Source organism: Nocardia sp. NPDC001965 (assembly GCF_053594175.1).
The window spans coordinates 282,448-510,747 of record NZ_JBSFDZ010000001.1; the positions used below are offsets into that span (position 1 = coordinate 282,448).

The window sequence follows — 228,300 nt, forward strand, 5'->3', positions numbered from 1 at the left end:
CGACCCTGCCACGCCGACGAGGTCACCTCCGCCACCCACCGGATGACCTGGGTCGACAGTGCCGGAATCCCCAATACCGGGTTCTATCGGGCGGATGGGCTCGGACCACTCGTACCGATCGCCACCCGGGAGGCGGTACTCGCGCTCTGGCGATCCATCGACGAGGACCGTGGTCTGGCTGCGCGGATATCCCGGCTCGACCCCACGGCGCACGCGGTGCTGGCCGACACCACAACCGATCACGAACCCGTCGACATCTTCCGGGTCGGGGTGGAATCCGCGGGCCGGGCGCTGGCTCAACACGCATTGATCGCCCGGCAGACTCCGTACCGGACAGCCGGTGAATTCGCTGTCGGACTACACGACTCCGGAATTTTCACCGCAGTCGCCACCCGGTGGTTCTGGGAGCTGCAGGCTTCCACCTACCGGCGCGGAATGATCCCGGTGAGCCTGCGTTCCGAACCGGACGGAACAGTCCGGTACGCGGCGCAGTCGATCGCCACCCTGCGGGCGATGAAAGACGCGACCATCGCCGACGCGCACGAGGTGATGGCGCGGGCGACCGGCGTCGAAGGGCTGACCGTTTCCGAGGCGATCGCCCGGTACCACGACGATCTGGACCTCATCTCCCGCCAGTACGCGCTACTGCCCGCGGGCGAGCATCCGATCTGCCTCGCCGCGGTCACCCGTCGTGAGGGTTCGGCGAACACCACTGTGCTGTCCGGTGTGGTGGATCGATTGGTCGAGCTGTTCGCCGATATCGCCGGACACTGCGAGCCGGTTGCCGTGGCGCCCCGGGACGAGGCGGACATCGGACCGGCGGACTGGGCGGATCGGATCTTCTATGTGCCCGATATGACCTGCAAACACTGTGTACGCACGATCGGCGGAGTGTTGGAGTCGATGGATATCCGGGTCGAGGACATCGACCTCGACAGCAAGCGGGTCGTGGCCGAATTCCGCAGTCCACGCAACCGCGCCCGCGCCTTCGAGGCGCTGCGCGACGGTGGATACAACCCGGTGGGTGAACGACCGGAACCGGTACGCCCGGGCAGTCCCGGATGACCGTACGGCCACCGCTGCGCGCTAGCGGATCCGCGCCCGCCGAGGACACCGATCCGCCGGGGCTCCCGGCACGCTGGGATCCGCTCGTCGCGTCCTTCCTCGCCGAGCGGGCGGTATTCGACGAGGTACTGCACAGGTTCGGTACGCCGGTGAACTTGCTCTTCCCGCAAGTGTTCGCCGCCAATATCGACCGGCTCACCGCGGTTCTCGATGCGGCCGGGACCGGTTACCGGATCTGCTACGCGCACAAAGTGAACCGCTCCCGAGCTCTGGTCCGCACGGCCGCGGGGCGCGGGATCGGCGTGGATGTGGCCTCGTCCGGCGAATTGGAATCCGCGCTGGCCGCCGGATTCGCCCCCGCACGGATCGAGGTGACCGGGCCGAAGGGTGCGGCGTTCCTCCGCGAGCTGGCGGTGTCCGGGGTGACGGTGAACGTCGACAACGAATGGGAGTTGCAGACTCTCGCCGACCTCGCCGACCCCGCTCGCCCCGTCCCGGTTCTTCTCCGGGTCAGCGGATTCGCCGGGTCGCAGGTGAGCCGCTTCGGAATTCCGGTACCCCGGATGGAGTACGCGCTGGCGATCCTGGCCCGGTACCGGGATCGGCTCGTGTTCCAGGGCACCGCATTCCATCTCGACACCGGCGATATCGGCGAACGAGTCCGCGCCGCCGACACCTGTTTCGCTCTGCTGGAACAGGCCTACGCCGCCGGCCTCGCGCCGGCGGTACTGAATATCGGTGGCGGGCTTCGCCAGGTCTTCACCGCCGACGGTGACCGGTTCGACGACTACGTGAGCCGTTTACGTGCCTCGCTGGGCGGCGCGGGTGCGGCGATGAGCTGGGGAAACAATACCTTCGGATATAGCGTCGACGGCACGGCCGTGCGCGGGACTCCGATCTTCCACAAGTACGCCAACACCGTTCCCGCCGACGAGATGCTGGCCGATCTCCTGAACGCCCCACTCGCGCGCCACGGTGGGCGCAGTATCGCCCGGGTGGCCGCCGACAACCTGCTCGATATCTGGCTCGAACCCGGGAAAGCGCTGGCCGATCATGCCGGAATCACCGTGGCCAGCGTGGAATTCGTGAAATCGACCTCCGACGGCAGTGTGCTCGTCCATCTCGATATCAGCCGCGACGCGGTGACCCCGGCCGATCAAGAGGTGATGGCCGACCCACTGCTGCTGCCGGGTGAACGGCCCGCACCTGCCGAGAACCCGGTCGGTGTCTTCCTGGCCGGCCGGCTGTGCCTCGAAAGAGATCTCGTCACCACCCATATGGTCTGGCTGCCGTGGCTGCCCCGGCCGGGCGATCTGATCGTGTTCCCGAACACTGCGGGCTACCACATGGACCTGTCGGCGGCCGCCGCGGCCATGCACCCACCGGTCCCGAAGGTGGCGGTGGTCCGCCACGGCGGGCACTTCCGGGCGGTACCCGACGCGGACCACCGACCGACCGTTCCCACCACCGACCCAGAATCTCCCGAGGTTTCGTGACGATCTACCAGCACATCACCGACCTGATCGGTGACACTCCCCTGCTCCACCTGGACCCGGCCGTCCATCGACTCGACGGTGTGGAGCTCTACGCGAAACTCGAATCGCAGAACCCGTTCGGTTCGGTCAAGGACCGGGTCGCCTGGGCGATGCTGCGCGACGAGCTCGCGACCCTGCAAGAACAGCAACGGACGCTGATCGAGGCGTCCAGTGGCAACACCGCGAAAGCTCTGCGCGTACTGGGCGCGATCCACGGTATCGAACTGCGGGCGATGACCAACCGGATCAAGGTCGGCGAGGTACGCGATATGCTCCGGCTGCTCGGCACCGAGATCGTCGAGCTTCCCGGGCTCTCCGAATGCCCGGACCCCACCACCCCGAACGATGTGTATTCGGCGATCGACGCGGCCATGGCCGCCGAACCGGGAAAGTTCCGGCATCTGTCCCAGTACACCAGCGAGAAGAACATCGCCGCCCATCACGACGGCACCGGTCGCGAGATCCACGAGGACCTCGCGGCCGCGGGAGTCGAGCGGATCGACTATCTGTTCGGTGGGCTGGGCACCACCGGTTCGAGTCGCGGGGCCGGCAGCTATCTGCGCAAATTCCATCCGGAGCTGCGCACCGTGGCTGTGGTGTCCGAACGCGAGGATTTCATCCCCGGTATCCGGTCGGAGCGGGAGATGTGGGAAGTGGGCCTGTTCCAGCCCGACTTCTACGACGAGATCATGACGATCGGATCCGGACCGGCGATCTCGGCCACGCTCGAACTCGCCACCGGTTACGGCATTCTGGCCGGGCCCACCAGTGGCGCCGCCTACGCCGCGGCCCGCGATGTGCTCGCCCGGCCCGATCGGATGGGTGCGCCCGCGGTCGGCGTGATCATCGTCTGCGACCGGCTCGAACCGTATCTCTCCTATATCGAGCAGCGCCGGCCGGAGCTGTTCGGCCGCGAGACCGGGCCCCGGCCGCCGGACGCCGCCGAGATCGCCGACGCTCCCTCGTTGCCCCCCGGCGAGCTGGCCGACCTGGCCCGGAAGACACATACGGTGATCGTCGATACACGCGGTGCCATGGCGTATCGGGTGGCCCATATCCCGGGTGCGATCAATATTCCCGACGATCGGCTCACCGATCTCTTCACCCACGGCACACCGTTCTCCCGGGATCGGCCGGTGGTGTTCACCTGTCCCACCGGCGATATCTCCCGCCGGTTCGCCGCGACCGCGCGGCGGACCGGGCATACCGCCTTCAGTCTGGACGGCGGTATCGCGGGTTGGCGGGCGGCCGGGCTGGAACTCGAACGCGGGAATTGACCGACCGGTGTTCGCGCCGATCGGGCCGGGCTCGACGAGCCGTATCGGCGAGGGACCGGACACGTACGCCGGTCAGGGCCGGGCGCTCCCCGCGGCGGTTGTCGCCGTCCCGGATGCGGCCGCGGAACGCGGACGGTCCGACGGCGGATCCGTATCCCCCGTACGAGTCCGTATCAGCACCCCCACCGTGATCAGCAGCCCACCGAGTATCCAGCCCGCGAACACATCCGTGGGCCAGTGCACCCCGAGGTAGATCCGCGAAAGACCCACCAGCACGACGAAAGCGGTAGCGAGGACAGCGACGATCGCCGCGGCCACCCGGTGCGCGGTCCGCAGACAGAACAGAGCCGCCAAGACGCCCACGATCGCGGCCGAACCGACACTGTGGCCGGACGGGAACGAGGGACTGTTCACTTCGACCAGCCGGTCCGCCACCGGGGGCCGATAACGGCCGATCAACTGCTTCGATACCGGCACCACGATCGCCGACGCCGCCCCTACTCCGGCGACGAGCAGCAGGTCCGCCTGCGCACCGCGGATCAGCAGAAACGCGCATGCCAGCAGCGCCAGTGTCCACATGGCGACCGATCCGCCGAGATGGGTGACGGCCGTGGCCGCCGTGGTGAGGGGTTCGTTGCGCCAGGTGAGCACCCAATCGTGCACCGGCCGGTCGATACCGGTCGTGGCATCGCCCGCGACGACGTATCCGGTCGTCGCGGCGAACACCGCGAACAGCACCACCGCGAGCCCCAGCACATATTCCACCCTAGCCGCACGAGGTGCGCGGCTGTTGCGCACCGCGAAACCGGCCGAGCGCGATCCGGGCGCGGTTATCGTGGCGGGGTGGAAATCCTCTTTCTCGGCGCACCCATCGCGATGTTCCTGCTGGGCGCGGTCGCCGCGGTGCGCTGGGTCCACACCCGCTTCCCGCGGAGAGGCCGCGCGAACGGGCCCGACACCGCCACTCGGCTGGCGGCCGCGGGCGTCGAGGAACTCACCGCTTTCTGGTACGGCAGCAAACGCGACCAGCTCGATCACCGCGCCGCGCAGACCATGCTCCGTGACGAAGAGGCCGACGGGGCCCCGCACCGGGAGCGGATGGACCTCGCCGCCGGTAAGGCGGTCCTCGTCGCCCGCCGTTCCGGCTCAGCGACCCGCAACTGACCTGCGCCCCCGCGGCATATGTGCCGTGACCACCCGGTACGTCCGGCGACGCCCGCCCACTACTGTGGACGGGTGCAATCAGATGAGCGATCGGACGACAGTGGGCCCCGGATCTGGGGCGGCACCACGCTTTCCGAGCGAAAGCAGGCACGACGCAGCGCGTTGCTCGAGGCCGCGCTCGATCTGATCGGTGAATCCGGCGCCGCCGGGGTCACGATGCGGGCGGTATGCCGGCGAGCCAATCTCACCGACCGGTATTTCTACGAAAGTTTCGCCAGCCGCGACGAACTCCTCGACGTCCTGTACCGGCAGATCGCCGACGATTTCCTCGATCCGATGACCGCGTTCGCCGTCGCCGACGACGCGTCACGCGACCGGGCGCTCTCGGAAGCGCTGGTGGACAAGGTGCTCGAGGATCCCCGCAAATCACGGCTGTTCCTGGTGGAGCCGTATTCCAGCACCGGTCTCGGCCAGACCACGATCGCGGTGATGCCCGCCTTCACCCGGCTCATCCAGGATCATCTGTTCGCACAGATCGACGATCCGGTCCGGCGGCGCCTCGCGGCCGTCACCATGGCGAGTGGGAACGCGGGCATGTTCTCGGCCTGGCTCAACGGTTCGCTGCGGGCCACCCGCGCGGAGATCGTCGAACATCTCGTCGCCATGTTGGGGGCGTACCGCGGTCTCTATCGCTAGCCGCGGCCGGATACAACAGCCGGGCAGAGAGATCGGGGAGAAATTGCACGACGAAGTCGTCGGGTCGACCGGTAAGCTGATCTCGCCGATCCGAGGCCCCGGGACGCTGGGTGAGGTCCTCGTGGCCGTCCGTGGGGGAACCGAGGGGTATATCGCGCGAGCCGCCGAAGCGATCCCGGCCGGGAGCACCGTGCTGGTCGTCGCGGTCGACTCCGGTCGTATCGCCGATGTGGTGCCCTGGATACCCCTCACGCCGGACCCGGCTCCGTAGCAACACGACGCGAGGAGTTATCCGTGCTGGGTTATCACGTGCCCGATCCCGATGAGGCGATGCTGGTCAGCGGCGCCAAGAGTCGCGACGCCACACCGTTCCGGGTGATCATCGGACGCGGCACGTGGGTGATGCCGTTCTTCCGCAAGGTCCGCTATCTGTCGCTGGCCATGTTCGAGGCCGAGATCACCGAACGCTGCGTCACCAAACAGGCCATCGTCCTGCAGGTACGAGCGGTCATCGCGTTCAAGGTCGCCAACGACACCGCCTCCATCGTGAACGCGGCCCAGCGGTTCCTGTCCGAGCAGGAACAGGAGATGTCGGTGCTGACCGGGCGGATCTTCTCCGGTCATCTGCGGTCCATCGTCGGTTCGATGACGGTGGAGGAGATCATCCGGGAACGGCAGCGGCTCGCCGACGAGGTCCTGGTCGCGTCGAAGGTGGAGATGAGCAATATCGGCCTGTGGGTCGACTCGTTCCAGATCCAGTCCATCGACGATGGCGATCTGGGGTACATCTCCGCCCTCGCCGCCCCGCACAACGCGGCCGTACACCGGGACGCGCAGATCGCGAAATCCCAGGCCGCCCAGCGTTCGGCCGAGGCCGAGCAGGAATCCTTGCGCAAACAGGCCGAGTACTCGCGCGAGACATCGATCCTCAAAGCCGGTTATCAGCGCGATATCGACAAGGCGCAGGCCGAAGCGGCCGCGGCCGGACCCCTCGCCGCGGCCCTCGCCCAGCAGGAGGTGCTCGGTGCGCAGGCCGCGCAGGCTCGCAAAGAGGCCGAACTCCGGGAGCAGCAGTTGCAGGCCGAGGTCGTCAAACCGGCACAGGCCGAAGCCGCGCGGGTGAAGATCCTCGCCGAGGCCGAGGCAAATCGCACCCGGATCCAGGCCGAGGCGGCCGCCTCCAACAACCGCATCGCGCTCGACCAGATGCTCATCGAACAGTTGCCGCTGATCGTGGAGCAGGCCGCCCGCGGTCTCTCCAACGCCAATCTGACCGTCCTGAACGGGCCGGACGGGGTGGGCGAACTGCTCAACGGCATGGTCGGGCAGGGGCTGACGGTATTCAACTCGCTGCAAAAGGCGCTTTCGGCCACCGACGAGGAAAAACCGGATATAGAGTGACCAGCAGAACTGCGGCGAGGAGCGGTGTGGTGGCCAGCGGGAAATTGGTGTCGTTCGACGGATCGCGGGGATTCGGTTTCATCCGCCCCGAGGACGGTGGACCCGACGTGTTCGTCCACGTCAACGATATCGGCCTGGGTGAGGACGAGCTCCGCCAGGGCCGCGTCTTCGAATTCGACGTCACCGAGGGTGATCGCGGTCCGAAGGCGATCAACCTCCGGTCCCCACGCAGCCAGCATGTCCGGCCCAAACCGGTGGCCGACGGCACCCGGCTGACGGCCGACGAACACACCCGGCTGGTCACCGAACTTCTCCTGGATGCCTCCCCGGCACTGACCGCCGGGGAGATCGTCGCCATCCGGGAACGGCTCACCGATTTCGCGGTCGAACGGGGCTGGATCGACGGCTGACGGCCGGATCCGGCGATCTGTCGGTTCGAACTCCTATCATCGGGGGCGATGATTCGGCGCCGGCCACGGCGTCGATACGGGTGAGCCGACCCGAGGAGGATCGTGTGGATCTACCGGTGCAACCGCCCGTCCGGCCCATGCTGGCCAAATCTGCGCCCGAGATCCCCTCGGGTCCGGGGCTGAGTTACGAACCGAAATGGGACGGGTTCCGGTGCGTGGTCTTCCGCGACGGCGACGAAGTGGAACTCGGGTCGCGCAACGATCGGCCGCTCACCCGATATTTCCCGGAGGTCGCCGAACTGCTGCGTGCCGCCCTGCCGGACCGGTGCGTCGTGGACGGTGAGATCGTCCTGGTCACCGAGCACGGCCTCGATTTCGATGTCCTGCAGCAGCGCCTGCACCCTGCTGCGTCGCGAGTGGCCAAACTCGCGGCGGAGACGCCGGCCAGTTTCGTGGCCTTCGACCTGCTCGCGCTCGGTGACCGGGATCTGACGGGCGCGCCGTTCGGTGAACGTCGGCGGCTGCTGGAGACAATTCTCGACACCGAACCCGGCCGGGTGCATCTGACCCCGCTGACCGGTGATCCGGCGGTGGCCCAGGACTGGTTCACCCGGTTCGAGGGTGCCGGTTTCGACGGGGTGATGGTGAAGGCCGACGATCAGCCGTATCAGCAGAACAAGCGGGTGATGCTCAAGGTGAAGCACGAGCGGACCGCCGACTGCGTGGTGGCGGGCTTCCGATGGCACAAGGACGGACAGGGGGTCGGTTCCCTGCTGCTGGGTCTCTACGACGACGAGGGCCGACTGCATCATGTGGGCGTGGCGAGCAGTTTCACCGCTGCCCGGCGCACCGAACTGGTCGGTGAACTCGCTCCCTACCGGGAGAACGCGCTGGCGAATCATCCGTGGCGGGAGTGGGCCGATGCCGCGGCCCAGGCCGCGTCGGGCGGTTCCATGCCCGGCGGGGTGAGCCGGTGGAGCGGCGGTAAGGACCTCTCCTGGGAGCCGCTGCGGGCAGAGCTGGTGGCCGAGGTGCGCTACGAGCATGTGCAGTCCGGCCGGTTCCGGCACGGCGGAAGGCTGGTCCGGTTCCGTCCCGATCGCACGCCCGAGTCGTGCACCTACGCCCAGCTGGACGAGGCCGCACCCGCCGAACTGCACGAGATCTTCGGAACCCCGGTGGCGAAATGAGCGAGTCCGTGGAGATCGAGGCGGCCGGGCGGGTGCTCACCATCAGTAATCCGTCGAAGGTGTACTTCTCCCGGCGCGGTGAGACCAAACTCGATCTGGTGCGCTACTACGAGAGCGTCGCCGAGCCGTTCATGCGGGTCAACGGCGGGCGCCCGCTGCTGCTGGAGCGCTATCCCGACGGCGCGTCGGGCAAATCCTGGTTCCAGAAGCGGGTGCCGAAATCCGCGCCGGACTGGTTGCACACCGTGGAGGTCACCACACCCAACGGGACGACCAGCGATGCACTGGTCGCACACGATCTGGCCCATGTGCTGTGGGCGGTGAACCAGGGGTGTCTCGGATTCCACGTCTGGCCCAATACGGTGCCCGATCTGCGGATCGCCGATCAGCTACGGATCGATCTCGACCCGTCCCCGGGTATCGGTTTCGACGAATTGCGCACAGCCGCGGTGCGGGCCCGGGAACTGTGTGCCGAACTCGGCATCGAGACGTGGGTGAAAACCTCCGGATCCCGCGGTCTGCACCTCTATATCACGCTCGAATCCCGCTGGGACGGCTACGAGGTCCGTGCTGCCGCGGTGGCGCTCGCTCGCGAACTGGAACGCCGGTATCCGGACGACATCACCGCGCACTGGTGGAAAGAGGAGCGCGGCAGCCGGGTCTTCGTCGACTACAACCAGAACGCGCCACACAAAACCGTTTTCGGCGCCTGGTGCGTGCGCCCGAAGGTCGGCGCCCAGGTGTCCACCCCGGTGACCTGGGCCGAGCTGGGTTCCGTGGTGCCGGAAGAACTGACGATCGCGACGGTGCCGGCCCGACTCGCGGAATACGGCGACCCGTGGGCGGCCCGCGCACCGCAGAGCATCGAACCGCTGCTGCGCATGTCGGAACACGATCTCGCGTCGGGTCTGATGGATGCGCCGTGGCCGCCGCAGTACCCGAAGATGCCGAACGAACCGCCGCGAGTACAGCCCAGCCGGGCCCGCAAGACCACCGCGGACGACTGAGCCGCGGCGCGGTGACCGGCACACCACCGGGATCCGGCGGACGGGCTCACGATGTCCACAGGGCCCAGACGCCGCCCTCACAGACCAGGGCATATCCGGCGGCGGTACGGGCGGTGGCGGTGCCGGCGCAGGTCGCGCCTTCGCCCCGGACGGTCTCGGCCACCCGGAAGGGACCCGACCACTGATACCCGGTGACCGACGCGGTATCGGTCAGGCACAGGAGCGTGCCGCCGTCGGCGGCGGCACCGAGCAGCGCGGGTTCCGGGCAGGGAGTATCGGCTTCGGCGACCGGTGGGGCCGCGACCGCTCCGCTGCGGGGTACCGAGGTCTGGGTGACGACCGGGCTCCGCGTCGGGCTCGCGGACTCGGTGATCTCGGAGGTCTCGGGTGCTGCCGAGCCCGCGGGTCCGGCTTCCGGCCCATTGCCGGTCGCTTCGCCCATCGCATCGCCGAACCGGCCGAACACTGCGCCGGAATTGTCTCGTGGCAGCAGCACCAGCACCACCAGTAGTGCCACCTCGAGCAGGCCGAGCAGTAGCGCGGTGCAGGCCATGAACCGGCCGCGCGGATGCCCGAACGCGATCAGCCCGAACACGATGGCCACCGGGAAGATCAGAATCAACGCCGCCACCAGCGCCACGATCGCGTACGGATTGACGACCGGGCGTTCTTCGTAGCGACGAGGTTCGTCGGGCCAGTCGTCGTACTCGTCGCGCCCCGGGCCGGGACGCGGCGGCTCCTCGTCCGGATCCGGCGGAGCCACCGGCCAGCGCTCACCCGCCCAGCGCTGTGAATATGCCATGACCGATCCCTTCGAGCCGCCGTCGGCGCATCCGCGAGCAGTGGACTGCGCCCGGCACCCGAAAGAATAAGCCGCCGCCCGCCCGCGTTTCCGGTAAATCCCCCTGGCCGCGAGTACGGCTGGTCACACTCCGAATCGCCCGGGCCGCCAGTTGTGCTGTTCCACAGCGCACCCGCGGATCGAGCGGGTCAACTCGGGCGGCGCACCCGGGGTAGTGATTCGGTGACCAGCGTGCTCAGCATGTCGACCAGCAGCGCGTGCACCTGATCCCGGGTCATGGTGCCGCGGGTCAGCCACTCCCGGCCGGCGACCTTCACCAGACCGCCGTAGGCGCGGACCATCGCCCGGCGGGGTTCTTCGGATGCCTCGCCGTCGGCCAGCCCGATCATCACCAGCAGCCGTTGCGCGGCCGCGTCGTCGGCCGCGTCCAGGATCTGCTGTACCTCCGGATCGTCCCCCACACCCTCGTGACTGGTCACTTTCACCCAGGTGCTGCCGTGTTCGGAGATCGTGTCGAGCAACCAGTGCACACTGGCTTCGACTCGTTCCCGGGTACTGCCGGTGGGTACCGCGAGTTCGTCGGCGCGCGGCAGGGTCACCATCCGGCGGACCACCGCGAGGTAGAGGTCGCGCTTATTGCCGAAATAGTGGTTGATCAGGCCGCGCGCCACTCCGGCACGTTGCGCCAGTTCGGCGGTGGACACCGCCGCGTATGGGCGTTCTCCGAACATTTCGATGGCCTGGGCCAGTATCTGGGCTCGGCGTTCGTCGGGTTCGAGCCGGCGGCGCCGTGGCTGGTCGTCCGCCCCGTTTCCTCCGCCTCCGGATGTTCCGGAGGCGGAGGAAACGTCGGTCACGGCGACAGGTGCGGGTTCCAGGTCAGAGCCCACGGGCGATGAGGTCCTTCATCACCTCGTTGCTGCCGGCGAGAATGCGCAGTACCCGGGCGCCGGTGTACAGCTGGGAGATCGGGTACTCGGTCATGTAGCCGTAGCCGCCGAAGAGTTGCAGGCAGCGGTCGACGACGACACCGAGCTGATCGGTGGACCAGTACTTGGACATGGCGGCCGATTGGATATCGAGTTCGCCGCGCAGGTGGCGGGTGATGCAGTCGTCCAGGAACACCCGGTTGGTCCGGGCGATGGTCGCGCATTCGGCCAGTTCGAATTTGGTGTTCTGCATGGCGAACAGCGGTTTGCCGAACGCTTCGCGGCCCTTGGTGTACTCGACGGTCAGCTCGACCGCGCGTTCCATCATCGCCACGGCCATGATGGCGGTGACCAGCCGCTCCTGCGCCAGCAGTTGCATCATCTGGTAGAAGCCCTGGCCTTCTACGCCGCCCAGCAGGTTCGTAGCGGGTACCCGCAGTCCGTCGAAGAACAGTTCGGCGGTGTCCTGGCCCTTTCCGCCGATCTTGGACAGGATCCGGCCGCGGGTGAAGCCGGGGGTGTTGTCGTCCACCTCGGCGAAGATCAGCGAGACACCGGCCGCCCCCTTCTCCGGATCGGTCTTCGCGGCGATGATGATGCCGTCGCAGAGCCATCCGTTGGAGATGAATATCTTCGAGCCGGTGATCACGTACTCGTCGCCCTCGCGGACCGCGCGGGTTTTGATCGCTTGCAGGTCCGATCCGGTGCCGGGTTCGGTCATCCCGATGGAGAGCACCATCTCGCCGCTGCTCGCCTTGGGCAGGATCCGCTTCTTGAGCTCGTCGGAACCGAATTCGGCCAGGTAGGGCGCGATGATCGAACTGTGTACCGGGATACCGAGGGCACCGTCGCCGGCGCGGACCTGCTCTTCGATGATCGCCGCTTCGTGAGCGAAGGTGCCACCGCCACCGCCGAATTCCTCGGCTACCGCGGGACAGAGCAGCCCGAGCTCACCGGCCCGCCGGTAGAGCGCCTTGTCCGGATGGCCCTGTTCGATGAACTTCTCCTCGTGCGGCACCACTTCTTTTTCGAAGTAGGTGCGCGCGAGTTCCCGTACCGCCTCGACCTCGTCGTCGCTCCATGCGGGGCGTGCCATATCCGCGTCCTCTGCTCGTGATCACCCGGCCCGGCGCCGACGCGCCGGTTCATCCGGCACCGACTTTCCCGCACTATTGGCGCTATGTCAACGAAGCGGAGTCCCACCGCTGGGGGCCCACGGCAGCCCGGCTTCGGCCACACCCCCCGGTTTTGCCACAATGGTGACCACGCTTTCCCAGCTCACGAAGGAAATCTCCCGCACCGATGGCCGAGCCCAGTATCGACCCGCACGATCTAGCCACCTGTTTGCGAGTTCTCGACCAGGCAGCACAGCTGGACCCCGGCCATCCGGATTCGACCACCGTGCAGCGCGCGGTCGGCCGGATGTTCAAAGAACTCAAACGGCAGCGCCGCATCGCGGCCCGGCAGCTCAAACTCGACGCCGACCGGGCCGTCGTGGCGGCTACGGCAACCGGTTCACCGAACCGGATCGACGACGAGACCGCGGGTATCCCGATCAGTTCGAGCACCGCCGGCGGATCCGCCGGTACCCTGCTGCGGCCGCGCGGCTGCTATGTCTGCAAAGAGAAGTACACCCGCGTCGACGCGTTCTACCACCAGCTGTGCCCGGACTGCGCCGCCATGAGTCACGCCCGGCGCGACGCGCGTACCGATCTCACCGGCCGCCGCGCACTGCTCACCGGCGGGCGCGCGAAGATCGGGATGTACATCGCGCTCCGGTTGCTGCGCGACGGCGCGCATACGACCGTCACCACCCGATTCCCCAACGACGCGATCCGCCGGTTCGCCGCCCGACCCGACAGCGCCGACTGGTTGCACCGGCTCCGCATCGTCGGAATCGACCTGCGCGATCCCGCCCAGGTGGTAGCGCTGGCCGATGATGTCGCGGCGCAGGGCCCGCTGGACATCCTCATCAACAATGCCGCGCAGACCGTACGCCGCTCCCCCGGCGCCTACAGTGCTCTCGCCGCCGCCGAGGACGGCCCGCTCCCGGCCGGGCAACTGCCCGAGAAGGTCACCTTCGGCCAGACGACCCGTGCTCATCCCACCGCGCTCACCGCCTCCCTCACCCCGAGCCTGACCGGCGAAGATGTGGCCGAACTGGCGCTGGTCGCGGGTTCGGCCACCCCCGAGCGGATCGCGCGCGGGGTCGCCATCGACGCCGGCGGGCTCGTCCCCGACCTCGCGCACACCAACAGCTGGGTGCACACCGTGGGCGAGGTCGACCCGACCGAACTGCTGGAAGTGCAACTGTGCAATTCGGTCGCGCCGTTCATCCTGGTCTCCCGGCTGCGTCCCGCACTGGCCGCCGCGGCGGCGCGCCGGAAATACGTGGTGAACGTATCGGCGATGGAGGGACAGTTCTCGCGCGGCTACAAGGGGCCGGGCCATCCGCACACCAATATGGCCAAGGCCGCCCTCAATATGCTCACCCGCACGAGTGCGAACGAGATGTTCGACGCCGACAGCATCCTCATGACGGCCGTGGACACCGGCTGGATCACCGACGAACGCCCGCACTACACGAAGATCCGGCTCGCCGACGAGGGCTTCCATGCGCCGTTGGACCTGGTCGACGGCGCGGCACGGGTCTACGACCCGATTGTGCGCGGGGAAGCCGGCGAAGATCTGTACGGCTGCTTCCTGAAAGACTATCGGCCGTCCCCGTGGTGAATTCGGTGCCGTAATTCCCCGGAGGACATACCCTGGAAGGGTGTGGTACCGGCTGGTCGCGGATCTGATCGCCCTCCTGCATCTGCTGTTCATCGGCTACGTGGTGGCGGGCGGCTTCCTGGCGTGGCGTTTCCCGCGCACCGTCTGGACGCACGGCGCCGCCGTGGCCTGGGGATTCGGAACGATCCTGATCGGCTACGACTGCCCGCTCACCTATGCGGAGAACTGGGCCAGGCACCGCGCCGGGGTGGCGGGTCTGCCGCCCGAGGGCTTCATCGACCACTACCTGACCGGCGTGATCTATCCGGCGAACATGCTCACCGAGGTGCAGATACTGGTGGCCGCCTGTGTACTCGTGTCGTGGGTGGGCCTCTGGTGGCGCGCCCGGCACCCACAGGGCCCGACCGCTCGAATCGCCGGCTGACCGGCGGCCTGCTCGGTGACGGTGTGATGAAAATCGCTGTGCCATCCGGTAACCGGGACAGCACCGGAGGAGTGGGCCAGTACGCTCGATGCCGTGGAGGTGGGCGCACGGCTGGTCCGTGATTACGAGGGCGGCGCAGGCGTCGCCGAATCGGCCCCCGTGGATTGGCCCGATCCCGGGCAGTACCTGGCCGCCACCCTGCCGGTGTGGGGGCTGGCCGCCGGATCTGTACAGGCCTTCGTCGCGGCGGCCGACCGCTATCGAGAGGCCCACGGCACCGCGACGATCCGGCACCGGCTCCATCCCGGGCGGATCGCCGCGTCGTTTTCCAGCGATCGGTTGTTGCGGATAGACGGTGCACCGGTCGGGGGCTTCGCGGAGTTGTCCGGCTTCTTCCCCACTTTCGACGGGTGGGTACGCACTCACGCCAACTATCCACACCACCGCGCGCGGCTGCTCGCCGCACTCGAACTGCCCGCCCACGCACCGCGCGAAAGCGCCGAAGCGCAGATCGCCGTGCTCCGCGCCGCCGACCTGGAAGAGTTGGCGGCCGCCCGGGGCGCGATCGCGGTGCGGGTCCGGGACGAAACGCAATGGCGCGCGGAACCCCAGTCCCGGGCTGCCGGGGCGGGACCGCTGGTGGCAATCGTGGCACGCGGCGACCGGCGCAGCTTCACGGTGCCGGTATCGGGGACCCCGTACCAGCCGCTACAGGGGATACGGGTGCTGGATCTGACCCGCGTGATCGCCGGCCCCGTGGCCACCCGCGCCCTCGCACTGCTCGGCGCGGACGTGCTCAGGGTGGACCCGCCCCAGTTGCCGGAGATTCCGTGGCAGTACACCGATACGTGCCAGGGCAAATACTCGACCCTGCTGGATCTGCGGGTGGCGGATCCGGCATGGGAGGCCCTGCTGGACACCGCGGATGTAATGGTCACCGGCTACCGGCCGGGCGCGCTGGAGCGGCTCGGGCTCACCGGGCGGCCCGGGTCGGTCCACGCCCGGGTGAGCGCCTGGGGATTCACCGGACCGTGGGCGGGCCGGCGCGGTTTCGACAGTATCGTGCAGGCCGCGACCGGTATCGCCGTAATCGAGGGGGCGTCCTCGGTACCCGGCGCGCTTCCCGCCCAGGCACTCGATCACGCCTCCGGCTATCTCCTGGCCGCGGGCATCGTCGATGCGCTCACCGCCCGCGCCGCCGACGGTCGCGGCCGGGACGTGCGGGTGTCACTGGCCCGGACGGCGACCTGGTTGCTCTCCGAACGCGGGCGCACAGCCGACCACCCGGCGCCGGCCGTGCCCGGCCCGCAGACCACGGTGACCCACGGCCGGACGGTCAGCGCGGCACCGGTGCTGGCCGAGTTCCCCGACTATCCGTTTCCGGCTCCCGGCTACGGTGCCGCCCGGCCGCGATGGCCGGAGAACCCCGCCATCGGGCACCGATGACGGCCCTGCCCGCCCGGTCGAGCGAGTGCGCTCAGAGGCCGGTCGCGAGCCGGACCACGACCTTGTCCTGGGTGACCTCCTGCACCGTCAGGTTCAGGCCCTGGACCGATCCGGTTTCACCCACGGGCACGGTGACCGGCTGACCCGCCACCGACAGTGTGACGGTATTGCCCTCCACCGCGGTCAGTTCGGTATCCACACCGAGAACGCTGATCTTCGCCTGCACACCACGGTCGAAGGTCACGGTGCAGCCGCTGACCTCGCATTCGCTGCGCGCCCCCGGCCCCGTCGCCGTGCATGCGGCCACTCCGAGTGATGCGGCGGAAACGAGCAGGAATGCGGCGATCAGCCGTCGAACAGACATGCGGACAGTGTAGGGAGTACTCGGTATCCCGCCGGCGAAACCGGGCGAATCGCCCTCACCACGGTAGGCGGTGGGCCCGGATCTCGGCCAGGGACAGTCCGCGGCGGCGGCGGGCGAGTGCGCGTAGTGCGCTCGCATTGACATATCCGATGTCACGGGCGACCGCGCCCACTGTGCGGTCACCGGATCGCAGCAGCTGAACGGCACGATCGAGCCGGATATCGTCGGCGAAATCCTTCGGCGACATACCGAGCGCAGCACGGGTGGCCCGCTGCAGACTGCGTTCGGTGACGCCGAGCTCCCGGGCGGCGGTGGCGATCAAGAACTGCTCCGAGAGGTGGTCGCGGACCCAGCGCTCGTACCCGACGATCAGCGAATTCCCGCGGGCGACCACCTCGGGTATCGCATACGGCGCCTGACTGGCCCGGGATCCGACCGCCAGATAACGCATGGCCCGCTCGGCCAGCTCCGGGCTGGTCCGATAGATCAGCGAGAGAGCCATATCCATATGCGACAGTGACGCGCCGGCCGTTGTGATGCCGTCGCCGTGGCAGACGATGCAGCTCTCGTCCAGCTGCACCTGCGGGTAGCGGCCGCGGAAACACGCGCCCAGCCACCAACTGGTCGTCGCCGGAGATCCGTCGAGCACGCCGGACTCGGCCAGGAAGAACGTCGCCGTACAGGCGGCGGCCAAATGCACGCCCTGCGCCCGGGCATCGCGGATGTGGTCGAGTACCCGCGCATGTTCTGGGTCGGTGACCAGTTCCACCAGCGGTTCGGGTTCGAGAATATCCACCGCGGCCACCGCGAGAGCGTCCAGTTGTACCGGGATCTCCCCCAGCGGCGTGGTCGGCACCAGGTTGCCGCTGCCCGACCGCACCGAGGTCCCCACGGAGACCGCGCGCACATTCCACGGCGCGGGCGGGTTCTCCAGCTCTTTGCGTAACGCGTTGGCCGTGCCGAACGCCCCGAGCAGTGCTCCCAGACCGAAATCGGCCACACCGTCCACCACGAGAATCCCGACATCCACGCCCGGAGGATAGTGTTCGGCGGCCTCGATCGGAAACCGAACGGTCGCTACGGTCGAGACAACCCGGTGCGGCGGCGTGTCGCAAACAGAGCGTAACCTGTCGCATCCGCCCCTCTCGCCCGCCTGCCGGAGCCCGTAGGGTCGGGTACACAGAACGGTGCCGGTCGCCTTCACGCGGTCGGCACCGTTTTGCGTGCTACCCCCGGAGCACTTCGGCGACGGCCCACAGCCGATCCCATCGTCGCGAATTCGTCCACGGACGAATCATTCCGGCTTCGCCACCGGATACGCCGGGACTGCGCAGCCGGCCCACAGAGCAGGCGCATCGCGGTGCGCCTGCCGGACTTCTGCCCGCGCAGCGGTACCTCACGTCCCGGCCGCGGGTGTGGGAATGCATGGCTGCGGCGCTGCGGGGTGCGCCGCAGCCTTCCATTCACATACACCGCCGGCTCGCCGGCGATTCGTCCCGTCCCCGGAACGGAAGAACTCGGCGGCGCGGAACTGTCCGCGCCGCCGAGTTCCGGTGAGTTGCCGGGCCCGCGTCTAACGACCGCCCAGCCCGAACCCGGAATCGTCCATCTCGATCTCGGGATCGAGAATCCCGCACACCTTCCAGCCGCCGTCCTCCTCGACCAGGTCGTAGGTCATCGTGGTGGTGGAGGAGGTACCCATCACCTCCATGGACATTTCCATGGTGAAGGTGCCCTTATCGCTCCCCGCGGGGACGTCGACACTTTTCAGAGTGCTCGTCGATTCCGGGAGATCGACATCGGGTACATCGGTGGGCTTCGTCGGGTTCTGCTGTTCGTACTGCGAGATCTCGCCCAGATCGGCGGCGCAGACCAGATCTTCCGGTTCGCCGGTCTGGTCCACCCAGGCCTGCGCGACGTCGCGCGGATCGTCGTAGCCGCCACCCACGATCGAGCCACCGCTATCGCCGAAAACGAAGAACGCCCCCACACCGGCAGCGATCAGGACCACCGCCACACCGCCGACGATCAGTGCGATCTTGCCGCCGTTACCCCCGGACCGCGGCGGTGGCGCACCGTATCCGCCGGGCGCCCCGTACGGCGGCTGACCGGGCGGGTAGGGCTGACCGTACTGCCCCGGGTACGGCTGCTGTCCCGGGTACGGCTGCTGCCCCGGATACGGCTGCTGCCCCGGATACGGCTGTCCCGGCTGCTGCTGGTACGGATTGGGCTGTTGCGGGTGACCCATACGGAAGTCCTGTAATCCTTGCTCTCCTGCGCGTCACCCGGGCGGCGGCGCGTCCGAAATCTGATTCCCCCACAACGACGTGGCGTTGACAACTGCTCCGGAATCTCCGACCGCTACGGAAATCCGCACGGCGCCCGGAGATTCCGGTCAGTACCCGACGTATCCGGTCTTGGCGTCGTTGTCGGACAGGTTCACGATCCCGGGCACGTTGTCCAGTGAACCGTAGCGGTCGATGGCGTAGGCGGTACCCGCGCAGATGTTGTCGACCGGGTTCCAGATATCGCCGTGGCCGGGCAGGGCATGCGCGTTGAAAGTCGGATCGATGGTCTGCATCAGCCCTTTCGACGGCGTACCCGCGTCCGCGTTGCTGTCCCAGAGGTTGATGGCGTTCGGGTCGCCGCTGGATTCCTTCTCGATCATCGTCGCGATGATCGCAGCATCGGAATCCTTGATGTCGTAGCCGTTCTCGCGCAATACCTCGATGGCCTGATCAATCCACTGCCCCAGCTCACCTTCGGGCATCTTGGTCGGCCGGCCGGAGGTACCGGTGACCGCACCGCCGGCATCGGAGTCGTCATCGGAACCGGAGTCGCTACCACCACTGCCATTCGGCGACTGGCCGCCCATCAACGGGCTCGCGGGCGAACTCGCGGGCGAACCACCGGTGGCGCCCGATCGATCCTGTGGCACCTGCAGGGATTTGTTCTGCAGTTCGTTGTGCGTGGACTGAACCTTGCCGACGGTGGCGCCGATCGTCTCATCGATTGCGACCACTGCGTCGAACTGCTGACGGGTGGTGGGGTTGTCCGGCACACCGTTGGCGATATCGACGACCGCGCTACGCAGCTCCTCGAAGGATCCACTCACCCCGTTGGCGTCGTCGGCGGCCAGGGCGGCGAGGTCGGCGATCTGGTTGTCGAGCGTATTCCAGTCGTCTTTGTAGGTCGCGACCTGCTGATCTCTGAGCTGGTATGTTTCCGCGAGCTCGCCGTCACCGGGTCGCTCACCGGCCAGGCGCGCGAGCTGCTCGGCGGTGAGGGTCGTTGCGGTGCGGTCGCCCATACCGTTCTCGAGCGCCTTGAGAACTTTCTCGGCATAGTCGATGTAGGGGTTGAGGAGCGGAGCATTCCGCGGACGCCGGAGTGTCCAGCTCTTTGCGGCAACCATCGCCCTCCGTCCCGCGCCCAGTACACCACCACTTGCTTAACAGAGTTCCATCCGCGGCCCCGCTGCACCCTCCCGCTGGTGAGAAGCTTCCCCGCGCTCCCTCGGCGGCACCGATGAGAAACCCCGGCGGCCCCCGTCTACCCGTGCGAGACCGGCAACCGCACGACCCACGGCCGGCAAACCCGATATATCGACAGCCCCGCGCTGCCGGGAAGGACACACCATGGGAACCATCGCCGTCCACGAATTCGTCTCCCTCGACGGAGTGTACGAAGACCCGTCGTGGACCTTCCCGTTCGGATTCGACCCGCAGATGGGTGCGACACTGTCCGCCATCACCGGTGCGGCGAAGGCGATCCTGCTGGGCCGCAATACATTCGAGATGTTCGCACCCGCATGGTCCACTCGTACCGTCGAGGACGATCCAGGGGCCCCGTTCTTCAACGACACCGTCAAGTACGTGGTGGGCGCGAACGAGCCGCGGGCCGAATGGTCCAACAGCGTCCCGATCGGTGCCTACGACGCGGAGGTTCTGCGCGACCTGCGGGACCGGATCGACGGCACGGTCTACATCAGCGGCAGTGGCACCCTGGTCCGGGCACTGCTCGCCGACGGCCTCGTCGACGATCTGCACCTGTTCGTCTATCCCGTCACGCTGGGCGAAGGAGCGAAACTCTTCGCCGAAGGGACCGGCACCACCACGCTCACCCTGAAATCCCACGACGTGTACGCCAACGGTGTGGTGCATCTGGATTACGGCCCCGCCGTGTCGTGAGACTCTCCCGGCGCCGGTCGTGCTGCCGATTATCGGACAACCCTCGTCGTATCCGCCGCGGCCTCGCAGCCACCGACTAGGTTCGGGAACGGTACCGACCCGTCAGGAGGAGCCGCATGCCCGACTCGATCGCATCCGACCCGGACGACCTCGTCACCCCGCTGTCCGTCGAACAACGAGCCCGGCTGGGCAGCGGACGTGATTTCTGGTCCACCGAGCCGATGGGTGATATCCCGTCGATTGCTCTCTCCGACGGGCCGCACGGCCTGCGTTACCAGGATCCGGAAAAAGGTGGCGACGCACTGGGTATCGGGCCGAGTATCCCGGCGACCTGCTTTCCGCCCGCGGTCGGCCTGGGGCAGAGCTGGGATCCCGAACTCGCGTTCCGGGTGGGGGCGGCGATCGGGCGGGAGGCGCGGGCGGCGGGTGTGCACATCGTGCTGGGGCCGGGGATCAACATCAAGCGGGATCCGCGCTGTGGGCGGAATTTCGAGTACTACTCCGAAGATCCCCGGCTCACGGCCGCACTGGCGACCGGCTGGGTGCGCGGACTCCAAGGAGAGGGCGTCGGTGCGTCGCTGAAACATTTCGCGGCGAACAACACCGAACACGAACGGATGACATCGAGTTCCGATGTCGATCCGCGGCCGCTGCGCGAGATCTACCTGCACGCGTTCGGTCATGTTGTCCGGGAAGCCGCGCCCTGGACCGTGATGTGTTCGTACAACAAGATCAACGGTGTGTACGCCGCTCAGAACCGCTGGCTGCTCACCGAGGTCCTGCGCGCGGAGTGGGGTTTCGACGGGGTGGTGGTGAGTGATTGGGGCGCCGTCGACGACCGGGTCGCCGCCGTGGCCGCGGGCCTGGATCTGGCGATGCCCGGCGCCGACGAGGTAGGTGACCGCCGGGTCGCCGCCGCTGTCGGCGACGGCTCACTCGATCCCGCTGTTCTCGAAGCGTCCGCACGGCGGATTGCCGCACTGGCCGTACGCGCCACCGGCGGCGCCGATCCGGAGACCACCTGGGACGCCGACGAGCATCACGCCCTGGCGCGCGCGGCGGCAGCACGGTGCGCGGTACTGCTGAAGAACGACAACGAGATCCTGCCGTTGACGGCCGGCGGGCATATCGCGGTTATCGGCGAGTTCGCGACCGAACCCCGGTATCAGGGTGGCGGTTCGTCCCATGTCGCCGCGACCCGGGTCGATATCGCTCTCGACGAGATCCGCGCACACGCCGGAGCCGCGACGGTGGCCTACGCGCGCGGTTTCGATACCGGGTCCGATTCCGCCGCGGCGACCTTGCGGGACGACGCCGTCGAAGCAGCCGAGCGAGCCGATCTCGCGGTCCTGTTCCTGGGATCGGCGGCAGCCCAGGAATCGGAGGGTTTCGATCGCGACACCATCGAGCTGCCAGCCGATCAGGTGGAGCTCCTGCACGCTGTGCGCGCGGTCCAGTCACGGGTGGTGGTCGTCCTCGCCCACGGCGGCGTGCTGCGGCTGGCGCCGATCGTCGAGGCCGCCGATGCGATCCTGGACACCGCACTACTGGGCCAGGCGGCCGGTGGCGCGATCGCCGATCTGCTGTTCGGTGTCACGGCGCCGTCGGGCCGGTTGACCGAAACGGTGCCGATCCGCCTCGCCGATGTCCCCGCCTACGACAATTTCCCGGGTGAACAGGGACATGTCCGCTACGGCGAGGGCATCTTCGTCGGATACCGCTGGTACGACCGGCGCGAGCTCGAGGTGAGCTTCCCGTTCGGACACGGACTCACCTATACGACCTTCGACTACACCGACCCCCGCGCAGTCGCCGATTCCGAGGGCGTATCGGTCACCGTGCGCGTCACCAATACCGGCGCGCGCAACGGTCGTGAAGTCGTCCAGGTCTATACCGGCCTGGAATCGTCGTCCGTGGTGCGCCCGCCCCGGGAACTCGCCGGATTCACCTCGGTCGAGCTGGAACCCGGTGCCACACAGGATGTCACCGTCCGCATTCCCCGGCACGAATTCGCCCGCTGGAACGAACCCGCGGGACGCTGGGTGGTGGAGGGCGGTGCGTACACCGTGCAGATCGGGGGGTCGAGTCGCGATCTGCCGGTCCGCACGACGGTGCGGGTCGACGGCGACACGGTACAGGCGCCGCTCACCCGGGAGTCGTCGTTCGCCGAGGTCATGGCGAATCCGGTGGCCGGGGCGGAACTCGGCGCCAAACTGCAGCCGCTGATCGGGGCGCAGGACAGCTCGGCCGGGGCCGATCTGGGCGTCGATATGGCGCGGATGATCGGCTCGATCCCGATCGGCCGGATCGCGCTGAATCTCGGCGGTCTGATGACCGCCGAGGAACTCGACGATCTGCTGCGCCGGGCGAACAACTGAGGTCGGTACCCGGTCCTGGGTGCACGGGCACCTGGGACTGCCGGAAATCGGGCGAATTAGATAATTCGATTACTCAAATTTGCAATCATCGTACCCATGTACAGAAATGCCATTTCCGCGATGAGCCGGCGGCTGATCGGATCCGCCGGGCCCCGGTCCGGCCTCCGGTCGATCGTGACCGCCGCCGTGATCGCCGTCGCGTCCACGGGCATCGCGACCGGCCCCGCGTCGGCCGCACCGGCGGATCCGGCTCCGCTGCCTTCGGCCGGATGCTCCACACCGCAGCCCCGAACCGGTACCGAACCGGTCCTGTTCAGCTCCCACGGTCTGTCGGGCGCCTACGGGCGCGATATTCCCGAGGGGTTGGCCGGACCGTCACCTGTCGTCCTGGACCTACACGGCTATCTCGAACCCGCGTTCATCCAGTACGCCGGTACCGGGCTCGGCGCCTATGGACGCACCCACGGATTCGTCACCGTTACGCCCCAGTTGCTGCGATCGGGTATGCCCCGGTGGGACTTCGGGCAGAATTCCGCCGATATCGAGTACCTGAGCGACCTGCTCACCGAGGTGGAATCGACACTGTGCGTGGACAGCCGGCGTATCTATGCCACCGGACTGTCCATGGGCGGCTTCACCACGTCGTCGCTGGGTTGCCAACTGGCCGACCGAATCGCCGCGATCGCACCGGTCGCCGGACTGTCCGATTTCCCGTGGTGCAACCCCGCCCGCCCGATCCCGGTGATAGCCCTGCACGGCACCGCGGACCCCATCGTCGCTTACGACGGCGGGACCGGACCGAACGCAGGGCTGCTGCCGTCACCGGACGGAACCGGCTCGGCCGCCCCGGGGCACCGGGCACCCGATGTGGAAGGACCGGGCCCGCAGTCGATTCCGGACAACGCCGCGGCCTGGGCGCGGCGCAACGGATGCGGGACCGAACCCGTCGAACAACAGGTCACTTTCGATGTGATCCGGTCCGTGTACCCGTGCCCGGCGGGCGCCGAGGTCCAACTGTGGTCGGTCCTCGGCGGCGGTCATATCTGGTTCGGTACTCCCGCGGAGATCTTCCCGGCCGCTCTGGTCGGTGCCGACACCGATTCGATCAGCGCCACCGCGCTCATCTGGGATTTCTTCCGAGCACATCCCCTGCGGAACTGAACCGGGTCACCGCTCGGTCGCGGGCGGCTATAACGCGTAGGCGCAGTTCGGCACGCAGAATCGCGGGTAGTCGCTCGGTTGCGGTTCCGAGGCAACCGGGGCGTGTGCCTCGGTTGTGGGCCGTTCGGCGGGATCCCGCTACCGGGTGCCCGCCGGGCGCCAAGGACCCGGCGCATGCCTATTTCCTCGGCAACCCGAGCACCAGGGTCGCGATGGTGTTGAGCTGGATCTCCAAGGTTCCACCACCGATGATCCAGGTCGGAATATCGAGTTCGTGATGTACCGGCTCGGAAACAGCTTCACCGAGCGCGCCCGCCGGCCCGATCAGATTCAGGGCTTCGGCCGCGGCGTCGGTGTGCAGCATGGACGCGGCCGCCTTGGCGATACTGGTGGCCGGGCCCACCGGTTGGCCGTCCAGCCGGCGGATCGTCTCGCGGAGATTCATCGCGGAGATGGCCGCGCCTCGGGCACTGATACGGCCGAGCGACCGGACCGCGTCGTCGCGGCTGCCGGCGTATTCCGCGCGCTCGATGATCTGCGCGAGCCGCCTGTTGTGTCCGGGATCCCGGACACCGCCGATGAACAACCGTTCCTGTGCGAGCGTTTCCAGTGTGAGCGTCCAGCCCTGACCTGGCTCCCCCAGAACCATCGAGTCGGGAACGAAGGCGTTGTCGAAGAAGACCTCGTTGAACTCGGCGTCGCCGCCGGCCTGAGTGATCGGCCGGACCGTCACACCAGTGCCGTGCATATCGACCAGGAACATGGTGAGTCCCTGATGCCGTCCGGCATCAGGGTCGGTGCGCCCCAGCAGCAACCCCCAGTCGGAGCGGTGCGCGAGCGTGGTCCAGATCTTCTGCCCGTTCAGCTCCCAGCCACCGTCTACCCGGGTGGCCCGCAGGCTCAGCGACGCGACATCCGAACCGGCTTCCGGTTCGCTGAACAGCTGGCACCAGATCTCCTCGCCGCGCAGCGCCGGCGCCGCCAGCCTGGCGAGTTGTTCGGGTGTCCCGCGGTGCAGCACGATCGGCACCACCCACTGCCCGATGCCCATAGAGGGCTGGGCGATTCCGTGGCGGTCGTATTCGTCCTGCAAGATCAACTGTTCGAGTGGGCCCGCCTCGATACCGTAGGGCTTGCGCATCGGCGGCGACACCAGCCCGCTGTCGGCCAGCAGCGTCCGGCGTGGACCGGGGTTCACCGCATCGGTATCGCCGATCTTCGAGGGCCCATCGTTGTCCAGTTCGGCGGCCCGGTCGAGAATTTCCGAAACCCACGCCCGGAAGGACGGATCCTCCTCCGGTAGCGGTACGGCGAAGTTGCGCGGCCCGTGCCGGGCGACTTCGCCCAGCCGCAGTTCCCACGATTCCACCGGCCCGGCGAGCGCGGCCAGTGAGATGGCCCGCCGCCAGTAGAGGTGCAGATCGTGCTCCCAGGTGAACCCGATGGCACCGTGCAGGCCCAGGCATTCCACCGCCGCGTGCACGGCCCGGCCGAGCGACGTCAGTGCCGCACCCGCGACCGCGTGGGTGCGCTGCGCCGCGTCGTCGTCCAGACCGCGGACCGCGTCCCATGCCGCCGCGGCGGCCAGTTCAGCGGTGATCAGCAGTTGCGCGGTACGGTGCTGCACCGCTTGGAATGCCCCGATCGGACGCCCGAACTGGGTGCGCGATTTGACATACGCGGTGGCGGTTTCGGAGCACCAGCCGATGACGCCGGCCGCTTCGACCGCCGAGAACGCCACGGCCACCGCGGCCGACCGATCGGTATCGAGGGCCACCGGCACTCCACCAGATACCGACGTGAACCGGACCACGCCGATATCCCGGCCGAGGTCGGCACCGTCCTTCACCTCGACCTCGATACCCGCGGCCGCGCGATCGACGACGAACCATCGGATGTCCGCGCCGGCGGCCGCGGCCACCACGAACAGTTCGGCCGAGGCCGCGCCGAGTACGAGACCGGTCTCGCCGGACAGCAGCGGGTCGTCACTGCCGGCCCCGCCCACCGTGATCCCGTGTTCCGGCGGGATCACAGCACCGGTCGTTCCGCCGGCGAACCTCCGCAGCAGGGCGTCGATGGGCTCGCTACCCGGCGCACCCGCGAGAACCGTACTGGCCACCACAGTGGGCAGGAGCGGCCCCGGAAGCAGTGCCCGCCCCGATTCGGCGAGTACCACCGCCAGATCGTCGAGTGTTCCGCCTTGACCTCCCACGGCCTCGGGCAGGTGCACACCCGCGAGGCCGAGCGCCACGAGTTCGGTCCAGAATTCCGGCGGCACACCTGCTTTGAGGTGTTCGGTGTTCTCGCGGGTGTATTCCCGGCCGGCCCGGCGGCCGGCGAATCCGGTCACGGTCTCGGCCAGTGCCACCTGGTCGGCGGTCAGCGCAACAGGCACGGTTCTCATTCCGATCGAAGGGTTCGGTCCGGTTCCCGATGCGATACGGGAACCATCGATTAGAACACGTTACAGCCGAAGCGGTGCGGTTCGACGGACCTTCCGGTCACGATCACCGATGGTCTCCCCCGCGTCAGATGGCCGCCCCCACATCGTGGGCGACCAGTTCGTCCAGGGCGCGCTCGGCCACCGCCGCGATGGTCATCGAGGGGTTACAGGCGGCAGCGTTGCCCGGGAGCAGGGCACCGTCGAGCACATACAGACCGGGCTGGTCGTGCACCCGGCCCTCCAGATCGCATACCGCACCCATGCAGGCGCCGCCCAGCGGATGCCAGGTCGACGGGAACACCCGGTTGGTATCACCGACGACCGCCGCCGGACCGGCCACCTTGTGCACGGTTTTCTCGATCCGGCCGTACTGGATCGCGGCATCACCGTCCGCCGGCCAGGACAGCCGGGCGCTGTCGGCCGCCGAATCGTAGACGAACCGGCCGCGCGCCTCGCTGACTCCGTAGCCCACCAGCATGGTGGTGTGGGCATCCATACCCAACGGCGGAATCGACGCCTGGACAACGGTATGCGCGGTCGAGGGATCGTCCCAGTTGAGGCTGCCGTAGACCACCGGCCCGCCCTGTTCGGCGCCGAAATCCTCGGCCAGGTTCGTCCAGGTGTAGATCCGGTCCGCGTTGGTTCCCCAGCCCGCACCCAGCCCGTCGGGCATATCGGGGATCAGCCCCTTGCCGGCGGCACGCATGAGCAGTTCGGTGGTGTTGAGGCTGCCCGCCGCCATGATGAGCGCTTTGGTGGTGAGGATCTTCTTCTCCAGCACCTGTGCGGATTCGTCGGTCCGGTCGACATGGACGAGCCAGCGCCCGTCCGGGCCACGTTCCACATCGGTCACGTTGTGCATCACCCGCACATCGACGAGGCCGGTGGCCTCGGCCGCGGCGACATAGGTGACATCGACCGAATGCTTACCGCCGTTGTTCACCCCGAAAGCACCGGCGCCGTTGGAGTAGGAGGCCTTCATCTCACCGCGGGTCTCGGCGAGTGCGTAGTTCCAGTCGATGGGCATCGGGATCTTGGAGACCGGCAGCCCGGCGGCGGCGGCGTTGCGCGCGAAGATACGGGCGGCCTTGTAGCGCGGATGCGCGATCAATTCGTCGGGGGCCACCGCCAGCTGCAACATCGCGGCCACACGGGGGTAGTGCACGCGGTCCAGCAGGCGCCAATCGAGTTCCTGCGGGAAATGGGTGTTGAAGACCGCCTCGGCGGGTTGCAGCGACATCCCCTGGTACAGCAGGGATCCGCCGCCCAGGCCCGCCGCGCAGAGGGCGGTCATGTTCTCACCCACCACCGCGTCCAGCAGGCCGGTATAGGGCTCGAGGGCCACCGGTTCGCCGAAGATCTGCGGGGCGGAGCCGTGCCACAGTAGTCGTTTGTCCGGGTTCGTCGGATTGCCGAAGGTATCGGCGTTCGGGCCGGTGGCCCAGCGCTTTCCGCGTTCGAGCAGCAGCACCGGCACGCCCGCCTGCGCCAGGCGCAGCGCGGCGATTCCACCACCGAATCCGGAGCCGATCACGATCACACGATGCTCCTCGCGCACAACAGGCGTGCGGCGCCGCGGCGCGCGGCTGCCGGGGGCCGCGGTGGCGACGGCGGTACCGGCGAGGGTGATCCCCGTCGCCGCTGCCGCAGTACCGCTCAGAAATGTGCGCCGTGAGAATGCGGACAAGGAGGACCTCCGAAACAGCTGTGCACACGACTCCGTCGTGGCCGCCGCCCCGCCGCGCACCGTCGGCGGAACGCAGCGGCCGGGACAGCCGACAAGCGGAGTGCCCGAGGAGCTTTCCGCGGACTGGCCCGACGTTAGATACACGTCACAGTGAGTGTCAAGAACCTATCGGACGTTTGCCCAATTGCTTCGCCGTAACCCGCCCGCGCCTTATCACACCAGCTCAGAGGCTTTTCCGCGAGCCCGACGATTGCGACATGGACACCTGTCCAGCGCAGGTGGAGGCCGTATTCTGCACAGAAGGAGACCGCATTAGCGCGGACGGAATCGTCATTTCGCGCACACGGAAACGATGTTCAGGCCCCCTGCTCGAGTTCTGCCTTCATCCGCTCCAGAGTCCGCCGGATATTGCCCTCCTGGAACTCGGCGAAGCCCCGCTTGCCGGTCGCGATCCGGTCGAACCACAGGGCCGGCGTATCCGGCCACCCGGCGCGATCGTCGAACCACGTCTCGGTGATGCGGGTGCCCCCCGGCACTACGTCGAAGCGGTATTCCCACGTGGCAACAGCTATGGGCAGCAACGGTTTCCACACACCCCAGCGACGGACCTCGAAAACGAAGCGCTGCGGCCGTTCGGCCACCACCACCGTGCATCCGGTATGCCAGCGCATCCGACCGCGCCGATTGGCACCCACGAACTCCATACCGGGATAGACGGGCCGACCCGGTTCCGGAACCACGGCACCGGTGTTCTCCGGACTCCACCTGCCCATCTGCGTCAGATCGGTGACCGCGTCGTAGGCGGCCTCCGGATCGATGTCCACCACAATGCTGTCGGACACCTGAGTGGTCCGGGAAATTCTCACCACGGTCGTTGCTCCTTGTCGGGCCGCTTCGTCGTCGATCCTAGGCATGACGTCCACGCGGCCGAGCCGGCGTCACGAACCCCCGCGGACCTCGCGCCGGACCCCGGGATCGATCCCGTCAGGAACCGGTGCCCACCCGACCGTCACCGGTGATCGATCCGGATACCGGGCGGCCCGGGCCCGGCCCGAAGCCGTACTTCATCAGCGGCACGATCGCCGTCCGGACGAACGCGCGCGCGGCGTCGTCGTCGCCGAAATCCACCCCGGCGATCGGGGTCAGCAACAGCGAATGCGCCATCCGGGCGATCATCTCCGCCACCGGCCGCGTTTCGTAACGGTCCAGCACGCCCTGCTCCTGCCCGGTTTCCAGGACCGCCGTGATGTACTCGATCCCCTGCGACACCATCTCCGCACCGCGCACCGTATAGAAACCGAGCGCCTCTTCCGGTGCCACCGCGAGCAACTGGGTGACCAGCGGATGGGTCCGGGTCAGCCGCAGGATATAGAGCACCGTCTCTTCGATCTGCGCATCGATACCCGAGGTGGTGGTGGCGATCGTGGTCGCCTCGCCGAGGATCCGGCCGATCTCGCGCAGCAGGGCCGCTTCGATCAGATCGTCTTTGCCGGAGAACCGGCGGTAGATCGTCACCCGGGTCACGCCGGCGCGGCGGGCGATATCGTCGAGGCTGCTTCGCCGGATGCCGACCTGCAGAATCCGGCCGAGGGTCGCATCGAGGATCCGTTCGTCGACTTCGTCGTAGCTGCGGACCATACGGCGGAATTATAGAGACGGTGCCGCCGGGACTCCGGCGCCACCGTCCCGGTCCAGCAGCGCGGCCACCGCCCGTTCGGCACTCTGTGCGGCGCTCTCCATCGTGGCCGACCAGTCGGTGCGGGTCCAATCACCGGCGAGCACCAGATTCGGCACCGAGGTCCGCTGGTCGGGGCGCAATCCATCGGTGCCCAGTACCTGCGAGAACGTAGCGTTCGGCATTTTCACGACCTGCGCGTGCACCAATTGCGCCGCTGCGGCTTCCGGATAGTAGCGACGGATCAGCGCCAGCTGCTCGGCGACGATCTGGTCGTTGCTCTTGTGGATCTGCTCGTAGGCGCCGCTGGTGGTGAGGCAGTAGAGCCAGGCACCGTCAGCAGCCCGGCCGTGCATCCGCTGCCGGTCGAACACCTCGTCGATCACCCCGGTCCCCCCGATCAGCGCCTCCATGGCGGCCTGGGTGCGCAGCGGCCGATCCAGGTACAGATTGGTGCTGACGATCGGCGTCACGCCCAGTTTGTCGGCGGCCGCGTAGATCTCGGCATGTTCGGGCAACTGGTCGAGCAGTCCGTGGATCCGTGAATTCGGTACCGCGCACACCACCGCGTCGGCCGGGATCTCGGTGCCGTCGGCGGTCTGGACACCGGTGACCAGACCGTCGGTGATCACTATCCGGCGAGCTACCGTCCGGAAACGGACGTCGACCCCGTATTTCTCGAACAGCCGCTCGGCGCCCGTGATGTAGAGCGTGTCCAGATCCACGGTCGGATAGCCGATGGTGACACCCACCCGGTCCTGCGCACCGATCCGGATACCGGTCGCCAGCACATCGGCGAAGACCTTGGCCGACTCCCGCTGGACCGGTTCCGCGGCGATCCCCAGGGCCAGCCAATCCCACAGCGCCTCGCGTGCTTTCGCGGGCATACCCACCCGTTCGAACCACTGCTCGGTGGTGATATGGGCCAGGTCCGCGGGCTGGAACAGGGCTTGGCGGCCGAGCCGCAGGGTGGCGCGCAGGGCTCGGAGGCGGTCGAGTATCCCGGCGTCGGGATGCGCGCCGAGCAAGGTCTTCACCGCCCGGAATCCTCTGGTGTGCAACAAGACCGCGCGTCCACCGGGCCAGCGCAGTGTGCCGCCGCCCGGGAATTCGACGCGGTCGCGGGTGCCGACGCTCTCGAGATACCGGAACAGGCTGCGATAGCCACTGGCCACCACATGCTGGCCGTTGTCCGGAGTGTCCCCCACTTCCGGAACCTCCATCGCCTGTGTCCGGCCGCCGAGGCGGGCGCGCCGCTCGAGCAGCGTCACCTGCTTTCCCGACTCGGCCAGCCATACCGCGGACGCCAGGCCGGCGAGACCGCCGCCGATCACGACATAACGACGGGAATCGTTCATCTGCTTCTCCCGGACCTCGTGAAACCCATGATTGACACAATGTAACGCAGTTAATACATTTGTTTCATGGGTTCCGAGAACACGGGTGCTGCGATTCCCACCCGTCATCCCGCCGCTCCGGTCAGGGTCCCCGGGCTGCGGCCTTTCGCCCTGCTGATGGGTATCGGCGCGCCCGACACCGCACAGTGGGAAGCCATGGGCGCATCGTTGCTGGTCGGGGACGAGCCGATGGATTCGCTGGTCGACTGGATGATCGCGACCGGGATGAGTACCACCCGGCCGCTGTTCGAACAGGCCCTGCACGCCGGGATCGACTCCGTACGCGACGCCCCCGCGCCACTACGCGAGTTCTTCACCACCGTCGAAACACCGCCGCAGTGGCTGGACGAACAGATCCTGCGCCGCGGCGAACAGGTACTGCGCCGGGGCGGATTCGACGGGCTGTACCTGGCGCGCGATGTCTCCTTCCTCGGCGGCTATCTCGCCTCGGGATTCAACAAGACCCTGCTGCGCACGGGCGCCCTCGAGAAAGGGCCCGCGCAGCGGTTCGCCGAAACCATGCAGTGGGCGTTGGATGTACAGAACGGGATGGAGAAGTTCGGTCCCGGCTACCGGTCCACCCTGCACGTGCGATTCGTTCATTCGCTGGTGCGCCGGCACGTGGGTGCCATGCCGGACTGGGACGGCGACGCGTGGGGACTGCCGATCAATCAGACGGATATGGCCGCGACACTGGTCGGCGCGCTCATCGCGCCGTTCATCGGCGGGATGGCCATGGGCATTCTCCCCTCGACCGCGGACCGCGAGGCTGCCGCTCATCTGGCGCGCTATGTGGGCCGGCTGATGGGTGTCGCCGACGAATGGCTGCCCACCGGATTCCGCGACAGTGTGCGGATCCTCTACCACTGCATGACTGCCATCACCAATCCGGACGAGACCACTCGTCAGCTCGCTCTGCCGATGGCGAACGACCCGCTCACCTGGAACTACCCCAACCTGCCCTGGCTGCGCGGCAGAATTGCCCGCGCACAGCATCTTTCGATCGCGACCATGTACCTGGGCCCGGGAGCCATGCGCAAACTCGGCCTCTGGCCGTATATGCCGCCGTGGTACCCGATGCTCCGGATGCCGGTCAACCTGGTCCGCAGCCTCACCACCCGGATCAGCCCGGCCGCCCGGGAACGTGCCGAGCGGCGCGGTCTGCACGAACAGGAGGCGTTCAAGCGGATGCTGGTCGGCTCCGGTCCCGCCACGGTCGGCCTGTCCGCGCAGAATCTACAGGCCACCGCCTGATCACCGGATCGACCGGCCGGGTGACACACACCCGCCGACGCATCGATCGCCACCGTCCCGTACGGGAAGTATCCGCCGCTGGGGATAACGGCACCCCGGGTCTGACTGCATCCGCCCTCACACGGCAGACTCGTCGGTGCACGAGGAGGTGTACGCATGGCCGACCAGCCGATTCGCCTGGCCAACTTCTCCGGCTATCTCGGAGACCGGTTCACCGCGGTGGACGAAGTCCTCGCCGGCGATCCGGTGGACGTCTTGGTGGGTGACTACCTCGCGGAGATCACCCTGGCCGCGCTTTCCGCACGTTTTCTCGCCGACCCCGACCGCGGATACGTCGAGTATTTCGTCGATCAACTGCGACCCCATCTGGCCGGCCTCGCCGAGCGGCGCATCAAGGTCGTCACCAATGCCGGCGGATTCAATCCGGCGGGGCTCGCCGCGGCACTGCGGACCGAGATCGCCGCCGCCGGGGTCGCGCTGCGGGTCGCGCATATCGAGGGCGACAATATCGTCGGCCGACTCGGTGGAATCCAAGAGCGGGGGCACCCGCTGACGAACCTCGACACCGGAGAACCGCTGTCGTCCTGGCCGGTACAGCCCATCGCGGCCAACGCCTATCTCGGTGGCTGGGGTATCGCGCGGGCCCTGCACGAGGGCGCCGATATCGTCGTGTGCGGGCGGGTCACCGACGCTTCGCTGACCGTCGGGCCCGCGGCCTGGTGGCACGGCTGGGCTACCACCGACTGGGACCGGCTCGCCGGTGCCGTGCTCGCGGGGCACATCATCGAATGCGGGCCACAGGCGGTGGGCGGCAACTTCTCCGGATTCACCGCCATCGAGAACATGCTGGTCCCGGGGTTTCCCATCGCGGAGATCGCGGCGGACGGCAGCAGCGTGATCACCGAGCACAGCGGCGACGACGGAATCGTCACCGTGGACACGGTCACCGCGCAACTCGTGTACGAGATCCAGGGGCCGCGGTATCTGAACCCCGATGTGACCGTCCACCTCGACACCGTCCGGCTCACCGCAGTTGGGCCGGATCGGGTCCGGGTCGCCGGAGCCACCGGTTCGCCCCCGTCGCCGACGACCAAGGTCGCGATCTTCGGGCAGATCGGCTGGCAACAGGTCAACACCGTCTACGTCACCGCACCGGATATCGAACGCAAGGTCGAACTGCTCCGTCGCCAGCTCGAGCGCGTCACGCCCGGCGGGGTGCGTATCCGGCTGACCACCATCGGTACCGCCGCCACCGAGCCGGCGACCCAGTGGGAGGCCACCGTCGCGGTGCGGATCCTGGCGACCGCCCAGGATCGCGACGCGCTCATCCGGCTCGGGCTCGCCCGGGTGCTGGGCAGTCTGTATCTACAGAGTTACCCCGGATATTTCACCGATGTGGCCGGGACCCAGCAGTCGAAACCGGGCCCGCGGATCGAATACTGGCCCGGGCTGCTCGAATCGAGCACGCTCGCCCACCGGGTGGTATTCGACGATCGGGTTCTCGATATCGCGGCGGCCGAGCACACTTCGGTGCCGGTGGAGGTCGCACACCCCGAGCCCGCCCCGGCTCCCACCACCGGCCCGGTCCGGCGGATCCCGCTCGGCGCCCTCGCCTACGCGCGCAGCGGCGACAAGGGCGGCAACTGCAATGTCGGGGTCTGGGCGCCGGAGGCAGGGGCATGGCCGTGGCTGCGCGGGTTCCTGTCCACCGGCGAAGTGCGGCGGCTGATTCCGGAGACCGCGGCTCTCGATATCGTGCGGCACGAGTTCCCGGAACTGCGGGCGGTGCATTTCGTATTCCGCGGTTTGCTCGGTACCGGCGGCTCGGCCAACGACCGGGTCGACCAGGTGGGCAAGGCCGTGGGCGAATACCTACGGGCGAAACTCGTTCCGGTTCCCGTCGCGCTGCTCGACTCGCTGGGATACACCGATGACACTCACTGAACGCCTCACCGCGGCGCTGACCGCCCCCGCTACCGACGCCGCATTCGACCCGCACACCGAATTATCCGAACTGCTGGCCGGTATCGGAATGAGCAGCGGCGACACCGGCGGGGCCATCCTCTTCCGCGGCGCCGACCCGGTGGTGCCCAGCACCCTTCGCCTGGGTGGGGCCGCGGCGATCGCGCTGGCGGCCAAGTCCGCCGCGATCGCGGCGCTGTGGCGGCGGCGCGGCGGCCCCGGCCAGGACATCACGGTCGATCTGCGCACGGCCCCGCATCGGCTGTGCCCCTTCTACGATCGCCGGTGGGAGTTGCTGAACGGCTACCCGCCCGGTACGCCCGCCAATGCGAACAACGCACTCGGTTTCCGGTTCTATCGCACCGCCGACGAACGCTGGGTGATGCCGCTCAATCCGTACCCCAAGATCAAGGTCGCCGCGCAGCGACTGCTCGGCGTCCCCGAAGACAGCCGCGCGGTCGCGGCCGCCGTCGCCCGGTGGGAAGCCCGCGAACTCGAAGATGCCGGGGCCGCCGCGGGCGTCGTGCTCCCGATGCTGCGCACCACCGCCGAACTGCTGCGCGAACCGCACTACCGCGATTTCCTCGCCGAGATGCCACTGGTCGAGATCACCCGGATCGGCGACAGCGAGGCGGAACCGTTGCCCGCCGGTGCCGAACAGCCGTTGTCGGGGGTGCGGGCGCTCGGCGCCGGTCATGTGATCGCGGGCGCGGGGGCCGGTCGTGCGCTGGCCCTGCACGGAGCGGACGTCCTGAATCTGTGGCGGCCCAGCGAACTCGAGCACGACGCCACCTATGTTTCCGCGAATGTCGGAGTCCGGTCCGCGACGCTGGACCCCTTCGGCTCCGACGGCGGGCGGCGGTTTCGCGAACTCCTCACCGGGGCGGATATCTTCTACGCCAACCGACGGCCCGGATACCTCGCGAAGATAGGAGCGACCGCCGAGGAGGCGGCCGCCATTCGCCCCGGCATCATCCATGCCGGGGTTTCGCTCAACGGCGAGCACGGCCCATGGGCGGACCGGCTCGGTTTCGATCAGACCGCGGGCAGTCTCACCGGGATGATGCAGCTGGAGGGCGACGAATCCGGCCCGCGATTGCCTCCGGTCATGGTGGTCAACGATTACATCGTGTCCTGGCTGTTGACGGCCGGAACAGTCGAAGCGCTGGCCCGGCGGGCGGAGCACGGCGGCAGCTATCGCGTCCATGTCTCACTCACCCGCGCCGCACTGTGGATTCTGTCGCTGGGCGTGTTCGACCGCGAGTACGCCCACGCGACCGCGGGCCGGAGCGAGGAACACCGCTATCTCGACCCCGAGACCTTCACCACCGATACGCCGCTGGGGCGCTATCAGGGGGTCACCGAGCAGGTATGGATGTCGCAGACACCCGGCCGGTACCGCACCGTACTGGTGCCGCGTGGGTCGGGTCGGGCCGAATGGCGGTCCGTGTGATGCGGGAACGGTCGTGTCGCCGGCTGCTCGCCGGTACGACGAGCCGGCCGAGTACCGCCCCGCGTCGTGGCACCGACGTATCTGGGCGATTGACCAGCATTATCACCGATACTTCTACGAAAATGGTGGTTCGAGTGCGCCCGGCCGCTATAACGTAGGCCGGTATACGTTCGGCGTGCGACGACCGGGCACCACACCGAGAAAGACAGGGACCATGGAGATTCAGGGAACACGGGCGATCGTCGTCGGCGGCGCCTCCGGTATGGGCCGGGCCAGCGCCGAGCTCCTGGCGGCACGCGGTGCGAAGGTCGTGATCATCGACCGGACAGCGGGTGAGGGGCACAAGGTCGCGGCCGACCTCGGCGGTTCCTTCTTCGAGGCCGACGTAACCGATCATGCGGGGGTCGAAACCGTTCTCGCCGAGGCCGTGGCCGAACTGGGCGGCCTCGATATCGCCGTCAACACCGCCGGCGGCGGGATCGCCGAACGCACCCTGTCCAAGACCGGCCCGCACGATCTGGAGTCGTTCACCCAGATCATCAACCTGAACCTGATCGCCACCTTCAACCTCAACCGGTTGCAGGCCTGGCATATGAGCCAGGGAGAACCGAATACCGACGGCGAACGCGGGGTCATTGTGAACACCGCCTCCATCGCGGCCTTCGAAGGCCAGATCGGCCAGGTCGCCTACACCGCCGCGAAAGCCGGTATCGCCGGAATGGCCCTGACCATGGCTCGCGACCTCGGATCCGTCGGGGTGCGGGTACTCGCGATCGCGCCCTCGCTGTTCGATACCGGAATCCTCGCCGGCGTCCCCGAGGAAATGGTCACCCCACTGGTCGCGGGCAATGCCTTCCCCAAACGAATGGGCCGCCCGGAGGAATACGCGAAACTCGCCGCCGCCATCGTCGAGAACGGCATGCTCAACGGCCAGTGCCTGCGGCTGGACGCGGGAATGCGATTCGCGCCCAAGTGAATCGGGACGATTGCGCGGCGGTGCGCGGCCTGCGCCGGGCACCGCTGCGGAACCCTCCGGGAGGCCGACGCCAGAAGCCCTCGGGGCTGCGCTCCATAATGAGGAGCGACGTCGCCCGATGCCACGGCACCGGTCCGCGGCGCGCAACACGGAGGTGGCCATGACCCTGGAAAGCGTTCGCCCCGCGGAGTCGGTGGCCGACCGGCTCACCCTCGAACGTATCGGCGAACACCACTTCCGCGGCCGCACCCACAACGGACCGTCCCGCCGCAGTTACGGCGGGGAGGTCGCCGGTCAGGCCGTGCTGGCGGCCGGGCTCACCGCACCCGTCGACCGGCCGATCCATTCCGCCCAGACCTACTTCCTGCTGCCCGGCGATACCACCGTGCCCACCGATTTCGTAGTGGAGCCGGTGCGCGACGGCGGTTCGTTCTCGACGCGCCGCGTCGAAGCGATCCAGAACGACCGGGTGATCTTCACGATGCTCGCCTCCTTCCACTGCACGGAGGACGGTTTCGCCCATCAGGTCGCCGAACTCGACACCCCGGGCCCCGACGAGGTGCCCGATCTCACCGAGGTCTTCGCGGACCATCCGGAGGCACTGGGGTGGACCAGGACCTTCCTCGACGCACTCGGCATCGATGCCCGGTTCCCCGATCCACCCGCCCGCGCGTACGCGATGCGCGGCTCCGCCGCCGCACCGCGCCAGCGGGTCTGGTTGCGCACCCGGCAGCCGCTGCCCGACGCGGGCCTGGAACAGGCCGCCTGCCTGATGTATCTGAGCGACCTGCTGCTGCTGTCCGCCACCACCGGCCCGCACGGGGAAGCCCTGCGGGACCGGGAACTACAGGTCGCGACCGTCAACCATTCGATCTGGTTCCACGCCCCGATCCGGGTCGACGACTGGTTCCTGCACGACCAGTACGGACGCTGGGCCGGTGGCGGCCGCGGGCTCGCCCACGGCGAGATACTGGACCGCACGGGCCGGCTCTGCGCGACCACCATGCAGGAGGGGCTGATCCGGCCGCGCGGCTCCCACTGACCCGCTCGGCGAGAACCGGCCCGTCGCCTCCGCGGCATTACAGCGCGAGATCGACACTGGCCTGAACGTGGTCGAGTCCCCGAACAGCGCCAATTCGATCATCCGCTATGGCAAGACCGCCGAGATCGCGTCCGACCGGCGCGACGAGCAGGAGATGAGCGTGTTGTGCCGGCTGCGGATACAGCGCCTCGCGACCTCTTCCTATTTGTCAGTGATCAGTCGGAACTGCTCCGGCGCCCGTTCGGTGGCCACTGACACTGATTCCGCTGTGCCATGGCGGAACGGCTGCGCCCGTCCGTCACGCCTGCTCGGCATCGGACAGGTAGGAGCTCAGCGCTTCGGTCACGCTGGGTGTGTCGAGCCAGGTAGCGAAACCGAGAAGGCCGGGGGCGGCGGCTCGGCAGTTCTGCAGGTCGGCCGCGGGGCGATCGGGGTCTTCGTAGAGAGCGGCGAGCGCGGCTGCCCGCTGCGGGCTCTGTGCTCGGATCTCGTCCAGCGAGATGTGCCGGTAGCGTACTGCCCGGCCTGTCGCGGCAGCGATAGCGCTCGCGATCCGAGGTGTGGTCAGTTCGTCCCCGGCGATGTCCATCGCGCGGCCGATCCAGTCTGCCGGTGCGGAGAAGGCGCGCGCGGCGAACGAGCCGATGTCGGCGACCGCGATGAGCTGCTCGACCGCGTCCGGCGGGGTGGCGGAGGCCAGCAGTCCATCAGGGCGCAGGCCCCGAAAAGGACCCAGGTAGTTCTCCATGAACCCGACCGGCCGCAGGATGGTGGCGGGTACCCCGGTGCCGCGCAGGTACTGCTCCAGTTGCGTTTTGGGACGCAGTAACGGGCTCGTGCCGGGCCGATCGGCGCTCAGCGCGGAGGAGTAGACAAGATGCCCGATTTCAGCCCGCGGCCGCGTCGATGATCGCCTGCCCGCGACGCAGCTCGTCGTCGGGACCGATGTCCGGAGTCGCCTGCGGCGATATGAAGCCGGGCTGGGAGAGGAACAGACCACCGGCCCCGCGCAACGCTTCATCGATGGCATCGATGTCGTCGAGCGACCCTCCGACGACATCGGCACCCGCATCGGCCAGGCGCCGGGCATCGTTGCGCCCCGGGTCCCGCACTACCGCGCGCACCGGACGCCCGGCCGCGAAAAGGGCCCGCACCGCGGCATTACCTTGGCGACCCGACACCGCGAACACCGTGATCAGTTCAGACACGTCGACTCCTGAGTGTCGTAGGCGGTAATGTATGCGAACTCGTCTCCGCCACCGAACAGCCCCTCGACATCGACCCCGCCGTCAGGCAGCGCTACCTCGCCACCCTCGAGGAACTCGTCGACCGAGCACGCGACGCCGGCCGCCTCCGCGAAAACCTGACAACCGCGGATGTCATCTCCATGCTTGCGGCCGCCGCAACCGCTGAAGCGCGAGATCACGACGCGGCGCCGGGCCGTCTGGCCGATCTGATATCCGCATCCATCTTCACCTGACTCCCGCAACGAACGAAAGACATTGCCGGCGTATCTACCAGGTGACACGTTCCTTCCCGGCACCCCGCTACGCGGGCTCGCCGGTGGCGTCGGCGGTCGGCGTCCGCCCGGCGACCGGTGCGTTCCGCGTACTCGATGCGCCCAGGGCGAATTCGACACCGGTCAACTCCTCGGCGGCGGCCCACAATCGGCGACCGGATTCGGGGTCCCCGGCCCCGGCGGGTACGGCCAGCGGCACCGGCGGCCCCACCAGCCCCCAGCGTTTCACCGGTCCGTAGAATCCGGCGCCGGTCACCGCGGGGTCGACAGCGGCCCGCAGAATGGACTGTGCCCCCGCCTCCGGCGTCTGGGTGACCAGACGCGCCAGCGTCATCACCACGTCGCTGTAGGCGATCCGCACCAGCAGGCTCTTGTCACGCAGGATGGTCGAGCGCACGCCACCGGGATGCGCTCCCACCGACAGCGCCCGGGATCCGGCCGCCGTCAGCCTGCGCTGCAGTTCGACCATGAACGTCATGGACGCCGTTTTCGACCGAGAGTAGGTCACCAACCGCCCGAAGCTGTGCTCGGACTGCAGATCCTCGAAATCGAGTGCCGCGCTGCGGCGGCCGTGACTCATGCTGCCCACCCCGACGACCCGGCCGGCCGGGGCGGCGGTGATCAGGTCGGCCAGTTGCGCGGTCAGCGCGAAATGTCCGAGAAAGTTGATCCCGAAATCGCTTTCGAAACCATCGGCGGTCGGCGTCCAGGTTCCGGCCACCACACCCGCGTTGTTGACCAGCAGGTCGATTCCCGGCAGTTCGTCGTGTAATCGTCGCGCACAGGCGGCGACCGAACCCAGATCGCCGATATCCACTCGGGTCGTGCGGATATCGGCCCCCGGTACCGAGGACTCGATATCGGACTTCGCCGCCGCGGCGGCCATATCGTTGCGGCAGGCGAGCACGACCGTCGCACCACGGCGAGCCAGGCCGCGGGCGACCTCCAACCCGATCCCGGTGTTCGATCCGGTCACCACGGCGGTACGACCCGACTGATCGGGTGCGGCTGCCACCGTCCACGATTCGTTCGAAGAGCTCACGGCATCTATCCAGTTCCAGCACAGTTCACGCCGCCCCGCGCTCTGGGTCCTCACCTACCGGAGGCAGCCGGTCCAGCCGAAGTATAAGACAATTCTCTAATGATGAGAATGCGATTACCGCATGGGTGTCCCGAACAGCACCGACACAACTGATACGCAGGCCCGGCCGGACCGCTCAGGCACCGACTCCGGTGCGGGATCAATCACCCTTTACGCCCGACCCCGCCCAGCAGCAGCCGTTCTTCGCGAGTCCCCGGCGGGCGCGCCGGGCCCGAGGGCCACCACTGGTCGACCGGCACCACGCCCGGCTCGATCAGCTCGAGTTCACCGAAACAGGAGACGATCTCCGCGCGGCTCCGGAACCAACCGGTTCCCAGGCCGTCCTCCAGGAAGCGCCGCTCCACCTCCCGGGCCAGTTCGTGTTCGGGCGAAGCGTCCGCCGGATCCCAGTAGTGCGTGATCGCCACGAACGACCCGGCGCTCAGGACACGGACGCAGCGCGCCACGATCTGCGCCGGATCCGCCGCGCTATCGATGTGGTGCAACACCGAACCCAGGATCACCGCCACCGGACGACCACGGTCCAGATAACGCCACACCGGCGAATCCTCCGCCAGCACCGCGGGATCGGTCAGATCGCCCTGCAGGTACAGCGTGTCCTCGTTGGTCTCCAGCAGCACCCGCCCGTGTGCTACACACATCGGGTCGTTGTCCAGGTACACCACTCGCGACCACGGATTCACCAACTGCGCGATCTCATGCGTATTTCCGGTGGCGGGCAGCCCGGCTCCCGCGTCGAGGAACTGGTCCACTCCGACGATTCCCGCCAGATACCGCACCACCCGGCGTGACCAGGCCCGGTTGCGCCGGGAGACCTCCGCCATCCCGGGCGCGACCGCCAGCACCGCCGCGAGCGCGCGACGATCCACTTCGAAGTTGTCTTTACCACCCAGACTGGCGTCGTAGAACCGGGCGATACTGGCCCGGGAAGTATCGACTCCGGCTGGCGAACGGCCTACGGCCGGTGGACGGAACGGCGTGTCTGGCATCGGCTTCTCTCTATCCGGTTGTGGTGCGGCACGACATCGACAGGTGAGGCTCGACACATACGACGACCACAGTGCGACGAATTCATCGCTCCGGGAACAGATTCGTCGACAAAGATCTCGAAACGATAAGCTTTCGCCCCCCGTGCGGAAAATTCCCCGACGCAACGCACCCGGCGGCGGCGAGCTCGTCTCGATTCGCCGGAAGCAGCCGCCGGTGAAGGCCGTGCGCTCTAGAGTGTTCCTACCGGCGCGCGCTCGTCCTCGGCCTGCACCGCGTGCGGTACCCCTGGTTTGCCGAGCTCGGAGCCGCTCATGAACCCTGCCGACAGCGCCCCGGCCACGGCCCGCCGCTTCCACCGGCTCGATATCTCCGAACCAGCGTTCTGGACCCGAGATTTCCGGACCCGCGACGAGGTGTTCGCCCATCTGCGCGCCGAGCCCGGCCTCACCTGGCACGCTCCGGCCCCGGCGCTGTTCCCACACGAGGAACCCGGATTCTGGGCGGTGACCCGGCATCGCGATATCGCCCATATCAGCCGCCACCCCGAACTGTTCACCTCGAGCCTCGGGATCAGCATGGATCCCATGCCCGTCGAGTTGCAGCGGCCGACCAGTTTCTTCCTCACCATGGATCCACCGCAGCACACCCGGTATCGCCGCCTCATCAGTTCGGCGTTCACCCCGAAACAGGTGCGGCGCATCGAGTCCCAGATCCGGGCGAACGCGGTCCAGATCGTGGACGAGTTCCTCCTCGACCTGGAACCCGGCCGATCGATCGACGTGGTGGACAGTCTGTCCCGCAAGCTGCCCATGCGCACCGTCTCGGACATGATCGGTATCGACGGCGCCGACCGGGAGGCCGTCGCCTACGCCGCCGAGGCGATGTTCGGTTCCAGCGACGAGGAATACGCGAGCCTCGAGCAACGTGCCACGTTCTTCATGACCCAGTTCGGCATCCTGCACGGGGCAGGCACCGAACTCGCCGCGCGCCGGCGCCGCGAACCGCGCGACGATCTCATGTCCGCGATCGTCTCGGCCGAAGTGGACGGTCACCGGCTCAGCGACGACGAGATCGGCGCCTTCATGGTGCTGCTGGCCTCGGCGGGCAACGACACCACCAAACAGACCACCTCACACGGATTCAAGGCACTGGTCGATCATCCGGCACAGCGGGAATGGCTGCTCGAGGATTTCGATGCCCGAATAGGCGGCGCTGTCGAGGAATTCGTCCGGTGGGCGACTCCGGTACTCCATTTCGCCCGGCACGCGGTGACCGATACCGAGGTCGCCGGAACACCGGTGCGCGCGGGCGAGAAACTGGTTCTGTTCTACTGTTCGGCCAACCGCGACGAATCCGCGCTGGACGCGCCCCATATCTTCGACCTCACCCGCGATCCGAACCCGCATTCGGGTTTCGGGGGCGGTGGGGCGCATTTCTGCCTGGGCGCCTGGTTGGCCCGGATGCAACTGCGCCTGCTGTTCCACGAACTGCTGACCCGGCTGCCCGAGGTGACGCTCGGCGAACCGGAATACGTGCACAGCGATTTCGTGCACGGCATCAAACGGATGCCGGTCCGCCGAGCCTGATCAGACCTCGACCACCACGGCACCGCCCTGACCGCCACCGGCACACATGGCGGCCACCCCGATACCGCCGCCGCGGCGGCGCAATTCGTAGAGCAGGGTGGTGACCATCCGGGCTCCGGACGCGGCGATCGGATGACCGAGACTGCACCCGCTCCCGGAGAAGTTGACCAGGTCCTCGTCCAGACCGTATTCGCGGCAGGCGGCGATCGGTACCGATGCGAACGCTTCGTTGATCTCCCACAGCGCCACATCACCGGGTTCCAGCCCGGCCCGCCGCAGCACCTTGCCGATCACCGCCACGGCTCCCAGACCGGTATCGCGCGGCGCGACCGCCGAGGTCGCCCAGGCCCGTACCGCTCCCAATACGGTGAGCCCCTCGGTCGCGGCGAAGACGCCGTCGGTGACCACCACGGCGGCCGCGGCGTCGTTGATCCCGCTGCTGTTGCCGGCAGTGATGGAGAAGCCCTCGATCTCCGGGTGCAGGACGGGCAGTTTCGCGAGTCGTTCCGGTGTGGTGTCGCGGCGCGGGAATTCGTCCACCGCGAAGGCGGCGACCGTACCGTCGGGCAGAGCCACCTTCATCGGCACGATCTCGTCGACGAACTTTCCGGCATCGATGGCCGCGATCGCCCGCTGATGCGAACGCAACGCCCAGGCATCCATCTCGGCCCGGGTGATCCCCACCGCTTTCGCGGTGTTCCAGCCGACCGTGATGGACATATCTCCGGTCGGCGCGTCCGGGGTTTCGGGATGAGTGGGCGGCATCCAGCCTTCGGCGAAGGTGAGTTCGGGGCCGGGTACCCGCCATTTCATGAGCGGATTCGTCGACAGTGACTGCACCCCACCGGCCACCACGACCCGTTCCATCCCGGACCCCACCTGGGCAGCGGCGTTCCCGAGCGCGGTCAGGCTACCGGCGCAGTGCCGATTCACCGCTTGCCCGGGCACATTCTCCATCCCCGCGGCCACCGCCGCGTACCGCGCGATATCGCCACCGCCGTAATGGGATTCGGCGAAGATCACATCGTCGACCAGTTCCGGCGGCACACCCGAGCGGCGGACCACCTCGGGCAGCACCGTGGTGGCCAGGACCTCGGTCGCGACATTGGTGAGCGTGCCTTTGAAGGATCGCCCGATCGCGGTCCGGGCCGCGCCGACGATTACCGGTGTTCCCATACTTCTCCGCCTCCGCTGGTACGCCGGGGCGACCGCACACCGGAATTCACCACCGGCCCCGTCGCCTTTACTGTGTACACCGGACAGCGTGGCACAACGGCGACGGCATGGTGGCCGAACCGTACAGAATTCGCCCACCATCGGACTCTGCCCTGGTGGGCCACTCGGCTCGAACGGCGATGGGGCGTCTGCCGCCCCCGATACCAGTCGCGTCGATCCCCGGGGACGTACGCTGTTCCCGATCGTTCCATGCGAAGAGAGGAATACCGATGAAAACCAGGCTCAACTGCCCGTGCGGCGAGCATCTCACCGGGGCGAACGAGGACGAACTGGTCGACATCGTGCGCAAACATCTCACCGAGAACCACCCCGGGCACGATTACAGCCGCGACGAGATCCTGTTCATCGCCTACTGACCCACCGCACCGGCCCCGATCCGGGCCGGTGACCCGGGATCGTTCGCAGTGACCGCGTGCCGAGCAGGCCGACGGCACCGTGGTATATGGATCTGGGCAGCATCGCTGCCCGGGAAGGATCCAGATGGACGACCACACACTCGCCGCGACACTGGCCGGCGAAGCCGGCGAACTACTGCTCGGCATCCGGGAACTCGGCGGCGCGGTCGGCGACCGGAGATCCGATGCCTTCCTGCTCGAGCGTCTGGCCCGGGAGCGCCCGGCAGACGCGGTGCTCTCGGAGGAATCACCCGACGACGGCGACCGCGTCGACCGGGCACGGGTATGGATCGTCGACCCACTCGACGGCACCCGGGAATACGGTGAACCGGCGCGCGACGACTGGGCGGTCCATGTCGCACTCGCGGTCGACGGTGCGCCCGCGGCGGGTGCGGTCGCACTCCCCGCCCAGGGTCTGGTGCTGCACACCGGACAGCCCCCGGCGCTCCCGCCACCACCACCGCCCGGAACCGTACGGGTGGTGCTGTCACGCAGCCGACCCTCGTTCGAGGTCCGGCGCCTCGTCGCCCGGCTCGGTGCATCCGAGGTCCCCATGGGCTCGGCGGGCGCCAAGGCCATGGCGGTGGTCCGGGGAATCGCCGATATCTACGCCCATTCGGGCGGCCAGTACGAATGGGATTCCTGCGCACCGGTCGCGGTGGCGGCTGCCGCCGGTTTGCACGTCTCCCGTCTCGACGGCAGTCCGCTGGTCTACAACCGGCCCGACCCTTATCTTCCCGACCTGCTGATCTGCCGGCCGGAACTGGCCGACATCGCGCTGAAGGCACTGTCGGAGTAGCCCGGGCCGAGTCCGGGGCCCGGCTCGGTCCGTGCACACCCGGCCCGGATCGGCACACAATGGTCGGATGTGTTCACAACGACAGGAGTACGCCAAGTGAGCGGTCGACTATCGGGCAGAGTAGCTTTCGTCACCGGCGCCGCGCGGGGCCAGGGACGGGCCCACGCGGTACGACTGGCGGCCGAGGGTGCCGACATCATCGCGGTGGACCTCTGCGGTCCGCTGCCGCCCGCGGTCCCCTACGACGCCGCGACCTCCGCCGATCTCGACGAGACGGTCCGGCTGGTCGAGGAGACCGGGCGCAAGATCGTCGCCACGGCCGCCGACACCCGCGATCTGCCGGCGCTGCGCGCCGCCGTCGACGAGGGTGTCGCCGCGTTCGGGCGCCTCGATGTCATCGTCGCCAATGCCGGGATCTGCATTCCGGAGCCGTGGGATGCCATCACCGAGGAGTCGTTCCGGGCGGTCCTCGACACCAATGTGACCGGTACCTGGAATACGGTGAACGCCGGTGCGCACCAGATCATCGAGGGCGGGCGCGGCGGTTCGATCATCCTGATCAGTTCCGCCTCGGGCGTGGCGATGCAACCGTTCATGGTCCACTACACCGCCAGTAAGCACGCGGTCACCGGGATGGCCCGGGCGCTCGCCGCCGAACTGGGCAGACATTCGATCCGCGTCAACAGCGTCGCGCCGGGTCCGGTCGCGACTCCGATGGGTTCCGGCGATATGGTCGGCGCGCTCGTACGAGCCGCGGAGACCAATGAGTTGCTGGGCCGGATGAACACCCCGCTGCTTCCGGAGGGGATCGCGCAGCCGGAGGACATCTCCGACGCGGTGTGCTGGCTGGCGAGCGACGAATCCCGGTTCGTCACGGCGAGCAGCATCTCGGTGGATCTGGGCGCGGCACAGTACTGACCCACGCGATCACGGACCGCCGCGTACGCGCGGTTACCGGCGCGGGGCGCGCGGCCGTGATCGCCGGCGCAGGCCAGCGGGAAAGCGCGAAGGAAATTCGGTATAACACTTTCCGAGAACGCCATTATCGGGCAACCTGGGTACTGCCGTGAATCGACGCACGACACCGCCACGACAGTAAGGGAAGCCGATGAAATCCAAGGGTGCATTGATCTGGGATTACGCGCAGCCGTGGTCGGTCGAGGAGATCGAGATCGGCGACCCTCAGTACGGCGAGGTGAAGGTCCGGGTCGAGACCGCGGGTCTCTGCCAGTTCGATCAGCGCTTGGCCAGCGGCGACGTCCCCACCGCCGAGTTCCCGATCCTGGGCGGACACGAGGGCGCCGGCGTGATCATCGAAGTCGGCGCGGGGGTGGACCGGCTCGCGGTGGGCGACCATGTGGTCTTCTCGTTCATTCCGGCCTGCGGAATGTGCCAATCCTGCCTATCCGGTCACCACAACCTGTGCGATCGAGGCCAAGACCTGCTCACCCGGGGCGCGGTCTCCGACGGCACCTTCCGGATCCGGACTCGCGATCGCAATGTCCACCCCACTTCGCTCATCGGCGCATTCGCGCCCTACGCGGTGGTGCACCAGAGTTCGGTCGTCAAGATCGACCCCTCGATCCCCTTCGATATCGCCTGCCTGGCCAGTTGCAGCGTCACCACCGGCTACGGCGCCGTGGTCAATACGGCGACCGTGCGCCCCGGCGAGGATGTCGCGATCGTCGGGGTGGGCGCGGTGGGGAGCGCCGCGGTCCAGGCCGCGGTGATCTCCGGCGCCCGGCGGATCTTCGCAGTGGACCCGATCGAGGCGAAATGCACTCAAGCCGCGAAATTCGGGGCCACCCACACCTATTCCGATATCGACCGGGCGATCGGTGGTATCGAGGAGGTGACCGGCGGCCAGATGTGCCGGACTGTGATCGTCGCGGTCGGGCGCTGCGACGGCCACGATCTGGCCAAGTGGATGCGGATCACGGCGAAGGGCGGCAGCTGCGTGCTCGCCGCCACCGGCGATGCCGCGGAAACCAATCCGCGGATGAACCTGTCGGCGCTCACCTTTCAGCAGAAGAGTCTGTGCGGCACGCTGTTCGGCGGCGGCAACCCGCAGCTGCTCATCCCGGAGGTTCTCGCGCTGTACAAATTGGGCGATCTCGGCCTCGGCGATATGGTCACCCGCGAATACTCCCTCGAGCAGATCAACGAGGGAGTCGCCGATATGCTCGAGGGCCGCAATATCCGCGGCGTCATCCGCTTCACCGACGCGGACCGCTGAGGAAGGCCCACGGAGCCGGGTCAGAACACGACCCGGCTCACCGCCTCCGCGATGAGGGCCGGCTTGGCGCCGCCCTCGATCTCGACGGTGTGCTGTACGACCAGCTGCAGCGCCCCACCCGCCACCTCACCGGCCTCGGCGAGGACCGCGGTCGACCGCACCTTCGCGCCGACCGGCACCGGACTCGGAAACCGGACCTTGTTGGAGCCGTAGTTGATTCCCAGCTTGGCGTTGTCGAAGCCGAAGATCTGCGAACCGAGCAGCGGCAGCAGCGACAGCGTCAGATAGCCGTGCGCGATGGGCCCACCGAACGGACTCTCCCGTTTCGCGCGCTCCGGGTCGACATGGATCCACTGATGATCTCCGGTGGCCTCGGCGAATTGATCGACCATCCGCTGGGTGACCTCCACCCAGTCGCTCGTACCCAGGGTTTCCCCCACCGCCCCGAGAACCTCGTCCTTGCCGGTGAATGTGCGCACAGTGTGCCTCCTTCGGTCCGTGCCGCGCCGTCGCGACATCACCTACCCACCTACTAGGTATTCCGCACTTCGAGCCCGAGTTCAACCCCTTATTGAGACATTTTTATAATTCGTCGCAAATTAGCGAATGGTGATCGCCGGTGTGCACCCGCGGGCCGCCGAGCCGATCGATCGGACAATCCGTACAACCGTTATGCTGCGGCAGATCGGCTGCGACTCGATCCGGCAACGACGCCGAGACGGCAACGACGCCGAGACGGCTCGGAGCCCGGATTCCCCCGCCGTCCACCCTGCCTCCGGCGGCGCCGCCCGCCGAAACCCGCACCAGGAGACCCGACCTTGACCGTGCTGACTTTCTGCCTGGTCACGGTAGCCGGATTCTTCGCCGGGCTCGTCGGCTACGTCACCGGCATCGCATCGCTGATCTCGTATCCGGCCCTGCTCGCCGCCGGGCTGCCCCCGATCTCGGCGAATGTCACCAATACCGTCGCCATGGTCGCGGTCGGCGTCGGCTCCACCGCGAAAGCAGGCGCGGCGGTCAACGACGACTCCCGGTCACTGCTGGTCCACGCCGCCTGCGCTGCCCTCGGCGGACTCGGTGGTGCGGCGCTGCTCCTCACCACCTCCGCCGAGGTTTTCACCGCTGTCGTGCCCTTCCTGATCGCCGCGGCCTCGGCCGGCCTGCTACTACAGCCCAAACTGCGCGAACTGGCCGGGGGCCGGACCTTCCCCCGGCTCTACCCACTGGCCACCGCTGTCGTCGCCCTCTACGGCGGATACTTCGGCGCCGGAGTCGGGGTCATGTTCCTGGCCCTGATCCTGGTCTGCACGTCGGAGACGATCTGGCGGGCCAGCGTGCTCAAAAGCGTGCTCACCGGCGTCGCCAACCTCGTCGCGGCGGTCGGGTTCGCTGTCTTCGGGCCGGTGCACTGGGTCGCCGCGCTCGCCATGGGGCTGGGCGCCTTCGCCGGCGGATGGTACGGACCACCGCTGGTCGCCCGCCTGCCGCCGACCGCCATGCGCCTCGGCGTCGCACTGTGCGGGTTCGGGCTCGCCGGCTATCTGGCTATCGGCTGACCCGCACTGCGAGATCGAGTAGGCGTCGGCCCGACTCGCCGACAGCCGCGGCCGCCCGGCGGATCCCTCCACTTTCACGCACCGTGCTGCGAAGCGACCGCCGGAAGCGGCGACTCCACCTGTTCGGGCGCCGCCGGGGTCCACGCCCGCAGTGGTTGCACAACCTTTCCATAGAATTCGCCGACCGACGAGGTCACGCGGGCGATGAAACTCGCCGCAGTCCCGGAACGTCGACTGCCCATCGGAAAGCTCCCCGTCCACAACCGGGATCCACGGGCGACCCGGGATACAGCGTCGGGTACGACCCGGCTGTCTCCTCGCTCGTACTGCACCTCGAAGCATCCCTCGAACACCCCCGCCGGAGCCCCGATCCGCGCGCATTGCGCACGCGCAAACGGGTGAACAGCCTGCATGGTGGCCACGAGCGCAGACGTGGCCCGCCGTTCCTGCTCTTCCCCGGCACCTACCCCGGCGGCCGAGAACAACCGCGCCGGTTGCCACGCCTCGTTCTCCGCCAGGACGAATTCGATCGGCTTGCTCTTCCGTACACCACGCTTCGTCGCGCGCACACCGCGGCCGCCGGCCCGCGGTTTCGGATCCACCGAAACCGCAACAGTCGAGGGGCTCACGTCCGAGGCCGCCGTTTCATTCGATTCCGAGTCGGGTTCCGGGAGTTCACTCGGCGCGAGAATCCGCACATCGGGTTCTACATCGAAGTCGCGTCGACTGCGATGCCGAAATCCGTCGCCGGACCGGCGAGCCCCGAATCCCAGCCCTGCCCGACCGCGCGGACTTTCCACCCTTCACCGCGGCGGTACACCTCGCCGAAGACGTGTTATGTGTCACCGGCAGATCGAAGGAGGCATCGCTGTCGTTACGCCGAAGATGTACGAAAAGTGCAGTAGCACATACTTTTCTGTGCCGGGCAGCTCACCCGGAGCGATTTCGCAATCCGGCGACCGCCGCATGACGGACCCGGGGGATCAGCGCGGGCTCAGGAAGGTCTGCAAACGCTGGATTTCCGTGTCCAGGGCGACCGTGAACGCTCTGGACGTCGGGGCGCGGTCCACATAGCCCACCTCCACTGCGCTGCCCGGACCCGCGCAATTGGCCCAGCCGATCACGCGGTCGCGCCACAGCATGGGCATCGCGTAGTACCCGCGGACCCGCTGGGCGACCGGGGTGTAGGCCTCGAACCGGTAATCCCAGTCCCAGAGCAGGCCGAAGCGTTTGCGGTCCCAGACGAGAGGATCGAACGGCGCCAGGAACCGGACCCGCGCCGGGGCGGGGCGTTCGGTGGGGACCAGATCGGCGGGCCAGAGATAGCGCACTCCGTCGACGGTCTCGGCGGACAGTGCGCCGAGGGCGAGCAGTTCGCGCAAGGTCGCCGAGCCGGTGGCTCCCCCGAGAGACCGGATGACACGGTTCACCGTGGCGGCCAGCGTGGACTCCGTCGCGGGGGCGAGCGTTCGAGCTATCCGCAGCGCCAGCGCCCGTCGGCGTTCGGCGGGCTCCAGCACGGCCTCCGGAAGCTTCGCGACCTCGTACCGCCGGATACCGGACACACGGTCGGCTACCCGTAGCAATCCGTAGCGGTGCAGCTCCTCGAGTACGACGGTGGTGGCCGACGAGGTTCCACCCCAGGCATTGACCACACCGCGGTGCCCGAAATGCGACTGCAGGTCCCGCGGGTGAACGATGCCGCGTTCGCGCACGAAATCCAGTACCTCCGCCGAGCGCTCATCGTGCGGGAATTCGCCGTCGGTACCGCGGGGGTGATGACGGGGATGCAGATAGGGGCGCAGCCGGCTCACGATATAGCCGTAGGCGTAGAGGAAGTCCTCGTCCAAGCCCAGGGAACCGTAGTCGCGATCGAGATCGCCCGCCCGGTAGCCGCGGACCCGATGCCGCAGGATGAGATCCTGCGCCCTGGCCGGCGAGCGGATGGGATCGGCCTGGACGAACTCGAGTTCGGCCAGGGCCTCGGCGAGCGAACCCGGGCTGCGCGGCAGTGCCCAGGCGACGGCGTTGGAACGCAACCATGCCAGCGACATAGCGGCGAGAATAACGGCGACCTCCGACATCCCGTCAGGTGGCCGGTTCGCAGGGACCGGGACAGCTTGTGATCAGGCAGAATTCAGCGCCATCGCCGGCCGGCCCGGCGCAGGCGACCCACCGGATCGGTGCGGGCGGGACCGCCGCGGTCGCTACCGGCCGTCTCGGCGGCCCCGGTGATATTGCGGGTCATCCCACCGAAAATCAGCGCGTGGAACGGCACGATCGACTTCCAGTACAGATGTCCGGCCAGCCCGTGCGGTTCGAACACCGCGCGCTGCCGATAGACCGCGCCGCCGGCACCGTTACCCGGCCGCGCCTCCAGCTCGAGCCAGGCTCGGCCGGGAACCCGCATCTCCGCGCGTAACCGCAGCAGCGTGGGCCGCTCGATCCGCTCCACCCGCCACCAGTCCAGAGCTTCGCCCTCCCGGAGCCGGTGTGGATCGCGACGGCCCCGACGCAACCCGACCCCGCCGGCGAGCCGGTCCAGCCAGCCCCGCAGCGACCAGGCCAGCGGGAAGGAATACCAGCCGTTCTCCCCGCCGATCGCCTCGATCACCGTCCACAACGCGGCCGGGTCGGCGGTCGTCGGGCGTTCGCGGACATCCCGGTAGAGGGATCCCCCCGACCATTCGGGGTCGGTGGGCAGCGGTTCGGCAGGCGCGGGCCCGGCATCGGACCATCGGGTCGGCACGTCCAGATCCCGGATCCGGGTCAGCGCCAGTTCGATGGCGCGCCGGACCCCGGTGAGCCCCTCCGCGGGATCGGGGATATGTGCGGTTATCTCGTGCTCCCCGCAAACAACATCGTTGACCAGCGATTCCATCAGGGGAACGGCGATCGCCCGGGGTACCGGGGTCACCAGATTCACCCATTGCGCCGACAGCCACGGTGTCAGTACCGGAACCGGAACGATCACCCGCCGTGGGAGACCGGCGACCTCCGCGTACACCCGCATCATCTGCTCGTAGGTGAGGATATCGGGCCCACCGATATCGAAGGCGCCACGAACCGTGGCGGGAAGCTCCGCGGCACGGGTCAGGTAGTACAGCACATCGCGCACGGCGATCGGCTGGATCCGGGAGCGCACCCAGCGCGGGGTCACCATCGCCGGCAGTCGTTCGGTGAGATAGCGCAGCATCTCGAAACTCGCCGATCCCGAGCCGATCACCACCGCGGCCTGGAACACCAGCGCGGGCACCGTACCGCCGAGCAGGATCCGGCCGACCTCGGCGCGCGAGGACAGATGCCGGGACAGTTCCTGCCCCGCGGGCGCGATACCACCGAGATAGACGATCCGGCCGAGTCCGGCGGTCGCGGCCTCGCGGGCGACGATGGTCGCCGCCTCCCGGTCCACGGTGTCGAAATCCGACCGGGTCAGTGAATGGACCAGGTAGTACAGCACCTCCTGGTCCTGCAGTGCCGCCCGGACGTCGGCGGCGATCGTCACATCACCGCGGACGATCTCCACTCGATCGCGCCAGGGCGTATCGCTCAGTTTGCCCGGTGTCCGGGCGAGCACCCGCACAGTGTGACCGGCCCGCAGCAGTTCCGGTACCAGACGCCCACCGAGGTAGCCGGTGGCCCCGAAAACCACACAACGCATGGGACTCCTCCGTCGAGGTCGCAGGTCGCGCATTCGGCACCGCGAGGTGCCCGGCCTTGCCGTCCGCGGGCAGTTGGTCCCCCTGCCCACCGCACTGCCTGCACGCTAGCCCTGCGCACGCCGGGTCGGCGACGCCGACACCGCCGCGGCGGCACACCGTCGCGCACTCGATATCTCCGACCGCTCACGCCCGCACGCCCCCGGAACCTCCGTTCGCGGCGTTTGCACGGTCCGATGAGGGGTAGGCGCCCCGCTATGGCCCCCTCTGTCCGAAGCATGCTGTCGCCCCGTTCGCTGACCGCTCCTGCCACCGCGGTGACCACACTGGTACGCACCGGCGCCGAGCGCGCCGTCGGAACCGGGATCCAGGTGGTGGAGGCACCACGGCGGGCCGCGGAGAAGGTGGCAGGCGCAGTCGCCTCGGGTCTGTCGGCCGCGAATTCGGACAATTCGGCCAGCCTGCGCGACGATCTCACCGCACTGATCGATCCACGCGACCGTCGCGCTCAGCGCCGGATGGAAGTGACCGAGGACCGGGCGACCATCGAGGTACGCGGACTGGACAACGGCCAGGGTTCGGCGGTGACCCGTTCGCTCGATCAGCGGCTCGGGCGGCTACGCGGGGTGGAATGGTGGCGGGTCAACGCGGTCACCGGCCGGATCGTCACCGCGCTGTCCAGCGGCGCGGACCTGGAGAAACTGCTGGCGGCGGTCGAGGAGGTCGAAGAGGAATCGGAGGTCGCCGATACCGGATGGAGCCGGGCCGCCGAATTCCCGGCGGACCGCGAGCCGGTGCTCGCGGCGGCGATCGAAGTGGCCGGCGATATCTGTGCGATAGCGGTCTCGGCCGCGGGTACAGTACCGCCGTTGCGCGGGGTGATGCACAGTGTGCGGGCCGTGGCGGCGTTCACCGATGCCCAGCCCCGGTTGCGCACCCACCTCGAGGAGCGGCTGGGTGGTGCCCGCGCCGACCTCCTCCTGGCAATCGCCAACGCGGCGGGCGCGGCCCTGGGCGAAGGCGCGACCGGGGGCGTCACGAATCTGCTGGCCGATGCCGTCCAGCGCGGATTCGCCCTCACCGAAGCTCTGGCCCGGCGAGCGCAGTGGCGGGAATGGGAGGCCGATATCGTCGACGCCGACCATTTCGGGGTCGACCGGCCGCTGCCGCCCTATACCCGGCCCGCCGATCTGCCCCGCGGCCCGGTGGAGCGGGTCGCCGACGAGATGGCGGCCGCATCGCTGGCGGGGGCCGCAACCCTGGCCGGGATGGGTCGCGCCGGTGACGTTCCGGATGCCCTCATGCTGGGTGCCCCGAAGGCCGCGCGGGCCGGCCGGGAGGTGTTCGCCGCGACCGTCTCGACCGCGATGGCCGGTGCCGGTGTACTCACTCTGCACCCCGCCGCCTGGCGGCGGCTGGACCGGCTGACCGCACTGGTCGTCGACGGCGACGCGCTGGTCACGTCCGGGCGAGTGGTGCTCGAGGTGGAGACGATCGACGACGGACCACCGGCCGCCCGGATATGGAGTACCGCGCAACGGCTGCTCTGGGAGTCCGGCGTGGCGGCGGAACCGGGAAACGACCACGGGCCTCGGCTGGTGCACCCCGGTTCCGGTGCGGCCGATCGCGGCGCCACCATCCGTCCGGTCTGGCGCGAACTACGCGACGGTGACCGGATCCTCGGCCGCGTGCTGGTGGGGCGGGAGCTCGATCCCCGCGCCCACGACGTGCTCGGCACGGCGCGGCGGGCGGGCTTGCGGGTCGTCCTGGCCGCGCACCGGGATGCGAGCGAACTACGCAGTCTCGCCGACGAATTCGTATCGGCCCCGACCTCGATCAGCGCGCACGTCCAGCGGCTCCAGGAGCAGGGGCATGTGGTGGCGGTCCTCGCCACCCGCGCCCACAAGGCACTCGACCACGCCGATGTGGCCGTCGGCATCATCGGCTGCGAAGGCGGTGGGATCCATGTGCCCTGGTCGGCCGATCTGCTGTGCCGGGACCTCGGCCAGGTCCAGCGCACGCTCGGCGCGGTGGGGCCCGCCCGGCAGGTCAGCGAACGCGGCCGGACCCTCGCGTTGTCGGCGTGCAGTCTCACCGGGTTGCTGCTCGCGGCCGCTCCGGCGGCCCGCTCGCGGACCGCACCGATGATCGCCGCGAACTTCGCCGGCCTGTTGAACGGCGGGTGGACGGGAGCGCACGCGGTCCGGGCGCAGCCCACCACCGGGCACGCGCCGCTGCTGCCGTGGCACGCGCTGGAGCCGGACGAGGTGCTGGCCCGGCTTTCCGAACCGGCGGCCCTGCACGAGCGGACGACCGATGAGTCCGGTTCGGCGGGTCCGGTGGCGGCCCGAGTAACGGCGCTGACCGATTTCCTCGGCCATATGCGCCGGGAACTGGCCGACCCGCTGACTCCGGTCCTGGGTGTCGGGGCCGCGGCGACCGCGATTCTCGGCTCCCCCTCCGATGCAGTCCTGCTGTCGTCGGTGCTGACGGTCAACGCGATGATCTCCGCACGGCAGCGTCAGGCCGCCGAGAACGAACTGTCCGGCCTCATCGAAGGTGAACGGTTGTCCGGCCGGGTGATCGACCGCGCCGATATAGAGACCGAGGACCCGGCAGCCACCGACCTCCCGGCCGACAGCCTGCGGGTCGGGGACGTGTTCGCTGTCCGCGCCGGTGAGGTGGTGCCCGCGGACGCCCGCCTGTTGCGCGCCGACGACCTCGAGATGGACGAGTCCGGGCTCACCGGTGAATCGGTGACAGTGCCCAAACAGGTCGAGGCCACACCGGGCGCCGCTCTCGGTGACCGCGCCTGCATGGTGTTCGAAGGCACAACGGTGGTGAGCGGGTCGGCAGTGGCCGTCGCCGTCGCCGTCGGCGCCGACACCCAAGCCGGGCGCGCCACCGCAGGTGCGGTGCCGCCGGAGAAAGGCGGAGTTCAGGCACAGTTGCGCGCGCTGACGGATCGAGCGTTACCGCTCACCCTCACCGGCGGTGCGATCGTGACCGCCCTCGGTGGGCTGCGTGGCCGCGCCCTGCGGGCGGCGATCGCCGACGGGGTGGGTGTGGCGGTCGCCGCGGTGCCCGAGGGGCTACCGCTGGTCGCCACGGTTGCCCAGCTGGCGGCGGCGCGGCGGTTGTCCCGCTACGGGGTGCTGGTCCGCGCCAATCGCGCGGTCGAGGCGCTCGGCCGGGTCGACACACTGTGCTTCGACAAGACCGGCACTCTTACCGAGGGCCGGCTGCGGCTCACCGCACTCGCCGATCTGGACGAGCAGTGGGAATCCGGCAGTGCGGACCCCGCCGCCCGGCGACTGCTGCGGGCGGCTTCCCGCGCCTGTCCCGATCCGGACAACGGCCCGGTCCTGCACGCCACAGACCGGGCGGTCCTCGACGCGGCCGCCGAGATGCTCGGTGCCGACGCACACAAATGGGATCCGATCGACGAGATACCGTTCGAATCCAACCGGGGCTACGCGGCGGTATTCGGACGTACCGCGCACAAGCTGCGTCTGGTGGTCAAGGGCGCACCGGAGGTCGTGCTGCCCAGGTGCACGCGTATCCGGGGCGGATCTTCCGGCAAGAGCGATCGGTCGTTCACCGGCCGGCAGCGCGAGCGGGCCGACGCCACCGTCCACGCACTCGCCGAACAGGGACTGCGGGTGCTGGTGGTGGCCCGGCGTGATCTGTCCGATCCGCCCGACGATGTCGAGGATGTGGTGGAGGGATTGACGCTGCTCGGGTTCCTGGGGATCGCCGATACGCCCCGGCCTCAGACGCCGTATCTGGTCCACGCGCTGGAGGACAACGGAGTCGGGGTCCGGATGATCACCGGCGACCATCCGGTGACAGCCGCCGCGGTGGCCCGACAGCTGGGCATCACCGTCGACACGGTGACCACCGGCGCCGATCTGGACGAACTCGACGATACCGCGCAGACCGAACTCATCGAACGCAGTATGGTTTTCGCCCGGGTCGACCCCGAGCAGAAGGTGCGCATAGTGGCCGCGCTCCGGCGGACCGGGCATGTGGTGGGGATGACCGGTGACGGTAGCAACGACGCCGCCGCGATCCGTACCGCCGATATCGGGATCGGGATCGCGGCCCACGGCTCGGCCGCCGCGCGCAACGCCGCCGATCTCGTACTGACCGAACCGGATCCGCGAGCACTGCTGCACGCGCTGGTCGAGGGCCGCAGCATGTGGCAGCGAGTCGCCGACGCGGTGGCCGTGCTGGTGGGCGGTAATGCGGGCGAGGTGGCGTTCACCCTGTTCGGTACGGCGGTCGGCGGGCGGGCTCCGCTGCGGACCCGCCAGTTCCTGCTGGTGAACCTGCTCACCGATATGTTCCCCGCGCTGGCTCTGGCGCTGGCCGGTGACCAGGAGACTCCCGACACCGAGGACGACTCGCAATGGGTCGAGCAGCGCGCGCATCAGCTCGCCGATATCCCACCGGCCCACCTGGGTGCCGATCTGCTGCGCACCATCGGGATTCGCGGGGTCGCCACGGCCACCGGGGCTTCCGTGGCCTGGATGGCCGGCCGCTACACCGGGACCCGGCGCCGCGCCGACACCATCGGATTGGTGGCACTGATCGGCACGCAACTCGGCCAGACCCTGGTCGCGGGGTACCGCAGCCCGCTGGTCTGGCTCACCACCGCCGCCAGTGGCGCCGTACTCGGCGTGGTGGTCATGACACCGGGTCTGGGGGCGTATTTCGGCTGTACACCGTTGGGCCCGGTGGGTTGGACGATCGCGAATTCCGCGGCGGCGGCCGCGACCGCCGGGGCCACTGTGCTGCCACAGCTGCTGCCCGAAACGGAACAGAACGACCCCGCCGCGGCCGATCCCGTGGCGGGTGAGCCGAACGGCTCGCCGGACCGGGCCGGCGCACCGCAGTACACCTGAGTCCACCCACCGGCGCCGTGGTGGGGTCTGCCCCACCACGGTTGCGGTGGCCTGCTCCATCGAATACGCCGGGGCCGGCGGGAAGTATGAGCGTATGACGCAGACGCCGACCCACCCGACCCTGGTGCTCGACGCATCGGACGAGCCGCCGCGCGCCCTGCTATCGGCAGTCCTGCGCGCGCCCTTCGAGGCCCGCACCTGGAAACAACTCCTGTACGTGACAGTAGCGTTCATTCTCGGATGCGCCGGAGTCTGCTACCTGTTCTTCGGGATCGGCGGCGGTCTGTACCTCTCGGTGTTCCTGGTCGGGATCCCGGTCCTCGCACTGGTGGTGCTGGGTGGCCGAGTGTGGGGCGATATCCATCGGGCGTTGTGCCGGTCCCTGCTGGACACGTCGGTACCGGCCCCACCCGCCTTCCGCCGTGAACGCGGGTTCCTGGGTTTCTTGCGCTGCGCGTTCACCGATCGGGCCGCCTGGCGGGCACTGCTGTTCCTGCTCGCCCAAGCGGTCCTCGGGATGGTGGTCGGCTACCTGGTCCTGACGGTCGTGGCGATGACGCTGTTCGCCGCCGTCTCCCCGATCCCGTGGCTGCTCTTCCATCCGGTGAACATCGATTCCGAAGGTGTGGAACGGCATTCGCTGATGCAGTTCGGCGAGTTCTACGTGGACACCTGGCCCCGCGTCCTGGGTGTATCCGCACTCGGGATCATCGCCTGTTTCGCCCTGCCCTGGCTGATCCGCGGTGTCTGCCTGCTGCACCGGCTGCTCACGGTCCTGCTGCTGGCCGCGACCGAGCGGGACCGGCAACTGGTGGAACTGCGGGCCAGCAGACGCGCCGCTGTCGAGGACGCCGCCGCGACCCTGCGCCGCGTCGAGCGTGATCTGCACGACGGAACGCAGGCGCGCCTGGTCACCATCGCGATGGCGCTGGGGCGCGCCGAGGAACGGCTCGCAGCCGGTGGTGACGCCGGTGATCTGATCGCCGACGCGCACAACAGCTCCAAGGAGGCACTGGTCGAACTGCGCGAACTGGTGCGCGGTATCCACCCACCCGCGCTCGAACTCGGTCTCGGACCGGCTCTGGAGACACTCACTGCCCGGTGTGCGGTGCCGGTGGAACTCCGCGTCCACCTGCCGAACCGGCCGAGTCCGGCGGTCGAGGCGATCGCGTACTTCTCGGTCGCCGAACTGCTGACCAATATCGTCGAACATGCGGCCGCGGACCGGGCATGGGTATCGGTACTGCCCGACAGTGTCCGGACGATCGCGGTCACCGTAGGCGACAACGGGATCGGCGGCGTGCGGGATCCCGGCGCGGACGGGTCCGCGGGCGGCAGCGGGCTGCGCGGGCTGGCCGCCCGCGCGGCATCGGTCGACGGGAGCCTCACCGTGCACAGTCCCAGCGGTGGTCCGACCGTGGTACGTATCCTGCTGCCGAAGGAGGATCCGCAATGACCGGCCCGCTACGCGTGCTCATCGTCGAGGACAGCGCCATCTTGCGCGACGGTCTGGCCGGTCTGCTCACCGAGCGCGGGCACGAGATCGTCGCCATGGCCGGCGACGCGAGCCGGTTGAACGAGCTCGTCTCCCGGCACAACCCCGATGTCGCGGTGGTGGATGTCCGGCTGCCACCGTCGTTCACCGACGAAGGGCTACTGGCCGCCATCGAGCTGCGTCGCCGGTTTCCGATGACGGGCGTTCTGGTGTTCTCGCAGTGGATCGAGACCCGTTATGCCACCGAACTCCTCGCCAACGGCGCCGGCGGTGTCGGTTATCTGCTCAAGGACCGGGTCGCCGATGTGCGTGAATTCGTCGACGCGCTCTACCGGGTGGCCACCGGCGGCACGGCACTGGATCCCGAAGTCGTGAGTCAGCTGATGGGCGCTTCACGACAGCAGGATCCGCTGACCCGGCTCACGCCCCGGGAGCGCGAAGTACTCGAGTCGATGGCACAGGGGCTCACCAACCAGGCGATCGCGGCGGCGCTGACCGTCTCGGAGCGGGCGGTGGAGAAGCATATCGGCAATATCTTCACCAAACTCGACCTGCCGCCGTCGGATACCCATCACCGCCGGGTGCTCGCGGTGCTCCGGCTGAAGGGCTGATCCGGGCCGACGCGTCGTACCGCGCTGCTAGCGTCCCGGAGCTGTGAACGAGATCGCGACAGCCACCGAAGAATCCCGGTTCTGGGATCTGATCGATACAGCATGGGCGCAGGTGGGCGCGCAGCCGGACGCGTTGCGGAAAAGCTTGGCAGACCGGCAGAGCGACGACGAAGCGTTCGCTCTCGACCCGCATCTGCCGGAATTCCTGGGGCGGTTGCGCGCCCTCACCGAGCAACTGTCCGGTGCCGAGCTGACCGCGCTGGATCGGGTCGCCGAACGCAAACTCCACGATATCGACCGTGCCGATATCCAGGAAGTGACCGACGGCTCGGACGACGGTTTCCTGTACTGCCGGGGTTTCATTCTGGCGATGGGCCGGAATTTCTATCGGGCGGTGGCCGCCGACCCCGCCGTCGCCGTGACCGATGCCGAATGCGAGCGGTTCTGCTACTTCTTCGCCCACCTGCACAACGAGCGCTTCGGTTGTTTTCCGGAGACGGGGTCGGGGATCTCGCGGGAGAGCGGTGCCAACCGGGCCGGTTGGTCCTGATACCGCGATCGCCGGTGGGCCGGGCCGACGCCCGTACCCACCGGCGACAACCGTGCGCGGCACCCGGTATCGATCGTGCGGGCGCGCCGGCAGTCAGCGGAGCTTGTCGTCGCGGTCCATTCCTTCGATCTCGATCCGCTCCTTGCGAACCGTCTCGGTGATCGTCTGGTCCTCTTCCACCTGATCGACCACCAACCGGACCCGTTCGACCGGAACCATCTCCTTGTCGACGGTCACCCGGTCCCGGTGCAACGTGACCTCCTGTTCCTGCTCACCGAAATCGGCGGGCAGCGCCGAGGTGTCGGTGATCGGCTCACGCTCGATATGTACTTCCTCGTGGCTGGTCGGCACGGTGACGGTCTGTTCTTCGCTGACCACGTACTTGTGCAGCCGCGCGTGGCCGGATACCTCTTGGCGGGTGCCGATGTTGAGGCGTTCCTCCGACCGCACGAGGAAATCGGGCCTTCGGGTAGTCGGCATATCGGGCCTGGTGGGCTCGGGAGCCACTGTTCCGGTGGTTCCCGCCAGGCCCGCAGCGCGGGATTCCCGGCCGGTGCCGGTGCCGGTGCCGGCGTGTCGGCCGTACTCCTCCCAGCCGGCCCGCTTGGGATCGACGCCGTAGTGGACGAACAGGTCGTTCTCGGAATCCTGGGTGATCAGGCCGTCGTGCGCGAGATGCGGCGCGGTTTTCACCGCTTCCTTGTGCACCCGCACCTGAAGTTCGGTGGGGTCGTCCCGCATCTGGGCGCCGGCGAGCGGCACGAGGGAGTCTTCGCTGAACAGTCCCGTACTGACCGATGCCCACGTCGGTGCGCCGGACGCGTTGTCGACGTAGACCCGTTTGACCTTCCCGATCTTGGCGCCGCCCAGATCGTAGACTGCGTCGCCGATCAGGTCTTCCACATGTTGAGCCATGGCTTTCTTCCTCGATTCTGGTCCGATACGTGGCCGGCGAACCGAGTTGCGCAGTCGCGACCGAGGCCGGCTGGGCCGGTCCCCGGCTCGTGGCCGGGTATGGAGCGGACCTCGACCGACGACGTTGCCGCTCGGCGTGCTCGTCGCTCCCGGCGCTGCGGATCGGTCGGGCGCGGCGCGCTGCACCTACCTGGTAGCGGGTCCGGCTCTCCACAGGGACAACCCGACAGCTACATACTGGCAAATACCCGTGGCGTGGTCGGTCAAACAGGCGCGCCGGGGAATTTCGAGAAAAGCGCAGCTGCCGCGCCCGGACTGCGGCCACCGCCCGATTCGCCTGCTGTAAACCCGGCGCGGATCCCGATAACAGCAACCGGGCGGCGGCGCGACTGCGTATCGGTTCAACAACCGATCTCGCGCGCCAGCAGGTCGGCCGTGGTCTCCCGGCGGACCAGCACCCGAGCAGATCCGTCCCGGACGGCGACCACCGGGGGCCGGCCGACGCAGTTGTAGGAGGCCGAGAGGCTGTGGTGGTAGGCGCCGGTACACGGCACCGCCAGCAGGTCACCGGGGTGGATATCGGCCGGCAACCGGATATCGCGCGCCAGCACATCACCCGATTCGCAGTACCGTCCGGCCACGGTCGCAATTGTCCACGGGCCGTGCGGGCGGCGGTTGGCCACCACCGGCTCGTACTGCGCCCCGTAGAGCGCCACCCGCAGATTGTCGTTCATCCCGCCGTCGACGGTGACGAATGTGGTCCCGCCCGCCACCCGTTTGACCGACATGACCCGGTAAACCGTGACCCCGGCGCGCGCGACGACCGCCCGTCCGGGCTCCATCGCGATCGTCGGACGAGGGAACCGGTGCCGGGCGCAGGCCGCGTCGAGCGCGTCGTCGACGATATCGGCCAGTTCGGCCAGGTTCAGCTCGGCGTCGCCGGGCCGATAGGCGACCGCGTGCCCACCGCCCAGATCCAGATCGGTGAGCAGATGACCGTGTTCGTGGCGGATCCAGGCCATCTCCCCGATCAACCGGCGGATCGCCTCGCCGTAATGGTCCGGGTCGTGGATCTGGGATCCGAGGTGGCAGTGCAGTCCCACGAGTTCGAGATCGGGCCGGGCCAGTACCCGGCGTACCGCTTCGGCCGCGGTCACGCTGCCGAGCGGGAAGCCGAATTTCTGGTCCAGGACTCCGGTCCGCATCGCCGGATGGCCGTGCACATCGATACCGGGAGAAAGCCGCAGCAGAACCGGCTGCGGCCGGGCCGCCGACGCGGCCAGCAGCGCGATATCGGTGAGCGAGTCCAGCACGATCCGGCCGACCCCGGCATGGACCGCGGCCGCCAGTTCGTCACAGGGCCGTCCGGCTCCGTGCATGATCAGCCGCTTCGGATCGACCCCGGCCGACAGCGCCACCGCGAGTTCGCCCGCGGAACAGATGTCGATCGACAGCCCCTCGGCGTTCACCCAATCCGCGACGGCCCGGATCATCAGCGCCTTACCGGCGTAGTAGACGCGGGCTTGCGGAAAGGTCTTCCGGTAGGCGCGGCAGCGGGCCCGGACCTCGGCTTCGTCCAGCACATAGGTGGGCGTCCCGAAGCGGTCGGCGATATCGGTGAGCGCCACCCCGCCGAGGGTTATCCGTCCCTCGCTGTCGTACTCGGTCCCGCGCGGCCAGATCGCCGGGCTCAGTCTGGGCGGTATCGCCGGTTGCAGCGACGGGATCATATCGAGCAGTGTCACGATGTGCTCCTGAGGTGTCCCCGCCGTTCCGTATGCGGGGCCGATCTCAGGACTACTCGCCGGCCCGGCCGCCGGGACCGGTCTTGACATCTCCTTGACCTTCCGCGACCGCTTCCTGACCCGATGTTGACCTCGCCCGTGCGACGGCGGCCCGCCGGCGCGGCATACTCGTCAGGTGAGCTCCCCCGCTACCAGCAAGCCCGCCATCCTCAGCGTCGACGACGATCCGGGCGTATCCCGGGCCGTGGTCCGCGACCTGCGGCGCCGCTACGGCGCCGACTACCGGATCCTGCGCGCCGAATCCGGTCCGCAGGCCCTCGAGGCATTGCGCGAGATGAAATTGCGCGGCCAGCCGGTCGCGGTGCTGATCGCGGATTTCCGGATGCCGGGAATGGACGGTATCGAATTCCTCGAACAGGCGATGGATCTGGACCCCTACGCCCGGCGGGTCCTGCTCACCGCCTACGCGGACACCAATGCCGCCATCGATGCGATCAATGTCGTCGACCTCGACCACTACCTGCTCAAACCGTGGGATCCACCGGAGGAGAAGCTCTACCCCGTCCTGGACAGCCTGCTCGACGCCTGGCGCAGCAGCGAACACCGGCCGGTACACGGGACCAAGGTCATCGGTAACCGGTGGTCGCCCCGGTCGTCTCAGGTCAGGGAATTCCTCGCCCGTAACCAGCTGCCCTACCGTTGGTTCCTGGCCGAGGAACCCGAGGGCGCCCGGCTGCTGGAAGCCGCCGGAGCCGATCCGCGCCGCTGCCCGGTGGTGATCACCGAGGGCGGGCAGGCACTCGTGCAGCCCAGCGACGGGGAGCTGGCCGAAAGCGTGGGTCTGAGCACCGAACCGGCCGGCGATTTCTACGATCTCATCGTGGTGGGCGGCGGGCCGGCCGGATTGGGCGCCGCAGTGTACGGAGCCTCCGAGGGGCTGCGCACCGTATTGGTCGAGCGCACCGCCACCGGTGGGCAGGCGGGCCAGAGCTCGCGGATCGAGAACTATCTCGGATTCCCGGACGGCCTGTCCGGTGCCGCGCTCGCCGACCGGGCGCGGCGCCAGGCGGCCAAGTTCGGCGCCGAAGTGGTCACCACCCGGGAGGTGGTGGGCCTGGAGGTGAACGGTTCGGCCCGCACCGTCCGTTTCGCCGACGGCGGCGCGCTGTCCGGTCATACGGTCATCATCGCGACGGGCGTGGACTACCGGCGTCATCCCGCAACCGGTGTCGACCAGTACACCGGACGCGGGGTCTATTACGGCTCGGCCATGACCGAGGCCGCCGAATGCGCAGGTCACGATGTGTACATCGTCGGTGGCGCAAATTCGGCGGGCCAGGCGGCGATGTTCCTTTCCCGTAACGCGCGCACGGTTCATCTGGTGGTGCGCGGTGACGCGCTGGAGAAATCGATGTCGCACTATCTGATCCAGCAGATCTCCCAGGTCCCCAGTATCCGGGTGCACACCGAGACCGAGGTGGTCGCGGTGGACGGCGAGGATCATCTGCATACGCTGGTACTGCGCGACAACCGGACCGGATCCGAGGAGAAAGCGCCCACCGAGCGGTTGTTCCTCTTCATCGGCGCCGCTCCGCAGACCGACTGGCTCGACGGTGTGGTGAACCGCGACGCGGCGGGTTATGTCCTGGCGGGGCCGGATCTGCTGATCGACGGTGACCGGCCGGCGGGCTGGGAGCTGTCGCGGCCACCGCATCATCTGGAAACCAGTGTGCCGGGGGTCTTCGTGGCCGGTGACGTCCACGCCGAATCCGCCAAGCGGGTGGCCTCGGCGGTCGGGGAGGGCGCCATGGCCGTCATGCTCGTGCACCGTTACCTGGCTTAGAGAGGCCGACAATGAGCATCTGTGATCCCGGCGAACTCCGCTCGCTGTTCCTGTTCGAGAAACTCGACGACGAACAGCTCGACTGGTTGTGCGCCGACGGTCGGATCGAAACCATCGAACCGGGCCCGGTGTATCAGGAGGGAGACCCGGCGACCTGCTTCTATGTCCTGATCGACGGCGAGGTCCGGCTCACCAAACTGTCCGGCGGGCGAGAGATCGAGATGGTGCACACCGACCATCGCGGGTCCTACGCGGGCGCGTGGACGGCTTACCTGGGCGAACGGGCCGAGACCCATTACAGCTCCTCGCTGCACGTGACCCGGCCGTCCCGGTTCTTCGTCCTGGACGCGCAGATATTCGCCCGGATGATGCACAGCTGGTTCCCGATGGCCGTCCATCTACTCGAGGGCGCCTTCTTCGGTAATCGGAACACCAACGCGCGCATCGCCCAGCGGGAACGGCTGCTCGCGCTCGGGTCACTGTCGGCAGGGCTCACCCACGAACTGAACAACCCGGCCGCGGCCGCGGTCCGGGCCACCTCGGGGCTGCGCGACCGGATCGCCGGGATGCGACACAAACTGGCGATGATGGCGCAGGGCAAATTCGACACCGCGGTACTGGAGACGCTGGTGCGGTTGCAGGAGGAAGCGGCCGCTCAGGTCGCCAAGGCGCCGGAACTGTCGCCGATGGAAGCGGCCGACCGGGAGGATCTGCTCGGTGAATGGCTCGAGGACCACGGTATCCGCGACGGATGGGAGCTCGCGCCCAACTACGTACAGGCCGGCTTCGATACCGCCTGGCTGGAACGAGTGGCCGCCACGCTCGAAGGCTGCCCGCCCCCGGTGCTCGAGGGCGCGTTCCGGTGGTTGAACTACACCATCGAGACCGAACTGCTGATGAACGAGATCGCCGATTCCACCACGCGCATCTCCACCCTCGTGGACGCGGCCAAACAGTACTCACAGATGGACCGGGCCCCCTTCCAGGTGGTGGACCTGCACGAACTGATCGACAGCACGCTGGTGATGCTCAGCCGCAAGATCGGTGACTCGATCGAAGTGGTGAAGGATTACGATCGCAGTCTGCCCCAGGTCCCCTGCTACGCCGCCGAACTCAATCAGGTGTGGACGAATCTGATCGACAACGCGGTGTACGCGATGGCGGGCAGCGGCACCCTGACACTGAGCACCCGGCTGGAGAACGATTGCGCCGTGGTGGTGATCAGCGATACCGGCCCCGGAATCCCCGCCGAGGTGCAGAGCCGGATCTTCGAACCGTTCTTCACCACCAAACCCGTCGGTGAGGGCACCGGGCTGGGCCTGGACATCTCGTTCCGCATCGTCGTCGACAAACACGGCGGGGATATCCGGGTCGACTCCCGGCCGGGCGATACCCGTTTCACGGTGTGGCTCCCGCTCACCCGTCCCGCGGACGACACCGCCGAGACCGTTGCGGTGGAAGGGATGTAGCTCGCACCGGGGCACGGCGGCCGACTGCGGCGGGTGATACCGCCCGCCGCGGCACGCGGCGAGTCGTCAGGCTGACGCCATATTGGTGGGGCGCGACGACCAGCGCACCGAGGTGGACGGGTTGCTGGCGGATGCACGGGCCGGTCGCAGCCGCGCACTGGCGCTCCGGGGCGAGGCCGGTATCGGGAAGTCGGCACTGCTCGACCATGCGGTGCACACCGCCGCCGGGATGCGGGGCGTGGGGGATCGAATTCGAGGCCGAGCCGGCGTTCGGTGGACTGCATCTGCTGCTGCATCCGTATGTGAACCGGCTCGCGAGTCTCCCGAGCACCGCAGGCCCGGGCCTTGCGGGCGGGGCAGGAGACCCAGGTGGTGCGGCTGGCGGCGGCCGGCTACAGCAACAAGGAGATCGGCGCGCAGTTGTTCCTCAGCCCGTGCACGATCGGCCACCATCTCTACAAGGCCTATCCGAACCTCGGTATCACCCGCCGGATAGAACTCGCGCAACTCGATCTCCGGATGTGACGGCTCCCGGGTCCGGATCCCGCATGTGCTCGACGCGACCACATCGCGACGCGTCTGCGGTCCCGGCAGAGTCGATTCGAAAGTTCGGTGCTGTTTTCCGGCGCCGGCGCGACAGAACTTTCAACTGAATTTTCAACGATACGATCAGAACGTATGACGATGCACGACGACAAGGCCTCGACCGGGAACAGCCACGCGCACAGGTCTCCGGCCATCCCGGACGGGCTGACCGGCTCCAGGCTCGGCGACCGGACGAATCGGTGATCCTCCCCCGTGTCCGCGACCCCCGCCTCGTCACCATCCGCCGCGGCGGTTCACTCACCGATACAGACCACCGAGCGCTTGCCCGGTGGGCAGCCGACTGCGCCGAACACGTCCTGCCCCTGTTCGAGAGTTGCCGGCCCGGCGATCGCCGCCCGCGTGAGGCGATCGAGGCGGCCAGAGCCTGGGCAGCGGGTGAGCGGGCGATGATGGCGACCCGGGCGTCCGGAGGTCATGCCATGGGCGCCGCTCGTCCGCTCCGGGGCGCCCCCGGTTCGCCGCGTACGCGGCCGGCCAGGCCGCCTGCGTGGCTCATGTTCCCGAACACGATCTGGGTGCCGCCGCCTATGCGATCAAAGCGGCGCAGGCGGCGGCACCGTCCGGCCGCGAGCAGCGGGCGCGGCGATCCGAACGCGACCGGCAGCGGAGCCGGATCCCCGTCCACCTCCGCGAACTGGTCATCGACGACCAGATTCGCCGGAACAGTATCTGCTGGTTCGTCTTCGACGACTGACCGCGACACCTCGATCGAATACGCCGCATCGGCCGGGACACCGGTCATCCGACCGATGCGGTCACGACGACCGTCGCAATAGCTTTCTCCCTGTCGGTGCACCTCGGACAAGGAAACGAAGAGACGCCATCGGATCCGCACTCGCGAAGGGCTTCGCGGCAGCCGGCGCCCAGTGTCACCTGGTGGGCCGGACTGCGGCGACCCCCGACGCCACCGCCGGAAGATCCGCGCCGACGGCGGTCGCGCCGAGACCGCCGTCGTGGACGCTCTCGACGCGGCCGCGGTGAACGATCATGCCGACGCCGTGGTGCGCGAGAGCGGTGGTATCGATATCTCGGTCAACGTGATCACCCAGAAAGCGGACTTCGGATCATTGATCGATATCTCCTGTGGTACCTGCGGCGACTGACGCCCGGCGGAGTCCACCGTGGGTGCGGTGGACTCCGCCGGGCGTCGCGAACGTTCTCGTCCTGTTGTTCAGCGCTGTGCGCGATATATGATCGGCTGCGCGGCGATGCCGTTCGCGGCGAAGTTCGCCAGGACGAACGAGCGGAACGACCGCCGCGACAGCAGAGCGGGTAGGAACGTACGCAGCGCGGGCCAGCTCGCGTGATTGACCAGACTGTAGTCGTCGGGTTCCCCGGGCAACGGTTGCATCAGCACCGAATCCGGGAGCGAGGTCTCGTACTGGAACCAGCCCGCGGTGTACTGCCGGACATCGAAGACGGTCTGCCGGTCATCGCAGTGGAAGTAATTGAACAGGAACCATCTGTCGGCGCTGGGCTCGACATCGGCGATCCGAGCGGGGTTGCTCGCGGCTATCACCTCGGTGCGACGTGCTCCGGCCTCGAACGTTTCAGCCAGTTCCTGCCATACTGGTCCGGCGCGAAGCGCCACGGCCGCGGCGACGCTCTCGGTGCGAACCAGAACCACGACATCGAAGCGCGCCGGCCGGATATTCTTCCGCCGCAGCAGCGGTGTACCTTCGCCCGGTGGCCGCAATGTCGCACGGAACACCGTCGCTCGGTGACATCCGGATGCTCTGCCAACCGGGCGCAGACGGCACCGGCGTGCCCGAGCAACCGACGGCGAGTCGATGTGGGCAGCGCGAACGGCCCGGCCCGGCCGCCGACCTCGGCCGCCGGCAGCAGAAAGCCCGAATCGGTGGGGTCGATGAGGCGGACCTGCTCGGCGAACCGCTCGTCGACTGTTTTCATCTTCGTATTCCTCTGTACGAGAACAGTTTCGAATCAACGCCGGTCGAGACCGGACAACCGCCACGCGAGGTTGTTGCGCACCCGCGCGGTCTTGCCGGCCAAGCGCATGACGATATTCCGAAGGGGACGTACGGTGGCCGGCATGGTCGCCAGCGAGGTGAGCCGGCCGGCGATCGCGACCACCGATTCGGTCGTGCGGTGCCGGGCCGCCGCGTGCTCGTCGAGCAGCGCCTGCGGTTCGCCCCGCAGCACCCGTGACAGCGTCGTCGCGGCGGTGACCGCGTCTTCGATACCGAGGTTCATCCCCTGTCCGCCGGCCGGGGAGTGCACGTGGGCAGCATCCCCCGCCAGCAGGATCCGGCCGTCCCGGAAGCTGTCGGCAACGCGGTGGTGCACGCGGAACCGCGAACCCCACACCACTTCCTCGACAACCGCGGGCTGCGCCTTCGGGCCGCGTTCGTCTAGCAGCCGTTGGATGAACGCGATATCGGGTTCGTGCGGCGCCTCGTCGACCGTGGCCACGATCCGGTACATACCGTCGGGCAGCGGCGCCACCACGACCAGACCGGCCGGTGAGAAGTACAGGATCACCTCGTCCTTCGGAACTCCACCGGAGACCCGGACATCGGCCAGGCTGAACGATTCGGCATAGCTGCCGCCGGCGAAGCCGATACCGGCCTGTTCGCGCACTGTGCTGTGCAGTCCGTCGGCCCCGATGAGGTAGCGGGCGCGGATCTGTTCGCCGTCGGCGAGTGTCGCGGTGACGAGATCGGCGTCCTGGACGACCGTGGTCACCTCGACGGGCCGGCGCACCGGTACGCCGAGTTCGGTGAGCCGTTCCAGGAGGAATTTCTCGGTATCGGCCTGCGAGATCATCAGCGCGTAGGGGTAGGCGGTGGGCAGTTCGTCGAAGGGGACCGCGATCAGCACCTGATCCCGGTCACGGATGGTGAAGTCCGGGGTGTGCAGCCCGCGTGCGACGAGCGGCGCGGTGACGCCGTAGGGCTCGAGCAGTTCGAGGGTGTGGGGGTGCACGACCGCCGCCCGGGAGGTGTTCGCGCCCGCGGCCTGGCCGTCGACGATGACGACATCGTGGCCGAGCTGCGTCAGCACCACCGCGGCGGTGAGACCGACCGGGCCCGCGCCGACGATCAGGACATCTGCGATTTCGGTGGTCATCGTTCTACCTGCTCTCAGGAGGTCAACACTTGTTGGCATCGACGTTATGCCCGGCCGCCCACCATTGTCAACAGGCGTTGGCCTACAATCGTTGGCATGAGAAGGTCCTCAGCGGAAACGAAAGCGGTCATCCTCGCCGCGGCCCGCGAGCGGTTCGCGGCCGATGGGTACGACCGGGCGACGATCCGGTCGATCGCCGCCGACGCCGATATCGATCCGGCCATGGTGATGCGCTATTACGGCAACAAGGAACGGCTGTTCGCGGCCGCGGCGGAATTCGATCTGCGACTGCCCGATCTCACCGCGGTTCCGCGCGAGCGAATCGGCCCGGCCCTGGTCGCGCACTTCCTCGACCGGTGGGAGAACGACGACTCGCTGCTGATCCTCTTACGCGCGGGCGTCACCAACGAGGCGGTGGCGGAAAAGATGCGCTCGATCTTCGCCACCCAGCTCGCACCGGTGGTCGCGAAAACCGATAGCGCCCCCCACGAGGGACCACTACGCGCCGGACTGGCGGCGTCGCAGATCCTGGGCATGGCGTTGTGCCGATTCATCCTGGCGTTTCCGCCGGTGGCAACGATGACCGCCCCGGAGGTCGTCGCCTGGCTGGGGCCGACGATTCAGCGATACCTCACCGGTCCGGCGCCGGAGGCCGCGGCGGTGCGGTGACCTCCGGCGCGCGATCGCCGGACGGTGGGGCGGACTCACCGGCACCGTATCGTGCCGGCACCGCCGCGGCGATACTGCTGATCCGTGCCTGGTAGCGCTCCACGAACGGCAGCACCTGCTGGGCGATCACCTTGTTGTACTCCGCGGGGCGTTGCCGCGGGTCGGCGTGCCCGGTACCCCGCGGCTTCACCACGAGCAGATTGCCGTCGACCCCACCGACCTTGTCGATCAATACCTGCTGGGTGTGCGCGACATCCACGACCCGGTCCCGGCTCGCCTTGTGCGGGCGGATGAAGACGACGGCCGGCCGCGGTTTTCCGTGCGCAGGCCCGGAGATCGCGCGCAGATTGTCGGTGGCACCGCCGGCCACGATCGCCAGGAACTGCGCCTCGATCAGACCGTTGCTGGCGGCGTCGGCGTTGAAGATCTTGTCCCGCAGTACCTGCCCCACCGCGGTCCGGAAATCGCCGAACCGGATCCCCGGTACACCACTGCGGTCGACGAACCCGTCGCGCCGGGCGTAGGTCTCCACCACGGTCCGCAATCCGCGACTCTCCCGCGCACCGGGCAGCCAGCCCATCCAGCGCACCATGTCCTCACCGAGACCGCGGCTCTCGGGGCGTACCGAGTCGAGATCCAGCGGTGTGCAGTCCAAGAGCACACCCACCAATCTGCGGTCGCTGCCCGTATGGATGTGCTGGGCGACCTCGAGGGCGATGACGCCGCCCATACTGTGCCCGGTCAGCACGATATTGCGCACCCCGGACATCATGGCGGCGCGAATGATCAGATCCGCGATCACCTCGGTATCGATACCGCGGTTGTCGTAGCGGATCGCCCAGACCGCGCCCATCTCCCGCAGCGCCGGCAGCGAAGCGGCGGTATCGCTGGCGTTCAGATTGCCCAGACCCACCAGATCGACCACGGCACTGTCACGCTTGTCCGGGCGGGCCGGTTCGGCGATCGGCAACAGCGCCGGCTCGGTGAGTGCGAGCCGATCGCGCTCCGGCTCGACATCGTGCTCCCAGTACTGCGCGAACGCGATCAGGACGATCATCAACAATGCGGCTACCCGAATCAACGCCATTCTGGTGCGGCGCAACGTCTTCCATCCGTGACCGGGTCGCGTTTCGCGCAACCTGGCCCGGCGACGTTCGTCACTCCAGTCAGCGACGGTGGACGGATGCCATTCGTCAACCGGCGACATGCCTCCACTGTAGGGGCGCGTGACGCGATGGTCCGGCCCGCGCGCGGTGAGGATCACCGCATGCCCGCGCGCTCAGTCCCGGCGGACCCCGTCCACCAGCAGCCGCCGGATCGCTTGGTTCAGTGCCGCTATCGCTTCTTCGTCCGGATCGCGCAGCCCGTGGACGACCCCCGCGAGCAGCATTCCGGTCACCGCCCGAGCGGTGTTGAGCGTATCGAGATCGGCGCGCAGATAACCCAATTCGACACCGTGCTCCAGATATCCGGCGGTCAACGTGTCCGCGGTGTCGAGCAGTCCGTAGAGCCGCTGGGTGAGCTCGTCGTCGATACCGGTCGCGTGGAACAGCAACAGTTGCGCCACCCGCCGGTCCGCGACGAGGATCCGGGTGAGCGCGACGCCGATGCGGTCGATCTGCGCCCGGTACTGGTCCAGGGTGGTCGCCGCGTCGGGCGCGTTGTCGGTGCCCAGCGCGTCGATTATCCGGGCGGCCAGATCGTCGATCACATGGTCGATGATGTCGCGCTTGTTACTGAAGTAGCGGTAGAAGGTGCCGTGCCCGATGCCCAGCTCGGTCGCGATATCGGCGATCCCGGTCGCGTGGTACCCCTTCTCGGCGAAACAGACGAAAGCGGTATCGATGATCTCCTGGCGCAGCTCCGCCTTCCGGCGTTCGGCCCGCGTCGATGGCTTCGTCACGCCACCGATGATACTGTCATCACAAGCGGAATGATGTGTCATTCTATGATGGGTCGTTCAGCGCGACGCGACAGGTTCAGCACAGCAGCAGGAGGTTCGGCGTGGCACCTCGATACGACGCGGTCGTGGTCGGTGCGGGATTCGGCGGTATGGGGGCGGGTATCCAGCTCGACCGTCTCGGCCTGCACAACTATGTGATCCTCGAACGCGAATCCGATCTCGGGGGCACCTGGCACGTCAACCGCTACCCGGGCCTCGCCGTGGATATCGCCTCGGTGACCTACTCCTACTCCTTCGAACCCAATCCGAACTGGTCGCGCCTGTTCGCGCCGGGCCCGGAGCTCAAGAAGTACGCCGAGCACGTCGCCGACAAGTACGGTCTGCGCGAGCGTATGCGCTTCGGCACCTCGGTCGAGGGTGCGCGCTGGGACGCCGAGCACCAGCACTGGACGGTCACGATCGCCGGGGGTGAAACGGTCACCGCACGGTATCTGCTCACCGCGACCGGTTTCCTCTCCCAGCCCTACACTCCCCCCTTCCCCGGTATCGAGACCTTCGCCGGGAAGATCATCCACACCACAGCCTGGGACGACACCTACGACCTCACCGACCGCCGGGTCGCGATCATCGGCACCGGCGCCACCAGCGTCCAACTGGTACCCGAGGTGGCCGACCGGGCCCGGGAACTCACCGTGTTCCAGCGCACCCCGATCTGGGTGGTGCCCAAGGTCGATATGCCCATCCCGCCCGCTGTCCAGCGGTTGTTCGCCCGGGTCCCCACCGCTCAGAAGGTCGCCCGGCTGGCCAACACCACCGCGCTGGAGGCGCTCATGGTGATCGGCGTGCTGCACTACAAACAGGCCAAACCGTTGAACAAGGCGGCCGCACTGCTGGCCAGGGCACATCTGCGCGTCCAGGTCCGTGATGCGCACACCCGCGATCAGCTCACCCCCGATTACGATTTCGGCTGCAAACGCCCCACCTTCTCCAACCGCTATTTCGCGACGTTCAACCAGGGGCACGTCCGGTTGGAGACCAGCGGGATCGAACGGATCGAACCGGACGGAATCGTCACCGCCGCCGGCACGAAAACCGAGATCGACACCCTTGTCCTCGCCACGGGATTCAACCTGTGGGATGTGAACTTCCCCGCCATCGAGATCATCGGCCGCGACGGTGTGGACCTCGGGAAATTCTGGCGGGAAAACCGCTTCCAGGCCTACGAGGGCATCACGGTGCCGAAGTTCCCCAATTTCCTCAGTCTCAACAGTCCGTACTCCTACAGCGGCCTCTCCTACTTCACCACCATAGAGGCGCAGATGAAGCATATGGGCCGGCTGTTCGGAGAAATGGCCCGGCGCGGGGAGACCACATTCGAAGTGAGTGAACAGGCGAACACGGAATTCCTGGACCGGGTGACCGGTAAACTCGGCTCCTCGGTCTTCTACGGCGGCGACTGCGCCACAGCTCGCAGCTACTATTTCAACCAGCACGGCGAGGCGGCACTGCTGCGCCCGACCAGTACGGTCAACGCCCACCGCGAAGCGGTGCGATTCCCGCTCGACGACTACCGGTACGGCGCGATCGCCTGAGCCGGGCGGCTCCTCGCACCCCTCACCGACAGCCGCCGGGGCACGGTTCGCGCATCCCGAACCGTGCCCCGGCGGGTCGGCCACCCGGGCCGAGCGGCTGCCGGAAGCTTCTGCCACGAGAGCGGGCCTTCTCCCGACAGGCAGACCTCGGCTCATCGAATATCCGAAGCGGGTCCGGTCCACTGTGTGCACGGACGGACCCGGACGTGCAAGAGACAGTCCGCTGTGACCGATCCAGCGGCGCCCGCGCAGCATTATGAATTCGAGCAGAATTCCGGCAATTCGCGCCCGGGAGCTCCCCTCCATCGGCCGATCGTCGTAGAGTTGCGCGTCGAGCAGAACTCGGACGCGGCCACAAGCCAACGCAGACAGTTCGTTCGAGCGACAGTCCGCTGCCCGCGGGCCGTCGCCGCGGTTCAACCTGCAGGGCAGCGACCGAAGCCGTTCGCTGCCCTGCCGCGCACCTTCCTCATGGCGACGGCCGACGCGGCGACACAACCGCCGGGCCGCACCGCCGGTCGATTCCTGATGTCCGAAAGAAGAACGTGTCCAGAGTCTCCACTCGCATCCTGGTCCTCCTGTTGACCCTCGTCTCGGTCGGGATCCTCGCCGGCGGTGCCACCGCCGAACCGCTCTACCCGCAACCGGATCCGGACCCCTTCTACACCGCGCCCCCCGACCTCGCCGCATTGAAACCCGGCGACGTGGTACGCACCCGCAAGATCGATTCCGGCCCGTATGTGGGCACCGAGGGCTGGCAGGTAGCCTTCCGGTCCACCAACTCTCTCGGCAACCCGATCATGGGTATGACCACGGTGCTGCTCCCGGCCGGTGTGAAGAATCCGCCGCTGGTCTCCTATCAGGCCCTGATCAACTCGCTCGGCACCCGGTGCAATCCGTCGCGATCGCTGTTCAACGGTGAACTCCAGGACGCGGTGGGGGCGATGCTGCCGATCGGGCGCGGCTGGGCCATCTCGGTACCCGACTACCTCGGACCGAATGTCGCTTATGCCGCCGGCCGGCTCAGCGGCATGGTCACCCTCGACAGCGTCCGCGCCGTGCAGCGGGTCACCGAGCTCGGCCTCACCGATTCGCCCGTCGCCCTGGCCGGCTACTCCGGGGGCGGGCTGGCCACCGGCTGGGCGGCCGCGCTGCACCCCACCTACGCGCCGGAGTTGAAGATCGCCGGAGTTGCCGCCGGTGGAATCCCGGCCGATCTGGAGGAGATGGCGCTGGGTCTCGGTTTCGCGCCGCACCCCGGCTTCGGTCTCGCCTTCGCCGCGGCCATGGGTTTGGAGCGGGAATACCCCGACCGGCTGCCGATCTCGGATCAGCTCAACGAGAACGGCCTGTGGTTCCGGGAGTTCACCCATGACGCGTGCCGCCGGTTCCTGCTCTTCCACGGCGCCTTCCGCAGTGCGGAGCAGATGGCCGCGTCCAAGAGTCTGATGGACAGCCCCGAGGCGCATCAGGTGCTGCGGGAGAACAGCCTGCGCTACTTCGACGGTGCGCCGACTGCTCCCACCTATCTGTGGCACGGCCGCTACGACACCCTCACGCCGTACGACGGTATCGCCGAATATGCCGGCCGCACCTGCCGGGCGGGAGCGCCGGTGAAACTGACCACCTACGATATCGCCGAACATATGACCGCCGCCGCAGCGGGTTTCGCCGATGCCTGGAATTTCGTCGAGGCCAGGTTCCGCGGCGAGCCGGTGGCGACCGGCTGCTGAGCAGCAGCCACCACGCCGGTGACGCGCGGCCCGTTCGGTGAATTCACCGGGCGGGCCGTGGCGGTCTCCGGACACCGCTGTGTCATTCGCCGGTATCGCGTCGCACCAGCCTGGGATGCTCGGGATGATCGGCGATCGAGTGCTGCGTCGCGAGCCGGCGCAACCCCGCCATATCGGTCGCGTCGACCATCACCTCGGTATCGAGGTCGAGAATGAAATGCCCGGGCCGTACGAAGCGGGCCGACCGGCCGATGTCACCGTCGGCATGCTCCACGGCGACGACACCGGATACCGCGGTGATCCGGCCGTCCTCGTCGTATTCGATCTGCACGCGCACGGGTCCCCCCTCAGACGGTTATCGGACTGGACCAGGCTATGTAGAAGTAGTAGCAGACGGGTTCGCCCACGCCACCGTTGTGGATTTCGAAATGCGTTTCGTCGTGCCCGCCGCGGTAATGGGTGATATTCCGGACGGCTATCTCGCTGCCGTTGTCACAGAAAGCGGAGAAGAGGTAGAGCCGGTTCTCCCGGCCCCATTCGCCGCCTGCCGCCCACCAGTGGTCCGTCTCCCCCGGCGCCAGCGGGCCACCGAAATTACAGAACGAGCCAACCCAGTTCAACGGAACAATCCGAACCATCGGGCCTCCCTGGAATCATCCTCGAAGCGCCGGCACATCCGCTCGCCGGAATTCGCGGTCGAACCACGGTCCGTAGCCATTATCGCCGCGCGGGCGACGGCTGTCACGGCCGCGATCGATACCGGTCACCCCGGGTCGTTCGCGGCGGCCGCCTCCCGCAGCCACCGCACCGCCACAGCCGCGGCATGCTCGGCATCGCGGCTGCCGTGCAGCGTCACACCGTGCTCGCCGGCCTGCAGCGGCTCGAGCGCGGCGAGCTGGGAATCCAGTAGCGCGGACGGCATGAAATGTCCGGCCCGGGCCGAGATCCGCTCCAGCAGCTCGTCCCGGTCCGCGGTCAGCAAGAGGAAGTAGGTGCCGGGCGCCCCGGCTCGCAGCCGGTCGCGGTAGCGGCGTTTGAGGGCCGAACAGGCGATCACCCCACCGGTGCCCGCCGCCGTACGGGCTCGCAGCCAGTCGCCGACCGCCGCGAGCCACGGCTCCCGGTCGCTGTCGTCGAGCGGGACACCGGAAGTCATCTTGGTGATGTTCGCCAGGGGGTGCAGATCGTCGGCGTCGGCGAACGGCACCCCGAGGCGCAGCGCCAGCAACCGGGCGGTAGTGGTCTTACCGGTACCCGATACGCCCATCACCACTACGCACGGGATACCGGAACGAATCGGGATATCCGCCGAGTCCATATCTGTCATCGACTCCTGTCGATCTCCCCGGGTCCGGGCGACCCCGCCGGATACTCCTGCAGCGGTGCCGGGTCACGCGATCGGCCGGACAGGACCGGCCAAGCCTGTTCCGCCTCGGCCACGCGGAGGGACAGCCCGGGGCCACGACCGGGCACGGCCTGCCCGTTTCCCCGACCGGACGCCGTTGTTCTGTGGTCGAGGTGGCATTCTCCCGCCTCCTGTGCGCTCAGGCGATCACGATGCGATACGACGACCGAAGGCGGTTTCAACGTAACAGCGGGTCCCGGTGCTGTACACGATCGTGGCCGAGACGAGACAGGCGGCGCGACGACCACCGGCCGGCCTTCCCGGCCCACGCACCGGATCGCGGCGGCCCGCACCGGCCCGCGTCTGCCTGTTCCGACCGCGCGTCCGGTTCCCGCCCGTCGGTGGTCGTCGCCGATCCGCTCCGGGCGGTGGCGGCACACCGACATCGGGGGCGTCGCCCGGAAACCTTTCCCTGGCGTACCCGGCCGCCGTGCACGGGCCCTGCCCCTGTCCACGGTCGAGGGGAACCGCTCCCCGGGCATATTCGACAGCACCGGAACCCATTGATACAAAGCACGATTCGGCATATTCCTTGTGTGCGGAAGTCCAATTCGGCTTCGCGGTCTCCGGACCCGAGGACGACAGCACGCCTGGACAATGGTTCAATTTCGGGCGTACGCCCGGAATGCAGGAGGAAGTCGAATGGCAGTGCGTTACTCGAAAAGAGAACAGACCAAACTCGTCAACCGGGTGAAAAAACTTCTCACCCAGGGTAAAACGCTCAATGCGGCGTGCACTCAGATCTCGGAACGCGAGGGCGGGCTTCCTGCCACGAACACTCTCGCCAATTGGGTGCGGGCCGCCGGACTCCCCGAGAGCGCCCCGCCCGCCGACACGACGCCGACACCCGCGAAGCCCCGGCGCCGCACTCGTGCTGCCGGAAACACCGACGAAACGCCCGCTGTGGCAGCCGAACCCACCGAAGCTGTCGTATCCGCCGAACCGGAGGAGAGTTCCCTGACCGACACCGCGGTGGCCGAGCCCACCGAGCCGGCACCGGAGACGACCGCGGAACCGACGGCCGAACTGGTCCGGGTCCGGCCCGCGGAGACCGCGCTGGACACCGACCACGGAATCGATGATCTGCTCGACGAGAACCACCGGTTGCGTACCGCGTTGAACGAGGCCAACCGGGAAATTCGCGCCATGCGCGATCTGCTCGTCGTCTACGCCAGCCGGTAGGAACGGTATCGGGCGGAATCGTCTGCCCCGGGGTGGCGGCGGCCGCGCCTCCACCCCGGGACTGTTCACCGTCACCGGACCGGATATCCGATGGCCGGGCCGGGTCCCGCTCGCCGACACTCACAGGTGTGTCGGCGTACCCGTCAGCGCCTTGCGGACGACCCTGCGATCGGCGTCCGGTCGTGAGTCCGGCGAGATCGAGATCGTCGTGGCTCGCCGCTCCGGCCGGACGACTCGTCTCCGGCGATGAACAGTCGGCGGTGACGATCGACAAGGACGCTCCTGGGCAGAGCGCCCGGACGCGCGCTCCCCCGGCAGCTCGGCCCACCCGGCTCGCGGTGAGCAACCGCTCGGCACCGGCCGCGGCCGGACACCGCCGAGCAGCAGCCGACCGATCCGGCCGGTACACCGCATCCTCCGGTGCGCGGTATGGCGAGCATCCCGTACGCCGGCCGGGCACCCCTGCATACTGGACTTCATGTCGTGGACCGGATTCGTCGAATCGGTACTCGACCTGCGTGTGACGACGACGGCCGCGATCTTCGTCTTCGTCGCCGTCAGCGCCGTGTGCCTGACCACGCTGGCGGTACGCCGCCGGCCGCGCTGGCTGTCGGCCGGGCTCGCGACGGTCGTGGTGGCAGCGGTCGCGACGGTGACTGTCGCGGCCGTGCTCATCGAGAAAGTGTGGCGGCCCTTCCCCGACCCGCTGCCCGCGACCGTCTACGTCTGGTCAGGGCTCGCGGTCCTCGCGGTCGGGCTGATCGTGGGCCGGTGGTTCGCCCGGAACAGAGACCGGCGGCGGCCGCTCGCCGCGACCGGGTTGATCGCCGCGGCCACGGCGGTCGTGCTCTGCGCCGCCGGTGGGATCAATGCGGTGTTCGACGCGTATCCGACAGTCCGGGCCACTCTCGGCATCGAGAACTACCGCACTGTGCCGTTCGATTCCGCACTGGCGCCCCAGCCGGCGACCCGCGACCGGCCGTCGCCGCCGAACTGGGTGCCTCCCGACGATATGCCCGGAACCGGGGCGGTGACGAAAGCCGCCGTCCCGGGCACCGTCTCCCGGTTCCCCGCCCGTGAAGCACGGATCTACCTGCCCCCGGCGTACTTCACCGACCCACGGCCCGATCTGCCCGTCCTCGTTCTGCTCGCCGGGCAGCCCGGCAGTACCGACGACTGGCTGGTGGGCGGCAGGCTCACCGCGATCATGGATGCCTACGCCGCCGACCACCGGGGACTGGCACCGATCGTCGTCCTCGCCGACGGCACCGGCGGCCGGCTGGCCAATCCGCTGTGCGTGGATTCGCGCCTCGGAAACGCCGCGACATATCTGGCCGTCGATGTACCGGAGTGGGTCCGCACGCATCTGCAGGTGGACCCGGACCCACGCGCCTGGGCGGTGGGCGGCCTGTCCTACGGCGGCACCTGCGCGCTGCAACTGGCGACCACCCGGCCCGATGTCTATCCCACCTTCCTCGATCTGTCGGGACAGGCCGAACCGACACTGGGCGACCGCAAGTCCACGCTCCGGGCGGCCTTCGGCGACGATGCCGCGGCCTTCGCCCGAAACAACCCCGCGGATCTGCTGGCGCAGAACCGTTACCCCGATTCGGCCGGCGCGTTCGTCGTGGGTCTCGCCGACAGCGAGTACCGCGCGGGAATGGAACGGCTCGCCGCCGCGGCCCGGGCCGCCGGAATGGATGTCCACCTCACCGAGATACCCGGCGGGCACAGCTTCGCCGTGTGGTCGGCCGGACTCGAGAAGGAGCTGCCGTGGCTCGGCCGCCGACTCGGCCTCGACGTGTCATGACCCGGATCGGCTCGGGGATCGCACGCGCACCTGTGGCCGGAGGATTGCTGGTGGTCCTCTGGGTCCTCGCCCTCATCACGGGTACGTGGAACGGTGGGCCGTCGCGCGAACTGTCGGCGAACGTCGCACTCGGAATCCCCACCTTCGCCGCGGGACACTGGTGGACCCTGTGGTCGTCGGGACTGTTCGCCTCCGGATTCGGTAACTATGTGCTGGCGAGCCTGTTCGTCCTCGCGATCGCGGTACCGGTCGAACATCGCATCGGCAGCGGGCGGTTCGCGATCGCGGTGGTGGTATCCCAGGGTGCCGGTGCCGCACTGGCGCTCACGGCGGCCGAAATCGCATCCGCCTTCCCGAACTCCTGGGGCCTGGAACTGCACGGACACCTGACGGTGGATCCGCTGCCGTGGATACTCGGCGCACTGCTGGCCGCCACCGCGGCGATGCACACCCTGTGGCGGCGGCGGCTGCGCACCCTGCTGCTGGTGATCCTGGTGACGACCGCGCTGTTCGCCGGGCATCTGCAGGATGTGACGCGGCTGTGCGCGGCCGTGGCCGGGCTGCTGATCGGGCCGGTTCTGTTCGGACGGGCCGCGCGCAGCCCTGTGCTCGGCGGGACGATCCGGGAACGCCGCACCCTGGTCGCGCTCGTCGTCGCCGCCAGCGTGCTGGGCCCGATCTTCGCAGCGTTCTCCCCACACGCCATCGGTCCGCTGTCGTCGCTGCGTGAACTCTTCGATCAGGTGCCCTACAGCGCGCGTGAGCTCGTCGATATCTGCGCCGATCCGGCCCTGCACGACGAGTGCCGCAAAGGGCAGCAGGCATTTCGGCTCTCCGGCATCGGACCGCTGACCATGAACCTGATGCCGTCGGTGGTGCTGCTGGTGGGTGCCGAGGGGCTGCGCCGCGGCAGGCGAGCGGCCTGGCTGCTCGCGGTGGGCGGGCATATCGTCCTGATCGGGATCGCCGTGGTCAGTGTGATCGTCCGGACCGTACAGCAGGACGAAGCGCGCTGGGCGCTCTACGGCATCCATCGCCACAGCTCGGTGTACCGGGATTTTGCCCCGCTGCTCGCGTTGGTCGCAGTGCTGGTGTTGTTGTTCGCCACCCGGCGGCTGTTCGACGTACGCGCCACCCGCGGGACCTATCGCCGGGTGTGGCTCGGCACCCTCGCGGCGGCCGCCGGCGCGCTGGTGGCCTACGTGGTGCTGGGGACCCTGCTCGCCGACGGTTTCGACCGCGACCCCGGAGCCGGGACCCTGCTGCGGGACGCGCCGCTGCGCTTGCTTCCACCGGTGTATCTCCAGCTCTTCGAGCCCCCCGTCCTGCCGCTCACCCCCGCCGCGACTCTGCTCTTCGAGTGGATCGGCGTGCTCGTATGGGTGACGCTGTCCCTGCTGCTGCTGCGCAGCTTCCTCGCTCCCCCGGCCGGATACGACCTCGGCGGCGAACGCCGGGTGCGCGAGCTGCTGCACACTCCGGGTGGCGGGTCCCTGTCGTGGATGAGCACCTGGGCCGGGAACAAGTACTGGTTCACCGCCGACGCACGCCACGCGGTGGCCTACCGCGTGCATTCCGGCGTCGCCCTGACCACGACGGATCCGATCGGTGCGCGGGACGGCCTGGCCGAGGCGATCGACGAGTTCGCGGCATGGTGCCTCGGTAACGGATGGACGCCGTGCTTCTACTCCGTGGGTTCCGATACCGCCGCCGTCGCGCGCGAACACGGCTGGAGTTGTCTGCAGGTGGCCGAGGAAACGGTCGTCGAACTTGCCGGGCTGGCGTTCAAAGGGAAGAAATTCCAGGATGTCCGGACGGCACTGAACCGGGCCGGCAAGGACGGGATCGAGGCGCGGTGGACGACCTTCGCCGACGCCCCGCTGTCGGTGACCGAACAGATCGTCGACATCTCCGAGGAATGGGCGGCCGACAAAGGCCTGCCCGAGATGGGTTTCACGCTCGGCGGACTCGCCGAACTCGACGACCCCGAGGTCCGGTTGCTGCTGGCGGTCGACCGCGACGACCACATCCATGCTGTCACCTCGTGGATGCCGGTGTACCGGGACGGCGTTCTCGTCGGCCGCACGCTGGACTTCATGCGACGTCGCGCCGACGGCTTCCGCGCGGCGATGGAGTTCCTCATCGCCTCCGCGGCGCTGTCCGCCCAGGAGGAGGGGCTCGAATTCCTCAGTCTGTCAGGGGCACCGCTGGCGAGCGCCGAGGCCGGCGAGCCCGGTTTGGATCGCGGGGCGCTCGACGCCTTGCTCGACCTGCTGGGCCGCACTCTCGAACCGGTCTACGGTTTCCGCTCACTGCTCGCCTTCAAGGCGAAGTTCCAGCCCCGGCACCGGCCCATGTACATGGTGTTCCCCGATGCCGCGGCCCTGCCGACCATCGGGATCGCTGTCGGCCGCGCATACCTGCCGCATCTGTCGCTGGAGGAGAGCGGACAGTTGCTGGCCCAGCTGCTGCGCCGCTGAACCGGGACGACGACAGCACCGTCCGGCCAGATGGGGGTGTGCCCGACTACACGCTGCGGGCGGCGAAGTCGAAGGATCCGCCGTCGATACCCCAGGAGATGACCCGTTCGGGGTGAATTCGGATGACCGCGCGCTCCTGAGGGGCGAACGGCGGCTCCTCGTCGTCGAGGGCCTCGGCCGTGCCACGGACCTCGATGCCGCGAATCACGTACGGCTCCATCGAAACCTGTTGATCGATGACGAACGACACTCGGCTGCCGGCCTCGATATTGCGGTACTTCCGGCTGGTACGCATCCGCATACCCCCGATATCGATCGTGCCGTCGGCGTTCACCCGGTAGCCCGTGGGGTTGTTCTGCACCACGCCGTCGGGCGATACCGTGGCCAGCCGGCCGATTCCGGCCTCGGCGAGGAACTGCTGTTCGTTGCTGGTGAAAGTCATCTCGGTACTCCTCGGTGAATCGATATCGGGTGCGCCTCGGGCGATCGGCCGGATGTTGCCGGCGCGGGGACGGGGCAGGCTGCCACCCATCCGCACGTCTCGCGCCGGTGGTTGCGCGGAACCGCGACCACCGGCTTCCGGCCACGAAACTAGCGTCGCTAGAAGCTAGAGCAACGATAACATCGGCTCGCTACCTTGTCTAGCGATGCTAGATCTCCTCGGGGAGCAGACCGGCGGAAGTCAACGGCGCAATTCCGTCTCTTTCCCGATACGCGCGAGCTTGACCGGATTGCGCACCGCATACAGCCCGCTGATCAGCCCCTCGTCGATCCGCATCGCGACGATCGTGTCGACCTTGCCGGCGATCTCGACGAGCAGGGCCGGATGACCGTTGACCTGCGTGGCGCGCAGCACCGCCGCCCCCGCGATCCGGCCCAGTACTTCGGCAACCGGGCCGGCCCCCACGACCGGTGCCAGCGCGGCCGCCACCACGCCCCCGCCATCGGTCAGCAGCACCACATCGGGTGCCATGACCTCGAGCAGGCCCTGTAGATCACCGGTGGTCACCGCGCGACGGAACGCCTCGAGCGCTTCCCGGCTCTCGATGGCGGTGACCGTCCCGCGTGGGCGCCGCGCCGCAATATGGGAGCGCGCCCGGTAGGCGATCTGACGGACGGCGGCCGGGGATTTCTCGACGGCCTCGGCGATCTCGTCGTACTCCAGGGCGAACACCTCACGTAAGACGAACACCGCGCGCTCGACCGGCGCGAGCGTCTCCATGACCAGCAGCATCGCCATCGATACGTTGTCGGCCAGTTCGACGTCCTCGGCGATATCCGGTGCGGTGAGCAACGGCTCGGGAAGCCAGGGGCCGATATAGGACTCCCGGCGGCGGCCGAGTGCGCGCAACCGGTCCAGCGCCTGCCGCGTGGTGATCCGCACCAGATAGGCACGCTGATCGCGTACCGCACCGAGATCCACACTCATCCATCGCAACCAGGTCTCCTGGAGCACATCCTCGGCGTCGGCGGCCGAGCCGAGCATTTCGTAGGCGACGGTGAACAGTAGATTCCGGTGGGCGAGGAAAGCCTCGGTGGCGGCGTCGGCGCCGCCACCCTCCGTACCCGGGACCCTCGGTGATGAACCGGTCATGGGGGCTCCTTTTCCTGTCGGCGGGTGTCCACATCAGACGCCGCCCGCCGCGATCCCGTAACACCGGCCCGTTGTGTTTCACGCCACATCGTGCGGCGCCACCTCGAGCACCAGTTTCCCCGTGGTGGATCCCGATTCGATGCGCCGGTGTGCTTCCGCCGCCCGATCCAGTGGCAGCGCGGCCACCCGGACTTCGAGAGCTCCGGCGGTGACGGCATCGACGGCGCGGCGCAGCGCGACCCCCGTTTCGGCCGGATGAACGGCGGCGAAAGCGGCGAGGTTGAACCCGGAGACCGTCTTGTTGGTGAACCACAGCTCGTTGGCCGACAGACCCACATCCGCACCGCCGGAGGCATTACCCATGACCACCATCCGGCCCATCGGCGCGAGCCGGTCCAGGCTGGCACGGCGGACACCGCCGCCGACCATATCGACCACGATGTCGAACTGCCCCGCATCGGCGAGGTCGTCGCGCAGGAACACTTCGTCGTACCCGAAACTCTCGGCGACGGCGATCTTCGCGGGGCTGCCGACCGTCCCCACCACCCGGCCCGCACCCAGCAACCGGGCCACCCGGCCGAATTGACTACCCACCCCGCCGGCGGCCGCATGGACCAGCACACTGTCACCCGGTTCGATCCGGGCGACCCGGTCCAGTACCAGGAACGCCGTCGTACTGTTCGACGGCACCGCCGCCGCCACGACCGGGCTCAGCCGGGACGGGTCGAACGGCACGGTCAGTTCGGCGGCGGTCACCACGACTTCGGCGTAACCACCGCTGCGCACGATGGTCAGGGCCGCGACCGGGTCACCCAGCGAGAAGCCCTCGACACCCGGGCCGAGGGCACGGATCCGGCCGGACACTTCGATACCCGGGACGAAGGGCAGGGCGACGTCGACGAGACCCTGCCGGTACAGGATCTCCGCGAAATTCGCGCCGGCGTAGTCCACATCGATGGCGACCTGACCGGGCCCCGGTTCCGGGAGGTCGACCGCGGCCGGTCGCAGCACCTCGGCCGCACCGAACTCGGGGATGACCACTGCTTTCATCTGCTGATTGCGCATACCGACGATCCTGCGGGCGCCGGGTACCGATAGGCAGTGTCAGTTCATGGTGGGTGTGACACCACCAGGCTGGGCGCGCATCAATTCGTCGAGCCGTTCACCGGTGCCGGTACCGGCCACGGGGTTGTGCAGCACCAGATGGTGTCCGGGGAATTCGGGCAGCGGGAAGAGCGTGGCCTCGAAGATCATCGTCCCGGCGCCGGGATGTTCGACCGCTTTGACCGCGGTGCTGTGTTCGGCCGCGTCGTGCCGGGCCCACAATTCGGCGAACTCCGGGCTGACCAGGGCCAGATCCCCGGCGAGGCGGTCGAATTCCGGATCGTCGGGATAGCGTGCCGAATCGGCGCGGAAACCGGCGGCGACTTCGGGTGCGATCAGCCCCCACTCCCGGTGCAGTACCCGGAAACGCGCGTTGGTGAAGAAGGAGACCAGACAGTTGTGATCGGTGTCGCCGTATCCGAACACCGCCCGGGCCGCCTCGTTCACGGCGGTGAAATTCCAGTGCCGGTCCCGGATATAGGCCGGACGGGGCGCCCACGTCGCCAGCAATCGCTGCAACCGAGGTGACGCCGGGACCGAGGGAGCGGCCTGCCGTTGCGGCGGGTTGAGCCCGGCCAGGCGATACAGATGGGCCCGCTCCACTTCGTCCAGCAGCAGGGCCCGGGCCACCGCGTCCAAGACATCGTCGGACACCTTGATATCGCGACCCTGTTCCAGCCACGTGTACCAGGACACGCCCACGCCGGCCAGCACCGCGACCTCTTCCCGCCGCAGCCCGGGTGTCCGGCGGCGGCCCGCCTCGGGCAGCCCCACCGCCGCCGGGGTCAGCTTTTCGCGCCGGCTGCGCAGGAACTCGCGCAACTCCGCGCGCCGCCGGTCGCCGGTGGTCAGGCGCTGTTGCCGGTCATCGGTACTCATCGGTCCACGATAGAGCGCGCCGAATCGGGCGCGGCGACGTTGTCCCACGCGTACATCGCATTGTCGACCACCTGCTGCGCGTCCGCGCGCGTGCATCCGTCGCGGATGCGGATCGCCAGTCCGTGCAGGACGGTGAGGTAGAACGAGGCGATCGCCTCGAGATCGGCACCGGGGGCCAGATCACCGTCGGCGATACCGCGTTCGAGCCGGCCGAGCAGTTCCGCGCGATCGTCGGCCCGCACCTCCGCCAGCAGATCCCGGACGTGCGCATTGTCCGGGGTGACATTGGTCGCCGCGAGTACCACCATGCAGCCCAGCGGCGTTTCCGGATCGAGGTTGGCGTCCACGCGTTCGCGCAGCATCGCCGCGACCGCGTCCCGTGCGGTGCGGTGCCGATCCATCGGCCGCGGCGTCGCGCTCCCGTAGAGCGCGACGGATTCACGGAACAACCCCTCCTTCGAGCCGAACGCGGTGTAGAGGCTGCGCGGCCCGATACCCAGCGCGGTGGTGAGGTCGCTGATCGACACACCCTCGTACCCGTGCTCCCAGAACAGGTACATGGCGGCGCGCAGCGCGGAGTCCCGATCGAAGCCACGCGGGCGACCCGGTCCCGGCATCACACCTCCACTCTGCGCTGTTGACATCCCCATGCTATCCACGGTACCTATTTGTGCAACGATCACTGCATAAATATAGGGAGATGAAGTGGGTATCGAAGGTAAAGTTGCGCTGATCACGGGCGGCAGCCGGGGAATCGGGGCCGCGATAGCGGAGCGCCTCGCCGCCGACGGCGCCGATATCGCGCTGACCTACAACGCCTCGGCCGAACGCGCCGCCGCAGTGGTGTCCCGGATTCACGAGACCGGCCGGCGCGCACTCGCCGTCCCCGCACCGGCGACGGACCCCGACGCCGTGCCCGCCGCCGTGGAACGCACGGTGGCCGAATTCGGCCGGCTGGACATCCTGGTGAACAACGCGGGCATCTTTCCCTACGGCACAATCGACGAACTGACCATGGAACAGTTCGACGAGACGATGAACCTGCACGTCCGCGCCGCGTTCGCCGCCGCCCGCGCCGCGAGCCCACATCTGGGCGAGGGCGGCCGCATCATCAGTATCGGGAGCAACCTCGCCGAGCGGGCGACCCGCCCGGGGCTGAGCCTCTACTCGATGAGCAAGGCGGCGTTGATCGGTTTCACCAAAGGGCTGGCGCGTGATCTGGGACCGCGCGGGATCACGGTCAACGTGGTCCAACCGGGTTCGACCGATACGGAGATGAACCCCGCCGACAGCGCGCCCGCCGACGCCCAGCGGGCGGCCACCGCCCTCGGCCGGTACGCGGCGGCGGCCGAGATCGCTTCCGCTGTCGCCTACCTCGCCGGTGACAGCGGAAATTTCGTCACCGGCAGCACGCTCACCGTGGACGGCGGGGCCAACGCTTAGTACGGACGGGCCCGGAACTGTTCCGGGCCCGAACCGCTGCCGGGCCGGATCCGGGCGGCGGATCCGTGATCGGCACGCGTATCGGCGAAACGGTGCCGGTCACCCCCGAGGTATCGGGTCGCCTCACGACCCGATACCCGCCTGTTCCTCCATCCGGCCGAGTGCCCGATAGATCTCGCTCTCCAGGGCGAGCAGTTCGATATCGCCCTTGCGGCGCGGGCGGGGGACATCGATCGAGAATTCTCGGTACACCCGGCCCGGCCGCGGTGACAACAGGATCACCCGGTCGGCCAGGTACACCGCCTCGCCCACGTCATGGGTGACGAATACGACCGTTCGGCGCCGACTTTCCCACAGCGCCAGCAGATCCCGCTGCAGTTGGATCCGGGTGAGATGGTCGACGGCACCGAACGGCTCGTCCATCAGCAGGACCGCCGGTTCGGTGGCCAGCGTTCGTGCGATTCCGGCCCGCTGCCGCATTCCCCCGGAGAGCTGATGCGGGTATTTGCGTTCGAATCCGGCCAGGCCGACCTGGGCCAAATATTCCGCGGCGGCCGCGCGCCGCTGCGCCCGCGGCACCCCGCGGAACTCCAGCCCGATCTCCACATTGCGAGCCACGGTCCGCCACGGATACAGCGAAGCGTCCTGGAACACGACCCCGACCCGCCCGTTCGTCCCGGCGACCGGCACGCCTTCGAACAGCACCTCACCTTCGCTCTTGTCCTGCAACCCGGACAGGATGTCGAGCAGGGTGCTCTTACCGCAGCCGCTGGGACCGAGCAGAACGACGAATTCACCCTCGCCGATGGACAGGTCGATACCGTCCAGCGCCCGCACCGGCGGATCGGCCGGGAATTCCTTACCAAGACCGCGCACTTCGAAGGTTGCCACAGATCTACCTCGCTGATCGTGTCGTGCTATCGCGCTGCTGACCGGGTCAGCGCGCCGGCCGCGGGTAGGTGAAATCCTTCACGTACTCCTGCGGGATGAACTGTGTATCGATGTACTTGCCGGCGTCATAGGGCGCGTCCTGCAAGCCCATCTCGATTTCGATGTCCTGGGTGTCGCGGATCGCCACCGGATCGATGGCCGGGTTGTTGTCCCAGATATCGTCTTCCTGACGCAGCGCGAGTTCGACCGCCTTCGGGTCGATGGTGCCGAGCTTCGATTTCAGCCACGGTAGATACTCGTCGTAGTGCTCTTTGGCGTAGGTGTAGGCCTTGAAGTAGGCGCGCAGGCTCCGCCGCAGTAGATCGGGATCGTTGTCGATCACCTCTTTTCCGGCGATGAGGACACCGGTGTGGTAGGTCGGCAGATAATCCCAGCCGCGGGCCAGGGTCACCGATTTGCCCTGGAGTTCGCCCAGCGCCGGAAAGGGCTGGTGGATGATCGTGGCATCCACCTGGCCGCTGGTGAGGGTGCCGTACGCCTGTTCGTTCACACCGTTGGCGATGAAGCTCACGTCGTCGGGATCCACACCGTTGGCGCTGAGGATCTTGCGCGTGTAGGTCTCCATACTGCTACCGGCCGTGGCGATCCCGATAGTCTTACCGCGCAGGTCGGCGAACGACCGGATACCGGGACGCGCGATGAGGAAGAACGGCCCTTTGCTCCGGAACGCGGAACTGATGATCCTGATCGGCGCACCCTTCTCGGCCGCGCGCAGGTAGTTGCTGGTGGGACCGAAGGCGAGGGTCAGCTCTCCGGTCGCCACGCCGGTCACCGCGTCCTGGACCTGGGTGAACTTCACATCGAGATCCTCCTCGTCGAAGAAACCCTTCTCGACGCCGAACCGGATCGGCAACTGTGTATAGGACGTGCTGTCCTGCAAGGTCAGCACACTGCGGCCGTCGCCGCCGGAACCACCATCCCCCGCGAGGGATTCGACGGTTCCCGAGCAGCCGGTGGCCGCCAGGACCAGAGCCAGCGCACCGGCGAGAACGGCCAGAGATCTCTTCTTGAACACAGCTGTTCCTTCGAAATGAGAGTGATCGGCAAAAGCCGCGATATCAGGCGTACTTCCAGCGGAGAAAGACCTTCTTCTCCAGCAGGTTCACCGCCGAGATGATGAGAACCGAGAACACCGTGATGGACAGGACCAGGGCGAACAGGGTCGCGGTATCGTAGACGCCGATCGCGCGGTTGAGCATATTGCCCAGTCCCGCCTTGGACGCGATGATCTCCGCGAACAGCGCCGCCACCAGGGCGGTACCGGCCTCGATCCGCAGCGCGGCGACGATACTGGGCGAGGCCGACGGCAGAATAACCTTCAGAATCGTCTGCCACCGGGACGCCCCGTTCGCACGGGCGACTTTGAGATGGCTCTCCTGGACCTGTTTGATCCCGGCGATGGTGTTGAAGACGAACAGGAAGTAGCCGAACAGGAAGACGATCACGATCTTGTGGTTGACACCCACCCCCAGATACAGGGTGAGCAGCGGGATGATGGTGACCTTCGGAACGGCCATGGCCGCGCCCACGAACGGATTGAGGAACCGCTCGGCGGTGCGCGAGAGACCCATATAGATTCCGGTCGCCACACCCGCCACGAAGGCCAGGACGGTACCGACGATGGCCTCGTACAGAGTGATCAACAGATTGCCGAAGAGGTGTTCCTCGGTCACGAGTCGCGGGAACACCGCGAGGACCTGGGTCGGTGAGGCCAGGTAGATCGACTCCACTCGGCCGGAATCCACCAGCCACTGCAGGATCGACAGCACGATGACGACGACGACCAGCTGACCGGCGATGAGGGCGAGATTCTTCGGGGACACCACCGCGCGCAACCGCCCCCGGGTCTCCTTGTGGGTCCGGGGCGCGGCCGGGCGAACGACTACTGCCTCGGCTTGGTCGAGAGCCACCGTCCTTGTCCTTTCAGTTCGGTTCCGGTACGAGCGGGGTCCGCTCGCGATGGCGGTTCGCCGGCCGCTCAAGGCCCAGGTGATCCCGGAAGGTGGTGCCCGGGTACTCGGTGCGGAACAGTCCGCGTCGCTGCAGTTCGGGCACCACCAGTTCGGTGAACGCCTGCACCGAGCCGGGTACGAAATCGGGGAAGATATTGAACCCGTCGGCCGCGCCCTCCTCGAACCAGCGCTGGATATGGTCGGCCACCTCGATCGGATCACCGACCACGGTGCGGGAGCCGACCGTGATGCCGTTGATCAGATCGAAATAGGTGATCGGAGCGGCTCCCCCGACCGTGCGCCGGGTGGTCTCGGTGATACCGGCGAAGATCTTGCGGCCTGCCGGAGCCGCGGCGTCGAATACTTCCCGGGACACCGGATCGTGCACGCCGTGACCGGTCACCTCCACTTCGAGAACCTGGGAGACGGAGGCGAGATTGCGTTTGAGTCCCTGCCCCAGGCCGCCGAATCGCACCGATTCGACGGTTTCGTGCTCGGGATCCAACGGCACCAGCGAATTCAGCCGGTCGTAGATCTCCACGGCTGCCGCGGTGGTAGGTGCCACGACCACGCTCAGCCCCGGCAGGATCCGGATCTCGTCGGCAGTGCGGCCGTATCGCGCCGCGCGTGCCTTCACATCGGCGTAGTACTCCTTGGCCGAGTCCAGATCGGGTTGTCCGGCGAAGATCACGTCGGCCTCCCGGGCACCCAGTTCACGGGAACGATCCGAGGTCCCGGCGTGCAACAAGATGACCTGACCCTGCGGTGGCCGCGCGACGTTCAGCGGTCCCCGGACCGAGAAATGTTCGCCCACATGGTCGATGGTGTGCAGTTTCGATTCGTCGATATAGCGCCCACCGGCCTTGTCCCGAGTGAACGCGTCGTCCTCCCAGCTGTCCCACAGCGCACGCACCACCTCGACGAACTCGTCCGCCCAGTCGTAGCGCTTCTCGGTATCCCAGTGGCCGTCCCGGCTGAAGTTGTGCGCGGCGGCGCCGTCCGCGCCGGTGACCAGATTCCACGCGGCCCGCCCACGGCTGAGATGGTCCAGCGAGGCGGTGAGCCGGGCGACGGTATAGGGGTCGTAGTAGGTCGGATTCGCGGTGACCGCGATACCGATATGTGAGGTCGCGGCCGCGATGGCGGAGGCGACGGTGAACGGCTCCATTCGCGACATCTGGGCGGGATTTGTCTTGGCCAGCGCCGGGTCGGTGGCCAGGCGATCACCGAGGAAGAGGAAATCGAACTTCGCCGCCTCCACCAACCGGGTGACCTGCTGGATGAACGCGATATCGAACGCGCCGTCGGATCTGGCTCCCGGATAACGCCAGCCGGCGGTATGGGTGCCGGTGGCCCAGAACATCAGTCCCAGATGCAGCTCTCTACGTGGTCCGGACATGGATCACTGCCCTCCCGTTCGGGTGTTCGCCCGGGTCCACCGATTACCCGGCCGGTTCAGACCGAGGTGATCGCGCAGCGTCCGGCCGGTGTACTCGGTGCGGAACAATCCGCGCCGCTGTAGTTCCGGCACCACGAGCCGGGCGAAGGTCTCGAATTGTTCGGTGAGGAAGGCCGATTGGATGTTGAAGCCGTCGCAGGCGCCGGCTTCGAACCAGGCCTGGATATAGTCGGCGATATCCTCGGGTCCGCCGACCACCACGTGACCGCCCACGATGTGGGTGTTGAGCAGGTCCCGGACGGTCAGCGGATCGGCACCGCCCACGGCGCGCCCGGTCCGGGCGGCGGTGGTGTCCAGCAGTGCCCGGCCCGTCGGCGTGAATCGGGCGGCCGTTTCGTCGTCCAGTGGTTGCGCGAGGTCATGCGCGGTCAGATCGACACCGACGCGCTGCGACAGTGCTCCCAGATTGCGCAATCCCGGGCCCTGCGCCTCGCGGGGCGCGGCGCTACCCGCGCCCCACTGTTCGGGATCACGGCCGCCGTAGCGGATATCGTCGTCCAGTACGAGCAGATCGTTGAGCCGGTCGTAGAGTGCGCGGGCGGCCTGCCGCGTTCCGGCGACGATGGGGGTGAGACCGGGCAGGATCGAGATCGCCGAACGCGTCCGGCCGAAACCGCCCGCGCGCTGCCGGATCTCCGCGGCGTAGGCCTTGCCCTGTTCGATCGTGGCCGCGGCGGCGAAGATGACATCGGCTTCCCGGGCACCGAGCTCACGGGAGCGGTCCGAGGTCCCGGCGTGCAAAACCACCAACTGCCCCTGCGGGGGCCGGGCCATGTTCAACGGGCCCCGGATATCGAAGGCCCGCCCGCGATGGTTCACCCGGTGGATACGGTCGGCGACCACGAACTCGCCGGTCTCGGCGTTGCGGACGAAAGCGTCGTCCTCCCAGCTGTCCCACAGATCCCGGACCACGTCGACGAATTCGTCGGCCCGGTCGTAGCGGGCGGACGCGTCACCGTGTTCGGTCCGGGTGTAGTTGGCCGCGGCCCGGTGGTCGGCACCGGTGACGATGTTCCAGGATGCCCGCCCGGCCGAGATGTGATCGAGCGATGCGGTGAGCCGGGCCAGGTTGAACGGTTCGTAGTAGGTCGGATTCGCGGTGACCACGATGCCGATCCGGTCGGTCGCCGTGGCGATATAGCTCGCCGCCGTGAACGGTTCGATCCGGGCCAGCACCGAGGTGTTGGTCAACTGGTACTCCGGCCCGGTGGCGAGCCGGTCACCGAAGAAGAAGAAATCGAATTTCGCGGATTCGGCGAGCTGCGCCAGCTCGACCAGATAGCCGGCGTCGAATCCGCGGTCGTGAACTGCCTCGGGTAACCGCCAGCCCGCGGGGTGGGTGCCGTTCGACCAGTACATGTAGCCGAGGTGCAGGTGCCGGCCGCTGCCGGAATCATCGGACATATCCGCCTCTGCGTGGGTCGTGGGATGGATGGTGCTCAGCGGTCGGCCGCGGTACCGGTGACCTGCCCCGGCGCTCCGCTCAGATCGCCGGCGAACAGGGCGGTCAGTTCCGCGAATTCGGCCGGATCGGGACGCCAGCGGGCGGCCGCCAGGTTGTCGTCGAGTTGATCGGGTTCGGTCACTCCGGCGATCACACTGGACACCGCCTCGTGGGCGAGCAGCCAGCCGAAAGCCGGTGCGGTCGGGGTGATGCCACGTTCCCGGGCGAATTCGGCGTACCGCTCCAGCGCGTCCCACGGTGCGGCGTCGAGCAGATGCTTCTTGAGGTTGGTGATCTTGCGGCCGGCCGGTACCGAATTCCGGCGGTATTTCCCGGTGAGCAGCCCGTTCTGCAGCGGGAAGTACGGGAAGAAGCCCAGGCCGTAGGCGTCCAGCGCCGGAATCAGTTCCTTCGCCGGTTCCCGCCAGAGCAGGTTGTATTCGTTGGTCGCGGAGATGAACCGGGTGTGGCCGTTGATCCGGGCCACGTATTCGGCATCGGCCACCTGCCAGGCGGCGAAGTTCGAATTGCCGATGTAGCGGATCTTTCCCTCGTGCACCAGATCGTCGAGTACCGAGAGGGTTTCCTCGATCGGGGTGACCGGGTCGGGGGTGTGGATCTGGTACAGGTCGATCCAGTCGGTCCGCAGCCTGCGCAGTGAAGCCTCCACCGCGAGCCGGATATAGCGCCGTGATCCGCGCACTCCCCAGTCGGGACCGTTCAGTCCCGCCAGGCCGATTCCGAATTTCGTGCCGATGACCACCCGGTCGCGCCGGTTTCCCAGCGCCGCCCCCAGCATGCTCTCGCTCTGTCCCGGCCGATCGCCGTAGACATCGGCGACGTCGAAATAGGTGATCCCCAGGTCGAGCGCCCGATCGACGATCCGGTCGACGGCGTCCTGGGTGTGGGCGATCATTCCGCTGCGGCCGAAGGTGCTGGCACCGATCCCGACTTCGGACACCACCAGGCCCGACCGGCCGACAGTACGGAAGCCCTCCGGCAGCGCGCTGCGCACCGGCGGACCGGTCACGCTCGGGCCGAGCAGAGGGGTACTGGTCACCGCTGTGGTCATGGTCTTCTTTCCCACGATCCGGAGCACGGCCGACGGGCCCGAGTACTTGCCGGAGCTGACTTTTCGAACACCGTCACGCTAGAGCTCGCAGGCAACTTCGAGCAACACATCTCATTCCACGAAGCGGAATAGTTGACGACGGCGAATATTCGTGCTCACCCAGGTAGTGGCAATGAACATCGAAATTCGCCGGTATTCGCCCGGGCTCAGGAGCGGCTAGTATTCCGATAATCGGAATACGGGCCGCTCTCCTTCCGGAGCGGCCGACCGGAAAGGACACACCACGTGGCGGTCAATCGGTCCGGGCTGCAAACGGTCTCGCGCGCCCTGGCGGTACTGCGGTGTTTCCAGGGTGATGCCGAACTGGGTGTCACCGAGATCGCGCGCGCCCAGAATCTGCCCATGAGCACCACGCATCGGCTGCTACAGGCGCTGCTCGAATCGGAGTTCGTCGAGCAGGACGAACAGACGGGCCGGTACCGGCTCGGTGTCGCGCTGGCCGAATACGGTCAGCTCTCCTACCGGCGCCACCTGGTCTACCTCGCCGAACCCCATATCGAGCAGCTCGCCGCCGAGACCGGCACCGCCGTCTCGCTCGCGACCAGGCACGGCACCGACGCTGTCAATCTCGTTTTCACCCGGTGGCGAGAGGCCCACGGGCACAACCTCTCCGAGGTGCGTTTCCCGTTGCACGCGAGCGCGATCGGTAAGGCGTTGCTGGCCTGGTCACCGGTGACACGGGCGGAGCTCGAGGCGCTCCCCTACCATCAGGGCACCGAACGCACCCCGGCCGACGCCGCTTCGCTGGGCACCGAACTCGAAGCGGCCCGCAACGCCGGATACACGATCAACGACGAACAGACCGAATGGGGCTACCGCATCATCGCGGTTCCGGTCCTGGGCCCGGACGGCTACGCCCGGTTCGCCCTCGGCATCAGGGGCACCACCCAGCTGATGATCCCCGAACGGATTCCCTTCCTCGCCGCCCTCGCCCGGGTCACCGCCACTGCCATCGCCACCACGCTCTTCCGCGACCCGGCCCGGGCACAGTGACCTGACCCGGGTTTCGCCGCAGGGCCGGCTCTGTCCGGTTCCGGGTTCGGGGAGCGGCCGGTGCGGGATGGGCCGCGGGCCGTTTCCGCGCTCTGCGGTGGCCGGGCATCAGCGGCGTCACGCGTGCGCAGTCCGGCCGCCGTCGACCGACAATCGCGCACCGGTGAGATAGGTGTGTTCGGGCGAGGCGAGAGTGAGGGCGAATGCCGCGATCTCCTCCGCGCTCGCCAGGCGGCCCAGGCCGGGAACATTGGATTTCGCCCACTGCTTCATGAAAACCTGCCATGCCGGATCGGGTAGCGACTCCATCCCGGCCGCACGCCGCACCAGTTCGGTATCGGTGGTGCCCGGCAGCATGGCGTTGACCCGGATACCGTCGGCGGCGTAGTCCAGCGCCGCCGACTGGACCAGCCCGATCAGCGCGTGTTTGCTCGCCGTGTACGCGCCCTTGCCGGCATCGGTGGCGACCGCGTTGCTCGACGACGTCACCACGATCGTCCCACCACCCGCGCGGATCATATGCGGCACCTGGTATTTCATCGCGAGGAACACACCGCGCAGATTCGTGTTCACGACCCGGTCGAATTCGGCGGCACTGTACTCGTGCACCTTCTTCTGCACGGTGATCCCCGCGTTGTCGAAGGCGATATCCAATCCGCCGTACCGGCCGACCGCCGTATCGACGAAATCACGCACCTCGCCCTCGACAAGGACATCGGCGCGGTAGTAGGTGGCTTCACCGCCCGCTCGGCGGATCTCGGCTTCCACAGCACGGCCTCGGTCCTCGCGCCGCCCACAGAACGCGACGCGAGCACCCTCCGCGGCGAAGCGCCGGGCGGCGGCGGCACCGATACCCGAGGTCGCACCGGTGATCATCACCACGCGGTCGGCGAACCGCCGTGCTGTGGGCGGCGGCACGGCAGGCTGCCTCGCTCCGGCGCCCAGCGCGACCCCAGAAGCCAGGCCGGCGGCGCCTGCCGCCAGCCCGGATGCGGTCATCGCGCCCAGCAGTGCGCGCCGGCTCGGCGCCGGGCGGTCGGATTCGGCTGCTGTCTTCTCGTCGGTCATGCACTGACCGTGCCGGAGCAGCCGGCTCGGCGGATCGGCCCGCGGGCCGCTCGTACCGGCCGAACGGACGAGATCACTCCTACCCGCGGAGGAGCCGGCCCACGGGCGAGCCGGGCATCATGTGGACGTGACGGAGAACGGGATGACCCGCGGAATCGACTGGCTGCTCGATCCGCGGCAGCTGCCCGTGCGGCTGCTGGTTCTGCTGGTGGCGGCAGTGGGGTGTCTGCTCTTCCTGACCGATACGCCGACCCCGACGGATCTGACGATCGCCGCGACCGCTGTCCTGGTCACCGCGGGTTCGGTGCGCTTCCCGCTGACGACCGCGCTGGCCGCGACCGGTGTCCTGGTGCTCGGGTTCACGGTGGGCGATTCCGGCCCGGCGGTCCCGAAAGTGGCGGCAGCCCTCGCGCTGACCGAGCTCGCGGCCCGGCGCGGTGGCCCGGCTCCGGTGCTGGGCGGCTTCGCATTGGCTGCGGCCTACCTTTTCCATACGGCGGGCGGCCCGGGGGCGACCGTCTACCGGGCGACGGTCATGGCGCTGCTGCCGGTGCTGCTGGGCTCGGTGCTGCGCACGACGCGAGAGAGTGCCGCGCGGGCCCGCCGGGATGCGGCCGAACTGGCCCGCCGGCGTGACGCAGAGGTGAGCGCGGTGCGTGCCACCGAACGGGCCGCGATCGCGCGGGAGCTGCACGATCTGATCGCCCACCACATCTCCTCGACGGTCTTGCGGGTGAGTGTGGCACGGCACGCGTCGGTTTCCGCACCACCGGCTCTGCTCGAGGTGCTCGACGATATCCACAGCAGCGGTACGGCGACCCTGCACGATCTGCGCACCCTCGTGGCGGTGCTGCGCGACCCCGATGCCGGCGCGGAATCATTCGTCGAACCCGCCGGACTCCCGGTCGCGATCTCCGCGGTGGTGCAGCGGACACGGCTCGTGGTCGCGGATATCGAGCTCGAACTGGACCCGGCCGTCTCGACGGTCGACGCGCTGACCGGGCTCACTCTGCTGCGTCTGACGCAGGAAGGGACGGCCAATGTGGTGAAACACGCGGGCCCGCGGACCACTGCCCGGCTCTCGATCACGGCAGGGCCGGGCCCGGTCGAGTTCCGGTTGTCCGACAGCGGCCCACCGCCGGGAACCGGGCATCCGGTCGTACCCGGATCAGGCGTCGGCCTGATCGGGCTGCGGGAGCGCGTCGGCCTGCTGGGCGGCACATTCGGCGCCGGACCCATCGGGCCGGGCTGGCTGCTCGAAGCGAGCCTCCCGAGCAAGGCGGGCGCGGCATCGTGATCATCACAGTGATGCTGGTGGACGATCAGCAGCTCGTCCGCGCCGGACTGCGGATGCTGTGTGAAACGGCGTCCGATCTGCAGGTTGTCGCCGAGGCACAGGGCGGTGCGGAGGCGATACGCCTGGCGAAGCGGACGGAACCGGATGTGATCCTGATGGATCTGCGGATGCCGGGAACCGATGGAATCCAGGCCACCACAGCGATTCTGGCGGCTCGGCCCGGAGCCCGGATCCTGGCCCTCACCACGTTCGACGACGACGAGCACCTCTATCCGGCGCTCGCGGCCGGTATGTGCGGTTTTCTGGTCAAAGACGCGTCACCCACCGACCTGCTCGACGGGATCCGGCGCGCCGCATCCGGTGACCGACCGTTTTCGCCGGACGTGCTGCGACGAGTGGTCGATACCGCTGTCGCCGCCCGCGTTGCCCGGCCCGGCCCACGAACCAGTCGGCCCGCACCGGAGGTGGAGCTGACGGGGCGTGAAGCCGAAGTCCTGGGTCTGGTGGCCGAGGGCCTCTCCAACGCCGAGATCGCGCAACGCCTGTACATCGGCGTGACGACGGTGAAGACCCATATCGCCAACCTGCTGGCCAAAACCGGCGCCGGCAATCGGGTCCGACTCGCCGTGTACGGACTCGGTCCGGCCGGCGACCGACCCGACGACCGACCCTGACGCGTGACACCTGCGGGCGGCGGATCAGGAGGCCGTTGCGGTGAGTTCACGGGTGGCGGCGTCCAGTACCCGCCCGAAGGCATAAGTGAGCAACGGCCGGGCCACCCGACGAGTGAGCGGCGCCCCGATCAGGGGGAACCGCAGTTCGACCACTGTCGTCCAGAAGACCCGGGTACCGTCGGCCGTCTCGGTGAATTCGACCCGGCCGAGCTCGTGCCGGGCGGGCGGAAAACACCGGTATACGTGGTACTCGAAGGACCGGGGCGGATCGTAGGCGGTGATCCGTTCCCAGAACACCCCCACCACCCAGATGAGGAAGCGCACGGCGCCGAGTCCGTACGGCGCCTCAGCCCCGGGAACCGCGAGCCGTTCGTGCAGCACCAGCGGAATCCGTGTGTAGTTGTGCGCGTGGCCGATCCAGTCGAATACCGCACCCGCGGGTGCGTCGATCGTGCGCTCTACGGTGATCGTTTCCATATCGGCCCCTCCGTTCGACCCGGTTCACGCTGACCGAGATTCCTCTACTACACCCAATAGTAGATCTCGGCCGCGCATATCGCGGGGCAATCGACGGGTACTCGACACCAGCGCCGGAATCCGGACAGCCCCCGCCCCGGGGCACAGCGTCAGCCGAGGATCAGCGGCGCGATATAGCGACGCGCGAATTCACCGAGCCGCTCCTCGGATTCGAGATCCAGCGTGCCCACCGGCTGCAGGATCAGCGAATGAACCACCCGGCTGGCGATCTCCACCCGGGTCGTGAGGTCGGGGATCTCGGGCAGGCCCCGTTGCCGTATCGCCTCGGTCAGGATCGTGGTGGTGGTGACCACCGCCGCAGTGAAGAAGGCTCCGCCCTCCGTGGTGACCTGTGGTAGCAAACGGCCCGGCTCGAGGGCCAGCACCCGGTTGATCAACCCGTGGGTGCGCCAGCGGGTGATGACCGTGACGAAGATATCGGCGACGATGGCGGTCACGTCCTCGTGCCGCGCGGGGATGCCCTCGAGTTCGGCGAGAAATCTGCCCACCTCGCGCGCGCTCACCGCCCGGACGAGATCGTCGCGGGAGCCGATGCGCCGATAGATCGTGCCGCGATCGACATCCGCCTGCTTGGCGACGTCCCCGATGGTCGTCTTCTTGACGCCGAACTGCTCGAACTGGGTGCGGGCCGCATCGAGGATGCGGGCTTCGATTCCGTCGGCGGCGGACCGGTCTTGCGAGGTAGAGGCAGGGGCGGACACAGGTCCACGCTAGCAGCGATCAGCGCTTCTGCAACAATCTCAAAGAATTTGTTGCGACAACATTGCAAGGGATAATGTTGCATTGTACGGTCAGGGTATGTCCGACGACAGCGGTACGACGACCGGCACCTACCGGGAAGAAACGCACGCGATCCACGCACGCGATGTGAACTTCGATTTCTCGACGGTCCCCATGCATTACATCCCCGGCGAGGTGCTCGCAACCCACGTGACCAATGTGATGCACCTGGTCCTACCGGAGGGTGAACGTGCCATGGCCGCCTGCCTGGCCGAAGCACTGCCCGCGATCGACGACGAGCGGCTGCGCGAAGAGGTGACCGGATTCATCGGCCAGGAATCGATGCACGCCAGCAGCCACGAGGGCGCCCGCAAACACCTGCAGTCGATCGGCCTCGATGTCGACTCCTATGTCGAGAAGATCGGTTGGCTCGTCGACCGCGTCCTGGGCGAACACGGGCTGACCGGCCGCGCCGAGGAGGAGTGGCTCAAGGAACGCCTCGGCCTGTTCGCGGGAATGGAGCATTTCACCGCCGTGATCGGCGAATGGCTCCTCGAATCGGAGGTCCTCGAAGAACTCGGGATGCACCCGACCATGCTCGACCTGGTGCGGTGGCACGGCGCGGAGGAGGTCGAGCACCGCAGCGTGGTGTTCGACGCCTATATGCACGTGGACGGCGGTTACGCGCGGCGAGTCCGCACCGGTCTGCTCGCCAGTGGTCTGCTGCTGCCGCTGTTCGTGATCTCCACCGCGTACCTGTACCGCAAGGATCCCAGCCCCGCCAAGGGACGGTTCTGGGGACAGCAGTTCGTCAGCGCCACCGTGCGCGGCGTCATCCCCAGCTTCACCACCTTCTTCACCGAGATGCCGCGATATCTGAGCCGCGGCTTCCACCCCTCACAGCTGGGGTCGATGGACAACGCGCTGCGATATCTGGCGCACTCCCCTGCCGCGCGCTCATGACCACCGCCCACAGCACCGCCACACCCGGGCTGCGCATGCTCGGCCTGGCGGTGGACGCGTACCGGAAGGTCTTCACCAATCCGGTACTGTCATCCCCGAACCCGGTGCGCCGCAGCGGGTTCGATCTCGACGTGGTAGTCGGCGACAGCACCGTCGAGGCACGGGAAGTGGTCTCGCTGACCCTGGCCCGCCCGGACGGACAGCAGTTGCCCTCGTGGCGGCCCGGATCCCATATCGATGTCTTCCTGCCGTCGGGCCGGCAACGCCAGTACTCGCTGTGCGGCGATCCCGCCGACCGTTACCACTACCGCATCGCAGTGCGCCACATCCGCGACGGTGGCGGCGGCTCGGCCGAGATCCACGAGCTGCGGCCCGGTGCCGCCCTGCAGATCCGGGGCCCACGCAACGCGTTCACCTTCGTCGATTCCGCGCCGTCGTACCTTTTCCTCGCCGCCGGAATCGGCATCACCCCGATCCTGCCGATGGTCCACGCGGCCGGTAGCCGGGGACGGCTGGTGTATCTCGGCCGCTCCCGCGACACCATGCCCTTCCGGAACGAACTTCCCGACAGCGCCGAGATCCGGCCCGACGACGAAGCCGGACCTTCCGATATCCCGGCGCTGCTCGCCACCGCGGCACCCGGCGCGGCGGTATACGTCTGCGGGCCGCCGCCGGTGCTGGAAACCGCCCAGCGGATCCTGTTCGACCTGAACCCGACCGCATCGCTGCACACCGAACGCTTCTCGGCGCCACCGGTCCGCGACGGGCACGAATTCGATCTCACGCTCGCCCGGTCCGGACGGCACGTCCGGGTCGGGGCCACCGAGACCACCCTCGAGGCCATCCGCCGGGTCCGGCCGGATGTCGTCTATTCCTGCCGCCAAGGCTTCTGCGGTACCTGCAAGGTCGGCGTCTCGGCCGGTTCGGTCGAGCATCGCGACCGCCTGCTGAGCGACGACGAACGCGCCGGTCACATGCTCACCTGCGTCTCCCGGTCGGCCGGTGGCCCACTGGTCCTCGATCTCTGATTGCGAAAGGCCCTCAGCCCCATGAGTGCACGTTTCTCCCTCTCCCCCGCCGAGGACACCTTCCTCGACAGTGCGCCGCACCGCTACACCCATATCGTCGATATCCCGGCGCCGGTGCGGCAGGTATGGGACACCCTCGTCGCCGACGACGCGCTGGTGTCGTGGTCGACGGTGATCACGGCGGCGACCTGGACCTCGCCCCGGCCGTTCGGGATCGGCACCACCCGTACGGTCACGCTCGGCGGTTTCCTCCGGCTCGAGGAGCGCTTCTACCGCTGGGACGAGGGTTCGCGGATGACGTTCACCGTGGACGCCGCCTCGGTGCCCGGGCTGAAACGCTTCGCCGAGGACATCACCCTGCTCCCACTCGGTTCCGGCACCCGGGTCATCTGGACGTTCGCGGTCGAGGGCACCGCCTCGCTGCGTCCGCTGCTGGCGCTGGCGAGTCCGGTGAACCGGTTGGTCACCAAGGGCATCGCGAGCGGCACGGGGCGCCGGGTCCGCACCGAGGCGGTGGCGGCCCGATGAGCGATACCGCGACCGAACACCATCGCATCGTCGTGCTCGGCGCCGGTTTCGGCGGGATCGGGCTGGCGATCAAACTGCGCGAGGCCGGCTTCGACGATCTGGTCGTGCTCGAACGTGCCGACGATCTCGGTGGCACCTGGCAGGCCAATACCTACCCGGGCTGTGCCTGCGATGTCCCGTCCCAGCTCTACAGCTATTCGTTCGCACCGAACCCGGACTGGTCGCGCACCTACGGCAAACAGCGCGAGATCCTGGAGTATCTGCGCCGCGTCGCCGTCGAGCACGATGTGGTGCGCCATATCCGGCTGGGGACCGAACTGACCGAGGCCCGCTGGGACGAGGACGACCGGGTGTGGCGGATCGCGACCTCGCGCGGATCGCTCACGGCCGATTTCTTCATCTCGGCCGCCGGGATCTTCGCCGAGGCCAAATACCCCGACCTGCCGGGGCTCGACACTTTCGAGGGCACCGCATTCCACTCACTGCACTGGGACCACGGTCACGACCTGACCGGTGAGCGGGTCGCGGTCATCGGTACCGGCGCCTCCGCGGTGCAGTTCGTTCCGGAGATCCAGCCGCGGGTGGCCGCGCTGACGGTGTTCCAGCGATCCGCGCCGTGGATCGTCCCGCGGATGGACCGCCCGACCCTGGGCCTCGAGCGCACTCTGCTGCGGCGGCTACCGCTGGCGCAGAAAGCGATCCGCGGTACCTGGTACACCCTCATCGAGGGGTTCGGCCTGGTCGGGTTCGTGGACAACCGCTTCCGCCATCCGTACGAGATGCTGGGTCGATTGCAGCTGCGGCGCCAGATCCGCGACCCTCACCTGCGCCGCAAAGCCACTCCCGACTACATCATCGGCTGTAAACGCGCGATTTTCTCCGACGCCTACCTGCCCGCGCTGGACAGCGACAACGTCGAGGTGGTCACCGACGGTATCGCCGAGGTGCGGGCGCGTTCCGTCGTCACCCGGGCCGGTGTCGAGATACCCGTCGACACCATCATCTACGGCACCGGATTCACCACCATCCCCTCCGCCTTCGAACGGATCATCGGCCTCGACGATCTCTCGATCGCCGATCTGTACCACCATCGGCCGCAGACCTACCTGGGCGCGGCGATGGCCGGGTTCCCGAACTTTTTCTGCACCCTCGGACCGTTCGGCGCCGCGGGCAACCAATCCGCCATCTACATGCTCGAATCGCAGATCGGCTATATCGTCGACGCCCTCCGGACACTGCGCAGCAGCGGAGCTCAGCGCGTCGAGGTGCGCCAGGCGACCCAGGACGCGTTCGTCGAGGAGATGGCCCGGCGCAGCGCCGATACCGTCTGGCTGACGGGCGGTTGCCAGAGCTACTACACCACTCCCGACGGCGGCAACGCAGGCCTGTACCCGAACTGGAGTTTCGAATACCGGCGGCGCACCAGACAATTCGACGCCGAATCCTACGAGGTGACCCGATGAAACCGGCACTACCCGACCCACTGGGCTGGATCTCGCATTCCACGACCTATGACGTGAAGGGCAAGACGGTGCTGGTCACCGGCGCCGGGCAGGGTATCGGGCTGGAGCTCGTGACGATCCTGCACCGGCGGGGCGCCCGGGTCGTCGTGGTCGATATCGACGAGGCGGGCGCCCTGCGCACCGCGGGCGAACTGGGCGCCGGCGCACACGGTATCGGCGGTGATGTGGCCGACCGCGCCCGGATGGAAGAGGTGATCGCCGAGGTCGTCGAGAAGTTCGGCGGACTGGACGTGGTGGTCGCCAATGCCGGGGTCACGCCGATACCCGCGACCATCCGGACCATGGATCCCGACGATTTCGACCGGGTCATGAGTATCAACCTGACCGGAGTGTTCAACACGGTCCATCCGGCGCTCGACCATATCGTGCGCTCCCGGGGCCATGTGGTCCTCGTATCCTCCTGCGCGGCCTTCGCGCCGGGGATGGGCGGTTCGCCGTACATGGTCAGCAAAGCCGCGGTGGAACAGCTGGGCCGGGCGCTGCGGGTGGAACTGGGCGGCTCCGGCGCCACCGCCGGCATCGCCTATTTCGGCGTCGTGGAGACATCGATGACCCACGATGTACTCGACGCCGACGAACTGGGCCGCAAGATCAACGATCTGCTGCCCTGGCCGTTGAACGTGCGGATCACCGCCGAGCAGGCCGCGCGGACCATCGCCGACGGGATCGGGCGCCGGGCCGCGCGGACCATCGCCCCGAGCGGCTGGCAGCCCTACGCGCTGCTGCGCGGCGCGATCAACACCGTGCTCGACCGGCGGCTCGCCGCGGATTCGACAGTGCACGAACTGGTTCGCGCGCTCGAGCGGCGCCGATGACCGAACCGGTGCGCGGATCGCTGCAGGCCCGGTCCGTCCGGCGGCTGTCCGCACTCACCGCTCGCCGCCTGGCGGAACTCGCCCCGGTCAACGCCTGTATGCTGCCGGCCGCTCGGGCACTCATCGAGCACACCCTGCGCGCGACCGCGCCCCCGCTATGGGGGACGTCGAGCGACCGGATCCGGGCCGGCGCGATCACGGGTGAATGGGTGCGCGGCCCCCGGGCCGACCGCGACGACGCGGTGATCCTCTATGTCCACGGCGGCGGTTTCGTCGCCGGATCGGCCGCCGGCTATCGCGGGGTTGCCGCACGCCTGTCCACCGCGACCCGCCTGCCCGTGTTCACGCTCGACTACCGGCTCGCACCCGAGCACCCGTATCCGGCAGCGCCCCGGGATGTCGACGCCGCCTTCCGGTGGCTGATCGCGCAGGGGTACCGCCCGGATCGGGTGGTGATCGCGGGCGATTCGGCCGGTGGGTTCCTGGCCGCCGATTTCGCTCTCACCCACGCGTGCGGCGGTTTCCCGTCCCCGGCCGGTCTCGTGCTGTTCTCGCCGATGACGGATCTGAGTCTCACGCTCGCTGCCCGATTCGAGGGCGCGGCAGCCGAAGGTCTACTGTCGGCGGAGTTGTCCCGCCGGGCGGTCGCGCACTACATTCCGGAACCCTACGATCTCCGGCCCCTGCGCGGGATGCCGCTTCCCCCGGCACTGATCCACACCAGCGATACCGAATTCTTCGGTGGCGACGCCGTCGCACTCGCCGAACGCTGGACCGCCGCCGGTGCGGTGTGCGAACTGCGGGTATGGCGTGACCAGATGCACGCTTTCCAGGTGCTGCCCGCTCTGGTCCCCGAATCACGCCTCGCCTACCGGGCGGCCGCCCGCTTCGTCGCCACCGTCCTCGGCACCACCGCCGCCGCGGTCTGACCCCGAAAGGCTCATCGTGAGCAGCGCACGTTTCGACACGCTCCCCGCCGCGTTCCAGCACATCGCCGCCCGTGAACCCGCGGCGGTCGCACTGCGCACCCCGGGTGACGGGCAAACCCTGACCTGGGCCGAATACGCGACCCGGGTCCGCCAGTTCGCCGCGGGTCTGGACGGATTGGGCGTGCGCCGCGGTGACACCGTCGCAGCGATGATGGGCAACCGGGTCGAGTTCTACCCGCTCGAGGTGGCCGCCCAGCATCTCGGCGCGACCTCGTTCTCGGTCTACAACACACTGCCCCCCGACCAGCTGAAGCATGTGCTCGGCAATGCCGGGGCCCGGGTGGTGATCTGCGAACCGCAGTACGTCGCGCGGTTACGTTCCTGCGGAGTCGAACTCGACCACATCGTCTGTCTCGACGACGCTCCGGCCGGAACCCTCTCGGTCGCCGATACGATCGCCGCCGCCCGTGCCGATTTCGATTTCGACGCCGCCTGGCGCGCGGTGCGCAGCACGGATGTGGCCACGCTGATCTACACCTCCGGCACCACCGGCAATCCCAAAGGTGTGGAGACCACACACGCGAACCTGCTGTTCCAGGTGTACGGGATCGCCGAAGTGCTGGGTATCGAATTCGGCGACACCATCACCTCGTTCATGCCCAGCGCCCATATCGCCGACCGGCTCACCGCCCTGTACGTCCAGGAGGTGCTCGGTATCCAGGTGACCTGTGTCGCCGACCCCACACTGATCGCACCCGCCCTGGCGGACCTGCGCCCCACTCTGTGGGGTGCGGTACCGCGGGTGTGGGAGAAGCTGCGCGCCGCCATCGAATACGAGGTCGCCGCGGAAACCGACGACGAACGGCGCGCGGCACTGCGCTGGGCGCTGTCGGTGGCGACCGCCCGCGGCGAACACGAACTGGCCGGGACTCCGCTGCCCGGCGATCTCGCCGCCGAATGGCAGCGGGCCGACGAGCTGGTGCTGCGCGGGCTGCGGACCGCGTTGGGATTCGACCGGATGCGCTGGGCGCTCTCGGGTGCCGCCCCCATCCCACCGGCGACACTGGGATTCTTCGCCGGGCTCGGTGTACCGATCACCGAGATCTGGGGTATGTCGGAACTGTCGTGTATCTGCAGTGTCAGCCCGCCGCACGAGGTGCGGCTGGGCACCGTCGGAAAGCTGCTGCCGGGTATGGAGTACCGGCACGCACCCGATGGTGAACTGCTCGTCCGGGGTCCGCTGGTGATGAAGAGCTATCGCGGACAGCCGGACAAGACCGGCGAAGCCATCGATACCGACGGCTGGCTCCACACCGGCGATATCGTCACGGTGGACGCCGAGGGCTACCTGACGGTCGTCGATCGTAAGAAAGAGATCATCATCAATGCCTCCGGCAAGAACATGTCGCCGACCCATATCGAAAACACCGTCAAAGCCGCCACACCACTGATCGGGGCGATGGCGGTGATCGGCGACGGGCGTCCCTACAACACCGCGCTGATCGTCCTCGACGCCGAAGCCGCGGGCCCCTACGCGAAACAGCACGGTCTCACCGATGATTCGGCAGCCGCCCTGGCCGCCGAACCGTCGGTGATCGCCGCGGTCCGGGCCGGTGTTGCTGCCGGTAACGCCCAGTTGTCCCGGGTGGAGCAGATCAAACGATTCCTCGTACTCCCGGTCTTCTGGGAAGCGGGCGGCGACGAGGTCACTCTCACCATGAAACTCAAGCGCCGAGTCGTCGGCGAGAAGTACGCGTCCCGGATCGACGACCTCTATCGTGACCCGCCGGCCGCCGACGTCCAGGAACCCGCCGGCGAATCCCGCCCGGTGCCTGCCACCTGATACCGGATCGCGGCGCGGGCCCGGTCAGACCTCGAGTTCCTCCTCGATTCCGCGCAGCCGGTGCCGGGCCAGCGCCAGATTCGCCCGCCCGCGGTCGAGAGCGAGATAGAGGAACAGGCCCCTCGACTTACGCCCGGTCATCGGCCGGATGAGGTGGTACTGGCTACTGAGCGAGATGAGGATGTCCTCGATATCCTCCTGCAGGCCCAGCTGTTCGATGGTCCGCAGCTTTGCCCGCACCACCTCGGTATTGCCGGCGGCCGCCACGTTCAGGTCCAGCGCCTTCGAGCTGCCGAGCATCCCCAGTGCCATACCGCTGTTGTAGTCGACGACGGCTGCCCCGAGGGCGCCGTCGATCGACATCATGTCCTTGAGTGCCAAATCCATATCGGACACAGTCGTTCCTCTCGATAATTCCTGTTACTGAAGTTCCGGTTACTGATTTCTGCTGCCGGGCTCCTTGGCCACGGCGGCGAGATGTTCGGCGATCCGGCGTGCCACCGGCCGCGACTCCAGATGCAGCCGGCCGATATTCACTTCGGGGGCCGCCAGCACGGTCAGCGATGCCCAGCCGGCCGCGTAGATCACCACATGCCCACCGCGGCCGTCCACCACGACCTCCTGGAAACCGCCGCCGTGCGCGGTTTCGGCGAGCCGGTGCGACAGCGACAGCTGCGCCGCGGCCAGCGCGGCCATTCCGGTCGGTTCGATATGCCCCGGTAGATCGTGGGTCACCAGGAGCCCGTCACTGGACGCCACCAGCGCCCCGGTCAACCGGGGCACGCGTTCCCGCAGCGCCCGAAGTTCCGCTGTCACGACAGCGTTCGGTTCGGGTACGGACATCGGCACCTTGGTAAGCCTTCCCATCAATTCACCGAGCAGATTCTTACGCGCGGTCACGCGAGATCCTCCAGAGCCGCCCGGAGGCGGACGAGCAGTTCCTGGTCCACCGGCTCCCATTCGTCCCCTTCCGGAACAGGAGTGGCGTGCCGGATCCGGCGGCGCAGCGGCGGATCCGGCGCCGGTTCCGGCCCGGGGTCCGCCGGATCGGCCCCGGTGGCCACAGCGACCAGCGGCGGTTCGATCAGTCCGGCCACGGTCAGATCCCGCACTGCCTCCAGGCAGCCGTATGCCGTGCGGCCGAGGTCGCGGGCGATCCCGGTGACGCTGCGCCGATTGTCGGCGGCGGCCAGCACCTCGGCCTGGCCGCCGGTGAGCATCACCCGGCGCCGCCGGATACGCCGTACCGGGACCACCGCGGCCCGGTCGACCAGTTCCGCGGGCCACGGCCCCGAGCCGGGGTCACCGCGCCGCGCACATTCGCGGACCAGCGTCCGCGGCCGGATATGGCACACCGCCGACAGCCAATGCGCCGGCGCGGGCCGGAACTCCGAGACCACGGGTGTGGCCAGCAGGAAATAGGCCGCGTCGAAAACCGAGAGCAGCGCCAGGGTTTCCAGCAGCGGCCGGCCGAGCATGGGGCCCGGATCGCCCGAACCCGCCCGCTGCCAGTCTTCGGCACTGGCCACACCGGCCTCGACCACCAAGCGGTCGAGGCCGGTCGTGCGCGCGCAGGTGGCCGACGCGATCGTCCCGCCGGAGAGATGGAACTCCCCGTCCCCTACCTGCAGGACACCGGTCTGTCCTTCGTCCTCCAGCCGCTGTAGTTCGTCCGCGAGCTCAACGCGCATGACCGTCCTCGGCCAGATCCGCGAGGATATCGCGCAATCGGAACCGGGCCATCGCGAGATTGCCGGAGTCTTCGTCGAACAGGACGTGGACGAACAAGCGCCCGTCGAAATCACCGTCGACCAGGTTCAGCAGGTGATATCCCCCCGGACCGCAGACGATGATCTCGTTCACGTCATCGTCTTTGTCACCGGTGGTCAGTGCCGGACAGCCCAGTACCGCGCGCACCACGTCGGTGGTCGTCGCCGCGTCCTCGTGCTGATCGACCTGTTCGTGCCGCCCCGCCGAGGCCACCGCCAGACCGCTCGCCCCGTCCACCAATGTCACGCTGCGCGCGCCGGGGATGTCCATGATCCGTTCCAGACATCCGTCGATTCCGCTCACTGCGCCTCTGTCCTATTGCCGTTTCATACGTGTTTCAGATTCTTCGAAACATTACACATCGGTGGCGTTCGCCGCCTTTTGAACGCATGACCTACTCACGTACCCGGCTCGCCCGGAACGACCGCCGAGTACGGAATCTGCAGGTCCCCAACCGAGTTGGGATCGTACCCGGCGATTCGAGATCAGCGGGAATGTTTTCTCAATCTTGCACTCACAACTGGGAATCGCCTGGATCCTCCAGCTCGGGGTCACTATGTTCGGTTCATGACCGACCTGTCTCCCGGACGAGGCCGAGCGTTACTCGCCGCCGCAGTGACCGTCCTGCTGTGGGCGTCGGCGTTCGTTTTCATCCGCACCGCCGGAGCGGATTTCTCACCGGGCGCGCTGGCACTGGGCCGCACGGCCTCGGGATCGGTGGTGCTGGTGACGATTCTGCTGCTCACCGGGGCCGGCCTGCCGCCACGCCCCGCCCTGCGCGGGATCCTCGTCTCCGGACTGCTCTGGTTCGGGCTGTACATGGTGGCGTTGAACTGGGCCGAACAGCAGATCGACGCCGGCACCGCCGCACTGGTGATCAATACCGGGCCGGTACTGATCGCCCTACTCGGCGGCCTCTTTCTCGGCGAGGGCTTCCCGAAGCGATTGATGACCGGTATCGGGGTGGCGTTCACCGGAGCGGCGGTCGTCGGACTGGCCGGTTCCGAAGGCGCGGCCACTGTTCTGGGCGTCGCGCTGTGTGTCGTGGCGGCAGCCGCCTGGGCAGTCGCGGTGCTGGCGCAGAAACCCGCGCTAGCACACGGTTCGGCGCTGCAGGTGACGACCGGCGGCTGCGTTGTCGGCACCATCGCCTGCCTGCCGTTCACCGGTCAGTTGATCACCGAGGTGGCCGCCGCGCCGCTCCCGGCGACCCTGAGTCTGATCTACCTCGGGGTGTTCCCGACCGCCGTCGCTTTCACCACCTGGGCGTACGCCCTGGCGCGCATGACCGCGGGCCAGGTCGGCGCCACCACTTACGCGGTACCGGCGCTCGTGGTGGTGATGTCCTGGCTGTCGATCGGCGAGGTACCCGGCTCACTGACATTGGCGGGCGGGGCACTGTGCCTGACCGGCGTCGCGATCACCCGCCGGCGCCCTCGCCGCCGAAACGACCCGTCCCGGACCACCGATCGGGACCACACCCCGGACCGGGTATGAACTCCGCCGGCCCCGCTGGACACCGGCCTTTCCGACCGCGGCCGCGGGTGCCGCTCACGCCGGAGCCCTTCCCCACCGACATCCGATCGGGACCGCCCCGACCGACAGTCCGTGAGCAACTGCGTACGGTGAACGAGAACCCAACGCATCCGGCCATCGCGACAACAAGGAGAACCTCCGTGCTCGCAGCATTCTCGATCACACCCATCGGCGCGGGCGAGAGCGTCGGAGACCAGGTCGCCGTCGCTGTCCGGGTCATCCGGGACAGCGGGCTCCCCTACCGCACCGCAGCGAGTTTCACCGAGATCGAAGGCGAATGGGACGAGGTCATGGGCGTGATCAAGGCCGCCACCGAGGCGGTGCTGGCCTTGTCCGAGCGCTGCAGCATCGTCGTCAAAGCCGATATCCGCCCGGGCCGCACGAATACCCTCTACACCAAGGTCGAGTCGATCGAACGGCGCCTCGCCGACTGACCGGCGTCCGGCTACTGCTGCGAAGCGCCATTCGGTAGCACACCACGCTTCCGGAATCCGATCACCGCGAATATCGGTTTGAGGAAGGTCCACTCGCCGAAGCGGTAGTCCGCACCGCGGACCACCCTGGCCGCGAGATCGGGCCGCATCGCGGCGAGATAGTGTCGCGCCTGCTCCGCGTGCATCGGATTCGAGACGATCTTGATCCGATCGGCGTCGCCGATCAGCGGGATCGCGTTCTCGATGTTCTCCCGGGTGGTTCGCGAGGTGGTGTCGAGAGCGACCGGACCGCCGTACCCGCGCGCCGACGCATAGTCGGCCATCAGCTCGGCTTCGGTCTTTGTGCCGCCGACGGCACCACCGCAGAACACCATGCGGCTGTCGCGCCTGTCATCGAGGGAACGCAATGCGGCACGCACCCGCCACCGGTTGAGCGCGTTGACCGTCGGTGCGACGTTCCGACAGCCCAGCACGACGATCACCTCGTTCGGCCCCGTCGCGGATCCGAGGCACCGGCGCGAGGACCGCCAGTTCACCCACTCGCCCCAGCCGAGAACGACGGCACCGGCGACCGAGAGAATCCGTGAGGTCCGCACAACGAGACAGATCATAGCGGTGCCACCGTCGTTCAGCCCGTGACCGGTGCGGGGATGTCACCGGGGCTCTCGGGCGGCCGGTCACCGGCGAGACGAACGGTGGTGATCCTCAGGAAGAGCTGCACGAGCGGGCCCATCACCACCGCGATCAGCACGGTTCCGAACCCGACCGTCCCACCCAGGAGCCATCCGATCGTCAGGACGATCACCTCGATACCGGTGCGTACCATCCAGATCGGCTTGCCCGTCACACGTACCGCGCCCGTCATCAGGCCGTCGCGCGGCCCCGGCCCGAACCGGGCACCCAGATACACCGCGTCGAACCATGTCAGCATCATCACCCCCACGGCGTAGCAGAGCAGCCGCTGCGGCAGCGTTGTCGGCGTGGGGAGCGCGACCGCGGCCAGATCCGCGGCGGTGCCGACCAGGACGACGTTCAGCACGGTCCCCAGTCCCGGAAGTTCGCGCAGCGGGATCCAGAACAGCAGTACGACGACAGCGATGAGGTTGGTGGCCCGGCCGAACGTCAGTCCGGAATGCAGCGATACTCCTTCGGCGAGGATATTCCAGCTGGAGGCACCCAGCGACGATTCGACCAGCAGGGTGAGCGATACCCCGTACCCGACCAGGCCGAGCAGCAGCTGCGCCAGTCGCCGGATCTTCTTCTCCGCACGCAACTGTTCGACGGCGTTCATGCGGCGCGCGACGAAATGGCCGGTGTTATCGGCTCGGCGCGTAACGGTCATCGTTCTCCCTTGCTGCGATCCGGTACCCCGGGCGACCCCGCGGTACTCGATCTTGCTCGGGATCCGCTCCGGCCGAAATAGCCAGATGGGAGAGACCGGACCCCTCGGGGCCGGATGCCGGTGGCTGCTGCGGGCGATCTCAGCCGCTGTCGGCACCGTATTCGCGGACGACGCACAAGTACTCGGTGATGGCATCGCGGTTTCGCTCGAGACAGCGGATCCGTTCGTCCATCCGTTCCCGTTCGCCCTCGAGCGTCGCCAGCATCTCCGGCGTGGCATCCGGGAAATAGATGGTGCGCGGTTTGTCCAGGCACGGCAGGATCTGTTTGATGATCCGGGTCGGCAATCCGGCGTCGAGCAGACCGCGGATCTGCAGGACACGGTCGACGAACCGGTCGTCGTAGCTGCGGTAACCGTTCGCGCACCGCTGGGCAGCGATCAGGCCCTGTTCCTCGTAGTAGCGCAGCAGCCGGCGTGACGTACCGGTGCGTTCTGACAGTTCGCCGATTCTCATCCCACCGACCTCGAGAGCAAGACTTGACCTTCACATCTATGTGAAGCTTCGACGATAGCCGAATGGACAACGAACTGTTCGAGTACAGCGCCATCGTCGACCGCGACCCGATCCGGTGGCCGGACGACGCCCGAGTGGCGTTCTATGTGGGTCTCAATATCGAGCACTATCAGGTCGACCTGCCCTCCACCAGTATCTTCGCCGGTACGGCAGGACAGGTCCCCGATCCGCTCAACTACGGCTGGCGCGACTACGGGCCCCGGGTGGGATTCTGGCGGATCCTGGAATCGCTGGACCGGCACGGCGTCCGGGCCAGCGCCCTGCTCAATTCCGATGTGGTGGAACGCTATCCGCGAATCATCGAAGCGGGCCGGCAACGCGACTGGGCCTGGCTTGCCCACGGCCGGAACAACTCGGTGCTCCAGGCCGAGATCCCGGCCGCGGACGAGCGCGCCTACCTGGCGGAAGTCCTCACCACCATCGAACGCGGCACCGGGAAGCGCCCGCGCGGCTGGATGGGGCCGGCGCTGTCCGAGAGTTTCCGGACCCCGGAACTGTTGCGAGAGCTGGGCGTCGACTACGTCCTGGACTGGACCAACGACGATCAGCCCTATCCACTCCGTGTTCCCGGCCTTCTCAGCGTCCCCTACTCGGTGGAATTGAACGACAACACCCTGTTCCTCGGCACCGGGCTCACCGGCCCCGATTTCGTCCGGATCGTCCGGGACCAGCTCGACCGGTTGTGGGCAGAATCCGCGGCGGGCGGCCGCGTACTGGCGCTGGCGCTGCATCCCTTCGTCACCGGGCAGGCGTTCCGGGCGCGGTATCTCGACGAGGCACTCGCCCATATCGTCGAACATCCCGGTGTGTGGGTCACCACCAGTGACGAGATCGCGGCACACTACGCGGCCACCCACGACAACGGGAAGATCAGAAGTACGTCCCGCTGAACGGATGCTCGTCCACCTCGAACAACGCGTCCGCGGCGGCCGCGGCGCCGGGCCGGTGCTCGGTGACCCGGCCCGCCAGCGCCAGATGCCGCCAGCGGGTGCCGCCGAGATAGGCGGCGGCCAATGCGGCGATATCGGCGGTGAGGTCGGCGGGCTCGTCCACCACACGCACGCCACCGGCCTCGATCCGGTAGGTGCCGGTATTGGCGGTCAGGATCGGGTCGGTGACCGCGACGACCACCGGCGGACCGGGGCGGTAGGCGCGGCGGGTCAGCGCGGCCGGCACATCGATCAACCGCAACCACGTCTCATCCCGGATATCGGTGACCCGCAACGCCCGTTCATCGGTCAACAGATGCCGGAGCGGAGCGTCGGGCGCGGTCGCGCTCAGCACCACCGCGTCGACGATATCGGCGCCGAGCAGATGCCGGACCAGACCGATATAGGCGTCCGGGGTCGTCGCGACCAGATCCTCCACGACCACCGTCCGGCGGGGGCCGCGCGTCCATTCGGGAGTTTCGGCGGCACGGTAACGGACGAACCCGTCCTCGGCACCCGCCTCCCCGTGCACGGCGACGTGACCGTGCCCCCGCAGCAGTTCCTGGAGCCGCCACCAGTACGGCGGACGATCGATCGCGCCGGTCCAGGTCACCGCCGCGGTGGCATAGATCTTGGCGGCGGCCTCCCAACTGTCGGCCGGTGCGACCAACCGGACCGGACCGCCCGCGGGCACGGTCTCGCGGAAGCGAGCCCGATGCACATCGATCTCACAGCGGGCCGAGGACCCGGCGACGCCGTACCCGAATCGCTCGTAGATTCCGCCCTGGGTGGCCCGCAGCGAGGCCACGACCTCTCCGCGCGCGGCGATCTCGTGGAGCTGCCGCCGCAGCAGCGCGGTCGCGATGCCCTGTCGCGTATGGGTGGACAGGACCCCGACATGGGTGACCGCGGCATGCGGTAGCCGATCCCCGCCCGGCGCCACCAGCCAGCTGGTGTAGGAGTTGACCGTCCCCACCAGCGCACCCGCGACGCGCGCGCCGAGGGTGCGGCCCGGTTCGTTCAGCGAATCGCCGATCTCCGCCGACAACGGCGGAATGCCGACCATCGCGGTGCGGAACACCTGTTGGGCGGTGTGCAGATCCGCCGGGTCGGTCAGTATGTCGATATCGACAGGCATAGCGGTCACTCCGGTGCTGGGTCGGGTTCGATGCGGATCTCCGGTCGAGTACATCCGCCCCATCCGGTGCCGCCGCTCGTCATATCGGGCGCAACGCTAGATCGTGCACGGGGCCGCGCCCGGTGCCGCATCCGCCGTCAGACCCGGGCGGGTCTCCGGTACCGGATCCCACCGTCCTTCGGTGCGGGCGTACTCCCAGCGCGGCCCACACGCGACCAGAGACCGCACCGCGTCGAGCAGCCGATCGATATCGGCGGCGGTGGTGCCGAGTCCGATACTCGCGCGCAACGCGGCGTCGATACCGAAACGGGCCAGCAGCGGATGCGCGCAGAAACGGCCGTCGCGCACGCCGATCGCATGTTCCGCGGACAGATAGGCCGCGACCCGGCCCGGTTCGAAGCCGGCGACGGTGAAGGCCACGATTCCGACGCAATCGGGGCTGTCGGCCCAGATCCGCAGGCACCGGACACCGTCGATGCCCGCCAGTCCGCTACGCAACCGGTGGGTGAGCGCGCACTCGTGCTCCTCGGCGGAGTCCGCGAGTCCGGTGAGCGCGTCACACGCCGCGGCCAGCGCCGCAGCGCCCAGTACATTCGGTGATCCGCCCTCGTGCCGGTGCGGAGCGAGCGCCCATGCGGCGCCGGCCGTGGTGACCTCGGTGACCGCGCCACCGCCCGCCAGATACGGCGGTGCCGCATCGAGCCAGTCCCGGCGCCCGGCCAGCACCCCGGCGCCGAACGGCGCGTACAACTTGTGCCCGGACAGGGCCAGATAGTCGATGCCCGTGGCGCACAGATCGATACGCCGGTGCGGTGCCAGTTGCGCGGCGTCCACCACGATCCGCGCACCGTGGCGATGCGCGAGCGCGGTCAGTTCGGCCAGCGGGAGCAGTTCACCGGTGACATTCGACGCGCCCGTCACCGCCAGCAGCGCGGCGGGTTGCGCGCCCAGTTCGGCATCGAGACGGCCGATGGTGGCGGCCAGCGAATCGGCCGCGGACACCACCCGGCGGCCGCGGCGGGCCCAGGGCAGGAAATTCGCGTGATGTTCGATATCGAGTACCACGGTGTCACCGGGCACACAGCCGGCCAGCAGATTCAGCGCATCAGTGGTGTTGCGGGTGAACACCACCTCCTGGTCGACGGCGCAGTGCAGAAAATCGCGCACCGTTTCCCGGGCGGTCTCGTAGCACCGGGTGGAGATCCGCGACGCGTAGCCCGCGCCCCGATGAACACTCGCGTAGTACGGCAGCAGCCCCGCGACCCGGTCGGCCACCTCCCCGAGTGCCGGGGCGCTGGCCGCGTAGTCGAAGTCGGCGTAGGCGCGGGTACCGCCCTGCACCAGCGGAACCTGCAGATCGCCACCGGATACCCGGGTGCGGGCGCAGGTGGGGTCGAGTACAGCGGTCATCATGTCATCCCTTCGTGGAGGGACTCCGGATCGCGAGTGAACGGAGTCCGCGCTTGCCGCGCTCGGTCGAGCGTCGGCCAGGTCGTCACCCGGGGCACCCCACCGCGGAGGAGGGTTGCCGGCCAGCAAGCCGGGGCTACACGCTGGCACTCATGACCTGGTGCGAGGTTGTCAGACGTCCTCCGGCTTGTCAACTCGCACTCGCGTGCTCCGCGTCCGCGGTTCGCGGCGACTCCACGTGTTCCGTTCCGGCCTCGAACCGACCGGCACGGCCACCAGGCCCGTATCCGCGTGCCGGATACGGGCCTGAAACGTCCGGAGGCGCGCCGGTCGACGGCCGCGCGAATCGCTCACGAGCCGTAGAACGGATCACCCTCGACCGATTCCGACCGGCGGCCGTCCACGCCCCGCGGGATATCGCCCTCGATCGTCACCCGGTAGAGCACCCGGTCGTGCCCGAGATGCCCGGCATCCGGGATGGCCAGATGCGCGGTCGCCCGGTTGTCCCAGAACGCCACACTGCCCGGTTGCCAGCGGAATCGGACGGTGTACTCGGTCCGCGTCGCCTCTTCCCAGAGCGCATCGAGCAGATGCGAGCTCAGGCGCGGCCCGAGATTGCGGATGTTCTTCGCCCGGCGGGTGAAGCCGGGACTCACGAACAGAGCCCGCTCACCGGTTTCCGGATGCACCCGGACCACCGGGTGGAAGGTGCGCAGCGGATTGCTCTCAATTGCCTCGGCCCGGCTGCTGCGCCGGACGGCGCGATTGTCGAAGGTGTGTTCGGCGTTCAGGTTGTCCAGGAAATCGCGCAGTTCGGCAGGCAGGTTCTCATAGGCCGCCACAAGATTCGTCCACGCGGTGTCCCCGCCGTAGGGCGGCAGGATATCGGCCCGCAGGATCGAGAAGGCGGGCGGATTCACCAGAGCGGTGACGTCGGTATGCCAGCTGCTGTCATAGGAAGTGCGTTTACGCCCGTACTGCACGTCGTAGCGACGGCTGTCGATCGGCAGGATCTCGGGAAATCCCTCCGGCGGATTGTCCTCGTACGGATGGGCCGGGGTCACCTTGCCGAATCGGCGCGCGAATGCGATCTGTTCCGCATGCCCGATGGTCTGGTCGCGGAAGAACACGACCTTCCACTTCAGCAGTGCCTGCCGTATCTCGGCGATCACTTCGTCGGACAGCTCCTGGCCGAGGTCCACACCGGCGATCTCGGCACCGGTGTACCCCGACTGTGGCAACACGGTGATCGCCGGTGTCACGGAAATAGGTTCTGTCGCTGAAATTGTCATCGGAAACCACCGCCTGATTCGCCCGGAGAAGATTGCGACGCAAGGCTATGCCCGGCCCGGTGGATCACCTGCCTATTGGGATCGGCAAGATTTTCTGCACCATCGGTCGAGCTCGTCTTCAATCTCTCTCGGCGATCGCGAATTTCGAATCATCGTGATCCGGTCCGTAGCCCGGAAAGCAGATCCGGCGCATTGTTCTCTTCGGATGCCCACCCCCGCGCCGACCGGATGCCTGCGCGCTCCCCGCACGATCCCCGAACGGAGACCATCATGTCCTATCGCGGACTGTTCCCCGGCATCGGCTGCACGGAACAGGCCGGCACGGGAATTCCCGGCTCGCATCCGGCGCGGTCCGGCGGCCGCGCCGTCTCGTTCGATCAATTCCGGGAAACAGCGCGACCGGCGCGGTCCGGCGGCCGAGCGATGCCGAATGTGGTGCCGAGTTCCGATCCGCATTTCACCGTCTATCCGGAATCCACTGTCCGGCAGCGATTCGCGCTGCCCGGGGCTCTACCGGTCGGCTGACCGTACACCGCAATCGAACAGGAGCCGCCCGAATGGCCGAATATCTCTGGTACATCCCGAATCAGGTGACACCCGGGCATCGCGGTGACGCGGTAACCGCCGACCACAACAGCCTGGAGACATTGACCGCCCAGGCGAGGGCGCTCGAAGATCACGGCTGGCGGGGCGCGTTGATCGGTACCGGCTGGGGCAGGCCGGACACCTTCACCGTCGCGACCGCGCTCGCGTCCCGGACCACGACCTTCGAACCACTGGTCGCGATCCGGCCCGGCTACTGGCAGCCCGCCCACTTCGCTTCCGCCGCCGCGAGTCTCGACCATCTGACGGGCGGCCGGTTGCGGATCAATATCGTCTCCGGCAAGGACGATCTCGCGGCCTACGGCGCGGCCGAGGAGGACCAGGCCGACCGCTACGGCCGCACCCGGGAATTCATCCAGCTGGTCCGCCGGCTGTGGACCGAGGAAAATGTCACCTACCGGGGCGACCACTATCAGGTGACCGGATCCACCGTCACGCCGCGGATCGAGGTACGCGCGGACCGGCCACATCCGAAATTCTATTTCGGTGGTGCGTCGGCTGCCGCCGAGCGGGTGGCCGCGACCGAGGCCGATGTGCAGTTGTTCTGGGGCGAGCCGCTGGCCGGAGTGCGCGAGCGCATCGACCGGTTGCGCGCGTCGAGTAACGATCTCGGCCGTGCGCTGCCGCCGCTGGAATTCGGTCTGCGGATCACCACATTCGTCCGTGACACCACCGAACAGGCGTGGGCCGAAGCCGAGGCGAAGGTCGCCGAGATGGCGAAGAAGCACGACCCCGGGGCACCCCGCCGGGCAGCGGTCGGACAGCAGCGACTGCTCGACCTCGCCGCGCGTGGCGAGGTGCTCGACGACAACCTCTACACCACCCCGGGCACGGTCGGCGGCGGCGGCGCCGGCACCACCTGGCTGGTCGGTTCCGCCGAGGATGTCGCGAAATCATTACGCCGGTACCAGGATCTCGGGATCACCCATTTCGTTTTGTCCGATACCCCCTACCTGCCGGAGATCCGGCGGCAGGGGGAACAGCTGCTGCCGCTGCTGCGCGACTGACCGGATCAGAGGTTCAGGCCGGTCCCGTGGATGCCGTGCTCGTCGATGAGGGCGAGTTCGTCATCGGTGAGATCCGGGAACTGCAGGGCGGCGATATTGTGATCGAGCTGGGCGGTACTGCTCGCGCCGATCAGCGCCGAGGTCACTTCGGGGCGCCGCAGCACCCATTGCAACGCGAGCTGGGCCAGTGACTGACCACGGGCCGCGGCGATCTTGTCCAGTTCGGCGGTGCGGCGGCGGTAGGTCTCGTCGATCACGTCCGGAGACAGGAACGTACTGTTGGCGGCCCGGGCTTCCGCCGGGATACGTTCCAGGTACTTATCGGTCAGCAGTCCCTGTGCCAGCGGCGAGTAGACGATAGCGCCGAAACCGTCCTGCCGCGCGAGATCCAGCAGCCCGTTCTGTTCGGGGCGCCGGTCGTAGACGGAATACCGGGTCTGGTGGATGAGCAGCGGTACGCCCGCGGCACGTAGCAGTTCGGCGATCTCGTGGGTGCGCTCGGGCAGATAGTTGGAGATACCGACGTAGAGTGCCTTGCCCTGCTGTACCGCGGCCGCCAATGCGCTTACGGTCTCCTCCAACGGCGTCCCGGCGTCGGGGCTGTGGTGGTAGAAGATATCGACGTAATCGGTACCGAGATCGCGCAGGCTGTGCTCCAGCGAGTTCAGCAGCGATTTACGCGACCCTCCTTTGAGATAGGGGCTCGGACCGATCGGATTGCCGGCCTTGGTCGCCAGCACGATCTCGTCCCGGTAGGGCGCGAGATCCGTGCCGAGGACCCGGCCGAAATTCTTCTGCGCGGCCCGATGTGGTGGTCCGTAACGATCAGCGTTGTCGAAATGGGTGATTCCCAGGTCGAAGGCGTGCAGGATGATTTCGCGCTGCGTTTCGAACGGGTAGTCGGTACCGAACTTCTGCCACAACCCGAAGGAGAACGCGGGCAGATCGAGTCCGGAATCGCCGCTACGCCGGTACGGGATTTGCTCGTAGCGGTCCGCGGCGGCGGTGTAGGTCAGGTCGAAGGGGCCGTAGCTCATCCGGACAGTCGACCATCTACGCGCTCACGGAGCGATGGGTCGGCTCAGTCTGATCGAAACCTTCCGTACCCTCCCGCGTAGGCGAGTCAGGCGAGCCCGCCGTTCACATAGAGCACCTGCCCATCGACCCACCGGGCGGGACCCGCAAGGAAAGCCACGGTCTCCGCGATATCGCCCGGTTCACCGAGTCGCTCCAGCGGTGACAGCCGGGCCAGCTGATCGATCACGGCATCGTCCTTGCCGTCCAGGAACAGCGGAGTCGCGGTCGGGCCGGGGGCGACCACGTTGACCGTCACATCGCGACCGCGCAGTTCCCGCGCAAGGATCAGCGTCATCGCCTCCACCGCACCTTTGGTGGCCGCGTACGCGGCATAACCGGGCTGCTGGAGCCGGATCACCGAGGACGAGAAATTGATCAGCGCTCCGCCCGGGTTCAGGGCACGCGCCGCCAACTGCGATACGACGAAAGTGCCGCGCACATTGGTGCGCTGCATCCGGTCGAAGGCATCGAGGTCGAATTCGGCCACCGGACCGAGCGTCATGATGCCCGCGGTATTCACCACTACATCGATCCCGCCGAAGCGGTCGCCGATCTCGGCGAACAGCTGTTCCATCCGGTCGGAATCGGCGATATCGCCGCCCATCGCCACCGCGGTCCCGCCGCAGCCGGTGACGGCGGACACGACCTCTTCGGCCCGTGCGGCATTACCCGCGTAGTGCACGACCACGGTCATTCCGTCGGCGGCGAGGCGTTCGGCCACGGCCCGTCCGATACCACCGGAGCCTCCGGTCACCAGGGCGATGCGATCGGACGACGTGGGCAAGGACACCTCCTGCGAGTTCACCGGCGTGCGGCCCGGCCGGCGGACCGCACGAGTTCAGCGTCGATCCTCGCATCGGTGGTCGTGATCGACCGGCGACACGCGGGCCGGCAGCCGAGCGGCCCCTCGACCCACCGCGGCACCCGCGGCAGCACACGGACCGCTTCCGCCGCCACACCGGGACCGACCGGGTATCAGCGCAACGGGAAGCCCCGGGCCGCCAGCGATTCACGGAGCCGGTCCCGGCCCTTCAGCGATTCCGCCGATGCCAGCCGCGCCAGGACCCGGTCGGTCCACGAATGGTCCAGGCCCTGTTCGGCATAGAACTGTGCGATGCGCTGCTCGTAGTCGTCGATTCGGCTGGGCTGCGCGGACCGGTAGGTCTCCTCGTGCAGTACCGCGGCCTGCGGCAGGCGTGGTTTGACCCGGGCGTTCTCCGCCGGATCGGGCCGGCCCACCACCAGACCGACCACCGCGAACACGCCGGAAGGTAACGCCAGCTCGGCCGCCACCTGTTCCGGGTTGTTCCGGATCGCGCCGATGTAGACAGTGCCCAGACCCAGCGATTCCGCCGCGACCACAGCGTTCTGCGCGGCCAGTGCCGCGTCCAGGAAGGCGACGTAGCTGGACTCCAGATAGTCGGCCCCGTCCAGCGGCGCACCCCGTTCGGCAGCGAGACCACGCAACCGGGCCAGATCTGCTGTCCACACCAGCAGCAGCGGCGCCTGCCGGATCTGTTCCTGCTCCCCGGCCAGTGCCGCCAGCCGGGCCTTGCGTTCCGGGTCGCGGACCGCGACCACGCTCCACACCTGGAGGTTGGAGGAAGTGGGAGCGGACTGGGCGGCCGAGATCAGCAGCTCGAGTACGCCGTCGGGCAGCGGATCGGGCAGGTAACGGCGGACGGATCGGTGCTCGTGCAGAACCTGGAGCACCGGATTCCATTCGGCCGGGGCCGTCGGCGCGGGATCACGGTAGCGCTGGGCCACCACCTGGTCCGGAGACGGAGCGAGCTGGGTCATGGTGTCATCGTCGCCGCACGGGCCGGGTGCGGTCAGCGGTTGGCCGCACCTCGAGCCGAAACCCGCGGTCGGCCGCATCACGCCCGGCGCTCAGGCCCCGGACAGATCCTCGGACAGGTCCCGCGCTTCGACACCCTCGGGCAACCGGACTTCTTCGATCGGTTCCGGCCGGTCGTCGTATTCCAGACGCAACGCCCGGCAGATCGTCGCGTGCATGTCGTACAGGGTGGTGATGTAGGTGAGTTCCAGGATCTCCTGATCACTCAGCGCCGCCCGCAACGCCGCGAACACTTCGTCGGGCACCCGGCCGCCGTCGTGGACGAGCGCGTCGGTGTAGGCCAATACCGCCCGTTCGAGCGGTGTGAAAGCATCGCTGATCTGCCAGTGCGGGATCGCGGCGATCTTTTCCTCGGGTACCCCGAGTGAGCGCATCTGCTTGCAATGCTGGGAGAAGACGAACTGGCTACCGCGGGCGAATCCGGCCCGGCACTGCCCGAGTTCGCGCAGGCTGGGATCGAGAGTCGCGTTGCGGTACACCGCGAAACCCCGGACCGCGTGCCGGAAGACATCGGGTGACTGGGCGAACACGGTCCACCAGTCGCCGGGGGTGGCGTGGACGGTACCGTGGTCGACGGCCGGATCCCGGTCGGGTCCGAACAGCCGGTCGTAATAGAACAGGATCCGTTCGTCGGTGACCTCGGCACGCGGAATTTCCCGCAATCTGGGCAAGGTGGGCTCCTTTTCGGCTTTTCGGCTCAGTACGCCGCGGGGACGCGGCGGTCGGCGACGGTCTTCGGTTCGTGCGAGATATCCGCTTCGGTGAAGGTGCGTGTCCAGCAGGCGAATTCGAGCAGTACCCCGTCCGGGTCCTGGAAGTAGAACGAACGCACGAAGGTCCCGGGATGCACCTCCCGCGATACCCCGGCGCGGCTGTCGTCGTGATTGAGCACGCGACTGACCTCGATACCTTGGGCGCGCAACCGCTCGTAGTATTCGTCGAATTTCTCCGGCGGGACGGCGAAGGCGACATGGTTCATCGAGCCCACCGCGCTGACGAGCTCACCCGCGTCGGGCAACCCCCTGGGTGCCGCCACACCCGGCGCTGCGTCGGGCGCGTCGGCCAGCCAGAAGAAGGCGAGCGTATTGCCGTTGCCGCAGTCGAAGAAGAAATGCTGACCCAGATCCCCGGGTAGTTCGATGGTCTTGATCAACGGCATACCGAGTACGCCGGTGTAGAAGTCGATGGTCCGGCGCATATCGGAGCACACCAGCGCCAGATGATTGATCCCGCGTAGCTCGTACCTCGGGTCGGTGTCGTTCATCGCGTTCCTTCCTGTGGGCGACAATGTCGCGTAGGCGGCAGCTCAGGCGGCCGCAGGAGGAGCGGAACATGACTTGACAGTCATGTCAGCTTCCGGAATAGTCTGTCCCGTGGCGAAGTCATCTGTCAACAGCTCTCCCGCCCCGGTCGACACACTGACCCCCCGGGGACGCAAGACGCGTGACGCACTACTGGACGCGGCACGCACCATCTTCGAGACGGTCGGTTTCCTGGACGCGCGGGTGGAGCAGATCGCCCAGGAAGCCGGGGTCTCCTACGGCACCTTCTATCGATACTTCGAATCGAAGGACGATGTCTTCGGAGAACTCAGCAATCGTCTCTTCGAGGATATGCACCGGCGCGAGCCCGCCGCGGCCGGCCTGCCCCCCGCCGAACGACTGATCGCCTCGAACAGGTCGTATTACCAGGCCTACCGGCGCAACGCGCCCATGATGGCGATCATCGAACAGGTCGCGACCTTCAACGACGAATTCCGCCTGCTCCGGCACGAGCACCGCCGACAGCTCATCGATCGCACAGCACGCGCGATCGCCCGCTGGCAGTCCGAGGGTCTCGTCCCCGCCGGGCTCGATCCCGAACTGGCCGCCCGCGCCATGTCCGCGATGGTGGATCACACCCTCTACCTGTGGCTGATCCAGGGTGAGGACGCCGACGAGGAGGCATTGCTCGACACTCTCGATCGAATGTGTGTGGGCGCACTGCATCTCGATCGAACGCCCTGACCGGCGCCACCGCGTCGTACCGCACGAATCCGGCTTCTCCCGCGGGACATCCCGACGGTCCGACACCTCGTTCGTTACGACAGCCACTCCCCTGCCGTTCCGAGGAGGCAAGTATGACAACGGATTCGCCGGCCGGCGCGGACGCGCCGTTACGCGGCCCGCTCGAGGGCTATCGCGTACTGGAACTCGGCACGCTGATCGCGGGCCCCTATTGTGGCCGTCTGCTCGGCGATCTGGGCGCCGACGTCATCAAGATCGAAGCACCGGACCGCCCCGATCCGCTGCGCGAATGGGGCCAGGCCGAAGGCGGGCACCAGTATTTCTGGACGGTCCATGCCCGCAACAAACGCTGTATCGGGATCGATCTGCGGACCGACGCGGGCCGTGCGGTGTTCCTCGACCTGGTCCGCACCGCCGATGTGGTGGTGGAGAGTTTCCGGCCCGGCACCCTGGAGCGCTGGGGTCTCGGCTACGACGTCCTGGCGGCGATCACACCCGGTCTCGTCCTCGCCCGGGTCTCCGGCTACGGCCAGACCGGTCCGTACGCCGCACGGCCCGGTTACGCATCGGTCGCCGAGGGCATCAGCGGTCTCCGATATCTGAACGGGTTCCCCGGTCAGGCCCCGCCCCGAATCGCCCTGTCCCTCGGCGACAGCCTCGCCGGTATGTTCGCCTTCCAGGGCGTACTGGCCGCGCTACTGGTCCGTGAACGCACCGGACGTGGACAGATCGTCGACGCCGCCCTCACCGAGGCCTCGCTGGCGATCCAGGAGTCCACGGTGCCCGACTATCACAAGACCGGTCATATCCGGCAGCCGTCGGGCACCCGGCTGGACCGGATCGCACCGTCGAACCTGTACCGGGCGAAGGACGGTCTCTGGGTCATCATCGCGGCCAACCAGGACACCGTGTTCGCACGGCTGGCGGCGGCCATGGGCCGACCCGAACTGGCTATCGACCCCCGCTACCTCGACCACACCGCCCGCGGCCGCAACCAGGACGAACTCGACGAGATCATCGCGGCCTGGGCGGTCGAATACACCGCCGCCGAACTGATCGACCTGCTGGCCACCGCCGGTGTCGTCGCGGGGCCGGTCAATACGGTCGCCGAGGTCATGGCCGACCCGCAGTTCCGCGCCCGGGATCTGTTCGTGGATCACCACGACCCCGCGGCCGGGCCGGGCGACCCCGGATACGATCCGGTGCCGGTCAAAGGTGTCGGTATCGTGCCCAGGCTCAGCGAGACACCGGGCGGCGTCCGGTGGGGCGGGCCCAGCAGGCCCGGCACCCATACCGACGAGGTGCTGGGCGAGGTGCTCGGATACGACCCCGACCGGCTGCGCGAACTCCGCGCCCAGGGGACGGTCGCATGACCGGCGCACGACAGGTCGATATCCGTGAGGTCGCGCCGCGCGACGGCCTGCAGAACGAAGCACCTGTCCCCACCGAGGCAAAGCTCGAACTGGTGGCGGCCCTGGCCGCGACCGGGGTCGGCCGGATCGAGGTGACGTCGTTCGTCTCCCCTCGTGCGATACCGGCACTGGCCGATGCCGAACTGGTCGCGTCCCAGCTGCATCGCTGGCCGGATATCGCGTTCTCCGCGCTGGTGGCCGGAATCGGCGGAGTCCGGCGGGCGCTGGCCGCGGGCGTGACCCGGCTCGAGTACGTGGTGTCGGCGTCCGACGGGCACAGTCTCGCCAATGTCGGTCGCACCAGCGCGGAGTCGGTGGCGTTGATCGGCTCCGTCGCCGAACTGGTCCATCGGGCAGGCGGCGAGCTGGAGGTGATCGTCGCGATCGCGTTCGACTGTCCCTTCGACGGTCCCACCCCACCACACCGGGTCGCCGAGATCGCGGCGCGGGCGGTGGCCGCCGGCGCCGACAGTCTTTCCGTCGCCGATACCGTCGGCACGGCCACGCCGCGCCGTGTCGCCGAGGTGGTCGACCTCGTCCGTGCCGCCGCCCCGGCCACCGAGCTCGGCCTGCATCTGCACAACACCCGGGGTCAGGGCCTGGCCAATGCGTGGTCGGGACATCTCCACGGGATCCGCCGGTTCGATTCCGCCGCAGGCGGTTTCGGCGGATGTCCGTTCGCTCCCGGTGCCGGTGGCAATATCGCCACCGAGGAACTGGTCTATCTGTTCGAGGACAGCGGAATCGCCACCGGGATCGACCTGGCCGCGACCTTGGATGCCGCGGCTCTGGCCGCCGGTCTGCTCGGCAGATCCGCCGACAGCAATCTGCTCCGCGCCGGTGGGCGCCTGCACCCCTCGTCCGGGTCCAGGCGCTGAGCCCACCGCGGGCCCACCGACAACCGGGACCTCGCCGAAAGTAGAGGACACACGATGAACGAACTGGCCGATCGCTTCTTCACGGCCGTCAGCAGCGGCGATATCGCGACGCTGACCGAACTGTACGATCCGGACGCCCGGATCTGGCACAACGACAAGGGCACCGCGGAAACCGTCGCCGAGAACCTGCGGGTCCTGCGCTGGCTCTCGCGCAGCCTCGAGAACATGCGCTACGAGGATATCCGCCGATACCCGCTACCGGACGGTTTCGCCCAGCAACATGTCCTGCGCGGCGAGCTCCCCGGCCATGGACCGCTCGAAGTTCCGGCGAGCCTGTTCGTCGAGGTCCGGGACGGGCGCATCGTCCGGATCGACGAATACGTCGACTCCGCGGCGACTCTGCCGCTGCGTGAGTACGCCGCCGGCCGGAAGGAGAGCTGACGACAATGGACGATCGCTTGCACGCACTCACCACGCGGATGCGCGGTTTCATCGATGACGAGGTCATCCCGCAGGAACCGGCCCTGATCCGCGACGACGCCGCCGCCCACACAGTGCTCGCCGGACTGCGCACCCGGGCGAAGGAACTCGGGATCTGGGCGCTCGGACATCCCGCCGAGGTCGGCGGCGGTGGGCTGCCGTTCCTCGACTTCGTCTACCTCAACGAGATCATCGGCCGCTCCGAATTCGGCCAGCTCGCGGTCGGGTCGGTCTCCATGCAGGACACCCTCATGTTGCATCTGCACGGGACCGGGGAACAGCGACGCCGGTGGATCCCGGGCCTGGTGTCCGGAGCGATCCTGCCCTCGGTGGGACTCACCGAACCCGAGGTCGCGGGTTCGGATCCGACGCTGATCGAGACCCGCGCGGTCGCCGACGGCGACAGCTGGGTCCTCGACGGACACAAATGGTTCACCACCGGTGCCCGGCAGGCGGCGTTCTGCACCGTGTTCGCCCGCACCGAACCCGACAGCGCGCCCCGCCATGCCCGGATCAGCGCGATCATCGTGCCGGTGGATACGCCGGGTTTCGAGATCGTGCGTTCGATCCCGACGATGGGGCACGACCCCAGCGACCACTACGAGGTCCGTCTCACCGACGTCCGCGTCCCCCTGGAAAACTTGCTCGGCGAACGCGGCAAGGGATTCGCGGTGGCGCAGGACCGGCTGGGTGCCGGAAGGATCTTCCACGGGATGCGCTGGCTGGGTCAGGCCCAGCGAGCCTACGAACTGATGTGCGCCCGTGCGAACACCCGCTTCGCGCACGGATCGCTCCTGGCCGAGAAGGGCGAGATCCACCGCTATATCGCCGAATCCGCCGCTCAGATCCATGCCGCGCGTCTCATGACCCTCGATGCCGCGCAGACGATGGACGCCGGGGACGACTACCGCGTGCAGGTCGGGCTGGTCAAGTTCTGGGGTGCCCGGATGTTGCACGATGTGGTCGATCGCGCCATCCAGGTGCACGGCGCGCTCGGTCTCACCGCCGACACCCCGCTGGAGCGGATGTACCGGCAGGCACGGTACGCCCGCATCTACGACGGCCCCGACGAGGTGCACCGGATGTCCACGGCGCGACGCCTGCTCCGCGACCCCGGGGCCGCGCCGTGGCGGTGACGGCCGGGCCGCCGACCCTGGCAGACGGCATCCGAGCGATCCTGGGCCCGGCCACCGGCACAGACCCGCACGTCACCGGTCTGCGCCGGCTCACCGGCGGCGCCAGTCGCGAGATCTATGCCGTACAGGCCACCGACGATTCCGGCCGCGAGTTCAGCGCGGTTCTCCGCCGGGATCCACCCGGCCGGGGCGATATCGGCCGGATGCGCGCCGAGGTGGCGTGTCTGCGGGCCGCGGCCGCGGCCGGGGTACCGGTCCCCGTGGTGCTGGCCGACGGAGATTCCGCGCCGGGGATCGAGTCCCCGTACCTGTTGATGAATACTGTCGCCGGCGAGTCGATCCCGCGGAAGCTGCAACGCGACCCCGAGTTCGCGACCGTGCGGAACGGTCTCGCCGAGGAATTCGGGTACGTCCTGGGTCTCATCCACCGCACCCCGCTCGACTCACTCACTGTGCTCGACAGCCGGGACCCGGTGGAAGCCATCGAAGAAACCTACCGTAACCTCGGCGAACCCCGCCCGGTGGTCGAGATCGGCCTGCGGTGGCTGCGGGACAACCGGCCACCGGCCCGGCCGCAGTGTCTGGTGCACGGCGATTTCCGGCTGGGCAATGTGCTCATCGACAGCCGGGGAATCCAGGGAGTACTCGATTGGGAACTGGCTCATCTCGGTAACCCGATCGAGGATCTCGGCTGGCTGTGTGTACGAGCCTGGCGTTTCGGCGCGTCCGCGCCGGTGGGCGGCCTCGGGTCCCGCGATCAACTCCTCGACGGCTACCAGCGCGCCACCGGAGACCGGCCCACCGAGGCGGAACTGCACTGGTGGGAGGTGTTCGGCACACTGAAGTGGCTGGTGCTGAGCAAATTCCAGGCACATCGCCATCTCGGCGGCACAGAACATTCCCTCGAACTGGCCGCCATCGGACGCCGCGTCTGCGAATCCGAATACGACCTGCTCGACGTACTCGCTCTGCTGGAGCCCCTCCCCGGACAGAGCGCGCCGGCGGTTTCGGCACCTACCGTCCAGGACCGGCCCGATATCACCGAGATACTCGACCTCGTCACCGAAACACTCACCGGCGATATCGGTCCCGCCCTGTCCCCCGACGCAGACCGGCAGCGCTACCTGCTGCGAATCTGCGTCTCGCTGTTGCAGACCGGCGGTCGTGAACTGCGCGCCGGGCCCGGTCCCGCCGCCGAGGTGTACGACAGGCTGGCCGTCCTGGGCTGTTCGTCCGAGGCGGCCCTGGCCGAGGACCTGTGCTCGGGTTCGCTCTCGGCGGCCGATACCCGGGTCCGCGCGGCGGTCACCGCGGCGGTCCTCGCGCGGCTGCGGGTCTCGAATCCCCGTCGCCCCGACTGACCCTCACGAACTCGCGCCGCCGGAAGCGATCACCCCCGGGCCACAGGAGCAGTCCGGCGGCGCATCCGTTCCCGAACCCGCGGGTGCACCGACCGTGCCGGACCCTTCCGCGATGCTTCCCGATCGCGCAGACAACCGAGCCCGGATCCGGCGGTAGCGCCGGAGCCGGGCTCGGTCGTCTGTCGCGCAGCGGCCCGGCCGACGAGATCCCCGCTCATGTTCCACGGGATATCGTCGGTCACCTGGCCGGCGGGGCCGGTCCGGGCGTACCCGGCCGGCCCCGTTCCCTCATCCCGCAGGCGAGAACCGCTCGCGAAGTTCTCTTTTGAGGATCTTGCCGGTCACGTTCTTGGGCAGCGCGTCCACGAACTCGACCCGACGCGGAACCTGGAAGCCGGCCAGGTGATCCCGGCAGCCGGCAATGATGTCGGCGGCCTCGACCCGCACCCCGTCGCGCGGCACCACGACCGCGCAGACAACCTCGCCCCAGGTCTGGTCGGGAACGCCGATCGCGGCGGCTTCCGCGACCGCGGCATGCCGGTAGAGGGCCTGTTCCACCATCAGCGAGGCGACGTTCTCGCCGCCGCTGATGATGAGATCCTTCTTGCGGTCGACGATATAGACGAAACCCTCGTCGTCCTGCCGGACCAGATCGCCGGTGCGGAACCATCCGTCGGTGAACGCGGCCGCGGTCGCCTGCGGATCGTTCCAGTAACCCACGGTCACCTGATCGGCACGCACGACCATCTCGCCGACCTCGCCGATCGCGACATCGGCGAAATCGTCGTCGACCACCCGGATATCCGCCAGTCGCATGGGTTTACCCGCCGACATCAGCAGACCGGTCTCACCGGCGGCCGCGCGACGATGAGCCGCGGAATCCAAATGCAGTACGTTGCCGGCGAGCTCGGTCATCCCCATGCCCTGATAGAAATCGCAGCCGAATCGCTGCAACCCCTCCCGCAGCACTGCGGCCGGAATGGCCGCCGAACCGTATCCGATCGCCCGCAGCGAGGTCAGCGCACTCGTATCGAGGGCCGGGTCCCGGAGCAGGAAACTGATCATGGTCGGTGCGAGTCCGCTCTGCGTGACCTGCCATTCGTCCACCAACCTCAGGAACGTGGCATTGTCGTAGGCCCGGAGGAAACCCACGGTGGCGCCCAGCAGATGGTTCACCAGCGTGACGTAACCGCCGACATGGCACAGCGGGAAACAGAAGAGGAACACGGTGTCCTCGGGGAGTTCCCATTGCAGCGCAGACGAGGTGATCCCGGCCAGCAGGTTGCGGTGACTGAGCATCACCCCCTTGGGTGTGCCGGTCGTCCCGCTCGTGTACACCAGCCACGCGGTATCGTCGACGGACGGACGGACGGACGGTTCCGAAACCGCTGCGCCGTCGACGAATTCGGCCCATTCGACAGCGGATTCGACCGCGCCGCCGATCGACACCACGGTATGCACAGTGGGGACCTCGGCGCGAACCCGGTCCACCAGGTCGGCGAATTCCGCTGCGACGATCAGTACTCCGGCCCCGGAGTGCTCCAGCAGTGCGGTCACCTGATCCGGGTGCGACCGGAAGTTCAGGATGGTCAGGGCCATCCCCGCCATGGGTACGCCGTAGTAGCAGTCGAAGTACTCGGTGCAGTTACCGGACAGGACCGCCACCCGGTCACCGGGTTCGGCAACACCCAGCAACGCGTTGGCCAGCCGCCGGCTCCGGTCCCGCAATTGCCGGTAGCCGATCTGCTCGTCCTCGAACCGCAGTGCGACGCGGTCCGGGTGTTTTCGGGCGCCGTATTCGACGATGTCACCGACGAGCATCGGTCCCACCTCTCTCCGGCCGGGGCATTCCCGGCGTGAACGTCACGGCCCTCATCTGATGGCCAGCGGGTTGACCGGGGAGCCGATACCGCGGGTGAACTGCAGTGGCGGTCCTGCGTAGAAGAAGTCGTAGCGGCCGTCGGCGGCGCACGCCGCGGACAGATCCTCGAAGTCGAGCATCTCCGCGAGGGTGAGACCCATATCCCGGATGAGCACCATATGGAGCTCGAACGCGGCCCCCGGATTCTCGCCGGGCATCACCTCGACCGCCCAGTTGTCCGAGCCGACCACGGCCACATCGTGTTCGCGCAACCAGGTCGCACAGTTCAGGCTCAGCCCGGGCTCTCCGGCCATGAACCCAGCGGGGTCGCCGTCGGACAGGAACTTCTTGCGCCAGCCCGTCCGGATCAGCAGGATATCGCCCGCGCCCACGGTGACGCCCTGAGCTTCGGCCACCTCGTCGAGTTCTTCGGGTCCGATCGCGGTGCCCGCCTCGAGCCAGTCCACGCCGCGCGCCTTCGCGATATCGAGGAGGACCCCACGTCCGGCGATTCCACCGGCTTGGGTGTGGATACCGCATTTATCGGCACCCTTGACCGAGACTCCGGCGCCCGCGAATCCGTTGTAGAGCTGGTCGTCGTAGTGCACATGCGCGAGCGAATCGTATTGCGAACCCGCCTGGAGCGGCATGAAGACATAATCGTCGGCCCATTTGAATCCGCCGGGTAGCACCTGCTCCTGGCCGTTCTCGGACATGAGCCGGATCGGGTTGATCCGCAGCCCGCCGGGCTGCGGGCCGTCACCGTCCAACGGGATGCCGAGATGGAATACCTCTCCGGTCCGAATCGCCGCCGCCGCGGCGGCTACTCGTTCCGGCGTGATGAGGTTCGTGGTTCCCCGTTCGTCGTCGCTCCCCCAGCGACCCCAGTTGCTCACTTCTCGCCCGAGCGCGCGCATATCCGGAACTGCAGGCACCGATGCCTCCTGAATCACTGATACTGACGTGACAGTCATGTCAACTTCCGTCGCAAGTGTGATCGCTGACACGCCACCTGTCAAGGGCATATCCGCACACCCGGAGCCGGACCCACGCCGTTCCCGGAGCGTCGGGACACGCCGTGATCAGGCCCGGAACACCAACGCGGCGCCGACCTCCTCCCCCGCCACCTTGTTCGCAGCCGCGGACCGACCCGAGTCGGAGCCGGTGCGGCCACTCCCCCCGGCCGAACCCATGATCCGGAGGAGAACCTCCACCGGTCGGACCCGCCCAGGTCGGCGACAGCCACAGGTACGCCGGCCGGCGGGAAATTTCCGGCGTCGGGTGGTCCGCCACCGATGCCGGGCACCGACGGAAACCGCTCTACCCGAACCTCTTACGGACCACCGGCCCGGGGACCCGGAGCAACACCGCTCTACCAGCCGCCGACATGCACGATCCGGTCCAGATCGGTCCGGGCGGCGGGTTTGAAATCGGCACCCTTGGTATAGGCGACCGGGAGCAGCGCCCCTTGGGACACGCTCTCGTAGGGGATTCCGAGGATCTCGGCCGCCTCACGCTCGTATCCCAGATGCAGAGTGGTCCACGCCGTACCGAGCCCCCGGGAACGGGCGGCCAGGCAGAAGCTCCAGACCGCGGGGAACAGGGAGGACCAATGGGATGCGCTCTGCGCACTCGGCGCCTCGTCCACCCGGCCCTCGATACACGGGACGAGCAGGGTGGGCACTTCGCCCATCTTCTCCGCCAGATACGTCGCCGAACTGGCGATCCGCTGCCGGGCGGCATCGGCGGCGGAATCCGAACCGGCCCGATTGCCGGGGAAGTACTTCGAGGCCGCGTACCGTTCGAACGCCTTCCGGTACAGCTCCCCCAGCCCGCGCTTCTGCTCGACATCGGTGACCACGACCCAGTGCCAGCCCTGCCGGTTCGAACCGCTCGGCGCCTGGACCGCCAGTTCGATACACTCCCGCACGACCTCGAGCGGAACCTCGCGCTCCAGATCGAGTCGTTTGCGCACCGCCCGGGTGGTGGACAGCAGTTCGTCGGTCGACAGGTCCAGCTCTATCGGCACAATCGCCCTTTCGGTCGGACCGGGCACGGTACCCGGTTCGGGTGTTCGGATCCACTCCGAGGCTAATCGAGGCAACTCCGGCGGCGGAGCCACGGCCGAGCCACGCCGACGTGGTGGTTATGCCGGATTTGCGATAGTTGATTACTGCAAGCAACTGATCTAGCTTTAGTTAGCGTAGGGAACTAACCACCGCTTGGAGTGATCGTGCCAGTCTCATCGGATACCACACAGAACCTCCTCGGCGAACTGTTCCTGATCAGCCGCGCTCTCCGGAGCACCCTGGCCCACTCCGACGCGGGCCAGCTCCTTCCCGGCGGGCTCGGTGTCCTGTCCACCCTCGAGACGGCCGGCCCGTGCCGGCAGGTGGGCCTCGCGGCCGATCTGCACATCACCCCGTCGGCCATGAGCCGGCACATCACCGAACTGGCCGCCGCCGGATACATCAGCCGCGAGGCCGATCCCAGCGACGGCCGCGCCAGCCTGGTCCAGCTCACCCCCGAAGGCCAGGATCTACTGCACCGCGTGCGGGCATTTCACACCCAGCACCTCCAGGAAACCCTCGGCGACTGGACCGAGGACGACGTGGACCAGGCGTACCAGGTGGTACGCCGCCTCCGGAATTCCCTCAACTCCCGGGACCGCTGTGGCACGGCGGACGAGAACCCGCAGGTTTCGAAAGAGAGAGCCGATGTCTGACACCGAGGCGCCAGCCTCTCGCGATCCGCTCGCCATGAGCCATCGCGAAATCCTCGAAGCGATGACCGGTCTGCTGGCGGCGCTGTTCACCGCGCTGCTCAGCACGACCATCGTCGCCAACGCACTGCCCACGATCATCGGCGATCTACACGCGTCGCAGACGGCCTATGCCTGGGTCATCACCACCGCACTCCTCACCAACGCGGCCTCCACGCCGATCTGGGGCAAACTGGCCGACCTGTTCAACAAGAAGACGCTGGTGCAGCTGGGCATCGTGATCTTCGTCGTCGGCTCGGTGATCGCCGGTTTCGCGCACAACGTCGGGCTGCTCCTGGCCGCGCGCGCTCTCCAGGGTGTCGGCATGGGTGGTCTGACGGCACTGGTCGTCGCGATTATCGGCAGCATCATCCCGCCCCGGGAACGCGGCCGGTACTCCGGCTATATGGGCGCCGTCATGGCCGTCTCGATGACCGGTGGGCCGATTCTCGGCGGTGTCATCGTGGACAGCCCGCTGGGCTGGCGCTGGTGCTTCTTCATCTGCATCCCGCTCGCCGTGATCGCGCTACTGCTCCTGCAGCGCACCCTCCGCCTGCCCACCTCCCGCAAGGAGGGGGTGAGCATCGACTGGCTCGGCGCCACCCTGCTCACCGCGGGTGTCTCCGTGCTGCTGATCTGGGTCTCGTTCGCCGGCAAATCGGGTTACTACGAGTGGTGGTCCACCGAGTCCGCGCTCTACGTGGGCGGCGGTGTACTGCTGCTGGCGTTGACAGTGTTCGTCGAATCGCGGGTGAAAGACCCGGTCATCCCGCTCAAGATCGTCACCGAACGCACCACCGCGCTGGCCATCATCGCCTCGATCGCCGTGGGCGTGGGCATGTTCGGCGCCACCACCTTCCTCGGGCAGTATCTGCAGACCGCCCGCGGCTACTCCCCGACCGCCGCCGGTCTGCTGTCGTCCCCGATGGTGGCCGGAATGCTGGTGGCCTCCGTGGCATCCGGTCAGCTCATCACCAGGTTCGGCAAATGGAAAAGCTTCGTCGTCACCGGCGCCGCGCTGTTGGTCATCGGCTTCGCTCTGCTGTCCACCGTCGACCACGCCACCAACATCTGGCTGATCGGTTGTTTCATCACCCTGACCGGCGCGGGTGTCGGCATGATGATGCAGAACCTGGTGCTGGCGGTCCAGAACACTGTGAGCGTGCAGAACATCGGCGCGGCGTCCAGCAGCGTCGCCTTCTTCCGCACCTTCGGAGGCGCCATCGGTGTCTCGGTCCTGGGTTCGGTCCTGGCGACCCGGGTCAGCGAACTGTCCACCGCGCGGTTCGCCGAACTGGGCATCCATACGAACTCCTCGGGCAGCGGCAACCTCGACCTGAAATCGCTGCCCGCGCCGATCGCCGAAATCGTGCGCTTCGCCTACGGCGATGCCACCGGGCGGATCTTCCTGATCGCGGCGGTCACCACGGTGGTGGCGCTCGTCGCCGCCGCCCTGCTCCCTAACCGCCCACTGCGGCGCACCATCGATATCGAGAAGCCGGTCGATCCCGCGGCCGCCACCGATATGGAGCCGAAAGACCGGGTACCCGACGATCTCGCCGATCTGGAGAGCACGCCGGCGGCCCCGGAACCCGTGGGCCGGCACCACGCGCCGGCGGCGGAGAACGCCGACGATCCACGAACCGAGCCGGCACCGGTACCGGTCGGCGCGCTCACCGCGCAGGCCACCGCCGGTCAGAACGGACACGGGGTGTACAGCGCCGTCGCGACCGACCGGGCCTCGCTACCGGTGTCCCGGTTCGCCGGAACAGGCGACGAGGACGGCGGATTCCACGGGACCATCACCCGGGAGGACGGGCATCCGGTACCGGGTACGGCCCTGACCCTGATCGACCAGCGCGGACATCAGGTCGCACGGGCCGCCGGATCCGCCGACGGCGGCTATACGATCACCGCACCCGGCCCGGGCAGCTATGTGCTGATCGTCTCGGCTCCGGGGCACCGGCCGACCGCGGTGAATGTCGCGCACGCCGCGCAGGCCCAGCGGATGGATCTCACCCTCTCCGGGCTCGGCGAGCTGACCGGCACCGTCCGGTCGGCCCGCGGCGGTACGCCGCTGGCCGGCGCGACCGTCACGGTCACCGACCAGTACGGCGAGGTGGTCGCCTCGGCCGCATCCGCCGAGGACGGCGCGTACCTGTGCCACGGCGTGGTCCCCGGGACCTACACCCTGGTCGCGGTCGCCGAACATATGCGGCCGACCGCGACGGCGCTGACCGTGCCCGACAGTGGCCGGCTGCGCCACGATATCGAACTCGCCCAGATGGCCGTGCTGACCGGATCTGCCCGCGCCGACGGCGGCCGGGCGGTGGCCGATATCCAGATCACCGTCCTGGACGCGACCGGCGATGTCACCGCCACGGCGCGCACCGACGCGGACGGCCGCTATACCGTGCCCGATCTGCCCGAAGGGCAGTACACGGTCGTGGCCCGGGGCTACCCGCCGGTCACCGGACAGATCGGCATCTCCGGTGAAGAGGTCGGCTACGACATCGAACTCGGCTACGGAACCGACGACCAGATGTGAACGACCCACCACGGGGGAGTCCGGAAACGGACTCCCCCGTGGTGTTTCCCGGCTTACGATCATCCCGATGCTCGATACCCGAAGCGCGACCAGGACCACCGTGCCGGGCTTGTCGCCCCCCTCTCCGCCACGCCCGGGTCGGCCACGGCCGCGGGTCGATCATCGCCGAGCTCGCGAATGATCGACAGTAGGCACATCGATGACCGAACACCCAGGTAACCGACCGAGTCCCCGTCCCCGCAACAACCGGTCCGTGTGGTGGAGATCACTGCGGGATCAAGGAACTGCCGGAACGACCGGGCGACCGGTGGAGCCTGCTGGTCCTGGTCGAACTGCATTCCGCCCCGCGACGTTTCACCGAGTTACAGCGCACGATCCCCGGCCTGTCCCAGCGCATGCTCACCGTCAGCACTCGTAACCTCCTCCGCGACGGTCTGATCAGCCGCCGGGTATATCCGACCGCGCCGCCCCGGGTCGAGTACTCCCTCTCCGACCGAGGCCGGAGCCTGGCCGTGATCGTGAACGCGATGGCGGACGGGGCTCGGACGAACCACGCCGATATCGTGCGCAGCCGCGAAGAGTTCGACGCCGAACATTGCTGACCGAGTGCGCGGCGTCCGTGCGCGATCCACTCGCCGGCGGGCCGTACGCGCCCGAACGAGCTGGTCGCACCACCGCAGCCGCTCGGATCAGATCGCGCACCGGTGCCGCGGCCACGGCGCAACACTCGACCGGGCCCCCGGTGACTCGACCGTGACCTCCCCACCGGAAATTGATGGTTTCTTGTCTGGTGCCGACCTTGCGATCGGCGAAAACTGGGAGTGCTGTGCGAACGATATCCGGTTCCACCCCGACCGAAGGATCTGAGATGTCCACCAGAATCACCAAGATCTTCGCCGCGACCGCGATCGCTCTCTCCCTGGGCGCCGTCGCCGCCCCTGTCGCCTCGGCGGCTGCTCCGTCCGCCACTCCGATCGAGGGTTCGGTCGTGATCGGAATCTGCGTACCGCTCGGCAGCGCCACAGTCTGCATCTGAGTTCTCGGATCGCCTGCGCCGGTGGGCCGTTGCCGGTGCGGGACCGAGTTCATCCGGACCGAACCGGATGAATCATCTCGGGTACCGATCTCCAGCCAACCTGAAGAGCGCACGTTGCTCGTCGAGGAGCGTGCGCCGGGATGAGCAGGTCGCCGCCACGCGTGACCTGCTCATCCGTCTTCGGGCAGTCGTTCACGGGGCGATGTTGTGCCGCCGCAGGACGTCGAACAGCGGATCGGCGGGGCCGATATCGTAGGTCGGAGGTCCGGTGCGGGGGTCGGGAACGAAGGCCCACAGCAAGGCTCCCGCCGTCCCGGCGGCACGCTGACCGGTGATCTTGCGTTCGATATCGGCGGCGCGCCGGTCCAGCGCGGCAGGCGATCCGTCGCAATACTGCCCGATCTCGCCGACCAGGAGCGCGGTACCGGCCGCCGTCGACTGCTCGATACGGCGAGCCAATCCGTTCCACCGGTCACCCGGCAGCGGGATACCGTCGGCGCCGTAGTCGTGGTACTGCACGATGTCGACGTTCGGCGATTCGGCGAGGTAGCCGTAATCGTCGGCCGCCGAACCGCACTGGCCGCCGCCGAGCAGTCCCGCAGTGATCAGCTGCACGGGCGCCAGCTGTCGAACCACCGCCCCTGCTTCGTCCATGAAATTCCGCAGTACGCGGGCGGCGCCGGGCGGGCATATCCGCTCCCGCACCCCGGCGGTACCGGTGGCGCACATACTGGTTTCGGGCTCGCCGACGAGTTCCCAGGCCGCCAGCGCGGGAGCCGAACGCCACCGCTCGACCGCGGCGACCACCCAGTCGCGGAAAGACGCCGCGCTCCCGTGCGGCCGGTGTCGCCAGCCGTCGGCGTACCAGTCGTATTCTTTGAAGACTTCGTCCTCGCAGGCGCCGTCCTGCGCGGTCAGGACCGGAATCACCCACTGCCGGTGCCGCGCGGCGGCCGCGAATACCGCATCGATCGGGGACCAGTTCCGCCCGCCGGTGGTCTTGTCGGTGGCCAGCGATTCGAAGGCGTCGAATCGGGTGAGCGAGTTGGGCGGCAGGGCGGCGAAATAGCGATCCAGATCGACCTGCGCGCCGCACCCGCGGTTGACCGACCAGTCGGTGGCGAGTTGATAGGCATCGAGCCCGGCCGGCCACCAGGGCCGGCCGTCCAAGCGCAGACCACCGTTCACGACCGATACCCGGCCACTCGACATGGTTCCGCCTCGATTCTCCCGAGTCGCCCCGGGATCGCTCAGAACATCATCATCATGACCATCATCATCAGCATGTAACTGAAGATATTCCTGGACATCGCGAACTCCCTTCCGTCGAATCACCCGGTCCGGGAACGACTCCGGACGCCACCGCGGCAGACTATGCCGTTGTTGAACGGTACGATATTCAACGGCGTGAGTTTCCGAAGGAACACTTCCCTATTCAGGGAACAGCGCCCCGCGGCGCACCTCGGCCCGTCACCCCTACCGGCGGCAGCGACAGTTATTGCGGCGAAGGGGATTTCAAATGTGCGTCGAAGAACGCGAACACCCGGCGCCAGGCATCATCGGCGGCGGCCGCGTCGTAGCCCAGACCGGTCACCCGCAGGACCGGCTCGACCGGAAAACGGTTGGCGAAACCATGGGTGACTCCGGAATAGGTCTTGACGTCGTGCGCCACCTCGTAGTCGTCGAGCACCTGTTCCAGCCGGTGCGCGCGGCCGATATTGATCGGATCCAACCGACCGTAGCTGGCGACGATCGGGCAGCTGCCGCGTAGTGTCTCGGCGTAGTTGCCGCGGCCGGTCGGATAGAAGGGAGCGGCGGCATCGAAGCCACGGGGCGCGGTCAGCAACGCGAAACCCCCGCCCATACAGAACCCGGCCACCGCGACGCGGCCGGTGCACGACGAATCGTCGCGCACCCGCCGCAGTGCGGCGAGGATATCCCGCACAGTCTTTCCCTCACCGGTGAACAGCAGCTCACGGAACACTCCGGGCACACACCGGGGTCCACGGGAGAACAGATCCGGCGCGATCACCAGGTAGCCGTTATCGGCCAGCATGCGAGCATTACGACGCAGATCGGCAGTCAGGCCGACCGCGTCGTGCAGCAGGACCACCCCGGGCCACGGCCCGGGGCCCTCGGGCGTCTCCAGCACGGCCTCGATATCGCCGTCGGGTGCGGAAACCTCGATCATCGTCATCAGCGGCCACCTCTGTTCGATCTGGAACTCTCGCAGACAACAGTGCCCGTGAGTGTAGTGCCGGGCCCGGCTCCCCCGCGTAACCCGCGGCCCGGTCGAGCCGGCCGCCGGGCCGCCGCCGGCGATCACGACGCTGCCGGCTGCCGCTCCTCGCGGCAGCCGGCAGCACGCGCGGCACCTAAACCGATCAGTCGTGGTCGACCGCACCGATGACGTCGCCCGTCTTCGCGTCCACGGTGACCTCGTATTCCACACCGGCCGAGGTCACGACCTCCACCTCCCAGACCGGCGTACCGTGCTCGGTATCGAATTCGGCCGACACCGCCCGGCTGTCCGGAACGGCGGCCACCGCGGCGTCCATCGCCTGCGCCCGATCGATTCCCGGATCGGCGACGAGTGACACCTCGGCGATCGGCCGGTCCAGCGCGATATTGCCGGTATGCGGCGCATGCCCCAGCGCGACGGTGGAAACGCCGATACTGGCCCCGACGACCACGGCCGCGACCGCGGCGCCGATGAGAATCCAACGCAGACCGGCGACCGCGTGACGAATGACGCTTGCCATGGTGAAACCTCCTGGGTGGGTGTACTTCCCGAATGTGGTGATCACTCTGGCAAGACGATGCTGAAGGTGACCTGAAGCAACCTGAAGAAGATTTCAGCAAGCATCTGCCAGTCTGGTGCAATGCGTCTGCTGATCGTGGAGGATGAGAAACGCCTCGCCCTGGCACTGGCGAAAGGCTTGTCCGCGGAGGGTTTCGCGGTCGACGTCGTCCACGACGGCACCGAGGGGCTGCACCGGGCGACCAGTACCGACTACGACCTCATCATCCTGGACATCATGCTGCCGGGGATGAACGGCTACCGGGTGTGCGCCACGCTGCGCGCCGCCGGTCACGAAACACCTGTTCTGATGCTCACCGCCAAAGACGGCGAATACGACGAGGCCGAGGGCCTGGACACCGGTGCCGACGACTATCTCAGCAAACCGTTCTCGTATGTCGTACTGGTGGCGCGGATCCGGGCCCTGCTGCGCCGCCGCACCCGCGGCGGGGTGCAGGTGTTGCGTATCGGCGACTTGGTCGTCGACCCCGCGACCCATACCTGCCGGCGCGGCGACCGGGACGTATCCCTCACAGCCAAGGAGTTCGCGGTTCTGGAACACCTGGCCGTCCGGGCCGGCGAGGTCGTGTCCAAAGCCGATATCCTCCAGCATGTCTGGGACTTCGCCTATGACGGCGATCCGAATATCGTCGAGGTGTACATCAGCACGCTGCGGCGCAAGATCGATACCCCGTTCGGCTGCCGCACCATCCTGACCGTCCGCGGGGCGGGATACCGGCTGGCGGCTCGTGGCTGAGCGAGCGCGGCGCCGGAAGACCTGGTGGAGTTCGGTCCGGGCACGCACCACCACCGCGGCCACCGTGGTGGTGGCCATCGCCTTGACCGCCACCGGACTGATCGTGCTCGCGGCATTGCGCGACAACTTGGTCGACAGCGCGGACCTGCAGGCCGGGAAGACCGCTGCCGATATCACCGCACAGATGGCGGCGGGCACACCGTTGTCCCAACTCCGGTTGCCGGATCCCGAAGACGAACCGGTCCAGGTCGTTTCGGCCGACGGACAGATCCTGGCGGCGGACGACGACCTGCGGAGTCGAGGTCCCATCGCGGATCTCGGGCGGGGCCCCACCGCCGGCGAGGAATCCGGGGAAGACGAGGAAGCGGAATCCGCAGCGAGCGAATCCGACGACGACGCGGGCGACGAGGATGAGGACGAGAAGGACGACGAAGACGAGAACGAACAGGACGGATCGTCGAATTCCGCCGACAGCGCCGCCGGCAGCGGCGACGCGATCGGCACCGACAGCGCCCGTACCGGCCGCGACGGTGCAACAGCGTCGACAGCAGAACCGGAATTCGGGCAGGCGCAGATAGCGGTCGGCGATTCCGATCCGGCCGGTTATCGAGTCGCCGCGCTCGCGGCTACGACTTCCGACGGTCGGCCGGTCACGGTCTACGCGGGCGCTTCGCTGGATACGGCCGACAGTGCGGTCGCCGACGTGCGACGGGCCATGCTCATCGGCCTGCCGCTGCTGCTCGCGGTCGTCGCCGGAGTGACCTGGTTGGTGACACGGTGGGCATTGCGGCCGGTCGAGTCCATCCGGTCCGAACTCGCCGAGATCATGCACGGTGACCTGTCACGGCGGGTTCCCGAACCTGCCGCGCGCGACGAGATCGGCCGGTTGGCCGTCACCACCAACGACACTCTGGCGGCCCTGGAGCAGTCCTCGGAACGCCAGCGCCGGTTCATCGCCGACGCCGCGCACGAACTGCGCAGCCCCATTGCCAGTCTGCGCACCCAACTCGAGGTGGCGCAGGCCCATCCGGGTCTGCTCGAATTGGACGGATTACTGGGCGACACCGTCCGGCTGGAACATCTCGCCGCGGATCTACTGCTCCTGGCCCGGCTCGACGCGGGTGAACAGCCGCGCTCGGACCGGGTCGATCTCGCGGCGCTGGTCCGGGACGAGCTGATCCACCGCGTGGGCGATCGCATACCGGTCGGCTCCGATCTGCCCACCGAACCGCTCGTGGTGACCGGCAGCCGGACCCAGATCGGCCGGGTCCTGGGCAATCTCGTCGACAATGCGCAGCGACACGCGGCGACAACGGTTCGGGTGACGCTGGAGCACCACGGCGAACAGGCAGTGCTCGCCGTGGCCGATGACGGACCCGGGGTGCCCGAGCCCGACCGGGAACGGATCTTCCAGCGTTTCGTACGCCTCGACGATGCCCGCAGCCGGGACGAGGGCGGTGCGGGCCTGGGACTGGCGATCGTTCGTGATGTGGTCCACCGGCACGAGGGGTCGATTCTTGTCGAGGCCGCGGACTCCGGCGGTGCCCGGTTCGTGGTGCGGCTTCCGGTGACGCCCGGACAGTCCGAATAGCATCGGCGATCGTGACGCAGGAGACGACCGCCGCGGCAGAACCGGATTTTCCGATATTGGTGATCGGGGCCGGGCAGTCCGGGCTGTCGGCGGGCTACCACCTGCGAAAGCGCGGACTGGTCCCCGGACGGGATTTTCTCATCGTCGACCATGCTCCGGGCCCCGGCGGTGCCTGGCAGTTCCGCTGGCCGTCACTGACCCTGAGCACGGTGAACCGAGTCCACGACCTGCCCGGTATGGCCTTCGCCGAGAACACCGGCACGGGATCGGCAGGCAGCGAAGTCCCGGCCGCCACCGCCGTGCCACGCTACTACCAGCGTTATGAGGAGCATTTCGAGCTGGCGGTCCGCCGGCCCGTGAGTGTGCGGGTGGTCTGTGACCGACGCGAACGCGACGGCCTGCTGCACGCCGAAACCGACCGGGCGGGCACCCTGCGCGTCCGCGGCCTGATCAACGGGACCGGGACCTGGGAACATCCCTTCATCCCGCATTATCGCGGCGCCGAGACCTTCACCGGCCGGCAGCTGCACACCCGCGACTACCGCAGTCCGGACGAATTCGCCGGGCAGCATGTGGTCGTGGTGGGCGGCGGGATCTCCGCGGTCCAGCTGCTCGACGAGATATCGCAGGTCACCTCCACCACGTGGGTGACACGTTCCGAACCTGCCTTCCGGGACAGTGCGTTCGACACGGACGCGGGCCGGCGCGCGGTGGCGATCGTAGAGGACCGGGTACGCCGCGGGCTTCCACCGGGCTCGGTGGTCTCGGTGACCGGCCTCCCCCTCGACGACCGGCTGCGGGCGGCCCGGGACCGCGGTGTACTGCAGCGCCGGCCGATGTTCGACCATATCGAGCCGACGGGCGTGCGCTGGGCCGACGGTAGTTTCCGGGCCGCCCGGGTGATTCTGTGGGCGACGGGCTTCCGCAGCGCTCTCGACCACCTCGCCCCGCTGCGGCTGCGCGGCCCCGGCGGCGGAATCACCATGACCGGCCGACTCGCCACCCAGGTGGCGAGCGATCCCCGGATCCATCTGATCGGCTACGGTCCGTCGGCCAGCACGGTGGGTGCGAACCGGGCCGGACGGGCGGCCGCGACGGAACTCACCGGTTACCTGGGCCTGGACTGAACGCCGCGCGACCGATCCGGGCATCGATCGGCGAACAGGACGATTTCCGCGCCGCGGTGCTCACCGAAGGATCCGCAAGCGCGGCGGTGTACTTCCCGGCGCTCAGTCCAGCAGGTCGTCCAGGATCCGGCGGGCGGTGCCGAGCCGTGTGTCGTCGCCGAGTTGTCGCGCGGTGTTCGCGGCGCTGACGATCGCATCGATCTCGAAGGCCAGGGCCTCCGCACTCCGGCCGGTCAGGTCACCGGCTTCCTGGGCCTTGCGGATCTCCGCCGCCAGGAACCGCATCCAGTCCTCCTGGTCGGCCGCGACCGCGTCCCGGACCGGGCCCGGCCTGCTGTCGAATTCGGTGAGCACCGCGGCGCGGAAACAGCCGCCCGGGAATACCGGGTCGGTGATGTATGCGAGCCAGCGTTCCACCAGCTCACGCAGCCGCGGCAGACCTCGCGGCACCGCCAGTGCGGGCGTGATGATCTGCTCGACGAACACCTCGCGTCCGGCCCGGACGGCTGCCAGTTGGAGCGCTTCCTTCGTTTTGAACAACGTGGCGATCCCGCTCTTGCTGATGCCCAGGTCGCTCGCCAACCGGCCCAGGCTGACACCCGCGAGTCCGTCGACCGATGCGACATCCGCGGCGTGCCGGGCGATCGCGGCCCGCGATCGGGCCCCTTTCACCAGCCGTTGATCCGTACTCGCCTCCACCATACGAACCATTCTGACACCCCCCTCTTGTCAATACGAACGATCGGTCGTATTTTCTTTACGAACGTTCGTACGTTTTGTTTCTCCCAGCCCCAGGACTCTCATGACCGAAATGCCGATGCGGACCACCGGCCCGCAGCCCACCGGAAACGCGACCGGCGCGCTCGTCGTCGCCGCCGGTGCGGCCTTCCTCGCCTTCCTCGACCTCTCGGTCGTCAATATCGCCTTCCCCTCCCTCGCCCGCGACCACCCCGGCACCTCGACCACCACCCTGACCTGGGTGGTCAGCGGATACGCGGTCGCTTTCGCCGCACTGCTCACCCCGGGCGGCCGGATCGCCGACGCGATGGGTCGCCGGCCCGTCTTCCTCGCCGCACTGCTCGGTTTCGCGCTCACCTCCCTGCTGTGCGGGCTCGCGCCGAACGCCGGTTGGCTCGTCGCCGGTCGCGTGGCGCAGGGGGCGACAGCCGCGCTGATGGTGCCCGCCGCACTCGGCGCGCTGCTCGGCATCACACCGCGCGAACGGATCGGCGGCGCGATCGCCGCCTGGTCCGCCGCCGGTGGTTTCGCCGCGGTCGTGGGCCCCGCAATCGGCGGCGCACTGGTCGAAGCCTTCGGCTGGCGTTCGGTCTTCGTGATCAATGTGCCCATCGCCCTCGGCCTGGCCGGTATCGCGTTCCGGATGCCGGCCCCGGACCACGGGCGCACCGGCGCCCTGCCGGACCCGGTCGGCACTGCCATGATCGCGCTGGGGCTGGGTGGACTCGTCGTCGGAGTCACCGAGGGTCAGCGGTGGGGCTGGACCGCACCGGCCACCCTCGGCGCCCTCGGCGCCGGCGCCGTTCTCGCGCTGGCCGCGCTGCGCCGGTCGGTCCGGCATCCGAACCCTGCTCTCGCCGTGGATCTCTGGCGAAGCCGTCCGTTCGCACTGACCAATGCCGCCTCGTTCGCATTCGGCGCGGCCATGTTCGCCTGGCTGCTGGCCGGGCCGATGTTCCTCGACACGATGTGGGGCTACTCGGTCCTCGGCTCGGCCGCGGCGCTCAGCGTGGGCGCGGTGTCCTCCATGGTGACCGCGACACTCACCGGGCGGATCACCGCGCCGGACGCGCGACGGTGGGCCGGCGTGCTCGGTGTTCTGATGTTCGTCGCCACGCTGCTCTGGATGAGCACCGATTCGTTCGGCCCGACACCGGACCTGTGGTCGGCGTGGGTACCGGCCGGGTTGCTGGGCGGCGGTGGTGTCGGTATCGCGGTGACCGTCCTGGGCGCCACCGCGGCGAGCGCGCTACCGCCGCAACGATTCGCGGCGGGAACCGGGATGAACCTGACCGCCCGCCAGCTGGGTGGCGCACTCGGAATCGCCGTCCTGGCAGCGGTTCTCGCCGCGCACCCCGGGAACCCCGGCGCAGGTTTCCATGCGCTGTTCCTGTTGTGCGCGGGCTTCGCCACCGTCGCGGCCTGCCTGATCGCCGTTCCGTTCCGAAAGGAGTCGAAATGACCCACCTTCACCAGCGCCGTACCGAATCCGACGATCCGATGCTGATCGACCCGGATACGGCCCGCACACTGCTGACCGGCGCACCGTGGCGGCGCTACGCGGTACTGGGCGATTCCATCGCCCGGGGAGTCGGCGATGCCTCGGCGGGCTACCGCGATATCGGCTGGGCCGACCGGGTCGCGGAGGTGCTCACCGCGGTGGATCCCGGTGTGACCTACCTCAACACCGGCCGGATCGGCGCCACCTCCGGCCAGATGCTCGACGAGCAACTGGCCCGAGTACTGGATTTCCGCCCCGACCTCGTGCACGTGAGCTGCGGGGGTAACGATCTCTTCCACCCCGGCGGCGATCAGAATCGATTGCGGGCGAACCTCGATACCGCGTTCGCCGCACTCGCCGCCACCGGCGCCCAGCTCTGTGTGTTCACCGTCGCCGATGTCTGGGAGACCGACCGGATGGCACCGATGCGTCCCATGCGTGATCGGATGGCCGAACTCAACGGCATCGTCAGTGCCCTGGCTGCCCGATACGACGCGGTATTCGTGGACTTCTGGGAGCATCCCTTGCGACTGCGCCCGGACCTCATGAGTGCCGACCTCATCCATTTCACGACCAGCGGGCACGCGGTGGTGGCGACCGAGATGATCCGCGCACTGGCACAGCGGATCTCGCTGACCACCCACCCTGCTTGACCGTGTGATGCGGGGGTGTCCGGCCGGTGGGCCACCGGCCGGAACCCCGGGACCTACCCGGCGGATGCCGGGGCTACGAGCCCACCGGCCGGCACCCGCTCCAGCCCGGATCCCATCAGTGGAGCCGGCATTCGCGCGGGGCGCGACGGCGCCACGCTGTTCCGTACCGACGGTCGAGATATTGCGCGGCCGCGTCGTCGCCCACGCTGGAAAGCGACAGCGGTCCGCAGGACCGGCGGCACAGCCGGTCGAGATCGGTCCGATCGAACACCGGTCCGGGGCCGTCGTCGTGGGGCAGTGTCCCGTCGGTCACCACACCGTCTCCGGCGCCGGCGAGGACCGATATTCGCACCAGCGGTGTCGCACGGGCGAGTTCGGCGACCGGAACAGCCGTGTACGGCGGACTCATTCCTTCGAGAACTCCGAGGTAGCCGCCGAAGTCGACAATACGCAGGCCACGCGCCGCCAGCATATGGGCCCCGGGTCCGGCGACCACCTCGATCTCCTCGCTCAGCACGGCGAGTTCGATCGCCTGGTGACGGAGGAATGCGCCGTCACGGCACGCTTCGCGCAGCGTCGCGCCGACCATCGTGTATCGGATATCGAATAGCGTGAACAACGCGTCGACGAGCTCGGCCGCCTTTCGGATTCGTTGCGTGACCTCGTGCGGTGCGGATGACGCACTCATATCAACCACCGGTTGTCGGTACCGTCCCCTCGACGGCACAGCGGAAACTATCACCGCGTACCCGCGGTATTCACCTGGTATTTCCGTCCGGCCCCGCCGTGCGTCCGAATCACGCCGGACATCGGATATTCGGCGCCGCCACCACGGCACGGCCGGACGGCTCAATCCTGCGGTGCCCGGCCCCTCCGGGCCAAGTAGGGAAATCCCTAGTTCTCGCCGGAGGCCGGTCGGCGCGGGGCGATATCATGCCCCGCGAGCGGTGGGTTCCCCGCGGGGCTCGCAGCGCGGACCGCGTGACCGGAGACCATCGGTACAGCGCGGGCAGATCCTCGCGAAACCTATACGGAGGCAATGTGCCGAGGGCGCGGTCGAGTTCGCACAACCGGCCCTTGGTGGGACGTATCGAAGAGATGCGCGTGTTCGCCGAAGCGTTCGCCGTGGCGGCGACCGGCGGTCCCGCCGCCGTATCGCTGTCCGGGGAACCCGGGATAGGCAAGACAAGATTGCTGCATGCCGCCTGCCACACCGCCGCCGACCACGGCTTCCATGTGCTGCGGGGGCAGGCGACAGAGCTCGAACAGGAAATTCCGTACGCGGTTCTGGCACAGGCACTCGACGCGGCGCTGGGCGCGCTGCCCGAATCCCTGCTGCGCACGCTGGGCGCGGAGAATCTGGCCGAACTCGGCTGGCTGCTGCCGTCACTGCGCCGCTCCGGGCCGCCTACGTCCGCCCCGACACCGATCGAACGACAGCGTTGCCACCGCGCCGTCCGAGCCGCGTTGGCACTGCTGGCCTCCCGGGTACCGGTCGTGCTCGCGCTCGACGATCTGCACTGGGCCGACCATGCTTCCCTCGAAACCGTGGGCCACCTGCTGCGTGGCGCGCTACCCGGATGTCTGCTGATATTCACGCACCGCAACGGGCAGCTACCGGTCGCGCACGCCGCGGCGCTCGGCCGGGCGTCCCATGAGGGAGTGCTCACCTCGCTCGACCTGGGGCCGCTGACGTTGGCCGAGGCCGCCCGGCTGCTCGGTGACCGGATCCGCGCGCAGGAACTGCCGGGCTTGTATCACGAATGCGGCGGAAACCCCTTCTATCTCCAGGAACTGACGCGGGTACGCAGTCGCGCTCCCGAGGCCGTCCGGCCGGCGGGCGACCATCCGGCCGGGCAGCGGGTGCCGGTGCTCGTCCAGGCCACTCTCGAACAGGAGATCCGATCGATATCGCCCGGGGCCCAGCGCCTCCTGCAGGCATGCGCGGTCGCCGGTGAACCCTTCGACCTGGATCTCGCGATCCATATCGGCGCGCTTCCCGAGGACGAGGCCGTCGCGGCCACCGACGAACTGGTCGCGACGCAGCTGGTGCAGGAGACCGGGGTGAGCGGCAGACTGCGTTTCCGGCATCCCATCATCCGCCGGGCCGTGTACGAGCGCAGTGGATACGGCTGGCGGCGGCGGGCGCACCGCCGCGCTGCCGAGGCTTCGGCCGCCCGCGGTGCCGACCTCTCGATCCGAGCCCACCACCTGCAGTACAGCAGCGAGATCGGCGACGAGGAGGCACTGGCGGTCCTCACCGAGGCGGCCCGGGACGCCGTTGCCCGCGCTCCGCTCACCGCCGCACGATGGTTCGAAGCGGCCCTGCGCCTGCTCCCCGCGGAGGCCGCGTGTGAGCGCCGTATCGCCCTCGTCGTGGCACTGTGCGATTCCCTCAACGATTGCGGCCGACTCCGGGAGAGCCGCGAGGTCCTCGACAAGGCCCTGGCCGAGTGCGGTGACCGGGCTCCCGACCACGAACGCGCACGAATGATGGTCGCCCTCGCAGCGACCGAGCAGGGATTGGGTTATCCGGCCGAGGGACACCGGCTGTTGTCGGCGGCGCTGGACCTGGTCGGCCCGGCCGGTATCGAGGCCGCCTGCTACCGGCTGGCGCTCGCCAAGAGTCATCTCTATCTGGGCGACTGGGAGAACGCGATGACCATCACCACCGCTTTGATGCAGCGCACCCGGCCGGATGCGGATCGACGCCCGTATCTGCTCGCCACCGCCGCGAACGCGCGGCTCGCCACGACACAACTCGATTCCGCGTTACAGCAGGGCCGCGACGATCTCGGTACGGCCGCGCGGATCCTCGACTCGCTCAGCGATCGTGAGATAACCCCCGAACTGCTGGAGGGCGTGGCAGATCTGATGTTCGCCGCGGTGTCCTTCGAACAGTGGACGCTCGCGGTCGCCCACGGCGAGCGTGGGATCCGGATATGCCGGCGCACCGGCCATGGGCGCCATATGGTCGACCTGCTGCACCTGCAGGCGGTGGCCCTGCTGTTACAGGGCCGGCTCCTACCCGCGCTCCGGGTCGTCGAAGAGGCAGTCGAGACCGCACTGCTGCTGGATAATCCATCGCTGGTCGCGATCACCGAGGGCACCCGCTGCTGGGCGCTCTCCCTGCTCGGCCGCCGCGAAGAGGCTCTGGCCACGGGCGCCCGCGCAGTCGCGATCGCGGCGGGCGCGCCGCAGAGCGTGTATTCCCAGCACCCGCCGTTGACCTACGGTGCCGCCCTCATCTCGATCGGGGACCACGCGCGGGGTCACGAACAGATCGTGACCCACGGCGGCTACGGCGATCTGTCCACCGTCAGCCCGACGACACTTCCGTACTGGCTGCGCCACCTGGTGGAAGCCGAAATCGCGCTGGGTGAACTCGAATCCGCCGAGCGGACGGTGCGGTATCTGGAATCCGTAGCGGCGGCCGCGCCGATGATGCATATGCGAGTCGGCGACGCGCGCTACGCGCGGGCACGGCTGGAAGCGGCGCTGGGCCGGCCGGATCGCGCGGCCGACCTCGCCCGTGCCGCGGTCGGGGAATACGGGAAGAGCGGCACACCACTGGATGCCGCCGCGGCGCGGCTGGTGCTGGGTGGTGCCCTGGCCGAACTCGGCGACCCCGGCCGGGCCGCGGCGGAGTTCGGCACCGCGCTCGCGGTATCGGCCGAACACGACGCCGCCGAGCTGGCCCGGTATGCCCGCACCGCACAGGAATCGGTGAAAGGAACGTCCGCCCGCCCGGCCCGCGCGAACGACGCCTCGGTTTTCGCCGGGCTGACCCGCCGCCAGATCGATATCGTCGAACGGATCGTGCGGGGAATGACGAACCGGCAGATCGCCGAGGAACTGTTCGTCAGTGAGAAAACCGTCGAAGCGCATCTGTCGCGCTTGTTCGCCAAGCTGAACCTCTCCTCCCGCACCGCTCTCGCCGCGCGGGCCGCCGCCGATTCGGTCCGGCAGAGCGGTCCGGAGGTCCGGCCGGGCCGCCGGGCCTGAGACAGCCACGGTGCACCCGGCGCCCCGTAGCGCCCACGTCCGCACACCCTCGGCGATGCCGTGCTGGTCCCGGGCGAACTCGAACGGATCCACTTTGTCGGCAGAAGCGGTTAAGATCTGCGCCGGGCATGAGCGAGGAGGAGAAGGTACCGACGTGGGAAGCTTCGGCCGTAGGTCACGGGCGCGGCGGGGATCCGGGGCAGGGGTAACAATCCTCGTGATCACTGCGGGTCGGGGGGTCGACCGGTAGGCTCGCGCGAGCATTCGCAGGTGGCTGTTCCACCGAGACAACCAGAAGTCGGCTCGGTGGATCTCATAGCCGCTTTCGTTCGGCCGCACCCGGCCGGACATCTACCCGCACCGCCTGTATCGGCGATGTGTCATCGGGGAATCGACTCTCTCGCGGCCGGTGACGGCCACCGGAGAGGTGGGTAGCGATGTCCGGGCAAACACCGGGCGGGGCACGCGCGTTTGTTGCGGTCATCTGTTCGTACCCGGGACGGACCTCGCCACCGCACTGTGGCCCGGAATCGCGGACACCCGGCACTCGGCCCGAATCACATTGTGCCCGATCACTGTTCACCATCACGTATTTCCATGAAGGAGTTCTCATGTCCAGACGTTTGCCTGCGTTCCGGCTGCCCGGTGTCATGACCGGCCTCGTCGTACTGAGCTGTGCCGTGCTGACCCTGTCCGGGTGTACCAGCGGAGCGGACTCGACCCAGGGTTCGCCGGCTTCCCCGGCGGTCACCGTGCCCGGGCAGAACGGCGCCGACGACGGCGGTGACGTCGACTTCGACGCCGCCATCGGCGACTGCGTCACCCTTTCGGGAACGATGACCGACGCCGAGATCGACCACGCCCAGTGCGGTTCGGAGAATTCGAACTACAAGGTGGTCGCCAAGGCCCCGACCCAGGACGGCTGCGCGTCCGATGTCGACCAGACGTACTACGTGACGCTGGGCGGCCGGGAGCAGGGCGCCCTGTGCCTCGATATCGACTGGGTGGAGGGCCAGTGCATGACCGTTCCGTCGGGCAGCGACAGCCCCACGCACAGCCCGTGCACGCCGGGGAAGCCCGATACCGTCCGCGTGCTCGAGATCCTGACCGGCACCACCGACGAATCCGGGTGCCCCGCCGAGGCCACCAGCTATTACACCTATGACGAGCGGCAGCTCGTCACCTGTGTCGCCGAGGTATAGCCGCCCGCCCGGTTGCCGGCAGGCGTGGCCTCACCTCGAGGAGTGAGGCCACGCGCCCTGTCCGGTGCGGAGCTCCGGATCCGGCGCCGGGGCCGGTAGCCACGGCCCTGTTCGGCGCTGACCGGCGGAGTTACACTGGGTTTCGGTACTCGAATACGCGTTCTGTCCATGTCTGGTGGGGGGATGGCGCTATCAGGACTGCTGTGATGGATATCCGAACAGACGAGATCGCCGACGGTATCTACCGATTCTCCACCTTCGTACCCGAGGTCGGCCCGGCCGGTTTCACTTTCAATCAGTTCTTCGTCGACGCCGCGGAACCTCTGCTGTTCCACACCGGGATGCGGGCGCTGTTCCCCGCCGTTTCCGCCGCGATCGCCCGGATCCGGCCCGTCGAGGATCTGCGCTGGATCACCTTCGGTCATGTGGAGGCCGACGAGAGCGGCGCGATGAACCTGTTCCTGAACGCGGCGCCGCGCGCAGAAGTGGCACACGGCGTCGTGGGCTGCCAGGTGTCACTGGACGATCTGGCCGACCGGCTGCCCCGGCGACTCGCCGACGGCGAGGTGATCGATCTGGGAGACCGCCGCATCCAGCATCTCGACACCCCGCACGCACCGCACAATTGGGAGGCGCGGGTGCTCTACGAGGAAGCCACCGGGGTGCTCTTCTGCGGCGATCTGATGACCCAGCTCGGCGACGGTCCGCCGACGACCGGCGCGGATCTGGTCGGCCCGGCCGAGGCGGCCGAGGATGCCTTCCACGCGACCTCGCTGGGACCGGCGGTTCCGGCGGCTCTGCACCGCCTGGCCGAACTGCGGCCCACAACGCTCGCCGTGATGCACGGCTCCAGTTTCACCGGCGACGGCGCGGCGGCCCTGCACGACCTCGCGACGGTCTACGAGAACCGGATGGCCGCCTGACGGCCGTAGGGTTCCACCGGGCGCCGCCCCCGGCGACCGAGCGAGGAGGAACTGGATGAGCGCGCACGAGCGTCCGGCGAGGACACCGAGCCGTTGGGAGGAGCTGACCGCGGCGGACCCCGCCCATTCCGATTGGTATGTACAGCGGTTCCGGACCCTGGCCGCCGAGGGGCACGACATCTTCGGTGAGGCCCGGCTGATCGATGCGATGCTGGGCCGGCGTGGCCGTGTGCTCGATGCGGGCTGCGGACCGGGACGGCTCGGCGGGCATCTGCACAATGCCGGTCATACCGTTGTCGGGGTCGATATCGACCCGGTGCTGATCGCGGCCGCCGAGGCCGACCACCCCGGGCCGACCTGGCTGGTCGGTGATCTCGCCGAACTGGATCTGCCGTCCCGCGGTATCGGCGCGGATTTCGATGTGATCGTCTGCGCGGGCAATGTGATGACCTTTCTGGCGCCGTCCACCCGGCCCGCGGTGCTGGCCGGATTCGCCCGGCATCTCGCCCGGGAAGGCCGGGTGGTCACCGGATTCGGCGCCGACCGCGGCTACGAGTTCGCGCAGCTCCGCGCCGATGCCGCCGAACAAGGACTCACCGCGGACCTCCTGTTGTCGACCTGGGACCTGCGGCCCTTCACCGAGCATTCGGACTTCCTGGTCGCGGTGTTCTCGCTCGCACCTACCGATCGCTGACGATCTGAGCATGGCCCCCGAGACGTGTCATGAACATTGCCGCTGCCATATGTAGTAGATATGCTACAAATCATCGAAGGTTGATGATCGGGAGGATTCATGACTTCGAACGACGGCGTGGTGCTGGATGTCGACCGACTGCGAATGCGCTACGACACCACCGATGTCCTGCACGAGGTGACATTCCAGGCGCGGCGTGGCGAAGTGCTCGTCATGCTCGGACCCAACGGAGCCGGTAAGACCACCACCATCGAGATCCTGGAAGGTTTCCGGCAGCGATCCGCCGGACGGGTCGCTGTACTGGGCACCGACCCCGAACACAGCGACGAACGCTGGCGGTCGCGGATCGGGGTCGTCCTGCAATCCTGGCGCGACCATGCCAAATGGCGGGTCCACGAATTGCTGGACCATCTCGGGACCTTCTACCGCCCGTACTCCACCGAACAGACCCGGAAGCCCTGGGACACCGGCGAACTCGTCGAACTGGTCGGCCTCGCCGAACACGCGAACTCCGAGATCGCCAAGTTGTCCGGCGGGCAACGGCGCCGGCTGGATGTCGCGATCGCCATCGTCGGCCGGCCGGAACTGCTGTTCATGGACGAACCCACGGCCGGATTCGACCCCGCGGCGCGGCGCGATTTCCACGATCTCGTCCATCGCCTGTCCGACCTGGAGGACACCACGGTGTTGCTCACCACCCACGACCTCGACGAGGCGGAGAAGATCGCCGACCGGATCTTGATCCTGGCGGGCGGGCGCATCATCGCCGACGGTTCGGCCGACGAACTCTCCCGTTCGATCGCGGGTGAGGCCGAGGTCCGCTGGACCGTGGACGACCGGCGGTTCGTCCACACCACCACCGAATCGACGAAGTTCGTGCACGAACTCTTCAAACAACACGGCGATCGCATCGGCGAGTTGGAGGTACGCCGCGCATCGCTGGAGGACACCTATATGACGCTGGTCCGGCGCTGCGAATCCGCGGACTCCGCGGCCGCGATCCACACCCTCGCGGAGGTCATCCGATGAATCCCGTCGCAGGCGCGGTCCGCGCCGGTTTCCTTCGCGGCTGGATCGAATTCCGGCAGATGTTCACCCACGCGCCCGATCTGATCGGACAGTTCCTCACGCCGACGATCACGCTGGGCGCGCTCTATCTGCTCCGCGGTCGCGAGTACGGGGATACCGGCCGCTCCGTCGCCGAACTCGCCCTGCCCGGCCTGCTCGGCACCATCATCGCGTTCAACGGCCTGTACGCGCTCACCAATGTGCTCGTACTCGACCGCGAGGACGGCACGCTGTTGCGGGCCAGGACCGCCCCGCACGGGATGATCGGCTACTTCGTCGGCAAGGTCACCGCCGCGGCGGGATCTGTTCTGGTGCAGGTACTGGTCGTCCTGGTCGCCGGAATGCTCATCATCGGCGGTTCGTCACTGGACAGCCCCGGGGCGTGGGCGAGGTTCGCGTGGGTGGTGTCGCTCGGGCTGCTCGCGGCACTGCCGCTCGGCGCGATCCTGGGCGGCGTTCTCGACGGCGCCCGGGCCTCGTTCCTGCTGACGATGCCCCTGATGGGACTGATCGCCATCTCCGGGATCTTCTATCCCCTCACCGCGCTTCCGGGCTGGTTGCAGGGCGTGGCCCAGGTGTTCCCGATGTACTGGGCGGGACTGGGAATGCGGTCGGCGCTCCTGCCGCCCGAGGCCGCCGGGATCGAGATCGGCGGCTCCTGGCGCCACCTCGAAACCGTCGCGGTTCTGGGGTCGTGGGCGATCGTGGGACTGATCGTCGCACCGGTAGTGTTGCGGCGCATGGCACGGCACGAGTCCGGATCGAATATGGCGGCACGTCGGGAGAGGGCGATGCAGCGTGCCTTCTGAGGCCATCTACAACCGCATCGCGATGCTGCGGGCCGAGCGGGGTATTTCGCGGCGGGAACTCGCCGGGGCGCTCGGTGTGCATTACCAGACCGTCGGCTATCTCGAGCGCGGTGAGTACAGCCCCAGCCTGCATCTGGCGCTGCGTATCGCGGCATATTTCGAGGTGGCAGTCGAGGTGGTGTTCTCCACCGAACCCTTTCCCCGCCTGGGCTCCGGCACCGCCACCGCGTAGCACTCCGGCCCGCACGCGCCACTCGGGAATCGTCTCTTGTGGTGTGCGGGCCGGAGCTGTACCGTCGTGGCACGAAGTCATTGATCTGTGCCATCGATCCTCGATTGCGCGCCACGGCGATACCGGTGACCATCGAATTCGACGCGGGAATCCGCAAGTGCCTGCCCATTCCGGTCACCGAGAACGCCGGATCACCACCACGGCTCGGCCCGGATTCGCTCGTGTGGAAGTTCTACGGGGATATCCGCGGCGTGCTCGGTTTCCAGCGGCTCGCGGGCACCGAGAACTGCATCGAACAGCTGGCGCAGGGGGTCGAGGACCACTCGGTGATCTTCAGCGATTGCCTGGGGCGTGCCCGCCGTAGCGCTCCGCCCATCATGCAGACCGTCTACAGCGAGGACCCCCACGAATGGGGCCGCCGGGTCCGGGACTTCCACGGATCCATCAAGGGCACCATCGGTGACGGCTCTGGCTACCACGCGCTCAACCCCGAGTTGTTCTACTGGGCCCACGCCACTTTTGTCGACCAGGTCCTCTACATCACCGATACTTTCGTGCGGCGCCTGTCCTACGCGGAGAAGGTACAGATCTTCGAGGAGAGCAAGTCCTGGTTCCAGTTGTACGGGGTGAGCGCACGCAACCAGCCGCAGACCTACGAGGAGTTCCTGGCGTACTGGGACCGGATGCTCACGCGGTTCGTCCGGACCCGCACCATCTGGTATGCCACCGGCTATCTCCGCAAAGGCGTCCCCGGCCCCCGGTGGATTCCGGCGCCGCTCTGGCGGATTCTCGCCGCGCCGATCGACGCCACCCTGCGCACAGTCCTGATCGGCACGCTGCCCCAGCAGATGCGCGATGTCTGCGAACTGCCCTGGGATACCCGGTCCGAAAGACGTTCCAGCGCTTCGCCGCCGTGATGCGTGCCGCGAATCCCGTTTTCGGCAGGCTGCCGGTACGGGTGCTCTATGTGCCGTGGGCGGCGCGGGCCTGGGCGCGGACCGGGGTCGACCCCCGCCGGATCCACAACGGAAAGCGGCACTGGTGATATCGGTCGCGGCGCGACGATCGGCGGCGTGCCGGGCAGCCACGGTCCCGGAGCCCGGCGTCCGATGACTCCCGATACCGCCACCCCGAACCGGACCGACCCCCGGGTCGACCGGATACTCGCCGCCGCGCAATCGGAGTTCGAGCAGTACGGTGTACGCCGATCCACCATGGACGATATCGCGCTGCGCGCCGGTATCAGCCGGCGGACGCTGTACCGGCGGTTCCCCACCGAGGAATCGCTGTTCGAGCTGCTGGTACTGCGCGAAACCGATGCTCTGCTGGGACAACTGGCCCAGGCGGCGGCCGGGCGGGAACCGGGTGCGGCCGTCGCGGAATGCTTCACACTGTTCTTCGGTCTCCTGGAGCGGACACCGCTCGCCCGGCGCATCGTCACCAGCGAACCGGAATTGATCACGGGGCCCGCCCGGCAACCGCGCGGGCTGCCCATAGCGGAGGCCGGCCGACGGGTCGCGGCAACATTGCGGCGCAGCGGTGTGACGATGCCGGACGAGGATCTGCGAGCGGTCGCCGAACTGCTGATCCGCCTCGCGCTGTCGCTGCTGCTGAACCCCGAGGGACAGCTCGATATCACCGATCCGGACGCGATCCGCGAATACTCCCTCCGTTATCTCGCCCGGCTGGTGTGGTGATCGGGCTTCGGGACCCGCGGGGACCGGATGTGCCGCGCTCCGCACCGAACGGGACCGATCCTGCCGCACCCGCCGGGGCGCTGATACAACTGACTCCAGCCGTAGAGCGTCCTACGGCCACGGGTATCGCCCCGCAGACCGAGAAGGTGGACAGTGGACAGGACCTCCTATCAGAAGTTGTTCGATCTGAGCGGGCGGACCGCGATCGTCACCGGAGGAACACGGGGTATCGGGCTCGCGATCGCCGAGGGATTCGCCTGCGCGGGCGCACGACTCGTGGTGGCGAGCCGGAAACCGGAGGCCTGCGCACAGGCCGCGGCACAGCTGCGGGAACTGGGCGCGGAGGCGATCGGTGTACCGACCCACCTCGGCGATGTGGACGCCCTGCACGCGCTGGTCGAGACCACCGCGGAAACCTTCGGCGGTATCGATATCGTGGTGAACAACGCCGCCAATGCCCTCGCCCAACCGCTGGCCACCATGGAACCGGCAGCAGTGGCGAAATCCTTCGGGGTCAATGTGCAGGGGCCGCTGTTCCTGATCCAGGCGGCTCTGCCCTATCTGCGCGCCGGTGAGCACTCGGCGGTGCTCAATCTCGGGTCCGTCGCGGCGATGCAGTTCGCGCCCGCGCTGTCGATGTACGCCGCGGGTAAGGCGGCCCTGCTGTCGTTCACCCGGTCCATGGCAGCCGAATTCGCCGCGGACGGTATCCGGGTGAACGCCATGGCGCCCGGTGCGGTGGATACCGATATGGTTCGCAACAATCCGCCGGAATTCGTCGCGGCCATGGCCGGCGCCACCCTGCTGAGGCGTATCGCCCGGCCCGACGAAATGGTCGGGACCGCGCTGCTGCTGTGTTCGGATGCCGGCAGTTTCATCACCGGGCAGACTTTCCTCGTCGACGGCGGGACCGTCGCACGCTGATCACACCACCGAAGGAGTGTCCGTGTCCGCGCTGTCCACCGAATACCTGCCGTCCGGTGTCGTCGTACTGACGATCGACCGGCCGCACCGGCGCAATGCGCTGGACAATCAGACCGTCGCCGAACTGCATTCGGCACTCGACGAGGTCAATGGGAAACCTGAGGTCAGAGCCCTGGTCATCACCGGGGCCGGGGCCGGTTTCAGCGCCGGCGCCGATCTCAAAGCGCGGCCGGAGGATTTCACCGCCACCGATGCCACGCCGACCGCGGCCCTGCTGGGCGCCGTCCGTTCCCCGGTTGCCCGGATCCTCGCCGCCCAGGAGTTGATGGCTTCGGCGTTCGAGAAGATCCACCGGCTGCGCCAGCCGGTGATCGCCGCGGTGAACGGGGCGGCGGTCGGCGGTGGGTTCGCCTTGGCACTGGCCTGCGATATCCGATACGCCGCTCGCGACGCCTCGTTCGGCGCGGTGTTCATCCGGCACGGCATCTCGGCCTGCGATATGGGGACCAGCTACCACCTGCCGCGCCTCGTCGGTGCGGCACGCTCAGCCGAACTGCTGCTCACCGGCCGTGTTTTCGACGCCGAGGAGGCGTTGCGGATAGGACTGGTGCTCGAGGTCGTCGACACCGGCGATCTCCTCGGCCGCGCGATCGCCAAGGCCGAGGAGATCGCCCGCAATTCCCCGCTCGCGGTGTGGATGACGAAAGAGACGATGTGGCAGACCGTGGATGCACCGAGTCTGCGTCATGCCCTCGATATGGAGAACCGCACCCAGGTGATGTGCAGCGCGACCGGTGAACTCGACGCCTCGTTCGCCGCATTCCGGTCCGGTACCGAAACCACCCAGGGCCTGTTGTGAACGAGAACGCCATGCCGGCCGCCGCCCACCGAAGCCGAACCGCAGATCACATCCTGCGATGATCTGTCGCCGATTCATCTCGCACAGCAGCATTCCCGAATCTACCGATGCCACCCCGCCGAGAATGCAGGCGTCACATCCCGCGGTGTGTTAGAAAGTCCGCGAACGGCGAGGAGACGGTTGTGACAGGTCCATATCGGCTGATCATCTGGGGCCCGGGCGATATGGGTGGACGCGCATTGCGCACCGCCATCGAATCTCCCGACTTCGAGGTCGTCGGGGTCAAGGTGTTCAGTCCGCACAAACACGGCACGGATATCGGGGAGCTCGCCGGGCTGCCCCCGGTGGGGATCACCGCGACCACGTCGAAAGCCGATATCCTCGCTCTCGATGCCGATTGCGTCATCCACACACCGACCACCCCCGCCCTGCTGCAGGGTACCGACGACGACGTCGTCGAATTGCTCGAATCGGGCAAGAACGTCGTATCAGCGGCCTCGTATCACAATCCGTCAATGCCGACCTGGTTGTCGTCCACGCAGTCGCCGCTGTCGGTGCTGCGGACGGTGGCGGACACGAAGGTCACCGGCGACGCCTTCGGCCCCCGGTTGCGCTACGCGCTCAGGGCTTTACGGTTGGGTATGCGCGCGGTGGACTCGTCACTCGCGCGACCGTTGCGGCCCGGCCTGGAACTACTGGCCGGCCCGCTCGTGGACCGGGCGATCCCGAGACGGCGATCGGGCCGCCGGTTACAGCGTGCCTGCCTGGCGGGTGGCGTATCCCTGCACGGCACCGGGCTGCACCCGGGACTGATGGTCGAACAGTTGTTGCTCCGGCTGGCCGCGCTGCTCGACGAGGTGGACGAAGTGCGGTTCCTCGAGGTCGGGGATCTGTCCGCCGCACCCGACGGAATGTGGGGCGGGCTGGAAAGCCTCGGGTTCGGAATGCCGCTGTCGGCAGTGGATTCCGATCACGCGATCGGCCTGATGCAACACTTCTACTTCGATGCCGTTCTCGGCAATGTCGCCCACGCGTTGTACGGAGCCCGCTCCGAGACGGTCCGGGTCGAGCGACATCTGTACCCGGTTCCGGCACGAGTGCGGGTGGCGGCCGGCGGCACCGTGGTCGAACCCGGAACAGTGGGCGCGATCCATATGACCTACCGCGGTTACCTCGGTGAGCGCCTCTTCATGACCAACGAGGAGTGCTGGCATGTCGGACAGGGCAATGCCCATCTGGGGCAGGATCATCCGAACAGCCCGGCGGGCGGACACGTGATCACCCTCGACGGCAGTCCCGGCGCGATCGAGATGCGTAACGAAATGGATGCCCAGACCTATAGCGCAGATTGGTCGGCCGTCACCGATATCTCGGTCGCCGCAATGCTCGCCGTCGTTCCCGAGTTGTGTGCCGCGCCACCCGGTGTGGTCATGCCGGACCTGCGTCCTCACTACCTTCTGGAGTCGTCATGAGTACACCCACGCTCGCGGTCGCGGTGCTCGGCGCCGGCCCCTTGGCCGACCGGATCACGGATCGGATCCGAGCGCGCGCGGACCTCGAGGTGTCCGCGCGGACCGAAGCCGCGCAGTCCCCGCCGGCGGGGACTGCGTGCGTCGTCTACCTGCCGAGTTTCGCCGAGATAGCCGCGGGCGCACCGGAAGACGTCTTGCCCCGGCTGCTGCGGGAAGGATTCGACGTCGTATCCACCGCGCCGCTGGACGGGCACCTGCCACCGGCCGAGCTGCTGGACGCCTGCCGGGCAGGTCGTTCCACCTTCCACGCCACCGGAGCCTTCCAGGCCACCATCCCGGCCCGGCTCATCCGGTCGCTGACCGAGGTGACCCGGGGCATCCGGCGGGTGGAGCTGATCGAGGAACTCGACTTCCCCGAGACCGGGGTGTACCCGTGGGGTACCCGGCACGATATCGGTATCGGAGCTGTCGGTCCCGAAACCGCCACCGCCGGCGCCGCCGCGGTGGACGGCTACTACGCGGCGGGATTGCGGGTTCTCGACGACGCGGTGTTCCACAGTGCCGCGGGCACCGCCGCGACGCCGAGCCGGACGGTCGAGGTGGTCACCAACGACTCCGGAACAGTCCAGAAGGTGATCGTCGACCGTGACCTCGGGCCCGGATTGAGCTACCGGTCGATCTGGACCACCGCCGACACGGACCGGGCGCCGCTGCGATATCAACTCGTCACCACCACCGATACCGCGAAGGGTACGGCCAACGTCCGGTTCCGGTTCACCGACGGGCTTCATCCCGCCGATCATCTGACCTGCGTAAATGTTATCGAAGCGGTGCGGCCGGTGCACGACCACGGCCCGGGGATCGCGCATCGGGATCTGTCGATCACCCGCGTGGTGCCCGACGCGCGCCTCACCATCTGATCCCGGTTGTCCTCGGCCGATCTCCCCGACGCCGGGTCCGTACTCGGCGGCACGGCGTCGCGGAGATCGGCCGACGCCCCTGTTGCAGGCGTGCGCCGGCGAACCGCGGCCGCGGTGCCATAACGTGCCGGACCCGGTCGCACGCGGACCACAGGTCTCGAAATCATCTATTCCGGTTGCCGCGCCCGGTCCCGCGAACCGGGAATGCGATGCTGGAACGGCAGCACTAATGATCGCCCGGTTCCCGCGGCCGGTCGACCGCGGACCGCCGCAGTGGACAGTATCTCCGCAACTCAGTGCACATCGAACTCTCAGAACCCCGGCCTGCCGCGCGCAGGCGGTGAAAGGTGAGCACCATGAAGCTGACAGTCATCGGCGGCACCGGCCGGATCGGTTCGCAGGTCGTGGCGAAGCTGAAGGCCGCCGGTCACGATCCGGTACCCGCCGCGCCCTCCACCGGCGTGGACCTGATCACCGGAGCGGGTATCGACGCCGCGGTCGAGGGCGCCGATGTGGTGGTGAACCTGGCCAACTCCCCGACCTTCGACGAGGCCTCCACGGATTTCTTCCGGACCGCCATGGACAACCTCCTCGCCGCCGGTGACCGGGCCGGAGTGAAACATCAGGTGGTTCTCTCCATCGTCGGTGTGGACAAAGTGCCCCAGCTGGACTACTACCGCGCCAAAACCCTGCAGGAGGAAATGCTCCGGCAGGGCCCCACCCCGTATTCCATCGTCCGCGCTACCCAGTTCTTCGAATTCATGGACGCGGTCATGTCCTGGTCCGCCGACGACTCCACCGTCCGGCTGCCCGCGACCCGTCTACAACCGATGGCGGCCGCGGATGTCGTCGACGCGGTGGTCGGCGTCGCGCTGGGCACTCCGCTACAGGGCATTCGCAACGTCGCCGGTCCCGACGTCTTCCCGCTCGACGAGATCGGCCGGATGGCCCTGACCGCCCGGCACGACGATCGGATCGTCGTCACCGACGACACCGCCGGAATGTTCGCGGCGATCGCCGGCGACGAGCTCCTCGCCGGACCGGACGCACACCTGGCCCCGACCCATTTCCGGGACTGGCTGGAAACGCACCGCTGACGCCGCAGCGATCTCGCCGGCGGTTACCGCAAATTTCGTGGCCGCCCGGATCGGCACCGGGCGATGATCACCTGATGGCGCCGATAACCGACCCGCGGAACGCGCCGGTTTCCGATGCGAAGGACTGCAGCGGTCGTGGCAGCAGGTGGGGACGACCCGGCGCGATATGTTCGGGACACAGCTGCTCGACCGGGTGATCGACTGGTCACGCGAACACGGCGCGCACAAGGTCTCGTTGCAGGTCTGGCCCCACAACGAACCCGCACTCACGCTGTACACCCGAGCCGGGTTCGAGATCGAAGGCGTCCTGCGAACTCATTACCGCCGCCGCAACGGCGAGCTCTGGGACGCGGTGGTGATGGGACTGACACTGCCCCGCGATTCCCGCAGCCCCGCATAGGTCGTGTTCGGAAAAGCGTTCGGCCGGTACCGGAGGCTGCGTATATCTTTCGATCCTGGATGAGCCGGACAAGGGCAGGTGCCGCGCCCAGCTGCCTGTTCGAAGCGGCCATCGTCGTGAACTTCGGTGTCGCTCGGATCGAGAGCAAGCTCGCACGATCGGTCGGTAACCGTGACGTGGATTGTGCCCGCTGTCGGACCCATCGGGGACTACTACACGCGGCCCGGCTCCGGATTCCTGAAACGGCCTTCAGCCCTTTTCAGGCTGTCTTCAGCACCTCCCTGTGACAGTGGCGGTCGTAGCTGACGACGGCGAAAGGGGACGACTGATCATGAACCCGACAGTGCGTATCGATGGACACCCCTACCGAGTGGTGGGCAGGACTCGCCTGGCAGCGGTGTCACGAGCGAGCTACGGGAAATACCGGTTCGTCCTACGTCGGCTGACAGACGGGTCTCTGTGGACGGCATTCGACAGCCGGGTCACTCCCGCCTCGGAACTGGTTCCGCACCACGCCGGTGCGTGAACGTTTCACCGATCGGACAACCGCTGCAGATAAGTTATGGAGCAGTTATGCATCAGTTATCGAATGGGCGAAAAGCCCAGGGTGGACCGGCAGGAAATTCGAACCGCCCTTGTTTCACGTTGCGTGGATAGGCAGCGCCGACGGCGAGCACAGCCCAAGAGCGCGGCGACAAGGACGATTCCGACCTTCCGCCCTGTATCGATCCACCACCCGGAACGGCGCCGGATCCGCAACATAGATAACGCAATGTTGCGGATCCGAAGTATCGCGGATGCCGAATGTGACTGAAACCACAGGGTTTTAAGCAAATGATCAGCACACCGCGCCGGGACGGGCGCCGTACTGTCTAGCCCTACAGTGAAATTCCGGGTTTCCCGGCGGAACGTTGGATGGACATGCTTCACCTCGAACACTTTGCGTTCGGCTGGTTGACACCCGCCCTCGCCTACTTTCTCTCGGCCACCGGGTGCGCCATCGGATTACAGTGCACCCGGCAGGCACGCTACGGCCGGCGTCGGGTGGTGTGGCTCATCCTCGGGGCGGTGACGGTGGGCGGCACCGGAATCTGGGTCATGCATTTCGTGGCAATGCTGGGCTTTTCCATCGACGGTGCGCAGATCCGCTTCGATGTACCGCTCACCCTGCTGAGCGCGGCCATCGCGATCGGCGTGGTCGGCATCGGCCTGTCGCTGGTGACCGCCCCGGGGTCCGGTGTTCCAGCACTGCTGACCGGCGGGGCCATCACCGGACTGGGCATCGGGGCGATGCACTTCACCGGTATGTACGCGATGCGCACCGACGCCCATATCGAATACGACCCGGCCCGGGTAGCTCTCTCATTGGTGATCGCCACCGTCGCTGCCACCGCCACACTCTGGTTCAGCATGCGGTCCTGGGGCCTGCTGTCCACCCTGGGCGCGGCATTGATCATGGCCGCGGCGGTCGCGACGATGCACTACACCGGAATGTCGGCCATGCACGCACATTCCGTTCCCGACGCCGCACCCCCCGAAGGCGCCGAGCCGCTCCAGGTACTGGGCCCACTCCTGGGCGCTATCAGCGTGGTCACCGTGGTGCTGCTGATCGGCGTGAGCATGGCGCTGACCGATCCGCACAGCTCCACCGCCCCGGCCACTCCGGCCACTCGGGAGCGGGAACAGCGCCCGGTCCGCTGACCGCCGAGACCCGGACCGCCGGTATGCGACAGCCGCCCACCGGCGCACGGCGCCCCGGCGGATATCGCACTCCGGGACCCCGCGCAGCGAACCGGGGGCGCGACCTCGGGATTCTCCTCAGTCGAGTACGTCGAAGATCTCCTCGGCCCGGTCTTTCGATCGATACATCTCCCACGCCACGTCCGCGATCCGGTCGGGGTCGAGGGTGTGCCCTTCCAGCGGGCCATAGCGGGCGGTATCGGCGCTGAGCATCGCGTGGATATCGCCGCGTTCGACGACACCGCCGATGGTGAGAGTTCCGGCGTACAGTCCCTCGTCGGCGAGCGCCGCGTGCAGGGTGATCGCATAGTTCCGCAGCGCCGCGGATGCCAGGGCGAGTTGCCCCAGCGCGGGCATCGGGCGCACGCTGGAAAGGCCACCGGCGAACAGCAACCCGCCGCGTCCCCGGGCCCGCATACCGGGCAGGACGGCCGCCACGACGTCCACCGCCGGCCACACCCAGGAGAACGCCGCCTCGACATCCGCCGAGTTCACCTCCGTGATCGACGTCGGCGGCAGCGCGGCGCCGGTGCCGTAGTAGACGAGTTCGATATCCCCGGTGGTGATCTCCGCGAGGACCGCACGTAGCGCGTTGCCATCGGTGACATCGACGGCAAAGCTGGTGGCGTCGATCCCCTGGTCGGCCAGTTCGTGCCGGTAACCTGCATGTCTTTCCGCATTCCGGGACAACAGCACGACCCGGTGACCGGCCCGACCGGCCCGGTGCGCCATGGACATGCCGAGTCCCGGTCCGGCGCCGACGATCACCGCAGTTCCTCCGCCTGACATTGTCGATCTCCCATCCAAGTCGAGGACCCCCTCGACTTAGAGGCTAGCACGAAGCCGAGGGGGGCCTCGGTTTTGTAGAATGGTGACCGTGACCAAACCCTTGCGCCGCGACGCCGCCCGGAATCGGGAGAAAGTACTCACCGCGGCCGCCGCGGTGTTCGCCGAACAGGGACTGCGTGGGTCGCTGGAAGAGGTGGCGCGGCGGGCCGGCGTCGGAATCGGCACGGTGTACAACCACTTCCCGAACCGCGACGCGCTGATCGACGCACTGCTTCCGGCACGGGTGGCGGCCCTCGACGAATTGGCCGAGGCCTCCGACGCCGAACCGGACCCGTGGCATGCCTTCACGGGATTCGTCGCCCAGCTGCTGGATCGGATGATCGCCGACCGCGGCCTCCTCGAGGCGATCACCGGCGACCATCCGGCGGCCGAGCATCTGGTGGAAGCATGCCATCGCGGTATGGCACAACTGTCCCGACTGCTCGAACGGGCCCGGGACGCGGGAGTGCTGCGCGGTGCGGTCACCGACGACGATGTCTTCCATCTGATCTGGGGGTTGTCCCTGCTGGGTGACGCCGCGAGTCCGGCCGCGGCGAACCGGTGCCTCGTCCTGGCGCTGGACGGTCTGCGCGCCGGGCGCGGCTGAATCCGCTCCGATGCGCCTGACCGAGATACGAAAGACCGCGGCGGCGCGAGCGACCCCGAGAGGTCACCGCACCGCCGCGGCCGTCAGTGGTCCGCGGTACGCGGGTCAGTAATTACCCAGGTCAGTAATAGTGACGCCGACCGGCGACGGGACGGCCCACCGAACCGGCGATGGCGAGCACCGCGCCGACTACCAGCAGTACGAGACCGATGGTGGTGAGTACACCGATACCGAGCAGGTAACCGGCGATGAGGAGAACGAGTCCGAGAACGATCATGACACTGACTTTCTGATTCGGGATTCCGACGTCCGGGCGAGTGCCCGCTGTTGTTCGACCGTGCGTTTATTTGGCCGCTGCCGCGCCCTTGTCCGGTTTGCGCAGCAATTTGCTCATCGACCAGGCCGGAGCACCGGCCGCGGCGGGAGCGGGCGCGGGCTTCTTCGCGGGTTCCTTGGTTTTGGCGAGATCCCGCTGGACCGCGGCGATCTCCTTACGCGACTGCCGGAGTTCCCGACGCGTCGCCGCTCCCCGGCGAGTGGACCGCCACGCTCCGGCGGAGACGAGACCGACTCCCAGCCCACCGACGACACCGACGATGATGCCGATAAGGAACAGTTCACCGGTGGTTCCGGCGAAGTGGTAGTCGAAGACCGAGAAGTCACTGGTCAGACGATTGACATCACTGGTATTGGCCGCGACACCGGCAACGCCGGCGGCAACCGCCGCGACGGCGATCACGAGCCCGAGAACAACGATCATGGCAATTCCCGTGGGTAGAGGGACACTATGCTCCCGCTATTCCCGGCCCTTGCGATATCAAACCCGGCGAAGCCCATGTCCGCCACCCGGATTCACCGGATGGTGGGCTCCGGCGTCCGCCGAGCCGAGCTCAGGCGAACAGATCGCGTACGAACGGCACCGAATCGGGCAGCGAATCGTTGACCGTTCCGTCGTGGTCGGCCGGGTACACCTTCAGCGTCACCGGCTGGCGGTTCGCGGCGAGCACCCCGGCGAAACGCAATGTCTCCGGCGTGATCACATCGGTGTCGCGCAACCCCTGCCCGAGGAACAGGGGCCGGTCGTAGCCGGACTCGGGAAGACCGAGATAACGGGTGAGCAGTCCGTTCAGGTCCGGGATATCCGACAGCGGACGAGCGAAGAGATCACCGATCACCACGCCGTCGGCGACCAGCGCGTCGCCCAGCGGGGACAGGCATTCGGTGCGTGCGCGTTCCAGCCAGTACCGGCCCGAGTCGGTCAGCAGGGATTCGACGTCGAGTTCGGGATAGGTGGTGCGCAGACCGTTGAGCAGGTACAGCGCGTATCCGGTGGTGTGCGCGCCCAGTTTCACCGGTGGCACGCCCGGGCCCATCAGCGCGAGAATGTTCTCGATATAGGCGGGGACACCTGTGGCGACGGCGCCCCGGTAGTCGAGTCCGGGCCCGCCGAATTCAGTGGCGTAGCGGGCCGTGGTGACCGCCGCTCCCCCACCCTGGGACTGCCCGACCACGACCCATTTGTTCGACAGCGCCGGGTAGCGCCCGGACGCGGCGCGCACCGCGTCGACGACATTGTGTGCCTCCACCACCCCGTTGAGGTAGGGGTGTTCACCGGGTGTACCCAGCCCGGCGTAATCGGCGGCGACGATCGCGTAACCCTGCTCGAGCCATGTCCCCAGGTACGCCCAGTCCCGCTCGACGGCGCCGGGGCCGGCCACACTGTAGGCGCAGGAATCCCCCAGTCCGACCGTACCGTGCGCCCAGGCGATGATCGGCCAGCCGCCGGCCGGGGGCTGGCCGGGCGGAAAATAGACCGCCGCACTCGCGACGGTGGGTTGCGCGCCCACCGTGGAGCTCGTATAGAGGATCCGCTCGGCAGCGGCCGATCCGGGCAGCACGGCCGGGGCGGCCGCCGCTTCCACGGATTCGACGACGCCGGCCGCCGGCGCTGCCGTCGCGTTCCCGCCGGGCAGACCGGAGATCGCCGCAGCCGCGAACAGCGTGGTGACCGCGGCGGTACGTAGTTTCCGCATGGTGTTCCTCTCACCGGACCGGGCACCGGCCCGACCCCGGCGGTGCGCAGCCAGTCTTACATCTGGACAGTCGACCAGCCACCTCGGTATGCCGCAGCGGCCATCGGCAACCGAGCAGTACGGGTACGCGGAACCCGGCATGGACAAATCCGGCATCGCCCGGTCACCCGATGCCGTTGCGACAGCGGCTGTTCCACGGACTGCGCCGTGGGCCGCCGCTGGCACGGCGAAAACCGCGCGGGCGTACGGTACTGGCAGACCCGGTGGCTGTACGCCGGGTCCCGGCAGAACAGAGAGCGCTATGTCCGCACATCCGGGGTTCGCCGGGCGAAGCTATGTCGTCACCGGCTCGGCCTCCGGTATCGGAGCCGCCACCTCGGCACTTCTCCGGGAGCGCGGGGCGACGGTGATCGGCTGCGACCTCGCCGACGCCGAGATCCGAGCCGACCTCTCCGGGCCGGCCGGGCGGCGGACTCTGATCGATCGGGTGAGCGAATACGGGGCGATCGACGGAGTCCTCGCGGTCGCCGGGGGCGGTACCACCGGCCTGCTCGAGACCAATTACTTCGGGACCGTCGCCACACTGGCGGGTCTACGCCCGCTGCTCGCCCGGAGTCCGGCACCCCGCGCCGTTGCCGTCTCGTCGACCTCGTCGCTGGCTCCGGCCGACGAACGCATCGTCGCGGCCTGTCTCGACGGCGACGAGGCAGCCGCGGTCGCCCGTCTCGAGGCCGACCCCGGCGCAGGAGGTCATGCCGGCGGCTACGGTATCGCCAAGCGGGCCCTCAATCGCTGGGTGCGCCGGACGGCTCCCACCGCCGAATGGGCGGGCGCCGGTATCGCGCTCAACGCCGTCGCGCCGGGAGTGGTCGATACGCCGGCGGCCGCGTGGATCCTGGCCGACGACGAGGTACGGCGCACGATCGAGGCCGCGGCCCCGCAGCCGTTCGGCGGGTTCCCGGGCCGCCCCGAGTGGATCGCCGAACTCATCTGCTGGCTGGCCGGCGTCGACAACCGTTTCGTCACCGGTCAGATCATCTTCGCCGACGGGGGCACGGAGGCCGCGGCCGTCGGCGACCGGCACTGGCAGTGACCCCGGCGGACGGCACGCACCGGATCAGCGCGGGCCGGAACGGCCCCGGAAAGTTGTTTCCAGTTCCGCGAGAGTGGCCTGCAGTTCCGCCGGGTCGTTGTCCTTGAAGATCCCGTCGTAGCCGGATTCGGCCCGGACGGCGGCTTCCACGTCGGGATCGTGATAAAGATCGGCCAACGCGAGCAGGGTCGGATCGTCCCTGTCCTCCGCCCGCGCGGCGAAGACATTGATGTACTGGGCCAGTTCCGGTCGCTCGGGATCATCGGTGTAGATGACGTCGTCGGCGGTGAGGCCGGCCGGAACGGCGAACGTATCGTCCACGAACGCGGCGGCCACACTGTCGAGAGACTGCGCGGTGAGCGTGGGATCGATCGTGGTGAGCCGCACCCGCGACGCGACGGTGTCCACATCCTCGATTCGCGAATCCCAGCTCGGGCCCCCCTTCAGAACGATCAGGCCCGCGGCCGCCAGCCCCAGCAGCGGGCGCACATGATTGGCCGGATTGTGGCTCAGGGTGATCTCACCCCCGGGCGGGATATCGGCCACCGAATCGTATTTCTTCGAGTAGAGCGTCAGCGGAAAGATCTCGGTGGCGCCGATGGGGGTCAGGTCGTCGTTGTCGGCCACGTTGTAATTGGCGAGATAACGCACGTGCTGGAACTTGTTGAGATCTATCCGGCCCTGCGACAGAGCCGGGTTCGGCTGGTTGTAATCGGAGAAGTTGACGAATTCCACGGCGATCCCGCGTTCGGCCGCCTTCTGTCGATAGACCTCCCAGTGCGGCAGTGCCAGATCGTTCACCCCGATACGCACCACATCCGGATCGCGATCCGCGCCACAGGCGGGTAGCAGGGCGGCCAGCGCGAGCAGGACCGGGACAACGGCGAAACGACGCAGACCTCGCATTGTGCGCAAATTAGGCGGTCCGGTACCGCGCGGGCCAGAATTTCGTTCAGCGCAATCGCAACCGTTGTCACCCCGGTACCGGCGCCGCTTGGATGGTCGAGTCCGCACGACCACGATCATTCGGGAGCAGGCGTTGAAATTCCCTCGGGTACTGGCGATACCGGCGTTGACCATCGCCGCGGCACTCGCCCTCACCGGCTGCGGTGGCGGTGACGCCGGATCCGATGACGTGGTGCGCATCGGTACCACCGAAAGCGATCAGGCGTGGGACGTGTTCGAACAGAAGGCCCGGGACGCGGGTATCACACTGCAGATCACGAACTACTCCGATTATTCGCAGCCCAATATCGCACTCACGCAGGGGCAGATCGATATCAATCTGTTTCAGCATCTGCAGTTCCTCGGCGAATACAATGTCGCCAACAATGCCGATCTCACGCCCATCGGTGCGACTCAGATCGTCCCGCTCGGCCTGTATTCGAAGAAACACGAATCGGTGGCAGATATCCCGGCCGGCGGCGAGATCGCGATTCCCAACGATCCCTCCAATCAGGCTCGGGCACTGTTCGTCCTACAGGCCGCGGGCCTGGTGCGATTCACCTCCGACACGCTGGCGCCGTCCCCCGCCGATATCGATCGGGCCGGCTCCAAAGTGAAGGTCACCCCCGTCGACGCGGCGCAGACCGCGCTGTCCCTGGCATCGGTGGACGGGTCCGTCATCAACAACACCTTCCTGGAGCGGTCCGGTGTCGATCCGCTGTCGGCGCTGTTCAAGGATGATCCCTCCAGCCCGGGCGCCGCACCGTACATCAACGCTTTCGTCACCCGCGCCGAAGACAAGGCCGACCCGACCTACCAGCGCCTGGTGGAGATCTGGCACGACCCCGAGGTCCAGCAGGCGGTAGCCGAATCGTCGAAGGGCACCTCGGTGGAGGTCCGGCGGGCCGGGCCCGATCTCGAACCCATACTGCAGCGGGTGCAGCAGACGATCCGCGACGGGCAGTGACCCGAACACCCACCGGGCCGGCGGCCGCTGTTCCCGCGGTCGAGTTCCGTTCGGTGACCAAGGTGTTCGGCACGGGCAAGAGCGAAGAGAAAGCGCTGTCCGATATCGATCTGCGGATCGAGAAGGGCGAGATCTTCGGTGTGATCGGCTACTCGGGTGCGGGGAAGAGCACTCTGGTCCGGCTCATCAACGCCCTGGAACGGCCCACCAGCGGCAGCATCGAGATCTCGGGTACCCCGATCACCGGTGTCTCCGAGGCCCGGGTGCGACGGATACGCCGCGATATCGGCATGGTCTTCCAGCAGTTCAATCTCTTCCGCTCCCGAACCGCGGCCGGGAATATCGAGTATCCGCTGAAGGTGGCGGGCTGGCCGCGCGCGAAACGCAAGGAACGGCTCGCCGAACTCCTGGAGTTCGTCGGGCTGTCCGACAAGGCACGCAGCTATCCGGACCAGCTGTCCGGCGGACAGAAACAGCGGGTGGGGATCGCACGGGCACTGGCCACCTCGCCGTCGCTGTTGCTGGCGGACGAGGCCACCTCGGCGCTGGACCCGGAGACCACCGGTGAGGTGCTGCGGCTGCTCCGCAAGATCAATGCCGAATTGGGCGTGACCATTGTGGTGATCACCCACGAGATGGACGTCATCCGGGCGGTCGCGGACCGGGTCGCGGTGCTCGCCGAAGGCCGCATCGTCGAGTTGGCGAACACCTTCGACGTATTCGCGGCACCGCGTGCGGCACCGACCCGATCGTTCGTCGACACCGTGCTGCACAATCGCCCCGCGCCCGAGGAACTGCGCCGCCTGGACGAACTACATCACGGGAGGCTGGTGACTGTCGATATCGACGACACCCGCGGGATCGGTCCCGCGCTCGCCACCGCCGCGCACGCCGGGGTCGGTTTCGAGGTGGTGTACGGCGGCGTGAGCACTCTGCAGGACAAGACCTTCGGCAGTATCACCCTTGCACTGGACGGCCCGGACGAGGCCGTCGACAAGGTGATCGCACAACTCGACCAGCGGTAGCGAGGACCGGATGCACACCGATTGGGACAAACTACGGCCGATCCTCACCGAGGCCGTCGGCACCACGATCTATCTCGTGCTGCTCACCTTCGTGGTGGGCGGCATCATCGGGCTGGTGCTGGGCACCGCGCTCTACACCACCCGCAAGGGCGGGCTGCTGGCCAACGGCCCGATCAACTGGGTGCTCAATGTGTTGGTGAACGTCGTGCGCCCGATCCCGTTCATCATTCTGCTGGCGGCACTCGGACCGATCACCCTCGAAGTGGTGGGTACCACCATCGGTACCGACGCGGCGGCGTTCGTGATGATAGTGGCCGCCTCGTTCGGCATCGCCCGGATCGTGGAACAGAACCTGGTGACCGTCGACCCCGGCGTGATCGAAGCGGCGCGGGCAATGGGTGCCGGACCACTGCGGATCATCTCGACCCTGCTCGTCCCGGAGGCCCTGGGCCCACTCATCCTGGGATACACCTTCGTCATCATCGCCATCGTGGACATGTCCGCCATGGCGGGCACGGTCGGCGGCGGCGGGCTCGGTGATTTCGCGCTGGTCTACGGGTATCAGCGATTCGACTGGGAGGTCACGCTGGTGGCCACCCTGCTCATCATCGCCGGTGTGCAGGCCATCCAGTTCCTCGGCAACTGGACCGCACGCAAAGTGCTGCGCCGCTGACGTCGTTTCCGTGCGTCTCCCCCGCGCCCGGAGATCCGTGCGCCGTGGATGTCGAGAACGCCCGGGCTGCTCCGTCCCAGGGGTACGAGCAGCCGAACGGCCCTCGACGACACCGACGAAGGAGCGACCGTCGTGCAATCGAACCGGATCACCACGATATTGAATCTCCCGAACAGCCGGGAACTCCTGGCCCGAGACCTGCTGCGCATGGCCTACGTCGCCCAGGACGGCACACCTCGTAACATTCCCGTCGCCTTCACCTGGAACGGCGCACAGATCGTCGTCTGCACCACCGAGAACGCCCCGAAGCTGCCGCATCTGCGACATCACCCAGAGGTCGCGCTGACGATCGACACCGAAGTACATCCGCCGAAGATCCTGCTCATCCGCGGCCGGGTGGAGCTGGACGCGGTCGACGGTATTGCGGCGGAGTACCTGCAGATGAACGGCAGCTACGATATGACCTCCGAGCAGCGCGCCGAATGGGAGGCCGAAGTGCGTTCGCTCTACGACGGCATGGTCCGGATCGTGATCACGCCGACCTGGGTGAAGCTGATCGACTTCGAAACCACTCTCCCGACCGCGATCGAGGAGCTTATCCGGCAGCGGGCCGAACGCCGGTGCGCCTGAACCGATCGACTCTGCTGGACCGTTTCGGCCGGGCTACTGCCGGATCGGTCGCGCGTCGGACAAGATCGCCGCGACGGTCTCCTCGACGGTGAGATCCGAGGTGTCGAACCAATTCCCGAGTCGCGGGGTGCTCTCCCGCAGGACAGTGTCGAGGGCGGATACGGTGAACGTCCCGTAGGCGTTCTTGTCCCGGCCCGCCTCACGCGCGGCCACTGCCTCGGGTCGCGGCGCCAGGACGACGACGTACAGCGGATCGGTCCGGATCCGGTCGACGATCCACGGAAGATGTTCCCCGAGCACCACATCCTGCAGGACGGCGGCGAAACCGGCGGCGGCGTATTCGTCGGCCGCGACCGCGGCGAGCCGATGGCGCAACTGCAGCTGTGCGACGGCAGCCGGGCTGGGCTCGGCGGTCATCTCGGCTCGTCCGTTGACCACGAATCTGCGGAACGCGTCACCGCGAATATGCGCCGAACACGGTAGGCGCTCGGCCAGGGCCTGGGCCACCGTCGACTTGCCCGCGGCCTGGATACCGGTGATCAGATAGACGGAGCCCGACATACCGCCATGATGACATCGGAAGCCGAGGCGGTCGGCACCGACGACTTCGGTTGTCGTTCGATCGGACTCCGCGAACGGAATACGATGACCGGCCGACACGAAGCCGGCACCCGCGCGCCCCGCGATGCGAGCAGCGCCGGCCCACCGGCCGGGTGCCGCACGGCAATCGTCCTGGGTGTTGTCCTGACCTGCCGGCTCATGGTCTCGGTGGGCAGTATCGTCGCCGATATCGCGCTGCCCGAGACCCGGTCCGGGCTCGGCATATCCACCCCGGCACCGGCGTGGGTGTTCAGCGCCCACGCACTCGCCTACAGCGGCCTGCTGCTGCTCGGCGGACGCGCCGGTGACATCCTCGGTTTCCGCTCGACGGCGATCGCCCGATTCGCGTCGGCCGATATCGCACCGGAGCTGATCGCTCGGTTCGGTCGCACACCGGTGCTGGTCGCCGGTGTGGTGCTGATGGGTTGTGTCGGCCCGGCGCTGGGCGTGGCCGTCCTCACGACAATCGAGCACACCGCCCGGACCGGGAGCGCCGAACCGGGCCGGGCCGCGGCGGCGCAGGGGTGTTCCCCGGTACCGCGCTCACCGCGGTGGGTTTCGCGGCCCTCGCCCTGCTGATCGGGGCGCTGACTATCCGGCTCCCGGAACGGACACGCCCCGCGCGCGACCGGACGGTTACCGGATCACCGACACCGGGCGAGGGATAGTTGCCGTATGGAGGCGGACAGAGATACCGCGGCGGCTGTGGCGGACCGGGTTCTCCAGGCGGTACTGGGCACAGTCGACCTGCTGTCCATCTTCGCCGGCGACCGGCTCGGCTGGTACCGCAGCCTGGCCCACGACGGACCGGCCACGTCCGCGCAATTGGCCGACCGCACCGCGACGCACCCGCGCTACGCCCGGGAATGGCTGGAGCAGCAAGCGGTGACCGGCCTGCTGGTCGTGTGCCGGGACGGAACCGCAGAGGACCGGATGTTCGCGCTCCCACCCGCCGTCGCCGAGGTGCTGACCGACGAGCACAGCCTCAACTATCTCGCTCCCTTCGCGCGACTGTTCGGTGCCACCGGACCGGCGCTACCGCGCCTGTTCGAGGCATATCGCACCGGGGGCGGGGTCAGCTGGGACGAACTGGGCGACAATGCCCGCGAAGGCCAGGCCGAGGGTAATCGGCCCTGGTACCAGCACCGGCTGGGCGCTGCCCTGGCGGGTGTACCCGAGGTCGACGCCGTGCTGCGTGCTCCCGGCGCCCGGATCCTCGATATCGGATGCGGCGCCGGCTGGTCCTCGATCGCCCTCGCCGAGGCCTACCCGCGGGCACGCGTGCGGGGTGTGGACATCGATGCGCCCTCCGTCCGGACGGCCCGGAACAACGCCGAAACCACCGGCGTAGCGGATCGCACCGAGTTCACCGTGACGGACGCGGCTCGGTTACCCGAGGGCGGGTTCGATATCGCGTTCGCCTTCGAATGCGTGCACGATATGCCGCGCCCGGTCGATGTCCTGGGCTCGGTACGGCGTGCGCTCCGGCCCGGCGCGCCGCTGGTGGTGATGGACGAGGCGGTGGCCGAGGAGTTCGCTCCCGACGGTGACGAGGTGGAGCGGCTGATGTACGGGTTCAGCCTGTTCGTCTGCCTGCCCGACGGGATGTCGAGCCCGCCCAGCGCCGGCACCGGTACCGTCATGCGCCAGCGGACGCTGCGGGATTACGCGCTGGCCGCGGGATTCACCTCCGTCGAGGTGCTGCCGATCGACGGGTTCGGTTTCTGGCGCTTCTACCGGCTCGGCTGAACCGGCCCGGTTCGCCGCCGCGGCCACCGGTGCCGGCGGCCGTTCACCGAGGCAGCGGGATCCGCATATCGACCGTGGTGCCGCGCGAAGTGATGCGGACCTCCACCTCCGGGATCAGTGCCCGGATGATGGCCATGCCGCGTCCGCGGACCTGGTCCGGCCCCGGATCCGGGCTCTTCCAGCGGCCGTGATCGGCCACGGTGACCCGCAGGCCGGCGACGTCACGGTCGAACGCCAAGCGGATCGTGCCACCATCACCCCGGTGACCGTGCTCGATCGCGTTGGCGCAGGCCTCCCCCACCGCGAGCAGTACGTCGTAGGCCTGGTACTCGTCGAGCGGGCACTGCGTCAGCCATTGCTGTGTCCGGTGCCTGACCTCGGCCAACTGGTCGGCTTTCGCTGGAAACTGCAACTCCCATCGGGTCGGCGGACAGTCCAGCCCGGGTGGGCGGGTCGTCGTCACCTGATCGCCTCCTGTAGGTCTCGCCGGACGGACGGCGTAGGCGGTTCCGGGTCCGTGGCGTTCGGCTTGTGTCCATTCGGACCATGTGCTCACTGCTAGCCATACCCATTCGTTCCCGGCGCATTCGACCGAGCGTCGTAGACGACCACAGACCATGGGACGGGACCGGTGCGGGGGCGGATCCTGCCCGGTAACAGGATCCGGCGCAACTCAAACGTGGCGCAGATTACGAACCCCGGGCGGCCGAATCCGTCCCGATGACTACCAATTCTCGATCAGGTAGATTCTTTGCGGAGATCGATGCCGGCCCCGGACGCGTGACGCGCGACGGGGCCTCGATACTGCAGAGGTGGAAAGTGGCGATATGCGAGCCGAAGGATCCGCGATGAGTGGCGAGAGCACGCCCCGGCTGCTCGACGTAGCGGTGCGGACGGAGAACGGGACCGCGATCGTCACGGTGCACGGCGAGGTGGATATGGCCTCGGCGCCCCAATTGCAGACAGCTCTCGAAGACGCCCAGCGCGGCGGTGACGCGCTGATCGTGGATATGTCGGACGTCGGTTTTCTCGGATCGGCCGGGTTGAGCGTCCTGCTGGTGATCTCCGAGGCTGCCGAACCCGGGGCCGGGCTGCGCGTGGTCGTTTCCGATGCGGTCCGGCGGCCGATCGAACTCACCGGTCTCGACAAGTTGCTGTCGGTACACGAGTCGCTGCCGGCCGCGCTCGCCGCGAGCACCGACGCGACGTCCTGACTCACGGAGCGCCGCGACTATCCCTGCGGAGCGCCGCGACTATCCCTGCGGAACCCCGCGACTACCGGGCGCGGGGCAGCCGCACGACCTGGACGAAGAAATCGTCGATCTGTTTGATCGCCGCCACGAACTGATCGAGGTCGACCGGTTTGGTGACATAGGCGTTGGCGTGCAGTTTGTAGCTGCGCAGGATGTCCTCCTCGGCAGCGGAGGTGGTCAGGACGACCACCGGGATATGTGACAGATCGGGGTCGGCCTTGATCTTCTCCAGGACCTGACGGCCGTCGTATTTCGGGAGATTGAGGTCGAGCAGGATGAGATCGGGCCGCGGGGCGTCGGCGTAGGGGCCCGTCCGGTACAGGAAGTCCAGTGCCTCCTGCCCGTCGTGCGCGACGTGCAGGGTGTTCCCGATCTTGTTGTCCTCGAACGCCTCCCGGGTCATCAGTTCGTCGCCCGGATCGTCCTCGACGAGCAGGATATCGATCGGCTGGCCGGGTACGGTCATGCGTTTTCTCCTTCGGGAACGCGTGCACGGGCGGTCGGGGATGTGTCGGCGGCCGCGGAGTCCACTGAGTCGTCGGGGTCGGCGGCCGCGGAGTCCACTGAGTCGTCGGGGTCGGCGGCGGGCTCGACAGTGCGGAGGGTGAAGCAGATCCGGGTCCCCTCGGTGTTCTCGGTGTCGAGCCAGATGGTGCCACCGTGGAATTCGACGATCTTCTTGCAGACCGCCAGCCCGATCCCGGTACCGCTGTACTCGTCGCGGGCATGCAGGCGCTGGAATATGACGAAAACCTTCTCCGCGAATTCGGGCGCGACACCGATACCGTTGTCGGTCACCGAGAACAGGCGGACCGCCGGATCGTCGGCCACTTCGGCCATCTCGATGCGTACGACCGGTGGATGCTCGGGCCGCCGGAATTTTACCGCGTTACTGACGAGGTTCTGCCACAGCATGGTCAGCAGGGTGGCCTCACCCATGATCTCGGGGAGATCGTCCGGCTGTTGCACCACCGCCCCCGTCTCTTCGAGCACGGTCGACAGGTTGGCCAGTGCTTTGTCCAGCGGTTCGCCGAGCCGGACCGGTCGCGCGCCCTCACCGACCCGGCCCACCCGGGAGAAGGTCAGCAGATCGTTGATCAGTACCTGCATCCGCTTGGCGCCGTCGACGGCGAAATCGATGTACTGCTTACCGCGCTCGTCGAGCTGGGACCCGTAACGCTTTTCCAGCAGCTGGCAGAACGACGCGACCTTGCGCAGCGGCTCCTGCAGGTCGTGGGAGGCCACATAGGCGAACTGTTCCAGTTCGGCGTTCGACCGGCGCAGTTCGTCGGCCTGGAGGTCCAGTTCGGCCTTCTGCTGCCGCAGCAGGGTGCCCTGCGATCGGGAGGACCCCAGTTCGGCGACCACCCGCGTGCGCATATCCTCCACGGCCACGGCGACCTGGGCGATATCCGCGGGACCGCGGCCGGCGATGTGATGGTCGAATTCCCCGTTCGCCACGCGCAGCGACGATTCGGTGAGTTCGGCCAGCGGGCGGACCACGAGTCTGCGCAGCAGGACGGTCAGCACGATACCGGTCAGCAAGATGGCGACGACCATCCCGGCCAGCACCACATCGCGGATGGTGCGGACATGTTCCAGTGCCCGGCGGTCCTCGGCCACCGCCGCGGTGAGCCCGTCGTTCTGCACCGTGAAAGACCTGCGCAGTTCGTCGAACACTCCCTTGGCACGGACCGCGGTCGACGCGGCCAGGGCGCGGGCTCGCTCCGGCGAGGTGGTCGCGGCCAGCGGGCCCGCGTAGTCGTTGCGCCACTGCTGGGCGCTGCGTTCGATCACATCCAGATCGGCGGTCAGCTCGGGCCGGTCGGCGAGCAGTTCACGCAACCGCACGACCGCCCGATCCTGGTCCCGCATGCCTTCTATGTAAGGCTCGAGGAACTGCGGATCGGCGGAGATCGCGTAGCCGCGCAGCCCGGTCTCCTGGTTGATCAGCGCGCTCTGCAAGCGGTACGCCTCCGCGGCGGCGGGGAGCGTCTGTCGGACCAGCCGGTCGCTCGCTTCGTTGGTACCGGCGATCACCTGTGCGCCTGCCACCGCACCGATCAGGACCACCAGGATCATCAACCCGAAGACCAGCTGGAACCACGCCTGCGCGGTCAACCGGCCGACCACCCGGGAGTCGGCGTTCGTCACGGAAATTCGCCCTTTCGCCCGTTGTTCCAGCACACATAGAGAATGGCCAGGTCATCGTCGAGTCCACCGGCCGCACCGGCCAGTTCCTCGACCCGGCCGATCAGATCGTCGACGAAGTTCTCGGGGCGGGCCGGCGGAACCGCCCTGGCGACGTCGAGCAGACCGGCTTCGCCGAGCCGGTCGCCGTCCTCGCCCACCCGGCCCTCGAAGAGACCATCGGTGAACAGCATGAGACCGGCCCCCGCGGCCAGTTCGACCTCGGCGGCCGGCCATTCGGCCCGGCCGGGCATGAATCCGAGCGCCGCACCGCCGGTGACTTCGAGCCAGCACAGTTCGCCGTCACGGTGATGGAGCATGCCCGGATGACCCGCGCGACGTACCAGCACTCGCCGCGTTTCCGGATCGAGCATCAGACTGGTCGCGGTGGCGAAGGTCTGCCGGTCGGTTCGCTCGGCCAGCAGCACCTGTTCCAGCAACCGCAGTTGCCGGGATCCGGTCACGCCGGTGAGAACCAGGGTGCGCCAGGCCAATCGCAGCGCGACACCGGTGGCGGCCGCATCGGGTCCGTGCCCGGAGACATCACCGATGATGGCGTGCACGATTCCGTCGGGGCCCTGGACGACATCGTAGAAATCGCCGCCGAGCAGCGAATGGGCCCGGCCCGGCCGGTAGCGCGCCACCACGTCCACCGCGCGGTCGGCACCGAGCAGCGGGGTCGGCAGCAGGCCGCGTTCCAGACGCGAGTTCTCCTGGGCCCGCATCTGGCTGGCCTGCAGCGCCGCGCTGGTGCGTTCGGCCTGCTTGCGCTGAATGGCATAGCGCACCGCGCGGGCGAACAGTTCCGGCTCGACCCGGCCCTTCACCAGATAGTCCTGGGCGCCGGAAGCCAGCGCCGCCAGGCCCGTGCTCTCTTCGGCGAGGCCGGTCATCACCACTACGGCGACATGGTCGTTGTATTCGCGGATGCGTGCCACGGCTTCCAGACCCTGGGCATCGGGTAACCGCAGGTCGAGCAGTACACAATCGGGTACCTCGGCCGCGAGCCGATCACCCGCCTCCGCAAGGGTACGCACCCAGACCAGGCGCATACCACGTTCGGCGTCGGCAACCAGTTCTTCGACGAGCAATGCGTCCCCGGGATCGTCCTCCACCAGCAGAACGAAGGGCTCCCGCGCGAACCAGCCCACGTGGTCGGCCGAACCGAAATCGGCCCCGGAGAAATCATCGCGCACAGCGGTCGCCGAACTCGCCAGCAGTCACCGACACCCGGCCTCCGATCACACAGAAACAACGGCGACACAGCGCACGCTCACTCACTCAGCGGCCGGTTGCTGGACCGAGAGGCGATCATGATCGTAACGGATGGCGAACCCCGATGGTGAACGGGAGGTGGCCGGAGGTACTCGCCCGGCCGGCCGGGCGCCCGGCCGGCGGCGGCGTGGCGGACGAGATCTCGATCCGCCGGCCGGGCGACCTCCTACGTGTTAGCGTGTGCACGCCGAAGCCGCCCGAGATCGCTTGTGGCCCGGCATTTTACGATCGTTCGAAGTAACAGAGGAGACAACCGTGCGGATCGGAATCGGCCTGCCCTCGGCCGTCCCCGGGGCTACCCCCGACACGATCGGGATCTGGGCCGAGCATGGGGAACGGGCCGGCTTCGCGGCCTTGGCCGCCACCGACCGACTCGTTTACGACAGCCTCGACCCACTCGTGACACTGGCGGTCGCCGCGGCGCACACCACCACCACCGAACTGGTGAGCACGGTGCTCAACATCGGCTATCGCGGGAACCCGTTCGTGGTGGCCGGGCAGATCGCCTCGCTGGATCGGCTCTCCGGTGGCCGGTTCACCGCGGGGCTGGGAATGGGCGCCTGGCCGGACGACTACGCGGTCAGCGAGATGGCCATGACGACCCGGGGCGCCCGGTTCGAAAGCGCCCTCGCCCAGCTCCGGCGAACCTGGCGTGGCGAACTCGCCGGTGCGGCCGGACCGGTTCCGGCGCTGCCACCGGGCCGTCCGCAGCTACTGCTCGCCGGGATGGTGCCCGCCGGTATCGTGCGAGCCGCCACCCTCGCCGACGGCTGGGTCGCGCCTGCGTTCAGTGTCGACCTGCTGCGCACCGGTCTCGATATCGTCGGTACCGAGTGGGCCCGCAGCGCGCGTCCGGGCCGTCCCCGGGTGCTGGCCGTGCGGTATTTCCAGCTCGGCGCGGCCGCGGTCGCCACCGCGGAGTCCTATGCGCGCAACTATTACGGTCCGGAGATGTACCCGCAGGTACAGCCCGATCTGTTGACCGACCCGGCCCATCTGCGCGACGAGGTGGACCGGATCGCCGAGGCCGGTGCCGACGATCTGATCCTGCTGCCCTGCTCGGATGATCCGGACCAGATCGCACTGCTCGCCGAAGCGCTCGGCAGTGCGCGGCTCGGTGCCCACGCCGTCGCCCGGTAGCACTCGCGGCCGGATACGCCGACCGGCCCGCCCGGCGTATGCCGCCGTCAGCGGCGCCGGCGCACCGGGGCGGACGGGGGCGCGAGCCGGTCACCGATGATCTGCGCGCCCGCGTACTTGGTGCGCCGGGTCAGCGGGACGAGTTCGTACCCGGTGATCCCGGGAGCCTCCGCCAGCGTGGTGGTGACGAACCGGTAGACAGCGTCCAGGCTCGAGGTCGTGATATTGGCCGTGAGGTTGGCCGAACCGGTGACCGCGGCGGCGAAGGGGACGTCCGGGTGCCGCGCCAGGATCTGTCCCACTTCCTGCAGGTACCTGGGTTCGACGGTCATCCACAACGTGGTCCAGTGATGCTGCCCGGTCGCGGCCGGGGCGATATCGACGTCGAAGTAGGCGACACCCGACCGCACCAGTGCCTCGACCCGGCGGGTGACCCGGCCCGCGGTGCTGCCCATGGCGCGGGCCAGCGTCGCGTACGACGTCCGACCGTCCCGCGCCAGCGCGTCGAGCAGTACCCGATCCTCGGGTTTCGGATTCGTGGTCGCCGCGTCCCCGGCGACCGCGGGAGCGGCAGTTTCCCGTAGTGCGGTGGCCTGGTCGCAGGTCAACGTATCGCGCCATCCCTCCCAATCCGTGGACGCACCCCCGACGAAGGTGTGCAGGATCGCGTACGGCGCCACACTCGATACCGGCGCCACTTTCGGCAGGAGCCGGGTCAGCAACTCCTCGGTATCGGCCTCTTGTACCGCTCGCAGGTTGAAGTCCACTTCCCAGCCGCCGGCATGGATCGATACCCACGACACATCATCGCGCCGGGCCAGCGCTTCGCCGATCGCGTCGGCGTGCTCCGGACGGCAACGGACCCGGATCGACCAGACGGTGACCCCGAGGGCCCGGGGATCCAGGCTCAGGGTCACCCGGATCAGCCCTTCGCGCCGTAACCGGCGATAACGGCGGGCGACGGTCTGTTCGGCCACGCCGAGCACTTCGGCCATCCGACTGAACGGAACACGGGGCGACAACTGCACGGATCGAGCGATCTGTTCGTCGAGCCGGTCCATGACGGCGGATCTCTCCGCTGAATCTCCGGACACCGGCGTAATTCTATGCGAGCATCCGGCACAGACGACTCGGCCACCCATCCGGCCGCACACTTCCGAGACGACGCGCCACCACCGGAGGTGAGCCGCGAACCCGGATGGAAAGGCCGTTCCCGTGAACAGAAAATGGTGGACGCTGGTGGTCGTTTGCGCGGCCACTTTCATGTTGCTACTCGACGTCACGATCGTGGTCGTCGCCCTTCCCGATATCCAGCAGTCACTGTCGGCGACCTTCTCGGCACTGCAGTGGGTCACCGACGCGTACGCGCTGGCACTGGCCTCGCTACTGCTGACTTCGGGTTCACTGGCCGACCGCTTCGGCCGCAAACGCGTCTTCGGCACCGGGCTGGTCGTGTTCACGCTGGGCTCCCTGCTGTGCGGTCTCGCCGCCGGCCCGGCGATGCTGATCGCGGCCCGGGCCCTGCAGGGCATCGGCGGTGCGATGCTGTTCGCCACCTCGCTGGCGCTGCTGGCCGCCACTTATCACGGACGTGACCGTGGTGTGGCGTTCGGCGCTTGGGGCGCGGTGACCGGTGTGTCCACCGCTCTGGGACCGATTCTCGGCGGTGTGCTCACCACCTCCATCGGCTGGCGCGGCATCTTCCTCGTCAACCTGCCCATCGGCCTGCTCGCGCTCCTGGCGACGCTGAGCCGGATCGAGGAATCGCGCGCCCCGCACGCCCGGCGGATCGACCGAGCCGGCGTGTTCACATTCACGCTCGGTCTGCTGGCCCTGGTCTACGGCTTCATCGAAGCCGGCGGGCGGCGCTGGGACGACCCGGTGGTACTGGGTTCGCTCGGTCTCGCGGCGGCGCTGGCGATCGTCTTCGTGCTGATCGAGCTGCGGGTGGCGGAACCGATGTTCGACCTGTCGCTCCTGCGCACACCGACCTTCCTCGGTGGCTCGATCGCGGCTTTCGCCATGAACGGATCGCTGTTCGCCATGCTGCTCTATCTGGTGCTGTACCTCCAGGAGGATCAGGGACTCTCGGCACTGGAGACCGGTGTGCGGTTGCTGATGCTCTCGGGGTTCACGATGGTCGTGGCCACCGTTTCGGGTCGGCTGTCCGGGCTGCTGCCGGTGCGGTGGCTGATCGGTCCGGGTCTGCTGCTGGTCGGCGCCGGGCTGTTGCTCATGGGCGGAACGGACGCCGCCTCGTCCTGGACACACCTGATCCCCGGGCTGGTGATCAGCGGTATCGGTAGCGGACTGGTCAACCCGCCGTTGGCCTCCACCGCCGTCGGGGTGGTGCCGGTGCATCGCTCGGGAATGGCGTCCGGGTTCAACAACACCTGCCGCCAGGTCGGTATCGCGGTGGGGATCGCGGTCTACGGCAGCCTGTTCACCGCCGGGCTGCAGTCGTCGCTGGGCGAACATCTCGCCGGTCGCACCGGCCTCCCGGCGAACGGGCAGTTGGCCGCCGCGGTGCACGACGGCCGGGCGCAGGGCGTCCTCGCGACACTGTCCGATACCGACCGCGCGGTCGCCGGTGCGGCGATCCACACCGCGTTCTCCGACGCGCTCGACACATTGTTCATGGTGAGCGGCGCGGTCGCGGTGCTCGGCGCGATCGGCGCCACCCTGCTCATCCGGAACCGCGACTTCGTTGCCACCGACCCCGCACGCGGCGGAGCCCACAGCGACCGGGTGGCCGAACCGGCGGCGTGAGTGCACTTCCGAGGGAGGAGCCGGGCACAGATGACTCCGCCGGACACCCGCCCGGTATCCACGTCGGTAGGCGCGTATCCCCGTGATCGCACGACCGGTCGGGATACTGTGCCGCGAGGTCGGGCGTGGCGCGGCGTTCTTCCGGCCGGAACAGAGCCGCGTGGATCCCACTGTTCCCGGGTGCCCGCACCTCGGCGGAGCGGCCACCCGGCGCGGTGGGTGGGCCGCGCACCGGTGTTCACATACGGTGAGGGCCGCGCCGTATGTCACACGGAGCACGCGGTTCGCGACACGCCAGAGTTCGACTCCGACCGGTTCTATCGGTCGTGATCGCGAACAACCGCTCGAGAATGTGGATGCGGACATTCGCATATCGAGACGTCGACGAACGGAGGTCGGTACCTATGACAGTGACCGATGACTATCTGGCCAACAACGCACGCTACGCGGAGCAGTTCGACGGCCCGCTGCCACTACCGCCCAGCAAGCATGTCGCGGTGGTCGCCTGTATGGACGCGCGGCTCGATGTCTACCGGATCCTCGGTCTGCAGGAGGGCGAGGCGCATGTCATCCGCAATGCCGGCGGTGTCGTGACCGATGACGAGATCCGTTCGCTGGCGATCAGTCAGCGGCTGCTGGGCACCACCGAGATCATCCTGATCCATCACACCGATTGCGGGATGCTCACCTTCACCGACGACGATTTCAAACGCAGCATCCAGGACGAAACGGGGATCAAACCCACCTGGTCGGCCGAGGCGTTCCCCGATCTGGACGAAGACGTGCGGCAGTCCCTCCGGCGGATCGAGGCCAGCCCGTTCGTCACCGCGACCTCGTCGCTGCGCGGTTTCGTCTTCGACGTCGCGACCGGACGGCTCGCGGAGGTCACCGCCTGACCGGATTCCCCGTCGCGGCCGGGCCGCGGTCACCGCCGGGTTGCCGCGGCCCGGGCGTTCACAGCCCGCCGTTCGCCGCCAGCACTTCGAACGCGGCGTCGGCAGTGCGCCACAGCACATCCATCTCCGCGCGCACCGCCGGTTCCGCCGCCGGATCCTGCAGGGCCAGACCGTTACCGAAGATCACCACATTGGCACCCAGATCGGCCAGCCGCAGCAGCGGGCCGGTGGCCACTCCCGCGCCGAGCACGGCATCGAGCCCTTCCCCGAGGAAGTAGAACCGCCACAGCGGCCCGAGATCACCGCCGTAGATCTCTTTCGTCAGGTCGACGATGAGCGAACCGTGCGTCGCGATCGCGTCGACTATCCGGAAATGGTCCGGGGCGTCGGCGGGTGTCGCGTGAGTCGCGGCGACGGCATTGGACAGGTCGACGCTGAGATGGGCGTTGTATCCGGCCATCGCCACCCGGCCGGCCGACAGCTCACAGCGATGCGCGAGCCGGAAATAGTGGTTCCACTGTGGTTCGGTGGGCGCACCGGTGAACTCCGCGTGCACATTGCGCAGGAACCGCAGCAGCAGATCGAGGCTGATGCGGTGCGCCCATTCCGGATTCTCGAACGCGGCCGGATCGCGTTGCATCGGCATGACCGCCGCCTGTTCGACGGCATCGAGCCCCAGGGCGAGCAGCCCGCGACGGTCCCGATGGGCCACCAGGATCTCGGTGATCCGCCGATGTTGCCCCACGGCGCGCTCGAGCCGGTCCAGTGCCGACCCGGTGTGTTCGTCGGACAGAGCCGACGTATCGGACAGTTCGACGATCTCGGACAGTTCCGCGGCCGACAGCGGTGTGCCGCAAGCGGTATCGAGATCCGATGCGCCCGCGCGCGCCGGGGCGACCAGGGCGGAGAGGGTGATCAGAAGAGCGGCCACGAGGACCGGGTATCCCGATCGCACGGAACGTTCGCTGGGCATACCTGCTTTCGCTTTCACTCGACGAAGGACGACCTGGCCGGGAATTCCGGCCGGCTGTGGTGCAGCGGGAACTGCGGTGTTCACGCGAGCCGCCCCTGCCGGGCGCGGGCTCAGCCTAGCCGGGCCGGCGCCCGGATCCGGCTCGCCCGCCGGTGGAATCGGCCGGTCGGTCTCGTAGACGTGTCAGCCGCGGAAGGCACGCCGGTAGGCGGCCGGAGTGGTACCGAGGAGCGTGTGGAACCGGCGACGCAGGTTGGTGGCGGAGGTGAGCCCGACCCGGGCGGCGATCGCTTCGACGGGCAGATCGGTTTCCTCGAGGAGCCGCCGCGCCGCGGTCACCCGCTGGGTCAGGAGCCAGCGCCCGGGTGTGGTGCCGAGCTGTTCCTCGAAGCGACGGGCCAGAGTCCGCGGGGACACCCCCGCCCGGGCGGCCAGATCGGTCAGGGTGATGGATCGATCGAGGTGGGCGATGCTCCAGTGCAGCAGCGCGGCAATGGACTCACCGGTGGTATGCGAAGTGATCGGCGCCGGTACGAACTGGGCCTGACCGCCTTCCCGATGCGGCGGCATGACCATGTACCGGGCGAGTTCGGCGGCATAGGAAGCTCCGTGATCGGTACGCACCAGGTGCAGGCACAGGTCGATTCCGGCACCCGCGCCCGCGCTGGTGGCGATATCTCCGTGATCCACATACAGCACCTCGGGTTCGACACGGACCCGAGGAAACCGGGCCCGGAGTTCCTCGGCACGCGCCCAGTGGGTGGTCGCGCCCCGGCCGTCGAGCAGCCCGGTCTGCGCCAGGGCGAAGGCCCCGGTGCAGATCGAGACCAAGCGGGCTCCCCGTTCGGCTGCTGCGCACAGTGCCTCGAGCACAGCCGGTGACAACTGCGCGGTGACCGGCAGCCACCCGGGGACGACGACGGTATCCGCGGTCGCGAGTACCTCCAGGCCCGCGGTCACCCCCATCGTGTATCCGGCGGTGGTCGCCACCTCGCCCGGATTCTCCGTGCAGACGAGGAAGTCGTAGCGGCCGGGCAGCCCCTCGCGGGGAGTACCGAAAACCTCCACCGCGCAGCCGAGTTCGAACGGAGCCTGCGGCGGTGTCACCAGAGCGGCGACGCGGTGCCGCCCGCCGGAAGCGGCCCACGGAGCGGTCATGGCAGAAAAGTACCGCAGAATGACTTTCTTGACACTGGTGGGTCCGGCCTCCGATCGGCACGCTGAGTTCATGACCCCCACCCCGAATCCCGGCAACGGTCCGGAGATGCCCGGTTACGAATGGTCGGCCGTGGCCGACGCACCTGTTCGGCGACTGTTCCCCGGTATCGCACTGCGCTCACTCTGGTCCGGCGCGAACGGCGCGTCGGCACATGTTCTGGAGATGGCGCCCGGTAGCCGGTGGGAGGGTGTCGATGTACACCGGCCCGGCCCGGAGGAGGTCTTCGTGGTCTCCGGGACCTTCGGTGACGGCGTCCGCGATTATCCGGCCGGATCGTTCATCCACGCACCGGCCGAGTCCTGGCATGTTCCGCAGAGCGAGACCGGATGTGTGTTGTTCCTCTTCTACCCGGAGGGCTGACGCGAGCCCGCGTCAGCGGGAACCGATCAGTTCCAGGGTCTCCTCCAACACGCCGAGTTCCACCGCGCTCGGCACCAGGATGAATTCGTCGAGCCCGGCGGCCTCGGCGGCGTCCAGGGTGCGGTGCAATGCCGCGGCATCGTAGGTCTTCATCGAGGCGGCCGCTCCCGCGGCCGCCTCGCCGCCGAGGAAGCCCAGGTACTCGGCCGTGAAATCCCGCAGGACGGTCTCCGGCTCGGGAACCCCGAGCGCGTAGAAGCAACCACTCACCAGACGCGGTGCCTCCCGGCCCGCGTCGGACCAGGCACGGCGCGCGGCCCCGGCCGACCATTCGATCTCGGCGGGGACACCGCCCACACTGAAGGCGACGACTCCGTCGGCCCACTGCGCGGCACGCGCGAGCGATTTCGGCCCGAGCGCACCGGCGAGCACCGGCGGACCGCCTGCCTGGACGCACGGCGGCCCGACCGGATTCCCACCGTCCACCGCGGGCGCACCCGCCCAGAGCGCACGCAATTCACCCACGGCGCGATCGAGCCGGTCGTGCCGCCGTTCGAATCCCGATGCGAGACTTCGATAGTCGTCGCCACGTCCGCCCACCCCGACGCCGAGCGTGAAACGCCCCGCGGACAGCACATCGAGGGTCGCTGCCTGCTTCGCGACCAGCGCGACCGGATGCGCGGGCAGCACGGACAGGTTCGCGATGATCCGTACCCGCTCGGTGACCGCCGCGGCAGCGGCGAGGGTCGTCCACATCTCGGGATTGTGGAACGCCATCCGCTCACCACACGAGATGCTGGAGACCGGCCCCTGCTCGGCCAGCCGACACCAGTCGACGGTGGCGGCCCGGTCGTAGCCCCGGCACATAGTGGGTAGCGCGATCCCGATATCCATCGCCCCAGCATCGGGCAACCGCCGCCCTTTCGCAAGAACGTGTTCTAGTTTCGCCGGTCGGCCGGGCCGCGCTCACCCACCTCCACCGCAGCCGCCGCCACCTCCGCCGCAACCGCCTCCGCCGCAGCTGCTACCCCCGCCGCAGCCGCCGTTTCCGCCGCTGCTGTCGCTGCCGCCGCCCCCACTGCCGATGTACCAGCCACCCGCGGCAGCGCCGGTCGCACCGGCCGACCGGCGCGCGGCGCGGAGCGGAGCCCGGTTCTGCCGGGACCGGCGCACGATGATGATCACAACCAGTACCGCGGCGATCGCGAAGAACCAGGCGCCCACCGCGAATCCGAGGACATCGGTCAGGATGAGGCCGGCGAAAGCGGCCGCCACGGCCAACAGGAACAACACGGCACCTCCCCGAAGATTTGCTCTACCACCGAAGAGGCTACCCCGCAAAGGATCCCGGTGGGCGTCAACGGATATCGGCGGGGCCCGGCCGGGTCTGCGGCGCCGGCGGGCCGCGCCGGCCGATTGCCACCACCTGCCGCTCGCCACCGTGCGGGCGATGGTACCGGGTACGCCCACCGGAGGTAGGGTGTGGCAAAAGTCGGCTCGGACGGCGGGGCCACGCGGCAACGGACCGTCTACCGGGTGAACGACACCCGTGCACAGATCGGTGACGAAATGACGGCAAACGCCGCCACGCATGATGTTCCTGTCGACCGGATCGAGGCCTCCGCGCCGCCCGCGAATCCGGGGCGGCCCGCCCGCCACAGCGACTACGCGGTGCTGTTGCGGCGGGTGCGTGATGCGGGTCTGCTGGATCGGCGCCCGTGGTATTACGTATGGAAAGGCGGGGCCGTACTGCTGGCACTGGCCGCCGGATGGACCGCGTTCGTGCTGATCGGCGAGTCGTGGTGGCAGCTGGCCACGGCCGCTTTCCTGGCCGCGCTCTTCGCCCAGTGCGCCTTTCTCGGTCACGACGCCGGACATCGGCAGATCGTCGGCAGCCGACGCCCGGATTACCTCCTCGGGGCACTCTTCGGAAACCTCGCCATCGGAGTGAGTATCGGCTGGTGGACCAGCAACCACAACCGGCACCACGCGCATCCCAACACCGAGGACGCCGACCCGGACATCATGGGCGTACTGGCGCATTCGAGCGTCCGGGCCCGCGCGGCCCGTGGCCTGCGCCGGCTGATCTTCCGCTACCAGGGCTGGCTCTTCTTCCCGATGCTGCTTCTGGAGGGCGCCAGCCTGCATTTCTCGAGCGCGCGGGCGATCGTCCGACGCGATATCCCCCGGCGCGCACTCGAGGCGACACTGCTGCTCGCGCACGCCGCCGGTTATCTGACCATCGTGTTCCTGGTGCTACCGCCGGTACAGGCGGTTGCCTTCATCGCGGTCCAGCAGGGGTTGTTCGGGCTGTACATGGGGACCACGTTCGCACCCAACCACAAAGGTATGGCGGTACTCCCGGCCGGCGACAACACCGACTATCTTCGCCGCCAGGTACTCACCTCGCGCAACGTCCGGGGCGGGGTGGTCGTCGATACGGCGTTCGGCGGCCTCAACTACCAGATCGAACACCATCTCTTCCCATCGATGCCCCGGCCCAATCTGCGGCGCGCGCAGCCGATCGTCGCCGCGTACTGCGCGGAAATCGAGGTGCCGTACTGCGAGACGGGCCTGATCGACTCCTACACCCAGTCGGTGGGGCACTTGCATACAGTCGGCCGGGCCGCGGGTGCCGCACGATCCGAGTAACGGGTCGCGTCCTCTGCGCGCGCGGACCCGCTAGGAAACACGGTTTCGGGACGTGTGCGCACGCCACGGTTCGAGTGCGACCGCCGCGGCCCCGGCGATCGCCTTCTGCACGGTCTCCGGGTCGTCGGGACGGCCCGCGTCGTCGAGCAGGGCCTGCAGCGCTCCGCTGACCGCGCCGATGAATGCTCCGGTCAGCGCGGCGGCACTCACCCGATCGAGCCGGTCGGGAAAGGCTTGCGCGAGGTGCTGGGCGATCTCGCGCTGGGCATCGAATTGCATCTGTAGCGCTCGCCCGCGAACAGCGGGAACAGTGCGGATCAAGCGAGTGCGCAGCACCGCCAGCGGACTGACCATTTCGTCGCTCGCGGTCGCCACCTGGGTCAGCGCGCGGAGCAGCACATCTGCCGGTTCCTCCTGGGTGCCGCGATCGGCGATGGCGGCGAGGGTGGCCTGCACCCGGCTGTCGCTCTCCGGGAACAGCAACTCTTCCTTGCTGGCGAAATAACCGAAGAACGTGCGCGCGCCGATATCGGCCGCGGCCGCGATATCGGCGACGGTCGTCTCGTCGTAACCCCGGCTCTCGAACAGCTCCGTCGCGGCGTCGACCAGCGCTCGGCGGGTACGGGCACGCTTGCGGTCGCGGAGAGACATCACCGCAGGATACGGCATCTCGCGCAATTCGGCATTCAGTGCAATATAGCATCCATTGCATATTTGCATTCACTGCAACTAATATGACGGTCATGACCGACGTCTTGATCTCCGGAGCCGGCGTGGCCGGCTCGACACTCGCCTACTGGCTGGCGCGCAACGGATTCCGGGTCACCGTGACGGAGCGCTCCCCCGGCCAGCGATCGAGCGGGAACCCGGTGGATGTGCGCGGACCAGCTCTTCCGGTGGCACGGGAAATGGGGATCATGCCCCGGCTGCGCGAGGTCGCCACCCACACCACCGCCATGCGATTGCTCGACGCCGCGGGCCGTCAGGTGACGACCGTGGCCATGCCCGCCGCCCGCGGGGACGACGTCGAGGTGCCCCGCGCCGATCTCGCCGCGGTCCTGTACGAACACGTGCGCGACGAGGCCGAATTCCTGTTCGACGACACCATCGCCGAACTCCACCCCGACCCGCACGGAGTGGACGTCACCTTCGACCGCTCCGCACCGCGACGTTTCGACCTCGTGATCGGCGCGGACGGTCTGCATTCGACCGTCCGGCGGCTGGCCTTCGGCCCCGAGCACGATTTCGTCCACCCCACCGGCCTCCTGGTCGCGACCACTGCCCTCGGCCGGCCCGTCGATCACCGGCACGACGTGCTCATACAGAACACGCCGGGCCGGCTGGTCTCCGTCCATCCAGGCCGTGACCAGCCGATCGTCGCGTTCATCTTCCGCAGTCGCATCGGCGATATCGACCACCGCGACACCGATCTGCACAAGCGGATCGTCACCGCCGCCTACGCCGATCTCGGCTGGCAGGTTCCCCAACTTCTCGAACACTTCCGGGCCGCCGAGGACGTGTTCTTCGACGCGGTCAGCCTGGTCGACCTCCCGGTCTGGTCGACCGGCAGAGTCACGTTGCTGGGCGACGCCGCGTCGTGCGTCTCCCTGCTCGGTGACGGATCGAGTCTCGCGATGGCCGGTGCGTACGCCCTCGCCACCGCGCTGGCCGACGAGCCCGCCGACCCGGCCGCGGCCTACGCCCGATACGAACGGATCCATCGCCCCCGGGTCGCGGCCACACAGCGGTCGATGACCCGATCGGCCGCCCTGCTCGTACCGAAGACGAAATTCGGCGTGGCCACCCGCAACCTCACGGCGCGACTCCTGCCCGCTGCCCGCTGACACACCGCCTGATCACCGGGCGCTCCGGCGATCGAGCGCGGCCAGCCGGGCGATCGCCCACTCGGTCTCGAAGCGGATACCCTGCTCGATGACCGCATCGTCGAAAACGGCGAACGGTGAGTGGTTCGACGGCGCGGTCCCGGGGTCGCGGCCGGGCGGACAGGCGCCCAGCAGTACGAAGGCGCCGGGCACCCGATCGAGGAACCAGGAGAAGTCCTCCGAGGCGGTGCAGGGCTGGTCCATCACCTCGACCCCCGTCGCCCCGAACAACCGCCGGGCCGCGGCGATCGCGAAATCGGCCTCCGCGTCCGCGCTGACCGTCGGAATCGCGACCTCGGTCAGTTCGGCCGTGGCCTCGACCCGGTGAGTCGCGGCCACGCCGTCGGCCACCCGGGCCACCAAGGCCCGCAGCCGAGCCGAATCCTGCGCGGTGAAGGCCCGCGCGGTCCCGCTGACCTGCGCAGTATCGGGGATGACGTTACCGCTGTGGCCACCGCTGATCCGGCCGACCGTGGCCACCACCGGCGTCAGCATGCCGAAGGTCCGGGTGACGGCCGTCTGGAGCGCGGAGACGAATTCCGCCGCGGCGACGATGGGATCGCGGGCCGTCTGGGGTGCCGAACCGTGTCCGCCGCTGCCCGCGAACGTCACGGTGAACGTATTCGAACCCGACATCATCGGGCCGCGGCGCATTCCGAAGACCCCGTGCGGCAGATCGTAGGAGAAGACGTGCAGCCCCAGGGCGGCATCGGCCGGGCGGCCCGCCGCCTCGAGTACGCCCTCGGCCAGCATCGCCAGCGCCCCGCCCCAATTCTCCTCGCCGGGCTGGAACACGAAAACCACGTCCCCGGCCAGTTCGGTCCGGCGGGCGGCGAGCCGGTGCGCGGCACCCACCAGCACGGCCATATGCAGATCGTGACCGCAGGCGTGCATGGCGCCGTTGGTGGCGGCATATTCCAGCCCGGTCGATTCGGCGACCGGCAGCGCGTCCATATCCGACCGGATGAGGACCGTCGGACGGGTGGGCCCGGACACCGGACCACCGCGCAGCACCGCGGTGACCGAGGTGACCGCCGTACCGGTGGACACTTCCAGGCCGAGCCCCTCGAGTGCGCGCAGGATGCGCGCCTGGGTCCACGGCAACTCCGTGCCGACCTCCGGGTTGCGGTGCAGCTCGCGACGCAACAGGATCGGATCGGGAATCGAAACGGTCATCGGTCACTCCTGTTCGGGGACGATCGGTCCGGAATGGATAGGGTTGGCGGCATGGAATGGTTCGGGAAAGCTCGCGACTGGGCCGCCGCCGCACGTGGTCGCCTCTACGCGGCTCCGGCCACACCTTTCGATTCCACCGGCCGGGCGCGGCCCGAGTTCGCGGAGAGTTACTTCCGGGCTCTCGTCGCGGGCGGGGCCGACGGCTTGGCCATCGCCGCCCATACCGGCCGCGGTCCGCATCTGTCCGCCGGGGTCCGCGCGGAACTGCTCGGGGCGGCGCGACGCGTGGGCGCCGCGACGGTCGCCGGTGTCGTGAACGCCGACGAGGCCCGGGACGCGGCGGCCGCCGGCGCCGAAGCTGTCCTGGTGTTTCCGGCGCCGGGTGATCCCGGATCGGTGCGGCGCCGGCTCGATCGGCTCTGGGAGGCGGGCGGGCTTCCGTTGATCGGTTTCGATCTCTACACGGCGCCGTATTCCGAGGATGCCTTCGCCGCCGTCGTCGCGCATCCGGCGGTGGCGGCGGTCAAACTCGCCCGGCTGTCCGACGCGATCGCCTGTCAGGACCGGATCGCCCTGGTCCGCGCCCACGGCAAACTCGCCGTCACCGGCGAAGACCGCATGTTCGGCGCCTCGCTCACCTGGGGCGCGGAGGCGGCGCTCGTCGGTATCGCCGCGGCCGCGGTGGATGTCACACGCGCGGTACTCGATACGTTCACCGAGAACGATCTGCCCGCGTTCCTGGCGGCGACCCGGCGGCTCGACGCGCTCGCGGCCACCACCTTCCAGGAGCCGATGGACGGGTATGTGCAGCGGATGGCCTGGATCGCCGGCGCCGAGGGCCTGATACCCCCCGAACTGCTCACCGACCCCTACGCACCGGCCCTCCCGGGCGACGAACGAGCACGGGTGCTCGCCGTCCACCGGGCGCTCACGGTCGATCAGTCGCCGGTCCGAGCTCGCTGAGCCGCTACCAGCGTGGTCCGCACCACGGCCCGGCTCCGGGGCCACGGGACCGGCGTGGGCGAACCCGATGCCATCGCCAGGACCGACCGCAGACAGTCGAGGTACCCCAGGCTGTCGGGTTGTTCCAGGACGACCCGCCGGATCCCCGACTCGGTGTGCACCACCACCTCGTAGCACTCTCCGGTGCCCGCGCCGACGATATCGACACTCACCGGAATCCCACCCGCCGCGACGGCGTGCAATGCGACCACATTCTCCGATATCGTTGCGCTGCCCGCGATCCGGGAGGTCACCCCGCCCAGCGGAGTGACCTCCCGACCCAGGACGGTATCGAGCATTTCCCACGCGTGCAGTCCCATCGATACGGCGGTTCCACCGCCTTCGGCCGGGTCGTCCTGCCAGCGGCGGGCGGTCGTGGTGAAGGCGTCGATACCGTGCCGCACGGAGATATGCGCGGCGATCGGCGCGGCACCGGCGAGTTCCGCGGCCAGCGCCCGGATCCCGGGTGCGAACCGGAGCACCGAACTGGTGAGGAAGCGGCCGGACCGGTCGCCGACCGCCGCGTCCAGCGCGGCCAGCCCGGCCGGATCGGCCGCCGCAACCTTGTTGAGAAAACACGCGATACCGCGATCGAGCACCGCCGACACGACCGCGGCTATCCGGTGCGGACGTGGCGTAACGATCACCACATCGGGTGCCCAGTCCAGCAGTGCGGCCAGGCTCCGGTGCGTGGTCGCCTGCCACTCCCGGGCGAAGTCCGCGCGCCGGGAGTGGTCGTCGGGATCCCAGACGGCCAGTTCCGCCGCCCCGAGCGTCCGCGCGTTGCGCGCGTCACTGAAGGGGTGTGAATGGGCCACTCCGGCGAAACCGATCCGCATGCGATCTCCTTCACTTCATATCGACATCCCGGGTCTCCGGGCTGAGTACCGCGCCCACGACGGTCAGCAGTCCACCGAAGCACAGCAGTACCACCGCCGTGTACGGCAACGGCATGAACGACGACAGCCCGCTCTGGATATAGGCGTAGAACGCGGGGATCACCATGCCCAGCGAATACCCGAGTCCGTAACCCGAGGCCCGGACGCCGAGGGTGAACCGCTCGGTCAGATAGGTGGTCAGACATCCCCACGGGACGCTGATGAGCACGGTGACCGAGATCAGCAGGGCGAGTACGGTACCGAAGGTCCGCACATTTCCGGACGCGATGAGGGTGTAGGGCACCGGCGCCACGAACATGCACAGCAGACCGCCGGTGATGAGCATCGGCCGGCGGCCGACCTTCTGCGACAGCAGACCACTGCCCATGTAGACCGCCACCACGATCGCGTTCGCGATCACCAGCGCCAGGGTGGTGGCATTCGGGCTGAGTTCCGCTTCGCTCTTCATCAGACCGGGCAGGACGGTGGTGAGCATATAGCTGGTGAACCACAGGCCGGTCGTCAGGACGAAGACCTGGAGGAAGTCGCGACCGGACCGGCCTTTGAACAGTTCCAGCAGCGGAGTCTTCACCTTCTCCGACTGCTGCCACTCCTCGCTGTCCTCGACATTGCGCGCGTACCAGATCGCGAAACCGACCGACAGCACCGCACCCACGAAGAACGGGATACGCCAACCCCACTGCACATACGCCGAATCGATACCCTGCGCCGGCATGATCTGCAGCAGACCGAGCGTGATCAGCGCGATCGAACAGTAGGCCAGCGGGAATCCGGTGGAGATGATCGCGCCGTTGAGTCCGCGGCGGCCCTTCGCGCTCTGCTCCAGGGCGGTCGGGGTGGCAGAGGTGTATTCGCCGCCGAGGAACACACCGTCGATGAACCGCAGCGCGATCAACAGGATCACGGCGAGGATGCCGATCTGCTGGTAGCCCGGCAGCAAGCCGATCGCCATGGTCGTCACACCGAAACCGGTCACCGAGACGACGGTGATCCGGCGCCGCCCGAACTTGTCGGCCAAATGCCCGAACAACATCGCGCCCAAGGGCCGGCCGATCAGGGTCGCGGCGAACACCGATCCGTTGATGAGCGCGGTGGTTCCCGCCGACACCCCGGTCGCCTGGAAGTACACCGAAGCCGGTGCCAGCACGATCACCGGCAGGTAGATATCGAAGAGGTCGACGTAGAAGCCGAGCCAGGCCCCGAACACGGCCTTCTTCGCCCGGCTGTCCTGCCCGGCTCCCGGTAACGCGGGCGCCTCTACTGCGGTCGATCTCATGACATCCATCCTTCTGATCCGGCGGCGATGAAGCCGTCCTCGGCGCGCAACCATTCGTACGCTGCGGAGACTCGAGTGATTTCGGCGGCCTGGCCGTCGGAGAGGGTCTCGTCGGGGTCGAGGCACCAGGTACCCGCCAGCAGCCCTTGGCGCCGCAGCACCTCGTGCACCCCCGCGATCACGCCGGCGAAATCGTTGCGCACATCGAATACCGCGGCGTTGGCGTCGGTGACCGCCGCCGCCAGCGACAGCGCGCGCACCCGCGCCGATTCGTCGCCCGACCATGCCTTGCCGACCAGTTCGTGCAGTTCTACCGCGGCGCGCGTCCAGACCGCCCAATGCCCGAGCAGACCACCGACGAAGCGCCTGGTCACCGGGCCGTCCGGACCGGGCAGATCGTACGGGGTCAGCAGGTCGGCGACGATATTGTCGTCGTTACCGGTGTAGAGCGCGATCTCGTCGCCGCGCTCCGAGTCGGTGATGCCCTGGACCAGTTCCAGCGTCCGGTACCGGTCGAAGGGCGCAGCCTTCACCGCGACGGTGGATTCCTGGTCGGCCAGCCGCCGCCAGTAGTCCCGCGGCAGATACCGGCCGCCGACCGCTTCCTGCAGATAGAACCCGATGACGGGCAATACCTCGCCGATGGCGGCGGAGCGGTGGAGGAGATAGTCGAGATCCCGGTCGGCGAGGCCGCCGGGTGAGACGAGCACCGCGCCGTACCCGAGCTCGCGGGCCAGTTCCGCCTCGGCCACCGCCTGGTCGGTGGGCCCGGCGACACCGGCGATGCGGAGGAACGGCCGGTCGCCCACGCGCGCGTCGATTTCCTCGGCCGCGAGTTCGAGAACCGGCCGCAGCAGACCGATCTCGGGGCGGCGGATCTCGAACTGGGTAGTGTGCACACCGACCGCGATCCCACCGGCACCCGCGTCCACGTAGTAGCGGGTGAGCGCACGCTGGCGGCGTTCGTCGAGAGTGCGCGTGTGGTCGAGGGCGAGCGGATGAGCCGGGATGACGGTGCCCCGATGCAGCAGCGTGCGCTCGGCCTCGGGTAGAAGCCTGCGCATCAGAACTTCCCGTCCCGTCGCTCGAATTTGGTGGGTTTGTTCCACAGTTGTCCGCCCGCGCCGATCCAGTCGGCCTGCATCCGGATGAGTTCGCCCAGCGTGCGGTCCGGATAGCCGAAGAGCGCATGGCATCGGCCGGCGTTGCTGAGCAGGCTCGTCTCGCCTTCCGTCCCGGTGAAAACCGGGGGGATGCCCAATTCCTCGCCGAGTCGGGTGGCGATCGCCCGGACCGAGGCGGTTTCCGGACCGGTCAGGTTGAGTACGAAGGGGTCGGTATCGGCGTGGCCGAGGGTGCGCAGCACGACCTCGTTGGTGTAGCGCTGCCAGACCACGTTCACGGCGCCGATCGACAGGTCGACGGGCTCCCCCGCGTGCACCCGGCGGGCGATATCGGCGATCACGCCGTAGCGGGGTTCGCACGCGTAGTTCAGCCGGACCAGCGCCACCGGGGTGCCGCGGGTGCGGGCACCGTGGGTGAAGACCTGCTCCCGGCCGCGACACGTGATGGCGTATTCACCGATCGGCCCGGTCTCGTCGGTCTCCACCGGACCGCCTGTCATCGGGGCGGTCAGCGGGTACACATTCCCGGTCGACAGGGCGGTGATCCGCGACTGCGCGTAGCGGCGCGCGATATAGGCGGGTAGCACGGTGTTGGTCATCCAGGCTTCGTCGGTATCGGTGGCGGTGCCGAATTTCGCACCGACCAGGAAAACGACGCTGCCTGCGTCCGGAAGCGCGTCCACCGCCGCCGGATCCGATAAATCGGTCATGACCGTATCTATGCCAAGGGTTTCGAGGCGCGCCCTGGACCCCTCATCGGTCCAGCGCGACGCCGCCAACACCCGCACCTCGCTCCGACCCGCCTCGTCCAGCGCGCGCCGAGCCATTGTGACCACTCCGGACCCGATCTTCCCGCCCGCACCCAGGACGATCAGATCGTTCTCCCAGTCAGCGACTTCGGCGACAAGCCCCGAGCCCGGACGGGCGAGCTCGTGCTCGAGCTCCTTCTCATCCGCGAACATCTATCCGCCCTTCTTCGGCTGTACTATTTCGGTCAGGACCGTAATAATGAGCGAGTGTGGGGCAAAGCGCAATAGGAAGGAGCCACCGGACCGTGACAGTGAGCGTGTTCGACCTGTTCTCGATCGGTATCGGACCGTCGAGTTCGCACACCGTGGGGCCCATGCGGGCCGCGCGGATGTTCGTATCCGAACTCGGAAGCACGATCGAGCGGGTCCGCCGAATACGCGTTGCGCTGTACGGTTCGCTCGGCGCGACCGGCCGCGGGCACGGATCGGATGCGGCGGTGCTGGCCGGCCTGCACGGCGCCGATCCGGAAACCGTCGACCCACACCTCCCGGCCCGGTTGCACACGGCGGTCGTCACGACCGGACAGCTCGATCTGCCCGGCGGGCATTCGATCCGCTTCACCGGCGAGGACCTGGTACTCGACGGATCGACCCGGCATCCCGGACACCCCAATACCATGACCGTCACCGCCGAATACACCGACGGCGGACAGATCACACGGACCTATTTCTCGATCGGCGGTGGATTCGTCACCGACGCCGCGGCGGCACCCGCGCCCCCGGACCGGGTCGTCGTGCCGTACCCGTACCGATCGGGCGACGAACTGTTCGCCCGGGCGGCCGAAACCGGCCTGCCCGTCAGCGATCTCGTACTGGCCAACGAACGGTCGCTGCGGCCGGACGCCGATATCGCCGCGGGCCTGGATCGCATCTGGTCGGTCATGCGCGAATGCGTGGCCGCGGGCCTGCGCACCGACGGACGACTCCCCGGCCCGATGGCCGTCCGCCGACGCGCCCCGGACCTGTACCGCAAACTCGTGTCCACCGGCGCCGGTGCCGATCCGCTGCACCGGCTGGACTGGGTGAACGCCTACGCCATGGCCGTCAACGAGGAGAACGCCGCCGGTGGCCGGGTCGTCACCGCCCCCACCAACGGGGCGGCCGGCATCCTGCCCGCGGTACTGCACTACTACGACCGTTTCGTCCCGGGCGCCGATACCGCCGGAATCCGGCGCTTCCTGCTCACCGCCGCGGCCGTCGGCGCCCTGTACAAGGACAACGCCTCCATCTCCGGCGCCGAGGTCGGCTGCCAGGGTGAAGTCGGGTCCGCGTGCTCGATGGCCGCCGGGGCCCTGTGCGAGGTCCTGGGCGGTACGCCCGCTCAGGTCGAGAACGCCGCCGAGATCGCGATGGAGCACAACCTGGGGCTCACCTGCGACCCGGTCGGCGGATTCGTGCAGATTCCGTGTATCGAACGCAATGCCGTCGCGGCCGTCCAGGCCATCAATGCCGCCCGCATCGCCCTGGCCGGTGACGGCACCCATCGGGTCAGCCTGGACACTGTCATCCGGACGATGCGCGAGACTGGAGCGGATATGCAGTCCAAATACAAGGAAACATCGATGGGGGGCCTCGCCGTCAATGTCGTCGAATGCTGAACACGCCTACCGGATCGGTGTGGTCGGGCCGTCGGATCTGGTATCCCTGGTCAAACGTGTTGCCGCGCTGGAGTTCACCGACCACCGCGTCGTACCGCTGACCTACCGCCACGAAGCGCAGGCCGTGGAGGTGATCACGGCCGGTCCCGATGTGGACGCGCTGCTGTTCACCGGCGTCATACCCTATACGCTGGCCCAGGCCGCCGGGGCCCTCACCGTGCCCGCCGCCTATATCGACTACACCGGCGCCACCCTCTACGGCGCGCTGGTGGAACTCATGTCGGCCGGGCACGATCCGGCGCGTATCTCCATCGATACGCTGGCCCGCCCGTTGGTGGTCGAGAGCCTCTCCCATGTCGGGATCGCCACCGCCGATATCGCCACCGCCGAATACCGCAGGGGAATCGACGTGCGGCGCTTCGCGCAGTTCCACCGCGACCATGCCCGCACGCATCCGGGCGCGGTGGCCATCACCTGCGTCCGGTCGGTGTACGAACTGATCCGGGAAGACGTCTACACGATTCGCCTCGCCCCGGCGATCGCCTCCGTGCGCACCGCGCTCGAAACGGTGACGATGGAACTGGCGGGCCGGATCTCCTCCGACGCCCAGGTCGTCCTCGGCATGATCGAGCTGCCCGAACCCGACGACGCGCTGGCCGCCGATATCCGCGCATTGGCCGGGAGCCTGTTCCCGGTCGGCCCGGCCGGTTATGTCCTGGTCAGCACCCGCGGTTTGCTGGCCCAGCACACCTGCGACTGGACCGTCATGCCGCTGCTCGAACAGCTCTCGCGACGGCACAACTGGGTACGGATCGGGTTCGGCGTCGGCCGGTCCGCGGCCGACGCCGAAGCGCTGGCCCGGCGAGCCGTCGAACGATGCCGTACCGCCGGACCTTTCACGGCGATCGTCTCGGTGGGTTCCGGACGCGATTTCGTGATCACCGAGACCGAGGCCGATCCCGCCCGGACCGAGGAACCGGTGAGCCTGCACGTGGCGGCCCGCCGGGCCGGGCTGTCCCGGGCGACGCTGGTCAAACTCGAGGCCGCGGTCGCCGCCCACCCCGGCGGCGAGGTCACCGCCGCGGATATCGCCGCCGCGCTGGGCATCGAACCGCGCTCGGCGCGACGGACATTGAAACAGCTCGAACGGTCCGGTCTGGCGCAGCCGGTCGGGACCGTCGGTAGCGGTGCGGGGCGCCCGGCGGTGCGCTACGCGGTCCGGTTGGAGGCGTAGCGGGGTCTGCCGCGGCACCGCTACCGTCTGCGCATGGAGATTCCCGAGCTCGCCGAACTCATCTGGCTCTTCGAGGCCGAACCGACACGCGAGTTCGATGATCTCGAGTGGCCCGTCGGACTGTTTTCCTTCCGGTTGGCCCGAGGCGACCAGGCCGTCTCGTTCTCGCTCGACCCGACGGCCGGCGAGGCGTATATCAGCCTCTACGCGGGCGAGCACGAACATACTCGTCTGGGCCGTATTCGCCGGTTGGATCGGTTGACCGTGGTCCGGGGGCCGGCCGACTACGAGGGTCTGCGACTCTGGCCCCCGGACTATACGGATGAGGCGATCACCTTGCAGACCAAACCGCGGATCAGCCTGTCGTGGAACGTGAAAGAGCTCGGCAGCTGGTAGCCCGAGACGAGAACGGCGCGGTCTCTACCCGGTGGTGACGGGTAGGACGGTCGGTCCGTGCAAGGCCAAACCTTTCCGCGCGACCGCCGGCCCGGCCTGCGCCAGGTCCGGGAAGGCCCGCAGCAGTGCGGGAAAGGCGATCTGCGCCTCCAACCGGGCCAGCGGTGCGCCGAGGCAGTAGTGCACACCGCCGCCGAACGACAGCGGCGGTTCGTCCTGCCGGTCCAGGCGCAACCGATCCGGCTCGGGGAAGACCTCCGGATCCCGATTGGCCGCCCCCAGCAGTACGACGACGCGCTGCCCGGCCGGCAGGGTGAGCCCCGCGCTCCGCAGTTCCTCCGGCGCGGTCCGGGAGGTGAGCAGTTGCACCGGTGAGTCGTAACGCAACAGTTCCTCCACGGCCGGAACGGCCGGCCCGAGGTCGTCCCGCAGGAGCGCCGCCTGGTCCGGATGGTCGAGCAGCGCGACCAGACCGTTGGTGAGCAGCCCGGTGGTCGTCTCGAAACCGGCGGCGAAGAGCAGGGCTGCCATGGTGACCAGTTCGTCGTCGTCCAGGCGCGCGCCGTCGGCGGCCGGAACCGCCAGCGCGGACAGCAGGTCGTCACGCGGTTCGCGCCGCCGCCGATCGGCCAGATCGCGCAGATAGTCGCTTATCTCGACGGCCGCGGCGTCGGCCCTGGCGACGCCCGGACCGTCGGGGAGGTCGAGCACTCCGGCCCAGTCCCGGACCAGCGGCTGGAAGCGGAGCCGATCGGCTTCGGGTACGCCGAGCAGTTCGCCGATCACGGTGACCGGCAGCGGAAACGCGAAGGCCTCGACGAAATCCACCGGGCCGGCACCCGCCAGGTCACCGAGCAACCGATCGACGGTCCGGGTGATCGCCCGGCGCAGCCCGGCCACCCGCCGGGCCGTGAAACTGCCCGAAACCAATCGGCGCAGCCGGGTGTGATCGGGCGGGTTGCGCACGAGCATGCTGGTGAAGATCAGCCGCAACCCCGGACGATCCCGCCAGTCGGCGAAACCGGCTGCGGCGAGACCGTTTTCCGGGCGTTTGCGCAGTCGGTGATCCCGCAACAGGGTGGCGGCGAGCCGATAGCCGCTGACCACGAGCGTCCCGTCCGGGGTGTGGACGGCGGGGCCGAGTTCGCGTAATTCCCGGTACAGCGGATAGGGGTCGGCCTGCCCGGCCGGTGTGGTCAGCGCGGACATCAGCCCGGCCACGGTGTTCGCAGTTGTCGTCGTCATGGTCACCCCCGGTTCGTGGTGTCTCGGAGCGTCCGTGCCGAGCCTACTCCCGCCGACCGCGATCGAACTCGGGCCGATGCCGAATTGCACACGGCCTCAATCGCATACGGCTCCATAGGACGCCGAGCCCACCAGCCGGGCGTACTTCGCGAGGACGCCGCGGGTGTACCGGGCGGGCAGCGGCTCCCAGCCCGCACCGCGGCGTGTGAGTTCGGCCGGATCGACCAGCAGGTCCAGGGTGCCCGCGCCGACATCGAGACGGATCCGGTCGCCGTCGCGAACGAACGCGATCGGCCCGGCGTCCACCGCTTCCGGGGCCACATGGCCGACGCACAGACCGGTGGTACCACCGGAGAACCGTCCGTCGGTGAGCAGCAGGACATCCTTGCCGAGCCCGGCACCCTTGATCGCCGCCGTGATGGCCAGCATCTCCCGCATACCGGGACCGCCCTTCGGGCCCTCGTACCGGATGACCACGACATCGCCCGCCGCGATGGTTCCGTCCTCGAGGGCGTCCATCGCCGCGCGTTCCCGGTCGAAAACCCGTGCCGTGCCCTCGAAGACATCGGATTCGAAACCGGCGGATTTGACCACGGCACCACCGGGGGCGAGCGAACCGTGCAGGATGGTGATACCACCGGTCGGGTGGATCGGCGCGGACAGGGCGCGCACGACCTTGCCGTCCGGGTCCGGCGGCGCGATATCGGCCAGGTTCTCGGCGACCGTCCGGCCGGTGACGGTGAGGCAGTCGCCGTGCAGCAGCCCGGCGTCGAGCAGCGCTTTCATCAGTACCGGAACACCACCCACCCGGTCGATATCGGTCATCACGTGCCGGCCGAACGGTTTGACATCGGCCAGATGCGGGACCCGTCGGCCGACCCGGGCGAAATCGTCCAGGCTCAGATCCACCCCGGCCTCGTGCGCGATGGCGAGCAGGTGCAGTACGGCATTGGTGGATCCGCCGAAGGCCATCACCACCGCGATCGCGTTCTCGAACGCCTCGAAGGTGAGGATATCGGCGGTGGTGATGCCCTGCCGGATCAGTTCGATCACGGCCTGGCCGCTGCGGCGCGCGTAGCCGTCGCGGCGGCGATCGGTGGCGGGCGGAGCCGCGCTGCCGGGTAACGACATGCCCAGCGCTTCGGCCGCGCTGGCCATCGTGTTGGCGGTGTACATACCGCCGCAGGCGCCCTCGCCCGGACAGATGGCCCGCTCGATCGCGTCCACGTCCGCACGGCTCATGAGACCCCGCGAACAGGCGCCTACCGCTTCGAAGGCATCGATGATGGTCACTTCGCGTTCGCTGCCGTCGGAGAGTTTCGCGATACCCGGCAGGATCGAGCCGGCGTAGAGGAACACACTCGCCAGGTTCAGCCGGGCAGCCGCCATCAGCATCCCGGGCAGCGATTTGTCGCAGCCGGCCAGCAGTACCGACCCGTCCAGCCGTTCGGCCTGCATCACCGTCTCCACGCTGTCGGCGATCACCTCGCGCGAGACCAGCGAGAAGTGCATCCCCTCGTGACCCATCGAGATACCGTCGGAGACCGAGATGGTGCCGAACTGCATCGGGAATCCACCCGCGGCGAACACCCCGTCTTTACAGCCACCGGCGAGCCGATCGAGCGAAAGGTTGCACGGGGTGATCTCGTTCCACGAGGACGCCACCCCGATCTGGGCCTTACCCCAGTCGTCGTCGCCCATGCCGACCGCGCGCAGCATGCCGCGGGCCGCGGTTTTCTCCAGTCCGTCGGTGACATCGCGACTGCGGGGTTTCATATCGGGAACATTCGGTTCAGAAGCCACGGGGCCATCATCCTCCAACCGCTCCCGAACTCGATCGGACCACGCCCGGCGATCTGTCGTGCCCGGCGATCCGGCCCGAAATCTTCACGTCACGTGGTCACCGGTCTTCCGGTGTGCAGCGGCTCCGGTCGTACCGATGAGGCTCTCCAGTTCGTCGAGCAGTTCGACGACCCGGAGTCGCCCCTCCGGAGGCAGATGCGGTAGTTCGCTGCGCAGGGCGAGGTCGATCGGCGCCCGGCCACGCGCCTGGAAGACCTCTTCTGATACTCCGGGTTCGACGGTGATCAGCACGCGGCGGCCGTCGGCCGGATCCGGCGCGGTGGCCAGCAGGCCCTGGTCGCGGAACCGGGCGACGATTCTGGACACCAGGCTCTGGGTGATGGCGGTCCGCTCGGTGATATCGCGAATCGCAGACCCGGGATGCAGCGCGACGTCTTCGAGGACGGCGTATTCGCTCGGCGGTATCCGGCGGCGCCCCGTGTTGCCGGTGGCGACGAACGCGATCGCCCGAAGCCGTCGGGCGACCAGGTGCAGGCTGGCAGCATCCATCACGGCAATATACATCTCTAGTCATATAAATTATGATCCATCACTATGCATGGAATATCGCGCGTGCTCTACGAGGTGGGTCACGGCCTGGACACCCATATCGGTCTGCCCCGGCTGCGCTCCCGGCCCGGCCTTTCCGATGTGGTGTCCGGGCGGACCGTGCTGATCACCGGTGCGTCGTCGGGGATCGGCCGGGCCGCCGCCGAACGTATCGGCGCGGCCGGGGCCCGGGTCGCACTTGTAGCCCGGCGGGAAACCGAGTTGGCGGCAGTGGCCGCGCAGATCCGCGCGAACGGCGGCAGGGCGACCGTGCACCCTTGCGATCTGAACGATTTCGACGCGCTCGATACCGCCGTCGCCGCGATACTCACCGAACACGGCGGCGTGGATGTCCTGATCAACAATGCGGGCCGGTCCATCCGGCGGCGGCTCGACGAATCCTACGACCGATTCCACGATTTCGAGCGCACCATGCGCCTGAACTATTTCGCCGCTCTGCGGCTGATGCTCGCGGTGCTACCCGGTATGCGCGAACGCAAGGCCGGGCATATCGTCAACATCCTGTCGGTGGCAAACCTGTTCGGCGGTCCCGGCTACAGCGCCTATGTCGCCTCGAAGGCGGCGCTGGATTCGCTCACCGCCAGCCTGCACGCCGAAACCCTGCCCGACGGTGTGCATTTCAGCTCGGTGTACATGCCGCTGGTCCGTACCCCGATGATCGCGCCCAACGCGCGGTACCGCGACACCGCGGCCCTGACGCCGGAACAGGGCGCACAGGTCGTCTGCCGCACCCTCACCGACCGGCCCCCACACGTCGGCCCGCTGCTGGGCCGGATGGCGGCCCTGGTCGATACGATCCTGCCGGACCGGTCACTGGCCGGGCGGAGCAGCCGGTTCACTCACGGCATGTGAGGCCCCGGCGTTCGCTCGGATATCCACAGCCGGCCACGTGCTCACCCGCAGGCTCCCCGGTGGCGACTGGATAGCCTGGGCGAATGCAGAGCACCGCGCCCCCGGGACGGGTCATTTTCCTCAACGGGACCTCGAGCGCCGGGAAGACCACCCTGGCCCGGGCCGTCCAGGACGAGAGCGATACCCCGTTCGTCTACTGGGGAATCGATACGCTGTTCGGCCTGGTACCACCGAACTGGGGCGGCGGGCGTAACGGCCCGCTCAGCCGCGACGGCTTCTGGTACGACCGGACCGGCAACGACGCCGACGGGCATCCGCTGGTGGTCATCCGTTACGGGCCGACCGGGCGTCGCCTGCTGCGCTCGGCGTGCACCGCGGCGGCCGCTTTCGCCCGCGGGGGCGATCATCTGGTGGTCGACGAGATGTTGCTGACGCCGGACCTGCTGTCGATATGGCTGGACGAGCTGACCGGCCTGGACGTTCAACTCGTCCGCGTCAGCTGCCCGCTGTCGGTGGCCGAGCGGCGAGAGCGCGACCGCGGACACGAAATCGGTTTGGCGCGTGGACATCTGCTCACCGTGCACGAGCACGGTCAGCCCTACGACACCGTGGTCGATACGACCACCGGCACTCCCGCCGAATTGGCCCGGGCCGTGCTACGGCGCGAATCCACGGTGTGCTGACAGCAGTGTTCACTGCTGCCTCCCGGCGGCCGGCCCGATTTCGGCCGTGATGAAATCCGCCAGCTCGCGGTGGTGTTCGTCGAGATAGAAATGGCCACCGGGAAACGACCGGACCGTGAACCGACCCGTCGTATGGTCGCCCCATTTCTCCAGTTGTTCCGGGGTGGTGGTCGGATCGGACCGGCCGAGCAGCGCGAAGACATCGCAGCGCAGCCGGTCTCCCGGCGTGTACCGGTAGGTCTCGACCGCGCGGTAATCGTTGCGCACCGCCGGGAGCACCGCCTCGGCGAGTCCGGGCTCGTCCCGCAGGATACGGACCGAGGACGGATCGTTCGCGAGCCGCTCGAGATCGGTGATCAGATCGGCGTCGGACCCGCGATGCAGCGTGCCCGGGTCGGCGAACGCCGGATCCGGGCGCCCCGACACGAACAACGCCGCGACGGTCCGCCCGGATCGCTCGAGCAGCCGGGCGGTTTCGAAAGCGACAGTGGCACCCATACTGTGGCCGAACAGCACCGGGTTCCCGGGAATCAGCGAATCGACGGCCGCGGCGATATGTTCGGCCAGGCCGGTGACCGTGGCGACGAACTCTTCCCCGATCCGGTCCTGTCGGCCCGGGTACTTCACCGCGTAGACCGCCGGGCCGGAACCGAAGCTCGCCGCCAGACTCCGATAGCTCGTGGCCGAGCCGCCGCCCGGCGGGTAGCACACCAGCGCCGGAAATCCGCCGTGGCCGGGATTCAGCGCACGGAGCCAGCGAGTCGGCTCGTTTCCGTTCGGCACCGGGTATCTCCCACTCTTCGCGACCGGATCGTCCCGGCGACCGGGCACTCCGGCATCCCGGCGGGCCGGAACAGTGAGCATAGGCGCCGGAGTGACCGATACCGAAGGACGGGTGGGTCATCGGAGTGGGCCGGGCGAGTGCACCCGGCCCGGCGGGCGGCGTCCGGTACGAAAGCGGCCTACTCCGGCTCGATGAGCTGGATCTCCAGTTCGATCGCGACGGTATCGCTCAGCATCCCGGGCAACGGGCCGCCGACCCCGAACTCGGTCCGTTTGATGGTGCCGGTCGCCGAGAATCCGGCGTGGCGTTCGCCGTTCGGCCCGAAATCGCCGATCCCGCCCCATTCGGCGGCCAGGACGACCGGCCGGGTGACCCCGCCCAGGGTGGCCTCCCCCGCCACGGTGAACGAATCGGCGACCCGGACCGGCTCGGCGGCGCGAAAGGTCAGCGTCGGACGGTTGGCGACATCCAGGAAGTCGGCGGTGCGAACATGCGCGTCACGGTCGGGATTGCCGGTGTCGAACGAGTCGAGGTGCACGATCGCACCGATGGTCGCGGCGCCGGATTCGTCCACGACGAATTCCGTCTCGAAGCGGCCGAAACTGCCGCGGACCTTGGCGATGCCGAGGTGCCGGACGGTGAAGGCCACCGAGGAGTGCGCGGTGTCGAGCGCCCAGTCGCCGGGGCGCAGGGTGAGGGCGGAGCTGGTGGTTTCCGGTGGTGTGGTCATGTCATCGACCCTCACGGGAGCGGGTTCCGTTTACCAGACCCCCTTTATCCTGGACCTGACAAGGCGCGGCTGCGCGGGCCGGAAAAGGGCACGATGGGGAGATGGCCCGTAACGCGTTCGCGGAGTTCCTGGTGAGACGCCGCGCCGAACTCCGACCCGGTGACCTCGGCCTGCCCGCGGGCGGCCGCCGCCGTACCCCGGGGCTGCGGCGTGAGGAAGTCGCCGTGCGCGCGGGTGTCAGTGCCGACTACCTGGCCAGGCTCGAACAGGGCCGCGACACCAATCCCTCGATCGCGGTGGTGGAAGCCCTGGCCACAGCGTTGCTGCTGGACGAACGCGAACGCAGCACCTTCGGCTGGCTCGCGCTCACCAGCACCCACGAGGCCAGGTGCCCGGAGTCGGCCGATGAATCCGAGCAGGTTCCGGAGACGATCGAGGCGGTACTGCGGGCGCTCGCCCCGACCTCGGCATTCGTCCTGGGCAGGCGCCTGAACGTACTCGGCTGGAATGCGGCCTGGGAGGATTTCGTGACCCCGCTGGGCCTGTTGGACAATCGGGACGAGGTGAATCTCGCCCGCTACGTCTACCAGCATCCGATGGCGCGCACGGTGCTGCGCAACTGGTCCGAGGCCGCCGATACCTTCGCCGAGACACTGCGCCGGGCGAGCCTGCGCTGGCCCGGCGATGCCGTCCTGCGGGAGACCATCGACGTACTGCACCGAACCCCCGAGTTCGCGACCCGCTGGCGTCCGCAGGGCCCGGGCCGCCCGGTCACCCCGACGCTGCGCTTCGACCATCCCGGCCTGGGTGCGGTGGACGTACCGTTCGAGAGTCTGGAGAGCGGCAGCGAGCAGAGCGTGGTGGTCTGGCTCGTCGCCCGCGCCCCCGAATCGGCGCAGGCGCTACGGCTGGTACCCCCACGCGCCGCCGGGCAGTGATCTCGCCGCGACACCGGAGTGCGTTGCATCACGGTGGGCGCGCGATCGGATCGGCAGTCGACCGGCGCCGGACCGGCGATACGAACCGACCGGCAGCGGCCCGACCGGCTCGTATGCGGCGGGCCCGGATACGGGACTGCCCGCGGCATCTCTGTCCCGTCACGGAATACAGGCTGGTCAGCGCACAGAAAGAAGCGCCTTCGACCCAGCTGGCCCGTGCAGCGATCGAAAAGATTTCCGGGCATTCGGATTCGTACCGGACCGAGAGGCAACCGGAGCACAAGCAGCACAGGACAGTTTCTGCCCTTTCCGTAATCAATATATAGCGGACCCGGGGTCTTGCGGCAAGGCCCCGGTGGTGCCGCAGAATCGTCGAGCGCGAAGCCGGGAAGTGCGGCCGGGGCGCGGTACAGAGGCAGCGATCGTCGAACGAAGTGAGGCCATATGTCGGAACAGGGGTACGAAGACGAGCTGCGGTCCGAACGACACCATGTGGACGGGCTCTACGCGCGTCTGGATGCCGAACGCGCGCTGGCCGAAGGGAAATATCGTGCTGCGTTGCGTGGAAACGGTACAACGCTGCTGGAACGCGATGCCGAGGTCCGGGCACTGGCCAAGGAGGTGAAACGGCTGGACGTGGCGGACAACAAACTGTGTTTCGGCCGGTTGGACTCCGAATCCGGCGAGACCTCCTATATCGGGCGTATCGGCCTGTTCGACGAAGCGAACGAGTACGAGCCGTTGTTGCTGGATTGGCGGGCACCGGCGTCGCGGGCGTTCTACACCGCGACCGCCGCCAGCCCGGAGAACATGCGCCGGCGCCGGCAGTTCCACTCCCGCGGACGCCGGGTGGTGGAGTTCACCGACGAAGTGCTGGGCCGGCCCGGCACCGAGGAACACGGCGACGCGGCGCTGCTGGCTGCCGTCGCCGCGCCACGTGGGGACGGGATGCGCGATATCGTCGCCACCATCCAGGCCGAGCAGGACGAGATCATCCGGCTGGATCACCCCGGAGTGCTGGTGATCGAGGGCGGACCCGGCACCGGGAAGACCGTGGTGGCGCTGCACCGTGTCGCGTATCTGCTCTATACCCAGCGCGAGCGCATCGAACGGCACGGCGTGCTCGTGGTCGGTCCGAATCCGGCCTTCCTGAACCATATCGGCCGGGTGCTGCCCTCGCTCGGCGAATCCGATGTCGTCTTCATGACCGCCGGTGACCTCGTCCCCGGCCTGCAGGTGACCGACGAGGATGCGCCGGAGGCCGCGCAGATCAAGGGTTCGCTCGGGATCCTGGAGATCCTCGCGGCAGCCATCAGCGATCGGCAGCGGCTCCCGGAGCGGCCGCTGCCGATCGAACTCGCGGATATCACGGTGCGAATCGACGCCGAGACGGCCGAATGGGCGAGGGAGGAAGCGCGCGGGAGCGGGCTACCGCACAACGCGGCCCGCGCGGTGTTCCGCGAGATCGTCACCTATGTCCTCACCGAGCGGGCGATCGCCCGGATCGGCCGCGGCTGGATCAGCCGCGCGGACAAGGAAGCCTGGGAAGACCTGCGCAGCGACCTGATCGCCGAACTCGCCGAGAACACCGAATTCGCTCGGGCGCTGGACCTGCTCTGGCCGGTACTCGATCCGGAGGGTCTGCTGTCGTCGCTGTACAGCTCCCCCGAACGGCTGGCCGCGGCGGGGGCCGACCGGGCACTCTTCCGCACCGACGGCGCCGCCTGGACAGTATCGGATGTACCGCTGCTCGACGAGCTGGTGGATCTGCTGGGTGGCGGCGATTCGGGGGAACAGGCCGCCGAACGTGAACGCCGGGCCGAAGCCGAATACGCGGCGGGTGTCCTGGACATCATGGTCGACCGCGCCGACATGATGGACGACGAGGACCATCTGTTCGCCCAGGACCTGCTCTACGCCGAGGACCTGGCCGAGCGTTTCGTCGAACGCGATACCCGCGAACTCGTGGAACGTGCCGCCGCCGACCGGAACTGGACCTACCGGCATGTGGTGGTCGACGAGGCGCAGGAACTGTCCGAAATGGACTGGCGGGTGCTGATGCGGCGCTGCCCGGGCCGGTCCTTCACCGTGGTCGGCGATCTGGCGCAGCGACGATCGGCGGCCGGGGCGCGGTCCTGGGATTCGATGCTGGAGCCCTACGTCCCGGGCCGCTGGGTGTACCGGTCGCTGACGGTGAACTACCGCACCCCTGCGGAGATCATGACCGTCGCGGCGGCGGTACTGGCCGAGTTCGCACCCGGGGTCGAGCCGCCGGAATCGGTGCGCGCCTGCGGGGTGCGACCGTGGGCCAGGCAGGTCACCGGCGACGAGCTGGCCGCCGCCGTAGCGGAGTTCGTGAACGAGGAATCCGGCCGGGAAGGGACCAGCGTCGTGATCGGCCCGCCGGATGTCCCGGGCGCGACAGCGGCGTCGGAGACCAAGGGACTGGAGTTCGATGCCGTCCTGGTCGTCGAGCCGGAGCGGATTCTGGCCGACGGCCCGCGCGGTGCGGCCGAACTGTACGTCGCGCTCACCCGCGCCACCCAGCGCCTCGGCGTTCTGCACCGGCAACCGCTGCCGGCGGCGCTGCGCGGACTCACCGACCCCGGAGTTCCGATACCGGCCGGCGGCGCGCGACTCGTGCGGTGACCATCTCCCGTACCGGCCCGGTCCTACCGTTTGTTCAGCTGCCCGGCATCGACGGTAACGACCGTGCCGGTGAAATATCGGGCGTCGTCGGAGACCAGCCAGGCGACAGCATTGGAGACGTCGAGCGGCTTCACGAGATCGACGGGCATCGCATCGGACAGCGCCCGGGCCAGTTCCGGCGCGAGTTCGATGATCGCCTGCAGGTTGCCGTCCCCGGTCATCGGTGTGCGGACGGCCGTCGGAGCGGGACATCACGGACTGTAGGAACGGACGCGTGGCGGCGACCGGCAGACCGGTCAGCCCACGGTGATCGGGAGGGTTTCCCCAGCCCCGCATGGTCGAGGTGCAGGACAGGGCGGCCACCTCCCGGTCGACCTCCCACTCGGGGAAGCGCCGCAGGAACTCCTCCAGGGCGACTCTGGCCTCCAGGCGCGCCAGCGACGCGCCCAGGCAGAAGTGGGTGCCGAACCTGTCGCGGCGCGTCACGCGGCCCCGCCTCCCCCGCCGCGACGATTCGGCCTAGGCTCGGGTCGAACCCGTCCTGAACCGTCCACCAGCGCTTTCCCGCAGTGCGATACCCCGCGCGGCCGCCACCCTCGGTACTGCCACCACAGGAGGATCGCCATGACCGAGCACATCGCCGGGATCCCGGTACCCGGCAGCCGGCTGGCCGCCGAGGCCACCGAACTGGTTCGCGACACTGCTCCGCCACTGCTGTTCCACCACTCGCGCCGGGTCTATCTGTTCGGGATGCTGCACGGGCGGCGACGCGGACTCGATCCCGACCCCGAACTGCTGTACGTCGGCGCGCTCTTCCACGATCTGGGCCTGACCGACGCCTACCGCACCACCCGCCAGCGGTTCGAGGTCGACGGCGCCGACGAGGCCCGCCGATTCCTCATCGCGCACGGAATCGACGCCGCCGCGGCACAACGGGTCTGGACGGCCGTTGCCCTGCACACCACGCCCGGTATCCCCGAGCATATGGAATCGGAGATCGCGCTGGTGAACGCCGGTGTCACCACCGATGTTCTCGGCCTCGGATACCACGACCTGGCCCCCGCCGATATCGAGGCGGTGGTCGCGGCCCATCCGCGACCGGATTTCAAGCGGCAGATCCTGGCCGCCTTCGCGCACGGTTTCGACGACCGGCCCGACACCACCTTCGGCACCGTCAATGCCGACGTACTCGCCCACTTCCGGCCCGGTTTCGTCCGGACCGATTTCGTCGACCTCGTCGAAGCCGGCCCGTGGCCCGAATAGCTCCGGACCTTCACCCGCGCAAGGGGGCGTCGTAAACCAGGCTGTATCGCCAGAACAGGCGACGCCTGACACGCGCACCCGGCAGTTCCGCGGCGACCGCCGCACGGATCTCCGCCAGCGACTCCGCCGGGTCGGCGACGGGCGCGCGCATATGGTCGGGCAGCGCCGTGGCACGAGCCGGATGCCGGACCATACCCACCACCGGATTGGCCACCACTGCGGGCAGCGCGGCCAGGGCGTCCACGGGCCCGGCCGCGCGGAAGCAGCCGACGATCACCAGCCGCCCACCCGGCGTGAGGCATTCCCGCAACTCGCGCAGCGTGACCACCAGCGGAAGATGATGCAGCACCGCGACAGCCGTGATCGCATCCCAGCGGCGACCCGGTGCACGCTCGGCGAAGCCGGCCCGGACCACGGTCACCGCGGCGTCACCGGCGAAGCGCCGCGTGGCCGTCGCCGCCGTCGTGGGGTCCGGCTCGAGAGCTGTCACGGTATCCACACGCACCCGCAGCCGGTCCACGAGATTACCTGTACCGCAACCGATATCGAGAACATCGCGGGCACCGGAGGCGGTGACGCGACGGACCACCCAGCGACCGTAGTGGTCGTTGTGGCTCCACGGATGGCGCCGGTTGAACCGATCGAGTACGGACGACAACATCACCACGGTCTCCTCGAAGGTATGCGGTCACGCCGACGGCGCGGAACCCGGTACCGGCCTCATCGCGGCCCCAGCCGCTCCTGGAGGGTCTCCCGGGAGATCGAGCCGTGCGCCCACGCGGTGATGTACTGCAGGTCACGGACCGGCAGCGCACATGCGGTCCGCAGCACCTGAGCGAGGTTGAACGGCTTCTCGCCCAGCTGCGGGAAGTTCAGCACCAGCCACTCGGCGACCTCCACCACCGTCCGTCCCGACTCCTGGTACTCGGCGGCCGCCCGAGCCAGTCGGTCGAGTTCCTCGCTCACCCTGTCTCCTCTGCTCACTTCCGGAAAATCGCTATGACATCGTCGAAATCCCCGTCGACCCGAGGCGTGGCCGCCTCGATACCGACCCTCCCGAAACCGTAATGCGCCGCTCGATCCGCCGTCCACGTGCTCTTGGCCGCTTGGACGAGAGTCGCCCCTTCCCGTACTGCGGCATTGAATCCGGCCAGGTTGTCCCCGTACACCCAGATGGCCCTGATCTGCTGGACTCTGTCGCCGAAGTGGGTCATCAATTCCTCGAACATGGCTTTACCGTGCAGGGGCGAGCCCTTCTTCGGATAGTTCTCCATAATCAGGCTCAGCGATCCGTCCTCGTCGAGATCGGCGATCACACCACTGCCGCTGGCATCGTGGGAGATCGAATAGCTGGTATCGGTGATCATCCGCCCGACGCCCGGTACGGCACTCGGAGTCGTGGACAGCGGGTCGCTCCACTGCGCCGGATCTCTCGGATACGTGCTCGGGTTGGTCGACGCCCCGGCGGAATCGGTTCGGGCCGGCCCGACGGCGGTATCCGCTGCGGACCGTCGGGCACCCAGCGGACGCGAGAACACGATCCGGTCCTCGCCACCGACAGTGAGCCGGAAGGTGCGGTCGACGCCGGTCAGCGAACCGGTCGCCTCGTTCACCGTCCGGCTCGCGTCCCGGTATCTCCGGCGGGCGAAGGAAGTAGCCGCCCGGGTCAGCCCTTCGAGGCTCTCCCGGGCGACGACCATCACATGATTGGATTTCACAAATCTCTCGCTCAGTTCGGTGCGAGACGGTCAGTGGAGTCCGCGGCCCGTATCGGCGCGGCGGCACGGGCAAAAGAACCGGCGGCCCCGGTGCCGGCCGCCAGACCGCGCCGCCGAATACGATGCGCGCATTGTGATCCCCCTCTTCACAATTCCTCGATGGACAAGCTATCAAGTGGGAGACCGGTTTTCGCCGCCGACGCAACCGGCACCGCGGTCCGGTGCCCCGCACCGATGGCCGACACAGCGATCAGGACACTTTCCGATGCCAACTGTGATCCGACTCACTCGATGCCGTATCGAAGCGACGGGTCGGCGCCTCCCCAACGGTCTGCCCGGTATTCGTCGAGCGATCCGGCTCCACTCGGCCGGGCGGGCAGGTCCGGCGGCGCGTATCGGATGCCCGACCCCACCGTCACTGCGGCGGACGCCGGTCCGGCGATGACGTCCGCGCCATCGCCGCTGTTCACACGGTTACGGGAAATTCGCGGCCTGAGCGCGGGCTGAGAATCCCTTGCCCGATTCCTCCGGTTACGAATGCGTCACGATACGATCGCCCCCCGTGACGGACACCATGGTGCGGGCGGACGAGGCGCCCACGGGCGAGCAACCACCACCACCGGGGCCGGCACGCGGTAGATGGGCGAAGTGGGTGGCCCTGATTTCCGGCCTGCTCGCGACAGTGCTCGCGCTCGCCGTGCCACTACTACCGGTACATGTGGACAAGACGACCATCGAGTGGCCACAGCAGGGATCGACCGGCAGTATCACTGCCCCGCTGATGTCCTACGCACCGCTCACCTTCGACGTCACCGTCCCCGGTGCGGCACTGGAACAGCTGGCCGGCACCGGCGGCCAGGCCGCGGCGACCATGCCCGCGGGTGCGCCCGACCTGGAGGAGTACGGGTTCGTCGCCCGGGTCCAGCCCGCCCAGGACGGCAGAGCCGCCCGGCTGGAGGTGGTCCTGCGCAGCCAGTCGATGTTCAGTGTGCCGCTCGACGAACTGCGGGACGCCACCCTCACCGTGCACTCCGACAGCTCCGCCACCACGGCCGAACTGACCGGGACCGATATCGAACCGCTCTTCCTGGCGGGAGACTTCCGGCCGCAGCTGGTCGGAGTGTTCAGCGACCTGACCAGTTCCGCCGGCACCAGCGTCACGGTGGAGGTGGACAGCCGGTTCTCCGTCACACCCACCCTCACCAAACGCACCGCGACCGTCCTCGCGGTGGCGCTCGCCGCGGTCGCCCTGGTCGCACTGTTGCGACTCGACCGCTCGGACGGGCGCCGGACGCGCCGGCTGCTGCCGCAGCGCCGACGGACCCTCACCGGTATCGACGCCGGGGTGCTGGCGACCCTGCTGCTGTGGCATTTCATCGGTTCCACCACATCCGACGACGGCTACCAGTTCGGGATGGCCCGCACCTCGCTGGTATCCGGATATATGGCCAACTATTTCCGGTTCTTCGGCGTTCCGGAGAACCCGGTCGGCACGCCTCCCTACGACGTGATCGCCCATATGACCGAGATCAGCACCGCCAGCCCTTGGGTGCGCCTGCCCACCCTGCTGGCCGGTGTCCTCGCCTGGCTGGTGCTGAGCCGCGAGGTGATTCCCCGGCTGGGCGCCGGGTTGCGGCGGGACAAGATCGTGGTCGGCACCGGCGCACTGGGGTTCCTCGCGATCTGGCTCCCCTACAACAATGGGCTGCGGCCGGAACCGGTGATCGCGGTCGCCGTCCTGCTCACCTGGGTGTTCGTCGAACGCGCCATCGCCACCCGGCGACTCCTGCCGTATGCGATCGCCATCCTCATCGGGGCGTTCAGTTTGACCGCGGCCCCGTCCGGGATCATCTGCCTCGCACCGCTGGCGGCGGGCGCCCGATCGGTGCTGCGGTTCGGTACCCGGCGCGCCCGCGCCCTGACGGCCGCGCCCGAACGCCCCGGGCCGGGCGCACAGCGGTTCGCTCGCCTCACCGCCTACGGCGCCCTGGCGGCCCCGCTGGCCGCGGCCGGCACCCTGGTCCTGGTCTTCGCCTTCGGTGTCCAACCGCTGTCGGCGATGTTCGAGATGACCCGGGTGCACAACGCGGTCGGCCCCTCGGTGCCCTGGTTCGACGACTACCAGGCCTATCAGCGCCTGTTCACGCCCACCGCCGACGGTTCGATCGGGCGCCGCTTCGGTGTCGTCGCCATGTGGCTCGGGCTGCTGGTATGCGTTTTCGTACTGCTGCGCAAGGGCGGGCGGATCCCCTTCGTCACCTCCGGACCGGCGAAACGCCTGCTGGGCATCACGTTCGGCGCGATGCTGCTGATGGCCACAGTGCCCACCAAGTTCACCCACCACAACGGCGTCTTCGCCGGCTTGGCCGGGGCGGTCGCCGTCGTCACGGCGGTCGCGGTCGGACCGAAGGTCATGCGGGCACCGCGGTATCGCGCACTGTTCGCCGCCATCGTGGCGGTGGCGATGGCACAGATCTTCACCGGCGTCAACAAATGGTTCTACGCGTCCGGCCACGGCATCCCGTGGTGGGATACCGCACCCGCGATAGGCGGGATCAGGATGAGCGAGATCTTCCTGACCGTCGCCTTTCTGTGCCTGGTCCTCGCCGGGTGGTGGCATCTACGGGCACCGGAACCGGGTACACCGCACCGGGTTTCACCGCGGGCCTGGCGGCTGGCGAAGATCCCGCCGCTCACCGTCGCGGCGGCGGTGATCGTGGTCTTCCAGGTCGGCTCGTTCGCCACGGCGGCGGTCACCCAGTATCCGGCGTTCTCGCTGGCCCGCTCCAATGTCGATGCGGTACTGGGGCAGCCGTGTGGACTGGCCGACGATGTCCTGGTCGAAAGCGACCCGAACGCCTCGATGCTGACACCGCTGACCGGTGACGCCGCGGACACCTTCGCCGCCGACACCACCGGCTTCGTCCCGGGCGGAGTCGCCGATGTCACCTCCGACGACGACCGATCCGAGGACGACAACAGTATCGCCGCGGCACTGAAGGACACCTCCGACGGAACCTCGGTCACCCAGACCGGCGGTGCGCCGCTGCCCTTCGGACTGTCGGACAACACACCGGTTCTCGGTACCGCCGGTCAGCAGGAATCGGCCGAACTGACCACCGGGTGGTACCGACTGCCCGATCCGGGCGACCGCCACGGGATCATGGCCATCACGGCCGCGGGGCGGTTCCGGGCGATCACCCAGGACGGCGAGGTGATGCCGGGTCAGCCCGTGGATATCGAATACGGTGTCACGGATTCGGCATCGGACGCGCGATCGCTCGGCCAGGTGATACCGATCGATATCGGCCCGACCCCCTCGTGGCGGAACCTACGGGTTCCGCTGGACGAGATCCCCGACGACGCCGATGTGGTCCGGATCGTCGCGAAGGACAAAACCCTCGATCCCGAGCAGTGGATCGCATTGACCCCGCCGCGGATTCCACAGACCCGGACGATCAACGACCTCATCGGGTCCGACCAGCCGGTGCTGCTCGATTGGGCCGTGGGCCTGCAGTTCCCGTGTCAGCGGCCGTTCGACCACAAGGACGGTATCGCGCAGGTGCCCGGCTGGCGCATCCTGCCCGACCGCCCGGCCGCGAACACCACCAATCTCTGGCAGCGCCACGACGGTGGTGGACCGCTGGGCTGGAGCCGCCAGCTGCTGCGGTCGCAGACCCTGGCCACATATCTGAAGGACGACTGGAGCCACGATTGGGGCCAGCTGCAACGACTCACCCCCGTCGACGGCTCGGCCCGCCCCGCCGCGCCCGACGTCACCCAGGACAAGCATTCCGGCCTGTGGAGTCCCGGACATATCAACGTCACCTGGTGAGCCCGGATATGCCGGGCCCCGGCCCGGACGATCGGCGTACGCGGCCGCGCGACCGGCCGCGGTGACGCGGCGGTGAACCGAAGGAGACGCGACACAACGCGACTGGAATACGAGTGTTCACGAATCGCGCGAGAGTCCGTGATAATCGTCGCGTGCAGATTCCGAGAACCGATCGAAATCTTTTCGCGCGCGCCCTCGGCGCCGTGCTCCCCGGCATCCTGGCCGTGGTATCCGTGATCGGTGCGAGCCCCGCCGCGGCCGTACCCGCCTACCCTGTACCCGACCCGGATCAGTTCTATGCCGCACCTGCGGATATCGCCGAGAAATCACCCGGGGAGGTGTTGGAGACCCGGGCGATGCCGGCGCTGCCGATATTCCCCGGGACCACGGTGACCCTGGTGAAATTCCGCTCGGCCGATTCCACCGGGCATCCGATCGCGGCGACCTCGACCGTGCTCACCCCGCAGTGGCGGGCGCCCGACGGGCCGCTGTTGTCCTACCAGCACATCATCAACGGACTCGGCAGCCGGTGCGCGGTCTCCCGCGTGCTCTACACCCCGGACCCCACACTCCAGGTCCGCGAGGCGGCCGCCTTGAACGCGGTCCTGGCCCGCGGCTGGAGTGTGGCGCTGCCCGATCATCTCGGGCCGAATTTCGCCTATGGCGCCGCCCGGCTGGGCGGGCAGATCACCCTGGACGGTATCCGAGCGGTACGGGCGGCCGATCTCGGACTGCGGAACAGCCGGGTCGCCATGGCCGGTTACTCCGGTGGCGGAATGGCCACGGCCTGGGCCGCGGCGCTCGCCCCGCGATACGCGCCCGACCTCGATATCGCGGGGGCGGCGACCGGGGGCGTGCCGATGAATCTGGTGCGCATGATCGAAGCGGTGAACACCGGCCCGCATCCCGCCTTCGGCCTCGTGCTGGCGGCCGGTATCGGGCTCGAACGCGAATACCCCGACCGGTTTCCCATCAGCGAATCGATGAACACCCGCGGGCTGCTGGCCCGTAACACCGTGGCAAACGGATGCACCAACGAGATCCTGGCCGCCGGAGCGGGACGCAGCGTAGCCGAATTCGCCAGCAATATGTCCCTGATATCCGATGCCGACGCGCGCGCGGTACTCGAGGAGAACAGCCTCGAACTGTTCGACGGAGTACCCGATATGCCCATTTTCGAATGGCATTCGGCCAGTGATCCACTGATTCCGGTGGATTCGATCGTCCGCACGAACCAGCGGTACTGTGCGGCCGGTGTACCCGTCCAGGCGGATCTGACGATCTCGCCGAAACATCTGTCCGCCGCGGTGCTCGGCGTGCCCGCCGTCCTGATGTGGCTCGACGGCCGCTTCCGCGGCGACCCCGTGCCGTCGAACTGCTGAGGTCCCGCTCCCCACATCGCACGCGGTGCGCGACCGATCCGGGTGGATCGGCCGCGCACCGTGTCCCGGCCCGGCGCCGTGGAGACGCGTTCGCCCGTCCGGAACCTCTCGCCCCGCCCGGCCGGGCCGGACCACCTACTCGGCTGCTACCGCGTCCCGTAAACTACCGGGCCGCATATCGGTCCAGTTCCGTTCGACATAGTCGACACAGTCGGCTCGGCTGCCGTCGCCGAATACGATCCGCCACCCGTGCGGCACCTCCGCGAAGGCCGGCCACAGCGAATGCTGATCCTCGTCGTTGGCCAGTACGAAGAACCGGCCGTCCTCCTCGTCGAACGGATTCGTGTTCATGTCATCTCTCCCAGATCGTCGTTGTCGTATCGTCGGTGCCGGTGGTCGGATTCACTCGCCCCGGACCGCGTACACCTCGTGCAGATCGGTGCCGCGCAGACTCGGGTCCTGCCGTATCCGCGCCGACAACCCATGACTGCCCAGCAGATCCCGGAACTCCGCCAGCCGACCGCCGGTATCGTGTACCTCCGCCACCACGCTGCGGATCCGGATCCAATCCGGTTCGGCGATACCGCGCAGCACATCCAGCTCCGCCCGCTCGACATCGACCTTGAGGACACCGATCTCGGCATCCGGGCCGTACTCGGCCAGGATCGCCGACACTGTGGTCACCTCCACCTCGATCTGCTCACCCTGGTGCAGGTCGGCCGTGATGAGCGCGATCGCTTCACCGTCCAAACCGCTGTTGCGCAGGAACGCGCGGGTGGCCTCGTCGTCTTCCGCTCGATCGGCGTACAGCCCGGAATTCGCCGGAGCCTGCGGATACCAGGTGAGCGGAAGGACGCCCGGCTCGGCACCGACCGCGGTACGGACCGGTACGGCATGCGGGACGAATGCGGCCAGATTACGTTCCAGGCACTGGAATGTCGCCGGAACCGGTTCCGCGGCGATCACCCGCGCACCGGGACAGACATCGGCGAAGAGCATGGCGCTGAGTCCGATGTTCGCGCCGATATCGAGCGCGATGTCCCCGGGCCGCAGCCCGGCGGCGGCCTGCCGGTAGAAACCGGTCGCCGAGGTGATCTCACCCCACAGGAATCGCGCCTCGGCCGGGCTCGGGCAGTCGACCACCCTGCCGTCGTCGAGCTTGAGCGTTTGTTGCGTGTTCAGCATTCTTCCACGGCCCTTTCTATTACGGCACCGACCACGGCCAGTGCTTCCGGGTGGCTCAGCTCGAGGTGGCGGACATCGATCACCTGGTTGTGGATGTCCCCGGTCACGTAGCCTCGCCACGATCCCGCCAGGGCGTCGTGATCGGCGTGGTCTTTTCCGGCGGTGAAGAAATACAGATCACCGTCGAAGACCTCCGGCCGGTACCGATCGGCGATCGCGCTCGCGGTCTCGAAACTCTGCATCACCCGATCCACCTGTTCGGCACTGAACATCGCGGTACCGAGCACCTGTTCCCGGATGACCGCCCAGGCCTGCTCGTGGGTATCGGCGCGCACCTCGTCGCCGAGATCGAACAGTTCGCGCCAGCCGCCCAGCAGATCCGCCATCAACTGTCCCGGCCGCTGATCCGCCGCCGCGGCGGTGGGTTTCCCGGAGAGGTCCACCGCGCTGTCGAGCAGCGCCAGCAAGGCGACCTCGGCACCGGCGCGGCGGAGTCGGACCGCCACCGCGTGCGCGATCTGTCCGCCCAGCGACCAGCCGAGCAGGTGATACGGGCCCTCGGGCTGGATCCGGCGGATCTCGGCGGCATAGCGTTCGGCCAGTTGATCCACCGATTCCGCCGGTGCCTCGCCGGCCACCACATGCGGATCCTGCAGACCGTAGATCGGCCGGTCCTCGTGCACATGCTCCACGAGCCCGCCGTAGAACCAGGCGAGCCCGCCCGCGGGATGGACGCAGAACAGTGGGGGCTTCGAACCGCCGGCCCGCAGCGGGAGTACCACCTGCAGACCGGATCCGCTGTCGGCATCGTCGGCCCGGCGGGCCAGGGCCGCCGGGGTGGCGTCGTCGAACATCCAGGGCAGCGCGATCGTGACACCTCCGGTCTTCAGTTCGCGCACCACCATGGTTGCCAACAGCGAGTTTCCGCCGAGGTCGAAGAAGCCGTCCGAAACTCCGACCCGCGCGACCCCGAGGATCCGGGCGTACACCTCGGTGATCGCCTTCTCCGTCGCCGTGCGGGGCGCGACGAATTCGCTCGTGGCGATATCGAAATCCGGTGCGGGCAGGGCTTTGCGATCGAGCTTGCCGTTGACCGTCAGCGGCAGGTCCGGCAGGACGGTGACCGTCGAGGGCACCATATAGCTCGTCAGCACCTCCGCGGCCGCTGCCCGGACCGCCGCCGGATCGATCTGCTGTCCGTCCGCACCGACCACGTAACCGATCAGCTGCGCGATCCCGTGCTCGGGCTGGTGCACGGCCGCTGCCGCGTGCACCACGCCGGGATGCCGCAGTAGTGCCGTTTCGACCTCGCCCAGTTCGATCCGGTAGCCGCGCAACTGGACCTGGGCGTCGGCGCGACCGAGATAGCGCAGTTCCAGACCCCGATCCGAGTGCTGCCAGCTGCCGACATCGCCCGAGCGGTAGAGCCGGGAGCCGCGCGGCCCGAACGGGTTCGCCACGAACCGGACCGCCGTCGTACCGGGCGCGCCCAGATAGCCCCGCGCCAGCTGGCCACCGGCGACGTAGATCTCCCCGGCCACACCGATCGGTGCCGGGCGCATCCGGTCGTCGAGTACGTAGACCCGCATTCCCGGCAGCGGGGTGCCGATTCCCGCCGCTTCGGTCCCGGTCGTCTCGCCGTAGGTCACGTGCACGGTGGTCTCGGTGATCCCGTACATATTGATCAGCCGCGGCGATCCGGGCTCGTATGCGGCGAACCAGCTCGCCAGCCGGGCGGGATCCAGTGCCTCACCGCCGAATACCACATATCGCAGGGCAAGCCCGGGACCGCCGCGCCCGGCGGTCCGGCGCTCCCGTTCGGCCTCGGCGAACCCGTAGAACGCCGACGGCGTCTGGCTCAGGACGGTCACGCCGGAATCGGCGACGAGTTCGACGAACGCCTCCGGCGACCTGGACACCTCGTAGCCGACCACGATCAGCCGGCCGCCGGTCGACAGCGCACCCCACATCTCCCAGACCGCGAAGTCGAAGGCGTAGGAGTGGAACATGGTCCACACGTCGTCGGGGCCGAGATCGAAAAGCCCACGGATATTGGTGAACAAGGTGACCGCTTCCCGATGAGCGACCGTCACCCCCTTCGGACGGCCCGTGGATCCCGACGTGTAGATCACGTAGGCCGTATCGTCCGGGCGGGCGGCCGGCAGTGCCGGCGGTTCCGCCGGGCCGTCCGTTTCGGGGTCGTCCACGAGCAGGACCGGCGCCGGGGAACCGGGTACCGCCGCTACCGTCCGCGCCGTGGCCAGGACGGCCGCCGGGCGAGCGTCGTCGAGGACGAACCGCAACCGCCGCTCCGGATAGGCCACATCCAGTGGCAGATAGCCGGCACCGGAACGCACCACACCGAGCAGCGCCACCACCAGGTCGACCGAACGGGGCAGGGCGACGGCGACCAGCGATCCCGGTCCGGCACCGTGTCCGGCCAGCCGGGCGGCGATCCGGGCGGCGCGCCGATCCAGTTCGGCGTAAGTCAGTGCGGATTCACCGTCGGTCACCGCGATGGCCTCGGGGCGCGCCGCGACCTGCTCGGCGAACAGCCCGGCCAGCGTCGTCTCGGCGATCGCGGCGCCGCCGGAACCGGCCGCATCGAACAAGGCGTTCCGCTGGGCGGCATCGACCAGATCGATATCACCGACGACGATCTCGTGGTCCGCTGTCACCTCCTCGAGAATTCGCACGAAGGCCCGGGCGAACCGGTTCATCGTCTCCTCGGTGAAAAGATCCGTGGCATAGGTGAGCCGGCCCGTGAACCCGCCGGGGCGGCCCGCGTCGTCGACGCGTTCCGCGAGCTTCACATTCAGATCGGCCTGTGCCTGTTCGAAACCGCTCTCGACCGGTTCGACAGTGAGATCGGGCAGCCGGATCGCGGCCCCGCTCAGGTTCTGGACGTCGAGTGTCACCTGGTACAGCGGCAGATGGGCCGTCGACCGCGGCGGATTCAACGCCTCTACGACCTGTTCGAACGGTACGTCCGCGTGCGCCAGCGCCGCCAGATCGCCCTCCCTGATATCGGCGAGCAGATCAGCGAAGGTCTGCCGGGACGCGACCCGCGAGCGCAGCACCAGCGTATTGACGAACATACCGACCAGATCGTCGAGTTCGCGCGCCCCGCGACCGGCCACCGGCGTACCGATCGCGATATCGCCGACCCCGGACAACCGGGCGAGCAGTACCGACAGCGCGGCGTGCACCACCATGAACACCGTCGCGTTCGCCGTCCGGGCCGCCACACCGATCCGGGCGTGCAGATCGGCGGACACTTCGAATTCGACAGCTCGCCCGCGCAGCGAGGCCACCGGCGGCCGGGGCCGGTCGGTCGGCAATTCGAGCAGTTCGGGCAGCCCGCCGAGGGTCTGCTTCCAGAACCGCAGCTGCCGCGACATCAGCGATTCGGGATCGCGTTCGTCACCGAGTATCTCGTGCTGCCACAGCGCGTAGTCGGCGTACTGCACCGGCAGCGCCGGCCACAGCGGGTCGGCCCCGTGCCGGCTCGCCGCGTAGGCCGTCACCACATCACGGGCCAGCGGCAGCATCGACTGACCGTCCGCGCAGATGTGGTGCACGGTGATCATCAAAACGTGATCGCGATCCCCGAGTTCGAAAAGCTCGATACGCAACGGCGGGGCCTGTGTCACATCGAATCCCGCGGTGACGGCCGCGAAGGCCCGCTGCATCAGCTGCTCCTCCCGGACCGCGACCGGGATCAGCTCCGGGACGACCGCTCCCGCCGGGACCACCACCTGATGCGGCACGCCCTCGGTCGCCGGGAACACGGTGCGCAGCGCCTCGTGACGTTCCACGACCAGAGCACAGGCCCGGCGCAGGGCCCCGGTATCGAGTTCGCCGCGCAACCTGATGACCATCGGGATGTTGTAGGCGCCCACCGAGGTGTCGAACTGGTTGAGGAACCACATCCGCTGTTGAGCCGGAGACAGGGGCACCCGCGCGGGCCGCGGCCGGGCGAGAAGCGGCGCCCGCTGTTCACGGGTGAGGGCGGTCAGGTTCGCGGCGAGATCGGCCACCGTCTGTGCCTCGAACAATTCCCGGACGCCGACCCGGACACCGGTCGCCGCGCTCAACTGAGCCGCCGCCCGGGTGGCCGACAGCGAGTTGCCGCCGAGGTCGAAGAATCCGTCCGTGGCGCCGACCTTCTCGATATCGAGAACGCGTTCGAAAACCTCCGCCACACAGCGCTGCGCGTCGGTTTCCGGCGCCACCCACTCACGGCGGGAACCGAACTCGGGGGCCGGCAGGGCCAGGCGGTCGAGTTTTCCGCTCGTGGTGAGCGGCAGCTCGGGGAGCAGGGTGAACGCCTCGGGCACCATATGCGCGGGCAATTGCGCGCGCACCGCCGTCCGAACCGCACCGAGATCCACCGAGTCGTCACCGGCCAGATAACCGGCGAGCCGGGTGCGGCCCTGCTCGTCGGCCCGCAGGACGACCACCGCGTGATCGACGCCCGGGCAGCCGGCGAGCACGGCCTCGATCTCGCCGAGTTCGATGCGCTGACCACGGATCTTGACCTGGAAATCCCGGCGGCCGAGGTAGTCGAGTGTGCGGTCGGGAGTCCAGCGCACCAGGTCGCCGGTGCGGTACATCCGTGATCCCGCGGCGCCGAACGGATTCGCCACGAACGCGGCCGCCGTGGTCACCGGGCGGTTCAGGTATCCGCGCGCCAGTTGCACACCCGCGAGATACAGTTCACCGACCACGCCGGGCGGGACGGGGCGCAGCCACGCGTCCAGGACGAGTGCCGCGACCCCGCGCAGCGGTTCGCCGATGGTCACCGTGGCACCGGGTTCCAGCGGGGCGCTCATACAGGCCAGGATGGTGGCCTCGGTGGGGCCGTAACCGTTGCGCAGGCGCCGGCCCGGCGCCCATACCGCTACCGTCTCCGGGGTCACCGCTTCCCCGCCCGCCACCAGCACACGCAGGGTTTCCAGGCCCTCGGGTGCCAGCGTCGCCAGCACACTGGGGGTCAGAAACGCGTGGGACACCCGTTGCGTCCGGATCAGTTGCGCCAGTTCGGGACCAGCGAACACCTCCGGCGGCGGCAACACCAGCACCGCGCCGCTGCTGTGGGCCAGCAGTACCTCCAGGATCAGGACGTCGAAACCGGGAGCCGCACCCTGCAGGACCCGCGACCCGCTGTCGACATCGAAACGTCTGCGCTGCTCGGCGGTGAAGTTCGCCAGCCCCTCGTGTGCGACCGCCACCCCCTTGGGCATACCGGTGGAACCCGAGGTGTAGAGCACATACGCGGTATCCCGGATATGCGGGGTGCGCACCCGTTGCGCGTCCGATATCGGGCCCGGCGAGTAGGCGGCGACAGCTTCCCGCACCGCCGGATCGTCGAGCTCCATCGTCCGTACCGAGTCCGGCAGCAGACTCCGCACGGCGCGACCGGTCAGCGCGACCCGGATGTAGGCGTGTTCCACCATGAGCGCGATCCGGTCGGCGGGGTTGCGGGTATCGATCGGCACGACAGCGGCGCCGGTTTTCGTCACCGCCCACAGACCGACCACGAATTCGATCGACCGCGGTAGCGCGAGCGCGATGTGATCGCCCGGGCCGACACCCCAGTCGATCAACTTCCGCGCCAGCCGGTCCGAGCGGGCGTCCAGTTCTCGGTAGGACACCGTCTGTCCGTCCGT

Annotated in this window: 214 protein-coding genes, 6 pseudogenes and 1 riboswitch (2 of these 221 cut by a window edge); of the genes and pseudogenes, 118 read left to right on the forward strand and 102 right to left on the reverse strand. The window is 68.3% G+C overall.

Features of this window, described 5'->3' with window-relative positions:
* The 3 genes in view from ACWCPQ_RS01305 to ACWCPQ_RS01315 are tightly spaced (each overlapping or abutting the next) and all read left to right on the forward strand, a layout consistent with a single transcriptional unit that may run on beyond the window.
* On the forward strand, positions 1–1,065 hold the 3' portion of the coding sequence (locus ACWCPQ_RS01305) for a heavy-metal-associated domain-containing protein (RefSeq protein WP_449893427.1). The gene continues 213 nt to the left of window position 1, outside the view; only the last 1,065 of its 1,278 coding nucleotides appear in the window; its start codon lies off the left edge, out of view; the stop codon is at positions 1,063–1,065.
* Positions 1,062–2,561, forward strand: a complete 1,500-nt coding sequence (locus tag ACWCPQ_RS01310) for a decarboxylase (RefSeq protein WP_449893428.1) — start codon at positions 1,062–1,064, stop codon at positions 2,559–2,561. The genes ACWCPQ_RS01305 and ACWCPQ_RS01310 overlap by 4 nt, the downstream gene beginning before the upstream one ends.
* Positions 2,558–3,877, forward strand: a complete 1,320-nt coding sequence (locus tag ACWCPQ_RS01315; RefSeq protein WP_449893430.1) for a pyridoxal-phosphate dependent enzyme — start codon at positions 2,558–2,560, stop codon at positions 3,875–3,877. Before ACWCPQ_RS01310 ends, ACWCPQ_RS01315 begins: the two co-directional genes overlap by 4 nt.
* Positions 3,878–3,949: 72 nt before the next feature.
* Here the strand turns inward: ACWCPQ_RS01315 and ACWCPQ_RS01320 are convergent, their stop codons facing one another.
* Entirely contained in the window at positions 3,950–4,633 is a 684-nt protein-coding gene (locus ACWCPQ_RS01320) for a phosphatase PAP2 family protein (RefSeq protein ID WP_449893432.1), read from the reverse strand.
* Positions 4,634–4,720: 87 nt separating this feature from the next.
* On the opposite strand from ACWCPQ_RS01320, the gene ACWCPQ_RS01325 reads away from it, so the two are divergent.
* The 7 genes from ACWCPQ_RS01325 to ligD all read left to right on the forward strand — a co-directional run bounded on the left by ACWCPQ_RS01325 (position 4,721) and on the right by ligD (position 9,745).
* Positions 4,721–5,041, forward strand: coding sequence for a DUF6191 domain-containing protein (locus tag ACWCPQ_RS01325; protein WP_449893434.1), 321 nt, complete (start codon positions 4,721–4,723; stop codon positions 5,039–5,041).
* 72 nt (positions 5,042–5,113) lie between these two features.
* Positions 5,114–5,737 (forward strand): TetR/AcrR family transcriptional regulator, encoded by a 624-nt coding sequence (locus tag ACWCPQ_RS01330; RefSeq protein WP_449893437.1) that lies wholly within the window; start codon positions 5,114–5,116, stop codon positions 5,735–5,737.
* Positions 5,738–5,780: 43 nt separating this feature from the next.
* A complete protein-coding gene (locus ACWCPQ_RS01335; RefSeq protein ID WP_449893439.1) occupies positions 5,781–6,008 on the forward strand; it encodes a hypothetical protein in 228 nt (75 codons plus the stop codon).
* Between the two features lie 23 nt (positions 6,009–6,031).
* The gene (locus tag ACWCPQ_RS01340; protein ID WP_449893440.1) at positions 6,032–7,138 is read left to right on the forward strand and encodes an SPFH domain-containing protein; all 1,107 of its coding nucleotides are present in this window, start codon (positions 6,032–6,034) and stop codon (positions 7,136–7,138) included.
* The gene (locus ACWCPQ_RS01345; protein ID WP_449893441.1) at positions 7,135–7,548 is read left to right on the forward strand and encodes a cold shock domain-containing protein; all 414 of its coding nucleotides are present in this window, start codon (positions 7,135–7,137) and stop codon (positions 7,546–7,548) included. The genes ACWCPQ_RS01340 and ACWCPQ_RS01345 overlap by 4 nt, the downstream gene beginning before the upstream one ends.
* Positions 7,549–7,652: 104 nt before the next feature.
* A complete protein-coding gene (locus ACWCPQ_RS01350; RefSeq protein ID WP_449893443.1) occupies positions 7,653–8,738 on the forward strand; it encodes an ATP-dependent DNA ligase in 1,086 nt (361 codons plus the stop codon).
* Positions 8,735–9,745, forward strand: a complete 1,011-nt coding sequence (ligD, locus tag ACWCPQ_RS01355; RefSeq protein WP_449893445.1) for a non-homologous end-joining DNA ligase — start codon at positions 8,735–8,737, stop codon at positions 9,743–9,745. Before ACWCPQ_RS01350 ends, ligD begins: the two co-directional genes overlap by 4 nt.
* Before the next feature lie 46 nt (positions 9,746–9,791).
* Here the strand turns inward: ligD and ACWCPQ_RS01360 are convergent, their stop codons facing one another.
* From ACWCPQ_RS01360 to ACWCPQ_RS01370, 3 genes are all read right to left on the reverse strand, one after another.
* A complete protein-coding gene (locus ACWCPQ_RS01360) occupies positions 9,792–10,547 on the reverse strand; it encodes a hypothetical protein (protein WP_449893447.1) in 756 nt (251 codons plus the stop codon).
* A 188-nt stretch (positions 10,548–10,735) separates the two neighbouring features.
* Complete coding sequence (locus ACWCPQ_RS01365) at positions 10,736–11,299, reverse strand: TetR/AcrR family transcriptional regulator (RefSeq protein ID WP_449894363.1); 564 nt, start codon at positions 11,297–11,299, stop codon at positions 10,736–10,738.
* A gap of 127 nt (positions 11,300–11,426) precedes the next feature.
* On the reverse strand, positions 11,427–12,572 hold the full coding sequence (locus ACWCPQ_RS01370) for an acyl-CoA dehydrogenase family protein (protein WP_449893448.1): 1,146 nt from the start codon (positions 12,570–12,572) through the stop codon (positions 11,427–11,429).
* Between the two features lie 206 nt (positions 12,573–12,778).
* Between ACWCPQ_RS01370 and ACWCPQ_RS01375 the strand changes: the two genes are divergently transcribed.
* The 3 genes from ACWCPQ_RS01375 to ACWCPQ_RS01385 all read left to right on the forward strand — a co-directional run bounded on the left by ACWCPQ_RS01375 (position 12,779) and on the right by ACWCPQ_RS01385 (position 16,079).
* Positions 12,779–14,209: an SDR family NAD(P)-dependent oxidoreductase gene (locus ACWCPQ_RS01375; protein WP_449893449.1), complete on the forward strand. Its 1,431-nt coding sequence runs from the start codon at positions 12,779–12,781 to the stop codon at positions 14,207–14,209.
* A gap of 40 nt (positions 14,210–14,249) precedes the next feature.
* Positions 14,250–14,633 (forward strand): DUF2784 domain-containing protein, encoded by a 384-nt coding sequence (locus ACWCPQ_RS01380; protein WP_449893452.1) that lies wholly within the window; start codon positions 14,250–14,252, stop codon positions 14,631–14,633.
* 93 nt (positions 14,634–14,726) lie between these two features.
* Positions 14,727–16,079: a CoA transferase gene (locus ACWCPQ_RS01385; RefSeq protein ID WP_449893454.1), complete on the forward strand. Its 1,353-nt coding sequence runs from the start codon at positions 14,727–14,729 to the stop codon at positions 16,077–16,079.
* A 31-nt stretch (positions 16,080–16,110) separates the two neighbouring features.
* Here the strand turns inward: ACWCPQ_RS01385 and ACWCPQ_RS01390 are convergent, their stop codons facing one another.
* The 4 genes from ACWCPQ_RS01390 to ACWCPQ_RS01405 all read right to left on the reverse strand — a co-directional run bounded on the left by ACWCPQ_RS01390 (position 16,111) and on the right by ACWCPQ_RS01405 (position 19,858).
* Positions 16,111–16,443 (reverse strand): hypothetical protein, encoded by a 333-nt coding sequence (locus ACWCPQ_RS01390; protein WP_449893457.1) that lies wholly within the window; start codon positions 16,441–16,443, stop codon positions 16,111–16,113.
* Positions 16,444–16,498: 55 nt separating this feature from the next.
* Positions 16,499–17,473, reverse strand: coding sequence for a GlxA family transcriptional regulator (locus ACWCPQ_RS01395; protein ID WP_449893458.1), 975 nt, complete (start codon positions 17,471–17,473; stop codon positions 16,499–16,501).
* Positions 17,474–18,016: 543 nt separating this feature from the next.
* Positions 18,017–18,691, reverse strand: coding sequence for a hypothetical protein (locus ACWCPQ_RS01400; protein WP_449893460.1), 675 nt, complete (start codon positions 18,689–18,691; stop codon positions 18,017–18,019).
* Between the two features lie 147 nt (positions 18,692–18,838).
* Positions 18,839–19,858 (reverse strand): transglycosylase SLT domain-containing protein, encoded by a 1,020-nt coding sequence (locus ACWCPQ_RS01405; protein ID WP_449893462.1) that lies wholly within the window; start codon positions 19,856–19,858, stop codon positions 18,839–18,841.
* A gap of 223 nt (positions 19,859–20,081) precedes the next feature.
* Between ACWCPQ_RS01405 and ACWCPQ_RS01410 the strand changes: the two genes are divergently transcribed.
* From ACWCPQ_RS01410 to ACWCPQ_RS01420, 3 genes are all read left to right on the forward strand, one after another.
* The gene (locus tag ACWCPQ_RS01410) at positions 20,082–20,633 is read left to right on the forward strand and encodes a dihydrofolate reductase family protein (protein ID WP_449893464.1); all 552 of its coding nucleotides are present in this window, start codon (positions 20,082–20,084) and stop codon (positions 20,631–20,633) included.
* A gap of 116 nt (positions 20,634–20,749) precedes the next feature.
* Positions 20,750–23,011: a glycoside hydrolase family 3 C-terminal domain-containing protein gene (locus ACWCPQ_RS01415; RefSeq protein ID WP_449893466.1), complete on the forward strand. Its 2,262-nt coding sequence runs from the start codon at positions 20,750–20,752 to the stop codon at positions 23,009–23,011.
* Between the two features lie 96 nt (positions 23,012–23,107).
* On the forward strand, positions 23,108–24,172 hold the full coding sequence (locus ACWCPQ_RS01420) for an alpha/beta hydrolase family esterase (protein ID WP_449893468.1): 1,065 nt from the start codon (positions 23,108–23,110) through the stop codon (positions 24,170–24,172).
* A 178-nt stretch (positions 24,173–24,350) separates the two neighbouring features.
* Here ACWCPQ_RS01420 and ACWCPQ_RS01425 read toward each other — a convergent pair whose 3' ends face one another.
* The 5 genes from ACWCPQ_RS01425 to hpnE all read right to left on the reverse strand — a co-directional run bounded on the left by ACWCPQ_RS01425 (position 24,351) and on the right by hpnE (position 31,335).
* Positions 24,351–26,576 (reverse strand): acyl-CoA dehydrogenase, encoded by a 2,226-nt coding sequence (locus ACWCPQ_RS01425; RefSeq protein WP_449893470.1) that lies wholly within the window; start codon positions 26,574–26,576, stop codon positions 24,351–24,353.
* Positions 26,577–26,700: 124 nt separating this feature from the next.
* Positions 26,701–28,302 (reverse strand): GMC oxidoreductase, encoded by a 1,602-nt coding sequence (locus tag ACWCPQ_RS01430; protein ID WP_449893472.1) that lies wholly within the window; start codon positions 28,300–28,302, stop codon positions 26,701–26,703.
* 356 nt (positions 28,303–28,658) lie between these two features.
* Positions 28,659–29,171, reverse strand: a complete 513-nt coding sequence (locus ACWCPQ_RS01435; protein ID WP_449893475.1) for an SRPBCC family protein — start codon at positions 29,169–29,171, stop codon at positions 28,659–28,661.
* 115 nt (positions 29,172–29,286) lie between these two features.
* Entirely contained in the window at positions 29,287–29,940 is a 654-nt protein-coding gene (locus ACWCPQ_RS01440; protein WP_449893477.1) for a TetR/AcrR family transcriptional regulator, read from the reverse strand.
* A 9-nt stretch (positions 29,941–29,949) separates the two neighbouring features.
* Positions 29,950–31,335 carry a hydroxysqualene dehydroxylase HpnE gene (hpnE, locus tag ACWCPQ_RS01445; protein WP_449893480.1) on the reverse strand — a complete coding sequence of 462 codons (1,386 nt, stop codon included), beginning with the start codon at positions 31,333–31,335 and terminating at the stop codon, positions 29,950–29,952.
* Positions 31,336–31,401: 66 nt separating this feature from the next.
* Between hpnE and ACWCPQ_RS01450 the strand changes: the two genes are divergently transcribed.
* The 6 genes and pseudogenes from ACWCPQ_RS01450 to ACWCPQ_RS01475 all read left to right on the forward strand — a co-directional run.
* A complete protein-coding gene (locus tag ACWCPQ_RS01450; RefSeq protein WP_449893481.1) occupies positions 31,402–32,628 on the forward strand; it encodes an oxygenase MpaB family protein in 1,227 nt (408 codons plus the stop codon).
* 156 nt (positions 32,629–32,784) lie between these two features.
* On the forward strand, positions 32,785–34,572 hold the full coding sequence (locus ACWCPQ_RS01455; protein ID WP_449893483.1) for an acyclic terpene utilization AtuA family protein: 1,788 nt from the start codon (positions 32,785–32,787) through the stop codon (positions 34,570–34,572).
* On the forward strand, positions 34,559–36,043 hold the full coding sequence (locus tag ACWCPQ_RS01460; RefSeq protein WP_449893485.1) for a CoA transferase: 1,485 nt from the start codon (positions 34,559–34,561) through the stop codon (positions 36,041–36,043). The genes ACWCPQ_RS01455 and ACWCPQ_RS01460 overlap by 14 nt, the downstream gene beginning before the upstream one ends.
* Positions 36,044–36,257: 214 nt before the next feature.
* Positions 36,258–37,019 carry an SDR family NAD(P)-dependent oxidoreductase gene (locus ACWCPQ_RS01465; protein ID WP_449893487.1) on the forward strand — a complete coding sequence of 254 codons (762 nt, stop codon included), beginning with the start codon at positions 36,258–36,260 and terminating at the stop codon, positions 37,017–37,019.
* Between the two features lie 160 nt (positions 37,020–37,179).
* Positions 37,180–38,061: an acyl-CoA thioesterase gene (locus ACWCPQ_RS01470; RefSeq protein ID WP_449893489.1), complete on the forward strand. Its 882-nt coding sequence runs from the start codon at positions 37,180–37,182 to the stop codon at positions 38,059–38,061.
* 40 nt (positions 38,062–38,101) lie between these two features.
* A pseudogene (locus ACWCPQ_RS01475) lies at positions 38,102–38,218 on the forward strand (Tn3 family transposase); the annotation flags it as partial.
* A gap of 141 nt (positions 38,219–38,359) precedes the next feature.
* Here ACWCPQ_RS01475 and ACWCPQ_RS01480 read toward each other — a convergent pair.
* Together ACWCPQ_RS01480 and ACWCPQ_RS01485 are read right to left on the reverse strand one after the other, a co-directional pair.
* Positions 38,360–39,061, reverse strand: a complete 702-nt coding sequence (locus ACWCPQ_RS01480) for an NmrA family NAD(P)-binding protein (protein WP_449893491.1) — start codon at positions 39,059–39,061, stop codon at positions 38,360–38,362.
* Positions 38,949–39,269, reverse strand: coding sequence for an NmrA family NAD(P)-binding protein (locus ACWCPQ_RS01485; protein ID WP_449893493.1), 321 nt, complete (start codon positions 39,267–39,269; stop codon positions 38,949–38,951). Before ACWCPQ_RS01485 ends, ACWCPQ_RS01480 begins: the two co-directional genes overlap by 113 nt.
* Positions 39,270–39,337: 68 nt before the next feature.
* Here ACWCPQ_RS01485 and ACWCPQ_RS01490 point away from each other — a divergent pair, with 68 nt between their 5' ends.
* On the forward strand, positions 39,338–39,541 hold the full coding sequence (locus tag ACWCPQ_RS01490; protein ID WP_449894365.1) for an SbtR family transcriptional regulator: 204 nt from the start codon (positions 39,338–39,340) through the stop codon (positions 39,539–39,541).
* Between the two features lie 67 nt (positions 39,542–39,608).
* Here the strand turns inward: ACWCPQ_RS01490 and ACWCPQ_RS01495 are convergent, their stop codons facing one another.
* Positions 39,609–40,622, reverse strand: a complete 1,014-nt coding sequence (locus tag ACWCPQ_RS01495) for an oxidoreductase (RefSeq protein WP_449893495.1) — start codon at positions 40,620–40,622, stop codon at positions 39,609–39,611.
* Between the two features lie 203 nt (positions 40,623–40,825).
* A complete protein-coding gene (locus tag ACWCPQ_RS01500) occupies positions 40,826–41,671 on the reverse strand; it encodes an SAM-dependent methyltransferase (protein WP_449893496.1) in 846 nt (281 codons plus the stop codon).
* 312 nt (positions 41,672–41,983) lie between these two features.
* On the opposite strand from ACWCPQ_RS01500, the gene ACWCPQ_RS01505 reads away from it, so the two are divergent.
* Positions 41,984–43,258 carry a cytochrome P450 gene (locus ACWCPQ_RS01505; protein WP_449893498.1) on the forward strand — a complete coding sequence of 425 codons (1,275 nt, stop codon included), beginning with the start codon at positions 41,984–41,986 and terminating at the stop codon, positions 43,256–43,258.
* On the opposite strand, the gene ACWCPQ_RS01510 is transcribed toward ACWCPQ_RS01505, so the two are convergent.
* A complete protein-coding gene (locus ACWCPQ_RS01510) occupies positions 43,259–44,434 on the reverse strand; it encodes a thiolase family protein (protein ID WP_449893500.1) in 1,176 nt (391 codons plus the stop codon). It abuts the gene before it with no gap.
* 269 nt (positions 44,435–44,703) lie between these two features.
* On the opposite strand from ACWCPQ_RS01510, the gene ACWCPQ_RS01515 reads away from it, so the two are divergent.
* The 4 genes from ACWCPQ_RS01515 (at position 44,704) to ACWCPQ_RS01530 (ending at position 47,924) form a co-directional block, all read left to right on the forward strand.
* Positions 44,704–44,850 carry a hypothetical protein gene (locus ACWCPQ_RS01515; RefSeq protein WP_063916227.1) on the forward strand — a complete coding sequence of 49 codons (147 nt, stop codon included), beginning with the start codon at positions 44,704–44,706 and terminating at the stop codon, positions 44,848–44,850.
* Between the two features lie 124 nt (positions 44,851–44,974).
* A complete protein-coding gene (locus ACWCPQ_RS01520) occupies positions 44,975–45,688 on the forward strand; it encodes a 3'(2'),5'-bisphosphate nucleotidase CysQ (protein ID WP_449893502.1) in 714 nt (237 codons plus the stop codon).
* Positions 45,689–45,784: 96 nt separating this feature from the next.
* Positions 45,785–46,606, forward strand: coding sequence for a mycofactocin-coupled SDR family oxidoreductase (locus ACWCPQ_RS01525; protein ID WP_449893504.1), 822 nt, complete (start codon positions 45,785–45,787; stop codon positions 46,604–46,606).
* Positions 46,607–46,796: 190 nt separating this feature from the next.
* Positions 46,797–47,924, forward strand: a complete 1,128-nt coding sequence (locus ACWCPQ_RS01530; RefSeq protein ID WP_449893506.1) for an NDMA-dependent alcohol dehydrogenase — start codon at positions 46,797–46,799, stop codon at positions 47,922–47,924.
* 20 nt (positions 47,925–47,944) lie between these two features.
* Here ACWCPQ_RS01530 and ACWCPQ_RS01535 read toward each other — a convergent pair whose 3' ends face one another.
* Complete coding sequence (locus ACWCPQ_RS01535; RefSeq protein WP_449893507.1) at positions 47,945–48,403, reverse strand: MaoC family dehydratase; 459 nt, start codon at positions 48,401–48,403, stop codon at positions 47,945–47,947.
* Positions 48,404–48,742: 339 nt separating this feature from the next.
* Between ACWCPQ_RS01535 and ACWCPQ_RS01540 the strand changes: the two genes are divergently transcribed.
* Positions 48,743–49,480 (forward strand): sulfite exporter TauE/SafE family protein, encoded by a 738-nt coding sequence (locus ACWCPQ_RS01540; protein ID WP_449893509.1) that lies wholly within the window; start codon positions 48,743–48,745, stop codon positions 49,478–49,480.
* A 251-nt stretch (positions 49,481–49,731) separates the two neighbouring features.
* Here ACWCPQ_RS01540 and ACWCPQ_RS01545 read toward each other — a convergent pair.
* The 3 genes and pseudogenes from ACWCPQ_RS01545 to ACWCPQ_RS01555 form a co-directional block, all read right to left on the reverse strand.
* Positions 49,732–50,312, reverse strand: a pseudogene (locus tag ACWCPQ_RS01545) (TerD family protein); the annotation flags it as partial.
* Between the two features lie 151 nt (positions 50,313–50,463).
* Positions 50,464–51,534, reverse strand: a complete 1,071-nt coding sequence (locus tag ACWCPQ_RS01550; RefSeq protein WP_449893511.1) for a DNA glycosylase AlkZ-like family protein — start codon at positions 51,532–51,534, stop codon at positions 50,464–50,466.
* A gap of 83 nt (positions 51,535–51,617) precedes the next feature.
* Positions 51,618–53,141 carry an SDR family oxidoreductase gene (locus tag ACWCPQ_RS01555; RefSeq protein WP_449893513.1) on the reverse strand — a complete coding sequence of 508 codons (1,524 nt, stop codon included), beginning with the start codon at positions 53,139–53,141 and terminating at the stop codon, positions 51,618–51,620.
* A gap of 276 nt (positions 53,142–53,417) precedes the next feature.
* Here ACWCPQ_RS01555 and ACWCPQ_RS01560 point away from each other — a divergent pair, with 276 nt between their 5' ends.
* The 4 genes from ACWCPQ_RS01560 (at position 53,418) to ACWCPQ_RS01575 (ending at position 60,702) form a co-directional block, all read left to right on the forward strand.
* Positions 53,418–58,046 carry a cation-translocating P-type ATPase gene (locus ACWCPQ_RS01560; RefSeq protein WP_449893515.1) on the forward strand — a complete coding sequence of 1,543 codons (4,629 nt, stop codon included), beginning with the start codon at positions 53,418–53,420 and terminating at the stop codon, positions 58,044–58,046.
* A gap of 94 nt (positions 58,047–58,140) precedes the next feature.
* Positions 58,141–59,502, forward strand: coding sequence for a sensor histidine kinase (locus ACWCPQ_RS01565; RefSeq protein WP_449893517.1), 1,362 nt, complete (start codon positions 58,141–58,143; stop codon positions 59,500–59,502).
* The gene (locus ACWCPQ_RS01570) at positions 59,499–60,152 is read left to right on the forward strand and encodes a LuxR C-terminal-related transcriptional regulator (RefSeq protein WP_449893520.1); all 654 of its coding nucleotides are present in this window, start codon (positions 59,499–59,501) and stop codon (positions 60,150–60,152) included. The genes ACWCPQ_RS01565 and ACWCPQ_RS01570 overlap by 4 nt, the downstream gene beginning before the upstream one ends.
* Positions 60,153–60,195: 43 nt before the next feature.
* Positions 60,196–60,702 carry a DUF4240 domain-containing protein gene (locus ACWCPQ_RS01575; protein WP_449893522.1) on the forward strand — a complete coding sequence of 169 codons (507 nt, stop codon included), beginning with the start codon at positions 60,196–60,198 and terminating at the stop codon, positions 60,700–60,702.
* Positions 60,703–60,795: 93 nt separating this feature from the next.
* On the opposite strand, the gene ACWCPQ_RS01580 is transcribed toward ACWCPQ_RS01575, so the two are convergent.
* Complete coding sequence (locus tag ACWCPQ_RS01580; RefSeq protein ID WP_449893525.1) at positions 60,796–61,617, reverse strand: DUF2382 domain-containing protein; 822 nt, start codon at positions 61,615–61,617, stop codon at positions 60,796–60,798.
* A 401-nt stretch (positions 61,618–62,018) separates the two neighbouring features.
* Positions 62,019–63,362: a diaminopimelate decarboxylase gene (lysA, locus tag ACWCPQ_RS01585; RefSeq protein WP_449893527.1), complete on the reverse strand. Its 1,344-nt coding sequence runs from the start codon at positions 63,360–63,362 to the stop codon at positions 62,019–62,021.
* Positions 63,363–63,537: 175 nt separating this feature from the next.
* On the opposite strand from lysA, the gene ACWCPQ_RS01590 reads away from it, so the two are divergent.
* From ACWCPQ_RS01590 to ACWCPQ_RS01615, 6 genes and pseudogenes are all read left to right on the forward strand, one after another.
* Positions 63,538–65,205, forward strand: a complete 1,668-nt coding sequence (locus ACWCPQ_RS01590) for an FAD-dependent oxidoreductase (RefSeq protein WP_449893529.1) — start codon at positions 63,538–63,540, stop codon at positions 65,203–65,205.
* An 11-nt stretch (positions 65,206–65,216) separates the two neighbouring features.
* Positions 65,217–66,674 carry an ATP-binding protein gene (locus ACWCPQ_RS01595; protein WP_449893531.1) on the forward strand — a complete coding sequence of 486 codons (1,458 nt, stop codon included), beginning with the start codon at positions 65,217–65,219 and terminating at the stop codon, positions 66,672–66,674.
* Between the two features lie 85 nt (positions 66,675–66,759).
* A pseudogene (locus ACWCPQ_RS01600) lies at positions 66,760–66,894 on the forward strand (AAA family ATPase); the annotation flags it as partial.
* A gap of 149 nt (positions 66,895–67,043) precedes the next feature.
* Complete coding sequence (locus ACWCPQ_RS01605; protein ID WP_449893533.1) at positions 67,044–67,199, forward strand: helix-turn-helix domain-containing protein; 156 nt, start codon at positions 67,044–67,046, stop codon at positions 67,197–67,199.
* 260 nt (positions 67,200–67,459) lie between these two features.
* Positions 67,460–67,974, forward strand: a pseudogene (locus tag ACWCPQ_RS01610) (putative immunity protein).
* Between the two features lie 259 nt (positions 67,975–68,233).
* Complete coding sequence (locus ACWCPQ_RS01615) at positions 68,234–68,383, forward strand: hypothetical protein (RefSeq protein WP_449893535.1); 150 nt, start codon at positions 68,234–68,236, stop codon at positions 68,381–68,383.
* 68 nt (positions 68,384–68,451) lie between these two features.
* On the opposite strand, the gene ACWCPQ_RS01620 is transcribed toward ACWCPQ_RS01615, so the two are convergent.
* Complete coding sequence (locus ACWCPQ_RS01620; protein ID WP_449893537.1) at positions 68,452–68,991, reverse strand: hypothetical protein; 540 nt, start codon at positions 68,989–68,991, stop codon at positions 68,452–68,454.
* A gap of 233 nt (positions 68,992–69,224) precedes the next feature.
* Positions 69,225–70,370, reverse strand: coding sequence for an FAD-dependent oxidoreductase (locus ACWCPQ_RS01625; RefSeq protein WP_449893539.1), 1,146 nt, complete (start codon positions 70,368–70,370; stop codon positions 69,225–69,227).
* 96 nt (positions 70,371–70,466) lie between these two features.
* Between ACWCPQ_RS01625 and ACWCPQ_RS01630 the strand changes: the two genes are divergently transcribed.
* Positions 70,467–71,039, forward strand: coding sequence for a TetR/AcrR family transcriptional regulator (locus tag ACWCPQ_RS01630; RefSeq protein ID WP_449893541.1), 573 nt, complete (start codon positions 70,467–70,469; stop codon positions 71,037–71,039).
* Here the strand turns inward: ACWCPQ_RS01630 and ACWCPQ_RS01635 are convergent.
* Both ACWCPQ_RS01635 and ACWCPQ_RS01640 read right to left on the reverse strand, forming a co-directional pair.
* Positions 71,002–72,246: an alpha/beta fold hydrolase gene (locus tag ACWCPQ_RS01635; RefSeq protein ID WP_449893543.1), complete on the reverse strand. Its 1,245-nt coding sequence runs from the start codon at positions 72,244–72,246 to the stop codon at positions 71,002–71,004. The two genes, ACWCPQ_RS01630 and ACWCPQ_RS01635, sit on opposite strands and share 38 nt — an antisense overlap.
* A 72-nt stretch (positions 72,247–72,318) precedes the next feature.
* The gene (locus tag ACWCPQ_RS01640) at positions 72,319–72,984 is read right to left on the reverse strand and encodes a TetR/AcrR family transcriptional regulator (protein WP_449893544.1); all 666 of its coding nucleotides are present in this window, start codon (positions 72,982–72,984) and stop codon (positions 72,319–72,321) included.
* A 59-nt stretch (positions 72,985–73,043) separates the two neighbouring features.
* Between ACWCPQ_RS01640 and ACWCPQ_RS01645 the strand changes: the two genes are divergently transcribed.
* Complete coding sequence (locus ACWCPQ_RS01645; protein ID WP_449893546.1) at positions 73,044–74,534, forward strand: flavin-containing monooxygenase; 1,491 nt, start codon at positions 73,044–73,046, stop codon at positions 74,532–74,534.
* A 566-nt stretch (positions 74,535–75,100) separates the two neighbouring features.
* On the forward strand, positions 75,101–76,267 hold the full coding sequence (locus ACWCPQ_RS01650) for a lipase family protein (RefSeq protein ID WP_449894367.1): 1,167 nt from the start codon (positions 75,101–75,103) through the stop codon (positions 76,265–76,267).
* Positions 76,268–76,349: 82 nt separating this feature from the next.
* Here ACWCPQ_RS01650 and ACWCPQ_RS01655 read toward each other — a convergent pair whose 3' ends face one another.
* The 3 genes from ACWCPQ_RS01655 to ACWCPQ_RS01665 form a co-directional block, all read right to left on the reverse strand.
* Positions 76,350–76,604 carry a hypothetical protein gene (locus ACWCPQ_RS01655; protein WP_449893548.1) on the reverse strand — a complete coding sequence of 85 codons (255 nt, stop codon included), beginning with the start codon at positions 76,602–76,604 and terminating at the stop codon, positions 76,350–76,352.
* 10 nt (positions 76,605–76,614) lie between these two features.
* Positions 76,615–76,905 carry a hypothetical protein gene (locus ACWCPQ_RS01660; protein WP_449893550.1) on the reverse strand — a complete coding sequence of 97 codons (291 nt, stop codon included), beginning with the start codon at positions 76,903–76,905 and terminating at the stop codon, positions 76,615–76,617.
* A gap of 125 nt (positions 76,906–77,030) precedes the next feature.
* A complete protein-coding gene (locus tag ACWCPQ_RS01665) occupies positions 77,031–77,594 on the reverse strand; it encodes a gluconokinase (RefSeq protein ID WP_449893551.1) in 564 nt (187 codons plus the stop codon).
* Positions 77,595–78,314: 720 nt separating this feature from the next.
* Here ACWCPQ_RS01665 and ACWCPQ_RS01670 point away from each other — a divergent pair.
* The 3 genes from ACWCPQ_RS01670 to ACWCPQ_RS01680 all read left to right on the forward strand — a co-directional run bounded on the left by ACWCPQ_RS01670 (position 78,315) and on the right by ACWCPQ_RS01680 (position 83,144).
* Positions 78,315–78,854, forward strand: coding sequence for a hypothetical protein (locus tag ACWCPQ_RS01670; protein WP_449893553.1), 540 nt, complete (start codon positions 78,315–78,317; stop codon positions 78,852–78,854).
* Between the two features lie 478 nt (positions 78,855–79,332).
* A complete protein-coding gene (locus ACWCPQ_RS01675; protein WP_449893555.1) occupies positions 79,333–80,664 on the forward strand; it encodes an alpha/beta hydrolase in 1,332 nt (443 codons plus the stop codon).
* Complete coding sequence (locus tag ACWCPQ_RS01680) at positions 80,661–83,144, forward strand: bifunctional lysylphosphatidylglycerol flippase/synthetase MprF (RefSeq protein ID WP_449893557.1); 2,484 nt, start codon at positions 80,661–80,663, stop codon at positions 83,142–83,144. The genes ACWCPQ_RS01675 and ACWCPQ_RS01680 overlap by 4 nt, the downstream gene beginning before the upstream one ends.
* A 46-nt stretch (positions 83,145–83,190) precedes the next feature.
* Here the strand turns inward: ACWCPQ_RS01680 and ACWCPQ_RS01685 are convergent, their stop codons facing one another.
* The 5 genes from ACWCPQ_RS01685 to ACWCPQ_RS01705 form a co-directional block, all read right to left on the reverse strand.
* Positions 83,191–83,586, reverse strand: a complete 396-nt coding sequence (locus ACWCPQ_RS01685; protein ID WP_449893560.1) for a PPOX class F420-dependent oxidoreductase — start codon at positions 83,584–83,586, stop codon at positions 83,191–83,193.
* A 240-nt stretch (positions 83,587–83,826) separates the two neighbouring features.
* On the reverse strand, positions 83,827–84,738 hold the full coding sequence (locus tag ACWCPQ_RS01690) for an RNA polymerase sigma-70 factor (protein ID WP_449893561.1): 912 nt from the start codon (positions 84,736–84,738) through the stop codon (positions 83,827–83,829).
* Between the two features lie 78 nt (positions 84,739–84,816).
* A complete protein-coding gene (locus tag ACWCPQ_RS01695; protein WP_449893563.1) occupies positions 84,817–85,803 on the reverse strand; it encodes a quinone oxidoreductase family protein in 987 nt (328 codons plus the stop codon).
* A gap of 39 nt (positions 85,804–85,842) precedes the next feature.
* Positions 85,843–86,721 (reverse strand): helix-turn-helix transcriptional regulator, encoded by an 879-nt coding sequence (locus tag ACWCPQ_RS01700; RefSeq protein ID WP_449893566.1) that lies wholly within the window; start codon positions 86,719–86,721, stop codon positions 85,843–85,845.
* Positions 86,718–87,338, reverse strand: coding sequence for a TetR/AcrR family transcriptional regulator (locus ACWCPQ_RS01705; protein WP_449893568.1), 621 nt, complete (start codon positions 87,336–87,338; stop codon positions 86,718–86,720). The genes ACWCPQ_RS01700 and ACWCPQ_RS01705 overlap by 4 nt, the downstream gene beginning before the upstream one ends.
* Before the next feature lie 88 nt (positions 87,339–87,426).
* On the opposite strand from ACWCPQ_RS01705, the gene ACWCPQ_RS01710 reads away from it, so the two are divergent.
* Complete coding sequence (locus ACWCPQ_RS01710) at positions 87,427–88,164, forward strand: SDR family NAD(P)-dependent oxidoreductase (RefSeq protein ID WP_449893570.1); 738 nt, start codon at positions 87,427–87,429, stop codon at positions 88,162–88,164.
* Positions 88,165–88,287: 123 nt separating this feature from the next.
* On the opposite strand, the gene ACWCPQ_RS01715 is transcribed toward ACWCPQ_RS01710, so the two are convergent.
* Genes ACWCPQ_RS01715 through ACWCPQ_RS01740 form a run of 6 tightly spaced genes read right to left on the reverse strand, consistent with a single transcriptional unit; the run spans position 88,288 to position 95,042 of the window.
* Positions 88,288–89,055: an ABC transporter ATP-binding protein gene (locus ACWCPQ_RS01715; protein WP_449893572.1), complete on the reverse strand. Its 768-nt coding sequence runs from the start codon at positions 89,053–89,055 to the stop codon at positions 88,288–88,290.
* 46 nt (positions 89,056–89,101) lie between these two features.
* Complete coding sequence (locus ACWCPQ_RS01720; RefSeq protein ID WP_449893573.1) at positions 89,102–90,130, reverse strand: ABC transporter substrate-binding protein; 1,029 nt, start codon at positions 90,128–90,130, stop codon at positions 89,102–89,104.
* A 43-nt stretch (positions 90,131–90,173) separates the two neighbouring features.
* A complete protein-coding gene (locus tag ACWCPQ_RS01725) occupies positions 90,174–91,025 on the reverse strand; it encodes an ABC transporter permease (RefSeq protein ID WP_449893575.1) in 852 nt (283 codons plus the stop codon).
* A 13-nt stretch (positions 91,026–91,038) separates the two neighbouring features.
* Positions 91,039–92,466: an NtaA/DmoA family FMN-dependent monooxygenase gene (locus ACWCPQ_RS01730; RefSeq protein WP_449893577.1), complete on the reverse strand. Its 1,428-nt coding sequence runs from the start codon at positions 92,464–92,466 to the stop codon at positions 91,039–91,041.
* A 3-nt stretch (positions 92,467–92,469) separates the two neighbouring features.
* Complete coding sequence (locus ACWCPQ_RS01735; protein ID WP_449893579.1) at positions 92,470–93,930, reverse strand: NtaA/DmoA family FMN-dependent monooxygenase; 1,461 nt, start codon at positions 93,928–93,930, stop codon at positions 92,470–92,472.
* Positions 93,931–93,965: 35 nt separating this feature from the next.
* Positions 93,966–95,042: an aldo/keto reductase gene (locus tag ACWCPQ_RS01740; RefSeq protein WP_449893581.1), complete on the reverse strand. Its 1,077-nt coding sequence runs from the start codon at positions 95,040–95,042 to the stop codon at positions 93,966–93,968.
* A gap of 285 nt (positions 95,043–95,327) precedes the next feature.
* Between ACWCPQ_RS01740 and ACWCPQ_RS01745 the strand changes: the two genes are divergently transcribed.
* Positions 95,328–96,095, forward strand: coding sequence for an IclR family transcriptional regulator (locus ACWCPQ_RS01745; RefSeq protein WP_449893583.1), 768 nt, complete (start codon positions 95,328–95,330; stop codon positions 96,093–96,095).
* Between the two features lie 117 nt (positions 96,096–96,212).
* On the opposite strand, the gene ACWCPQ_RS01750 is transcribed toward ACWCPQ_RS01745, so the two are convergent.
* On the reverse strand, positions 96,213–97,163 hold the full coding sequence (locus ACWCPQ_RS01750) for an SDR family NAD(P)-dependent oxidoreductase (RefSeq protein WP_449893584.1): 951 nt from the start codon (positions 97,161–97,163) through the stop codon (positions 96,213–96,215).
* Positions 97,164–97,290: 127 nt separating this feature from the next.
* Between ACWCPQ_RS01750 and ACWCPQ_RS01755 the strand changes: the two genes are divergently transcribed.
* Together ACWCPQ_RS01755 and ACWCPQ_RS01760 are read left to right on the forward strand one after the other, a co-directional pair.
* Positions 97,291–98,460 carry a sensor histidine kinase gene (locus tag ACWCPQ_RS01755; RefSeq protein WP_449893586.1) on the forward strand — a complete coding sequence of 390 codons (1,170 nt, stop codon included), beginning with the start codon at positions 97,291–97,293 and terminating at the stop codon, positions 98,458–98,460.
* Positions 98,460–99,134, forward strand: coding sequence for a response regulator (locus ACWCPQ_RS01760; protein ID WP_449894370.1), 675 nt, complete (start codon positions 98,460–98,462; stop codon positions 99,132–99,134). The genes ACWCPQ_RS01755 and ACWCPQ_RS01760 overlap by 1 nt, the downstream gene beginning before the upstream one ends.
* Before the next feature lie 24 nt (positions 99,135–99,158).
* Here ACWCPQ_RS01760 and ACWCPQ_RS01765 read toward each other — a convergent pair whose 3' ends face one another.
* Positions 99,159–99,611, reverse strand: coding sequence for an SRPBCC family protein (locus ACWCPQ_RS01765; RefSeq protein WP_449893588.1), 453 nt, complete (start codon positions 99,609–99,611; stop codon positions 99,159–99,161).
* A gap of 149 nt (positions 99,612–99,760) precedes the next feature.
* Positions 99,761–100,372, reverse strand: coding sequence for a TetR/AcrR family transcriptional regulator (locus ACWCPQ_RS01770; RefSeq protein ID WP_449893590.1), 612 nt, complete (start codon positions 100,370–100,372; stop codon positions 99,761–99,763).
* A gap of 97 nt (positions 100,373–100,469) precedes the next feature.
* Between ACWCPQ_RS01770 and ACWCPQ_RS01775 the strand changes: the two genes are divergently transcribed.
* From ACWCPQ_RS01775 to fadD11, 7 genes are read left to right on the forward strand one after another with little or no spacing between them, the layout of a single operon-like run.
* Positions 100,470–101,354, forward strand: a complete 885-nt coding sequence (locus ACWCPQ_RS01775; protein WP_449893591.1) for a metal-dependent hydrolase — start codon at positions 100,470–100,472, stop codon at positions 101,352–101,354.
* Complete coding sequence (locus ACWCPQ_RS01780; protein ID WP_449893593.1) at positions 101,351–102,382, forward strand: PDR/VanB family oxidoreductase; 1,032 nt, start codon at positions 101,351–101,353, stop codon at positions 102,380–102,382. Before ACWCPQ_RS01775 ends, ACWCPQ_RS01780 begins: the two co-directional genes overlap by 4 nt.
* Positions 102,383–102,403: 21 nt before the next feature.
* Entirely contained in the window at positions 102,404–102,910 is a 507-nt protein-coding gene (locus ACWCPQ_RS01785) for an SRPBCC family protein (RefSeq protein ID WP_449893595.1), read from the forward strand.
* Complete coding sequence (locus ACWCPQ_RS01790; RefSeq protein WP_449893597.1) at positions 102,907–104,373, forward strand: flavin-containing monooxygenase; 1,467 nt, start codon at positions 102,907–102,909, stop codon at positions 104,371–104,373. Before ACWCPQ_RS01785 ends, ACWCPQ_RS01790 begins: the two co-directional genes overlap by 4 nt.
* Complete coding sequence (locus tag ACWCPQ_RS01795) at positions 104,370–105,248, forward strand: SDR family oxidoreductase (protein ID WP_449893598.1); 879 nt, start codon at positions 104,370–104,372, stop codon at positions 105,246–105,248. Before ACWCPQ_RS01790 ends, ACWCPQ_RS01795 begins: the two co-directional genes overlap by 4 nt.
* Positions 105,245–106,177 (forward strand): alpha/beta hydrolase, encoded by a 933-nt coding sequence (locus ACWCPQ_RS01800; protein ID WP_449893600.1) that lies wholly within the window; start codon positions 105,245–105,247, stop codon positions 106,175–106,177. The genes ACWCPQ_RS01795 and ACWCPQ_RS01800 overlap by 4 nt, the downstream gene beginning before the upstream one ends.
* Before the next feature lie 16 nt (positions 106,178–106,193).
* Positions 106,194–108,020: a fatty acid--CoA ligase FadD11 gene (gene fadD11, locus ACWCPQ_RS01805; protein WP_449893602.1), complete on the forward strand. Its 1,827-nt coding sequence runs from the start codon at positions 106,194–106,196 to the stop codon at positions 108,018–108,020.
* 24 nt (positions 108,021–108,044) lie between these two features.
* Here the strand turns inward: fadD11 and ACWCPQ_RS01810 are convergent, their stop codons facing one another.
* From ACWCPQ_RS01810 to ACWCPQ_RS01825, 4 genes are read right to left on the reverse strand one after another with little or no spacing between them, the layout of a single operon-like run.
* A complete protein-coding gene (locus tag ACWCPQ_RS01810; protein ID WP_063128714.1) occupies positions 108,045–108,416 on the reverse strand; it encodes a hypothetical protein in 372 nt (123 codons plus the stop codon).
* A gap of 39 nt (positions 108,417–108,455) precedes the next feature.
* Positions 108,456–108,920 (reverse strand): roadblock/LC7 domain-containing protein, encoded by a 465-nt coding sequence (locus ACWCPQ_RS01815; protein ID WP_449893605.1) that lies wholly within the window; start codon positions 108,918–108,920, stop codon positions 108,456–108,458.
* Complete coding sequence (locus tag ACWCPQ_RS01820; RefSeq protein WP_449893607.1) at positions 108,917–109,711, reverse strand: hypothetical protein; 795 nt, start codon at positions 109,709–109,711, stop codon at positions 108,917–108,919. Before ACWCPQ_RS01820 ends, ACWCPQ_RS01815 begins: the two co-directional genes overlap by 4 nt.
* Entirely contained in the window at positions 109,701–110,093 is a 393-nt protein-coding gene (locus ACWCPQ_RS01825) for a hypothetical protein (RefSeq protein WP_449893609.1), read from the reverse strand. The genes ACWCPQ_RS01820 and ACWCPQ_RS01825 overlap by 11 nt, the downstream gene beginning before the upstream one ends.
* A 264-nt stretch (positions 110,094–110,357) precedes the next feature.
* Here ACWCPQ_RS01825 and ACWCPQ_RS01830 point away from each other — a divergent pair, with 264 nt between their 5' ends.
* Entirely contained in the window at positions 110,358–111,287 is a 930-nt protein-coding gene (locus tag ACWCPQ_RS01830) for a DMT family transporter (RefSeq protein ID WP_449893611.1), read from the forward strand.
* Positions 111,288–111,466: 179 nt separating this feature from the next.
* Entirely contained in the window at positions 111,467–111,760 is a 294-nt protein-coding gene (locus ACWCPQ_RS01835) for an MTH1187 family thiamine-binding protein (protein WP_449893613.1), read from the forward strand.
* Between the two features lie 11 nt (positions 111,761–111,771).
* Here ACWCPQ_RS01835 and ACWCPQ_RS01840 read toward each other — a convergent pair whose 3' ends face one another.
* The 3 genes from ACWCPQ_RS01840 to ACWCPQ_RS01850 all read right to left on the reverse strand — a co-directional run bounded on the left by ACWCPQ_RS01840 (position 111,772) and on the right by ACWCPQ_RS01850 (position 113,616).
* Positions 111,772–112,371: a YdcF family protein gene (locus tag ACWCPQ_RS01840; protein WP_449893615.1), complete on the reverse strand. Its 600-nt coding sequence runs from the start codon at positions 112,369–112,371 to the stop codon at positions 111,772–111,774.
* A gap of 17 nt (positions 112,372–112,388) precedes the next feature.
* Positions 112,389–113,102, reverse strand: coding sequence for a membrane protein YczE (gene yczE / locus ACWCPQ_RS01845; RefSeq protein ID WP_449893617.1), 714 nt, complete (start codon positions 113,100–113,102; stop codon positions 112,389–112,391).
* Positions 113,103–113,241: 139 nt separating this feature from the next.
* The gene (locus tag ACWCPQ_RS01850; RefSeq protein ID WP_449893619.1) at positions 113,242–113,616 is read right to left on the reverse strand and encodes a MerR family transcriptional regulator; all 375 of its coding nucleotides are present in this window, start codon (positions 113,614–113,616) and stop codon (positions 113,242–113,244) included.
* Between the two features lie 62 nt (positions 113,617–113,678).
* On the opposite strand from ACWCPQ_RS01850, the gene ACWCPQ_RS01855 reads away from it, so the two are divergent.
* Positions 113,679–114,566: a polysaccharide deacetylase family protein gene (locus ACWCPQ_RS01855; protein WP_449893620.1), complete on the forward strand. Its 888-nt coding sequence runs from the start codon at positions 113,679–113,681 to the stop codon at positions 114,564–114,566.
* On the opposite strand, the gene ACWCPQ_RS01860 is transcribed toward ACWCPQ_RS01855, so the two are convergent.
* The 3 genes from ACWCPQ_RS01860 to ACWCPQ_RS01870 all read right to left on the reverse strand — a co-directional run bounded on the left by ACWCPQ_RS01860 (position 114,547) and on the right by ACWCPQ_RS01870 (position 118,445).
* Entirely contained in the window at positions 114,547–115,743 is a 1,197-nt protein-coding gene (locus tag ACWCPQ_RS01860) for a GNAT family N-acetyltransferase (protein WP_449893622.1), read from the reverse strand. The two genes, ACWCPQ_RS01855 and ACWCPQ_RS01860, sit on opposite strands and share 20 nt — an antisense overlap.
* 96 nt (positions 115,744–115,839) lie before the next feature.
* A complete protein-coding gene (locus ACWCPQ_RS01865; RefSeq protein ID WP_449893624.1) occupies positions 115,840–117,153 on the reverse strand; it encodes an aminotransferase class V-fold PLP-dependent enzyme in 1,314 nt (437 codons plus the stop codon).
* 44 nt (positions 117,154–117,197) lie between these two features.
* Positions 117,198–117,311: riboswitch (SAM riboswitch) on the reverse strand.
* 192 nt (positions 117,312–117,503) lie between these two features.
* Positions 117,504–118,445, reverse strand: a complete 942-nt coding sequence (locus ACWCPQ_RS01870) for a TauD/TfdA dioxygenase family protein (protein WP_449893626.1) — start codon at positions 118,443–118,445, stop codon at positions 117,504–117,506.
* A 270-nt stretch (positions 118,446–118,715) separates the two neighbouring features.
* Here ACWCPQ_RS01870 and ACWCPQ_RS01875 point away from each other — a divergent pair, with 270 nt between their 5' ends.
* A complete protein-coding gene (locus ACWCPQ_RS01875; RefSeq protein WP_449893629.1) occupies positions 118,716–118,970 on the forward strand; it encodes a hypothetical protein in 255 nt (84 codons plus the stop codon).
* A 32-nt stretch (positions 118,971–119,002) separates the two neighbouring features.
* A complete protein-coding gene (locus ACWCPQ_RS01880; protein WP_449893631.1) occupies positions 119,003–120,055 on the forward strand; it encodes an LLM class flavin-dependent oxidoreductase in 1,053 nt (350 codons plus the stop codon).
* A gap of 5 nt (positions 120,056–120,060) precedes the next feature.
* Here ACWCPQ_RS01880 and ACWCPQ_RS01885 read toward each other — a convergent pair whose 3' ends face one another.
* The 5 genes from ACWCPQ_RS01885 to ACWCPQ_RS01905 form a co-directional block, all read right to left on the reverse strand.
* Positions 120,061–121,092, reverse strand: coding sequence for an aldo/keto reductase (locus tag ACWCPQ_RS01885; protein ID WP_449893633.1), 1,032 nt, complete (start codon positions 121,090–121,092; stop codon positions 120,061–120,063).
* A gap of 86 nt (positions 121,093–121,178) precedes the next feature.
* Positions 121,179–121,916: an SDR family oxidoreductase gene (locus ACWCPQ_RS01890; protein ID WP_449893635.1), complete on the reverse strand. Its 738-nt coding sequence runs from the start codon at positions 121,914–121,916 to the stop codon at positions 121,179–121,181.
* Positions 121,917–122,107: 191 nt separating this feature from the next.
* On the reverse strand, positions 122,108–122,932 hold the full coding sequence (locus ACWCPQ_RS01895) for an NADPH-dependent oxidoreductase (protein ID WP_449893637.1): 825 nt from the start codon (positions 122,930–122,932) through the stop codon (positions 122,108–122,110).
* A 90-nt stretch (positions 122,933–123,022) separates the two neighbouring features.
* A complete protein-coding gene (locus ACWCPQ_RS01900; RefSeq protein WP_449893639.1) occupies positions 123,023–123,661 on the reverse strand; it encodes a carboxymuconolactone decarboxylase family protein in 639 nt (212 codons plus the stop codon).
* 26 nt (positions 123,662–123,687) lie between these two features.
* On the reverse strand, positions 123,688–124,254 hold the full coding sequence (locus ACWCPQ_RS01905) for a VOC family protein (RefSeq protein WP_449893640.1): 567 nt from the start codon (positions 124,252–124,254) through the stop codon (positions 123,688–123,690).
* A gap of 109 nt (positions 124,255–124,363) precedes the next feature.
* On the opposite strand from ACWCPQ_RS01905, the gene ACWCPQ_RS01910 reads away from it, so the two are divergent.
* The 6 genes from ACWCPQ_RS01910 to ACWCPQ_RS01935 all read left to right on the forward strand — a co-directional run bounded on the left by ACWCPQ_RS01910 (position 124,364) and on the right by ACWCPQ_RS01935 (position 130,263).
* Entirely contained in the window at positions 124,364–124,996 is a 633-nt protein-coding gene (locus ACWCPQ_RS01910; protein WP_449893642.1) for a TetR/AcrR family transcriptional regulator, read from the forward strand.
* 113 nt (positions 124,997–125,109) lie between these two features.
* Complete coding sequence (locus tag ACWCPQ_RS01915; protein ID WP_449893644.1) at positions 125,110–126,369, forward strand: CaiB/BaiF CoA transferase family protein; 1,260 nt, start codon at positions 125,110–125,112, stop codon at positions 126,367–126,369.
* Entirely contained in the window at positions 126,366–127,286 is a 921-nt protein-coding gene (locus ACWCPQ_RS01920; RefSeq protein ID WP_449893646.1) for a hydroxymethylglutaryl-CoA lyase, read from the forward strand. The genes ACWCPQ_RS01915 and ACWCPQ_RS01920 overlap by 4 nt, the downstream gene beginning before the upstream one ends.
* Positions 127,287–127,340: 54 nt before the next feature.
* Complete coding sequence (locus ACWCPQ_RS01925; RefSeq protein WP_449893647.1) at positions 127,341–127,727, forward strand: nuclear transport factor 2 family protein; 387 nt, start codon at positions 127,341–127,343, stop codon at positions 127,725–127,727.
* A gap of 5 nt (positions 127,728–127,732) precedes the next feature.
* Complete coding sequence (locus ACWCPQ_RS01930; protein ID WP_449893649.1) at positions 127,733–128,902, forward strand: acyl-CoA dehydrogenase family protein; 1,170 nt, start codon at positions 127,733–127,735, stop codon at positions 128,900–128,902.
* Entirely contained in the window at positions 128,893–130,263 is a 1,371-nt protein-coding gene (locus ACWCPQ_RS01935; RefSeq protein ID WP_449893651.1) for a phosphotransferase family protein, read from the forward strand. Before ACWCPQ_RS01930 ends, ACWCPQ_RS01935 begins: the two co-directional genes overlap by 10 nt.
* Positions 130,264–130,551: 288 nt before the next feature.
* Here the strand turns inward: ACWCPQ_RS01935 and ACWCPQ_RS01940 are convergent, their stop codons facing one another.
* The 3 genes from ACWCPQ_RS01940 to ACWCPQ_RS01950 form a co-directional block, all read right to left on the reverse strand.
* On the reverse strand, positions 130,552–132,084 hold the full coding sequence (locus ACWCPQ_RS01940) for a long-chain-fatty-acid--CoA ligase (protein ID WP_449893653.1): 1,533 nt from the start codon (positions 132,082–132,084) through the stop codon (positions 130,552–130,554).
* A 51-nt stretch (positions 132,085–132,135) separates the two neighbouring features.
* A complete protein-coding gene (locus tag ACWCPQ_RS01945; protein WP_449894372.1) occupies positions 132,136–133,041 on the reverse strand; it encodes a cyclase family protein in 906 nt (301 codons plus the stop codon).
* Positions 133,042–133,496: 455 nt separating this feature from the next.
* Complete coding sequence (locus tag ACWCPQ_RS01950; protein WP_449894374.1) at positions 133,497–134,147, reverse strand: nitroreductase family protein; 651 nt, start codon at positions 134,145–134,147, stop codon at positions 133,497–133,499.
* A 210-nt stretch (positions 134,148–134,357) separates the two neighbouring features.
* Between ACWCPQ_RS01950 and ACWCPQ_RS01955 the strand changes: the two genes are divergently transcribed.
* The 4 genes from ACWCPQ_RS01955 to ACWCPQ_RS01970 all read left to right on the forward strand — a co-directional run bounded on the left by ACWCPQ_RS01955 (position 134,358) and on the right by ACWCPQ_RS01970 (position 138,469).
* The gene (locus tag ACWCPQ_RS01955; RefSeq protein ID WP_449893656.1) at positions 134,358–134,849 is read left to right on the forward strand and encodes a MarR family winged helix-turn-helix transcriptional regulator; all 492 of its coding nucleotides are present in this window, start codon (positions 134,358–134,360) and stop codon (positions 134,847–134,849) included.
* A complete protein-coding gene (locus ACWCPQ_RS01960) occupies positions 134,842–137,433 on the forward strand; it encodes an MFS transporter (protein WP_449893658.1) in 2,592 nt (863 codons plus the stop codon). The genes ACWCPQ_RS01955 and ACWCPQ_RS01960 overlap by 8 nt, the downstream gene beginning before the upstream one ends.
* Positions 137,434–137,717: 284 nt before the next feature.
* Positions 137,718–138,035, forward strand: a complete 318-nt coding sequence (locus tag ACWCPQ_RS01965) for a winged helix-turn-helix transcriptional regulator (protein WP_449894376.1) — start codon at positions 137,718–137,720, stop codon at positions 138,033–138,035.
* A gap of 266 nt (positions 138,036–138,301) precedes the next feature.
* Positions 138,302–138,469, forward strand: a complete 168-nt coding sequence (locus ACWCPQ_RS01970; RefSeq protein WP_449893660.1) for a hypothetical protein — start codon at positions 138,302–138,304, stop codon at positions 138,467–138,469.
* Positions 138,470–138,661: 192 nt separating this feature from the next.
* Here ACWCPQ_RS01970 and ACWCPQ_RS01975 read toward each other — a convergent pair whose 3' ends face one another.
* The 3 genes from ACWCPQ_RS01975 to ACWCPQ_RS01985 form a co-directional block, all read right to left on the reverse strand.
* A complete protein-coding gene (locus ACWCPQ_RS01975) occupies positions 138,662–139,681 on the reverse strand; it encodes a beta-mannosidase (protein ID WP_449893662.1) in 1,020 nt (339 codons plus the stop codon).
* Positions 139,682–139,964: 283 nt separating this feature from the next.
* A complete protein-coding gene (locus tag ACWCPQ_RS01980) occupies positions 139,965–140,666 on the reverse strand; it encodes a dienelactone hydrolase family protein (protein WP_449893664.1) in 702 nt (233 codons plus the stop codon).
* A 187-nt stretch (positions 140,667–140,853) separates the two neighbouring features.
* Positions 140,854–141,231: a PepSY domain-containing protein gene (locus ACWCPQ_RS01985; protein WP_449893666.1), complete on the reverse strand. Its 378-nt coding sequence runs from the start codon at positions 141,229–141,231 to the stop codon at positions 140,854–140,856.
* A 120-nt stretch (positions 141,232–141,351) separates the two neighbouring features.
* On the opposite strand from ACWCPQ_RS01985, the gene ACWCPQ_RS01990 reads away from it, so the two are divergent.
* Genes ACWCPQ_RS01990 through ACWCPQ_RS02000 form a run of 3 tightly spaced genes read left to right on the forward strand, consistent with a single transcriptional unit; the run spans position 141,352 to position 144,744 of the window.
* Entirely contained in the window at positions 141,352–142,026 is a 675-nt protein-coding gene (locus ACWCPQ_RS01990; RefSeq protein ID WP_449893668.1) for a response regulator, read from the forward strand.
* Positions 142,019–143,617 (forward strand): sensor histidine kinase, encoded by a 1,599-nt coding sequence (locus ACWCPQ_RS01995; RefSeq protein ID WP_449893669.1) that lies wholly within the window; start codon positions 142,019–142,021, stop codon positions 143,615–143,617. The genes ACWCPQ_RS01990 and ACWCPQ_RS01995 overlap by 8 nt, the downstream gene beginning before the upstream one ends.
* An 11-nt stretch (positions 143,618–143,628) precedes the next feature.
* A complete protein-coding gene (locus ACWCPQ_RS02000; protein WP_449893671.1) occupies positions 143,629–144,744 on the forward strand; it encodes an NAD(P)-binding domain-containing protein in 1,116 nt (371 codons plus the stop codon).
* A gap of 102 nt (positions 144,745–144,846) precedes the next feature.
* Here ACWCPQ_RS02000 and ACWCPQ_RS02005 read toward each other — a convergent pair whose 3' ends face one another.
* The gene (locus ACWCPQ_RS02005) at positions 144,847–145,446 is read right to left on the reverse strand and encodes a TetR/AcrR family transcriptional regulator (RefSeq protein ID WP_449893673.1); all 600 of its coding nucleotides are present in this window, start codon (positions 145,444–145,446) and stop codon (positions 144,847–144,849) included.
* Between the two features lie 100 nt (positions 145,447–145,546).
* On the opposite strand from ACWCPQ_RS02005, the gene ACWCPQ_RS02010 reads away from it, so the two are divergent.
* Together ACWCPQ_RS02010 and ACWCPQ_RS02015 are read left to right on the forward strand one after the other, a co-directional pair.
* On the forward strand, positions 145,547–146,944 hold the full coding sequence (locus ACWCPQ_RS02010; RefSeq protein ID WP_449893675.1) for an MFS transporter: 1,398 nt from the start codon (positions 145,547–145,549) through the stop codon (positions 146,942–146,944).
* A complete protein-coding gene (locus ACWCPQ_RS02015; RefSeq protein ID WP_449893677.1) occupies positions 146,941–147,636 on the forward strand; it encodes an SGNH/GDSL hydrolase family protein in 696 nt (231 codons plus the stop codon). The genes ACWCPQ_RS02010 and ACWCPQ_RS02015 overlap by 4 nt, the downstream gene beginning before the upstream one ends.
* Before the next feature lie 115 nt (positions 147,637–147,751).
* Here the strand turns inward: ACWCPQ_RS02015 and ACWCPQ_RS02020 are convergent, their stop codons facing one another.
* Positions 147,752–148,324, reverse strand: a complete 573-nt coding sequence (locus ACWCPQ_RS02020; RefSeq protein WP_449893679.1) for a hypothetical protein — start codon at positions 148,322–148,324, stop codon at positions 147,752–147,754.
* A gap of 392 nt (positions 148,325–148,716) precedes the next feature.
* Between ACWCPQ_RS02020 and ACWCPQ_RS02025 the strand changes: the two genes are divergently transcribed.
* The 16 genes and pseudogenes from ACWCPQ_RS02025 to ACWCPQ_RS02100 all read left to right on the forward strand — a co-directional run bounded on the left by ACWCPQ_RS02025 (position 148,717) and on the right by ACWCPQ_RS02100 (position 165,639).
* On the forward strand, positions 148,717–151,641 hold the full coding sequence (locus tag ACWCPQ_RS02025; protein ID WP_449893681.1) for a helix-turn-helix transcriptional regulator: 2,925 nt from the start codon (positions 148,717–148,719) through the stop codon (positions 151,639–151,641).
* A gap of 611 nt (positions 151,642–152,252) precedes the next feature.
* Positions 152,253–152,843, forward strand: coding sequence for an LppU family putative lipoprotein (gene lppU, locus ACWCPQ_RS02030; RefSeq protein ID WP_449893684.1), 591 nt, complete (start codon positions 152,253–152,255; stop codon positions 152,841–152,843).
* A gap of 206 nt (positions 152,844–153,049) precedes the next feature.
* Positions 153,050–153,766 carry an MBL fold metallo-hydrolase gene (locus tag ACWCPQ_RS02035; protein ID WP_449893686.1) on the forward strand — a complete coding sequence of 239 codons (717 nt, stop codon included), beginning with the start codon at positions 153,050–153,052 and terminating at the stop codon, positions 153,764–153,766.
* Positions 153,767–153,821: 55 nt separating this feature from the next.
* On the forward strand, positions 153,822–154,460 hold the full coding sequence (locus tag ACWCPQ_RS02040; protein ID WP_449893688.1) for a class I SAM-dependent methyltransferase: 639 nt from the start codon (positions 153,822–153,824) through the stop codon (positions 154,458–154,460).
* Between the two features lie 99 nt (positions 154,461–154,559).
* On the forward strand, positions 154,560–155,489 hold the full coding sequence (locus ACWCPQ_RS02045) for an ABC transporter ATP-binding protein (protein ID WP_449893690.1): 930 nt from the start codon (positions 154,560–154,562) through the stop codon (positions 155,487–155,489).
* Positions 155,486–156,337: an ABC transporter permease gene (locus ACWCPQ_RS02050; RefSeq protein ID WP_449893692.1), complete on the forward strand. Its 852-nt coding sequence runs from the start codon at positions 155,486–155,488 to the stop codon at positions 156,335–156,337. The genes ACWCPQ_RS02045 and ACWCPQ_RS02050 overlap by 4 nt, the downstream gene beginning before the upstream one ends.
* Entirely contained in the window at positions 156,327–156,569 is a 243-nt protein-coding gene (locus ACWCPQ_RS02055; protein WP_449893694.1) for a helix-turn-helix transcriptional regulator, read from the forward strand. The genes ACWCPQ_RS02050 and ACWCPQ_RS02055 overlap by 11 nt, the downstream gene beginning before the upstream one ends.
* 119 nt (positions 156,570–156,688) lie before the next feature.
* A pseudogene (locus tag ACWCPQ_RS02060) lies at positions 156,689–157,614 on the forward strand (oxygenase MpaB family protein).
* 64 nt (positions 157,615–157,678) lie between these two features.
* Positions 157,679–158,266: a TetR/AcrR family transcriptional regulator gene (locus ACWCPQ_RS02065; protein ID WP_449893696.1), complete on the forward strand. Its 588-nt coding sequence runs from the start codon at positions 157,679–157,681 to the stop codon at positions 158,264–158,266.
* Positions 158,267–158,419: 153 nt separating this feature from the next.
* Positions 158,420–159,190, forward strand: coding sequence for an SDR family NAD(P)-dependent oxidoreductase (locus tag ACWCPQ_RS02070; RefSeq protein ID WP_449893698.1), 771 nt, complete (start codon positions 158,420–158,422; stop codon positions 159,188–159,190).
* Between the two features lie 31 nt (positions 159,191–159,221).
* Positions 159,222–160,049 (forward strand): enoyl-CoA hydratase/isomerase family protein, encoded by an 828-nt coding sequence (locus ACWCPQ_RS02075; RefSeq protein ID WP_449894378.1) that lies wholly within the window; start codon positions 159,222–159,224, stop codon positions 160,047–160,049.
* A gap of 182 nt (positions 160,050–160,231) precedes the next feature.
* On the forward strand, positions 160,232–161,521 hold the full coding sequence (locus tag ACWCPQ_RS02080; protein ID WP_449893700.1) for a hypothetical protein: 1,290 nt from the start codon (positions 160,232–160,234) through the stop codon (positions 161,519–161,521).
* Positions 161,518–162,441, forward strand: coding sequence for a hypothetical protein (locus ACWCPQ_RS02085; protein ID WP_449893702.1), 924 nt, complete (start codon positions 161,518–161,520; stop codon positions 162,439–162,441). Before ACWCPQ_RS02080 ends, ACWCPQ_RS02085 begins: the two co-directional genes overlap by 4 nt.
* 356 nt (positions 162,442–162,797) lie before the next feature.
* Positions 162,798–163,538, forward strand: a complete 741-nt coding sequence (locus tag ACWCPQ_RS02090) for an SDR family oxidoreductase (protein WP_449893704.1) — start codon at positions 162,798–162,800, stop codon at positions 163,536–163,538.
* A gap of 166 nt (positions 163,539–163,704) precedes the next feature.
* Positions 163,705–163,938, forward strand: a complete 234-nt coding sequence (locus tag ACWCPQ_RS02095) for a GNAT family N-acetyltransferase (protein WP_449893706.1) — start codon at positions 163,705–163,707, stop codon at positions 163,936–163,938.
* Between the two features lie 915 nt (positions 163,939–164,853).
* Positions 164,854–165,639 (forward strand): MHYT domain-containing protein, encoded by a 786-nt coding sequence (locus ACWCPQ_RS02100; protein ID WP_449893708.1) that lies wholly within the window; start codon positions 164,854–164,856, stop codon positions 165,637–165,639.
* Positions 165,640–165,756: 117 nt separating this feature from the next.
* Here the strand turns inward: ACWCPQ_RS02100 and ACWCPQ_RS02105 are convergent, their stop codons facing one another.
* Positions 165,757–166,467 carry an SDR family NAD(P)-dependent oxidoreductase gene (locus tag ACWCPQ_RS02105; protein ID WP_449893710.1) on the reverse strand — a complete coding sequence of 237 codons (711 nt, stop codon included), beginning with the start codon at positions 166,465–166,467 and terminating at the stop codon, positions 165,757–165,759.
* A gap of 88 nt (positions 166,468–166,555) precedes the next feature.
* On the opposite strand from ACWCPQ_RS02105, the gene ACWCPQ_RS02110 reads away from it, so the two are divergent.
* Entirely contained in the window at positions 166,556–167,113 is a 558-nt protein-coding gene (locus tag ACWCPQ_RS02110) for a TetR/AcrR family transcriptional regulator (protein ID WP_449893712.1), read from the forward strand.
* Positions 167,114–167,234: 121 nt separating this feature from the next.
* Here the strand turns inward: ACWCPQ_RS02110 and ACWCPQ_RS02115 are convergent, their stop codons facing one another.
* The 3 genes from ACWCPQ_RS02115 to ACWCPQ_RS02125 form a co-directional block, all read right to left on the reverse strand.
* Positions 167,235–167,390 carry a hypothetical protein gene (locus tag ACWCPQ_RS02115; protein ID WP_449893715.1) on the reverse strand — a complete coding sequence of 52 codons (156 nt, stop codon included), beginning with the start codon at positions 167,388–167,390 and terminating at the stop codon, positions 167,235–167,237.
* Positions 167,391–167,456: 66 nt separating this feature from the next.
* Entirely contained in the window at positions 167,457–167,873 is a 417-nt protein-coding gene (locus tag ACWCPQ_RS02120; protein WP_449893717.1) for a hypothetical protein, read from the reverse strand.
* A gap of 130 nt (positions 167,874–168,003) precedes the next feature.
* The gene (locus ACWCPQ_RS02125; protein ID WP_449893719.1) at positions 168,004–169,146 is read right to left on the reverse strand and encodes a lipase family protein; all 1,143 of its coding nucleotides are present in this window, start codon (positions 169,144–169,146) and stop codon (positions 168,004–168,006) included.
* 301 nt (positions 169,147–169,447) lie between these two features.
* Between ACWCPQ_RS02125 and ACWCPQ_RS02130 the strand changes: the two genes are divergently transcribed.
* Positions 169,448–170,239: an SDR family oxidoreductase gene (locus ACWCPQ_RS02130; RefSeq protein WP_449893720.1), complete on the forward strand. Its 792-nt coding sequence runs from the start codon at positions 169,448–169,450 to the stop codon at positions 170,237–170,239.
* A gap of 24 nt (positions 170,240–170,263) precedes the next feature.
* Here ACWCPQ_RS02130 and ACWCPQ_RS02135 read toward each other — a convergent pair whose 3' ends face one another.
* A complete protein-coding gene (locus tag ACWCPQ_RS02135; protein ID WP_449893722.1) occupies positions 170,264–171,145 on the reverse strand; it encodes a MetQ/NlpA family ABC transporter substrate-binding protein in 882 nt (293 codons plus the stop codon).
* A gap of 133 nt (positions 171,146–171,278) precedes the next feature.
* On the opposite strand from ACWCPQ_RS02135, the gene ACWCPQ_RS02140 reads away from it, so the two are divergent.
* From ACWCPQ_RS02140 to ACWCPQ_RS02155, 4 genes are all read left to right on the forward strand, one after another.
* Positions 171,279–172,151, forward strand: coding sequence for a MetQ/NlpA family ABC transporter substrate-binding protein (locus ACWCPQ_RS02140; RefSeq protein ID WP_449893725.1), 873 nt, complete (start codon positions 171,279–171,281; stop codon positions 172,149–172,151).
* Complete coding sequence (locus tag ACWCPQ_RS02145; RefSeq protein ID WP_449893726.1) at positions 172,148–173,176, forward strand: methionine ABC transporter ATP-binding protein; 1,029 nt, start codon at positions 172,148–172,150, stop codon at positions 173,174–173,176. The genes ACWCPQ_RS02140 and ACWCPQ_RS02145 overlap by 4 nt, the downstream gene beginning before the upstream one ends.
* 10 nt (positions 173,177–173,186) lie before the next feature.
* The gene (locus tag ACWCPQ_RS02150) at positions 173,187–173,849 is read left to right on the forward strand and encodes a methionine ABC transporter permease (protein ID WP_449893728.1); all 663 of its coding nucleotides are present in this window, start codon (positions 173,187–173,189) and stop codon (positions 173,847–173,849) included.
* A gap of 132 nt (positions 173,850–173,981) precedes the next feature.
* A complete protein-coding gene (locus ACWCPQ_RS02155; protein WP_449893730.1) occupies positions 173,982–174,479 on the forward strand; it encodes a pyridoxamine 5'-phosphate oxidase family protein in 498 nt (165 codons plus the stop codon).
* 33 nt (positions 174,480–174,512) lie between these two features.
* On the opposite strand, the gene ACWCPQ_RS02160 is transcribed toward ACWCPQ_RS02155, so the two are convergent.
* Positions 174,513–175,040, reverse strand: coding sequence for an AAA family ATPase (locus ACWCPQ_RS02160; protein ID WP_449893732.1), 528 nt, complete (start codon positions 175,038–175,040; stop codon positions 174,513–174,515).
* An 84-nt stretch (positions 175,041–175,124) separates the two neighbouring features.
* Between ACWCPQ_RS02160 and ACWCPQ_RS02165 the strand changes: the two genes are divergently transcribed.
* The gene (locus tag ACWCPQ_RS02165; protein ID WP_449893734.1) at positions 175,125–175,658 is read left to right on the forward strand and encodes a hypothetical protein; all 534 of its coding nucleotides are present in this window, start codon (positions 175,125–175,127) and stop codon (positions 175,656–175,658) included.
* Positions 175,659–175,754: 96 nt separating this feature from the next.
* The gene (locus tag ACWCPQ_RS02170) at positions 175,755–176,828 is read left to right on the forward strand and encodes a class I SAM-dependent methyltransferase (protein ID WP_449893736.1); all 1,074 of its coding nucleotides are present in this window, start codon (positions 175,755–175,757) and stop codon (positions 176,826–176,828) included.
* Between the two features lie 43 nt (positions 176,829–176,871).
* Here ACWCPQ_RS02170 and ACWCPQ_RS02175 read toward each other — a convergent pair whose 3' ends face one another.
* Entirely contained in the window at positions 176,872–177,291 is a 420-nt protein-coding gene (locus ACWCPQ_RS02175; RefSeq protein ID WP_449893738.1) for an ATP-binding protein, read from the reverse strand.
* A gap of 385 nt (positions 177,292–177,676) precedes the next feature.
* On the opposite strand from ACWCPQ_RS02175, the gene ACWCPQ_RS02180 reads away from it, so the two are divergent.
* A complete protein-coding gene (locus tag ACWCPQ_RS02180) occupies positions 177,677–178,042 on the forward strand; it encodes an STAS domain-containing protein (RefSeq protein WP_449893740.1) in 366 nt (121 codons plus the stop codon).
* 61 nt (positions 178,043–178,103) lie between these two features.
* Here ACWCPQ_RS02180 and ACWCPQ_RS02185 read toward each other — a convergent pair whose 3' ends face one another.
* From ACWCPQ_RS02185 to ACWCPQ_RS02195, 3 genes are all read right to left on the reverse strand, one after another.
* Positions 178,104–178,547, reverse strand: a complete 444-nt coding sequence (locus ACWCPQ_RS02185; protein WP_449893741.1) for a response regulator — start codon at positions 178,545–178,547, stop codon at positions 178,104–178,106.
* The gene (locus ACWCPQ_RS02190; RefSeq protein WP_449894379.1) at positions 178,544–180,163 is read right to left on the reverse strand and encodes a sensor histidine kinase; all 1,620 of its coding nucleotides are present in this window, start codon (positions 180,161–180,163) and stop codon (positions 178,544–178,546) included. The genes ACWCPQ_RS02185 and ACWCPQ_RS02190 overlap by 4 nt, the downstream gene beginning before the upstream one ends.
* 68 nt (positions 180,164–180,231) lie before the next feature.
* On the reverse strand, positions 180,232–181,467 hold the full coding sequence (locus tag ACWCPQ_RS02195; protein WP_449893743.1) for a PP2C family protein-serine/threonine phosphatase: 1,236 nt from the start codon (positions 181,465–181,467) through the stop codon (positions 180,232–180,234).
* Between the two features lie 334 nt (positions 181,468–181,801).
* Here ACWCPQ_RS02195 and ACWCPQ_RS02200 point away from each other — a divergent pair, with 334 nt between their 5' ends.
* Complete coding sequence (locus ACWCPQ_RS02200; protein ID WP_449893745.1) at positions 181,802–182,686, forward strand: LLM class flavin-dependent oxidoreductase; 885 nt, start codon at positions 181,802–181,804, stop codon at positions 182,684–182,686.
* A 47-nt stretch (positions 182,687–182,733) separates the two neighbouring features.
* On the opposite strand, the gene ACWCPQ_RS02205 is transcribed toward ACWCPQ_RS02200, so the two are convergent.
* Positions 182,734–183,780 carry an Lrp/AsnC family transcriptional regulator gene (locus ACWCPQ_RS02205; protein ID WP_449893747.1) on the reverse strand — a complete coding sequence of 349 codons (1,047 nt, stop codon included), beginning with the start codon at positions 183,778–183,780 and terminating at the stop codon, positions 182,734–182,736.
* Between the two features lie 121 nt (positions 183,781–183,901).
* Between ACWCPQ_RS02205 and ACWCPQ_RS02210 the strand changes: the two genes are divergently transcribed.
* Both ACWCPQ_RS02210 and ACWCPQ_RS02215 read left to right on the forward strand, forming a co-directional pair.
* Positions 183,902–185,455 carry an MFS transporter gene (locus ACWCPQ_RS02210; protein ID WP_449893748.1) on the forward strand — a complete coding sequence of 518 codons (1,554 nt, stop codon included), beginning with the start codon at positions 183,902–183,904 and terminating at the stop codon, positions 185,453–185,455.
* 404 nt (positions 185,456–185,859) lie between these two features.
* A complete protein-coding gene (locus tag ACWCPQ_RS02215) occupies positions 185,860–186,351 on the forward strand; it encodes a beta-class carbonic anhydrase (RefSeq protein WP_449893750.1) in 492 nt (163 codons plus the stop codon).
* A gap of 58 nt (positions 186,352–186,409) precedes the next feature.
* Here ACWCPQ_RS02215 and ACWCPQ_RS02220 read toward each other — a convergent pair whose 3' ends face one another.
* Positions 186,410–187,324: a DUF5995 family protein gene (locus ACWCPQ_RS02220; RefSeq protein WP_449893752.1), complete on the reverse strand. Its 915-nt coding sequence runs from the start codon at positions 187,322–187,324 to the stop codon at positions 186,410–186,412.
* Positions 187,325–187,507: 183 nt separating this feature from the next.
* Positions 187,508–188,482: a GlxA family transcriptional regulator gene (locus ACWCPQ_RS02225; RefSeq protein WP_449893755.1), complete on the reverse strand. Its 975-nt coding sequence runs from the start codon at positions 188,480–188,482 to the stop codon at positions 187,508–187,510.
* 70 nt (positions 188,483–188,552) lie between these two features.
* On the opposite strand from ACWCPQ_RS02225, the gene ACWCPQ_RS02230 reads away from it, so the two are divergent.
* Positions 188,553–188,903, forward strand: a complete 351-nt coding sequence (locus tag ACWCPQ_RS02230; protein ID WP_449894381.1) for a cupin domain-containing protein — start codon at positions 188,553–188,555, stop codon at positions 188,901–188,903.
* A gap of 12 nt (positions 188,904–188,915) precedes the next feature.
* Here the strand turns inward: ACWCPQ_RS02230 and ACWCPQ_RS02235 are convergent, their stop codons facing one another.
* Both ACWCPQ_RS02235 and ACWCPQ_RS02240 read right to left on the reverse strand, forming a co-directional pair.
* Positions 188,916–189,797, reverse strand: a complete 882-nt coding sequence (locus ACWCPQ_RS02235) for an LLM class flavin-dependent oxidoreductase (RefSeq protein ID WP_449893757.1) — start codon at positions 189,795–189,797, stop codon at positions 188,916–188,918.
* Between the two features lie 72 nt (positions 189,798–189,869).
* Positions 189,870–190,196, reverse strand: a complete 327-nt coding sequence (locus tag ACWCPQ_RS02240) for a hypothetical protein (RefSeq protein ID WP_449893758.1) — start codon at positions 190,194–190,196, stop codon at positions 189,870–189,872.
* A gap of 243 nt (positions 190,197–190,439) precedes the next feature.
* Between ACWCPQ_RS02240 and ACWCPQ_RS02245 the strand changes: the two genes are divergently transcribed.
* Positions 190,440–191,555 carry a fatty acid desaturase family protein gene (locus ACWCPQ_RS02245; RefSeq protein WP_449893760.1) on the forward strand — a complete coding sequence of 372 codons (1,116 nt, stop codon included), beginning with the start codon at positions 190,440–190,442 and terminating at the stop codon, positions 191,553–191,555.
* 30 nt (positions 191,556–191,585) lie between these two features.
* Here ACWCPQ_RS02245 and ACWCPQ_RS02250 read toward each other — a convergent pair whose 3' ends face one another.
* Positions 191,586–192,206, reverse strand: a complete 621-nt coding sequence (locus tag ACWCPQ_RS02250; RefSeq protein WP_449893762.1) for a TetR/AcrR family transcriptional regulator — start codon at positions 192,204–192,206, stop codon at positions 191,586–191,588.
* Between the two features lie 92 nt (positions 192,207–192,298).
* Between ACWCPQ_RS02250 and ACWCPQ_RS02255 the strand changes: the two genes are divergently transcribed.
* On the forward strand, positions 192,299–193,399 hold the full coding sequence (locus tag ACWCPQ_RS02255) for an FAD-dependent oxidoreductase (protein WP_449893764.1): 1,101 nt from the start codon (positions 192,299–192,301) through the stop codon (positions 193,397–193,399).
* Positions 193,400–193,411: 12 nt separating this feature from the next.
* On the opposite strand, the gene ACWCPQ_RS02260 is transcribed toward ACWCPQ_RS02255, so the two are convergent.
* Positions 193,412–194,614 carry a M20 metallopeptidase family protein gene (locus tag ACWCPQ_RS02260; RefSeq protein WP_449893766.1) on the reverse strand — a complete coding sequence of 401 codons (1,203 nt, stop codon included), beginning with the start codon at positions 194,612–194,614 and terminating at the stop codon, positions 193,412–193,414.
* A 51-nt stretch (positions 194,615–194,665) separates the two neighbouring features.
* On the opposite strand from ACWCPQ_RS02260, the gene ACWCPQ_RS02265 reads away from it, so the two are divergent.
* Complete coding sequence (locus ACWCPQ_RS02265) at positions 194,666–195,577, forward strand: dihydrodipicolinate synthase family protein (protein WP_449893768.1); 912 nt, start codon at positions 194,666–194,668, stop codon at positions 195,575–195,577.
* On the opposite strand, the gene ACWCPQ_RS02270 is transcribed toward ACWCPQ_RS02265, so the two are convergent.
* Genes ACWCPQ_RS02270 through ACWCPQ_RS02285 form a run of 4 tightly spaced genes read right to left on the reverse strand, consistent with a single transcriptional unit; the run spans position 195,553 to position 199,877 of the window.
* Positions 195,553–196,455 (reverse strand): hypothetical protein, encoded by a 903-nt coding sequence (locus ACWCPQ_RS02270; protein ID WP_449893770.1) that lies wholly within the window; start codon positions 196,453–196,455, stop codon positions 195,553–195,555. The genes ACWCPQ_RS02265 and ACWCPQ_RS02270 overlap by 25 nt on opposite strands.
* Before the next feature lie 10 nt (positions 196,456–196,465).
* A complete protein-coding gene (locus ACWCPQ_RS02275) occupies positions 196,466–197,791 on the reverse strand; it encodes an MFS transporter (protein WP_449893773.1) in 1,326 nt (441 codons plus the stop codon).
* Complete coding sequence (locus ACWCPQ_RS02280; RefSeq protein WP_449893774.1) at positions 197,788–198,855, reverse strand: dihydrodipicolinate synthase family protein; 1,068 nt, start codon at positions 198,853–198,855, stop codon at positions 197,788–197,790. The genes ACWCPQ_RS02275 and ACWCPQ_RS02280 overlap by 4 nt, the downstream gene beginning before the upstream one ends.
* Complete coding sequence (locus ACWCPQ_RS02285) at positions 198,855–199,877, reverse strand: NAD-dependent epimerase/dehydratase family protein (protein WP_449893776.1); 1,023 nt, start codon at positions 199,875–199,877, stop codon at positions 198,855–198,857. Before ACWCPQ_RS02285 ends, ACWCPQ_RS02280 begins: the two co-directional genes overlap by 1 nt.
* 92 nt (positions 199,878–199,969) lie before the next feature.
* On the opposite strand from ACWCPQ_RS02285, the gene ACWCPQ_RS02290 reads away from it, so the two are divergent.
* From ACWCPQ_RS02290 to ACWCPQ_RS02300, 3 genes are read left to right on the forward strand one after another with little or no spacing between them, the layout of a single operon-like run.
* Complete coding sequence (locus tag ACWCPQ_RS02290; RefSeq protein WP_449893778.1) at positions 199,970–201,322, forward strand: L-serine ammonia-lyase; 1,353 nt, start codon at positions 199,970–199,972, stop codon at positions 201,320–201,322.
* Complete coding sequence (locus tag ACWCPQ_RS02295) at positions 201,306–202,556, forward strand: hypothetical protein (protein WP_449893780.1); 1,251 nt, start codon at positions 201,306–201,308, stop codon at positions 202,554–202,556. The genes ACWCPQ_RS02290 and ACWCPQ_RS02295 overlap by 17 nt, the downstream gene beginning before the upstream one ends.
* Positions 202,557–202,589: 33 nt before the next feature.
* Positions 202,590–202,952: a hypothetical protein gene (locus ACWCPQ_RS02300; RefSeq protein ID WP_449893782.1), complete on the forward strand. Its 363-nt coding sequence runs from the start codon at positions 202,590–202,592 to the stop codon at positions 202,950–202,952.
* 24 nt (positions 202,953–202,976) lie between these two features.
* Here the strand turns inward: ACWCPQ_RS02300 and ACWCPQ_RS02305 are convergent, their stop codons facing one another.
* From ACWCPQ_RS02305 to ACWCPQ_RS02315, 3 genes are all read right to left on the reverse strand, one after another.
* Positions 202,977–204,197 carry a cytochrome P450 gene (locus tag ACWCPQ_RS02305; protein WP_449893784.1) on the reverse strand — a complete coding sequence of 407 codons (1,221 nt, stop codon included), beginning with the start codon at positions 204,195–204,197 and terminating at the stop codon, positions 202,977–202,979.
* Positions 204,198–204,293: 96 nt separating this feature from the next.
* On the reverse strand, positions 204,294–205,973 hold the full coding sequence (gene ilvD, locus ACWCPQ_RS02310) for a dihydroxy-acid dehydratase (RefSeq protein WP_449894383.1): 1,680 nt from the start codon (positions 205,971–205,973) through the stop codon (positions 204,294–204,296).
* Positions 205,974–206,084: 111 nt separating this feature from the next.
* Positions 206,085–206,549 (reverse strand): MarR family transcriptional regulator, encoded by a 465-nt coding sequence (locus ACWCPQ_RS02315; protein ID WP_449893786.1) that lies wholly within the window; start codon positions 206,547–206,549, stop codon positions 206,085–206,087.
* 45 nt (positions 206,550–206,594) lie between these two features.
* Here ACWCPQ_RS02315 and ACWCPQ_RS02320 point away from each other — a divergent pair, with 45 nt between their 5' ends.
* Positions 206,595–207,461 carry an SDR family NAD(P)-dependent oxidoreductase gene (locus ACWCPQ_RS02320; RefSeq protein ID WP_449893788.1) on the forward strand — a complete coding sequence of 289 codons (867 nt, stop codon included), beginning with the start codon at positions 206,595–206,597 and terminating at the stop codon, positions 207,459–207,461.
* A gap of 83 nt (positions 207,462–207,544) precedes the next feature.
* Positions 207,545–208,144 (forward strand): phosphotransferase-like protein, encoded by a 600-nt coding sequence (locus tag ACWCPQ_RS02325; RefSeq protein WP_449893791.1) that lies wholly within the window; start codon positions 207,545–207,547, stop codon positions 208,142–208,144.
* A gap of 9 nt (positions 208,145–208,153) precedes the next feature.
* Here the strand turns inward: ACWCPQ_RS02325 and ACWCPQ_RS02330 are convergent, their stop codons facing one another.
* Both ACWCPQ_RS02330 and ACWCPQ_RS02335 read right to left on the reverse strand, forming a co-directional pair.
* The gene (locus ACWCPQ_RS02330) at positions 208,154–208,927 is read right to left on the reverse strand and encodes a thioesterase II family protein (RefSeq protein ID WP_449893793.1); all 774 of its coding nucleotides are present in this window, start codon (positions 208,925–208,927) and stop codon (positions 208,154–208,156) included.
* 179 nt (positions 208,928–209,106) lie between these two features.
* A complete protein-coding gene (locus tag ACWCPQ_RS02335) occupies positions 209,107–209,658 on the reverse strand; it encodes a YceI family protein (protein ID WP_449893794.1) in 552 nt (183 codons plus the stop codon).
* A 101-nt stretch (positions 209,659–209,759) separates the two neighbouring features.
* Between ACWCPQ_RS02335 and ACWCPQ_RS02340 the strand changes: the two genes are divergently transcribed.
* Positions 209,760–210,596, forward strand: coding sequence for a helix-turn-helix transcriptional regulator (locus ACWCPQ_RS02340; protein WP_449893796.1), 837 nt, complete (start codon positions 209,760–209,762; stop codon positions 210,594–210,596).
* Between the two features lie 444 nt (positions 210,597–211,040).
* Positions 211,041–213,245, forward strand: coding sequence for an RNA polymerase recycling motor ATPase HelR (gene helR / locus ACWCPQ_RS02345; RefSeq protein WP_449893798.1), 2,205 nt, complete (start codon positions 211,041–211,043; stop codon positions 213,243–213,245).
* A 23-nt stretch (positions 213,246–213,268) separates the two neighbouring features.
* Here the strand turns inward: helR and ACWCPQ_RS02350 are convergent, their stop codons facing one another.
* Together ACWCPQ_RS02350 and ACWCPQ_RS02355 are read right to left on the reverse strand one after the other, a co-directional pair.
* Positions 213,269–213,466 carry an SDR family oxidoreductase gene (locus tag ACWCPQ_RS02350; RefSeq protein WP_449893800.1) on the reverse strand — a complete coding sequence of 66 codons (198 nt, stop codon included), beginning with the start codon at positions 213,464–213,466 and terminating at the stop codon, positions 213,269–213,271.
* A gap of 103 nt (positions 213,467–213,569) precedes the next feature.
* A pseudogene (locus ACWCPQ_RS02355) lies at positions 213,570–213,710 on the reverse strand (cytochrome P450); the annotation flags it as partial.
* Positions 213,711–213,869: 159 nt separating this feature from the next.
* On the opposite strand from ACWCPQ_RS02355, the gene ACWCPQ_RS02360 reads away from it, so the two are divergent.
* A complete protein-coding gene (locus ACWCPQ_RS02360; RefSeq protein WP_449893802.1) occupies positions 213,870–214,508 on the forward strand; it encodes an HD domain-containing protein in 639 nt (212 codons plus the stop codon).
* A gap of 10 nt (positions 214,509–214,518) precedes the next feature.
* Here the strand turns inward: ACWCPQ_RS02360 and ACWCPQ_RS02365 are convergent, their stop codons facing one another.
* Genes ACWCPQ_RS02365 through ACWCPQ_RS02375 form a run of 3 tightly spaced genes read right to left on the reverse strand, consistent with a single transcriptional unit; the run spans position 214,519 to position 216,226 of the window.
* On the reverse strand, positions 214,519–215,169 hold the full coding sequence (locus ACWCPQ_RS02365; protein WP_449894385.1) for a class I SAM-dependent methyltransferase: 651 nt from the start codon (positions 215,167–215,169) through the stop codon (positions 214,519–214,521).
* Positions 215,170–215,228: 59 nt separating this feature from the next.
* Positions 215,229–215,474, reverse strand: coding sequence for a hypothetical protein (locus ACWCPQ_RS02370; RefSeq protein ID WP_449893804.1), 246 nt, complete (start codon positions 215,472–215,474; stop codon positions 215,229–215,231).
* A gap of 14 nt (positions 215,475–215,488) precedes the next feature.
* Positions 215,489–216,226 (reverse strand): hypothetical protein, encoded by a 738-nt coding sequence (locus ACWCPQ_RS02375; protein WP_449893806.1) that lies wholly within the window; start codon positions 216,224–216,226, stop codon positions 215,489–215,491.
* Between the two features lie 574 nt (positions 216,227–216,800).
* Here ACWCPQ_RS02375 and ACWCPQ_RS02380 point away from each other — a divergent pair.
* Together ACWCPQ_RS02380 and ACWCPQ_RS02385 are read left to right on the forward strand one after the other, a co-directional pair.
* The gene (locus ACWCPQ_RS02380; RefSeq protein WP_449894386.1) at positions 216,801–220,061 is read left to right on the forward strand and encodes an arabinosyltransferase domain-containing protein; all 3,261 of its coding nucleotides are present in this window, start codon (positions 216,801–216,803) and stop codon (positions 220,059–220,061) included.
* Positions 220,062–220,264: 203 nt separating this feature from the next.
* Positions 220,265–221,443, forward strand: a complete 1,179-nt coding sequence (locus ACWCPQ_RS02385; RefSeq protein ID WP_449894389.1) for a lipase family protein — start codon at positions 220,265–220,267, stop codon at positions 221,441–221,443.
* A 135-nt stretch (positions 221,444–221,578) separates the two neighbouring features.
* On the opposite strand, the gene ACWCPQ_RS02390 is transcribed toward ACWCPQ_RS02385, so the two are convergent.
* The 3 genes in view from ACWCPQ_RS02390 to ACWCPQ_RS02400 are tightly spaced (at most 51 nt apart) and all read right to left on the reverse strand, a layout consistent with a single transcriptional unit that may run on beyond the window.
* On the reverse strand, positions 221,579–221,794 hold the full coding sequence (locus ACWCPQ_RS02390) for an MbtH family protein (protein WP_449893808.1): 216 nt from the start codon (positions 221,792–221,794) through the stop codon (positions 221,579–221,581).
* 51 nt (positions 221,795–221,845) lie between these two features.
* The gene (locus ACWCPQ_RS02395; RefSeq protein ID WP_449893810.1) at positions 221,846–222,628 is read right to left on the reverse strand and encodes an FkbM family methyltransferase; all 783 of its coding nucleotides are present in this window, start codon (positions 222,626–222,628) and stop codon (positions 221,846–221,848) included.
* A protein-coding gene (locus ACWCPQ_RS02400; RefSeq protein WP_449893811.1) for a non-ribosomal peptide synthase/polyketide synthase crosses the window boundary here: on the reverse strand, positions 222,622–228,300 show its end. Its footprint extends 18,768 nt past the window's final position; the window shows 5,679 of its 24,447 coding nt (coding positions 18,769–24,447); its start codon lies off the right edge, out of view — the gene reads right to left on this strand; the stop codon is at positions 222,622–222,624. Before ACWCPQ_RS02400 ends, ACWCPQ_RS02395 begins: the two co-directional genes overlap by 7 nt.

Bases quoted from the DNA above. Each gene is read 5' to 3' on its own strand.
- ACWCPQ_RS02255 (WP_449893764.1), top strand. From the start codon at position 192,299: ATGACCGACGTCTTGATCTCCGGAGCCGGCGTGGCCGGCTCGACACTC.
- ACWCPQ_RS01420 (WP_449893468.1), top strand. From the start codon at position 23,108: ATGTACAGAAATGCCATTTCCGCGATGAGCCGGCGGCTGATCGGATCC.
- ACWCPQ_RS01405 (WP_449893462.1), bottom strand. From the start codon at position 19,858: ATGGTTGCCGCAAAGAGCTGGACACTCCGGCGTCCGCGGAATGCTCCG.
- ACWCPQ_RS01685 (WP_449893560.1), bottom strand. From the start codon at position 83,586: ATGACTTTCACCAGCAACGAACAGCAGTTCCTCGCCGAGGCCGGAATC.
- ACWCPQ_RS01625 (WP_449893539.1), bottom strand. From the start codon at position 70,370: ATGACCACCGAAATCGCAGATGTCCTGATCGTCGGCGCGGGCCCGGTC.
- ACWCPQ_RS02105 (WP_449893710.1), bottom strand. From the start codon at position 166,467: ATGTCAGGCGGAGGAACTGCGGTGATCGTCGGCGCCGGACCGGGACTC.
- ACWCPQ_RS01565 (WP_449893517.1), top strand. From the start codon at position 58,141: ATGACGCAGACGCCGACCCACCCGACCCTGGTGCTCGACGCATCGGAC.
- ACWCPQ_RS01630 (WP_449893541.1), top strand. From the start codon at position 70,467: ATGAGAAGGTCCTCAGCGGAAACGAAAGCGGTCATCCTCGCCGCGGCC.
- ACWCPQ_RS02395 (WP_449893810.1), bottom strand. From the start codon at position 222,628: ATGCTGAACACGCAACAAACGCTCAAGCTCGACGACGGCAGGGTGGTC.
- ACWCPQ_RS01925 (WP_449893647.1), top strand. From the start codon at position 127,341: ATGAACGAACTGGCCGATCGCTTCTTCACGGCCGTCAGCAGCGGCGAT.
- ACWCPQ_RS01855 (WP_449893620.1), top strand. From the start codon at position 113,679: ATGGACAACGAACTGTTCGAGTACAGCGCCATCGTCGACCGCGACCCG.
- ACWCPQ_RS02190 (WP_449894379.1), bottom strand. From the start codon at position 180,163: ATGATCCTGGTGGTCCTGATCGGTGCGGTGGCAGGCGCACAGGTGATC.
- ACWCPQ_RS02280 (WP_449893774.1), bottom strand. From the start codon at position 198,855: ATGCGCAGGCTTCTACCCGAGGCCGAGCGCACGCTGCTGCATCGGGGC.
- ACWCPQ_RS01450 (WP_449893481.1), top strand. From the start codon at position 31,402: ATGGGTTCCGAGAACACGGGTGCTGCGATTCCCACCCGTCATCCCGCC.
- ACWCPQ_RS01595 (WP_449893531.1), top strand. From the start codon at position 65,217: ATGAGCATCTGTGATCCCGGCGAACTCCGCTCGCTGTTCCTGTTCGAG.
- ACWCPQ_RS01695 (WP_449893563.1), bottom strand. From the start codon at position 85,803: ATGCGCAATCAGCAGATGAAAGCAGTGGTCATCCCCGAGTTCGGTGCG.
- ACWCPQ_RS02185 (WP_449893741.1), bottom strand. From the start codon at position 178,547: ATGACCGTACCCGGCCAGCCGATCGATATCCTGCTCGTCGAGGACGAT.
- ACWCPQ_RS01930 (WP_449893649.1), top strand. From the start codon at position 127,733: ATGGACGATCGCTTGCACGCACTCACCACGCGGATGCGCGGTTTCATC.
- ACWCPQ_RS01700 (WP_449893566.1), bottom strand. From the start codon at position 86,721: ATGAGTACCGATGACCGGCAACAGCGCCTGACCACCGGCGACCGGCGG.
- ACWCPQ_RS01555 (WP_449893513.1), bottom strand. From the start codon at position 53,141: ATGCGTTGTGTGGTTTTCGGGGCCACCGGCTACCTCGGTGGGCGTCTG.
- ACWCPQ_RS01680 (WP_449893557.1), top strand. From the start codon at position 80,661: ATGACCCGGATCGGCTCGGGGATCGCACGCGCACCTGTGGCCGGAGGA.
- ACWCPQ_RS01985 (WP_449893666.1), bottom strand. From the start codon at position 141,231: ATGGCAAGCGTCATTCGTCACGCGGTCGCCGGTCTGCGTTGGATTCTC.
- ACWCPQ_RS01875 (WP_449893629.1), top strand. From the start codon at position 118,716: ATGTCCTATCGCGGACTGTTCCCCGGCATCGGCTGCACGGAACAGGCC.
- ACWCPQ_RS02225 (WP_449893755.1), bottom strand. From the start codon at position 188,482: ATGACCGCTCCGTGGGCCGCTTCCGGCGGGCGGCACCGCGTCGCCGCT.
- ACWCPQ_RS02295 (WP_449893780.1), top strand. From the start codon at position 201,306: ATGTCGTCGAATGCTGAACACGCCTACCGGATCGGTGTGGTCGGGCCG.
- ACWCPQ_RS01310 (WP_449893428.1), top strand. From the start codon at position 1,062: ATGACCGTACGGCCACCGCTGCGCGCTAGCGGATCCGCGCCCGCCGAG.
- ACWCPQ_RS01960 (WP_449893658.1), top strand. From the start codon at position 134,842: ATGTCTGACACCGAGGCGCCAGCCTCTCGCGATCCGCTCGCCATGAGC.
- ACWCPQ_RS02220 (WP_449893752.1), bottom strand. From the start codon at position 187,324: ATGCCCAGCGAACGTTCCGTGCGATCGGGATACCCGGTCCTCGTGGCC.
- ACWCPQ_RS02115 (WP_449893715.1), bottom strand. From the start codon at position 167,390: ATGATCGTTCTCGGACTCGTTCTCCTCATCGCCGGTTACCTGCTCGGT.
- ACWCPQ_RS01920 (WP_449893646.1), top strand. From the start codon at position 126,366: ATGACCGGCGCACGACAGGTCGATATCCGTGAGGTCGCGCCGCGCGAC.
- ACWCPQ_RS01660 (WP_449893550.1), bottom strand. From the start codon at position 76,905: ATGGTTCGGATTGTTCCGTTGAACTGGGTTGGCTCGTTCTGTAATTTC.
- ACWCPQ_RS01425 (WP_449893470.1), bottom strand. From the start codon at position 26,576: ATGAGAACCGTGCCTGTTGCGCTGACCGCCGACCAGGTGGCACTGGCC.
- ACWCPQ_RS01705 (WP_449893568.1), bottom strand. From the start codon at position 87,338: ATGCCGGGACCGGGTCGCCCGCGTGGCTTCGATCGGGACTCCGCGCTG.
- ACWCPQ_RS01820 (WP_449893607.1), bottom strand. From the start codon at position 109,711: ATGCGCGTTGAGCTCGCGGACGAACTACAGCGGCTGGAGGACGAAGGA.
- ACWCPQ_RS01990 (WP_449893668.1), top strand. From the start codon at position 141,352: ATGCGTCTGCTGATCGTGGAGGATGAGAAACGCCTCGCCCTGGCACTG.
- ACWCPQ_RS02045 (WP_449893690.1), top strand. From the start codon at position 154,560: ATGACTTCGAACGACGGCGTGGTGCTGGATGTCGACCGACTGCGAATG.
- ACWCPQ_RS01410 (WP_449893464.1), top strand. From the start codon at position 20,082: ATGGGAACCATCGCCGTCCACGAATTCGTCTCCCTCGACGGAGTGTAC.
- ACWCPQ_RS01390 (WP_449893457.1), bottom strand. From the start codon at position 16,443: ATGTCTGTTCGACGGCTGATCGCCGCATTCCTGCTCGTTTCCGCCGCA.
- ACWCPQ_RS01940 (WP_449893653.1), bottom strand. From the start codon at position 132,084: ATGCTCGTCGGTGACATCGTCGAATACGGCGCCCGAAAACACCCGGAC.
- ACWCPQ_RS02230 (WP_449894381.1), top strand. From the start codon at position 188,553: ATGACCCCCACCCCGAATCCCGGCAACGGTCCGGAGATGCCCGGTTAC.
- ACWCPQ_RS02160 (WP_449893732.1), bottom strand. From the start codon at position 175,040: ATGTCGGGCTCCGTCTATCTGATCACCGGTATCCAGGCCGCGGGCAAG.
- ACWCPQ_RS01635 (WP_449893543.1), bottom strand. From the start codon at position 72,246: ATGTCGCCGGTTGACGAATGGCATCCGTCCACCGTCGCTGACTGGAGT.
- ACWCPQ_RS01775 (WP_449893591.1), top strand. From the start codon at position 100,470: ATGTCCGACGACAGCGGTACGACGACCGGCACCTACCGGGAAGAAACG.
- hpnE (WP_449893480.1), bottom strand. From the start codon at position 31,335: ATGAACGATTCCCGTCGTTATGTCGTGATCGGCGGCGGTCTCGCCGGC.
- ACWCPQ_RS01690 (WP_449893561.1), bottom strand. From the start codon at position 84,738: ATGACCGGTTCATCACCGAGGGTCCCGGGTACGGAGGGTGGCGGCGCC.
- ACWCPQ_RS01885 (WP_449893633.1), bottom strand. From the start codon at position 121,092: ATGAGCTACGGCCCCTTCGACCTGACCTACACCGCCGCCGCGGACCGC.
- ACWCPQ_RS02085 (WP_449893702.1), top strand. From the start codon at position 161,518: ATGAGTACACCCACGCTCGCGGTCGCGGTGCTCGGCGCCGGCCCCTTG.
- ACWCPQ_RS01795 (WP_449893598.1), top strand. From the start codon at position 104,370: ATGAAACCGGCACTACCCGACCCACTGGGCTGGATCTCGCATTCCACG.
- ACWCPQ_RS01375 (WP_449893449.1), top strand. From the start codon at position 12,779: ATGGCCGAGCCCAGTATCGACCCGCACGATCTAGCCACCTGTTTGCGA.
- ACWCPQ_RS01465 (WP_449893487.1), top strand. From the start codon at position 36,258: ATGGAGATTCAGGGAACACGGGCGATCGTCGTCGGCGGCGCCTCCGGT.
- ACWCPQ_RS01530 (WP_449893506.1), top strand. From the start codon at position 46,797: ATGAAATCCAAGGGTGCATTGATCTGGGATTACGCGCAGCCGTGGTCG.
- ACWCPQ_RS01510 (WP_449893500.1), bottom strand. From the start codon at position 44,434: ATGGGAACACCGGTAATCGTCGGCGCGGCCCGGACCGCGATCGGGCGA.
- ACWCPQ_RS01360 (WP_449893447.1), bottom strand. From the start codon at position 10,547: ATGGCATATTCACAGCGCTGGGCGGGTGAGCGCTGGCCGGTGGCTCCG.
- ACWCPQ_RS02260 (WP_449893766.1), bottom strand. From the start codon at position 194,614: ATGACCGTTTCGATTCCCGATCCGATCCTGTTGCGTCGCGAGCTGCAC.
- ACWCPQ_RS01850 (WP_449893619.1), bottom strand. From the start codon at position 113,616: ATGAGAATCGGCGAACTGTCAGAACGCACCGGTACGTCACGCCGGCTG.
- ACWCPQ_RS02005 (WP_449893673.1), bottom strand. From the start codon at position 145,446: ATGGTGGAGGCGAGTACGGATCAACGGCTGGTGAAAGGGGCCCGATCG.
- ACWCPQ_RS01840 (WP_449893615.1), bottom strand. From the start codon at position 112,371: ATGATCTGTCTCGTTGTGCGGACCTCACGGATTCTCTCGGTCGCCGGT.
- ACWCPQ_RS01880 (WP_449893631.1), top strand. From the start codon at position 119,003: ATGGCCGAATATCTCTGGTACATCCCGAATCAGGTGACACCCGGGCAT.
- ACWCPQ_RS01735 (WP_449893579.1), bottom strand. From the start codon at position 93,930: ATGTCCGATGATTCCGGCAGCGGCCGGCACCTGCACCTCGGCTACATG.
- ACWCPQ_RS01570 (WP_449893520.1), top strand. From the start codon at position 59,499: ATGACCGGCCCGCTACGCGTGCTCATCGTCGAGGACAGCGCCATCTTG.
- ACWCPQ_RS02275 (WP_449893773.1), bottom strand. From the start codon at position 197,791: ATGAGATCGACCGCAGTAGAGGCGCCCGCGTTACCGGGAGCCGGGCAG.
- ACWCPQ_RS01975 (WP_449893662.1), bottom strand. From the start codon at position 139,681: ATGTCGAGTGGCCGGGTATCGGTCGTGAACGGTGGTCTGCGCTTGGAC.
- ACWCPQ_RS01830 (WP_449893611.1), top strand. From the start codon at position 110,358: ATGACCGACCTGTCTCCCGGACGAGGCCGAGCGTTACTCGCCGCCGCA.
- ACWCPQ_RS01870 (WP_449893626.1), bottom strand. From the start codon at position 118,445: ATGACAATTTCAGCGACAGAACCTATTTCCGTGACACCGGCGATCACC.
- ACWCPQ_RS01945 (WP_449894372.1), bottom strand. From the start codon at position 133,041: ATGCGCGCGCTCGGGCGAGAAGTGAGCAACTGGGGTCGCTGGGGGAGC.
- ACWCPQ_RS02265 (WP_449893768.1), top strand. From the start codon at position 194,666: ATGGAATGGTTCGGGAAAGCTCGCGACTGGGCCGCCGCCGCACGTGGT.
- ACWCPQ_RS01470 (WP_449893489.1), top strand. From the start codon at position 37,180: ATGACCCTGGAAAGCGTTCGCCCCGCGGAGTCGGTGGCCGACCGGCTC.
- helR (WP_449893798.1), top strand. From the start codon at position 211,041: ATGTCGGAACAGGGGTACGAAGACGAGCTGCGGTCCGAACGACACCAT.
- ACWCPQ_RS01560 (WP_449893515.1), top strand. From the start codon at position 53,418: ATGCTGTCGCCCCGTTCGCTGACCGCTCCTGCCACCGCGGTGACCACA.
- ACWCPQ_RS01580 (WP_449893525.1), bottom strand. From the start codon at position 61,617: ATGGCTCAACATGTGGAAGACCTGATCGGCGACGCAGTCTACGATCTG.
- ACWCPQ_RS02180 (WP_449893740.1), top strand. From the start codon at position 177,677: ATGAGTGGCGAGAGCACGCCCCGGCTGCTCGACGTAGCGGTGCGGACG.
- ACWCPQ_RS02335 (WP_449893794.1), bottom strand. From the start codon at position 209,658: ATGACCACACCACCGGAAACCACCAGCTCCGCCCTCACCCTGCGCCCC.
- ACWCPQ_RS02170 (WP_449893736.1), top strand. From the start codon at position 175,755: ATGGAGGCGGACAGAGATACCGCGGCGGCTGTGGCGGACCGGGTTCTC.
- ACWCPQ_RS02360 (WP_449893802.1), top strand. From the start codon at position 213,870: ATGACCGAGCACATCGCCGGGATCCCGGTACCCGGCAGCCGGCTGGCC.
- ACWCPQ_RS02315 (WP_449893786.1), bottom strand. From the start codon at position 206,549: ATGGATGCTGCCAGCCTGCACCTGGTCGCCCGACGGCTTCGGGCGATC.
- ACWCPQ_RS01765 (WP_449893588.1), bottom strand. From the start codon at position 99,611: ATGGAAACGATCACCGTAGAGCGCACGATCGACGCACCCGCGGGTGCG.
- ACWCPQ_RS01895 (WP_449893637.1), bottom strand. From the start codon at position 122,932: ATGACCCAGCTCGCTCCGTCTCCGGACCAGGTGGTGGCCCAGCGCTAC.
- ACWCPQ_RS01980 (WP_449893664.1), bottom strand. From the start codon at position 140,666: ATGACGATGATCGAGGTTTCCGCACCCGACGGCGATATCGAGGCCGTG.
- yczE (WP_449893617.1), bottom strand. From the start codon at position 113,102: ATGACCGTTACGCGCCGAGCCGATAACACCGGCCATTTCGTCGCGCGC.
- ACWCPQ_RS01505 (WP_449893498.1), top strand. From the start codon at position 41,984: ATGAACCCTGCCGACAGCGCCCCGGCCACGGCCCGCCGCTTCCACCGG.
- ACWCPQ_RS01440 (WP_449893477.1), bottom strand. From the start codon at position 29,940: ATGGTCCGCAGCTACGACGAAGTCGACGAACGGATCCTCGATGCGACC.
- ACWCPQ_RS02135 (WP_449893722.1), bottom strand. From the start codon at position 171,145: ATGCGAGGTCTGCGTCGTTTCGCCGTTGTCCCGGTCCTGCTCGCGCTG.
- ACWCPQ_RS02125 (WP_449893719.1), bottom strand. From the start codon at position 169,146: ATGCGGAAACTACGTACCGCCGCGGTCACCACGCTGTTCGCGGCTGCG.
- ACWCPQ_RS02050 (WP_449893692.1), top strand. From the start codon at position 155,486: ATGAATCCCGTCGCAGGCGCGGTCCGCGCCGGTTTCCTTCGCGGCTGG.
- ACWCPQ_RS02095 (WP_449893706.1), top strand. From the start codon at position 163,705: ATGTTCGGGACACAGCTGCTCGACCGGGTGATCGACTGGTCACGCGAA.
- ACWCPQ_RS02215 (WP_449893750.1), top strand. From the start codon at position 185,860: ATGACAGTGACCGATGACTATCTGGCCAACAACGCACGCTACGCGGAG.
- ACWCPQ_RS01675 (WP_449893555.1), top strand. From the start codon at position 79,333: ATGTCGTGGACCGGATTCGTCGAATCGGTACTCGACCTGCGTGTGACG.
- ACWCPQ_RS02300 (WP_449893782.1), top strand. From the start codon at position 202,590: ATGGAGATTCCCGAGCTCGCCGAACTCATCTGGCTCTTCGAGGCCGAA.
- ACWCPQ_RS01785 (WP_449893595.1), top strand. From the start codon at position 102,404: ATGAGTGCACGTTTCTCCCTCTCCCCCGCCGAGGACACCTTCCTCGAC.
- ACWCPQ_RS01970 (WP_449893660.1), top strand. From the start codon at position 138,302: ATGTCCACCAGAATCACCAAGATCTTCGCCGCGACCGCGATCGCTCTC.
- ACWCPQ_RS01460 (WP_449893485.1), top strand. From the start codon at position 34,559: ATGACACTCACTGAACGCCTCACCGCGGCGCTGACCGCCCCCGCTACC.
- ligD (WP_449893445.1), top strand. From the start codon at position 8,735: ATGAGCGAGTCCGTGGAGATCGAGGCGGCCGGGCGGGTGCTCACCATC.
- ACWCPQ_RS01640 (WP_449893544.1), bottom strand. From the start codon at position 72,984: ATGACACATCATTCCGCTTGTGATGACAGTATCATCGGTGGCGTGACG.
- ACWCPQ_RS02150 (WP_449893728.1), top strand. From the start codon at position 173,187: ATGCACACCGATTGGGACAAACTACGGCCGATCCTCACCGAGGCCGTC.
- ACWCPQ_RS01415 (WP_449893466.1), top strand. From the start codon at position 20,750: ATGCCCGACTCGATCGCATCCGACCCGGACGACCTCGTCACCCCGCTG.
- ACWCPQ_RS02235 (WP_449893757.1), bottom strand. From the start codon at position 189,797: ATGGATATCGGGATCGCGCTACCCACTATGTGCCGGGGCTACGACCGG.
- ACWCPQ_RS02065 (WP_449893696.1), top strand. From the start codon at position 157,679: ATGACTCCCGATACCGCCACCCCGAACCGGACCGACCCCCGGGTCGAC.
- ACWCPQ_RS01865 (WP_449893624.1), bottom strand. From the start codon at position 117,153: ATGACCGCTGTACTCGACCCCACCTGCGCCCGCACCCGGGTATCCGGT.
- ACWCPQ_RS01905 (WP_449893640.1), bottom strand. From the start codon at position 124,254: ATGAACGACACCGACCCGAGGTACGAGCTACGCGGGATCAATCATCTG.
- ACWCPQ_RS02090 (WP_449893704.1), top strand. From the start codon at position 162,798: ATGAAGCTGACAGTCATCGGCGGCACCGGCCGGATCGGTTCGCAGGTC.
- ACWCPQ_RS02325 (WP_449893791.1), top strand. From the start codon at position 207,545: ATGCAGAGCACCGCGCCCCCGGGACGGGTCATTTTCCTCAACGGGACC.
- ACWCPQ_RS02285 (WP_449893776.1), bottom strand. From the start codon at position 199,877: ATGTTCGCGGATGAGAAGGAGCTCGAGCACGAGCTCGCCCGTCCGGGC.
- ACWCPQ_RS01515 (WP_063916227.1), top strand. From the start codon at position 44,704: ATGAAAACCAGGCTCAACTGCCCGTGCGGCGAGCATCTCACCGGGGCG.
- ACWCPQ_RS02010 (WP_449893675.1), top strand. From the start codon at position 145,547: ATGACCGAAATGCCGATGCGGACCACCGGCCCGCAGCCCACCGGAAAC.
- ACWCPQ_RS02250 (WP_449893762.1), bottom strand. From the start codon at position 192,206: ATGTCTCTCCGCGACCGCAAGCGTGCCCGTACCCGCCGAGCGCTGGTC.
- ACWCPQ_RS01740 (WP_449893581.1), bottom strand. From the start codon at position 95,042: ATGACCACAGCGGTGACCAGTACCCCTCTGCTCGGCCCGAGCGTGACC.
- ACWCPQ_RS01780 (WP_449893593.1), top strand. From the start codon at position 101,351: ATGACCACCGCCCACAGCACCGCCACACCCGGGCTGCGCATGCTCGGC.
- ACWCPQ_RS01860 (WP_449893622.1), bottom strand. From the start codon at position 115,743: ATGCCTGTCGATATCGACATACTGACCGACCCGGCGGATCTGCACACC.
- ilvD (WP_449894383.1), bottom strand. From the start codon at position 205,973: ATGAAACCCCGCAGTCGCGATGTCACCGACGGACTGGAGAAAACCGCG.
- lppU (WP_449893684.1), top strand. From the start codon at position 152,253: ATGTCCAGACGTTTGCCTGCGTTCCGGCTGCCCGGTGTCATGACCGGC.
- ACWCPQ_RS02015 (WP_449893677.1), top strand. From the start codon at position 146,941: ATGACCCACCTTCACCAGCGCCGTACCGAATCCGACGATCCGATGCTG.
- ACWCPQ_RS01790 (WP_449893597.1), top strand. From the start codon at position 102,907: ATGAGCGATACCGCGACCGAACACCATCGCATCGTCGTGCTCGGCGCC.
- ACWCPQ_RS02390 (WP_449893808.1), bottom strand. From the start codon at position 221,794: ATGAACACGAATCCGTTCGACGAGGAGGACGGCCGGTTCTTCGTACTG.
- ACWCPQ_RS02305 (WP_449893784.1), bottom strand. From the start codon at position 204,197: ATGACGACGACAACTGCGAACACCGTGGCCGGGCTGATGTCCGCGCTG.
- ACWCPQ_RS01800 (WP_449893600.1), top strand. From the start codon at position 105,245: ATGACCGAACCGGTGCGCGGATCGCTGCAGGCCCGGTCCGTCCGGCGG.
- ACWCPQ_RS02035 (WP_449893686.1), top strand. From the start codon at position 153,050: ATGGATATCCGAACAGACGAGATCGCCGACGGTATCTACCGATTCTCC.
- ACWCPQ_RS02130 (WP_449893720.1), top strand. From the start codon at position 169,448: ATGTCCGCACATCCGGGGTTCGCCGGGCGAAGCTATGTCGTCACCGGC.
- ACWCPQ_RS02340 (WP_449893796.1), top strand. From the start codon at position 209,760: ATGGCCCGTAACGCGTTCGCGGAGTTCCTGGTGAGACGCCGCGCCGAA.
- ACWCPQ_RS02040 (WP_449893688.1), top strand. From the start codon at position 153,822: ATGAGCGCGCACGAGCGTCCGGCGAGGACACCGAGCCGTTGGGAGGAG.
- ACWCPQ_RS02165 (WP_449893734.1), top strand. From the start codon at position 175,125: ATGACCGGCCGACACGAAGCCGGCACCCGCGCGCCCCGCGATGCGAGC.
- ACWCPQ_RS01730 (WP_449893577.1), bottom strand. From the start codon at position 92,466: ATGTCCGGACCACGTAGAGAGCTGCATCTGGGACTGATGTTCTGGGCC.
- ACWCPQ_RS02120 (WP_449893717.1), bottom strand. From the start codon at position 167,873: ATGATCGTTGTTCTCGGGCTCGTGATCGCCGTCGCGGCGGTTGCCGCC.
- ACWCPQ_RS02320 (WP_449893788.1), top strand. From the start codon at position 206,595: ATGCATGGAATATCGCGCGTGCTCTACGAGGTGGGTCACGGCCTGGAC.
- ACWCPQ_RS01750 (WP_449893584.1), bottom strand. From the start codon at position 97,163: ATGACCGACGAGAAGACAGCAGCCGAATCCGACCGCCCGGCGCCGAGC.
- ACWCPQ_RS01670 (WP_449893553.1), top strand. From the start codon at position 78,315: ATGGCAGTGCGTTACTCGAAAAGAGAACAGACCAAACTCGTCAACCGG.
- ACWCPQ_RS01370 (WP_449893448.1), bottom strand. From the start codon at position 12,572: ATGGCACGCCCCGCATGGAGCGACGACGAGGTCGAGGCGGTACGGGAA.
- ACWCPQ_RS02380 (WP_449894386.1), top strand. From the start codon at position 216,801: ATGGTGCGGGCGGACGAGGCGCCCACGGGCGAGCAACCACCACCACCG.
- ACWCPQ_RS01665 (WP_449893551.1), bottom strand. From the start codon at position 77,594: ATGACAGATATGGACTCGGCGGATATCCCGATTCGTTCCGGTATCCCG.
- ACWCPQ_RS01500 (WP_449893496.1), bottom strand. From the start codon at position 41,671: ATGCCAGACACGCCGTTCCGTCCACCGGCCGTAGGCCGTTCGCCAGCC.
- ACWCPQ_RS02350 (WP_449893800.1), bottom strand. From the start codon at position 213,466: ATGACCGGGGACGGCAACCTGCAGGCGATCATCGAACTCGCGCCGGAA.
- ACWCPQ_RS01400 (WP_449893460.1), bottom strand. From the start codon at position 18,691: ATGGGTCACCCGCAACAGCCCAATCCGTACCAGCAGCAGCCGGGACAG.
- ACWCPQ_RS02020 (WP_449893679.1), bottom strand. From the start codon at position 148,324: ATGAGTGCGTCATCCGCACCGCACGAGGTCACGCAACGAATCCGAAAG.
- ACWCPQ_RS01520 (WP_449893502.1), top strand. From the start codon at position 44,975: ATGGACGACCACACACTCGCCGCGACACTGGCCGGCGAAGCCGGCGAA.
- ACWCPQ_RS02365 (WP_449894385.1), bottom strand. From the start codon at position 215,169: ATGTTGTCGTCCGTACTCGATCGGTTCAACCGGCGCCATCCGTGGAGC.
- ACWCPQ_RS02270 (WP_449893770.1), bottom strand. From the start codon at position 196,455: ATGCGGATCGGTTTCGCCGGAGTGGCCCATTCACACCCCTTCAGTGAC.
- ACWCPQ_RS01455 (WP_449893483.1), top strand. From the start codon at position 32,785: ATGGCCGACCAGCCGATTCGCCTGGCCAACTTCTCCGGCTATCTCGGA.
- ACWCPQ_RS01915 (WP_449893644.1), top strand. From the start codon at position 125,110: ATGACAACGGATTCGCCGGCCGGCGCGGACGCGCCGTTACGCGGCCCG.
- ACWCPQ_RS02100 (WP_449893708.1), top strand. From the start codon at position 164,854: ATGGACATGCTTCACCTCGAACACTTTGCGTTCGGCTGGTTGACACCC.
- ACWCPQ_RS01550 (WP_449893511.1), bottom strand. From the start codon at position 51,534: ATGTCGCTGGCATGGTTGCGTTCCAACGCCGTCGCCTGGGCACTGCCG.